Source organism: Acinetobacter sp. ACIN00229 (genome assembly GCF_016106645.1).
GTDB classification, from domain to species: Bacteria; Pseudomonadota; Gammaproteobacteria; order Pseudomonadales; family Moraxellaceae; genus Acinetobacter; species Acinetobacter oleivorans.
Window position 1 is genome coordinate 1 of record NZ_JADWOM010000002.1, and the last position, 230,686, is coordinate 230,686.

203 protein-coding genes, 9 tRNA genes and 1 pseudogene (1 of these 213 cut by a window edge) are annotated in these 230,686 nt (G+C 38.4%); 104 read left to right on the forward strand and 109 right to left on the reverse strand.

Translation table 11 applies throughout. The annotated features are described in order from the left end of the window. The first annotated feature begins 341 nt into the window (after positions 1–341). Positions 342–2,027, forward strand: coding sequence for an aspartate-alanine antiporter (gene aspT, locus I7H67_RS01440; RefSeq protein WP_198306906.1), 1,686 nt, complete (start codon positions 342–344; stop codon positions 2,025–2,027). Between the two features lie 56 nt (positions 2,028–2,083). Next, on the forward strand, positions 2,084–3,682 hold the full coding sequence (locus tag I7H67_RS01445) for a bifunctional aspartate transaminase/aspartate 4-decarboxylase (protein WP_013197283.1): 1,599 nt from the start codon (positions 2,084–2,086) through the stop codon (positions 3,680–3,682). A gap of 83 nt (positions 3,683–3,765) precedes the next feature. Here I7H67_RS01445 and I7H67_RS01450 read toward each other — a convergent pair whose 3' ends face one another. Further along, on the reverse strand, positions 3,766–4,320 hold the full coding sequence (locus I7H67_RS01450; protein ID WP_151828229.1) for a TetR/AcrR family transcriptional regulator: 555 nt from the start codon (positions 4,318–4,320) through the stop codon (positions 3,766–3,768). Positions 4,321–4,948: 628 nt separating this feature from the next. Beyond that, positions 4,949–6,175, reverse strand: a complete 1,227-nt coding sequence (locus I7H67_RS01455) for an oxygenase MpaB family protein (protein ID WP_005306912.1) — start codon at positions 6,173–6,175, stop codon at positions 4,949–4,951. Positions 6,176–6,285: 110 nt separating this feature from the next. Between I7H67_RS01455 and I7H67_RS01460 the strand changes: the two genes are divergently transcribed. Continuing rightward, complete coding sequence (locus I7H67_RS01460) at positions 6,286–7,344, forward strand: AraC family transcriptional regulator (RefSeq protein WP_005306915.1); 1,059 nt, start codon at positions 6,286–6,288, stop codon at positions 7,342–7,344. A gap of 130 nt (positions 7,345–7,474) precedes the next feature. On the opposite strand, the gene I7H67_RS01465 is transcribed toward I7H67_RS01460, so the two are convergent. After that, positions 7,475–8,566 (reverse strand): DUF6670 family protein, encoded by a 1,092-nt coding sequence (locus tag I7H67_RS01465; protein ID WP_198306907.1) that lies wholly within the window; start codon positions 8,564–8,566, stop codon positions 7,475–7,477. Between the two features lie 474 nt (positions 8,567–9,040). Here I7H67_RS01465 and I7H67_RS01470 point away from each other — a divergent pair, with 474 nt between their 5' ends. Together I7H67_RS01470 and I7H67_RS01475 are read left to right on the forward strand one after the other, a co-directional pair. Continuing rightward, positions 9,041–9,418 (forward strand): DoxX-like family protein, encoded by a 378-nt coding sequence (locus I7H67_RS01470; protein WP_198306908.1) that lies wholly within the window; start codon positions 9,041–9,043, stop codon positions 9,416–9,418. 50 nt (positions 9,419–9,468) lie between these two features. After that, on the forward strand, positions 9,469–10,302 hold the full coding sequence (locus tag I7H67_RS01475; RefSeq protein ID WP_198306909.1) for an SDR family NAD(P)-dependent oxidoreductase: 834 nt from the start codon (positions 9,469–9,471) through the stop codon (positions 10,300–10,302). Between the two features lie 125 nt (positions 10,303–10,427). On the opposite strand, the gene I7H67_RS01480 is transcribed toward I7H67_RS01475, so the two are convergent. Then, on the reverse strand, positions 10,428–12,254 hold the full coding sequence (locus I7H67_RS01480) for a monovalent cation:proton antiporter-2 (CPA2) family protein (protein ID WP_198306910.1): 1,827 nt from the start codon (positions 12,252–12,254) through the stop codon (positions 10,428–10,430). 209 nt (positions 12,255–12,463) lie between these two features. Then, the gene (gene gltS / locus I7H67_RS01485) at positions 12,464–13,699 is read right to left on the reverse strand and encodes a sodium/glutamate symporter (protein WP_005306928.1); all 1,236 of its coding nucleotides are present in this window, start codon (positions 13,697–13,699) and stop codon (positions 12,464–12,466) included. 360 nt (positions 13,700–14,059) lie between these two features. Here gltS and I7H67_RS01490 point away from each other — a divergent pair, with 360 nt between their 5' ends. Then, a complete protein-coding gene (locus tag I7H67_RS01490) occupies positions 14,060–15,211 on the forward strand; it encodes an alpha/beta fold hydrolase (protein WP_198306911.1) in 1,152 nt (383 codons plus the stop codon). A 114-nt stretch (positions 15,212–15,325) separates the two neighbouring features. On the opposite strand, the gene I7H67_RS01495 is transcribed toward I7H67_RS01490, so the two are convergent. Next, entirely contained in the window at positions 15,326–17,566 is a 2,241-nt protein-coding gene (locus tag I7H67_RS01495) for a fatty acid desaturase (RefSeq protein ID WP_013197275.1), read from the reverse strand. 107 nt (positions 17,567–17,673) lie between these two features. Between I7H67_RS01495 and I7H67_RS01500 the strand changes: the two genes are divergently transcribed. Continuing rightward, positions 17,674–18,693, forward strand: coding sequence for an AraC family transcriptional regulator (locus I7H67_RS01500; RefSeq protein ID WP_023274169.1), 1,020 nt, complete (start codon positions 17,674–17,676; stop codon positions 18,691–18,693). Between the two features lie 16 nt (positions 18,694–18,709). On the opposite strand, the gene I7H67_RS01505 is transcribed toward I7H67_RS01500, so the two are convergent. Then, positions 18,710–19,333 (reverse strand): TetR/AcrR family transcriptional regulator, encoded by a 624-nt coding sequence (locus tag I7H67_RS01505; RefSeq protein WP_013197273.1) that lies wholly within the window; start codon positions 19,331–19,333, stop codon positions 18,710–18,712. A gap of 242 nt (positions 19,334–19,575) precedes the next feature. On the opposite strand from I7H67_RS01505, the gene I7H67_RS01510 reads away from it, so the two are divergent. Continuing rightward, complete coding sequence (locus tag I7H67_RS01510; RefSeq protein ID WP_056481097.1) at positions 19,576–20,661, forward strand: hypothetical protein; 1,086 nt, start codon at positions 19,576–19,578, stop codon at positions 20,659–20,661. Positions 20,662–20,779: 118 nt separating this feature from the next. Then, entirely contained in the window at positions 20,780–21,253 is a 474-nt protein-coding gene (locus I7H67_RS01515) for a hypothetical protein (protein WP_045125712.1), read from the forward strand. A gap of 124 nt (positions 21,254–21,377) precedes the next feature. Here I7H67_RS01515 and I7H67_RS01520 read toward each other — a convergent pair whose 3' ends face one another. Next, positions 21,378–22,127, reverse strand: coding sequence for an NADPH-dependent F420 reductase (locus I7H67_RS01520; RefSeq protein ID WP_013197270.1), 750 nt, complete (start codon positions 22,125–22,127; stop codon positions 21,378–21,380). A gap of 109 nt (positions 22,128–22,236) precedes the next feature. Between I7H67_RS01520 and I7H67_RS01525 the strand changes: the two genes are divergently transcribed. Next, entirely contained in the window at positions 22,237–22,611 is a 375-nt protein-coding gene (locus I7H67_RS01525; protein ID WP_013197269.1) for a winged helix-turn-helix transcriptional regulator, read from the forward strand. Between the two features lie 58 nt (positions 22,612–22,669). Here I7H67_RS01525 and I7H67_RS01530 read toward each other — a convergent pair whose 3' ends face one another. The 4 genes from I7H67_RS01530 to I7H67_RS01545 all read right to left on the reverse strand — a co-directional run bounded on the left by I7H67_RS01530 (position 22,670) and on the right by I7H67_RS01545 (position 28,405). Further along, positions 22,670–23,476 (reverse strand): oxidoreductase, encoded by an 807-nt coding sequence (locus tag I7H67_RS01530; protein WP_013197268.1) that lies wholly within the window; start codon positions 23,474–23,476, stop codon positions 22,670–22,672. Between the two features lie 39 nt (positions 23,477–23,515). Further along, positions 23,516–26,581, reverse strand: a complete 3,066-nt coding sequence (locus I7H67_RS01535; protein WP_013197267.1) for an efflux RND transporter permease subunit — start codon at positions 26,579–26,581, stop codon at positions 23,516–23,518. Next, positions 26,578–27,702, reverse strand: coding sequence for an efflux RND transporter periplasmic adaptor subunit (locus I7H67_RS01540; RefSeq protein WP_013197266.1), 1,125 nt, complete (start codon positions 27,700–27,702; stop codon positions 26,578–26,580). Before I7H67_RS01540 ends, I7H67_RS01535 begins: the two co-directional genes overlap by 4 nt. Before the next feature lie 82 nt (positions 27,703–27,784). Further along, positions 27,785–28,405: a TetR/AcrR family transcriptional regulator gene (locus I7H67_RS01545; RefSeq protein ID WP_013197265.1), complete on the reverse strand. Its 621-nt coding sequence runs from the start codon at positions 28,403–28,405 to the stop codon at positions 27,785–27,787. 127 nt (positions 28,406–28,532) lie between these two features. Between I7H67_RS01545 and I7H67_RS01550 the strand changes: the two genes are divergently transcribed. The 5 genes from I7H67_RS01550 (at position 28,533) to I7H67_RS01570 (ending at position 33,870) form a co-directional block, all read left to right on the forward strand. Next, the gene (locus I7H67_RS01550) at positions 28,533–29,969 is read left to right on the forward strand and encodes an efflux transporter outer membrane subunit (protein ID WP_198306912.1); all 1,437 of its coding nucleotides are present in this window, start codon (positions 28,533–28,535) and stop codon (positions 29,967–29,969) included. 49 nt (positions 29,970–30,018) lie between these two features. Beyond that, the gene (locus tag I7H67_RS01555; protein WP_198306913.1) at positions 30,019–31,380 is read left to right on the forward strand and encodes an MATE family efflux transporter; all 1,362 of its coding nucleotides are present in this window, start codon (positions 30,019–30,021) and stop codon (positions 31,378–31,380) included. A gap of 124 nt (positions 31,381–31,504) precedes the next feature. Continuing rightward, positions 31,505–32,338: an AraC family transcriptional regulator gene (locus I7H67_RS01560; RefSeq protein WP_198306914.1), complete on the forward strand. Its 834-nt coding sequence runs from the start codon at positions 31,505–31,507 to the stop codon at positions 32,336–32,338. 50 nt (positions 32,339–32,388) lie between these two features. Continuing rightward, positions 32,389–32,994, forward strand: coding sequence for a LysE family translocator (locus I7H67_RS01565; protein WP_013197261.1), 606 nt, complete (start codon positions 32,389–32,391; stop codon positions 32,992–32,994). A gap of 534 nt (positions 32,995–33,528) precedes the next feature. Continuing rightward, on the forward strand, positions 33,529–33,870 hold the full coding sequence (locus tag I7H67_RS01570; RefSeq protein WP_013197260.1) for a hypothetical protein: 342 nt from the start codon (positions 33,529–33,531) through the stop codon (positions 33,868–33,870). Here the strand turns inward: I7H67_RS01570 and I7H67_RS01575 are convergent. The 8 genes from I7H67_RS01575 to I7H67_RS01610 form a co-directional block, all read right to left on the reverse strand. Continuing rightward, entirely contained in the window at positions 33,845–34,315 is a 471-nt protein-coding gene (locus tag I7H67_RS01575) for an AnBLUF65 family BLUF photoreceptors (RefSeq protein WP_013197259.1), read from the reverse strand. The genes I7H67_RS01570 and I7H67_RS01575 overlap by 26 nt on opposite strands. Before the next feature lie 280 nt (positions 34,316–34,595). After that, entirely contained in the window at positions 34,596–34,805 is a 210-nt protein-coding gene (locus tag I7H67_RS01580; RefSeq protein WP_003650775.1) for a cold-shock protein, read from the reverse strand. A 459-nt stretch (positions 34,806–35,264) separates the two neighbouring features. Next, a tRNA-Trp gene (locus tag I7H67_RS01585) sits at positions 35,265–35,338 on the reverse strand. Positions 35,339–35,406: 68 nt separating this feature from the next. Continuing rightward, positions 35,407–35,491: transfer RNA gene (locus tag I7H67_RS01590), tRNA-Leu, on the reverse strand. A gap of 27 nt (positions 35,492–35,518) precedes the next feature. Beyond that, positions 35,519–35,592: transfer RNA gene (locus tag I7H67_RS01595), tRNA-Trp, on the reverse strand. 53 nt (positions 35,593–35,645) lie between these two features. Next, positions 35,646–35,730: transfer RNA gene (locus tag I7H67_RS01600), tRNA-Leu, on the reverse strand. A gap of 102 nt (positions 35,731–35,832) precedes the next feature. Next, the gene (locus tag I7H67_RS01605) at positions 35,833–36,639 is read right to left on the reverse strand and encodes a protein kinase domain-containing protein (protein ID WP_013197258.1); all 807 of its coding nucleotides are present in this window, start codon (positions 36,637–36,639) and stop codon (positions 35,833–35,835) included. Next, complete coding sequence (locus I7H67_RS01610) at positions 36,626–38,134, reverse strand: DUF3336 domain-containing protein (RefSeq protein ID WP_005306944.1); 1,509 nt, start codon at positions 38,132–38,134, stop codon at positions 36,626–36,628. Before I7H67_RS01610 ends, I7H67_RS01605 begins: the two co-directional genes overlap by 14 nt. Before the next feature lie 178 nt (positions 38,135–38,312). Between I7H67_RS01610 and I7H67_RS01615 the strand changes: the two genes are divergently transcribed. Both I7H67_RS01615 and I7H67_RS01620 read left to right on the forward strand, forming a co-directional pair. Further along, positions 38,313–39,194 carry an ATP-binding protein gene (locus tag I7H67_RS01615; RefSeq protein WP_198306915.1) on the forward strand — a complete coding sequence of 294 codons (882 nt, stop codon included), beginning with the start codon at positions 38,313–38,315 and terminating at the stop codon, positions 39,192–39,194. A gap of 108 nt (positions 39,195–39,302) precedes the next feature. Next, complete coding sequence (locus I7H67_RS01620; protein ID WP_198306916.1) at positions 39,303–40,406, forward strand: DUF6670 family protein; 1,104 nt, start codon at positions 39,303–39,305, stop codon at positions 40,404–40,406. A 2-nt stretch (positions 40,407–40,408) separates the two neighbouring features. Here I7H67_RS01620 and tsaD read toward each other — a convergent pair whose 3' ends face one another. Continuing rightward, a complete protein-coding gene (tsaD, locus tag I7H67_RS01625; RefSeq protein WP_198306917.1) occupies positions 40,409–41,419 on the reverse strand; it encodes a tRNA (adenosine(37)-N6)-threonylcarbamoyltransferase complex transferase subunit TsaD in 1,011 nt (336 codons plus the stop codon). A gap of 145 nt (positions 41,420–41,564) precedes the next feature. Between tsaD and rpsU the strand changes: the two genes are divergently transcribed. Beyond that, the gene (rpsU, locus tag I7H67_RS01630; RefSeq protein WP_001136722.1) at positions 41,565–41,780 is read left to right on the forward strand and encodes a 30S ribosomal protein S21; all 216 of its coding nucleotides are present in this window, start codon (positions 41,565–41,567) and stop codon (positions 41,778–41,780) included. Positions 41,781–41,805: 25 nt separating this feature from the next. Beyond that, the gene (locus I7H67_RS01635) at positions 41,806–42,252 is read left to right on the forward strand and encodes a GatB/YqeY domain-containing protein (RefSeq protein WP_004791284.1); all 447 of its coding nucleotides are present in this window, start codon (positions 41,806–41,808) and stop codon (positions 42,250–42,252) included. Positions 42,253–42,343: 91 nt separating this feature from the next. Here I7H67_RS01635 and I7H67_RS01640 read toward each other — a convergent pair whose 3' ends face one another. From I7H67_RS01640 to I7H67_RS01695, 12 genes are all read right to left on the reverse strand, one after another. After that, the gene (locus tag I7H67_RS01640) at positions 42,344–43,771 is read right to left on the reverse strand and encodes a M48 family metalloprotease (RefSeq protein ID WP_198307020.1); all 1,428 of its coding nucleotides are present in this window, start codon (positions 43,769–43,771) and stop codon (positions 42,344–42,346) included. A gap of 142 nt (positions 43,772–43,913) precedes the next feature. Further along, complete coding sequence (locus tag I7H67_RS01645; RefSeq protein WP_005306958.1) at positions 43,914–44,879, reverse strand: 2-hydroxyacid dehydrogenase; 966 nt, start codon at positions 44,877–44,879, stop codon at positions 43,914–43,916. A gap of 11 nt (positions 44,880–44,890) precedes the next feature. Continuing rightward, complete coding sequence (locus I7H67_RS01650) at positions 44,891–45,538, reverse strand: hypothetical protein (protein WP_198306918.1); 648 nt, start codon at positions 45,536–45,538, stop codon at positions 44,891–44,893. 100 nt (positions 45,539–45,638) lie between these two features. Then, positions 45,639–47,528: a M48 family metalloprotease gene (locus I7H67_RS01655; protein WP_198306919.1), complete on the reverse strand. Its 1,890-nt coding sequence runs from the start codon at positions 47,526–47,528 to the stop codon at positions 45,639–45,641. Positions 47,529–47,606: 78 nt separating this feature from the next. After that, positions 47,607–49,148: an amidophosphoribosyltransferase gene (purF, locus tag I7H67_RS01660; protein ID WP_005306965.1), complete on the reverse strand. Its 1,542-nt coding sequence runs from the start codon at positions 49,146–49,148 to the stop codon at positions 47,607–47,609. Positions 49,149–49,173: 25 nt separating this feature from the next. Beyond that, entirely contained in the window at positions 49,174–49,761 is a 588-nt protein-coding gene (locus I7H67_RS01665) for a CvpA family protein (protein ID WP_107882606.1), read from the reverse strand. A 6-nt stretch (positions 49,762–49,767) separates the two neighbouring features. Further along, positions 49,768–50,772, reverse strand: a complete 1,005-nt coding sequence (locus I7H67_RS01670) for a quinone-dependent dihydroorotate dehydrogenase (protein ID WP_151821325.1) — start codon at positions 50,770–50,772, stop codon at positions 49,768–49,770. 89 nt (positions 50,773–50,861) lie between these two features. Then, positions 50,862–51,341, reverse strand: a complete 480-nt coding sequence (gene gspM / locus I7H67_RS01675; RefSeq protein ID WP_192454136.1) for a type II secretion system protein GspM — start codon at positions 51,339–51,341, stop codon at positions 50,862–50,864. Next, positions 51,341–52,480 carry a type II secretion system protein GspL gene (gspL, locus tag I7H67_RS01680; RefSeq protein ID WP_198306920.1) on the reverse strand — a complete coding sequence of 380 codons (1,140 nt, stop codon included), beginning with the start codon at positions 52,478–52,480 and terminating at the stop codon, positions 51,341–51,343. Before gspL ends, gspM begins: the two co-directional genes overlap by 1 nt. Before the next feature lie 23 nt (positions 52,481–52,503). Then, the gene (locus I7H67_RS01685; RefSeq protein ID WP_198306921.1) at positions 52,504–52,959 is read right to left on the reverse strand and encodes a SixA phosphatase family protein; all 456 of its coding nucleotides are present in this window, start codon (positions 52,957–52,959) and stop codon (positions 52,504–52,506) included. Between the two features lie 56 nt (positions 52,960–53,015). Further along, a complete protein-coding gene (locus I7H67_RS01690) occupies positions 53,016–54,089 on the reverse strand; it encodes an NAD(P)H-dependent glycerol-3-phosphate dehydrogenase (RefSeq protein ID WP_005306983.1) in 1,074 nt (357 codons plus the stop codon). A gap of 34 nt (positions 54,090–54,123) precedes the next feature. Continuing rightward, a complete protein-coding gene (locus tag I7H67_RS01695; RefSeq protein ID WP_198306922.1) occupies positions 54,124–54,699 on the reverse strand; it encodes a nitroreductase in 576 nt (191 codons plus the stop codon). A 209-nt stretch (positions 54,700–54,908) separates the two neighbouring features. Here I7H67_RS01695 and I7H67_RS01700 point away from each other — a divergent pair, with 209 nt between their 5' ends. Further along, complete coding sequence (locus I7H67_RS01700) at positions 54,909–55,289, forward strand: hypothetical protein (protein WP_003650739.1); 381 nt, start codon at positions 54,909–54,911, stop codon at positions 55,287–55,289. Between the two features lie 37 nt (positions 55,290–55,326). On the opposite strand, the gene rhlB is transcribed toward I7H67_RS01700, so the two are convergent. Together rhlB and I7H67_RS01710 are read right to left on the reverse strand one after the other, a co-directional pair. Then, positions 55,327–56,478 carry an ATP-dependent RNA helicase RhlB gene (gene rhlB, locus I7H67_RS01705; RefSeq protein WP_004791258.1) on the reverse strand — a complete coding sequence of 384 codons (1,152 nt, stop codon included), beginning with the start codon at positions 56,476–56,478 and terminating at the stop codon, positions 55,327–55,329. A 103-nt stretch (positions 56,479–56,581) separates the two neighbouring features. Then, positions 56,582–56,794: a cold-shock protein gene (locus tag I7H67_RS01710; protein ID WP_000126912.1), complete on the reverse strand. Its 213-nt coding sequence runs from the start codon at positions 56,792–56,794 to the stop codon at positions 56,582–56,584. 375 nt (positions 56,795–57,169) lie between these two features. Here I7H67_RS01710 and I7H67_RS01715 point away from each other — a divergent pair, with 375 nt between their 5' ends. From I7H67_RS01715 to I7H67_RS01735, 5 genes are all read left to right on the forward strand, one after another. Continuing rightward, entirely contained in the window at positions 57,170–57,415 is a 246-nt protein-coding gene (locus tag I7H67_RS01715; protein WP_004791256.1) for a sulfurtransferase TusA family protein, read from the forward strand. A 133-nt stretch (positions 57,416–57,548) separates the two neighbouring features. After that, positions 57,549–58,415 (forward strand): RNA polymerase sigma factor RpoH, encoded by an 867-nt coding sequence (gene rpoH / locus I7H67_RS01720; protein WP_004791254.1) that lies wholly within the window; start codon positions 57,549–57,551, stop codon positions 58,413–58,415. A gap of 112 nt (positions 58,416–58,527) precedes the next feature. Further along, positions 58,528–58,893, forward strand: a complete 366-nt coding sequence (locus I7H67_RS01725; RefSeq protein ID WP_107882612.1) for a DUF423 domain-containing protein — start codon at positions 58,528–58,530, stop codon at positions 58,891–58,893. A gap of 13 nt (positions 58,894–58,906) precedes the next feature. Next, on the forward strand, positions 58,907–59,104 hold the full coding sequence (thiS, locus tag I7H67_RS01730) for a sulfur carrier protein ThiS (protein WP_004791249.1): 198 nt from the start codon (positions 58,907–58,909) through the stop codon (positions 59,102–59,104). Between the two features lie 13 nt (positions 59,105–59,117). After that, complete coding sequence (locus I7H67_RS01735) at positions 59,118–59,903, forward strand: thiazole synthase (protein WP_001154366.1); 786 nt, start codon at positions 59,118–59,120, stop codon at positions 59,901–59,903. A gap of 198 nt (positions 59,904–60,101) precedes the next feature. Here the strand turns inward: I7H67_RS01735 and yaaA are convergent, their stop codons facing one another. Next, the gene (gene yaaA, locus I7H67_RS01740) at positions 60,102–60,881 is read right to left on the reverse strand and encodes a peroxide stress protein YaaA (RefSeq protein ID WP_005306994.1); all 780 of its coding nucleotides are present in this window, start codon (positions 60,879–60,881) and stop codon (positions 60,102–60,104) included. A 125-nt stretch (positions 60,882–61,006) separates the two neighbouring features. Between yaaA and I7H67_RS01745 the strand changes: the two genes are divergently transcribed. Further along, entirely contained in the window at positions 61,007–61,639 is a 633-nt protein-coding gene (locus I7H67_RS01745) for an alpha/beta hydrolase (protein WP_151821317.1), read from the forward strand. A gap of 194 nt (positions 61,640–61,833) precedes the next feature. Further along, complete coding sequence (locus I7H67_RS01750; RefSeq protein WP_198306923.1) at positions 61,834–62,790, forward strand: ribonuclease Z; 957 nt, start codon at positions 61,834–61,836, stop codon at positions 62,788–62,790. A 107-nt stretch (positions 62,791–62,897) separates the two neighbouring features. Here I7H67_RS01750 and I7H67_RS01755 read toward each other — a convergent pair whose 3' ends face one another. From I7H67_RS01755 to pheA, 4 genes are all read right to left on the reverse strand, one after another. Further along, positions 62,898–64,358 (reverse strand): aminoacyl-histidine dipeptidase, encoded by a 1,461-nt coding sequence (locus tag I7H67_RS01755; RefSeq protein ID WP_198306924.1) that lies wholly within the window; start codon positions 64,356–64,358, stop codon positions 62,898–62,900. A gap of 169 nt (positions 64,359–64,527) precedes the next feature. After that, positions 64,528–64,911, reverse strand: coding sequence for a hypothetical protein (locus I7H67_RS01760; protein WP_005068294.1), 384 nt, complete (start codon positions 64,909–64,911; stop codon positions 64,528–64,530). A 127-nt stretch (positions 64,912–65,038) separates the two neighbouring features. Further along, positions 65,039–67,285, reverse strand: coding sequence for a bifunctional prephenate dehydrogenase/3-phosphoshikimate 1-carboxyvinyltransferase (locus I7H67_RS01765; RefSeq protein ID WP_198306925.1), 2,247 nt, complete (start codon positions 67,283–67,285; stop codon positions 65,039–65,041). A gap of 107 nt (positions 67,286–67,392) precedes the next feature. After that, the gene (gene pheA, locus I7H67_RS01770) at positions 67,393–68,502 is read right to left on the reverse strand and encodes a prephenate dehydratase (RefSeq protein ID WP_003650703.1); all 1,110 of its coding nucleotides are present in this window, start codon (positions 68,500–68,502) and stop codon (positions 67,393–67,395) included. A gap of 184 nt (positions 68,503–68,686) precedes the next feature. On the opposite strand from pheA, the gene I7H67_RS01775 reads away from it, so the two are divergent. Both I7H67_RS01775 and I7H67_RS01780 read left to right on the forward strand, forming a co-directional pair. After that, positions 68,687–69,631, forward strand: coding sequence for an alpha/beta hydrolase (locus tag I7H67_RS01775; RefSeq protein ID WP_198306926.1), 945 nt, complete (start codon positions 68,687–68,689; stop codon positions 69,629–69,631). 108 nt (positions 69,632–69,739) lie between these two features. After that, complete coding sequence (locus I7H67_RS01780) at positions 69,740–70,366, forward strand: hypothetical protein (RefSeq protein ID WP_198306927.1); 627 nt, start codon at positions 69,740–69,742, stop codon at positions 70,364–70,366. Positions 70,367–70,416: 50 nt separating this feature from the next. Here I7H67_RS01780 and I7H67_RS01785 read toward each other — a convergent pair whose 3' ends face one another. Together I7H67_RS01785 and I7H67_RS01790 are read right to left on the reverse strand one after the other, a co-directional pair. Continuing rightward, positions 70,417–71,562: an acyl-CoA dehydrogenase family protein gene (locus tag I7H67_RS01785; RefSeq protein WP_198306928.1), complete on the reverse strand. Its 1,146-nt coding sequence runs from the start codon at positions 71,560–71,562 to the stop codon at positions 70,417–70,419. A gap of 163 nt (positions 71,563–71,725) precedes the next feature. Continuing rightward, entirely contained in the window at positions 71,726–73,084 is a 1,359-nt protein-coding gene (locus I7H67_RS01790) for a dicarboxylate/amino acid:cation symporter (protein WP_005307027.1), read from the reverse strand. 505 nt (positions 73,085–73,589) lie between these two features. Here I7H67_RS01790 and I7H67_RS01795 point away from each other — a divergent pair. Further along, positions 73,590–74,606, forward strand: a complete 1,017-nt coding sequence (locus tag I7H67_RS01795; protein ID WP_198306929.1) for a glycosyl transferase family protein — start codon at positions 73,590–73,592, stop codon at positions 74,604–74,606. A 198-nt stretch (positions 74,607–74,804) separates the two neighbouring features. On the opposite strand, the gene I7H67_RS01800 is transcribed toward I7H67_RS01795, so the two are convergent. After that, entirely contained in the window at positions 74,805–75,077 is a 273-nt protein-coding gene (locus tag I7H67_RS01800; RefSeq protein WP_004791223.1) for a YeaC family protein, read from the reverse strand. Then, positions 75,074–75,982, reverse strand: a complete 909-nt coding sequence (locus I7H67_RS01805) for an NAD(+) kinase (protein WP_004791221.1) — start codon at positions 75,980–75,982, stop codon at positions 75,074–75,076. Before I7H67_RS01805 ends, I7H67_RS01800 begins: the two co-directional genes overlap by 4 nt. Before the next feature lie 185 nt (positions 75,983–76,167). Here I7H67_RS01805 and mrcB point away from each other — a divergent pair, with 185 nt between their 5' ends. Next, on the forward strand, positions 76,168–78,564 hold the full coding sequence (gene mrcB / locus I7H67_RS01810; RefSeq protein ID WP_198306930.1) for a penicillin-binding protein 1B: 2,397 nt from the start codon (positions 76,168–76,170) through the stop codon (positions 78,562–78,564). 21 nt (positions 78,565–78,585) lie between these two features. Continuing rightward, the gene (locus I7H67_RS01815) at positions 78,586–79,134 is read left to right on the forward strand and encodes a tetratricopeptide repeat protein (RefSeq protein ID WP_005307034.1); all 549 of its coding nucleotides are present in this window, start codon (positions 78,586–78,588) and stop codon (positions 79,132–79,134) included. A gap of 22 nt (positions 79,135–79,156) precedes the next feature. Here I7H67_RS01815 and I7H67_RS01820 read toward each other — a convergent pair whose 3' ends face one another. Beyond that, a complete protein-coding gene (locus I7H67_RS01820; RefSeq protein ID WP_198306931.1) occupies positions 79,157–80,059 on the reverse strand; it encodes an NUDIX domain-containing protein in 903 nt (300 codons plus the stop codon). 136 nt (positions 80,060–80,195) lie between these two features. Here I7H67_RS01820 and hemP point away from each other — a divergent pair, with 136 nt between their 5' ends. Beyond that, positions 80,196–80,366 carry a hemin uptake protein HemP gene (gene hemP / locus I7H67_RS01825; protein WP_004643472.1) on the forward strand — a complete coding sequence of 57 codons (171 nt, stop codon included), beginning with the start codon at positions 80,196–80,198 and terminating at the stop codon, positions 80,364–80,366. A 72-nt stretch (positions 80,367–80,438) separates the two neighbouring features. Here hemP and I7H67_RS01830 read toward each other — a convergent pair whose 3' ends face one another. The 4 genes from I7H67_RS01830 to I7H67_RS01845 form a co-directional block, all read right to left on the reverse strand. Next, positions 80,439–81,779: a sensor histidine kinase gene (locus I7H67_RS01830; RefSeq protein ID WP_198306932.1), complete on the reverse strand. Its 1,341-nt coding sequence runs from the start codon at positions 81,777–81,779 to the stop codon at positions 80,439–80,441. After that, positions 81,776–82,438, reverse strand: coding sequence for a response regulator transcription factor (locus I7H67_RS01835; protein ID WP_005307039.1), 663 nt, complete (start codon positions 82,436–82,438; stop codon positions 81,776–81,778). The genes I7H67_RS01830 and I7H67_RS01835 overlap by 4 nt, the downstream gene beginning before the upstream one ends. Before the next feature lie 107 nt (positions 82,439–82,545). After that, positions 82,546–82,905 carry a NirD/YgiW/YdeI family stress tolerance protein gene (locus I7H67_RS01840; RefSeq protein ID WP_005307042.1) on the reverse strand — a complete coding sequence of 120 codons (360 nt, stop codon included), beginning with the start codon at positions 82,903–82,905 and terminating at the stop codon, positions 82,546–82,548. A gap of 75 nt (positions 82,906–82,980) precedes the next feature. After that, positions 82,981–84,738, reverse strand: coding sequence for a GspE/PulE family protein (locus I7H67_RS01845; protein ID WP_198306933.1), 1,758 nt, complete (start codon positions 84,736–84,738; stop codon positions 82,981–82,983). A 289-nt stretch (positions 84,739–85,027) separates the two neighbouring features. Here I7H67_RS01845 and I7H67_RS01850 point away from each other — a divergent pair, with 289 nt between their 5' ends. After that, on the forward strand, positions 85,028–86,299 hold the full coding sequence (locus I7H67_RS01850; RefSeq protein WP_198306934.1) for an MgtC/SapB family protein: 1,272 nt from the start codon (positions 85,028–85,030) through the stop codon (positions 86,297–86,299). Positions 86,300–86,317: 18 nt separating this feature from the next. On the opposite strand, the gene tsaA is transcribed toward I7H67_RS01850, so the two are convergent. Then, positions 86,318–87,040 (reverse strand): tRNA (N6-threonylcarbamoyladenosine(37)-N6)-methyltransferase TrmO, encoded by a 723-nt coding sequence (gene tsaA / locus I7H67_RS01855; protein WP_198306935.1) that lies wholly within the window; start codon positions 87,038–87,040, stop codon positions 86,318–86,320. 101 nt (positions 87,041–87,141) lie between these two features. Here tsaA and I7H67_RS01860 point away from each other — a divergent pair, with 101 nt between their 5' ends. After that, positions 87,142–87,921 carry a ferredoxin--NADP reductase gene (locus I7H67_RS01860; RefSeq protein ID WP_005307052.1) on the forward strand — a complete coding sequence of 260 codons (780 nt, stop codon included), beginning with the start codon at positions 87,142–87,144 and terminating at the stop codon, positions 87,919–87,921. 52 nt (positions 87,922–87,973) lie between these two features. Here the strand turns inward: I7H67_RS01860 and I7H67_RS01865 are convergent, their stop codons facing one another. Continuing rightward, a complete protein-coding gene (locus I7H67_RS01865; RefSeq protein WP_198306936.1) occupies positions 87,974–88,843 on the reverse strand; it encodes a PhzF family phenazine biosynthesis protein in 870 nt (289 codons plus the stop codon). A 231-nt stretch (positions 88,844–89,074) separates the two neighbouring features. Here I7H67_RS01865 and I7H67_RS01870 point away from each other — a divergent pair, with 231 nt between their 5' ends. The 4 genes from I7H67_RS01870 (at position 89,075) to abeS (ending at position 92,799) form a co-directional block, all read left to right on the forward strand. Beyond that, positions 89,075–90,541, forward strand: coding sequence for a PLP-dependent aminotransferase family protein (locus tag I7H67_RS01870; protein WP_198307021.1), 1,467 nt, complete (start codon positions 89,075–89,077; stop codon positions 90,539–90,541). A gap of 56 nt (positions 90,542–90,597) precedes the next feature. Continuing rightward, the gene (gene yegQ, locus I7H67_RS01875; RefSeq protein ID WP_198306937.1) at positions 90,598–91,968 is read left to right on the forward strand and encodes a tRNA 5-hydroxyuridine modification protein YegQ; all 1,371 of its coding nucleotides are present in this window, start codon (positions 90,598–90,600) and stop codon (positions 91,966–91,968) included. Positions 91,969–91,970: 2 nt separating this feature from the next. Continuing rightward, a complete protein-coding gene (locus tag I7H67_RS01880) occupies positions 91,971–92,234 on the forward strand; it encodes a YfhL family 4Fe-4S dicluster ferredoxin (protein WP_198306938.1) in 264 nt (87 codons plus the stop codon). A 235-nt stretch (positions 92,235–92,469) separates the two neighbouring features. Continuing rightward, positions 92,470–92,799, forward strand: coding sequence for a multidrug efflux SMR transporter AbeS (abeS, locus tag I7H67_RS01885; RefSeq protein ID WP_004700493.1), 330 nt, complete (start codon positions 92,470–92,472; stop codon positions 92,797–92,799). Between the two features lie 75 nt (positions 92,800–92,874). On the opposite strand, the gene I7H67_RS01890 is transcribed toward abeS, so the two are convergent. From I7H67_RS01890 to I7H67_RS01910, 5 genes are all read right to left on the reverse strand, one after another. Then, positions 92,875–93,651, reverse strand: coding sequence for an ABC transporter ATP-binding protein (locus I7H67_RS01890; protein WP_013197223.1), 777 nt, complete (start codon positions 93,649–93,651; stop codon positions 92,875–92,877). 9 nt (positions 93,652–93,660) lie between these two features. Then, positions 93,661–94,374, reverse strand: a complete 714-nt coding sequence (locus I7H67_RS01895) for an ABC transporter permease (protein WP_005307068.1) — start codon at positions 94,372–94,374, stop codon at positions 93,661–93,663. Beyond that, positions 94,371–95,060, reverse strand: coding sequence for an ABC transporter permease (locus I7H67_RS01900; RefSeq protein WP_087399935.1), 690 nt, complete (start codon positions 95,058–95,060; stop codon positions 94,371–94,373). The genes I7H67_RS01895 and I7H67_RS01900 overlap by 4 nt, the downstream gene beginning before the upstream one ends. A 91-nt stretch (positions 95,061–95,151) precedes the next feature. Continuing rightward, positions 95,152–95,937, reverse strand: a complete 786-nt coding sequence (locus tag I7H67_RS01905; RefSeq protein WP_198306939.1) for an ABC transporter substrate-binding protein — start codon at positions 95,935–95,937, stop codon at positions 95,152–95,154. A 175-nt stretch (positions 95,938–96,112) separates the two neighbouring features. Next, positions 96,113–97,141, reverse strand: a complete 1,029-nt coding sequence (locus I7H67_RS01910; protein ID WP_111854369.1) for a LysR family transcriptional regulator — start codon at positions 97,139–97,141, stop codon at positions 96,113–96,115. A gap of 201 nt (positions 97,142–97,342) precedes the next feature. On the opposite strand from I7H67_RS01910, the gene adeF reads away from it, so the two are divergent. From adeF to I7H67_RS01925, 3 genes are read left to right on the forward strand one after another with little or no spacing between them, the layout of a single operon-like run. Next, positions 97,343–98,563, forward strand: a complete 1,221-nt coding sequence (gene adeF, locus I7H67_RS01915; RefSeq protein WP_198306940.1) for a multidrug efflux RND transporter periplasmic adaptor subunit AdeF — start codon at positions 97,343–97,345, stop codon at positions 98,561–98,563. A 6-nt stretch (positions 98,564–98,569) separates the two neighbouring features. After that, positions 98,570–101,749 carry a multidrug efflux RND transporter permease subunit AdeG gene (gene adeG / locus I7H67_RS01920; protein WP_198306941.1) on the forward strand — a complete coding sequence of 1,060 codons (3,180 nt, stop codon included), beginning with the start codon at positions 98,570–98,572 and terminating at the stop codon, positions 101,747–101,749. A 12-nt stretch (positions 101,750–101,761) separates the two neighbouring features. Continuing rightward, the gene (locus tag I7H67_RS01925) at positions 101,762–103,237 is read left to right on the forward strand and encodes an efflux transporter outer membrane subunit (RefSeq protein WP_198306942.1); all 1,476 of its coding nucleotides are present in this window, start codon (positions 101,762–101,764) and stop codon (positions 103,235–103,237) included. Between the two features lie 62 nt (positions 103,238–103,299). Here I7H67_RS01925 and glyA read toward each other — a convergent pair whose 3' ends face one another. Continuing rightward, positions 103,300–104,553: a serine hydroxymethyltransferase gene (gene glyA, locus I7H67_RS01930; protein WP_032052288.1), complete on the reverse strand. Its 1,254-nt coding sequence runs from the start codon at positions 104,551–104,553 to the stop codon at positions 103,300–103,302. Between the two features lie 61 nt (positions 104,554–104,614). Between glyA and I7H67_RS19615 the strand changes: the two are divergent. Continuing rightward, positions 104,615–104,737 (forward strand): annotated as a pseudogene (locus I7H67_RS19615) (hypothetical protein). A 62-nt stretch (positions 104,738–104,799) separates the two neighbouring features. On the opposite strand, the gene I7H67_RS01935 reads toward I7H67_RS19615, so the two are convergent. After that, positions 104,800–106,029, reverse strand: coding sequence for an alpha/beta fold hydrolase (locus I7H67_RS01935; RefSeq protein WP_198306943.1), 1,230 nt, complete (start codon positions 106,027–106,029; stop codon positions 104,800–104,802). Between the two features lie 249 nt (positions 106,030–106,278). Here I7H67_RS01935 and I7H67_RS01940 point away from each other — a divergent pair, with 249 nt between their 5' ends. The 11 genes from I7H67_RS01940 to I7H67_RS01995 all read left to right on the forward strand — a co-directional run bounded on the left by I7H67_RS01940 (position 106,279) and on the right by I7H67_RS01995 (position 115,443). Continuing rightward, positions 106,279–106,965, forward strand: a complete 687-nt coding sequence (locus I7H67_RS01940; protein ID WP_151821296.1) for a 3'-5' exonuclease — start codon at positions 106,279–106,281, stop codon at positions 106,963–106,965. Between the two features lie 147 nt (positions 106,966–107,112). After that, positions 107,113–107,745, forward strand: a complete 633-nt coding sequence (locus tag I7H67_RS01945; RefSeq protein ID WP_198306944.1) for a hypothetical protein — start codon at positions 107,113–107,115, stop codon at positions 107,743–107,745. Positions 107,746–107,846: 101 nt separating this feature from the next. Further along, positions 107,847–107,923 (forward strand) — tRNA-Arg (locus tag I7H67_RS01950). A gap of 117 nt (positions 107,924–108,040) precedes the next feature. After that, the gene (locus I7H67_RS01955; RefSeq protein WP_005307103.1) at positions 108,041–108,976 is read left to right on the forward strand and encodes an ABC transporter ATP-binding protein; all 936 of its coding nucleotides are present in this window, start codon (positions 108,041–108,043) and stop codon (positions 108,974–108,976) included. Further along, complete coding sequence (locus I7H67_RS01960; RefSeq protein WP_004791025.1) at positions 108,973–109,746, forward strand: ABC transporter permease; 774 nt, start codon at positions 108,973–108,975, stop codon at positions 109,744–109,746. The genes I7H67_RS01955 and I7H67_RS01960 overlap by 4 nt, the downstream gene beginning before the upstream one ends. Next, positions 109,743–110,555 carry an NADPH-dependent 7-cyano-7-deazaguanine reductase QueF gene (gene queF / locus I7H67_RS01965; RefSeq protein WP_198306945.1) on the forward strand — a complete coding sequence of 271 codons (813 nt, stop codon included), beginning with the start codon at positions 109,743–109,745 and terminating at the stop codon, positions 110,553–110,555. The genes I7H67_RS01960 and queF overlap by 4 nt, the downstream gene beginning before the upstream one ends. Positions 110,556–110,578: 23 nt before the next feature. Continuing rightward, complete coding sequence (locus I7H67_RS01970; RefSeq protein WP_005307108.1) at positions 110,579–111,229, forward strand: hypothetical protein; 651 nt, start codon at positions 110,579–110,581, stop codon at positions 111,227–111,229. Between the two features lie 127 nt (positions 111,230–111,356). Beyond that, positions 111,357–112,499 carry a rod shape-determining protein RodA gene (rodA, locus tag I7H67_RS01975; RefSeq protein ID WP_005307110.1) on the forward strand — a complete coding sequence of 381 codons (1,143 nt, stop codon included), beginning with the start codon at positions 111,357–111,359 and terminating at the stop codon, positions 112,497–112,499. A gap of 19 nt (positions 112,500–112,518) precedes the next feature. Continuing rightward, positions 112,519–113,520 carry a lytic murein transglycosylase B gene (gene mltB / locus I7H67_RS01980; RefSeq protein WP_004791015.1) on the forward strand — a complete coding sequence of 334 codons (1,002 nt, stop codon included), beginning with the start codon at positions 112,519–112,521 and terminating at the stop codon, positions 113,518–113,520. 289 nt (positions 113,521–113,809) lie between these two features. Continuing rightward, positions 113,810–114,421 carry a septal ring lytic transglycosylase RlpA family protein gene (locus I7H67_RS01985; RefSeq protein WP_004791014.1) on the forward strand — a complete coding sequence of 204 codons (612 nt, stop codon included), beginning with the start codon at positions 113,810–113,812 and terminating at the stop codon, positions 114,419–114,421. A 572-nt stretch (positions 114,422–114,993) separates the two neighbouring features. Then, entirely contained in the window at positions 114,994–115,443 is a 450-nt protein-coding gene (locus tag I7H67_RS01995; protein ID WP_198306947.1) for a DUF962 domain-containing protein, read from the forward strand. Positions 115,444–115,486: 43 nt separating this feature from the next. On the opposite strand, the gene I7H67_RS02000 is transcribed toward I7H67_RS01995, so the two are convergent. The 6 genes from I7H67_RS02000 to rpsB all read right to left on the reverse strand — a co-directional run bounded on the left by I7H67_RS02000 (position 115,487) and on the right by rpsB (position 119,861). After that, complete coding sequence (locus tag I7H67_RS02000) at positions 115,487–115,804, reverse strand: AzlD domain-containing protein (protein WP_198306948.1); 318 nt, start codon at positions 115,802–115,804, stop codon at positions 115,487–115,489. A 1-nt stretch (position 115,805) separates the two neighbouring features. Next, positions 115,806–116,522: an AzlC family ABC transporter permease gene (locus tag I7H67_RS02005; protein WP_198306949.1), complete on the reverse strand. Its 717-nt coding sequence runs from the start codon at positions 116,520–116,522 to the stop codon at positions 115,806–115,808. A 93-nt stretch (positions 116,523–116,615) separates the two neighbouring features. After that, positions 116,616–117,440, reverse strand: coding sequence for a helix-turn-helix transcriptional regulator (locus tag I7H67_RS02010; RefSeq protein ID WP_005307123.1), 825 nt, complete (start codon positions 117,438–117,440; stop codon positions 116,616–116,618). Between the two features lie 104 nt (positions 117,441–117,544). Beyond that, on the reverse strand, positions 117,545–118,030 hold the full coding sequence (locus I7H67_RS02015; protein ID WP_198306950.1) for a DUF3465 domain-containing protein: 486 nt from the start codon (positions 118,028–118,030) through the stop codon (positions 117,545–117,547). A 65-nt stretch (positions 118,031–118,095) separates the two neighbouring features. Next, the gene (tsf, locus tag I7H67_RS02020; protein WP_004791001.1) at positions 118,096–118,971 is read right to left on the reverse strand and encodes a translation elongation factor Ts; all 876 of its coding nucleotides are present in this window, start codon (positions 118,969–118,971) and stop codon (positions 118,096–118,098) included. A 137-nt stretch (positions 118,972–119,108) separates the two neighbouring features. Continuing rightward, complete coding sequence (gene rpsB, locus I7H67_RS02025) at positions 119,109–119,861, reverse strand: 30S ribosomal protein S2 (protein WP_002118204.1); 753 nt, start codon at positions 119,859–119,861, stop codon at positions 119,109–119,111. Between the two features lie 210 nt (positions 119,862–120,071). Between rpsB and map the strand changes: the two genes are divergently transcribed. The 4 genes from map to I7H67_RS02045 all read left to right on the forward strand — a co-directional run bounded on the left by map (position 120,072) and on the right by I7H67_RS02045 (position 125,361). Continuing rightward, positions 120,072–120,896 (forward strand): type I methionyl aminopeptidase, encoded by an 825-nt coding sequence (gene map, locus I7H67_RS02030; protein WP_004790999.1) that lies wholly within the window; start codon positions 120,072–120,074, stop codon positions 120,894–120,896. Between the two features lie 207 nt (positions 120,897–121,103). Continuing rightward, entirely contained in the window at positions 121,104–122,222 is a 1,119-nt protein-coding gene (locus I7H67_RS02035) for an OmpW/AlkL family protein (RefSeq protein ID WP_198306951.1), read from the forward strand. Positions 122,223–122,627: 405 nt separating this feature from the next. Beyond that, positions 122,628–123,974: an MFS transporter gene (locus I7H67_RS02040; protein ID WP_004790995.1), complete on the forward strand. Its 1,347-nt coding sequence runs from the start codon at positions 122,628–122,630 to the stop codon at positions 123,972–123,974. Positions 123,975–124,146: 172 nt separating this feature from the next. Continuing rightward, a complete protein-coding gene (locus I7H67_RS02045; protein ID WP_198306952.1) occupies positions 124,147–125,361 on the forward strand; it encodes an MFS transporter in 1,215 nt (404 codons plus the stop codon). Positions 125,362–125,604: 243 nt separating this feature from the next. Here I7H67_RS02045 and sthA read toward each other — a convergent pair whose 3' ends face one another. After that, the gene (gene sthA, locus I7H67_RS02050) at positions 125,605–127,017 is read right to left on the reverse strand and encodes a Si-specific NAD(P)(+) transhydrogenase (RefSeq protein WP_004790990.1); all 1,413 of its coding nucleotides are present in this window, start codon (positions 127,015–127,017) and stop codon (positions 125,605–125,607) included. Between the two features lie 196 nt (positions 127,018–127,213). On the opposite strand from sthA, the gene lipA reads away from it, so the two are divergent. The 3 genes from lipA (at position 127,214) to I7H67_RS02065 (ending at position 131,459) form a co-directional block, all read left to right on the forward strand. Then, entirely contained in the window at positions 127,214–128,227 is a 1,014-nt protein-coding gene (gene lipA, locus I7H67_RS02055; RefSeq protein WP_004790988.1) for a lipoyl synthase, read from the forward strand. A gap of 279 nt (positions 128,228–128,506) precedes the next feature. After that, positions 128,507–130,969 carry an acyl-CoA dehydrogenase gene (locus I7H67_RS02060; protein ID WP_198306953.1) on the forward strand — a complete coding sequence of 821 codons (2,463 nt, stop codon included), beginning with the start codon at positions 128,507–128,509 and terminating at the stop codon, positions 130,967–130,969. 106 nt (positions 130,970–131,075) lie between these two features. After that, positions 131,076–131,459 (forward strand): carboxymuconolactone decarboxylase family protein, encoded by a 384-nt coding sequence (locus tag I7H67_RS02065; RefSeq protein WP_000043120.1) that lies wholly within the window; start codon positions 131,076–131,078, stop codon positions 131,457–131,459. A 38-nt stretch (positions 131,460–131,497) separates the two neighbouring features. Here the strand turns inward: I7H67_RS02065 and I7H67_RS02070 are convergent, their stop codons facing one another. After that, the gene (locus tag I7H67_RS02070; protein WP_198306954.1) at positions 131,498–132,034 is read right to left on the reverse strand and encodes a cysteine peptidase family C39 domain-containing protein; all 537 of its coding nucleotides are present in this window, start codon (positions 132,032–132,034) and stop codon (positions 131,498–131,500) included. Positions 132,035–132,256: 222 nt separating this feature from the next. Between I7H67_RS02070 and ahcY the strand changes: the two genes are divergently transcribed. From ahcY to I7H67_RS02100, 6 genes are all read left to right on the forward strand, one after another. Continuing rightward, positions 132,257–133,639, forward strand: a complete 1,383-nt coding sequence (ahcY, locus tag I7H67_RS02075) for an adenosylhomocysteinase (protein ID WP_144731861.1) — start codon at positions 132,257–132,259, stop codon at positions 133,637–133,639. 74 nt (positions 133,640–133,713) lie between these two features. Beyond that, positions 133,714–134,550 carry a methylenetetrahydrofolate reductase [NAD(P)H] gene (gene metF, locus I7H67_RS02080; protein WP_198306955.1) on the forward strand — a complete coding sequence of 279 codons (837 nt, stop codon included), beginning with the start codon at positions 133,714–133,716 and terminating at the stop codon, positions 134,548–134,550. 18 nt (positions 134,551–134,568) lie between these two features. Next, entirely contained in the window at positions 134,569–135,291 is a 723-nt protein-coding gene (locus I7H67_RS02085) for a 16S rRNA (uracil(1498)-N(3))-methyltransferase (RefSeq protein WP_198306956.1), read from the forward strand. A 134-nt stretch (positions 135,292–135,425) separates the two neighbouring features. Beyond that, positions 135,426–138,278: a putative bifunctional diguanylate cyclase/phosphodiesterase gene (locus I7H67_RS02090; protein ID WP_198306957.1), complete on the forward strand. Its 2,853-nt coding sequence runs from the start codon at positions 135,426–135,428 to the stop codon at positions 138,276–138,278. A gap of 238 nt (positions 138,279–138,516) precedes the next feature. Then, on the forward strand, positions 138,517–140,787 hold the full coding sequence (locus I7H67_RS02095; RefSeq protein ID WP_005307164.1) for an NADP-dependent malic enzyme: 2,271 nt from the start codon (positions 138,517–138,519) through the stop codon (positions 140,785–140,787). A 91-nt stretch (positions 140,788–140,878) separates the two neighbouring features. Next, positions 140,879–142,117 (forward strand): multifunctional CCA addition/repair protein, encoded by a 1,239-nt coding sequence (locus I7H67_RS02100; RefSeq protein WP_192835409.1) that lies wholly within the window; start codon positions 140,879–140,881, stop codon positions 142,115–142,117. Positions 142,118–142,158: 41 nt separating this feature from the next. Here I7H67_RS02100 and I7H67_RS02105 read toward each other — a convergent pair whose 3' ends face one another. Then, complete coding sequence (locus I7H67_RS02105) at positions 142,159–143,334, reverse strand: S1C family serine protease (RefSeq protein ID WP_004790970.1); 1,176 nt, start codon at positions 143,332–143,334, stop codon at positions 142,159–142,161. Positions 143,335–143,528: 194 nt separating this feature from the next. Here I7H67_RS02105 and I7H67_RS02110 point away from each other — a divergent pair, with 194 nt between their 5' ends. From I7H67_RS02110 to I7H67_RS02135, 6 genes are all read left to right on the forward strand, one after another. After that, positions 143,529–144,287: a Nif3-like dinuclear metal center hexameric protein gene (locus I7H67_RS02110; protein ID WP_198306958.1), complete on the forward strand. Its 759-nt coding sequence runs from the start codon at positions 143,529–143,531 to the stop codon at positions 144,285–144,287. Positions 144,288–144,434: 147 nt separating this feature from the next. Continuing rightward, complete coding sequence (locus tag I7H67_RS02115; protein WP_003650584.1) at positions 144,435–145,061, forward strand: superoxide dismutase; 627 nt, start codon at positions 144,435–144,437, stop codon at positions 145,059–145,061. Between the two features lie 145 nt (positions 145,062–145,206). Further along, a tRNA-Asn gene (locus I7H67_RS02120) sits at positions 145,207–145,282 on the forward strand. Positions 145,283–145,290: 8 nt separating this feature from the next. Further along, positions 145,291–145,366, forward strand: a tRNA-Asn gene (locus I7H67_RS02125). A gap of 181 nt (positions 145,367–145,547) precedes the next feature. Continuing rightward, positions 145,548–145,623: transfer RNA gene (locus I7H67_RS02130), tRNA-Asn, on the forward strand. Positions 145,624–145,679: 56 nt separating this feature from the next. Further along, on the forward strand, positions 145,680–146,123 hold the full coding sequence (locus tag I7H67_RS02135; protein WP_005307176.1) for a DUF2726 domain-containing protein: 444 nt from the start codon (positions 145,680–145,682) through the stop codon (positions 146,121–146,123). An 11-nt stretch (positions 146,124–146,134) separates the two neighbouring features. Here the strand turns inward: I7H67_RS02135 and I7H67_RS02140 are convergent, their stop codons facing one another. The 5 genes from I7H67_RS02140 to glnA form a co-directional block, all read right to left on the reverse strand. Beyond that, positions 146,135–146,335, reverse strand: coding sequence for a hypothetical protein (locus I7H67_RS02140; protein WP_151743304.1), 201 nt, complete (start codon positions 146,333–146,335; stop codon positions 146,135–146,137). A gap of 113 nt (positions 146,336–146,448) precedes the next feature. Continuing rightward, positions 146,449–147,906, reverse strand: coding sequence for an alpha/beta hydrolase family protein (locus I7H67_RS02145; RefSeq protein ID WP_198306959.1), 1,458 nt, complete (start codon positions 147,904–147,906; stop codon positions 146,449–146,451). A 114-nt stretch (positions 147,907–148,020) separates the two neighbouring features. Further along, positions 148,021–148,899: a 4-hydroxybenzoate octaprenyltransferase gene (gene ubiA / locus I7H67_RS02150; protein ID WP_198306960.1), complete on the reverse strand. Its 879-nt coding sequence runs from the start codon at positions 148,897–148,899 to the stop codon at positions 148,021–148,023. Then, on the reverse strand, positions 148,896–149,405 hold the full coding sequence (locus I7H67_RS02155; RefSeq protein WP_004790961.1) for a chorismate--pyruvate lyase family protein: 510 nt from the start codon (positions 149,403–149,405) through the stop codon (positions 148,896–148,898). The genes ubiA and I7H67_RS02155 overlap by 4 nt, the downstream gene beginning before the upstream one ends. Before the next feature lie 126 nt (positions 149,406–149,531). Further along, positions 149,532–150,947, reverse strand: coding sequence for a type I glutamate--ammonia ligase (gene glnA / locus I7H67_RS02160; protein ID WP_171056845.1), 1,416 nt, complete (start codon positions 150,945–150,947; stop codon positions 149,532–149,534). A 730-nt stretch (positions 150,948–151,677) separates the two neighbouring features. Between glnA and I7H67_RS02165 the strand changes: the two genes are divergently transcribed. The 4 genes from I7H67_RS02165 to I7H67_RS02180 all read left to right on the forward strand — a co-directional run bounded on the left by I7H67_RS02165 (position 151,678) and on the right by I7H67_RS02180 (position 156,665). Then, on the forward strand, positions 151,678–153,237 hold the full coding sequence (locus I7H67_RS02165; RefSeq protein ID WP_198306961.1) for a peptide MFS transporter: 1,560 nt from the start codon (positions 151,678–151,680) through the stop codon (positions 153,235–153,237). Further along, positions 153,234–155,036 (forward strand): aminopeptidase P family protein, encoded by a 1,803-nt coding sequence (locus I7H67_RS02170; protein ID WP_198306962.1) that lies wholly within the window; start codon positions 153,234–153,236, stop codon positions 155,034–155,036. The genes I7H67_RS02165 and I7H67_RS02170 overlap by 4 nt, the downstream gene beginning before the upstream one ends. Before the next feature lie 339 nt (positions 155,037–155,375). After that, a complete protein-coding gene (locus tag I7H67_RS02175) occupies positions 155,376–155,837 on the forward strand; it encodes a GNAT family N-acetyltransferase (protein WP_151766918.1) in 462 nt (153 codons plus the stop codon). Positions 155,838–156,080: 243 nt separating this feature from the next. Then, positions 156,081–156,665 (forward strand): anthranilate synthase component II, encoded by a 585-nt coding sequence (locus tag I7H67_RS02180; RefSeq protein ID WP_005307201.1) that lies wholly within the window; start codon positions 156,081–156,083, stop codon positions 156,663–156,665. 95 nt (positions 156,666–156,760) lie between these two features. Here I7H67_RS02180 and I7H67_RS02185 read toward each other — a convergent pair whose 3' ends face one another. Further along, positions 156,761–159,526 carry a M1 family metallopeptidase gene (locus I7H67_RS02185; protein ID WP_198306963.1) on the reverse strand — a complete coding sequence of 922 codons (2,766 nt, stop codon included), beginning with the start codon at positions 159,524–159,526 and terminating at the stop codon, positions 156,761–156,763. A gap of 13 nt (positions 159,527–159,539) precedes the next feature. Further along, positions 159,540–162,272, reverse strand: coding sequence for a TonB-dependent receptor plug domain-containing protein (locus tag I7H67_RS02190; RefSeq protein ID WP_198306964.1), 2,733 nt, complete (start codon positions 162,270–162,272; stop codon positions 159,540–159,542). Positions 162,273–162,629: 357 nt separating this feature from the next. Here I7H67_RS02190 and trpD point away from each other — a divergent pair, with 357 nt between their 5' ends. Genes trpD through I7H67_RS02205 form a run of 3 tightly spaced genes read left to right on the forward strand, consistent with a single transcriptional unit; the run spans position 162,630 to position 165,200 of the window. Next, positions 162,630–163,679 carry an anthranilate phosphoribosyltransferase gene (gene trpD, locus I7H67_RS02195; protein WP_081402286.1) on the forward strand — a complete coding sequence of 350 codons (1,050 nt, stop codon included), beginning with the start codon at positions 162,630–162,632 and terminating at the stop codon, positions 163,677–163,679. Between the two features lie 9 nt (positions 163,680–163,688). Next, positions 163,689–164,495, forward strand: a complete 807-nt coding sequence (gene trpC / locus I7H67_RS02200; protein WP_198306965.1) for an indole-3-glycerol phosphate synthase TrpC — start codon at positions 163,689–163,691, stop codon at positions 164,493–164,495. Positions 164,496–164,504: 9 nt separating this feature from the next. After that, on the forward strand, positions 164,505–165,200 hold the full coding sequence (locus I7H67_RS02205; protein ID WP_111854399.1) for a Smr/MutS family protein: 696 nt from the start codon (positions 164,505–164,507) through the stop codon (positions 165,198–165,200). Positions 165,201–165,210: 10 nt separating this feature from the next. Here the strand turns inward: I7H67_RS02205 and xdhC are convergent, their stop codons facing one another. The 3 genes from xdhC to xdhA are packed head-to-tail and all read right to left on the reverse strand — an operon-like array spanning position 165,211 to position 170,077. Further along, positions 165,211–166,194: a xanthine dehydrogenase accessory protein XdhC gene (gene xdhC / locus I7H67_RS02210; RefSeq protein ID WP_198306966.1), complete on the reverse strand. Its 984-nt coding sequence runs from the start codon at positions 166,192–166,194 to the stop codon at positions 165,211–165,213. A 6-nt stretch (positions 166,195–166,200) separates the two neighbouring features. After that, positions 166,201–168,576, reverse strand: a complete 2,376-nt coding sequence (gene xdhB, locus I7H67_RS02215; protein WP_198306967.1) for a xanthine dehydrogenase molybdopterin binding subunit — start codon at positions 168,574–168,576, stop codon at positions 166,201–166,203. Between the two features lies 1 nt (position 168,577). Next, the gene (gene xdhA, locus I7H67_RS02220) at positions 168,578–170,077 is read right to left on the reverse strand and encodes a xanthine dehydrogenase small subunit (protein ID WP_198306968.1); all 1,500 of its coding nucleotides are present in this window, start codon (positions 170,075–170,077) and stop codon (positions 168,578–168,580) included. Between the two features lie 260 nt (positions 170,078–170,337). On the opposite strand from xdhA, the gene folE reads away from it, so the two are divergent. Together folE and blaADC are read left to right on the forward strand one after the other, a co-directional pair. Next, a complete protein-coding gene (gene folE / locus I7H67_RS02225; protein WP_001187844.1) occupies positions 170,338–170,886 on the forward strand; it encodes a GTP cyclohydrolase I FolE in 549 nt (182 codons plus the stop codon). A gap of 149 nt (positions 170,887–171,035) precedes the next feature. After that, entirely contained in the window at positions 171,036–172,187 is a 1,152-nt protein-coding gene (blaADC, locus tag I7H67_RS02230; RefSeq protein ID WP_198306969.1) for an ADC family extended-spectrum class C beta-lactamase, read from the forward strand. 68 nt (positions 172,188–172,255) lie between these two features. Here blaADC and I7H67_RS02235 read toward each other — a convergent pair whose 3' ends face one another. From I7H67_RS02235 to hemE, 4 genes are all read right to left on the reverse strand, one after another. Further along, positions 172,256–174,148, reverse strand: coding sequence for a DUF4105 domain-containing protein (locus I7H67_RS02235; RefSeq protein WP_198306970.1), 1,893 nt, complete (start codon positions 174,146–174,148; stop codon positions 172,256–172,258). 61 nt (positions 174,149–174,209) lie between these two features. Further along, entirely contained in the window at positions 174,210–174,680 is a 471-nt protein-coding gene (locus I7H67_RS02240; RefSeq protein ID WP_005307224.1) for a DUF3015 family protein, read from the reverse strand. 149 nt (positions 174,681–174,829) lie between these two features. Beyond that, a complete protein-coding gene (locus tag I7H67_RS02245; RefSeq protein ID WP_198306971.1) occupies positions 174,830–175,624 on the reverse strand; it encodes a DUF817 family protein in 795 nt (264 codons plus the stop codon). Positions 175,625–175,629: 5 nt separating this feature from the next. Then, the gene (gene hemE, locus I7H67_RS02250; RefSeq protein ID WP_198306972.1) at positions 175,630–176,703 is read right to left on the reverse strand and encodes a uroporphyrinogen decarboxylase; all 1,074 of its coding nucleotides are present in this window, start codon (positions 176,701–176,703) and stop codon (positions 175,630–175,632) included. A gap of 301 nt (positions 176,704–177,004) precedes the next feature. On the opposite strand from hemE, the gene I7H67_RS02255 reads away from it, so the two are divergent. Further along, positions 177,005–178,243: a L,D-transpeptidase family protein gene (locus I7H67_RS02255; RefSeq protein WP_004790931.1), complete on the forward strand. Its 1,239-nt coding sequence runs from the start codon at positions 177,005–177,007 to the stop codon at positions 178,241–178,243. A 187-nt stretch (positions 178,244–178,430) separates the two neighbouring features. Continuing rightward, positions 178,431–179,117: a pirin family protein gene (locus I7H67_RS02260; RefSeq protein WP_013197179.1), complete on the forward strand. Its 687-nt coding sequence runs from the start codon at positions 178,431–178,433 to the stop codon at positions 179,115–179,117. A 33-nt stretch (positions 179,118–179,150) separates the two neighbouring features. On the opposite strand, the gene I7H67_RS19800 is transcribed toward I7H67_RS02260, so the two are convergent. The 5 genes from I7H67_RS19800 to I7H67_RS02280 all read right to left on the reverse strand — a co-directional run bounded on the left by I7H67_RS19800 (position 179,151) and on the right by I7H67_RS02280 (position 183,069). Continuing rightward, positions 179,151–179,387: a hypothetical protein gene (locus I7H67_RS19800; RefSeq protein WP_107882765.1), complete on the reverse strand. Its 237-nt coding sequence runs from the start codon at positions 179,385–179,387 to the stop codon at positions 179,151–179,153. Positions 179,388–179,492: 105 nt separating this feature from the next. After that, positions 179,493–180,104, reverse strand: coding sequence for a M17 family peptidase N-terminal domain-containing protein (locus tag I7H67_RS02265; RefSeq protein WP_198306973.1), 612 nt, complete (start codon positions 180,102–180,104; stop codon positions 179,493–179,495). A 17-nt stretch (positions 180,105–180,121) separates the two neighbouring features. Beyond that, positions 180,122–181,582, reverse strand: coding sequence for an alginate export family protein (locus tag I7H67_RS02270; protein ID WP_198306974.1), 1,461 nt, complete (start codon positions 181,580–181,582; stop codon positions 180,122–180,124). A 109-nt stretch (positions 181,583–181,691) separates the two neighbouring features. Next, entirely contained in the window at positions 181,692–182,606 is a 915-nt protein-coding gene (locus I7H67_RS02275; RefSeq protein ID WP_198306975.1) for a glyoxalase, read from the reverse strand. A gap of 31 nt (positions 182,607–182,637) precedes the next feature. Continuing rightward, entirely contained in the window at positions 182,638–183,069 is a 432-nt protein-coding gene (locus tag I7H67_RS02280) for a DoxX family protein (RefSeq protein WP_198306976.1), read from the reverse strand. Between the two features lie 277 nt (positions 183,070–183,346). Between I7H67_RS02280 and I7H67_RS02285 the strand changes: the two genes are divergently transcribed. The 3 genes from I7H67_RS02285 (at position 183,347) to chrA (ending at position 186,611) form a co-directional block, all read left to right on the forward strand. After that, complete coding sequence (locus tag I7H67_RS02285) at positions 183,347–184,234, forward strand: LysR family transcriptional regulator (protein ID WP_198306977.1); 888 nt, start codon at positions 183,347–183,349, stop codon at positions 184,232–184,234. Between the two features lie 101 nt (positions 184,235–184,335). After that, positions 184,336–185,262: a chromate resistance protein ChrB domain-containing protein gene (locus I7H67_RS02290; protein ID WP_151988417.1), complete on the forward strand. Its 927-nt coding sequence runs from the start codon at positions 184,336–184,338 to the stop codon at positions 185,260–185,262. After that, the gene (gene chrA, locus I7H67_RS02295; RefSeq protein WP_198306978.1) at positions 185,259–186,611 is read left to right on the forward strand and encodes a chromate efflux transporter; all 1,353 of its coding nucleotides are present in this window, start codon (positions 185,259–185,261) and stop codon (positions 186,609–186,611) included. Before I7H67_RS02290 ends, chrA begins: the two co-directional genes overlap by 4 nt. Positions 186,612–186,715: 104 nt before the next feature. On the opposite strand, the gene I7H67_RS02300 is transcribed toward chrA, so the two are convergent. From I7H67_RS02300 to I7H67_RS02320, 5 genes are all read right to left on the reverse strand, one after another. Beyond that, positions 186,716–187,261 (reverse strand): TetR/AcrR family transcriptional regulator, encoded by a 546-nt coding sequence (locus I7H67_RS02300; RefSeq protein WP_198306979.1) that lies wholly within the window; start codon positions 187,259–187,261, stop codon positions 186,716–186,718. Between the two features lie 765 nt (positions 187,262–188,026). Then, positions 188,027–188,233, reverse strand: coding sequence for a hypothetical protein (locus tag I7H67_RS02305; RefSeq protein WP_013197165.1), 207 nt, complete (start codon positions 188,231–188,233; stop codon positions 188,027–188,029). A 68-nt stretch (positions 188,234–188,301) separates the two neighbouring features. Further along, positions 188,302–188,529, reverse strand: a complete 228-nt coding sequence (locus tag I7H67_RS02310; RefSeq protein WP_005307255.1) for a hypothetical protein — start codon at positions 188,527–188,529, stop codon at positions 188,302–188,304. A gap of 107 nt (positions 188,530–188,636) precedes the next feature. Beyond that, on the reverse strand, positions 188,637–188,852 hold the full coding sequence (locus tag I7H67_RS02315; RefSeq protein ID WP_003650532.1) for a cold-shock protein: 216 nt from the start codon (positions 188,850–188,852) through the stop codon (positions 188,637–188,639). Positions 188,853–189,700: 848 nt separating this feature from the next. Further along, positions 189,701–190,390, reverse strand: coding sequence for a TetR/AcrR family transcriptional regulator (locus I7H67_RS02320; RefSeq protein WP_192454974.1), 690 nt, complete (start codon positions 190,388–190,390; stop codon positions 189,701–189,703). 86 nt (positions 190,391–190,476) lie between these two features. Between I7H67_RS02320 and I7H67_RS02325 the strand changes: the two genes are divergently transcribed. From I7H67_RS02325 to I7H67_RS02340, 4 genes are all read left to right on the forward strand, one after another. Beyond that, the gene (locus I7H67_RS02325) at positions 190,477–191,697 is read left to right on the forward strand and encodes an oxygenase MpaB family protein (protein ID WP_192454975.1); all 1,221 of its coding nucleotides are present in this window, start codon (positions 190,477–190,479) and stop codon (positions 191,695–191,697) included. An 80-nt stretch (positions 191,698–191,777) separates the two neighbouring features. Beyond that, positions 191,778–193,475 carry an aldehyde dehydrogenase family protein gene (locus I7H67_RS02330; protein WP_192454976.1) on the forward strand — a complete coding sequence of 566 codons (1,698 nt, stop codon included), beginning with the start codon at positions 191,778–191,780 and terminating at the stop codon, positions 193,473–193,475. Positions 193,476–193,505: 30 nt separating this feature from the next. Next, positions 193,506–195,092 (forward strand): AMP-binding protein, encoded by a 1,587-nt coding sequence (locus tag I7H67_RS02335; protein WP_198306980.1) that lies wholly within the window; start codon positions 193,506–193,508, stop codon positions 195,090–195,092. Between the two features lie 73 nt (positions 195,093–195,165). Beyond that, positions 195,166–195,630, forward strand: coding sequence for a GFA family protein (locus I7H67_RS02340; protein ID WP_198306981.1), 465 nt, complete (start codon positions 195,166–195,168; stop codon positions 195,628–195,630). 259 nt (positions 195,631–195,889) lie between these two features. On the opposite strand, the gene I7H67_RS02345 is transcribed toward I7H67_RS02340, so the two are convergent. From I7H67_RS02345 to efp, 4 genes are all read right to left on the reverse strand, one after another. Then, positions 195,890–195,966 (reverse strand) — tRNA-Val (locus I7H67_RS02345). A gap of 167 nt (positions 195,967–196,133) precedes the next feature. Next, positions 196,134–196,439, reverse strand: coding sequence for a YbdD/YjiX family protein (locus I7H67_RS02350; protein WP_004790909.1), 306 nt, complete (start codon positions 196,437–196,439; stop codon positions 196,134–196,136). Further along, positions 196,439–198,535 (reverse strand): carbon starvation CstA family protein, encoded by a 2,097-nt coding sequence (locus I7H67_RS02355; RefSeq protein ID WP_198306982.1) that lies wholly within the window; start codon positions 198,533–198,535, stop codon positions 196,439–196,441. The genes I7H67_RS02350 and I7H67_RS02355 overlap by 1 nt, the downstream gene beginning before the upstream one ends. Before the next feature lie 164 nt (positions 198,536–198,699). Further along, positions 198,700–199,269 (reverse strand): elongation factor P, encoded by a 570-nt coding sequence (efp, locus tag I7H67_RS02360; protein ID WP_004790907.1) that lies wholly within the window; start codon positions 199,267–199,269, stop codon positions 198,700–198,702. Positions 199,270–199,342: 73 nt separating this feature from the next. On the opposite strand from efp, the gene epmB reads away from it, so the two are divergent. From epmB to I7H67_RS02375, 3 genes are read left to right on the forward strand one after another with little or no spacing between them, the layout of a single operon-like run. Next, on the forward strand, positions 199,343–200,359 hold the full coding sequence (gene epmB, locus I7H67_RS02365) for an EF-P beta-lysylation protein EpmB (protein WP_005307267.1): 1,017 nt from the start codon (positions 199,343–199,345) through the stop codon (positions 200,357–200,359). A gap of 15 nt (positions 200,360–200,374) precedes the next feature. Next, positions 200,375–202,120, forward strand: coding sequence for a hypothetical protein (locus I7H67_RS02370; protein ID WP_023274156.1), 1,746 nt, complete (start codon positions 200,375–200,377; stop codon positions 202,118–202,120). Then, positions 202,117–204,228, forward strand: a complete 2,112-nt coding sequence (locus I7H67_RS02375) for an EAL domain-containing protein (RefSeq protein WP_198306983.1) — start codon at positions 202,117–202,119, stop codon at positions 204,226–204,228. The genes I7H67_RS02370 and I7H67_RS02375 overlap by 4 nt, the downstream gene beginning before the upstream one ends. 63 nt (positions 204,229–204,291) lie before the next feature. On the opposite strand, the gene rpmE is transcribed toward I7H67_RS02375, so the two are convergent. The 4 genes from rpmE to I7H67_RS02395 all read right to left on the reverse strand — a co-directional run bounded on the left by rpmE (position 204,292) and on the right by I7H67_RS02395 (position 208,414). Beyond that, complete coding sequence (gene rpmE / locus I7H67_RS02380) at positions 204,292–204,516, reverse strand: 50S ribosomal protein L31 (protein ID WP_004652835.1); 225 nt, start codon at positions 204,514–204,516, stop codon at positions 204,292–204,294. A 195-nt stretch (positions 204,517–204,711) separates the two neighbouring features. Further along, positions 204,712–205,683, reverse strand: coding sequence for a bile acid:sodium symporter family protein (locus I7H67_RS02385; RefSeq protein WP_171056844.1), 972 nt, complete (start codon positions 205,681–205,683; stop codon positions 204,712–204,714). A 132-nt stretch (positions 205,684–205,815) separates the two neighbouring features. After that, complete coding sequence (gene gloA / locus I7H67_RS02390; RefSeq protein ID WP_005307276.1) at positions 205,816–206,217, reverse strand: lactoylglutathione lyase; 402 nt, start codon at positions 206,215–206,217, stop codon at positions 205,816–205,818. A 22-nt stretch (positions 206,218–206,239) separates the two neighbouring features. Further along, on the reverse strand, positions 206,240–208,414 hold the full coding sequence (locus I7H67_RS02395) for an AmpG family muropeptide MFS transporter (RefSeq protein WP_198306984.1): 2,175 nt from the start codon (positions 208,412–208,414) through the stop codon (positions 206,240–206,242). Positions 208,415–208,579: 165 nt separating this feature from the next. Here I7H67_RS02395 and I7H67_RS02400 point away from each other — a divergent pair, with 165 nt between their 5' ends. Beyond that, entirely contained in the window at positions 208,580–211,198 is a 2,619-nt protein-coding gene (locus I7H67_RS02400) for a Lon protease family protein (RefSeq protein ID WP_005307281.1), read from the forward strand. Positions 211,199–211,249: 51 nt separating this feature from the next. Here I7H67_RS02400 and I7H67_RS02405 read toward each other — a convergent pair whose 3' ends face one another. From I7H67_RS02405 to surE, 3 genes are all read right to left on the reverse strand, one after another. Beyond that, complete coding sequence (locus tag I7H67_RS02405) at positions 211,250–212,179, reverse strand: LysR family transcriptional regulator (RefSeq protein ID WP_004790899.1); 930 nt, start codon at positions 212,177–212,179, stop codon at positions 211,250–211,252. A 101-nt stretch (positions 212,180–212,280) separates the two neighbouring features. After that, entirely contained in the window at positions 212,281–213,105 is an 825-nt protein-coding gene (locus I7H67_RS02410; RefSeq protein WP_198306985.1) for a peptidoglycan DD-metalloendopeptidase family protein, read from the reverse strand. A 111-nt stretch (positions 213,106–213,216) separates the two neighbouring features. Continuing rightward, positions 213,217–213,987: a 5'/3'-nucleotidase SurE gene (gene surE / locus I7H67_RS02415; RefSeq protein WP_192833904.1), complete on the reverse strand. Its 771-nt coding sequence runs from the start codon at positions 213,985–213,987 to the stop codon at positions 213,217–213,219. Between the two features lie 101 nt (positions 213,988–214,088). Between surE and I7H67_RS02420 the strand changes: the two genes are divergently transcribed. The 9 genes from I7H67_RS02420 to I7H67_RS02460 all read left to right on the forward strand — a co-directional run bounded on the left by I7H67_RS02420 (position 214,089) and on the right by I7H67_RS02460 (position 221,632). Beyond that, on the forward strand, positions 214,089–214,460 hold the full coding sequence (locus I7H67_RS02420; protein WP_198306986.1) for an MCR_0457 family protein: 372 nt from the start codon (positions 214,089–214,091) through the stop codon (positions 214,458–214,460). A gap of 152 nt (positions 214,461–214,612) precedes the next feature. Continuing rightward, complete coding sequence (locus I7H67_RS02425) at positions 214,613–215,035, forward strand: MCR_0457 family protein (RefSeq protein WP_004790891.1); 423 nt, start codon at positions 214,613–214,615, stop codon at positions 215,033–215,035. Between the two features lie 126 nt (positions 215,036–215,161). After that, a complete protein-coding gene (gene dacC, locus I7H67_RS02430) occupies positions 215,162–216,310 on the forward strand; it encodes a D-alanyl-D-alanine carboxypeptidase PBP5/6 (RefSeq protein WP_005307294.1) in 1,149 nt (382 codons plus the stop codon). Positions 216,311–216,400: 90 nt separating this feature from the next. After that, positions 216,401–216,952 carry a gamma carbonic anhydrase family protein gene (locus tag I7H67_RS02435; RefSeq protein WP_192454986.1) on the forward strand — a complete coding sequence of 184 codons (552 nt, stop codon included), beginning with the start codon at positions 216,401–216,403 and terminating at the stop codon, positions 216,950–216,952. 144 nt (positions 216,953–217,096) lie between these two features. Further along, positions 217,097–217,585: an NUDIX hydrolase gene (locus I7H67_RS02440; protein WP_005307298.1), complete on the forward strand. Its 489-nt coding sequence runs from the start codon at positions 217,097–217,099 to the stop codon at positions 217,583–217,585. Positions 217,586–217,589: 4 nt separating this feature from the next. Beyond that, positions 217,590–218,723, forward strand: a complete 1,134-nt coding sequence (gene mnmA, locus I7H67_RS02445) for a tRNA 2-thiouridine(34) synthase MnmA (RefSeq protein WP_005307300.1) — start codon at positions 217,590–217,592, stop codon at positions 218,721–218,723. A 13-nt stretch (positions 218,724–218,736) separates the two neighbouring features. After that, positions 218,737–219,468 carry a high frequency lysogenization protein HflD gene (hflD, locus tag I7H67_RS02450; protein ID WP_004643577.1) on the forward strand — a complete coding sequence of 244 codons (732 nt, stop codon included), beginning with the start codon at positions 218,737–218,739 and terminating at the stop codon, positions 219,466–219,468. A gap of 54 nt (positions 219,469–219,522) precedes the next feature. Next, complete coding sequence (purB, locus tag I7H67_RS02455; protein ID WP_005307301.1) at positions 219,523–220,911, forward strand: adenylosuccinate lyase; 1,389 nt, start codon at positions 219,523–219,525, stop codon at positions 220,909–220,911. Between the two features lie 82 nt (positions 220,912–220,993). Then, on the forward strand, positions 220,994–221,632 hold the full coding sequence (locus tag I7H67_RS02460; protein ID WP_198306987.1) for a DUF2238 domain-containing protein: 639 nt from the start codon (positions 220,994–220,996) through the stop codon (positions 221,630–221,632). 41 nt (positions 221,633–221,673) lie between these two features. On the opposite strand, the gene blp2 is transcribed toward I7H67_RS02460, so the two are convergent. The 7 genes from blp2 to I7H67_RS02495 all read right to left on the reverse strand — a co-directional run. Further along, positions 221,674–223,872: an Ig-like repeat protein Blp2 gene (gene blp2, locus I7H67_RS02465; RefSeq protein ID WP_151988405.1), complete on the reverse strand. Its 2,199-nt coding sequence runs from the start codon at positions 223,870–223,872 to the stop codon at positions 221,674–221,676. 245 nt (positions 223,873–224,117) lie between these two features. After that, the gene (locus I7H67_RS02470; protein WP_198306988.1) at positions 224,118–224,735 is read right to left on the reverse strand and encodes a cytochrome b/b6 domain-containing protein; all 618 of its coding nucleotides are present in this window, start codon (positions 224,733–224,735) and stop codon (positions 224,118–224,120) included. A 137-nt stretch (positions 224,736–224,872) separates the two neighbouring features. Next, complete coding sequence (gene sohB / locus I7H67_RS02475) at positions 224,873–225,835, reverse strand: protease SohB (protein WP_049837203.1); 963 nt, start codon at positions 225,833–225,835, stop codon at positions 224,873–224,875. 146 nt (positions 225,836–225,981) lie between these two features. Further along, positions 225,982–226,884: a phosphate ABC transporter ATP-binding protein PstB gene (pstB, locus tag I7H67_RS02480; protein ID WP_005307307.1), complete on the reverse strand. Its 903-nt coding sequence runs from the start codon at positions 226,882–226,884 to the stop codon at positions 225,982–225,984. 13 nt (positions 226,885–226,897) lie between these two features. Continuing rightward, complete coding sequence (gene pstA, locus I7H67_RS02485; RefSeq protein ID WP_004790867.1) at positions 226,898–228,295, reverse strand: phosphate ABC transporter permease PstA; 1,398 nt, start codon at positions 228,293–228,295, stop codon at positions 226,898–226,900. Beyond that, on the reverse strand, positions 228,292–229,671 hold the full coding sequence (gene pstC / locus I7H67_RS02490; RefSeq protein WP_005307309.1) for a phosphate ABC transporter permease subunit PstC: 1,380 nt from the start codon (positions 229,669–229,671) through the stop codon (positions 228,292–228,294). The genes pstA and pstC overlap by 4 nt, the downstream gene beginning before the upstream one ends. Positions 229,672–229,770: 99 nt before the next feature. Then, positions 229,771–230,686, reverse strand: the 3' portion of a protein-coding gene (locus I7H67_RS02495; protein WP_013197143.1) for a substrate-binding domain-containing protein. It continues 116 nt past the right edge of the window; the window shows 916 of its 1,032 coding nt (coding positions 117–1,032); its start codon lies beyond the right edge, outside the window — the gene reads right to left on this strand; its stop codon occupies positions 229,771–229,773.

The following is a 230,686-nucleotide window of genomic DNA, read 5'->3' on the forward strand; positions in this document are numbered from 1 at the left end:
CCCCAATAACAATAAAAAAATAATTAATTATAAAAATCAATACTTTAATAAAAATTTTAAATCAAAAATTAGTATGTGTGCTCTTTTACATTATGAAACATTCTTTATATTATTGTAATTAAATTTTACTCCAAGTTAAAGACTAAAGTTGATTTAATCACTCAGAATTACCGATATATCTGGATCACAAGCATTTTAAATATATTATTTATACAATTAAACTTAAGAAATTCACCAGATTTGAAGGTTTGCTTAAGCAATTTTCATACTGTATTTTAAAAAAGGAAAAATAAATAATTTCATATATTAAAGATAGATCTAATAATAAAAGTGAGATCAAAATGATTGAATGGTTACAAAGTGTCTTAAAGCACAGCCCCGAAATATTATTGTTCTTATCACTCGCAATCGGCTTCTGGATTGGACAATTCCAATTTGGAAAATTTCAATTTGGTGGAGTCGCAGGCTCCTTACTCGTCGCAGTTGTTTTAAGCCTTATTGGCGTACCTGTCGATAACGGTGTTAAAGCAATTTTGTTTGCCCTCTTCATTTATGCAGTAGGTTTTGAAAGTGGCCCTCAGTTTTTTAAATCACTGGGTCCACAGTCTATAAAAGAAATTCTTTTAGCAGTGTTCATGGCGGTTTGTGGTTTAGTCACTGTTTTAGTCATGGCTAAAATTTTTCATCTTGATAAAGGCTTGGCTGCGGGTCTCGCTGCGGGTGGCATGACTCAATCAGCCATTATTGGGACTGCCGGAGATGCCATTTCTAGACTCGATCTTCCACTCGCAGAAATTCAAAGGCTTCAAGCCAATGTCGCGATTGGATACGCCGTGACTTACATTTTTGGATCATTGGGAGCGATTATTGTCTGTGTGAACATCTTGCCTAAATTTATGGGTAAAGAAATTCACGATGATGCATTAAAAGCTCAAAGTGAACGACTCAAAGGTGCTTTCGAATTAGCCCCAGGTCAAGAACTGGCAATGCCGGAAATTGTTGGTCGTATTTATAAAGTTAAGCAAGCCAATGGACACACTATTGCGGAGATTGAAGCAAAAGAACAGAGTATTACGATTGAACGGTTAAAACGTAAAGATCAATTTATTGATGTTGCTCCCGAACTGACCTTACAAACTGATGATGTCGTCTTGCTGGTTGGTCGTCGTGCCAATGTAGTTTCAGTTGCCGAGCAAATCGGTAGCGAATTACAGTCATCGCAAGGTATGGAAATGATTATGGATACCAGCGATGTCATCCTAAGAAATTCTAAATACATTAACCGTACCTTAGGAGATATTAAGGCCAATACGCCTGCGTATTTAAAGCACGGTATTTATGTACTTGCGATTAAGCATAACGATGAGCCACAACCTTTAAGTGACGACACTGTTTTACGCCAAGGTGATGTAGTCACCGTCTACGGTACAAAAAGCGACCTCGATCGTTTAGTGAAAGAAGCTGGTAAAGCCTTACCTGAAAGCTTAAAAACAGACTGGATTTTCCATGGTGCAGGCCTTGTGGTCGGTTTAGTGATTGGCCTGTTCGTGATTCGTTTAGGTGATGTGCCCTTAACTCTTGGCGCTGGTGGCGGAGCATTACTATCAGGTCTGCTCTTCGGTTGGATTCGAAGCAGAAACCAGGTGCATGGCAATATGCCTCTAGCAGCTTCGCAGCTTCTTAAAGATTTGGGTCTGGCAGGATTCGTTGCTGCCGTCGGCTTACAATCAGGTTTACAAGCCATTCAAACCATTAAAGAAAGTGGCCTTTCACTCTTTATGATCGGGGTTGTCGTAACACTGGTGCCTCTACTGCTTTCCATGCTCTTTGCTCGTTATGTTCTGCGTTATAACAACGTTGCAGTGATGGCAGGTGCACTATCGGGTTCACGCAGTGCAAACCCTGCATTTGGGGCAATCTTAGATAAAGCAGGAAACTCAATTCCGACCGTTCCATTTGCAATTACCTATGCCCTAGCAAATGTGTTTTTGACCTTACTCGGACCACTAATCGTAGGCTTAGCCTAACTTTGTACATTGAATTAGAAATTTTATTCATCTCACTATAATTAAGGAGACGTCCCATGGGGAAAGTCGATTATTCTAAATATGCAAAACTCAGCCCATTTGAGCTTAAAGATAATTTAATAGAATTAGCTCAAAGCAGAACTGACCGAATGATGTTAAATGCTGGGCGTGGTAATCCGAACTTTCTGGCGACTATCCCACGTCGCGCATTCTTCCAACTGGGTCTATTTTCAGCGACCGAATCCGAATTTTCATTTTCATATATGCCAGAAGGTCTAGGTGGTTTCCCGCGCCCTGTTGGACTCCAGTCACGTTTTGATAACTTCATTTTGGAAAACCGCGACAAACCTGGTGTGGTCTTTTTAGGTAAAGCCGTGTCTTATGTACGTGACCAGTTAGGTCTCGACCCAGATCTTTTTTTACTTGAAATGGTTGAAGGGATTTTAGGCTGTAACTACCCTGTGCCAGACCGAATGCTTAGAGTCAGTGAAACGATTATTAAAGAGTACGTCTTAAAAGAAATGGGCGTACAAGGCATGCAAAAAAGAGACTTAGATTTGTTCGCTGTTGAAGGTGGAACAGCCGCGATGGCCTACATTTTTAACTCATTAAAAGAAAATAAAATTATTAAAAACGGCGACCGTATTGCTATTGGTAGCCCAATTTTCACGCCATATCTGGAAATTCCAAAACTCAACGACTATCAGCTTGAAGAGGTACTCATTGAGGCAGACCCTAATCTCGGTTGGCAATATCCAGAATCGGAGCTTAGAAAGTTAGAAGATCCATCTATTAAAGCGTTCTTTTTAGTCAACCCAAGTAACCCCCCATCTGTAAAAATGAGTGATGAAGGGCTTGCGATTCTGGCAGATATCGTTAAAAAACGCCCTGATCTAATTATTTTGACCGATGACGTTTACGGTACGTTTGCAGATAACTTCAAATCGCTTTTTGCAATCTGTCCTGACAATACAATTTTGGTTTACTCATTCTCTAAATACTTCGGTGCGACTGGTTGGCGACTCGGTGTCATTGCACTTTCAAATAACAATGTGCTTGATAAACAAATTGCGAACTTATCAAAGAAAGAGAAGAAAGAGCTTGAAGAGCGCTACTCATCTTTAACTACCGACCCTGCAAGCATTAAGTTTATTGACCGCTTAGTTGCAGACAGCCGTAATGTTGCTTTAAACCACACTGCGGGTCTATCTACACCACAACAAGTTCAAATGGTTTTATTTGCCTTGTTTAATTTAATGGACTCACGCCAAAGCTACAAAAAAGCGGTTAAGTCTGTTGTGCGTGAACGCGATGCAGCACTTTATAGACAGCTTGGTGTCGAGGTTCCAACAGATCCAAATGCTGTGGACTACTACACCCTAGTCAACCTTGAAAACACATCACGTACTCTTTATGGAGATGAGTTTGCCGACTGGGTCATGAAAAATAAAAATCCGACAGAACTTTTATTTAGAGTAGCTGATGAAACAGGTGTGGTTTTATTACCGGGTTCTGGCTTCGGTGTGCAGCATCCTTCTGCTCGTGCATCTTTAGCTAACCTAAATGAATACCAATATGCTGCAATTGGTGATTCTCTAAGACGCTTTGCAGATGAAGCTTATGCAGAATATTTAAAAACCAAAAAAGGAAAATAAGTACCTATATAAAGTGAGGCTCTAACAGCCTCACTTTTTCCTTTCCGTTCTTTAATTTTCTATTTCAATTTAATAAGTTCAACTTAATAAACCATATTTAAAAAGTAATCCAGTAACCTCTCAGGCTCTTCATTTTTACTTGAACTTAAAAGCCGAAGAATGGCGCCATCAATCATAAATACAAAAATATCAGACTCCTCATACAAAGCCGTTTTCTTAGTTTCTATTAGCAGGCTGAAAATTTCATTTTTAAGCCATTGTCTATATCTCACTGCACTTTGATAAGCATTGGGATAAAGCTTTTCAATTTCAAAAATCGCTTTAAACAACAAATAATAAGCACTTTTTAAGTCAGCATGTAAAAGATAGATTTGTCTAAGCTTAAGAGACAAATCTGAATATTGGCTAGATTCACACACTGCTCTCACTTTTTCTTTTAGCTGGTCTTTTTGAAGGACCAGACACATTTCAATCAGCCTTTCTTTTGAGTGAAAGTAGTTGTAAAAGGTGGCTTTGGGAATTTTGGTCTCAATCATGATTCGGTCCACCCCGACCTTGTTGAAGCCATATTGTTTAAATAAATCTGCTGCTATGTGAAGCGCTCGCGTCGCTCTAGATGAAGCTTCTAAATTTTTCATATGTACCGCTTAAAATATTTTTTTGTTGTAAGTAAATGAGATAGAAATACCTTCACCAAAATATTAGGCGAGAAAACAGGCATGCCAAGGCAGCATAAAACCATGCCCTAGCGAATCTCAGACTTTATTGTTGCTATGAGTTTTTAGTCGTAACGAAGTACAGTTTAATCTACAAATATTTAAACCGTTTTACAGACCAGTTAAGCGGTATGGATAGAGAGAGCTTGGCAAAGGCCAAAAAATAAGAAGAAATAGTACGCATGGCGGACTCCTAGATGAAATAGAAGCTCTACCGAATTACTGTCAAATAATTATGGTGGCAGAACGAAGGTGGGTTGACAGACCAGTCATCTAGGAACCGGCACGCACAAGGCGTCCCACCTCCGTCCTACCGCTACGAAGGGAGGACGAACGAGTTCGTCACCAAAAAATTACTTTCTTGGTGCCCTAGATGAAAAACAGCCTGTCAAAGCCGGCTGGCAATGTAGGCCAGCAGGGAAAGGATAGTGCTCAACACTATTACAGTCAAGCACACAAAATGACATCTGTTTTAAATTAGATCATTAAAAAAGTAAGGATAAATAATTAAAATTTATTATTAAATTTGGTTTATACAACTATTTAATCATTATCCCCTCTCATAACTAAGATCAGCCTGAGTATTTTTAATGATTTGTTGCATGAACTCATTGCGTTGTTTAGCTTTATATTTACCTAAACGATCAATACCATTAGGTAGAACACGTGCAACTGAAGTGACAACAAAATTCTTAGCAAATGAACCACCGACTAGTGCGATGCCTGTCATTGATTTTTTTGGGAAAGTTAATGAGCTTGCGATCTCTTTACCAAGCATTAAATGAGCAAGAGTACTAATATAATCTTGGGTCATTTTTCTTTGAATACGGTCTATAAGTTTATTTTGATCAATGCGTATTATTTCATCTAAGGATTGCCACAGAGCACCTCCTAACATGGCAGATGTCTCATCAGGGATAAAAACTTGATGTAATTCGATCCAAGTTAAACGCCAAATATCTCGTTCATTCGTTGGAACAAGTGAAGGATGCACCCCAACAACATGTGCTATTAAACGCCACAGGTGAAAAATATCTTCACGCTCCTGTTTCGCATAAAGTACTCCTAAAATATTTGCACCCAAAGTTGCAAGTAAGGCGAATGGTAAAATTGTTGCAGTGTAAATAACTTGATGAATAGGTTCATCCCACTGATCAAAATCCCAGTCATTTTTGGATTTCATAGCTTTGCGCATATGTGCATGGATCATTCTTATTCGTATACATGCCTTATATCCCGGACTAAAACGACTAGACATACCATTCGGAGCAGTGACATCATTAAACCAATTTAATGTTTCTACAGCACGCTTTCCTGCTTTTTTATAAAGATCTCCCGATCTTAATAAAACGTGATTGGCAACTGGAGCGACATAACTCACAGCCAAACCAGGAATAAAAATGGCAAAAGCTTCTTTACCTATTAATTGATAAAAACGAGTAGCACGCTCCAGCCTTTTATGATCTACCCAATATGGGAAGTCATCCACTACAGCAAAAAAATCTATGAGTTCTTGAGGTGGGTTATCAACCGTCTCAATTCCATATTCAAGAGCTTGATTAAACATATGCCTAGATGAAGATCCAACTCTATGCATACATTCAACTAAATTATCTGCTATAGGATCACCAATTTGTCTAAAGCAATTAAAGGATGCTATCTGTGCTTCTGTAGCGTTCGGTGCATCTTTATTAAAAAATCTAGAGGCTACATTGAAAGGAAACTGTTTCATTGCACTTGGATTTTCAACAATTGCATAAGAATATTTATCCAGCATCTGGGAACTCAAAATGATCAAATATTATTTTATAAGTTATTAAAAAAACTCTTCACACAATAGGTGTAGATATGCCATATTAATGATCAATTTAGGCCAAGACTAAATATATGCAAGATCCTTTTGGATTATTTCATGAGACCATATCCATTTCTTATGCCCGTCTTTTATTAGAGATTTGCGAAAAATATGATATTAGTGCTGCGATTCTTCTAGAAAATACAGGGCTATCCTTATTAGACATCAAGCAATATGATGCAAAGATGAGTGCACATCAATGGTCTAAATTAGTAGCCAATGCACTTCGGCTGACTGGTAACAACCGTCTAGGAATAGAATACGGATCAGCTTTACGACCAACGGCCCATGGCTCATTAGGTTTTGCTTTTTTGAGTTGCGTAGATGTAGAAACAGCTCTAAATCTTTGCCAACATTTTTTCTGTACACGTATTCAAAGTTTCATACCTAATTGGACTTTCGACGAAAAACTTGTATACATTTATCTAGACGATGTTCATCCAGTAAAATTAGGTGATGAACAGCAGTCTCAACAACTAAGAGCATTTTTAATTGAAAGTCTTTTATTTGGTGGAATTCATTTATTAGAACTACTTATTCAAGAAAATTTAGAGGAATGTGAAATTTTTCTAGATTGGTGTGAATCTTCAGATTATGAAGAGATTTTAAATAAAAATATAAAATATCATTTTAATAGTAAGCGGAATGCTATAGCTTTTCCTTTAAAATATTTAAAACAGTCCAATCCACAAGGTGATTTAGTTGCCTTCCAACAAGCTATTCAATACTGTGAAAAAGATAAAGGTTTAATAGTAAAAGATGCCACACATCATTTGCAAAACTCGATAAAGATGGAACTTTTACATAATTTTAATAAAAACTATCCTTCTCTTCCCGAGATTGCTAAACGTTTAAATATGTCTGAAAGAACGATTAAACGCCATTTACAGACACAAGGAACTAGCTTTCTTCAACTTCTTAATGAGATTCGTTTCAAGGAAGCAAAAAAACTTTTAGCAAAAGAACAATATAATATTCAAGATATTGCAAACTTGATCGGATATGAAGAGTCTACTAACTTTGTTAGGGCTTTTAAAAAATATTCAGGTATAACTCCTCATCAATATAGAAAAAAATTAAAGTCTGAATAGGCTGTACATTCAGAAAACAGAATGCACAGCAAAATTAGCTTCGTCTAGAGTTTCTGGACAATAAATCCCATCCACTGATAAACCTGATCAACTTACCTTGCTTATTTGGCAAGTTAAAAGCAATAAGTTTCTACCTTCGGTCGATATATTCTAAGTAACCCCTTCCCACTAATGGCTGATCATAGAATTCACCTTGCCATGCATATGAAGAAACAAAACCAGCTGCCAATCCGAAACAATACGGGGTATCTACATGTGCTGAAATATCTAAAACTTTTTGATTGTTGTGATAAGCAACCCAGCGAAAAGTATTTGGTACATTCATTGAAAAATTATCGGGAGTAATCTGCGGTTCTTCTTGAAGACTCGTTACTTCAAAAAGTATATCTCCATTATATTGAATTGACGTTCCATCAATATGACGATAGTAAACAGAAGTCAAAATGGGTTGGTCTTCATAGCAAATAAAAGCCAGCAATAACTGCTGTTCGTGGTCAATATTAATAACTTGATAGCTAAAGACTTTTACAGGAAGTTGAATATTCTCAACTAACCATTTGTTTTTGAGCATTGAGGTAGCTACAGCTTTCCAAGACTCCAACGTGCAAAGTCCTTGAACGGTTTCACTATTTCCCTTTTGTTTGATATGACCTTCATATTGCATGAGCACACTAAAGTGCTTATACAGGCCACTATAGGCAAACCATGAAATAGCTTTTGTGGGCTTTAAATAAAGTTCTAGCTCTAAATCTTCTCTTTTAGTAATGAGTAAGAATCCATCGCCTTGCTCATGCATGATAGTTTGATTGTCAAAATTAATCGCAAAAGGATTTTGGCTAAATTTAATATCATTTTTAATTGAATATATTCTGTAAGCTTCAGAAGTTGTCGATAAGGCTGTTCCATGCACTAACGAAGCTGTATCCCCTTTTCCATCCTTAGACATTTGATAGTTGGTATCTGTAATCGTAAATCCTACATAACCTAAAACTGAAGCCCAAGATAAATATCGAAATGGTTCAGGTAAGTCAGGTACCATGATCCCGTAATGTGTGCTCCCAAAGCGTTTATAAAGAGTATGAGGAGTAAGTTCAAACTCTTTTGGCAATACCGATTGCCGCTCTGGTGTAACAGCTCCTAACAATGACCCTGAAAGTTTAGCAACTTTTTGATTGGCTTTGTCTTTAAGACTCTTCGGTAATCTATGGCTTGAGATTAGCATTTTTAAGATCCTTTATTTTTATCTACTTAAAAAATGAAGTTCCATATTAGAACTTGATAATTTGCAATTGAATGTTAATAAAGGACATCTTGATCTAAGCAAATGCACTAAAACAAAAAAGCCAACTCTTTCGAATTAGCTCTAATTACCTCATGACCACGTCTTTAAAAATTGTTTTTGATTTTATTGTTCGAAACAATTTTCATCAATTTTTCTTATGGGTTTAAATTAACCTTTCTTTATGACATTTCAATTAAAAAACATCTGAACTCACCTATTGAATACTACTCCAAAAGAACCAATTGCCCGCCCTACTCGAATAAGAATTGGAATAAGACATTATAAATACTTCAGCCCTACTATTTTTCTAAATATTCTAAATTGTTCTATAGTGAATTACTTCAATACTATATCTGATGAGTTAATATAATAAGCTTGATCTAAAGAAAATTTTAAACTCTTAAAGTAATTTGCATGAAAAATATTAATATCTTCAAATTTATAAACCTTGTGCTGGCCTTTTTATGGATCTATCAAGGCCTCGTTCCCAAATTCCTATTTCTTAATTCTGATGAAATTTTTGTGTGGCAATGGGTAGGACTATCACTTGAACATGCAAAACTTGCAGGCCATGCAAGTGGTATTGCCGAAATGATTTTTGGTTTATGTTTTCTCTTTACTGCACATAAATATATTCATTATTTAAGTATTTTGGGTTTACTTGGCCTGCTTCTTTTAATTGGTTTTTTAATACCCTCTACCCTGATCTTGCCCTACAACCCTATCGTGATGAATCTTTCGATGATAAGTTTATCTGTTGTCTATCTCATCTTATTAAATGAGCTAAATTAACTTAGAGCCATTCATGTAACTATTTTTAAAGATTTTATATAGAGAGTGCAATGAGTTTACCCAAAACTGAAGTTTGCTGTGTGGTCATTACAGGCAGTACAAAAGGTATTGGTTTAGCCCTTGCCCATGCTTTTTTAGATCTTGGATGTTCTGTTGTCATTGCTGGACGTAACCCAGAGCATCTTAAGCAGGCTCTTTCTCATTTAGAAACTCATTTCAATAAAGAAAAATTCATTGGTCTGTGTTGCGATGTGACTCAAGTGTCTGATGTGCAAACCCTATGGGATGGTGCAATTGAGCGCTTTGGACAAGTCGATGTGTGGATTAATAATGCAGGAAGCTGCCACCCAACCAAAGACTTTATCGACCTTCAGCCAGAAGAGTTAAACGCGGCTGTTTCAACTAATATTTTAGGCACGATGTTGGGTTCGCAAGTCGCGTTAAAAGGCATGCTCAAACAAGGTTATGGTCAAATCTTTAATATGGAAGGTTGGGGAAGCAACGGCGAATGGAGTGCAGGCATGACGCCTTATGCAACCACAAAACGGGCCGTAAGTTATTTCAGTAAAGCACTTTATAAAGAGACAAAATCGACAGCTATTTTAACCGGCACACTCAGCCCGGGCATGGTTGCAACCGATTTGTTAGTTTCGTCTTGGACCAATGGCAACATCCAAAATTGGAAAAAGATGAAACGGTTATTTTTCTTTGTGATTGATCCGCCTGAAGTCGTTTGTGCGTATTTAGCAAAACAAATTATTCAAAATAAAAAAGCCAACCGACGCATCGCTTGGATCACGCCGTGGAAGCTTTTTCTTAGATTTTTGCAACCTTATTACTGGCGTAGAAACCCCGTTAAAGGCACAGCTTTAGAGCATTTGTAGTCGGGCTTATAATGTGACTAAAAATCTAATCTCACTCAGTTAAGATGGTTTGATTGATAGGCGCATCAGGTTTATTGTTCAGTAAAAGTTCTTCTAAAGAGCGCTTTTACTGAACTTTATACTCATCAAGAATCGTTATCTGAGCTATCTTCTTTATTTAAAATCCGTCCTTCCCGTTTTGGTCGAATCAATGGTGCTGTTGGTCGTGGATGCGTATGTGTATATTGCATACCCACTCCCGCATTTACATCATCTGCTGCGATTTCAGTTTCAAAGCGCTCATTATCAAGATCTCGAATTTCCTCAGTAATTCTTTCTACTTCGTCTTCATCTACACCCAGTTCTTGCAAAATCACGCCACCAAACTTAATTGCAGATTCAAACGTTTCACGAATCATAAAGTCCACTTTTTGTTTGACTAAATGCAGTGAGTGCTCACGATCATATGAACGGACTAATAGTTTCGCTAAAGGAAATTCATGGGTGACGAGTTCCACAATTCTATTTGTGGTTTCTTTACTGTCCACACACACCACAATCGCTTGTGCTGTTGCAGCACCAGAAGCATGTAGAATATCTAGACGGCAGCCATCGCCATAATAAATTTTAAAACCAAATTTTTCGGCGTTTTGAATCATGTCCGTATTATTATCAATAATGGTGACATCGACACCTCTTGCCAACAATAATTGACTGGTGACCTGTCCAAAACGTCCAAAACCGATCATTAAAACACTACCGCTTAAACCCTCGGCAATATTGACGTTTTCTAATGAAACATCCGCTTTAGTTTGAGTAAAACGTTTGAAAATAATACCGACAATTGGGGTCAACACCATTGAAAGTACCACAATAGCAGTAAGATTAGATTTAACCGTACTATCAATAACTTGTGCACTTAGCGCGGCAGAGAAAAGCACAAAAGCAAATTCTCCACCCTGAGCCATAAGTAAAGCGCGATCCAACGCTTCAGTATGAGAGCTTTTCGTTACTCGGGCGACTATATAAATCATGAGCGCTTTGGCAAGCATCAGGGCAATTACCCCACTCACAATCAGTTGCCAATTCTGAGCGACAACTGATAAATCCAGTGACATGCCCACGCCAAGGAAAAACAGGCCTAACAAGATTCCTCGAAATGGTTCAATATCAGCTTCAATTTGATGTCTAAAGGTCGATTCAGATAAAAGCACACCTGCTAAGAAAGCACCCATTGCCATGGTCAAACCGCTGACTTGCATGAGTAACGCTGCACCCAACACTACCAATAATGCCGCTGCAGTCATGACTTCTCGTGCTTTAGCGGCAGCCAAAAGCCTAAATAATGGGTTCAGCAACCAATACCCTGCTGCAATCAGACCTGCAATTGCGACTAAGCCAATTCCTATATTTTCTAGGCGCACAGATGTGCTTTCGACCACATGATTCGGTGCCATAAAAGCAACAATAGCCAGCAAAGGCACAATCAATAAATCTTCAAAAAGTAAAATGGCTACAATTTTTTGCCCACGAGGTTGGGTTAAATCGCCCCGATCACCCAATAACTGCATCACAATGGCAGTCGAGGTCAGTACGAAACCTGCCGCACCAATAAAAGCGACTTGCCACGTAAACCCAAATAACAGCCCAACGCCAGTCAAAGCCAGTGCACAAATGATGATCTGTAACGTACCAAGGCCAAAAATTTCGCGTCTAAGACTCCATAAATGTGATGGTTGCATTTCCAAACCAATCACAAATAGGTACATCACAATTCCTAACTCGGCAATATGCAAAATTGCGGTGGAATCTTGAAAAAAGGCAAACCCGAATGGGCCAATAATCAGACCCGCAATTAAATAACCTAATACTGAACCTAAACCAATACGTTTAAAAATAGGGACTGCAATGACAGCCGCTGCCAATAAAACTACGGGAGCAACCAAGCTAATTGAATGTGCTTCTGAGCTCATACATTTCTCATTTTATTTATCTGCAATTTATTCTATGTGAAACTAGGTTTAAGGGCGATTATTAGTTTTGAGAAAAAGTATCCTAAAAATAAAATGAGTTAAATCGTCCGAAAATGAAAATTTAGAGCATCTGTATGAACAAAATATATCTCTATTTTAAGGTTCATAATTAAGCACTCATAAAAAAAGCCCTTACGGGCTTTTTTTGATTAAACAACGAATTTCAACATGAGCTGAATAACCGTGGCATTAATTAAATCGACAAAGAACGCACCACAAAGCGGAACAATTAAAAATGCCTTATGCGATGGACCATACATGTTGGTAATCGCTTGCATATTTGCTACTGCTGTTGGCGTTGCGCCCATACCAAAACCACAATGCCCTGCTGACAACACCGCTGCATCATAGTTTTTCCCCATTACACGGAACGTCACAAATGCTGCATATAACGCCATCGTAATCGTTTGAGCGCCTAAAATAACCACAAGAGGCCCAGCCAAATCTGCAAGTTGCCAAAGCTTTAATGAAAGCAGTGCCATTGCTAAATAAAGCGACAAAGACGCATTACCAAAAACATCAATCGCACGGTCAAAAATATCAATTTTCAACACGCTTTCTAAAATATTTCTTAAGATTACACCGCCACCAAGTGCCCAAACAAAGGTTGGTAACTCAAACCAAGTTCCCTTACTAAAGCCAGTCATAAATTCAGCAAATGCTAAACAAGCTGCAAACATACCCAGCGTAGTAATTGCATTGTCGGCTGTAATTAAACGAACTTGATGTGGGTTTTCAAACGGCGCGAGGTCATCCGAATTGTGTTCAACATGACCATCACGCTGTTGTATTTCAGCATTGGTTTTCGGTTGTGCAAGGTTGTAACGATTGATAAGCAATTTCGCTAATGGGCCACCAATTACACCACCAATAATCAATCCAAAAGTCGCACTCGCCATACCCAGTGCTAAAGCACCCTGAATACCATGCTGACTTTCTAAAATTTCACCCCAAGCTCCGGCTGTACCATGACCACCTGTTAAGGTAATTGAACCTGCAATTAAACCAATTAATGGGTCAAGGCCAAGCAAAGTTGCAAGGCTCATGCCGACCGCATTTTGCACAACAATGAACGATGCAACACAGACTAAAAAGATAACCAAAGCCATACCGCCTTCTTTAAGCTTCATAAAATTGGCACTTAAACCAATAGAAGCAAAGAATACAAGCATAAAGCTGGTTTGCAATTCGCTACTAAAAACAATGCTATATCCCCATAGTGTATGGACAAGTAGAGAAATGACCGCGGCCACCAAACCACCTGCTACAGGTTCGGGAATATTGTAGCGTTTTAAAAAATCAATTCGATTAACAAGAAAGCGGCCCAACAATAAAACAATGACCGCCGAAATTAGCGTATAAAAACCATTAAAAACAAATTCCATATAAACTACTTTCTAATTACATTCCTAAAGGATTGTAAAATAATTATATTTTATTTTTTCATATGTAAAAAAAACACAAATAAACTTTACAAAACTATCCTACCAATAGGCTTTTTACTATTCTTAAAAAAAGCTTAAATTTTTAAAGGTTTCATACAAAAATATTAAATAAATTTATTTCATTATTAATTTCAAATATTTATTGTAAATTATTCTTAATGAAAAATAATTATTCCTTGACACCTTAAGCAGAAAATACTGTCTTTTGGGTCACGGAACTTAGAACTCATTCCCTTTAATATCCCTGAAAAGACCAGCTCCTTATTGCTCTGGGCAACATCTTTATAGGTTTTATATTCAATGAGTTTATTGCTTAAAGTTCGTCAGAACATTCCACAGCTACAGTCTATTAAAAAATCTCTTCAGACACGTGCTGGTCAAAAAATACCTCACATGCTGATCAATGCATCGGATCTATTTTTTAGAGGTCCTGAAATTGCCTTGTCAGGAAAAACACCTTTTGACGTGATCTATAAGCATGAAATTATTAGCTTACGCCATTATAGAAACGAAGCCGATATCTCTACACCTAAACACCGTGTTCCTTTAGTGATTGTTCCGCCATTAGCTGTGAACATGCTCATTTATGATTTGTTTCCTACTCGCAGTTTTGTACGCTACTTTTTGGCACACGGGTTTGATGTCTATTTAATTGACTGGGGTGTGCCAACCCGTCACCAAGCAAAATACAATTTCGGCACCTACATTAAAGTCTTTATGCCTCAAATGCTAAAGCAGGTTCGCGAGCATAGTGGTCAGCAACAGCTTTCTTTACATGGGTGGAGTTTAGGCGGTGCACTTTCACTCTGCTATACCGCATTATTTAAAGATAAAGATATTAAGAATCTAATTATTCTCGCTTCCCCTATCGATACTCACAAAGCGGGTTATATGGGGAAACTTTATGGCAGTCTGACTAAACCTGCCGAATGGGTTCGTAAACATACGCCATTTCGTATTCGCCACCACGTGCCAAGTAAGGCATTTCATATTCATGGTTGGCAAAACACGCTGGGCTTTAAATTAACGGACCCGATTGGAAATTTGAAAACATATTGGGAACTTTTTAAAAACCTCGATAACCGAGAATTTATTGTTGACCACGCAACTTCTAGTTCATTTATCGATAATATGCTGGCGTATCCCGGTGGAGTCATGCGCGACATCATCCTTCGTTTCTGGATTGATAATGAACTATCCAACGGTGTAGTGAAATTCGGTGAACTTACAGCCTATTTAAAAGATATTGAATGTTCAGTGTTAGCACTGGGTGGTAGTACGGATATTATTGTGACCGCTGATGCTGTTAAGCCACTCATGGATTTAATTAGCAGCCAAGATAAAACGTTTAAGGTCGTACCGGGTGGACACATGGGTGTCGTTTCCGGAAGCCAAGCACCTACGGCAGTCTGGCCTCAAATAAGTAATTGGTTAGTTGAGCGTTCAGGTTAGTTCGTTTAAACAATATTGGGAACCAGCGTAGCAAGCCATACGCTGGTTTTTATTATTGTGGTGATTAACTCTTAAGCTTTAAAGTAAAAATTAATAATTCCATATTCAAAGATGTTAAATATCTAGTACCAACTTATCCGAACGAGGCAAACTGTTGCAGGTGGTAATTCGTAAATCTGGTTGTGCCTTGTATTGATCTAAAGTAGTAACACCTTGTAGCTTATTACAGACACAAGCACGGCATAACCCTCTTTCACATCCCGATGGAATATTAACGCCAGCCAAACGTGCAGCTTCTAATAGCGTTGTCCCGCCATCAACCACAATCTCAATACCACTCCGTGCAAAGTGAATAACATGATCTTTACCATCAGTTGGATGCTCTACTACCGGAGGTGTAAAACTCTCTGTATGAAATTGTATTTCAGGTAATCCTAAATCCAGTAACATAGATTTTGAGGCAGTAATAAATCCTGGTGGAGCACAAACATACACTTCATGTGCTGTTATATCGGGAACAACTTTAGCTAGTAATTCAGCACTTAGTTTCGCCTGATACATCTGCCCTGTAATTGGATAATTAGGGTCTATCTCATTACATATAAAATGCACATCAAAACCAGATAAGTTGGCAACTTCACGTAATTCATGTTCAAAAATAATAGATCTCTCATTACGGTTAAAATAAAGTAACTTAACTTGGCTATGTGGAGCTTCACGTCGTGCCTTACGTAACATACTCAAAATTGGTGTAATACCAACACCGCCCGCAAGAAAAATGATCTGTTTAGGTACTTCTTTCATTATAAAATCGGGAGAGGCCTGCGGTACTCCTACCAAAATCATATGTGAATTTTTCTTAATATGATCATTGATATAATTCGAAACACGTCCGCCCTCTACACGTTTGACAGCAATTTCCAAACAATTATCAGCCTCGTGACTATCTCTTAACAAACTATATTGTCGAACCAGACTTTCATCTTCGACGTCAACCCGTACGGAAATAAATGCACCAGCTTCCCAAGTTACGCCCTCCCATCCTTGAGGTTTTTCAAAACGTATCATTAATGCCTGATTTCCTGCTTGCGGAAAAACAGCAAGGACCTTAACAGGTACATTATAAAAACGAGGCTTATTTAAATACGTCATGTTATCTGGCAGTTTATATTGGGCTCCATATACAACTCGACGTAATAACTCCTTAGGATTTTTTAGGATTTTAAAAAAATTTCCTCTTTCTTGCTCGCCTACAGGACTCGCCAATTTGAGTACATTGACCATCATATCTGGCACAACATCTTCAAGAGACATAACATTGTAAGGTAAGCCATGCTGCAAACAGATTTCTTTAACAAAGGGCTGGATTTCTCTTTGACGATTACATGGTAAGTCTGGAAATAAATGATGCTCTAAGTGGGTGTCCAATCCGCCATAAAACACATCAAATGTAGGTGGATTATCGAATTTAACTTCCTCTTCCAACAATGTTTTAAAATAATTATCAAGTTGGGCATAAGGCGTAAAATTACTTGTTGCTAAAATTTGACGGCGAAAATACTCTTCTTCTGTTTCACTCAATCCCGGGTCACTAAATAACTCAACATTGGGCGAATGGTGTTCCAGAAATAATACTGCAACAGTCAAATCATATCCTAAAACTGTACTCAGATAATTACCAAAAAATGTCGGCAATATCCGATGAGGAGAGACCGAAAGAGGATCTTTCCAAAAATGCTGAGCAATATATTTTTTTGTCAGTTTTAAGGTTTGTTCAATGGTGGTTCGACTAAGTACTTTACGCCCTTCTGTTTTAGCGGCTGATGCTCCAGTAAAAAGAGAAAATACAAGATTAGGTGTTGTTAATAATAAAACCCACAACAGTGGAAGTTGCAAAGTATGGTGACCATACCATGGCTGACCTGGCTTAATACGTAAAAAGGAATATCCCAAATCATGGTCTACGCCAACGATATTAGTAAAAGGATGGTGATTTTGATGATGCATCACACGCCATTCATAAGGATCCACCATAAAATTCCAAACCCACCGTTCAGAATGGAAAGAACCTGCATTTGGCAAATGATCATAACTACCATGCATGATGTTATGACCAAGTTCAGAAAACTCAAGTAATGTATGCAATGCACCTAATATCGCACCACGCATTATGGCATTAGGTTTTCCACCTTGTTGGATCAACTCATTACTACGCGCTTTAATAGCTTGAGAGTAAGCGGCAACATTTCTGATATGTTCCAGGTCTGCATCACCAACTTTTGCTTTAGTTTGATCATATAAAGCTTTTAAAGCTGCCGTTAAACTTTCGTGCTTGCCGTCTTTATTATTTAGCATTTTATATATCCCTATCGGATTTGATCCTATCCGAAAAGATATAAAGTTTTGAACATTAGCAGAATGACTTTATACTACCAAACTTGACATTTCATGACACATAAAGCATGTCTATACAATTATATTGGGATTTTCCTCGCAGTATCAGTGCTATTCGCATATTGCTTATGATAGGTCAGCAATATGGTTTAACACCTGAAAGTTGTATTGAAAACACGCATATTTCTTTGGATGATTTGTCGCAACCTAACTTTGAGGTAAAAGCAGAACAAGAATTTTTAGTTATTCGAAACTTACTTAAACTACTAGATCCTACACTTCCCTTAAGTATAGAAGCAGGTCTAAGGCACCATACAACCACATTTGGTGCATGGGGTTTTGCAATTCTTAGTAGTCAGACAATGAAAGAAGCCTTACATTTTGCTATGCGATACTTTCAACTTAGTTCTATTTTTTGCAATTTAGAAGTTATTCAGGAAGATATATATACATTACTGATTTTTGATCATAGTCAATTACCAGATGACTTAGCGTGTTTTCTGGTTGAAAGAGATCTTATAACTGTTATATCAATTCAACGAGATGTCTTGCCTATACAGTTTCCTGTAATGAGCATTAATATTGCTTTACCTGCACCTGTGTATGCCGATAAATTTCCCGAATTAACGGGATATCCAATTCAATTTAATCAACCACGTAGCTGTATTATCTTTGAAAGCAGTTTGCTTGATTTACCATTACCTCAAGCAGACCCATTTATTCGTGCACGATATGAAGAAGAATGCCAACAACTTTGGACGCGAAGAAGTTCTCTAGGCAGCTATAGCCAAAAAGTCAGAAATATTTTACTCCAACAACCCTCACAAATGCCCAGAATTGATGAAATGGCAGCCCATCTTCAGGTCAACCTCAGAACATTACAACGTCATCTCGCAATTGAAGAAGTTACCTATGAACAGCTTATAGATGACATTCGTAAAGACTTAGCCGAAGACTTACTCAAAACCACCAATTTAACAGTTGAAGAAGTTGCCATTCAATTGGGCTATTCCGAAGTTTCAGCATTTTCCAGAGCCTTTAAACGTTGGAAAGGCATTTCTCCCCGAAATTTTAGGTGGCAAAAATAAATTTATATTTAATATTTTAATGCTTATCCACACCAGCTCCAGTAAGCAAACTCGTAGCGTAATTCATAATTAATAAGACTAAATTATTCGCTTTTTCTTCTGATTCAGCCAAACGCCCTTCTAATAAAAGATGAGATAGGCCATGTACAAGGCTACAACTCAACATTGCTAATACTTCAACTTGAGCGTCATTTTCATCCACACCTAATATTGAAGCAGTTAGTTGATGTAACTGAGTATATGTATTACCCACTGCCTCTTTTAACTCAAGTGCTTCATTCTTTTGTAAGTCAGGATTAAACATCAAGGCAAAGAGATTTCGATTATTTTTTGCAAAGTTAATATAGGCTAAACCAAATAATTTTAACGCCTCTGGCTGAGAATTAGCATCTTGCAACGTTTGGCTTTGCTCCTCTTGCAAGAGCTGAAATCCTTTTGCTGCCAATGCTGCTAAAAAGCTCTCTTTATTTTCGAAATGCCGATATACCGCATTTCCGCTTACCCCAATTTGTCTCGCCATTTCTCGAAAGCTAAGGCTCTCAGCATCACTATTTTTTAGGTGAGCTAATCCTGCATCTAATAATTCTTCACGCACATTTCCATGATGATAATTTGATTTTTGAGATTGTATAGAAGACATGTTGACACCGCACACATATTATAAGCATAATGTGTGCACCGAACACATTATGCTTTATTGTTGTTTAATTCACACAAAAGAGCAAATCATAATTCCCGTTCAATAGAGCTGCTTATAAATATCCATATTGCCTAGGAAAGGACATTAATAATACTAGGCCTATGAAAACAAAAGAGTATTGAGCTTATAAAGAAATGCAAACTTTCCTTTGAGCTAAATCATCTTTAAGCAAAGGAACTGATATGAACAATTTTAGAAGTATAAAACAGGCTTTGTTATTTACAATACCATTGATGTTGGTCAGTTCACTTGTGAAAGCAGAACTCAACCTCTTAGATGATAAGAGTTTAGCCAGTGTAACTGGTCAAGCATTATTTAATCTAACCAATATTGCAGCTAATCAAAATGGTAATCCAAATACAGATGTAGGGTTTTATCGTCTCGAAATGGAAGCACAAGTAGAGTTAAATGCAAATATTAAAAGTTTACAGTTAGGTTGCGGTGGGACTAAAGGAGTGGGTTGTGACATTGATATTGAAAATATTAGTTTAGCAGGTGTCCTCCCCGTAAATGGTAGCTATGCAGGATCAGATGCCGTTATTACTAATCCTTTTATCGAGTTTGCTATCAAATCGCCGGACAGTGCTTCTACTCGAGAAATTGTTGGTTTTCGCCTTGGGGCATTAGGCATATTAGGCAAACTTGGATTAGGATCAAATACAGATTTAACAACATTAGATGATGACATAGCAGGAATTAACTCTTTATCTGGTGATTTGAATTTAACGCTTACTAATACTGTTCTGAAGAATGTAGTGATTGAAAATGGATTGATCTCTACAGAAGCACATATTAATGATTATAACAAACCGCTTATTCTTAACCGCTCTACATCAGCAACGCTGGATAATGTAGTCGCTAAAACTGGTCCACTAAGAGTATTAGGTCTCTTAGATCTACCTTTAGGTTTAACTCTCAGTAATGCCACATTAAAAGATTATCCTCTGTCTGGTTTCCATGAAATTTTACTAGCCCAAGATGCAGCAGGAACAATTCCTACTAGTGACACATCACTATCCTTACAAAAACAAGCTATCCAGTGGCAAAAAATAAGTTCTGGTAGCTTCGAAAATACTGTAGCTGCTCAACCTGGATGGTGGCTTTCCTTACCGAAAGTTATACTTACTGATATCGAAACACAACAGCGGATTGATGTAGGACTTGGCGAGGCATTAGGAGGATTAGTGGGTAGAGAGTTAATTATTAATCCTATTGACTCTGGACAGATAGGCATCAAAAACTGCTACGGGAACTTAAAGTTTTGCTAAGTAAAAACTTTATACAAGCTTTTATATGACGCTTAAATTAAAACAACTCATGGTTTTCATACCACTATTAGCAGGGCTGAATACATCCCAAGCTACCACAGTCTATAGGTCAATAAATATGTGCTCAGCTTCCGTCAAACATATACCTGATAATATCCAGAGTTCTATTTCTAAACTTAAAGTGGGCTCAATAGACTCAAATACTTCAAACATTTCTTTTATTCTTGCTTCAGCAGTTGCTGCAAAACACAACAAACCAATAGATATAGAACGTATTGCTGTTTATTTGCAAGCTCAACGAAATCAGCAAAATTTCTATTATTCATTACTTGATATCAAGAAAACTTTTGAAAATTTCAATATATCTGTTGAGGCCAAGAAAAACGCCTCACCTTTTGATATGTTAAAATTAACCAATGAAATTCTTATTGGTATTGATCAGCAAGATCAACTTTTTGCATTAGTTGGTTCATCACAAGAATATGTCTATTTAATTTATGGGATTATGAACCAAAAAGCATTAATCTGCCCTCTTAAAAAATCTTTATTTATACAAAACTTTACCACCAATAAATTTTTAATTCTTAGATAGTTACAACCAGACTCCATTAAATAGAGAATTTTTATTAATTCAAACAATTAGGCTTATTTAATCATTATAAAAAATAAGCCCTTTATATTTTTAAAATTAAGTTTTAGAAAATAATCTTTAAAAGTTAATCGAGTATTGGATTTAAATCTCGATTCATTTGAACAATATCCTGATGCGTTGGATTAGCCCCTAAGCTTGAGAAGAGTTCAGGTAAACGATCACGCTTTTTTTGGGCCTCTCCTTTTTGAGCAATAGCGAGTCCTTTCCTCATCATTTGCTGATCATAATCACAGCAATATGCTGGCGTACATGGTTGTTGTCTCCAAGAATCTTCCAAACTTCCTGCATCTACAGGGTCAAAACCTATGTCATTAACAAGGCTCATAACAACATCTTTTGAAGGTACACTATCTCCAGCAACAGCTATCGCTAATCTATTTTTACTTCCTTCAACTTGGCCTAATTCTGCAAGTGAATAAGCTAAAATATTATTAAAAGCTTTAATAACAGGACGATTAATCTGCGTGGATACCCAAACACTTTCTGTCATTCCATCATCAATTTCTTTAATATGCGGATCACGGAAATCAGGATAATAATTACTGGTATCTATAATTACTTTGTCTGTAGCTGCTGAGTAAAATAAATCTGTTGGTAATTCTTTTATAGCTGGGAAAGGAATTGATAAAATAATAACATCTGAAGAATTAACAGCTCCATATATATCGACTGCTTCTACGTTTATTTCATCCGCAATTTTTCTTACCCCGTCCACACCTCTAGAATTCGCAACATATATAGTATGACCTGCTTCCTTTAAAAGACGTGCAAGGGTCTTTCCAATATTACCAACTCCAACAATACCTATTTTCATATATCAGCCTTTTGAGAAATTTAATACAGTTAACACTTTTAAGTTTAAAGACAAGCTGAGATAATAGGAAGTACACACAAAAAAGTAAGTATATTCCTAAAAGGTAAGTATGAAAGCAGCACGTGACTGGAATTGTGAAGATCCTCAACAGCGGATAGTATGGGCAAAAATCACCTCTGAAGCCCTTAAAGCTATTGAAGGAAAATGGAAAATAATTATCCTTTGTCAACTTTTTGCAGCTAAACAACCCCTACGTTTCTCTGCATTAGAAAAACTTATCGAAGGTGTTAATCAGAAAATGTTGATTCAGCAGCTTAAACAATTAGAACAAGATGGGATTATTAAACGTACTGTTTATCCACAAGTTCCCCCTAAAGTTGAATATGAGCTTAGTGAAATAGGATTAGCACTTGGTCCTTCAATGGAAGCACTTATTGAATGGGCAGAATTTAAAAATCAAAAATTAAATAGCGACTCAAAGTAATAAAATCTAAGCATAAAATTTATGCTTAGATTTTATAATATTAAAAATAATGAATAAGTTATTTCAACCCAAAAGTCTTTCTAATGCTCTTATCAACAGGGCCACTTGGCATGAAGCGACGTAACTTACTTAACAAAGACGCCTGTCCAGATGGTGTGCGACGCATTTGCCAATCATTCAATGCCGCTGTAACGATCGTATCTGCAACAGCATCTGGTTGGGATCCATGATTAATCTGATTCGATATAGCCTGTGTAGCTAAATTACGTTCATTGTCATATTCAGGAATTTTAGAACTTACTACAGGTGCGTTTTTATCTAGATTGGTTTTGGTGAAAGAAGGTTGCACCAATGTCACGCGAATCCCAAATTGACGAAGCTCGTGATCTAAAGATTCGGATAATCCTTCAACTGCATGTTTAGTTGCAGAATATACCCCCATATAAGGTGAAGGAAGAAAACCCAATACCGAGCTAATATTTATGATTCTTCCATAATGTTGTATTCGCATATATGGCAATACCGCTTGTATCGTACGAAGAATACTAAATACATTCGTATTAAATAAAAATTCTGCTTCTTTTATAGAGGTCTCTTCTATTGCCCCAGTCAGGCTTGCTCCAGCATTATTAATTAAGATATCAATACGCCCAGCCTTATCAATAATAGAATGAATCCCAAGTTGGACAGAGTCCTCATCAGACACATCCATTTCAATGAGCTCAACCCCTTCAATAGGTTGGGCTTTGACTTTATTTCTGACTGTTCCAAATACTTTATGGCCTTTTTTAGCAAATTTTTCTGCTGTGACTTGACCAATTCCTGATGAAACACCGGTAATTACCACTACTTGTGAGTTTGACATATGAACTCCGAATAATTTTTAAACTTAAGAATCTGATGGTTAAGCTGTTGGTTTGACTCTGATTTTGAACCAGATTGAGTACATAGCCGGCAAGAAAACCAAAGTTAAAATGGTTCCAGCCAGTGTTCCACCAATCAATGTATAAGCTAGCGTTCCCCAAAACACCGAATGAGTCAGAGGAATAAAAGCCAAAATAGCAGCCAAAGCCGTTAATATGACGGGTCTGGCACGTTGTACTGTTGCTTCCACAACAGCATCCAACGGATCGAGTCCAGCTTGCTTGTTTTGCTGAATTTGACCAATCAAGATGAGTGTGTTTCGCATTAAAATTCCAGACAATGCAATCAACCCAACTAAGGCATTGATACCAAAAGGCTGCTGGAATAATAGAAGCGTCGGTACCACACCGATTAATCCCAATGGACTGGTGAGAAACACCATAATCATTGCAGCTATAGATCTCACCTGAAGAATGATAATGAGCAAAGTCATTGCCAACATGATCGGGAAAATAGGAAGCATAGCTTTAGTGGCTTTACCCGACTCTTCAATAGAACCCGCTTCAACGATGCGATAGCCCTTTGGTAGATTTTTTATAACTGACTGAAGCTGTTTGGTAATTGCTGTAGATACATCTGGTGGTTGCAATCCTTCAGCAATATCTCCACGAACGGTTATTGTTGGTACGCGATCTCGACGGCGTATAACAGGCTCTTCCATCCGCACTTCAATCTTGCCAATTTGTGACAGAGGAATACGTTGTCCATTTGCCCCAGTGAGTGTGAAATCACCAATTTTTGCAGGATCCAGTCTTATATCACCCGCAGAACGAGCAACAACTTGTACTGTACGAATATCTTCGCGTACAGATGTTATCGGAATACCTGTTAACAAAAATTGTAGTTGCTGTGCCACTGAAGCTGAGGTGAGACCAACTGCTTGTAGGCGATCTTGCTGTAATGTGAAATGAAGGGCTGGTGTACGAGTTCCCCAATCGGTATTTACAGTTCTCATCATTGGGCTAGCATTCATAACGTGCTGAACCTGAGCTGCAATTACACGCAATTTTTCTGGGTCTGGCCCTGTCACACGGTAAGCCACTGGATAGGGTGAATATGGTCCAAAGACCAGTTGTGTAACACGCACCTGCGCTTCAGAAGCAAGCCCATTTGAAACAGCTTGTCTTAAGCGATGTTTTAAGGCTTCCCGCTCTTCTTGATTGTCAGTTCGTATCACAATCTTGGCAAAGGATGGGTCTGGTAACTCAGGTCCCATGGATAAATAAAACCGAGGAGCGCCTTGACCAATATACGATGTCACAATTTTTGCTTCATTTTGCTTAGATAACCAAGCTTCAACTTTGGCTGTAGTAGCGCTAGTTTGCGTAATCGATGTACCGTAAGGCATTTGTACTTCAACAAGTACTTCAGGTCGGTCAGAGATTGGAAAAAATTGTTTTTTCACCAATGTCATTCCGCCTATTGCCAAAACAAATAATCCGATAACACTACCAGCAACAAGCCATTTACGCGCAATCACACGTTCAAGAATTTGACGGAAACGGTTATATCGGGGGGTGTCATAAATTGCATGGTGTCCACCTTCGACTTTTTTAAAATCAGGTAACATCTTCACACCTAAATAAGGTGTAAAAACGACTGCAACAATCCATGAAGCAATAAGGGCTATGCCGACAATCCAAAACATATTGCTGGTATATTCACCAGCCGTAGATCGGGCAAAGCCATTTGGCATAAATCCAACAGCTGTGACTAATGTTCCAGAAAGCATAGGTGCTGCGGTGTGGCTCCATGCATAAGCAGATGCAGCTATTCGGCTAAAGCCTTCCTCCATTTTGACGACCATCATTTCAATGGCAATAATGGCATCATCAACCAAGAGTCCTAAGGCAAGAATAAGAGAGCCCAGTGTAATTCGGTCAAAGTTTTTGCCCGTTGCCAACATCGCCACAAAAACAATAGCCAATGTGAGAGGTACAGCCATAGCAACAACAAGTCCAACTCGCCATCCCATGCTGATAAAGCTTACAAACATCACCACAAGTAATGCTGCAAAGAACTTAATCATGAACTCATTTACCGACGAGCTAATATTTACCGCTTGATCGGTCACCTTATTTAAGCTGATACCAAGGGGTAAATCTTCATTGATTGAGCCAACTTCGTTCTCTAATGCTTTACCAAGATCTAATCCATTCCACCCTTCACGCATGACTACACCTAGCAATAAAGCAGGTTCTCCATCATTACGAATAATGAATGTTGCAGGATCTTCATAACCACGTTTAACAGTCGCAATATCTGACAATTTCAAGGTACGACCTTGAGCAGTTATAGGTGTGTCTCGAATTTTTTGTAACTTATCAAAAGCACCATCCAATCTGACAAAAACTTGAGGACCTTTGGTCTCAATAGAACCAGCTGGAGTAAGTACATTCTGATTATTAAGTGCAGCAAACACATCTTGTGGATTTACGCCTAGTGTTGCCAAGCGCTCATGTGAAAATTCAATATAGATACGTTCAGGTTGCTCGCCAATAATATTGACCTTTTTTACCCCAGGGACATGAAGTAGCTGCTGTCTAATCGTTTCTGCATCACGCACCAACAATCTTTGTGCTTCATTTTTTGCCTTCAAAGCATATAAAGTAAAAGTTACATCCGCATATTCATCATTAACAAGTGGCCCAATTACCCCTGAAGGTAAATTGCTTATTTCATCATTTGCTTTCTTCCTCGCTTGATAAAACTCCTCCTGAACTTGAGATGGAGGTGTGCTATCAAGTAAGGTTAGTGTCGTAAAAGCTAGCCCAGGCCTTGTATAGGTTTCTGTTCGATCATACCAACGCAGCTCTTGCATCCGTTTTTCGATTTTTTCAGCAACTTGATCTTGCATTTCTTGGGCAGTTGCACCGGGCCAAGCAGTCACAATGGTCATGACCTTAACTGTAAAGGCTGGGTCTTCAGCTCGACCTAATTTAAAAAATGCAACAATGCCTGCAATTGAAATTAGAAAAATCAGGAATAGAGTGATACCCCGTTCACGAACAGCAAGAGCTGACAGGTTAAAACCTTTCTCACTCATGAGTGTCCTCCTTCATTTTCAATTGAAGGATTATTTGCCTGTGATGCAATACGGACTAACTCGCCTTCTCGAAGTAAATGCGCACCTAGAGCAACAATTTGATCTCCACTCTGAATATTGCCAGTTACATACGCATATTCATCATCAACCTGTTTTACAACAACAGAACGCCACGTTACTTTCTGAGTTTTTCCATTAATTACCCATACTCCTGCTCCCTTTCCTTTATCAAGTAGTGAACCAATCGGTACTTGTAAAAAATGTTGTGAACTCTGATTTTGAGCTCCAATACGTACAGTAACGGTTGAACCTAAAGGAGCGTTTGCCAAATCTCCGTCTAATACAAAACGTGCTTCAAAAGTACGAGTGAGTTGATCTGCTGTATTTGATAACTGTCTAAGCTTAGCTGGGACACTGATATTTTCTTTACCAAAGAGAGTGGCTTGACCAATAGCTCCTATTGCAGGGCGTAAAGTCTCGGGAAGCTGAATAACTGCTTCTCTTTGACCAGAATGAGCTAAACGAATTACTGTTTGACCCGCGCTTACGACTTGCCCCGGTTCAACCAGTGTTTCCATAATTGTGCCATCACCATCGGCTGTTAAGTCGGCATAGTGACTGGCGTTTAATGCGACTTTAGCTTGAGCTTGCGTTGAACTTAGTTGTGCTCTCGCCGTATCTGCTGCTGCCTTAATCTGATCATAGGCGGAAGCAGATATAGCTCCACTTCCACGCAAATCACGATATCGAGCTTCATCTTTTTCTGCTTGTTCAGCACGTGCTTTGGCTGCGCCTACAGCTTCTTGCTGAGCTTTGGCAGCAAGTTCCAAATCAACCGGATCAATACGCATCAGTAACTGTCCGCGTTTTACCGTCTGACCGGCTTCAACAAACCGTTTGATTACTTTACCAGAGACACGAAAACCAAGATCACTTTCTACCCGTGCGCCTATCGTGCCTGTAAATGCTCTTGAGTCAGAAGTAATTTCTTCTTGCACAGTTGCGACTCGTACCAATGGTGCCGAAGTACGGGGGTCAGATTGTGTATTTTCAGCACAACCTAGCAAGAAAAAAGGAAATAAATATATTGCAGCAAATGGAATAAGGCGACGATAACGCATATTAGAGTCCCCCCCTTGAAGAAATTAATCAGGAGACTCATTTTTAATCAAGTGACTAATTTAGTCAATAGTCACAAATTTATTATGGCGATAAACTTCTCAGCACAAGACTAGAAAGCAACACTGGAGCATCAGCGTTATATGAAATGCTATGTTGTAAAAGTAATGGATGTAGATAAGGTCTCATAACTAAATAAATAGCCTTAACTGCTTCATCAATTGGTGTTTTTCTTTCAAAATCACCAGTTTGACGACCTTCTTGAATAATATTTTGTAGTACTTTAAGAATTCGATTTTCATAAGCAACCGTAGCATCCCATTTCTCAGAGGCTGCAGAAACTGCAATTTCATAGAGCTTACGATCTTGAGAAAATAAACGAAGGCTCCCTTCCACAATTACTTTAAAAAGCACTCTCAATTTTTCAGCAGGATATTCAGCTTCTTGAATGGTAGCATTAACTTCATCTTCAATTTCACGCAAACAATTGGCACAAATCATCTCGCCAATCGCCTGTTTAGATTCAAAAAATTTATAAATATAAGCTTTAGAAAAGCCTATAGATTTTGCAAGATCAGAAACTGTAGTTTTCTCATAACCATAGCGGCTGAAATGCTCTGTAGCAGCAACCACGATTTGGTCCCTTACCTCATGATCTTCCGGTCCTCGCTTTGAAACTGGATAACTACTTTTTTCTTTACTCATATTTTCAATTTAAACCTTTATGTGAAAGTTGTAGTTTAACTCTTGACCCCTGATATTGACAACAAGTGACTAAATTGTATTATAGTCACAATTAAGCCATTGTTCAAAATCTCGCCTTGGGGAAAATATGTTATCTAGATCTATCGTTCTCCTACCAATACTCACCAGCATTCTTGCTGCTTGTACCGTAGGTCCTAATTATAAACGTCCTAGTATATCTCTACCCGAGCAATATCTTGGCGCTCGCTTAAACTCACCAAGTGACGAAACCAAAGCAGATATTGAAGTATGGTGGAAAAGTTTTAATGACCCTCAACTTACTCGATATGTCACATTAGCATTAAAACAAAATCTGGATCTGACCCAAGCATATACCCGTGTGACTCAAGCTCAAGCAAGCTTATCGGCAGTCAATGCTTCTTTACGCCCAATAGGTAGTGTTGACGCACAAGCAGCTAAAGCTTACCAATCCGTTGAAACTCCACTGGGGCAAGTTTTAAATTCAATACCTAATTTTGACCGACATGGTAGTTCTTATGAGGCAAACCTAAGTGCCACTTGGGAATTAGATATTTTCGGAGGCCTTCGAAGAGACCGTGAAAGTGCTCTAGCAAACTATCAAGCTTCGAATGCAGGAGCATCAGCAGTTCGTTTAATGGTCGCAGCGCAAACAGCAAATCTTTATATTAATATTCGAGGATTACAATCTCGATTAGACATTGCCCAGCAACAATTACAAACGCAACAAAAACTTCTTTCAATTATTCAACTTTTATATAGCAAAGGATTGGCATCTGAATTTCAGGTCAAACAAGCTAAAGCGAATGTTGCTCAAGTTCAAGCTGTAGTTCCCGCACTTGGAATGAATCTAGACATTGCCATGAATGCACTCGACGTCATGCTTGGAACCGTACCAGGAACTCACCGAGTTGAACTAGCGGAAGTAAAACCAATTCCAGTTATTCCTAATATTACAGAAACAGGAACACCCCGCGATCTTTTACGTAGACGACCAGATCTCATCATGGCTGAAAGGCAACTGGCAGCTTCAAATGCACGCATTGGCAGTGCGATTGCAGAATATTACCCAAAGGTTTCTTTAGGCGGTTTGATAGGTAGCGCAGCCACAGTAAGTGGAAACTTATTTTCAAGTGGTGCCAATCAGGCTGCTGGCTTATTAGGCTTACGTTGGCGTTTATTTGATTTTGGTCGAATTAATTCAGAAATTCGCTTAGCTAAGGGACAAGAAGCCGAAAAGCTCGCAGCCTACCAATTAGCCGTCTTACATGCAGCGGAAGATGTAGAGAACTCATTATCAACTTTATCTAAAAGACAAGAACAACTCGTAGCACTTCAAGATGGTGAAAATGCGCTACACCTTGCACAGAAAATCGCTTTAATTGCCTATCAAAAAGGAATTAACAGTCGAATAGAAGTATTACAAGCAGATTCAAGTGCTTTGCAATTCACAGATAGAAAAGTACAGGCACAAACCGATTCAGCCCTTGCTGCTGTAGCAATTTATAAATCACTGGGTGGCGGCTGGCAACCTCAAAAATTTTGAAACACCCCTATTGCCTCTATAGCAAGCAGTTTATAAAGCGAGAATTATTATGCGGGAACAATCAGTACGCCAGCCGCTAAATACACATGATTTAAATCATGCGATCTTAAACGGACCAATTCCCCCAGTAATGCTAAAACTGGCGTTACCCACCATAGCTGTTTTGCTTGTACAAACCATGATTGGATTACTAGAAACATATTTCGTAAGTTCACTTGGAACTGATGTAATAGCTGGCGTAGCCGTAGTGTTCCCAATTCTTATGCTCATGCAAATGCTAGCGAATGGTGGATTTGGCGGAGGACTAGCTTCAGCAATTGCTCGGGCTTCTGGAGCAGGTCGATCAGAAGATGCTCAATCCCTTGTCTGGCATGGTGTAATTCTTGCTGGCATTTTGGGAGGAGTTTTTAGTATTGTTATGCTCACCTCAGCCCAGATGATATATCACTTAATGGGCGTTACTGGCTTAGCTTTAGATGCAGCCCTAAAATATTCCAATATTATTTTTATAGGTTCACCCCTTATATGGGCTGTAGCCCTACTCTCAGCCGCATTACGTGGTGCAGGTGATACAAAAACTCCAGCTCGCATAACACTTCTAGGTGGAGTACTACTTTTACCCCTATCACCTATTTTCATTTTTGGCTGGGGATTCATTCCCTCATTGGGTGTAGCTGGAGCTGGGCTCGCTGTCTTAAGTTATTATATTTTTGCCATCATATGCTTAATTAGGCACATGCGAACAACACATAGCATTATCAAATTATCGATCAAGCCTATCAACTTTCAGTTCTTCAAAGATATTCTTGGTATTGGTTCACTATCCGCTATTGGAATAATTCAACTCAATTTAACTGTTGTCATCGTAACAACCTTAGTTGGTCAATTTGGTTCTGATGCAATCGCGGGGTACGGTATTGCTTCCCGACTAGACTACGTGCAAGTTCCGCTTATGTTCGGTATCGGCTCAGCAATCATGACCATGGTAGGTATTAATTATGGAGCTGGGCAATTTCAAAGAGCACGTCGTATCACATGGATCGGGGTTTTTATTACATTCCTTATTACTGGCTCAATAGGACTTTTCTTTAGTATTTTCCCTTCCATTTGGCTTGGTTTTTTCAGTCATGATCCATCTGTCCTTCAGACTGGAACAAATTACTTGCAGCATGTTGCGCCTTTTTACGGAGCAATAGGTATAGGTATGGCTCTTTATTTTGCAGGCCAAGGTTCAAAACGATTATTAGGCCCTATCTTAGCTGGTACCATCAGAATGATTATTGCAGCCATTATCGGAAGTATCGCTGTTCTATATTTTGATGCAAGTTTATCAACTTTCTTTCAAGTTATTGGCCTGAGTGCTTTGATATTTGGTTTGGTGTCCTGCTTGGCAAATTTTATCCATAGATAAAATTGCATTGAGTTCAAAAAATTGCTCAATTTCCTTAAAGATTTTGCACAAATCTTCTAGAACTACATTCACCTCTTTTGTACCGTTCTAAGGGCTAAACTTAAAAATTTATGGGTGGATTGTTATGGGGAACTGGGTGGATATTTCAAAAGATACCAATACAGGTATTGAAACAATCCGTGCCCATTTTACTGGTCATGCTTATGATCCCCACTGGCACTCGAGCTATTTAATTGGTGTAACTGAATCCGGCATTCAACAATTTCACTGTCGTAAAAAGCAAATCAATAGTCATGCGGGACAAGTCTTTATGCTTGAACCAGAAGAAATCCATGATGGACATGCTCCTGCGTCTGATGGCTTTACCTACCAAATGCTCTACCTACATCCAGACTGGTTGAAACAACGTATCCAAGGTTTATTTCATAATAGCCCTGATCACTACGAGTTAGTGATTGATGCACCATTAAAGTCAGATGAACAGCTCGCTATTATTACTTCTCAAGCATTCCAGCATCTGCATTACAAAGAAATGAATATTGTCAAAGATAATAGTCTAGACCTACTTATTCATCATATCGCACAAGGGAAATGGTTAAAAAAAGCTCACCAATCATCTTCTACTCACACACCTCGAATCGCACACCAAATCCGAGATATTTTGTATGATCATCTATTTGAAGATATAGGGCTTGAAGACATCGCTCGCATGATAGGCTTAGACAGATACCATATTCACCGCATTTTTAAAGCAACTTTTCACTTAGCCCCTCATCAATATCTCATTCAACTCAGACTTACACGAGCGCGTGATTTACTCGCCAGAAGCATATCTCCCGCACAAGTTGCTTCAGATTTATGCTTTGCTGACCAAAGTCATTTAAGTCGCTGGTTTAAGCGCTGCTATGGTTTAACACCTGCTGCCTATAGAAAAATCTGCACAAATCTTCAAGATTAAAAATTTTAATTATTTCATCTTATCTCTCCCTATTAATTCAAGTAGACAAGATGGAAAACCTCACTGCATTTTCATTATTTGCTATTGTTGCCTCAATTACTCCCGGTCCAACTAATTTTATAATTTTAAATTTAAGTAGCCGTTATAAAATTTCTAAAACGTTTCCTGTCATTTTAGGTTCTTGCATCGGGGCTGCCCTACTTGTGCTCATCGTTGGCATTGGGCTGGGTTCAACCCTTCTGGCTTACCCAATTATTCAAAAAATAATGACACTCATTGGTTTAATCTGGCTCACCTCGCTGGCTTGGAAATTATATAACTACAATCCTATTATTCATTTCGAACAAGACAAAGAAAAAGGTCCGATTGGTTTCATTACTGGCTTTTTTATGCAAGCAATTAATCCTAAAACATGGATGATGGCTTTTGCAGTGATTAGTGTCTACACAAAACAAGGGCAAGATATCTGGATAAATGTCTCAATTTTATCCTTCATTTTTTTAGTTATAGCCATACCTTGCCTTTACATGTGGGCCTTAGCGGGTAGGCTAAGCAATCGATTATTTTCACAAACAAAGCATATAAACATTTTTAATAAAATGATGGCGCTAACACTACTCATCTCTGTATGGTTGCCAGTCCTATCTACTTTTTAATGTATAAATTAGGTCATATAAATTTTTATTATTAATTTTCTATATTAAAAACTACTTATTCTTATAATTTCATAAAATAACTTTTTAATGAATACTCATTTAATGACCTAATATTTTTTATTTTGAGAAACATGCTCCCTAAAACACATGTTACTTTTTGTTATTTATGTAAAAATCAACCTAAAAGCAAAACCAAATAAGCCATTGTTAAATATAAATTTATATTAAATATTATTCTGTAAATTTTGTATATTTTTTAAACAAATGTAGGTAATTTCTCACAATCATGTAAGTCAAAACTTACAACACAACTAATTGTTTTTCCTATAATTAATTTCAGTACATATAAGCACTCTTTACTATTAAATAGAAAGCTGAATATTAATGAAGAGATCTGGAGAAACGGTAACGTTATCTTTATTAATATAAAAACTCTTAATAATAGAAAAAGAATCTCAAAAAATTAATATGTACTATCTTTCCTCTGGAAACAGAGGAAAGATCTTTTTTTAATCATCAGATAGGGTATAGAAAATGTTTATTGCAAAAAATATATTTGTATATTTACTATCAATGTTAGCTTTATGCTTACTGATTATTTTCTTTAACTACCTTGGAATGAATGAGACGACTAACCTGCTGCTCTCTTCAGCAATTTTTGGAATATTTATTACTTGGTATTATAAAGGTAGCGGACTATGTCTCGCGTTATTTAGTTTTTTTTACTGGGCAATGTTTGTAATTAGTCAAAGTTTAGAAGTGATATGGATGCTCGCAAGTTCAGTGATTGTCTACCTAGTGATGACTAAAATGATTCCTAAATTCAAGGCCATCCATATCGGTGTTATAGCTAAAAAGGGTTCACCCCACGCTTAACCATACCTACTTTCTTAACTGTATTAATTTTGGTTTGTTCAGCACTTAATAATTCATTTAAGAAAATTTTTAAATTTTGCTCATCAAGACGAATGGGATTAAAACTAGTTTCTCCCATCTTTAAAAAGAAAGATTCAATATTTGTATTACGCTGTACATATTTCATTGACCAACGCTGAAAAGAGTTCTCCTCGATGGAATATGTACACAACCATTTAATATTGTAGTGCCTTTGATCATTTTGAATTTTTTCAAATAATCGTTCAACTACCTCCCGTTCACCTTCCAAGCATTGAAAGAAAGCATTATCTGCATAATAGAGCACACCACAAATTTGATTCAAATCATTGAAATCTCGTGCTTCTGTCAAAATATCACGTAAATCTTGCAATAAATCTTCATTTTTTTCGTTTCGTTGACTGGCATAACACAAGCGAACGTTCATTAGCAATTCCGTGAAATATAAAATTTCTTTATTTAAAGATTTTTTAATCTACCATATCTCTATTACTAATAATTTATATTTCACACATATTCTAAAGTTTAGGTTAAAAATACGTTCGATTATTAACTATAAGAGCTTAATAACTAATAATTTATATTAACAAGAAAATAAAAAGCCCTCTTGTAGAGGGCTTTTATAGCTTCTAAAAGAACAACGAAATTTCTTTTAAAAGACTAAAATAAAAAAAGCACTAAATAGTGCTTTTTTTCTTACTGAAATATTATTGTGGAATAATATTTACAGCATTTGGGCCTTTTTGACCTTGAGTAACAGTAAACGTTACACGTTGACCTTCGTGCAAAGTTTTGAAACCTGAACCAGAGATCTCTTTGAAGTGTGCAAACACATCTGGACCATTGTCTTGTTGAATGAAACCGAAACCTTTAGTTTCGTTAAACCATTTTACTGTACCGCTTACTGTATTAGACATGATATATCCTACTGATTTCTAATATTTTAGTATCATTTAATAATGACACTAACATAACTTTGAAAAAAGAATAACAAATTGAGTTAAGATCTTAAAAAACGAAGGATTATGACTAAAACTACGATACTTTAAAGAAGATTTACTAACAAGACTTTTTTCTAGTTAAGAGCATGATACATGAAATAAATTTCTATTCAAGCTTTTTATGAGAAAAATTTTATAAATTCTAATAAAAAACCAAAAAACAATAACTTAATAGCGCAACTAAAAACTTAGTATATTCCCTACTTAACCAACAACTTACAACCGATTGGATCAGTTGTTGAAGAATAGAAAGATCAGCACTTAAGACGCATGAGATGACTGAATAAAAAATATAAAAAAGACTTTAAATAATTTGAACTTTAGAAATTCAGGCAATAAAAAAACTCCTAAACAGGAGCTTCATTTTTAAATCATTGGCAGAGGATCAAGGACTCGAACCTTGACGAACGGTTTTGGAGACCGTCATGCTACCATTACACCAATCCTCTATATTTATGATTAAACAACTAATGATTTAATCATAAAAAAAGCAAGAACATCGTCTTGCTTCTTTTAATGGTGGGGGCGAAGAGACTCGAACTCTTACACCTTGCGGCGCTGGAACCTAAATCCAGTGCGTCTACCAATTTCGCCACGCCCCCATCTGGGACATTTATTCAAAATAAATGTGGCAGAGGATCAAGGACTCGAACCTTGACGAACGGTTTTGGAGACCGTCATGCTACCATTACACCAATCCTCTTCCAAAACATAGATGACTTAACATCTACATTAACTTTAAGTTTTAACTTAAAGTGGTGGGGGCGAAGAGACTCGAACTCTTACACCTTGCGGCGCTGGAACCTAAATCCAGTGCGTCTACCAATTTCGCCACGCCCCCGATGGCTGTGTATATTAGCGATAAGATCTAACAGTGACAAGTGTTTTTTTTCTAAAAAAAACTGACCGTGTAAATTGTATACAGATACTAGATCAATGATTTTTATAAGTTTGAATGTGCTTTTAAACAATTCATCGCTTCAAACACGTTTGCAAACCTATTTTTTTGTTGTTTTTGCAATAAACCCGAAAGTAATGGATAAAAAATCATAAGTTGTGTCGGTAATTGAATGGTTAAATTTTGGCAATGCAATACTGCCCACTTATAGTAACTCCCTGCTTCTAAGCGAGTTTGGGTTAACCATTCATATAGAACGATACCAAATGCGTATAAATCGCTTTGTATATCCTTAGAAGCGCCTCTAAACAGCTCTGGAGCCATATATCGTGGTGTAGCATCCATTCTTAAATCTGAGCTTGATATAAGTCGGGCTTTCTCAAAATCAATCAAATAAGCATTTTGCTCAAACTTTCGAAAATGTTCTTTCTTAATATCTCCATGAATCCAGCCAAATCTATGGAGTTCTGCGAGCTTATCTAGTGCGGACCAAATCTTATGATATACATCAGTTAAATCTGCTTCATGAGACAATGAACCAAACCACAAATCAGTATTGGGTAAAATTAAAACTTTACCTAAAGAATGGTTTAATTGAGGAATGGCACTAACTTCGATTAAGTTATGAGGTAAAAGCCACGCAGGTTTCTTACGAGTAATTTCTTCGTAAAACAATTGTTCATGGATGAAATCTTGCTCACTTTGAACATTTGTTTCAGGTAAATGATATTTTAACCAATAGTCTTTGTTATCTATACTGCATGTCCATAGATACCGCCCTAAAGCGGCACTCGCAGGTTTTGTCACACTTTTTAAGTTTTGTATATGCGAAGCAAAATCATGCTTCAGCATAGTAAGACTCTGGCTGTTGTTGCTTTTCTTCAAAACGCAAAACTTCTAAACAATGTTGAATCGTCTTGCCAATACGAGCATGGGTTTCAATCGAAGAAATTTTTGGCCAAGTCGCACGTTCCCCTTCTCGCTGTAAGCGTTTAAACAAATGTGGACGTGGGTTTTGCAAAGTATAGGTATAGTGACTCAAGCCATATTTAGCAATGATGTTCACATCACCATAATAACGCTGCCCCATTACTCCATAGCCGTGATCGAGTAATCGTCTAATCGGAGAAATAGAACCGAGTCTTTGACGTGTAAAGTCCATAAGTCCCATGGATAACACTTTACCTTGACGTCTTAAAATCCGTTCAGGCCAACTTAAAACGTCTTTACGAAAGCGGTCTGCATCATTTTGCATAAATGGAACAATATGTGGGTTCACCTGACTGGCGATGGTGTAATTTAAATTATAAAGTCGGGCCATTCTTTCTTGCGGAAAATCATTTCTTACACTGCCATCTACCCACTTTGTGTTTGCCATGTAAGGCGTGTGTTCACCGTCATAACGTTTGCTGGTTAAACGCACGGGTGGAAATAACACAGGTACAGCACATGAAGCCAACACAGCACTCCACACTAAAACATTAGGCGTCATAATCGCATTCATGATTCGCGGGTTTTCTGTTGCATCATATGGCGCAACTGCCACATTAATGTTTAAACCAGATTTTTTGAAAGCCTCTTCAAACGTGAGATCACCCAGATTTTCGACAAGGAACTTTTTCAAATAGTGCACATCGGCAATTCCACCATTTCCTTTAATGAGTTCACGAAGTTTCCTAAAATGAAAAGCATCACTAAAGAATTGTTCTCCATTTAATAAATTTTGAACATCTTCACTGGCAGAAGTTCCGAGCATGCCCGTCATAATTGCTCCTGCACTTGAGCCAGACAACACTTTAGGCATTAAATCTTGTTCAATTAAAGCTTTACAGACTCCAGTGTGAAAAAGACCTAAAGTTGCTCCACCTGAGAACATAAGGGCTGGTTGTCCATATGCTTTTTCACAATTTTCAAAAAACTCAATTTTTTCTTTTCTTTGGAAAGTAATACATTCACTTGAAGCAATATAGGCCAAGCTTTGGCTAACTTCTTCAATATAATCTTCAATTAACTTTTTTGTTCCCACATGCGTTGCAGCAAACAACATAGGGTGACCAATATTTGCAATATCGTAAGTTAGACCTTCTTTGAGTAAATAAATAAGATCGAGCGTTCGATGTTGCTGGCGATATCTTTTCAGTAAAGTGTATCTATAAGAAATGAGTTCTGCATCGAAGTAAGGCGAACTATTATCAAATTTCCACTCTTGCACCCCTGTTTCTTCATCTAGTTTTAATGCAAAAGACTTCCACTCTTCATAAGATTCAGCCATGTCTAACTGACGTTGTAATTTTTTGATACGGTAGGCCTGATGCGGATTCATATCACTGCGTATTTTTTCAAACATATTTCGTCCTCATCTTCACAGATGATTTTACTGAATAGACACAACAACACTATGCGCGGTCTGAAGATTTCAATCAATTGCAAAACCGATAAACTGTATAGACAATAACTTTTTTGTCAGCCTGTTAATTTCGGTGTTAGTATCCTAGTAAATTACTGTTTAACATGATTGACTTACCATGGCTACCATTGATTTACCAGATAATTTAGTTCAAACATTATCACTTGTATTAAATCAGTTACAGCAGGTCTTACCTGAACCTAGACAAGAAACAGATTTTAATGCACCTGCTTTTAGATGGGAAAATCAGCAACTTAAAGCCATCTATACACCCAAAAATATTTATCTGGATGACTTAAAAGGCATTGAACGTCAGAAAGAGAAAATCATTCAAAATACTTTGCAGTTTTTAAATGGTCTACCCGCAAATGATGTGCTTTTAACTGGCTCGCGCGGTACAGGAAAGTCATCTATTGTGCGTGCTTTATTGACTGAGTATGCCCCACAAGGATTACGTTTAATTGAAATTGAGCGTGATGACTTAGCAGACTTACCTAAAGTTCAGAAACTCATTCAAAACCGACCTGAAAAATACATCGTGTATTGTGACGACTTAGCTTTCAATGCTGAAGATGAAAATTACCGTAGTTTAAAAAGTGTATTGGATGGTTCATTACAGTCTGGTTCAAGTAATTTTATTATTTATGCAACCAGTAACCGCCGTCATTTGTTACCAGAGTTCATGCATGAAAACACACCTGTAACCAAGGTCGATGTACCACAATACACTGAGTTACACCCACAAGAAGCGATTGAAGAAAAGATCTCTTTGTCAGATCGTTTTGGTTTGTGGTTATCTTTTTACCCAATGGACCAGAATTTATATTTAGAAATCGTAGAGCATTATCTTGATAAAGCAAATATGGCTTTTAATGATGAAGTTCGCGCTGAAAGTTTGCGTTGGTGTCAAATGCGTGGTCAACGCTCAGGACGTGCTGCATATCAGTTTTCTAAGCACTGGATTGGTTTAAATGGCTTAAAAGAGTTGTCTAACAATTAAACAAAATGTCCCGCAAAGCCTTAGCTTTGGCCTGAAAACCGCTTAGTTTTGATAGTTGTTTTTCATAACCTAAAACAAAGATAGTCCTATCCTCATTTAGGTTTATATATGAAAAAACAATTGCCCAAAATTTCTATAGGCAGCAAAGTTTTAGGTCAAAGCTTATTGCTCGCGCAAAGTGTTATAGATAAAGCAGAAAAATACTCAACTCTTCCTTTTTCACAGTCTCATATTATTCAGCCCCGAGTTGATGAAAAATATTATAGCTGGACTCATTACGGCATCTTTTTCCCACTTTTGCCAGAGCCGCATCGCTATTTAAATATTATGATTTTATTAGGCACACCCGGTGCTCTTGCATTTGATCATGATGACATAATTCATGGAAATCCCAGAAAAACAGCGACTTTCTTTTCAAGTACAGCTGCAGTAGAGAAAGCTTTGCTTAAGGCTTATATCATTCCTGAAGATACAAAAATTAATGAAGATGGAAGCTTAATCGAACTAGGTCAAGAAATTTCAATTCAAGGAAAATTTCCACAAATTCATATTAATGGGCACTACGAGGGTCTTGATTTCGACTTTGATATTGATGTTACCTCACATGTTTCGTGGTTTATAAAAACACCGATTTATGATCATTTTAGTTTGTTGGCAAAGTTTAAAGGTTTCTTAAGCTATCAAGCAGAACGTATTGAAAGTGAGGGACTCTGCACTTATGAATATGCTCGAGCAGTTGGTGCTCATTCCATCACAAATAAACTTATTCCTGAAGCCTATAAACTGCCGCTTGATTTTTTTACTTATCAAATTATTAATTTAAATGAGACCACTCAACTTCTTCTTACCAAAGCAGATATTGCAGGTCAGACAGCAGCTTATACTTTACATATTAGATATCTTGATCGACGGGCAGAAATTTATACAGATGTCAGTTTTGATATTATTTCTCACCAAGTTGATGATTACATCTCACCGACTGGGCAAAAGATGCGACTTCCTAAATTCTTTTCGTGGATTGCTCGAAATGAAGCCAAACAAATTATTTTAAATATTCAGGCAGAAATTGACTGCCCACTCCGCTACGGTCATGGGCGAGGATATGCAAGTAGTTATATATTTACCGGTAATTATTTCGGCAATGAAGTTCAAGGCCGTGGCTATATCGAATACATTGATGTCGAAAACCAACAGACCTTTGAAGATGAATAGTTTTACTCAGGAATAGACAACTCAGTCATTGGCCAACGTGGTGTTGTGGTTACAGCCAAACCATCATGCTGGCCTGCTTTTAAGCGTTGATAGCCTGCAAAAGCAATCATTGCCCCATTATCAGTACAAAGAGCAGGTTCTGCGTAATAAACTTGTGCCTTAATTTTAGCTAATGAAGTTTCCAACTGTTCACGTAATCGTAAATTTGCGCTTACTCCACCTGCAATAACTAGACGCTTAAGTCCAGTCTGCTTCAAGGCTTTTACTGATTTTTTTACCAAGGTATCTACAATTGCTTCTTGGAATGAAGCAGCAATGTCAACATCTCTGTTTTCACCGTTCAATTTTTTCAATTGCACAGAAACAGCTGTTTTTAAACCACTAAAAGAAAAATCTAGACCTTGGTGAAGCATTGGTCGTGGAAATTCAAACGCTAATGGATTACCACTTAAAGCCAATTTCGCAATATTAGGACCGCCTGGGTATGGCAAACTCATCATTTTTGCAACTTTATCAAAGGCTTCGCCAGCTGCATCATCAATAGACTCACCCAAAAGTTCATATTGACCAATACCGTGAGCTGCCATTAATTGTGTATGCCCACCTGAAACCAATAAAGCAACAAATGGAAATTCAGGCGGTTGACTTGAGAGTAAAGGCGCCAACATATGCCCTTCCATATGGTGAACACCAATGGCAGGTTTATTTAAAGAAAAAGCTAAAGTTCTTCCAAATAAAGCCCCTGTCATTAAGGCTCCCATTAACCCAGGACCACGTGTATAAGCAACAGCATCAATCTCTTGTTTCGTTACACCACTTTGATCAAGTAATTGATTCATTAAAGGAATTAATTTTCGAACATGGTCTCGAGAAGCAAGTTCAGGTACTACTCCACCATATTCGGCATGAAGTTTAATCTGGCTATAAAGAACCTGTCCCCGCAAGCCGAGTTCGCTATCATAAAGTGCCAACCCTGTTTCATCACAAGAAGTTTCCAAGCCTAAAACAATCATCAAAACTGCCTTTTATATGAGTCAAAATATTGCAATCGCTATTATAGACTTGTGATATGAGTTGTAAATGAGTAAAATACTGACCTTCACTTGTGATCCGGCACAATAGTGTGCTTGATCTTATCCATAATCTAGAGGATTTTACATGCCACAAGTTAAGTTGAAAGAAGGCGAACCAGTTGACGTAGCTATCCGTCGTTTCAAACGTTCATGCGAAAAAGCTGGTGTTTTAGCTGACGTTCGTAAACGTGAATTCTACGAAAAACCAACTCAAGAACGTAAGCGCAAAAAAGCTGCTGCAGTTAAACGCTACCAAAAGAAATTGGCTCGCGAATCTGTACGTACTACTCGCCTTTACTAATTAATTTGTGATTGACTGCTGAATTATGACTACTTTAAAAAACCAAATTACTGATGCATTAAAAACTTCTATGCGTGCCAAAGATATGGCAACAGTGACGGTTTTGCGTAGTCTACAAGCAGCAATTAAGCAAATCGAAGTCGATGAGCGCATAGAGCTTGGCGACGCTCAGGTTCTTGCGGTCATTGAAAAGCAAATTAAACAACGTAAAGAATCGATCAAAGCCTTTGAAGGTGCTGGTCGTGATGATTTAGCTAGTAAAGAACAAGCCGAAGCTGAGATTTTATCTCAGTTTCTACCAGAAGCTATGACTGAGGAAGAGCTTGATTCTCTCATTGAGCAAACGATTTCTGCTCAAGAAGCAACTAGCATGAAAGATATGGGTAAGGTGATGAATTCTCTACGTCCGATCATAGCCGGGCGTGCCGATCCTTCTGTAGTTTCAGCAAAAATTAAAGCTAAATTAGCTTAATCTCTTCTCTTAAAATTTTATATTCCCTCAAACAAAAGCTCCTTTTAGTTTGGGCGTGTTTATATATTTGAATTTTTTGAAAGCTATATTTTCAAATTTTCATTCTTCGCTCATCTTGCATTTGTTTCAATCTACTGTCTATTCTAGCCGACATTGCTTGATTGTCCTTTGCTAATCGCTGAGCATGCAACATCGATTTAATCGCATTCTCTTCACTCCCCGACCAATATTCAGCTTCTGCTCGATAGCGTAAAACATTGACTGCTCTCAATGGTCCTGCCTTGTCCAAATTAGCAGCCTGCTGCAAAAATTGCCAACCTTGGATATCTCTTGGGTTTTTATTGATAAACCGTTGAACAAGAGTTTGAACCTGTGCAAATTTTCCTTGGCGCAGCAACACTTCAGCCAACTTATAACTGAAAGCTCTATTTTCAGGCATAGTCATTTGTGTAGAAGCAATTGAAGTATAGGCTTGATCCAACTTGTTTTGCCCCAGATAAATATCGGTCTGCAAGAGTGTAACAAGAGGTTTTCCACTAGATTTGACTTGATCTAAAGTAGACTGCGCCTGTGCATAATCACCTTGTTTTACATAAAAAGCTGCCAAAGCAATAAGACCCGCAATATTTTTTTGTGAGGCTAAACTCTGTAGTTGGTTTTCGGTAGCCTGATTTGAAACTACCATTGTGTACCATTTTAAAATTTCAAAATCAGCATCATATATGCGATTTTTGACTTTAGGCATCTGGTTCGCACGAAGTCGGGCCTCACTCATGCGCTCAGTCGTTAATGGATGGGTCAGCCAGAAATCTGGTAAAAAACTTACCCGACTAGTCGCACGATGCATTGTTTCAAAATAGTCTGCCATACTTTGCGGGTTATAACCCGCTGCATACATATATTGCATGCCAATACGGTCAGCTTCACGCTCCTGATTTCGACTGTATGTTAACTGGCTATCCATTAATGCAGCCTGCGTTCCCAACATCACTGCTGCTCCTGCATCTCCGCCACCCTGTGCAGCTATGGCCACACCTGCTAAAAGCCCAGCTAAACTTAATAACGTTTGTCCCTTAAAGGCTTCCTCTGAACGACTAAAATGTCTTTGTGATACGTGTGCAATTTCATGCGCCATCACCCCAGCAATTTCATCAATATTGCGAGCTGAAGCAATAAGTCCTGTATTAAGCGCAAATAGACCGCCCGGAACAGCAAATGCATTGATTTGTGGATCTTTAATAACAACTAGACCAATAGGTTGACCAAGTTGAGTCTCACTTAAAATACTTGAAAATACTTGAAAAAATTGGTCTTCGAGCCAGATATCTTGGATAACGGGCATTTGTTTATGAACTTCACGGAAAACTTTTTCACCAATAAATTTTTCTTTTTGTTGATCAAGCAAGCCTATTCCACTTCCAATATTTGGAATTTCCACCTGATTCGCAGATGGCTGAGGGTCGAAAGACTGTGCATACGAAGCATTTGCTATAAAAGTCGCACTTAAAATAACTGGCAAAAATCTCAAAAGTTTTTCTCTATTAAAATTAAACCATAAAAAAAGCCTATTGATGTAAACCACAAAAATTGGTTTTCAATCAATAGACTTTTACTATATCACTCGAAATCGACTAGTTTTGCAATGAAGTGTTATTAATCACTTATATAAAGTTTTGGTTTACCAAATATCTAGGTGTTTTATCCTCTAAAGCTTCAACCAAATTTCTATAAGCAAGATTTGCCATTTTTTTACGGGTTTCAGCAGTAGCCGATCCCACATGAGGCAAAGTCACTACATTCGGCAATTTAAAAAGACCCGAATCTTGTAAAGGTTCTTTTTCATACACATCTAAGCCAGCAGCAAAGATCTGATTTTGCTGTAAAGCTTCAATTAAAGCTTGCTCATCAACTACTGAACCACGGGCAATATTAATAAAAATAGCGTGTTTTTGCATAAGCTCAAACTGCGCTTTACCCATTAAGGCTTTCGATTCATTATTTAAATCAACTGCAGTGACTACAAAATCAGACTGCTGTAGCAATTGATCCAGACCAAGATATTCTGCATTTAATGGCTCAGCCAATTCAGGCTTTTCACGACGATTATGGTAAACAATATTCATGTTAAATCCATAAAAACCACGACGTGCAATTGCAGCACCAATATTGCCAAGTCCAATAATACCTAATGTCTTTCCAAAAACATCTAAACCGAACTGCTGAGGCCCTACCGTTCTTTTCCATTCACCTTGTTTAGTCCAATGATCCAGAAAAGGTACTTTTCTAGCAGCACTTAGTAATAATGTAAAAGCAAGATCAGCTGTTGTTTCAGTTAAAACATGGGGGGTATTTGCTAACCAGATTTTTCTTTGGTTTAAATAAGCCACATCATAATTGTCATAGCCTACCGTTACAGATGAAATAATTTTTAGTTTTTGAGCAGGCGCAAGATTTTTTTCATTCAGTACTCGCCCCGCACCAATCATCCCATCAGCATCTACAACGTGTTGTCTTATTTGTTCATTAATATCACCCAATTTTGGGTTAAGAACTACAACATGATAATCCTGTTGTAATCGAGACAAAATTTCTTCATCAATTTGGCTAAAAACTACAACTTTTTTCATGTAAATCCTTACTACTCGTTGTTATCTTGCATTAATTTCCACAACCTTTTTTTAAGGAGTGGTTTCTCCAGCATTTCTTTTAAACTTGCTAAATGGATGATATTGGCATGCTGAATATAAGAACATTCACCAAGACATAAGATCTTTTTATCTGCTGCAACAGCATCCAAGAAGCCTTGTATATATGAACCAGCTCCCCGCTGATCTTGATACGCAGCTAAAGGAAAAGGCCATTTTAGTTCAGCATACTGCCCTATTTTCGCTTTTTGTATGTTATTCCAAAGCTGTTTTTCTTCTTCACTTAAATTTGTAACATCTAAAAAAATAACACATTTTTCAAGAGAAAAAGCCTGCAACTCAAATGATGCAATTTTAATGGCAGGTGCTTGCACATGATTGTGAGGTTCTATAACGGGTTGAGCCTGTATTGAAACAGGCGCCACAATTTCAGGTTCAACTTTTGGAATATCGTTAATTTGTGGCTTTTTAGGCTGCTCAAGAACTATGGGTTCTACAGAGGGTAATATGATCGGTTCTGGTTCTTCTACAACATGATCTCGCCAAAGGCTTTGAGCATTATTTTTTTGGCACGCCTGTGTCTTAGGAATCCATACATCAATTCCTAAAGTCGCCAATATATTTCTTTGCTGCCCAATCATGTTTGAATCAATACCTCTGCTTAAGCTACATTCTAACGGGCTTGAGTTTTTTTTTCAGTGTTTTATTTCGTTCAGCTGTTTTTATAATCATAGATGTCTTTTAAATAATCATCACACTATTTCTTTTTTGCATTTGCTCAACAATTTCTTCTGTCTCAAAGCCAAATCGCCAATAAAGTAATTCAAGTACATCTAGTTCGTCTTGTGTGATAATACGATCACTCCACAAGCACATTTCTGCAATCGCAAGAATACTAAGACGGTCACGCAATAATAAACCTGCAATGTCATTTAAAATTTCAGCCAAATCTAAAGGCTCGTCTGAAATCTCATCATAGACATACATTTCATCTGGATTAAGTAGCGAACGCAAAATACGTTCACGTACTTCCAACTGATTTGGACTATTAATTTGCTGGACATGAAGCAAGGCATCAATTAAACGAACAATTTGAGGTTTTACTTCTTCAAATGCTGTTGGCAAATGTAACGGCATTAAATTCAACTCATATTTAACCCGCTCCAGCAAAAGTGCATCTAGCAAACCAATCTCGCCATCTTCTTGAATAATAAGCGCTAGTTTTGTTAGAAATTGCCGCGCAATACTTGCCGGCATATGCCCAATGTTTTTACAAGCATCATGAAATATCTGAATATGGATACGCCCATCAAGATTTAATAAGGCATCAATAATGGCATGGCTAACTGGTGCATCTTTAGGGATGAATTCTCGATATTGGCGAATCATCAAAATAGCAACCATTACCTCACGTGAACCCGTAGCAGTTTGTAGTGCACGCTGAATGAGCTCAGGACGCTTTTTATTACGACGTACATCACTACTAAGAGGCTTAATGGCATCATTTAATGCAAAACTAATGGGTGACAACCTTAATAAAGGCAAAGGCTGTGGAGATGACCATGGAACATAAATTTCTTTTTCAGACTCTTCTAAAAAATGAAATAAACTAAATAACGGACGATTGCGAAGCTTTTTTAAATTTTCTAATTGTAAATCTTGTAGCAAAGTCGGATTTAACTCATAAATACGTTCACGAATACTTGGGTGAATATTCATCCAACTTTGCGGACTCAGTGAGTTAGCAAAACACATATGCGCGATTGATTCAGAATAGGCACTATGAATTTGTGAGCCAGAATGGTGAACATAAATACGCAACAAAGTCTGAGTATTAGCACTATTTTTTAATAATCGTACCGTTTTTTGGTCATTACGAAATGTGCGTCCACTCAAAGTTAAATATTTAATAAATCGGGTAATTAGTACGCCTAGGCTTCCAGCTAGCCAAATGACACCACCCACTGCAACAAATACTGTTTCAAATTTATGTTTATAGCCTGGGCTGTAGCGTTTAAAGCCTTGTTTTGCTAATTTACTGCCCCACTGACTAAATGTCGTTAATCCACTATATAAAATCTTTAATTTAGTATTCTCAACAGCTTCACCCGATAAAATCTGATTAAACTCATGACCTAATAAACCATATAATTCAAGTTTATCCAGATTTTGCAAAGCTCCCCATGTCAAAATGATCACAATATCTTTAGGGTGAAAACCTGCCGTAAGCGCATTTACGCCTACCTCATCAGGTAAAACATATAAGGTTGGAACTTTAAGTGAAAAATTTTGCGCCAAATATTCAGTAATTTTTAATGCTTCAAGCTCTTCAGGTGTACTTTCTTCTTTTACTAAACGACGCGCTTTCAGTTGTTTTGCTAAAGAATGTCCACCTTTACGCAAGATATAAAGTTCAGTAACTACCGACCAAACCATAATAAAAAGCAATAGCGTGATGAAATAAGGACTTAAGGTGTGCCACCAGATGGGCTGACTATAATCAAAAAAATGAACGAGTAAACCTAAAATTAAATTTAAGATAAAAATAGTAAGCAGCACAGCAACCAAACACATAGTGATGGACCATGCCATATTCTTATTTTCGATTAGATAGTGGCTTACTTCTTTCAATGTAAATATTCCCAATTACATTGTTAGTTTTCATCATAAAAGAAAAAAGCGGGAAACACCCGCTTTTTTCAGCTATTTCTATTCTTCTTTAATGCCTGTTAAATCTACAGAAGCAGCGTCAACATTCACATCAATGTAGCCATCTTTTTTCTTTTTAGCAGAATCATTACGCTTCTGCTCCAAATTATTTAGATAAGCACCATCAATATCACCTGTTACATAAACGCCATCAAACACAGAGCAATCAAACTCAGTTAGATCGGGTACTTTGCTAGTACGTACAGCATTTTTCAAGTCCTCCAATTCTTGGAAAACTAAACGATCAGCACCAATAATTTCCTGGATTTCTTCTACACTGCGTTCTGAAGCAATAAGCTCAGCTTTAGCAGGCATATCAATACCATAAACGTTTGGATACATCACTTTTGGTGCTGCTGACGCAAAGTATACTTTTTTTGCACCAGAATCACGTGCCATCTGGATAATTTCGTTACAGGTTGTACCACGTACAATTGAGTCATCAACCAGTAAAACATTCTTACCTTTAAACTCAAGTTCTACAGGGTTTAATTTTTGGCGTACTGATTTTTTTCGTTGTTGCTGACCAGGCATAATGAAGGTACGACCGATATAACGGTTTTTCATAAAACCTTCACGGAACTTCACACCTAAAATATTTGCAAGTTCTAATGCTGAAGTACGGCTCGTATCCGGAATTGGAATAACCACATCAATATCGTGGTCCTCACCCCAGTCACGTAAAATTTTATGGGCAAGTTTTTCACCCATTTTTAAACGAGCTTTATAAACTGAAATTCCGTCAATAATGGCATCAGGACGTGCAAAATAAACATATTCAAAAATACATGGACGGTATTTTGGATTAGCTGCACATTGTCTTGAGAACAATTCACCATCTGAATTGATGAAAATTGCTTCACCCGGTTCAATATCACGCTCAATTTTGAAACCAAGTGCTGTAATAGCAACTGATTCCGAAGCAATGATGTATTCCATCTCGCCTTTTTCAGTCATACGTGAACCATAAATCAGTGGACGGATACCGTTTGGATCGCGAAAACCAACCAAACCATGACCAGTAATCATTGCCACTACGCCATATGCACCTAGACAGCGCTCGTGTACACGAGAAACTGTGTGAAAGATATCATCTGGTGTAGGATTTAAAGTACCGTTCTTTTGCAACTCATGCGCGAATACGTTCAAAAGAACTTCTGAGTCAGAATCTGTATTCATATGACGTAAATCTGTTTTAAACAGGTCATCATGAATATCTTCGGCATTGGTTAAGTTACCATTATGTGCAAGCGTAATACCGTAAGGTGAGTTCACATAAAATGGTTGTGCTTCAGCACTGCTAGCAGAACCAGCAGTTGGGTAACGTACATGGCCAATACCATAATTACCAAGTAATGCTCTCATATGACGAGTATGAAAAACATCACGCACCATACCGTTATCCTTACGAAGGAAAAGACGGCCTTCATGGCAGGTTACTATTCCAGCTGCATCTTGCCCACGATGTTGCAACATCGTTAAAGCATCAAACAACATTTGGTTCACTGGCGATTTACCGGCTATACCAACAACTCCACACATAGCAACCTCGCAGACAAGCTAGGAATTAATAAAAAGGATTCTTTGTCGAATGGTCGGATCGGTTTTCTAAATCTTCCGATTCGTCCATTGGTTTTGAAGGGGTGCTTGATGCACTACCTCCAGATGTTATTTGATGAAATGCCTCACTTGCAGCATCTTTAGACAACTCGGTCGCTAAAGGTGCATAAGGCAGTAAAAATTGTATAAGTACGGACTGTTTCCAATTTGGTGAACTCTCAACCCAAGGCCCAACGCCTTGCATTGTAATCAATACAACCAACAAGCCCTTCAAGGAACCAAACGCACCACCTGCTAAACGATTTAATGGCCCCAATTTCAGACTTTTCAAGAGGCCATTTAAAAATGCTGTGACGATCCATGTTAAAACAATGATCATAAGTGCTATAAATGCAAAAGCTGCAATTTTTTGAACAACCGGATCATGACTCAAACCAGACATGGACGGCGCAAGAAGGACAGCATATTTTGCACCCATAATTAATGCAATGATCCATCCTACCAAGTTCGCAAAGGCTTTGATAAATCCTTGTCGCAAACCGTTTAGCCCCCCAATGAGCAAAAGTATCAGAATAATGATATCAATTGTGTTCATATTCACTTAAGTCATGGCTGCAACACATTGTTTTACTAATATAGGACCGGTGTAAATCAATCCGCTATAGATTTGTACTAATGTTGCTCCAGCTTGCTGTTTGACTGCTGCTTGTTCACCCGACAAAATTCCACCCACGCCAATCAACGGGATTTGTCCTTTTAACGTTTGGGCAAATAAACGTAAGCATTCTGTACTTTTTTCAAAAACAGGCGCACCTGACAATCCGCCCGATTCATTACCATTAGGAAGGTTTTCTACACCGTCTCTAGATAAAGTCGTATTGGTAACAATTAAACCATCAATCTTAAATTGCAATAATTGTGCTGCAATAAACTCAACATCTTCAGCTGTTAAATCAGGTGCAACTTTTAAAACCAAAGGAACATAATGGTTATATTGCTCGGCAAGCTCAAGTTGTCTTTCTTTTAATGTTTGCAATAATTCAGTTAATGCATCGCCACTTTGTAAACTTCTTAAGTTCTTAGTATTTGGAGATGAGATATTAACAGTAACATAAGAGGCGTAGTTATAAACTTTCTCAAGACAAATCAGGTAATCATCAACAGCCTTTTCTACAGGCGTATCTGCATTCTTACCAATGTTAATGCCTAGAATTCCTTTAAATTTTGAAGCTTTGACATTCTCAACAAGCTTATCAACACCATCATTATTAAAACCCATGCGGTTGATAATGGCTTTAGCTTCAGGAATACGGAACAATCGTGGCTGTGGATTACCCGACTGAGGACGCGGTGTAATTGTTCCAATTTCAATAAAACCGAAACCCAGTCCGGCTAAAGAATCAATATGTGCACCATTCTTATCAAGTCCAGCCGCCAAACCTACCGGATTTGGAAATTCAATTCCCATACACGTTGTTGGTTTTGATTCTACGCTCTGACGTAGCAAGCCGAACTTATGTGCTTTATCAAGCATAGATAATGTTAATTCATGGGCACGCTCTGGTGCTAAACTAAACAACATCGGGCGAGCAAGTGAATATAACATACCAATCACAGTCTACTGATTTTAGGTAGGCATATTATAGGCACAGGCAGCACAAAACACCATGCTTAAGAACACCATATTTTAATATGTTATTGAACCGTCGCTGTTAATTTAATCTGTCCGTCACTTGAAACCATTTCCATTTTTTGAATACTTAAGCCCATTTGTGCAAGTTGGGTTAAAAAGTTCGCTAAAATTGCATAATTCTGATGAGTAACAATAATTTGTAACTGCTCACCATTTTGTTGAGAAGTGACCGTTAAGCCTTGTTGCTGAGCTACACGTTGTATTTTTTCCGATTGACCCAACTCAAGTTCATTTGCGGGTTTCATGGTAACCGCATTGCTCTGCATCCATACCATCAAATCTTTTAAATCATTTAACCGTTGTTGTTGTTGCTCTGCCAAAGAATGCACTTTCCAAAGTGAAGCTCCGACAATAGCCACGACTACAAAGATTGTAGTAAAGACCACCATAATACGTTCACGTACAGTTAAGCGATCCAAATATTGAACGATCTGTTCAACCCACTGATCAAAGCGGTTTTGCAATTGAGTTATCATTTTCATTATTGTATTTTCACCACCCCGATTGCCCCACCACCATCGGCTTGAACATTACCGAGCTCTGCTTTGAATCCCTGCTGGTTAAGTTGCTGAGTTAAAGCTTGCAAATCATCTGCCGACTTTGCTTTTAATGCCATTGTTAATATTGACGCATCATAATTTAACTGCTGAGCTAAAATTTGTCTTTGCATTAAAATAGGCCCAACACGACTCAATAAAGAAAGTGCTTGTGTATCACCTTGCTTACTCATGCGTAAATGACTTTCAAATTGGCTTTTTATGTTCTGCTCATTCACACGACTAGAAGAACCAAACCAATATTTATATTGCTCAATCGTCTGCTCAGAGGTTTGATTAGCCACACTTTTTAACTTTACCCAGCGCAACAAGTCATAGCTAAACTGAACCACTATAATTGCTAAAATAACAGCAGCACACGCTTTCCAATACCCTGAAACCGTTTGCTCTTGCCCTTTAGCTTTAGGTAAAACATTAAAAGGATGTTGTTTAGCTTTATCTAAAGCCTGAAATTGATAAATAAATTCTGAACGCTGCTCAGCACTCGATGCTGCCATCAAGCTTTCTAATTGCTCTGATGTCAAACCACTATATTGATAATGTGTTTCAACCGGCTGGAACTCTAAAAACAATCCCAGATCATCTAGAGAATTACCGACCCATTTACTTTCACGTACAAGTAATTTCTGATCAATATTACATAAGACCACTTGCTGATCTTGAGGTTCCGGTAAAATTAAAAAGTCTGGCAATAAAGCAACGAGCTTAATAGGCAGCAAAGCCATTGCATGTTGCCATGTTTCTACTGTTGTTTTTGCCACTCCCAATACGGTCAATTGATCAGCATGAAAATGGTGAACCACTTTCATATGATCAATCGGCAAAGTCACAAATTCTTCAAGCAAATATTTAACACCATCTGCGCCGAGTTGCTTGTAATGAGACTTTGCCATGTGCTGCTGGAGTACCTGAGCATGGCGACTAGGGAAAAAGATGACAGCTTCTTTTCCTTGATGTAGTTGCAGATCTTGTATTAATTGATCAAGACTTGCTGCCTGCAACCAGTTTTCTCCGTTAGACCAATGCCATATTCCATTGGTTTCAGGCATCCATAAATACAGCATAATGGGCTAAATGACCTTTTTAATTATATTGTGGGTACAAAACTATTTTTTTGTGTTGATAAACCAATTGCAATCACAGCCTGATCATAAATTCGAGCTTCGGCAAGTGCAAATGGATTAAAGTTTTCATGAGTCAATAGTTCAGCAATATGCCCTACTACATTCATATGACACACGACTACAATTGACTCATACGGAACCTGAGACAACCACTCAACCGCTTCTTTCGCATTATCGTCTGGTTTAATTTTATCGCATAACAGCACAGGAACATCTTTAAAATAAGTTTGAATATGCGCTAATGTTTCTTGAGCACGCAACAACGGGCTCACCACGAAAATATCTGGCTTAACAATATCTTTTAAAAATGTTGCTGTCTGTTCAGCTTGAGCATGCCCACGAGCAGTAAGTGGACGTTTACTATCATTACCATTTACTGGAGGAGCAGCTTCCCCATGACGAACTAATGTCAGTTGCATAAATATTCCTTGTTAATAATTCTTACATTATAACCGTAATTTATGACATTTCTTCTTCAGACTTCATGATGAGGTAAAACAAACTCAACATCACTACGGTGCCCATTTTTCATGAGAGATAATGCAATATTTAAAGGAGGCGCTCCCTCAAAGATAACTTCGTATAAAGCGTTGGTAATTGGCATATATACGTCTAGTTCTTCTGCTTTACCGCGTACCTGAACAATCGTATTAATTCCTTCAGCGGTTTGTCCCAATTCTTTACTCGCTTGGTCAAGTGTTTTACCTGAACCCAAAGCATAACCAATTTGATAATTACGGCTTAATGGACTATTACAGGTTGCAAATAAATCACCAACGCCAGATAAACCTAAGAACGTTAATGGATTTGCACCCTGTTTAACTGCAAAACGGCTCATTTCAGCCAAAGCACGGGTTAAAATCATACTCTTGGTGTTTTCACCAATTTTGTAAGCTGCACCAATTCCCATTGCAACGGCATAAATATTTTTAAGTGCTCCACCCAGTTCAACACCATGCACATCATCACTACCAAAAACTCGGAATAACGCACTATGCAGAGCATGTTGTACAGCATAACGAACGAGTTCAGAATCACTGGCAATAACAGTACCTGATGGCATTCCCGCCATAATTTCCTTAGCGAGGTTTGGTCCAGACAATACTCCATAAGGAACTTCTGGCAATTCTTCGCGAATAATATCGCTCATGAAGCTAAAAGTTTTAGCCTCGACACCCTTGGTTAAAGAGACAATCGCTTGTGCAGTAATAAAAGGAGCAATTTGTTTTAAGACATCACGAAATGAATGACTAGGAATGGCCACTAAAATAATATCTCGATCACATACTGCTTGTTCAAGGTCTGACACAGCACGTAATGAGGACTCTAAAACAAAGTCTGGCAAATAACGTTTATTAATATGGGTTTTATTGATTTCTTCTGCTGTATCAGCATCACGAATCCAGATCATGGTGTCGCAGCCATTACGCGCAGCTAAATTCGCCATAGCCGTACCAAAACTGCCTCCACCTAAAACAGTTATACGTAATGCTGTTTTTTTATCGACCGCAACAGGTTCCACTAAATCTGTAAACTTAAATTCAGTCATGCTTTATTATCCTATTTCTTACTTCTACAGACTTTTATGCCTGCCAAACTTTTACGAATTCTTTACTATCAATATCTGCACGCGGCGCAATCGCTTTAGCTGCCGTACCCACATAAATAATACCTGAGATTAAATCATGTGGTTGCAATCCTAAATGCTGTTTTAACCAGTTTGACTCGACAACAGCCCCACTACGCCACATGGTAGAAAAACCTTGAACTTGCAAAGACAATAAAAGATTTTGTACAGCAGCCCCAGTACTTAAAATCTGTTCAAAATGTGGAACCTTAGGGTGATCTTGCAGCTGCGTAAGCGCCAAAATGAGTAAAGGCGCGCGGAAAGGATGTTGCTTTACTCGCTCAAGCTGTGCTGAGTCGGTTTCATCTAAATCAGCCAAAGCTTTTGCTAAAACCTCACCAAAAGCACCACGTTGCTCAGCCTCAATAACGACAAAACGTGTTGGTTTAAGTCTATGGTGGTCAGGAGCAGTTAAAGCAGCTTGAAAAGCCAACTCTAGTTGATCTGCATTTGGAGCAGGCTCAATCAATTGACCAATAGATTGACGTTGGTGAATATTCTGATGAATTATCTGTATTGCTGAATCCGTCATTAATATTGATCTAACTCAAAAAATTCAAAATAGATTAGCATAATCTACAGATAATCCACCATTGTATCTAGAACATAAAAATAACGAGTTCGTGCTTTGACATTTTTTTAAGACAAAACATCAAAACTTATACAACGTCTTCAAAATCAATTAGAAAACTTGTGTTCAAATAGTGAGATCTTTTGACGATTAGCGATATTAGGTGAAACATGAAAAAAATAATTTTAGCGAGTGCGTTGAGTAGTGTTGTTTTATTACTAGGTGCTTGTGCCACTACGCCTAAGAACACTTTGGCAGTTCAAAAAGAAAATAATCAATTTGAAGTCACAGGTATTGGTAAAACGAATCTAATTGCAAAAAATAATGCGATTACTGCAGCTCAAAAAACTTGTTCAAAAAGCACGAGTCCTGTTGTAGTAGATGAAAAAACAACATACAACGGTGTATTAAAGGATGTTGTAAGCGAAAAAACTGGCCAAATGGTTGAAGCAGCGGCTGGTGTAATTGGCACCTTAACTGGCAAAAATGCATCACTTGCAAAAGATGATGATTATCAAACAACCCTTACCTTCTATTGTAAAATTAATTAATTAAAAAAATCCCAATCAGTTGATTGGGATTTTTTTATTAGCAATAACCATCTAGACGGGTTAATGGCAATTTCTTACCAATTGCTTTTTCAATTTCCGGCAAGTAGAAAGCATCATCTTCAGATAAGAAACTAATACTTACACCTTGTGACCCAGCACGACCTGTACGCCCAATGCGGTGTACATAATCATCCGATTGCTCAGGCAAAGTATAGTTGATCACATGAGATACGCCATCAACATGAATACCACGGCCTGCAACATCAGTTGCGATCATGACGTTATTCTTACCCTGCTTAAACTGCTCTAACATTTTTAAACGTTTATCTTGAGCAATTTCACCTGAAAGCATTCCGACCCGATATCCATCTCTCTTTAAATGATCATAAAGACGGCGTACTTGATCACGTCGATTCGCAAAAATCATAACTTTATCGATAGGCTCTTCACGCAAAATATCTTGTAGCAAACGATATTTATCTTGTTTAGCGACGACATAAACGCGCTGCTCAACATCGTTGTTAGTTTTTTGCTCAGGCTCAATCTCAACAGTGATTGGTTCAAACAACCATTGTCTTGCCAAATTAAGCACATCATAACTAAAAGTAGCAGAGAACATGAGCGTTTGACGTTGTTCCTTACGTGGGGAATAACGCACAATACGTTTTACAGAAGGAATAAAACCCATGTCCAATAAGCGGTCAGCTTCATCGATGACTAAAAATTCAATTTGATCGAGCCAAACTTCTTTTTGTTCTACAAAATCAATTAGACGCCCAGGAGTGGCAACGATGATGTCGACAAAATTAGCATCTAACTGTTTCTTTTGCTTATCGAAATCTACGCCACCTAACAGTGTCACGATGTGTAAATCTGAAAATTTTGTGAGTAACTTTGCATCGCTTTCGATTTGCAGTGCCAATTCACGAGTAGGCGCCAAAATCAAGGCACGTGGCTCACCACGAAAACGCTGCTCTTGAATCGGGTTATGTAACAAGTCATTAATTACACTAATAAGGAAAGCAGCAGTTTTACCTGTTCCTGTTTGCGCTCTACCAATCGCATCATGCCCGCCCAACGTATATTTTAAAACCTTTTGCTGAATCGGGGTCATTTGCTTAAACCCTAAAGCATCAATCGCCTTTTTAAGTTGCGGATGTAAATTCAAGGTTTCAAAACCAGATGTCATAAATACGTGCTCTAACAAACAATCTCTCTTATGAGAAGATCATTATAAACAAAAACGCCCCAATTCAAAAATTGGAGCGTCCATGATTCATCAAAAAGATGAATTAGTCTAAAGGCTGAACGTTTTCAGCTTGAAAACCTTTTTGACCTTGTACTACACTAAATTCTACGCGTTGGCCGTCACGTAAAGAACGGTGACCGTCACCAACGATTGCGCGGAAATGAACAAATACGTCATCACCACCGTTACGTTGAATAAAGCCAAAACCTTTAGTGTCGTTAAACCACTTTACTACGCCTTGTTCGCGAGCTGTCATAAGTCAATCCTCAGATGTTGAAAAAAGGACCTTCCGGTGTTGCAAACAGCAGAGCAAACAAGTGTTTAAAATATTTATAATCTTAAAGCTTGTAATCATTCTGTAAAACTATCAACAATTTCCGGTTACATCCATTTGTTATAAGATTTTTAAACCAATTTAAGTGTGTGGTAAATCTTAAAACGGTTCGAGCTTACCACGGGTTTATGACAATTAATAGAATTTTTTTCAATTATTCCCCGTATTTTTAGTCGTTTTTTTAAACAGCTTATTACAATATTTTTTATAGGTAATTGCTTGTTTCTTCTTTTATAAAATGTGCAGCATTTATAAAAAAATTTGTTAGAATAATTTTTTTAGTTGTTTTGATGATGAATGACCAACACTTCTTCTACTACAGCACCCATTGAAATTAATGCTTTGGGCCAACCCTGTCCAATGCCTTTATTAATGCTAAAACGCGAACTCAAAAAAGTATCGGGTAAACAGCTATTCTTATTAAAATCTTCTGACCCTCATAGTGAAATAGATGTAACTCGTTACTGTGGTTTACATCATTTTATGTGTCAGACAACACATATATCCGAAAGAGAATTTCACTATTTAATTGAAACTCAATAATTCTTTGATAAACTAAAAGATTAGAAATTGCATAAAATTTTACATTTCTCTACCCAATTTTCCTTAATTATGAAGCTGATTCAAATTAAGATGAATTTATTGGTTATCCCATCCGATCCTACAAGGAGAAATCATGAGTGACAGCAGCAATCAATTGATGCCCCTGTCATTGTCTGCGCCCGGTGTAAACCTTGGTGCATATATCAGTACTGTCAATCAGATTCCTATTTTAACGGCCGAGCAAGAAAAAGAACTTGCTGAACGTTATTATTATGACCAAGATCTTGATGCCGCAAAAATGCTGGTAATGTCGCATTTACGTTTCGTCGTTCACATTGCGCGCAGCTATGCAGGTTATGGCCTACCACAAGGCGACCTTATTCAAGAAGGTAATTTAGGCTTAATGAAAGCCGTGAAGCGTTTCGACCCAAATATGGGCGTGCGTCTTGTATCTTTTGCCGTCCACTGGATTAAAGCAGAAATTCACGAATACGTTATTCGTAACTGGCGTATTGTCAAAATTGCAACGACCAAAGCACAGCGTAAATTATTTTTCAATTTACGTAGTTTAAAAAAATCGAGTAAAAAATTAACGCTCGAAGAAGCTCAATCGATTGCGAATGACTTAAATGTAACTGCAGAACAAGTTCTGGAGATGGAAGGTCGTTTAACCGCTTATGATGCTGCTTTCGAAGCTCAAGGCGACGACGACGATGACACCCCACATACTGCACCGGCATTGTATCTTGAAGATAATCGCTATGATCCAGCTCGTTTAGTTGAAAATGAAGACTGGGAAGAGCAAAGTACATCTGCCTTACATGATGCAATGGATCAGTTAGATGATCGTTCGCGTAATATTTTACAACGTCGTTGGTTAGATGATGACAAGTCTACTCTCCACGAGTTAGCAGCCGAATATAATGTATCAGCAGAGCGTATTCGCCAGCTTGAAAAGAATGCAATGGAAAAAATTAAAATTGCTATGTCTGCAAGCTAAAAAATAAGTTTAAAAATAAAAGGGCGTTTAGCCCTTTTGTTTTATCTGGCTATGTTTAGCCAACCCAATCTATGATAACGTTGCCCTTCATTATTCATTTGCGTTTTTTGTTATGTGGATTGCCATTTCAGCCCTTAATCTTGCCTTTGCAGTCATATTGGGTGCTTTTGGAGCACATGGTCTTAAAGCTCATGCGAGTCCTGAGCAACTTGTTTGGTGGCATACTGCAACCGACTACTTTTTCTACCATGCTTTAGGCTTACTAGCACTTGGTATTTTAAGCAAAGTTATCCTGACGTTCCCCATTAAATTGCCATTCATATTGATTCAGATTGGTATTTTATTTTTCTGTGGTTCACTCTATATCATGGCACTTGGATTACCGAGAATTTTAGGGGCAATTACCCCAATTGGCGGAGCATTTATGATAGCTGGATGGCTCGTTTTGGCTTGGAATGCCCTCAAATACGCAAAATAATTGGAATGTGATCATGCAAATTTATTTAAATGGCGAATTAACGGACACGCCTTGTCAAAACCTGTTGCAACTCATTCAGGAAATGGCACTTGAAGGAAAACGCTTTGCTGTTGAGCACAATCAGCAAATCGTTTCTAAAAGCAAATTAGAGCAAATCACTATTGCTCAACATGACCGTATCGAAATTATTCACGCTGTTGGCGGCGGCTAAGTCGGAGTTATCCATGCAAGACACCCCTCTCATTATTGGTTCACGTTCTTTTCAATCTCGTTTATTGGTAGGAACTGGCAAATATAAAGACTTAAATGAAACGGATTTAGCTATTCAAGCCAGTGGTGCAGAAATCGTAACTGTCGCAATCCGCCGTGTGAATATTGGACAAAATCCAGATCAACCAAATTTACTGTCTGTCATTCCACCAGAAAAATATACAATTTTGCCAAATACCGCAGGTTGTTTTGATGCTGATAGCGCAGTTCGTACTTGTATGCTAGCACGTGAGCTACTCGATGGTCATAACCTAGTAAAACTTGAAGTTCTAGGCGATGAAAAGACGTTATATCCAAATGTAACCGAAACTTTAAAAGCAGCTCGAACTTTGATTGATGACGGTTTTGAGATTATGGTCTATACCTCTGATGACCCAATCATTGCGCAAGAGCTTGAAAGTATGGGCTGTGTCGCGATCATGCCTTTAGGTAGTCTAATTGGTTCAGGTTTAGGTATCTTAAATCCGCACACTATTTCAATTATTAAAGAAAATGCAAAAGTACCAGTTTTGGTAGATGCAGGTGTTGGTACAGCAAGTGATGCAGCTATTGCTATGGAACTTGGTTGTGATGGTGTGCTGATGAATACAGCAATTGCAGCTGCTCAAAACCCTATTTTGATGGCTTCTGCAATGAAGAAAGCTGTTGAAGCTGGACGTGAAGCATTTTTAGCAGGTCGTATGCCACGTAAACGTATGGCAAATGCAAGCTCACCAGAAACAGGTTATTTCTTTAAATAATCTATTTCTTGCAAGAACACAGCCTTTAATTACCGTTGTAACTTTAGTGCAACTTGTATAGGCATTTTACTTTTCAAAGATGAAAAGTAACAAAAATCTTTTGTTTCGCTGATATTACATCCATGTAATACAGCGAAACGGTGGCATCCATGCCACCTCACGATAGTTACCGCTTACGAGAGTTTAACTTTAGTAAGGCTAAGCCACTTGCTCATCGCGCTTAAATACCAACTCTTTTGCTGATGAACTCTCAACATCAAAGTAGTATCCATCGGTGTTGAACGCTTTAATATCCTCAGCTTTATTTAATTGGTTTTCAATCATAAAACGAGCCATTAAACCACGTGCTTTTTTCGCATAGAAACTAATGACTTTATATTTACCATTTTTCTGATCAAGAAAAACAGGCTTAACAATTTCAGCCTTAATTTTCTTTTCATTGACCGATTTGTAATACTCATCTGAAGCTAAGTTTACAAGTAATTCAGAATTTATTGCTGCCAAATCTTCATTAATCTGGTTTGTGATAATTTCACCCCAGAACTCATACAAATTATGACCACGCGTATTTTTTAATTTAGTGCCCATCTCAAGACGATAAGGCATCATTAAATCTAAAGGACGTAACAAACCATATAGACCAGAGAGCATACGCAAATGCTGCTGTGCAAAATCAATATCTTTATCTTTTAAATGGTACGCATCTAAACCCGTATAGACATCACCTTTAAATGCATAAATTGCCTGACGAGCATTTGAAAAATCAAATTCGGGCTTCCAATCTCTAAATCGGTCTACATTTAATGTGGCAATTTTTTCACTAACACTCATTAAACTCGCAATTTCCGAAGCAGAAAGTTTACGGCTAACATCAATTAATTGTGCTGAGTGTTCTAACAAGCGAGGCTGAGTAAACTCATCTGTAGGTAACGCTGTTTCATAATCCAAAGTTTTTGCAGGAGAAATTAAAGCAAGCATACATAACCTGAAAAAATTATTCTTAATACCAACTATAACAGTAGATATTTTTTAATGCTAACTCGTGTTTTCAATGACGACTATCGGTAAAATAGCATCACGTATTGTTATTTAGCGGTTCTTATATGTCTGAGCAAACTTTCATCCAGGGTCCAGTAGGTAAAATTGAACTTTTCGTTGACCACCCTGAAGGTGAAATCAAAGGCTTTGCGGTTGTTTGTCATCCGCACCCATTGCAAGGTGGAACCCCTCAACATAAAGTCCCTGCCCTTTTAACCCAAATCTTTAATGAATATGGTTGCATTGTTTACCGCCCAAGTTTCCGCGGCCTAGGTGGCAGTGAAGGCGTTCATGATGAAGGCCATGGTGAAACTGAAGATATCTTAGCTGTCATTGAACATGTTCGTAAGCTTCATGAAGGCCTACCATTTTATGCAGGTGGTTTCAGCTTCGGCTCACATGTTCTAGCAAAATGCTTTGCCCAGCTTAATCCTGAATTACGACCTATACAGTTAATTTTATGCGGTTTACCAACGGCTACTGTAGTAGGTTTACGCCACTATAAAACTCCTGAAATTCAAGGTGATATCCTACTCATTCATGGTGAGCAAGATGACATTACCTTACTTTCAGATGCAATTGCATGGGCAAAACCACAAAAGCATCCAATTACGATTTTACCGGGCGCTAACCACTTCTTTACAGGTTATTTAAAACAGCTTCGTCAAATCATTACACGCTTCATTATTATGAAATAAAGTGTATTTGATGGGCATAGATTGAGTCTATGTCCATCATTTCATAAGTGCTGTAACTCTAAAAATTATTCCAACTTAATCCAAAACGGGCTAAATATTTTTTCACTCGGTCGCTATCGTTCTCCATTGTTCTTATAAAATTTTCATAAGTGTCTATAATAGCTTTACGCATTTGACTAAAAAATTCCAACAATATGCTTCATTTTACTTTTTTAGGCACTTCTTCAGGTGTACCTACCCTGACACGTAATGTTTCAGGATTAGCAGTTCGTAATAGTAAAAATAAGGACTGGATTTTAGTTGATGCTGGTGAAGGGACACAGCACCGCATTCAACAAGCCAGACTATCTCTACAAAACTTGGTTGCCATTTGTATTACACACGTTCATGGCGACCATTGTTATGGCCTAATTGGTTTATTGGCAAGTGCAGGCATGAATGCACGCAGCAAACCATTAATCGTGATTGCACCGAAAGAAATTCAACAATGGTTTGAAATCACCGCCCAACTTACAGATTTACACTTACCCTATTCACTGCAATTTATTGATGTGAATGAAGCAACACAGTCGCAACAGATCACTGATGAATTCATTGTTCAAGCACATCCACTAAGTCATCGGGTTCCAAGTTTTGCTTTTAGTATTTATATAAAATCTATTCAGAAGAAGTTAGATATCCAAACTTTAACTCAGCTTGGCGTACCTAAAGGCGATATGTGGGGGCATTTAAAACGAGGCTACGATGTTGAGTTTGAGGGGCAAACTTTAAAAGCTCAAGACTTTATTAAAATTCAAAATCAACAAGTTCATGCAATTATAGGCGGTGATAATGACCAACCTGAATTGTTAGCAAATGCTTGCAAAGATGCTCAACTACTCATTCATGAATCGACTTATTTACAAACAGTTTTGGATAAAGTAGGCAAAGGTCCAATGCATAGCTCAGCAAAAATGGTGGCTGAATTTGCAGAACAGCAATCTTTGGGTAATTTAATTCTGACGCACTTTAGCCCTAGACATCAGGATAAAACTGGGCAGCAAGCTATTACTGAAGAAGTTCGCCAGTTTTATAAAGGTCATTTTTATTTAGCGAATGATTTTGATCAGTTTACTTTAAGTGAAACAGGACAACTTTTAAAAATAGAGTAAAAGTTATATTCATTGTGATTTTTAATTTATCGAGTTAAATCCAGATCATTTTCATGTAAAGGTTAAAGTTCAAGAAGCTCATGACTGAGCTTCTTAAACCTAAAAAATTACTCTACAGATGCCAAAGCTGTCACCAATAACTTCCAGCACTTTTCTACAGTATCTACTTTAACTCGCTCACCCGGGGCATGTGCTCCCTGAATATCCGGTCCAAACGATACCATCTGTAAATCTGGATAATGTTCAGCAATAATCCCGCACTCCAAGCCTGCATGAATCACTTTAAGATTTGGTTCAATGTTAAATGCCTTTTGATAGGCTTGCTGTAAGCACTTTAAAGCCGCTGAATCTGGGTTTGGCGTCCATCCCGAAACCAACGGCGTGAGTGTAGAGCTAATATTAAATTGACTAAAATGTGCCTGAATTTTTTCTGCAAAGTCTTGAGCTTCTTGGTTCACCATTGAGCGAACCATTAAGACAGCTTTTCCGCCCTCCCGATTTAGTTTTACAACCCCAATATTATTTGAAGTCTCAACTACATCGGGTAGAGCTTGACTCATACTTTCAACACCATATGGACTTGTTGCCAAAGCTTGTAACCATTCATTTTGCTGTTGATGAGTAATGACTTCGGTTACTTCAGTGCTATTCGGTTGAATACTTAATTGCAGATTGTCATCAATACCTTGTAGCTGTTCTTTCCATGCTGTTTGATATTCAGCAAGTAATTTTTCTAGTTCATGTAATTGGTTAGGCGAAATTACAATAGTTGCGACTGCTTCTCGAGGTAAAGCATTACGAGCTGTACCACCTGTAAACTCAACAAGTCGTCCACTAAGCTTTGCTAAATACTCATTTAAAAAGCGGGCCAGAATAACGTTGGCATTGCCACGTCCTAAATGAATATCTACACCAGAGTGACCACCTTTAAGGCCAGCAATCTGAATATTTACAACCGTCAAATTTTCAGAAATTGGTTCATACGTGAGTGATTGTTCTACTTCAACATCAATACTGCCAGCACATCCGAGATATAACTCGCCCCACTCTTCTGTATCAATATTAAATAACCATTTTCCTTTTAGCACACCTGCCTGTAAAAGCCGTGCACCGCTCATCCCTGCTTCTTCATCAACAGTTAAAAGAACTTCAATTGGTCCATGAGCAATATCATTTGAGTCTAAAACTGCCAAGGCTAAAGCTACCCCAATGCCATTATCAGCACCTAAAGTAGTATCTTTAGCAATTAACCAGCCATCTTCAAGAACTGGGCGAATTGGGTCTTTAAAGAAATCATGTACTGTGCCAGTGTTGGCTTGTGTGACCATATCTAAATGGCCTTGCAGAATGACTCCAGATACATGTTCTTTACCCGCAGTCGCATTCTTACGGATAATCAAATTCCCCACTTCATCTACGTATGTTTCTAAATTCCGACTTTCAGCCCAGTTTTTTAAAAACTCACGAAGCTGCTGTTCATGCTTTGAGGGACGAGGAATAGTGCAAAGTGTTTGAAAATGCTGCCAAACCACTTGAGGAGATAATGCTGCAATATTGACTTGTGTCATGAAAACCACACTCTAATTATGTAAATATCTTAATAATTTCAATATACACAATGCATTAAAGATAGGTAGGAATTTCAGGAAAGATTTTGTATTTTTATCTTTAATCTAAAGAGATAATACGACTTTCTAAAAAGCCGTACTTCATGAATAAGTCTTAACAGTCGCCTGCTTAGTTTTTCCATTCAAATGCTGAAAAGCTATGATCAGCTTTCAAACTATTTTCAACTGCCTGTGCAAGCTGACGAATGATGCTTTGTGTTTCAATTTTCTCAAACCAGTCTTGCTCTTCATCTGGATTAGCAGAGATTTCACACATCAAATGCCCTTCATGGTCTGTTTTCTGACAAGTAATCGACAAGGGTAAAAGATGATTATCGATACTGACTTCTACCTTTTCATGCTCATGCACAATGTGCTGTGCATCAAAACCATAATGCCCCAATTGTTTAAACAGTAAAGCCGCTACATATTCTTGAGTGATATGGCATTCATTTGGTGGATGATCAAGCACCCCATGTTGTGGGCAACTGGCAATAAATTGTAATTTTTTCATCCTTTGTCCTAACACTTTTATCATTATCTGCGCTTAGCATAAGCAATAAACAAACAGCAGCCAAGCCTTTAGCCCGCTGCTGCCGTTGCTATTGTGTTAGCAATTATAAAATGTGTTAGGTCAAAAGTTATTGGCTAACTTCGATTGTTAAACCTGCACGATTCGCCAACTCAGTGAAAGTTGGGAAACTTGTCGCCACAGTTTCAGTACCCTGAATTGTAATCGGACCAGAATTACGAAGACCTGCCATACTAAAACTCATGGCAATACGGTGGTCATGATGTGATTCAATTTCACCACCAGCAAAGATTGGTGACCAATCACCTGACTTACCCTTACCTTCGATAATGATTCCATCATCAGTTGGCGTGCAGTCAATACCCATGATTTTTAAGCCATCTGCCATAACCTGAATACGGTCAGATTCTTTCACACGAAGTTCTGCCGCACCAGTTAGTACCGTTTGGCCTTCGGCACAAGCTGCTGCAATAAATAAAGCTGGGAATTCATCAATTGCTAAAGGTACTTGGTCTTCTGGCATATGAATGCCTTTAAGCGTGCGTGAACCTTTAATATGAATATCCGCAATAGGTTCGCCACCAGCAATACGTTCATTTTCAACAGTTAGATCAGCATCCATCTGTTTTAAAATTTCGATTACGCCAGTACGTGTTGGGTTAATACCTACAGCTTCCAGAACAACATCGGAACCCTCAGTAATTGCAGCACCCACCATAAAGAAAGCAGCAGATGAAATATCAGATGGTACTTGAATATCAGTACCTACTAATTTACCGCCACCAACAAGAGAAATCTTGTTGCCTTCGGTTTTAACATCATAACCAAATGCACGAAGCATGCGCTCTGTGTGGTCACGAGTTGGTTCTGGTTCAGTGACTGAAGTTTCACCTTCAGCCCACAAACCAGCAAGTAAAATACCCGACTTCACTTGAGCAGATGCCATAGGTAAATCGTATTGAATGCCTTTTAATTGCTGGCTACCCGTAATGCTGACAGGTGGTGTACCTTTCTCACCGGTAGTCTGAATTTGTGCACCCATTAAACGTAATGGTTTAGCAATACGCTCCATTGGACGTTTAGAAAGTGACGCATCACCCGTCATCACTGAATCAAACTTTTGCGCTGATAGCATACCTGAAAGCAAACGCATGCTTGTACCAGAGTTACCCATATACAATGCACTTGCAGGTGCTTTTAAACCATGCATGCCTACGCCATGAATGGTCACTTCCCCATTCTTTGGGCCTTCAATGCTTACGCCCATGTCACGAAAAGCTTGCAAAGTTGCTAAAGCATCTTCACCTTCGAGGAAGCCTGTTACATGCGTAGTGCCTTCGGCAATAGCACCAAACATAATGGAGCGATGTGACACAGATTTGTCACCCGGTACGGTAAATTTACCTTTAAAAGCCTTATTTCCCGGTAAGATACTGAATTGCTGTGTCACCTTATTTTTCTCCATTAAAGGTTTTTTGGCTAACATATGATTGAAATGCTGACGTGCTGCCTGAGCATGGCCGAGTAAACCCATTAATGCATGAGAATCTTCGTTTTCAATCAATTTTCTAAGTACGGTAAGTTGCTTTTCGAAGCCATCTACAGCATTTAATATCGCTGTTTTATTGGCAAAGAAAATGTCATGCCACATTTGAGGATCACTAGCCGCAATCCTTGAAAAGTCACGGAAACCACCTGCTGCATAACGGAAAATATCAAGATTATCTTCACGGTTTGCAAGTTGCTCGACCAGATTAAATGCCATTAAATGTGGTAGATGACTCGTATGTGCCAGCACTTCATCATGCTTAGCAACATCCATACAAATGACTTCAGCTTTAGCAGCTGACCAAAGTTGAATCAGTTTATCAACAGCCCATTCTGCACTTGTCGGTAACGGCGTTAAAATTACTTTGTGATTTGCAAATAGATCAACCTTACCTGCATGAACACCCGTGTGTTCACTACCTGCAATAGGGTGTCCCGGTACAAAACCTGCTGGTAAATTTTCACCAAATACAGCTTTTGCTGCATCAACGACATTACCTTTTGTACTTCCCACATCAGTTACAATCGTGGTTTCTGACAAATAAGGTTTAATTTGCTCAAGCACTTTTTGCGTAGCGCGCACTGGTAAGGCTAAAACGACTAAATCTGCCCCTTTCACGGCTTCAACAGGATCAGAAAATCCTTCTTGTATTAAGCCAAGTGATTTTGCATCTTCTAAAGTTTTCTGTGAGCGTGTAGAGGCAACAACAGTTGTGGCCAACTTTTCTGCAACAATAACACGAGCTAAACTCGACCCGATGAGTCCTAAACCAATAAATGCAACTTTTTTAAATAGGGGTTGTGACATAACTTCAACTTTGCTTTTGCTCAAAGATATTTAAACCATTGAACAATTTGTTTTTAAGCATAATGACATGCTTATCTTTATACATGTCATTATTCCAACATAAATGATTACAGAACAGCGGCAGGATAAGAACCTAAAATACGAATCTCTTTTACCATTGGGCGAATATCATTAATCGCAGCAGCAACATTCTCTTGTTCGATATGACCTTCTAAATCGATAAAGAATACATATGCCCACTTTTCAGGTAATGCTGGACGAGTTTCAATACTTGTTAAGCTAATATTATGTTTTGCAAATGGCGCTAAAATTTCTAATAAAGCACCCGCACGGTCATGTGCTGAAATCAATAACGATGTTTTATCGTTGCCGCTTTGTGGAATTTTTTCACGGCCAATCACTAAGAAACGAGTTGTATTTTCCGGATTATCTTCAATATTGCTATGTAAGATTTCAAGGTTATACATGCCTGCTGCAATATCAGATGCAATCGCTGCTGAATGCCATTCGTTGCGAATACGGCGGGCAGCTTCAGCATTTGAGTTTAAAGCAACACGTTCAACACCAGGATAATGCGCGTCTAACCACTGGCGACATTGAGCCAAAGTTTGCTGATGAGCATAAATCTGCTTGATACTGTCTTTACGTGTATTTTCAGAAACAAGAAATTGATGATGAATACGTAATTCAACTTCACCAATCACATTTAAATTCGATGTTTTAAAGCAATCTAAAGTATGGTTTACAACACCTTCAGATGAGTTCTCAACTGGAACTACACCGTAATGTGCACTACCTGCTTCCACTTCACGGAAGACTTCATCAATCGTTGGAAGCGGGCGTACAACCGCATCTTTACCAAAATGCTTAAGCACAGCAGATTGAGTAAAAGTACCTTCTGGCCCTAAAAATGCAATACTTTGCGGCGCTTCTAAAGCAAGGCAAGCAGACATAATTTCACGGAACAAACGTGCCATGGTTACATCAGACAAAGGACCTTGGTTACGCTCCATAACTTTACGTAAGACCTGCGCTTCACGTTCAGGACGATAAAACAAAGGATTCTCTTCGGAAGCAAATTTAGCTTTCGCAACAGCTTCAGCAAGGCTTGCGCGTCGATTTAATAATTCTTGAATCTGTTGATCCACGCTATCAATATCTTCGCGAATTTGTTCTAAACTAAGAGAAGTCGTTTTGTTTTGATCATCGTTGATCATTAGAATGCAGCCTCAGTAAAATCATCTTTTAAACGAGAGTATAACAATAGTCTGCTTTGATTTGTTAGGCAATATGGCTGTAAGAGCTTTTTTCATTAACCTTTTTGCGTACATTCCTTGAATTACTTTATTTGATAATGATTTTCATTTATCATTTGTGTAGTAAATTTTATTATTCCTCATTATGCATAAATCATTTTTCTTTTTACCTTGCTGTTTCCTTTTAAGCCCATTAATAAGTGGCTCTGTATTGGCTCAAACTTCCACACAAAATCAACCAAAAATCGTTTTTCAAAATAATCAGGCCCAATTTCAAATTAAATCTAAAAATACAGGCCATGATTACCTTATTCAAATCTATAAACCACCCGTTGCCCCACCCCAACATGGTTATCCAGTACTTTATATATTAGATGGCAATGCAACATTCCCAAGTGCTGCCAATATTGCCCAATCTATTGGTGCAGGTTCAGCAAAATTAGGCCTAGACCCACTCATGATCGTCGCGGTTGGTTACCCGCAGCAAAAAACTTTTGATGTGCAAAAACGCGCTTATGATTACACACCAAAACCTTCTGCTGAATTTCAAGCACATGGTAAATATAAATATGGGGGTGCTGATCAGTTTATTGCTTTTTTAAATAGCGAACTCAAGCCTCCAATTGCAAAACAGTTTCCAGTTAATAGTCAACAACAGAGTCTATATGGACATTCTTTTGGTGGCTTGTTGGTTCTTTATCATTTTTTTCAAAAGCCAGATGCGTTTCAGCGTTACTTTGCTGCAAGCCCTTCTCTTTGGTTTGATCAAGGCATGTTATTTCAACAGTTAAATCATTGGCAAAGTCAAAAACAAAGTAATTCTCCAATGCTTTTGACCACAGTCGGTACACATGAACAAGGCGGGCCTCGTACTCAATTTGATAATAAATTTAACGAAACAGATTTCTTTAAAGCTCTGGAAAATAAACGTTCAGATCAATTTAGTTATTGGCATTTTTATAACCCAGCTGAACAACACATTACAAATTTGTATGCAAGTCTACCTAAAGCACTTATGTTTGCTTCGTGCAAAGACCTAGAAAGCTGTAAATCTTTATTTGATGGGCCATCACAGCAGCCAGCCAAGTAAAAACATAATTACATTTAAAGATGATTATTTCGTTGTTCTTAAAGATAGACCTCTTAAAGCATAGATTGGTTATACTGACCCCATATGTCATAACAACAGTAAAATAGAATGAATAAAATTATTGTTTTAGGCTTACTGGGTCTTACAAGTTTTAGTTTAACGGCTTGTGGCGGTTGCCCCTTAATCGCAGGATGCAATGGTACTGATAATTCTCCGTACTATATGACAACTGTCAGTAATCAAGTTCGTGGTATTCCAATCCTACCCCAAACCAAGCTCACCTATCAGTCGCAAAATTTCAGGCAGAAATTTGAGCAAACACATGCTTTAAAAGAGAAAAATTTATCAGGCATTGCTTTACCAGAAAATACAGCAATCATTTGGGGCGGTATGCCAGTAGACATGTTTATACAGTTTTCTAATCCCGAAATGAAAGGCTTCTCGGTCTATCCAGCACGAGGATTTAAAGCAGAATTATCAAATGATTTTTTACGTTTATGGAAAAGCTGTGAAAGTGATTTAAACATTAACTTAAAGAATCCAAATGACTGGTCATTTAATCCTGAAAATATGAAAATAACTGGTTGTGGTGTCGTCTTTCAAGAACGTAGTGAATACACCGAAGATTCATTTCATCAAGATGAAGCAGATGAGTTTTTAAGAAAGATGAATCATGCATTACAGCAATTACCGAAACAACAAAACTATCCTGTCATTCAACAGAAGACTAAATAGTTAAAAACAAAACAGCCTGTTCTAAGACAGGCTGTTTTTTCTCTGCTTAATTAGGCTTTGCCAATTAATCCACGCGCTACGATTTCTTTCATAATTTCATTTGTACCACCGTAAATACGTTGGATACGGGCATCTACAAAGAAACGTGAAATTGGATATTCAGTCATATAACCATAACCACCAAAAAGTTGGAGTAAGTTATCTGCGACCTTCATTTGCATATCACTACTGAAACTTTTCAATGCCGCAGCTGTTTCTACATCTAATTTGCCTTCTTGATATAAGGCAACGTTTCTTTCATAAAAAGCTGCTGTAGCAAGCTCATCAATTTTTGCTTGTGCTAAAACAAAACGTGTATTTTGGAATTGTGAAATGGGTTGACCAAATGCTTGGCGCTCTTTTACATAAGCTGTTGCCAAATCAATCGCACCGCGAATTGCCCCAATTGCAGTAGATGCAATTGCAGTACGTTCACGCGGTAACTCTTGCATTAAATAAGCAAAACCTTGCCCAGCTTGACCAAGTAATTGGTTTTTAGGTACTTTCACATTGTCAAAAAACAGCTCAGATGTGTCTTGAGAATGCAGGCCGATTTTGTCGAGATTTGTGCCTTTTTTAAAGCCTTCCAGATGTGTATCTGCCAATAATAATGACACACCTTTCGCACGGGCTTGGGGATCAGTTTTTACTGCAAGCACAACAAGATCAGCATGCTGTCCATTTGAAATAAATGTTTTTGAACCATTTAATAAATAGTGCTCGTCTTGCAAGATGGCGCTGGTACGCATTGATTGTAAATCCGAACCTGCTCCAGGTTCAGTCATACCAATTGCACCAACAACTTCACCTGTTACCATTTTCGGTAACCAATATTGTTTTTGCTCTTCTGTCCCGATATGTAAAATATACGGTGCAGCAATTTCAGAGTGGCAAGAAATAGCTGTTGATAATGCACAAAAACCAGCACGTGCAGATTCTTCAACTAACATTAATGAATAGTAAGTTGGAACCCCATAACCACCATACTCTTCTGGAACATCTACACATAAATAGCCATTTTCACCCAGTTGATTCCAAACTGAACGAGGCATGATTCCTTCGCGTTCCCATTGGTCGTAGTGAGGCGCAATATGCTCACTCATAAAACGTTTAAAATTATCACGGAATAATTCTAAATCTGCATCGTATGCCAACATAATATTTTCCTTCAGCTTTATTGTTTTATCGAATCTCATTGCTGTGCATGCTAATCATTTTTTTAGCAACTGTCATGGCATAGCTGCTCATTAAAACTGTACTTTTCAGTCAGCCAATAAAAAAGGAAGCTTTAGCTTCCTTTTTTATATAGGTTTATTTGAATTAATCTAGACCTTCAGCGACTTGAGGACTTTTTGGTTCCATCATTTTTCTGTCGACTTCATCTGGATTATTTAAAGCATCATTAAGCTTATCTTTATCTAAAGCACCAACCCATTTCGCAACAACAATTGTCGCTAAAGAGTTACCAACAAGGTTAGTTAAAGCACGTGCTTCTGACATGAAACGGTCAATACCTAAAATCAATGCCAAACCTGCAACCGGAATATGTCCAACAGCAGACAAAGTTGCCGCCATAACAATAAAGCCAGATCCAGTTACACCCGCCGCACCCTTAGATGAGATTAAGAGTACTAATAACAAAGTAATCTGATGTTGAATATCAAGCTGAGTATTCGTTGCCTGAGCAATAAAGATTGCTGCCATAGTCAAATAAATTGACGTTCCATCTAGGTTAAATGAATAACCTGTTGGAATAACCAAACCGACTACAGACTTTTCACAACCTGCAATTTCGAGTTTACGCAACATGCGAGGTAAAACAGATTCAGAAGAAGATGTACCAAGTACAATTAATAACTCTTCACGAATCATGCGAATCATTTTGAGGATACTGAATCCACTCATACGGCTGATTGTACCCAAAATCAAGAAGATAAAGAGTAGACACGTAACATAGAAGCAGAGAATTAATTGCCCTAATTGTACAAGTGAACCAACGCCATATTTACCAATGGTGAATGCCATTGCACCGAATGCACCAATCGGAGCCAGTTTCATAATCATGTTCACAATGTTAAAGAACACATGTGCAACTTGATCAATAAATTTTAAAACTGGACGTCCTGCATCACCTAACTTATGTAAAGCAAAACCAAAGAGAATTGCAAAAAGAAGGACTTGTAAGATTTCACCATTTGCAAATGCGCCAACAACCGTATCTGGAATGATGTGCATTAAGAAATCAATGGTAGATTGTGACTCACCAGAACTGACGTATTTTTGAATGCCCGAGGTGTCTAGAGTTGTAGGGTCAATATTCATCCCTACACCCGGTTTAGCAATGTTAATTACAACAAGGCCAATCAGAAGTGCAATTGTTGAAACAACTTCAAAGTATAACAACGCGACGCCGCCAGTTTTTCCGACTGACTTCATGCTTTCCATGCCAGCAATACCGCTGACCACGGTACAGAAAATAACTGGAGCGATGATCATCTTGATCAAACGAATAAAGGCATCACCTAATGGCTTGAGTTTCTCACCTAAACCTGGGATATGCTGTTCAACACCATTGACAATTTGCGTTGAGCTTGGGGAAAAATGCCCTACCAAAACACCCGCAATAATCGCAATAATCACCTGAAAATAAAGTGATTTATAAATCGGTTTTTTAGCCATAACTTTACTTCAATCTATATTTCCAAGTCCGTTGGAAATACCAAAATGAAACGTCTATTCTTTACGAATACACAGCCCTAACCTTTCACATGAACACCGCAAAAGGGAAACGGTTCTTTGTAAACAAAAAACCTTCCTACTACCTCAATGAAAACAAAAAAAGTTGTTTTCTAAAACAGGAGAATACCTGAAGTTTCTAACCACTTTGAGTAGTTAGAAATAACCTCTTACTTTTTCAATAAAAAGCTGAAGATATAGGAGAATCACAGAAAATTATGATATGAGTGCTCAAAAAAGCACGAGAAAGTGTACTCGAATTAAATAATGATTCGGTTAAATTTTTAGCTAATACGCGCAAAAAACACTCATGCAGCCTTAAGACTTTAGTATAAGAAACACTTTTGATATTTTTTCGACAGTTTTTTATGTCATATTGATTAAATACTTGTGGACATTTCATTTTGAGCTGCCTACATCCCATCATTTTTATTGTTTTTGAACTACGATGAATACTAAACGTAATATCTATAAAGATGCTGAACACCCATTCGCTCAATATGTCCGTATTTTAGGTAAGGGAAAAAGTGGTTCACGCTCTTTAAGCTATGAAGAAGCTTATCAAGCATTTAGCATGATTTTAAAAGGTGAAGTGCTTGATGTTCAGTTAGGTGCTTTTTTAATGCTACTTCGTGTTAAAGAAGAATCTATTGATGAACTCGCGGGATTTGTTCAAGCCACTAGAGATCAACTCAATTTTCAACCTTTAGACGTTGATTTAGACTGGTCATCTTATGCGGGTAAACGTAAACATTACCCATGGTTTTTGTTAGCAGCTCTTACGCTTGCCCAACATGGTTATAAGATTGTTATGCATGGTGCATCAGGCCACACGCTTAACCGCGTCTATACCGAGCAAGTTTTAGAATATCTGGGTTATCAAATTTGTCATTCTGAACAAGAAGTACGAACACAACTAGCAGAGCAAAATTTTGCCTACTTACCACTAGATGTGATTTCACCGGTTTTAAGTGAACTAATTTCTTTAAGAAATGTAATGGGATTACGCTCACCTATTCATACTTTAGCCCGTTTAATTAATCCTTTTAATGCTAAAGCCACCTTACAAGCTATCTTCCATCCCGCTTATAGAACCTCTCATCAACATAGTGCACTGCGCTTAGGCTATCAAAATAGTGCTGTCATTAAAGGTGAAGGCGGTGAATTTGAGCGAAATCCAGATGCTAAAACACTCATTTGTGGTATTAAAAATGGTGAGCTTTATGAACACGAGTTACCAAAACTCACGCCTGAACGTAGTCCAACCGAAGAAGAATTAGATTTAGCAACTTTCAAAGCAGTATGGCTTGGTCAGCAGCACCATGAATACGGTGAAATGGCAGTAACAGAAACAATGGGAATTGCGCTATATACCATGGGAGTTGTTGCTAGTTTTGATGAGGCAATGCAAAAAGCAAAAGTATTATGGGAAACAAGAAATTCAGGGCTAAAAGATAAAATTTAGTTCATACAGCCTTATACGCTATGTCTCTTCGATATTGTTGCGTATAGGCAATACTTACTTTTCAAAGATGAAAAGTAACAAAAATCTTTCGTTGAGCAAACAGTACGTTCTTGTACTGTTGCTCAACAGGCGACATCCTTGTCGCCGACGCGATAGCAAATGCTAATACGATTTATTCTTTTATTCTAAAATGCGGTTTTAAACAAAACGAATTGGTTTAAATTCTGGCTCATGTTTGTGGTGATCATCTTCACAAACCTCACCTTCTTCTTTCGTACCGCGGTCAATATAACCACTACGCTGCTCTTCTGGTAAGTTCTTTAACTCCCAAGCAATTACAGCTTGCATACAAGTTTCACGCTGCTCTTTTGTTAAAACAACGCCATTTGGCCATTTACCAATTTCTACTGCTGTTTTTAAACGCTCTACAATCTCAGGGTTTAAAATAGATAGCATTTGTTCAATATTCATGATTCATCTCTTTGGAAAGATTCAAAATCTTGGTTCCAACCAAGTTTGGTACGGCAGGCCATATAAAAATCATAACCTGGTGGATGCAATAAACTTAATTTAAATGGATGTTTACGGATGTGTAAACTATCTCCAACATTGAGCGATATGCTATGTTGGCCATCTGCACTCACCATTGGTAACACCCGATTTTCGCGAATAACAATCTTAATTTCGCTTTGTCCACCGACTACGATGGGACGTGATGACAATGTGTGAGGATGCATTGGAACTAATGCAATCGCATCCATACTTGGATGTAAAATTGGTCCACCACCTGACAACGCATAAGCCGTTGATCCAGTTGGAGTCGAAACAATTAAACCATCACTATGCTGGCGATAAACATATTGGCCATCAATGTTGAGTTCAAAGTCAATCATGTGGACCGACTTACCCGAATGCAAAACGACATCATTTAAAGCAATGGCATCATAAATGACTTCGCCATTTGTTCGCACTTCCATTTCAAGTAAGAAACGGCGATCAAGTTGAAAATGCCCTTGAAGCACTTGGTCAAGTTTAAAAATCGCTTCTGACGGTTTGATATCGGTTAAAAAACCTAATCTCCCACGGTTGATACCAATAACAGGTGTATTGTAACGAACCAAAGCTCTTGCTGCATGGAGTAAAGAACCGTCCCCGCCAACTACAATAACTAAATCAGCAACTTCACCTAATAAATGACGACTTACTACCTGTGCATGATCATAAGGGACTAATTCAGCAGTTTCCTGATCAAAAATGGGGTTTAAACCTAGGTTCAATAAATGATCATGAATTAAACATAGTGTTTCTACAACTGATGATTTATCTGGTCGACCGATTAACCCGACGTTTCTGAAGGACTTATGTGAAATTTGCACGAATGAGTAAGCTCCGCTGCGATACTTGCCTATAATAACATTAACCTGATTAATTTAAAAAAACATAACTACAAGATGCTGTAAAATTCAATCTAAGTTTTCCAATTATTCACAGTTTTATCATTGCAAATTGATGACAAGCTATCGCATCATTACAGGCATTGTTAGGGTTTTATCTCATTTTTATGAAGTTTGAACGTGGTATCGGTTTCTTTGCACTAATCTTTTCCATTTTGGTCATTGGTGCTTTTATTGCTCTTAGTATCTATCTGATTCGTTTAGATAATATTATCCGTGAAAAATTTGAAGGACAACGGTGGGATATTCCTGCCAAAGTGTTTGCACGTCCTCTGGAAATTTATAACAACGCGCCTATTTCCCAAGCAAATTTCACTCAAGAATTGAAGCTACTGGGTTACAAAACTTCAAGTAATTATGACAAGTCTGGAAGTTATGTTGCTCAAGGCAGCAACATGTATATTCACACACGTGGCTTTGACTACGGTGACAGTGTTGAACCTGAACAAGTCTTAGAGTTAAGTTTTGCAAATGATCAAGTTGTTGAAGTTCGAAGTACCAAACCTTCTTCAACTGGCGTTGCACGCTTAGAACCGTTACTCATTGGAGGAATTTATCCTCAACACAATGAAGACCGTGTACTCATTAAACTGAATAATGTCCCTAAACCACTTATTGAAGCTTTAATTTCTACAGAAGACCGCAATTTTTATCATCATCATGGTATTTCAATTCGCGGTACGGCTCGTGCACTAGTGAGTAATATCACGGGTGGAAAGCGTCAAGGTGGCTCAACCCTGACTCAACAATTAGTTAAAAACTTCTATCTCACACCTGAGCGTACATTAAAACGTAAAGTTAATGAGGCTTTAATGGCTTTGCTCATCGAGCTGCATTACAGCAAAGATGAAATTTTAGAAGCCTATTTAAATGAAGTGAATCTTGGCCAAAATGGTAGCTACTCAATTAATGGCTATGGTTTGGCTTCACAATTTTATTTTGGTTTACCATTACGTGAACTTAGCGTTGCCCAACAAGCTTATTTAGTAGGTTTGGTACAAGGCCCTTCTTTATATAATCCTTGGAAAAACCCTGAAGGTGCAAAAAAACGCCGCGATACCGTATTAAACAACATGCGTGTGATGGGTTATTTAACTCAAGCCGAATATGAAGATGAAATTGCACGTCCTTTAAATGTATTAAGTAAACCAAGTTTAGGACCTGCAAAATTCCCAGACTTTTTAGATATTGTGCGTCGTCAGTTGCGTACAGAATATCAAGAAAGTGATTTAACCAATCAGGGCTTACGTATTTTTACGACCTTAGACCCAATTACTCAAACTCAAGTTCAAAATGCGTTTAAAGCTTCAGTAGATCGCTTAGCAAACAGCAACCCAGCACGTTTGAAAAACCTACAAGGTGCTGTACTAATTGCTCATCCTGAAAATGGTGAACTCGTTGCAGCAGTTGGCTCTACACAAGACTTTACTGGTTTTAACCGTGCTTTAGATGCAAAACGCCAAGTCGGTTCTTTATTGAAACCTGTAATTTATTTGAGTGCGATTGAATCTGGACGTTATAACTGGGCAAGCCAAATTGAAGATACTCCAATCAGTGTTCCTGTAGACGGCGGTAAAAGCTGGACACCTAAAAACTATAGTGGTGGTGGACATGGTGTAGTAAGTCTGAGTGAAGCATTAGCAAACTCATATAACCTTTCTGCTGTACGTTTGGGTCAAGAGTTTGGTTTATCAACATTTACCAATAATCTAAGAAAGTTTGGTGTTGAATCAACGATTCCTGCCTACCCTTCTATTTTCCTTGGGGCAGTCAATATGTCACCAATGGAAGTACTCGGAATCTATGAAAACTTCGCTACAGGCGGTTTTAAATATCCAACTCGTGCAATTCGATCTGTGGTAGATGCGAATGGCCGTTTACTTGACCGTTATGGCCTGAATGTTCAACAAACGATTGATCCAGCAGTTGGCTATATCATGAACTATGGTTTACAACAGGTCATGTCTTCGGGTACTGGGCGTTCAGCCTATAGTAGCTTATCTCCAGCTTTAAAGTTGGCGGGTAAATCAGGTACGACTAACGATACACGTGACTCATGGTTTGCAGGTTATTCGGGTAACCATGTCGCTGTAGTATGGTTAGGTTTAGATGACAACAAAGTAACAGGCTTAACTGGTTCATCTGGTGCATTGCCAGTATGGACTAACGTGATGAAACAGTTACGTCAAACTCCTGTGAATATACGTCAACCAGACACTGTACAGTGGCAGTGGATTGATCGTGCAACAGGTGATTTATCTGCTCAGGCTTGTGATGGCGCTATGTATATTCCGATGCTAACACATACGGTTCCGCACCGTGCTACGTCATGTGGAGCACCTTATTATCAAGTTGATCCAACATATACGCCACAAAGTGATAACACAACGCCTGACTCTCAGGATGATAATACCGACAGTTATATTCGTGAAAGTGAAAATCAGATGCAACAAGATCTGTCAAATAACTCACGTGTAATTTCAAGTGGTAGTTATAACAACTAAGCGTAAACAGGAAATTAGGATATGTTGAAGAAAGGTGTTTTTTATATTGGTGCTGTTCTTATGGTCGGCTGTACAACTTTGCCTGATCATTCTGACTCCAAAGAGAAAACACCTACTCCTCCAGTCAAAAAGACGGAAACTCCATCGGGTGTAAAAATTACACCTTATGATCATCCGGAAATTCAACGCAAAAATTTACAGGTGATCGTTCCTCAACAGAAAAAGCCTCAACATTTTAGTGATGATGGCAGCCAGTTACCTGCATTTAAAGTCTTAATGCAAAAAACACAGCAGGCTTATAAAAACCAGCAATGGTCAGAGGCTGAACGCTATGCACTTCAGGCACAGCGTTTAGCACCTCAAGCAGCTGAGACCTATTTATTTCTTGCACTTACTGCAAATCATAAACAGCAATATTCTAATGCTGAGTCTTTAGCACGACGTGGTTTAAGCTTTGCTCAGAGCCAAGCAATGAAAAAACAGCTTTGGCTAACTATTTTAAAAGCTGGGCAACAACGTAATAATCCAAAAACTGTTCAAGAAGCGCAACAAGCATTAAAAGCCCTCTAACTTTTAACGCTTTTGTGTTTTATTAAAAATTACGGATACCCGCCAAGCCATACGCACCATGTTGTTGTGCTGTGGCTAAATCATCAGGACTCATGCCTCCCAAAGCGAATACGGGAATCTGGCATTTCTCAATCAAGTCAGTTAAACGATCCCACCCTAATGCGCTCGCATATGGATGGGTCTCTGTTACTTTGACAGGACTTACAAAAACAGCATCACAGCCAATTTGCTGAGCATGCTGTAAAGAAACTGCATCGTGGCAAGCAGCAATAAAACGCACTCCCACTTCCAAGTCGCCTTTATGCAAACTCATTAATTGGGATTGCTTAAGATGCACTGTTTTTATATGAGTTTTTAAATCAGGTTTTAGCTTGTGCCAAGCATCGACATTCACGATTAATTTTGAAAGCTGATCGGTATCTAAAAGAGCTAACTTTTCTAGATCTGCCTGATCAAAACTATCTTTTTCACTACGTAAATACACTAAAGTGTCATCATTTTCGACTGGTGTCAGCGTAGGGCTAATTTTAATAAAATGCGGCCAATACAATCTTTTTATGATGTCTTTATTGGCTTTTGGAAAGTTCAAGTGAAGTAATTGTTCACGTGTGTACCATGCCCATGGTTGATGAATAAGATTTAATAGTTCATCAGGCACATAACTATGGAATAAATGTAAATTGACAATAATGTCGTCATATTCATGATGAATATAATCAAATTGATGCCAATCTTTTAAACCAATACCCACTTCTTCATAGATTTCACGGCGACAGGCTTCTTCGGGTGTTTCACCTTGCTCAACTTTCCCGCCCGGAAACTCATGCTTTCCACCTTGATGCTGCTGCTCTTCGCGCCATCCAACTAGTATTTTTCCACGATGGATCAAGATTGCTATAGCGACATCGACGATTGGTTTGGGCATTTTTTTACTCTCTAAAACTTTTCTCAAGTGTAAGCAAATTTTATCATTTTATAAAATCTTGAAAATCTCATTGACAGATCTATTCGATAATGATTATCATTTAAATCGTTCAAGAACATACCACGGAGCACAACAAATGAACGCACCTTTTAGCTTATTTACTCGTAACAATGAAACAGCTCATGCCTTACCAATGTTACATTCTAACAACCTCTTTGCATTAGGCCGTGAAATCCGCATTATGCATGCTGGCGAGGAATATCGTTTACGCCTCACTCGCAATAATCGCCTAATTTTAACTAAATAAAAAATACACTCGCGTTTCAATAATATTCGTGGGAAAACAAAAAATGGATAGCATGGGTAACCATGCTATTTTTTATAATGGAAGATTAACCTCTACCCTCAAACCACCCTGTTCAGCATGCATAAAACGCAATTCACCATTGTGCAATTCAATAATTTTTCGTGTAATTGAAATTCCCAATCCTGAACCTTGCTGCTGAGTACCTAATACTCGAAAAAAACGCTGTCCTAAGCGTTGCAATACCTCATCATCTACACCATTTCCTGTATCTTCTATAGCGACCTTAATTTGCTGTTCGTCCTGACTAATCTCAACATGAATAGAACCTAAATTTGGACTATAACGAATGGCATTATCAAATAAATTTCTAAAAGCAATAAACAGTAATTCTTCATTCGCAAAGGTTTTAGTTTCTGTCGATAAGGTATTTGTCTCTATCAACATCTGTTTAGCATGCGCATCTAAAGTTACAGTTTCAATGACTCTAGCCAATAAATAATTTAAATCGATAACTGTTTTAGGAAGTTGTGGCTGCTCTGCTTCATTGGGTTCTAGGCGAGCCAGAAGCAGTAAGTTTTCAAGTACTTTTGTACTTCTTGAAACGTCTTCTTGTATCCGCTCAAAGTCCTGATGAAGTTCTGGAACATGTTGATATTTACGCTGTAAAACTTGAAGGCGCATTTGTATGGCAGATAATGGAGAACGTAGTTCATGGGAAGCATCTGCTGTAAAACGCTGCTCAGCCACTAATGCTCTTTGCAATCTTGCAAGTAATTGGTTTAAAGCATCAATCACAGGCTGAATTTCGGTAATGACATCTGGGTCTTGAATTGGTTCTAAATTTGAAGCTGTTTTTTGGGCAATACGTATAGAAAGTAAATTTAGCGCAGCCAATTGTTGCTCGGTACGCCAACTTACAATGACCCATTGCAGCAACCAGAACAACACCATAAGACCGCTATAGCCTGCAAGTGCTTTGAGTACTTCTTCAATACGTGTACTCATTGGCTGAAAGACTTCAACTTCTAGTTGAGAGTCTTCTTGTTGTGCAGCCAGACTACGCCATAATTGACCATCAAACCAAAAATATGAAAAACCTTCAGATAACTTTCCTTGTTCAAAAAGTTCATGTTGATAACTATGAGAATGAGTAAGTAATTGCCCAGAGCTTAATAACTCATACTGAATATCAAATTCATCACTGAGCTGATCAAACTGTTTCATAGAATGTTTAGAAAGGTCAGAAACCAGCAAAGTATCTGAAATTTCATCCATGATTTCGTCTTGCACTGACATGTTGTGATAAACAGAAAATATGGTAAGTAAGCTTAAAGCCACCAAGCCCACCACCACACTACTCCACATTGTGGTTTTAACCAGTTGTGACTGCAAGGATGAGCGATTCGATTTCATTTTAAATCTCCCATACGATAACCTAGTCCCCGTATGGTTTTAATGCAGCTACTTCCGATTTTTTTTCGAAGCTGATAAATAAATACTTCGATGGCGTTACTTTCAATTTCCTCACCCCATGCATAGAGTGCTTCTTCTAATTGATCACGGGTAATAATATGTTCAGGATGAACCATCAGCTTACGCAATATTTGAAATTCTTTTGCCGTTAAATCAATAGACTTGCCAGCGCTTAATACAACTTTCGCTTGTGTATCAAGTTGCAAATCACCCCACGTTAAAATCGATTGTTGACTTAAAGTTTGTTTACGCAATTGAGCGCGAATTCGAGCAGAGAGCTCTTCTAAACTAAAAGGCTTAACCAAATAATCATTTGCGCCTAAATCTAGTCCTTCTACGCGATCATGAATGCTGTCACGTGCGGTAATAAAAATAACAGGAACATTTTTTTGTTTATAACGGATCGTTGTTAGAACTTTCTCACCCGCTAATTGCGGCAGTCCCCGATCAAGTAAAATACAGTCATAGTCATGTTGCTCAATTGCCGTAAGGGCATAATCACCTCTTTCCACCCAATCGACCTGATAACCATCTAACTCTAACCATGATTGAATACTTTCAGCTTGAGAGCGATCATCTTCTGCAAGCAAAATTCTCATCTATTTTTCCTGTTGTATGCTGTTTTAATCTTGCCAAGCCTTTATAAAAAAAGCAAAGCCGCATCATTTAAATGCGGCTAAAAGTAGTAGATTCAGAGAACAATGAATTAGAACTGAACTTGATCCACCTCAATTTCTACACGTTTTAAAGGTTTATAGTCGATGTCTACTTCACCAATTAGAGTGACATTTGTATTTGCTGAAATAGGACGCCCCTGCCAAAGCTCATCATCTACATCAACTGTAATGCTACCTGTCTTGTCACGAAATTGATATTTTTCATCGCCTAAAGATTTTACAACCTGCCCATGTAATTTGACTGGTGTATTATCTTTTGCCGTTAATGCGTGCTTAACAGTTGTCAGAGTTGCTGGAGCAATTGCGGCCTGATTCACAGGCGTATTTGCCATAGCTACACCAGTAACTGTTAGACCCGTAGTCATTAGTATCGCTTTAAGCATTTTCATAAGATCACCTTTTTAACCACATCTTGGAATAGCGTAAGTACAACAGGCATAGATGAGGTGAATCTTAAGAAAAAGTTAATTTAATGGCACAACCCGCAATACCTCTTCTAATGTTGTAAGACCATCAATCACTTTATGAGCACCTGCAATTCTTAGGGGTTCTATACCTTCTTTTTTAGTTTGCGTTCTCAAATCATTTAAGTTCATATGGCTACTAATAAGATGCTTAAGCTCAAGACTGACTGGCATAAACTCATAAATACCGACTCGCCCTTTATAGCCTGTATGACGACATTGTTCACACCCTACTGCCTGATAAACTTTTTCTGGCATGTCCATAATGTAGTCGAATGTTAAATGTTGCCATTCATCCTCATTAATATGAGTTTGCTGTTTGCAGTGTGGACAAAGTTGTCGCACTAAACGCTGAGCCAATACACCTAAAATAGTTGCTGCTGTTAAAAATGGCTGCACACCTAAATCATGCAAGCGAGTCAAACTGGACGGCGCATCATTGGTGTGTAAAGTTGATAATACCAAATGACCTGTAAGTGCCGCCTGAATGGCCATATTTGCTGTATCTTGATCGCGAATTTCCCCAATCATAATAATATCTGGATCTTGTCGCATAAGTGCACGAACACCATCTGCAAAACCTAATTCAATTGCGTTATTGACCTGCATTTGGTTAAAACTAGGCTCTAGCATTTCAATCGGATCTTCAATGGTACAGACATTGACCTGATCAGTTGCAAGCTGCTTTAACGAAGAATATAGCGTTGTGGTTTTACCTGAACCTGTGGGGCCAGTAACCAAAATAATCCCATGGCTATTTTTTGTTAATTGCTGCCACTGTTGTAATAAACTCTCTTCAAAACCAAGCTGATGAAAAGAACGTACCAACACATCGGGATCAAAAATACGCATGACCAGTTTCTCACCAAACGCTGTTGGTAAGGTTGATAAACGGAGTTCAGTTTCTTGACCTTTAGGTGTCCGTGTTTTTAATCGACCATCTTGCGGTTTACGTTTTTCCGCTACATTTAAACGCCCTAAAATTTTAATTCGGGAAATTACGGCAGTCAGCGTATTTGATGGCATGTTATAAATGGTGTGCAACACACCATCAATACGAAACCTGACTTTACCATTGTCTTTACGCGGTTCCATGTGAATATCACTGGCACTCTGCTCAAATGCAAATTGTAAAATCCAGTCAACCAATTTCACAATATGCTGATCATTCGCATCTGGGTTCTGACTATCGCCAAGCTGCAAAAGCGCTTCAACATTTTTAGTGTCACGTTCATGAGCTGCATCTTTTTGAGCGGAATTTACCGCACGACTGACCTGATAATATTCGCGCAAATAGCGTTGCAACTGTTCAGGGTTAAGTAATACTCGTTCAATTTTTTTAGGCGCCAGACTCCGCTCTAAATTGTTTAGCCAATCTGTCTGAAATGGTTGATCTGTTCCAATCACAATTCGATCGACATGAATTTCAACAGCTAAAATATGATTGCGAATAGCAAACTCTTGTGACATTACCTGCGTTAAAGCACTAACATCTGCCTTTAAAGGATCAATCACAAATAAAGGGAGCTGAACCCGATCTGCAAACCATAAACACAAGCGGTTTAAACTTAAATGAGCGTGTGTGTGCTGCTGATCTTTTAAATTAAAATGTGCAATCCACTGTAATGGGTGCCACTTTAATTGGTCTTTTTGGCGGTGGCTTGACTGTACCAGTAATTTATCTCGTTCTGTAATCCGGCCTTCTTGTAATAGTTGTTCTAGACACCAATACGTATCTATTTGTACATGTGTATTCATGCGTTATCCCCAATATATTTTTATAATATAGCAGAGATATTTTTGATTTAGCTCACCACAAATTTGCTAAAACTAAATTTTAAATATTCTTTAACTTCAAATAATTAAACCAATTCTCAACTTAATATTTTTTTGCGTCATAGTTCATATTTATAAAAATACTGTGTTTGTGGCTTTGTCTGAAAAAGATACTATGCTCACTATAATAAAAAGCATAAACTGAACGTGAATATATGATTTTTAAAACGATTCAAATCTACTTATAACAATAAACCAAAGAGGAAGTAACATGGAGCTTCCAATGACAATGTCATTACAAACAACTTCATTTGAAGAATTCATTACCGTTATTGCTGCGGCGCTCGGTTGTGGCTTATTAATTGGTTTAGAACGTGAACGAAGTAAGCTTAAACATGAATACAAAACTTTTGCCGGATTTCGTTCTTTTGCAATTAGTTCACTATTAGGCGCCATCTGTTTTTTATTCGGCACTGAAATTGGAATTGTAGGTGCCCTTCTCATTGGGGCTATTAGTATTGTATCTCTCAAAAATCAGCCCAATGACCCCGGTGTGACCACCGAACTAGCCTTTATTATGACTTACTTTATCGGGGCACTTTGCATTTGGAATATATCATTGGCCGCTGGACTCGCCGTAATCATGACCATTATTTTATTGGCAAAGCAGTCTATGCATGGCATTGCCAGTCAGTGGATTACTGAATCGGAATTGCGTGATGGTATTTTTCTACTTGCCTTGCTGTTAATAGCACTGCCTTTAGTACCCAATAAACCCTTTTGGGGCCCAGTTTTAAATCCGCATGTGATTTTAAAATTACTCACTTTGATCTTATTTGTACAAGCACTCGCCCATATTGCGAAACGGTTACTCTCATCTAAAAACGCTTTATTACTGTCTTCTTTAGCTTCGGGATTTGTTTCCAGTACAGCGACCATTGCCAGTTTAGGTTTAGAAGTACGCTCTGGCAGAGCCAATGCAACTACAAATGCAGGCGCTGCATTAATGTCATGTGTTTCAACACTCATTCAAACTTTAATTATTGTGATTGGGATTAGCTTTGCTTGGTTTAAGCTGATTATATTTCCTACAGTTATTGCATTAGCAGTTTTAGCAATCTGGGCTTTCATTTTATTGCGTAAAGCAGAGCCCAGTACAACTTCGCCTGAACTCGACTCAAGAATGTTCAGCTTAAAAGAGGCCATTATTATTGCAGGCACACTCACCCTCATTCAGGCAGGTGTTTATGGCTTAAGTATCTCTTTAGGCGATGCTGGGTTAATCGCAGGTACTCTGCTCGCATCTTTATTTGAAATACATGCAGCTATTGCGGCAGTCATTGTGCAAGGTGAACCTGATAGCACCCATATGACGCCTTTATTAATTGCATTTTTAGGAGGCTTTGCAGTTCATGCGCTTGCCAAAAGTGTAAACTCTGCAATTTCGGGCGGGCTACGCTATGCCCTTGCTTTCGTTCCCGCCCAACTCATTCATATGGCTATATTTATTAGTTTACTTTGGCTCAACATCCATTGGTTTTAAAGATTTCTACTGTGCAAGTTAAGAAGTCTTCACCACATCAATGACCGTAACTACAAATTGATCGACTTTAAAATGAATATCAAAGTCTGAAAATTTCATTTTATAGATTCGTTCAGCATCTTCTTGATAGGCAGGCCGAGGATCTAAAGCTAAAACTTGCTCAAGCTCATCAATGTACTGTGAATTCATTTCATTATTTTGCAGAAAATATTTTTGCGCTGTTAACGCAGCTTCTGACCAAACGACTGACTTACGTTCAGGTTCTGCATGTGCATAACCACTTTCTGAATCAATAATTGCATCAGAATATTGAATATAAGGTTTGATATCTAAAATTGGAGTGCCATTTAATAAATCACTTCCTGTGATATAGATTCGAACAGACTTACCGACTTTTTCCACTTTATTCAGTTTTACAACTGAAAGCCCGATTGGAGATGGTCGATACATGCTACGTGTAGCAAACACCCCAATTTTCTCATTACCACCTAAACGTGGTGGACGAACCTGTGGACGGAATTTATCGGCACTCCCCTGATTTTTGTTGTCATGAAACTGCCAAACTAGCCAGAGATGACTGAACTGCTCAATTCCCTCAAATGCCAATAAGTCATTATAAGGTTCTACCATATCAATATAAGACTCAATATTTACCAAATTAGGCTGGCGTGGAATGCCAAATTTTTCACGATATGGGGAACACATGTGGCCAATTATGGGGAAGGTGACAGAATTGTTCATCACTTTTTCTTATAAACACAATTAAATATATTCAGTTTATCGGGAATGAAATTAGATTAGAATAGCTATCTGTTTTCTTTTAATCGTGATCGAGACCTTTAATGGCTGCTTTTAACGTCGAACGCATTACTCATGTTCACCACTGGAATGACACACTTTTCAGTTTTAAAACTACACGCGATACTAGCTTACGTTTTAAAAATGGTCAGTTCGTAATGATCGGACTAGAAGTGAATGGCAAACCGTTAATGCGTGCGTATTCGATTGCAAGTGCAAACTACGAAGAAGAGTTAGAATTTTTCTCAATTAAAGTACAAGATGGTCCTTTAACTTCAATTTTGCAAAAAGTACAAGTTGGCGATGAAATCTTAATTTCTAAAAAACCGACAGGTACTTTGGTTCATGATGACCTTTTACCGGGTAAAAACTTGTACCTATTATCTTCTGGTACTGGCCTTGCACCATTCTTATCAATTATTCGTGACCCAGAAACTTACGAACGTTTTGAAAAAGTAATTGTTGTTCATGGTACACGCTACATTTCTGAATTGGCTTACCAAGATTTAATTTTGGATGAACTTCCAAAAAATGAATTCTTTGAAGAGTTAGGTATTAAAGACAAACTTGTTTACTACCCTACAGTAACTCGTGAACCTTTCCACACTCAAGGCCGTGTAACAACTGCAATTGAAACTGGTGCTTTGTTTGAAAAAATCGGTTTACCACGTTTTAACCGTGAAACTGACCGCGCAATGCTTTGCGGTAGCCCTGCATTCTTAAAAGACGTTGCTGCGTTACTTGACCAACACGGTTTAGTTGAATCACCTCGTATGGGTGAAATGGGCGACTACGTGATTGAACGTGCGTTCGTAGAAAAATAAGATTTTTCTAATTAAAAAACCGAGGCAAAGTCCTCGGTTTTTTATATCTGTTTTATAACTTGATTGTGCCATCAATGCAGGTAACAGCCGTTCCACCCACTAAAATTTTATCCTGATGCAATTCAAGTTGAAGCTGTCCGTCACGTCCTAAAACGCAACCTTGTGAAGAAAGTACCTGATCATTTTGTGCGGGCAAAATACCATGGTAACGAATAAAAGACGCTACGCTACCATTACCACTACCACAAACTGGATCTTCATTTATTCCAATTGAAGGGGCAAATGAGCGAACTTCTATATGTTTTTGCTCATCATTATTTTCATAAAAACCATAAACCGTCGCTCCACCAACTTTCATTTCTAAATCATGTTGTTTTAAAGCAGCGAAGTCTGGTTGAGTCGCTAAAACAGCTTCGGCATTAACCGCTTGTAATACAACCCAACGCGCCCCAACATCAACCAATGCAGCATTCCATTGAGTGTCAATCTGACATTTTAAAATCTCTGCCAACTTTTGAGTCTGTTTAGTATCTAATGGCGTAATTTTAGGTTGTGGTAGTTCAAAGGAAATATGATTCAATTCACTTACCGTAAGAGCAACTAAACCTGCACCACATTGCTGTACCAATTTTCCTTCTTTAGCAGTAATTAGACCAGCTTCAAGTAAAGCATGGGCTGTGCCGATTGTAGGATGGCCTGCAAATGGCAACTCACTTTGCGGAGTAAAAATTCGAACCTGATAATCGGCTTGCGAATCTGTAGCAGGCAGTACAAATGTAGTTTCAGAGAGATTGGTCCAATTGGCAATCGCCTGCATTTGCTCAGATGTTAAGGTACTAGCGTCCATAATCACCGCGACAGGATTTCCCTTAAATGCTTGTGAAGTAAAAACATCAACTTGTTTAAATGCTACAACGGACATAGACCCACTCCTACTCATTTTGATATTAAAAAATTATGGTTTTAAATCCTCACCATGCTTTTGATCTTACTGAGATATCTTTAATGGTTACAGTATCAGTTTTTATTAAAAATAATAGACACAGTTCTTAAGTGTAAACTCGATTAAATGGACCAAGCTAAAGTAATCACAATATTTGAGATAAATAACAGATCACTATAAAGTGTACCCATTGCTTTGGCTTTTTAATGAATTGATATGTACAAATATAAAAAAGTGAGTGATGACTTAACACTTCAAATCCATAATGGAAGGCAACCTATTGGTTCGCGTCTACCTTCAATACGAGACTGTGCAAACCATTATCAAGTCAGCATTAACACCGTAAAAGAAGCGTATCGTCAGCTTGAAGATCAAGGTTTGATTTCTGTTCGTCCTCAATCTGGTTACTATGTTTGTCATGCACCTTCAAACTTGCTAGAACTCGAAGAACGTTATGTCAGTGAAGAAAAAGTGCCACTTTCAGGTATCAGCTGCTTCCTCGCACAAATCGTTAAAAAGCAAATGGACCCAGCCTATATTAATTTGGCCCTAGCTTGCCCCTCAGGAGAAAACTTCTACCCGATTGAACGTTTAAAACGCTTAACTGCTCAAGTTTTACGTACACAACCAGATATTTTTAAAAGCTATACCTTACCACCAGGGTCAACACGACTACGCACACAAATTGCTAGACGAAGCTTGCAACTCGGTATGTTTCTTTCAGCAGATGATATTGTGCTGACTCATGGCACCATGGAGGCTTTAAGTCTCGCAATTATGGCAACAACTCAAGCGGGTGACACCATCGCCCTTGAGATCCCGACTTTTCATAATTTGTACCCACTCCTTCATAATTTAGGCCGAAAAATTGTAGAAGTTCCCACTTCGCCACATACAGGCATGTGTCTAGATACACTTGAAGAACTCTTAAAATCTCAAAGTGTACAAGCCATATTAACGATTCCAACAGGACACAATCCCCTCGGTTTCAGCATGCCTGAAAGCAGCCGCCGTCGCTTGGCAGAGCTAGCCAATCATTTTCAAGTTCCTGTTATTGAAGATGCGATGTATGCCGAATTGCAACTAGCCGAACCTCTCTTACCCAACATTAAAGCATTTGATCAAAATGGATGGGTGTTGGTATGTAGTAGCTACACCAAGACTGTAGCACCCGACTATCGAATCGGTTGGTTAGAAGCTGGGCGCTTCCGTAATATTGTGCAGCAACTAAAATTTACGACAACGGTGGCCGAGCCCGCTTTACTCACCGAAACCTTAGGACTTTTCTTGGAAAATGGTGGTTATGACCTGCATTTACGTCAGCTCAAAAAACGCTATCAACAACAAATTGACACTATCAAATCTTATATTTGTCGTTATTTCCCACTTGGTACTCGAGTCAGTCGCCCACAAGCTGGATTTATTTTATGGTTAGAGTTACCCGAATCTATCGATACATTAGAACTGTTTCATCAGGCAATGGATGAAAAAATCTTATGCATGCCGGGAATTTTATGTTCGGCTGATAAACGTTTTAGTCATTGTTTACGTATAGCAGCGTGTTTCGAATTAAACCCTAAAATGTTAAATGCTTTGATGCGCTTAGGAGAGTTAGCAAAAAATATGCTACCCGCGCAAAAAGATATTGGTCAAATCCCTACTAATTCAGTAGGTTGAATCAAAAATACAGAGTTAATAAAATAAAACCATATATTTTTTATGCCTTTTATTTTATGAAAACTGAGCTTCTCTCTCCCGCAGGTTCACTTAAAAACATGCGCTATGCATTTGCCTATGGTGCAGATGCAGTATATGCAGGCCAACCACGTTATAGCTTACGTGTGCGTAATAATGCTTTTGATCATGACAACTTAAAAATTGGAATTGATGAAGCGCATGCTTTGGGTAAAAAGTTTTATGTTGTGGTGAACATTCAACCCCATAACAGCAAATTAAAAAACTTTATTCGTGATCTTGAGCCGATTGTAGCAATGCAGCCAGATGCGCTCATTATGTCTGACCCGGGCTTAATTATGATGGTGCGTGAGCATTTTCCTGATGTGCAAATTCATTTGTCGGTTCAAGCCAACGCCATTAACTGGGCCACTGTTAAATTTTGGAAAGATTACGGTTTAAGCCGTGTCATTTTATCTCGTGAGTTATCATTAGAAGAAATCGAAGAAATCCAGCAACACGTACCAGATATTGAACTCGAAGTTTTTGTACATGGCGCACTATGCATGGCCTACTCAGGCCGTTGCCTACTTTCTGGATATATGAATAAACGTGATGCCAACCAAGGTGCTTGTACCAATGCTTGCCGTTGGGACTATAAACTGCATGAAGCTCAAGAAGATGCAAACGGCGACGTGATTCCAGTTACTCAGCTCAACACCTCAGAAAAGTCTTGCTGCTCATCAGCACAATCAGAGACAACCTCGGCTCAAACTTTGCTTGTACAACGTAATGATAAAGAAATGTTTGCTGCTGAAGAAGATGAACACGGCACCTATTTTATGAACTCTAAAGATTTACGTGCAGTACAGCATGTAGATCGTTTAACCAAGATGGGCATCGCCTCACTGAAAATTGAAGGCCGTACTAAATCCTATTTTTACTGTGCCCGTACTGCCCAAATTTATCGAAAAGCCATTGATGATGCTTTAACAGGTAAACCATTTGACCCAAGCTTAATGACTCAGCTCGAAGGGTTGGCAAATCGCGGTTATACCGAAGGTTTTTTAAGACGTCATGTGCATAGCGAATATCAAAATTATGCTGATGGTTCATCACATTTTGACTATCAACAATTTTGTGGAGAGGTTTTAGAACGTCACGGTGATTATATTCGCATTGAAGTTAAAAACCGTTTTTTAGTTGGCGACTCACTTGAGCTGATGACGCCTCAAGGCAACATCACTTTTACTTTAACCGAAATGCGTGATTTAAAAGGTAACCCAATTACAGATGCTAAAGGTTCTGGGCATTTCGTTGAAATTCCACTCTCACAAGATGTTGATATCAGTTATGCCCTACTCGTACGCAATTTGCCGCATGCGAAAGAAAGTATTACTGCATCTACATTGGCTTATTCAGCGAGTTAAACATGGCACTTTTGATTACGAGTGACTGCATTAACTGTGATATGTGCTTACCTGAATGCCCTAACATCGCCATTTTTGAAGGGAGCAAAGTTTATGAAATTGATCCATACCGTTGTACCGAATGTATAGGCTTTTACGATGCGCCAACATGTAAGGCAGTTTGCCCTATCGATTGCATAAAACCAGACCCTGCGCATATTGAGAATAAAGAGCAACTTTTAGAGAAATTTAAAGGGTTAAATTTACTCAGCGAATCTATTTCTTAAAAAGACTATCGAGGATCAGGCTAAAGTTACTGATCCTCTTAAATGACTATGCAGATCAATGATTAAATAAATGAATAAATAGCTGAGAACACTTTGCTAGTGATAAAATCAATTTATCAGTTCAGTTTGATTTACTGGTAATTTTGTACCAAAAAAATTAAACAATCGTTAAAACTGCCAAACCATTTCAACATTTCATGTAGATTGATTAAAACTCATTCTGGCGCAGCTCCCCATGTCTTATCTTTATTTAGCAATTGCGATTGCTTGTGAAGTCATTGCAACTTCAGCTTTAAAAGCATCTCAAGGTTTTACTGTTCCTATTCCATCCATCGTTACAGTTGTGGGTTATGCAATTGCTTTTTATTTATTGTCTCTTACGCTAAAAACGATTCCCATCGGAATTGCATACGCCATTTGGTCGGGTGCAGGTATTATTTTAATTTCTGCAATTGGCTGGATATTTTACAAACAGCATTTAGATTTGGCGGCCTGTATTGGTCTTACTTTAATGATTGCAGGTATTATCATTATTAATGTGTTTTCTAAAAATACCCATCTATAAAATATAATTAAAAAAGCAACCGAGTAAGATGCGAATCCTTTTTTAAAAAATTTCACCTTACTCGGTATAAACAGCTTATTTCAAACTGCCCGTCAAAAATTGCTTTAAACGCTCACTTTTCGGATTGTTGAGTACTTCATCAGGGTGGCCCTGTTCCTCAATTTTCCCTTGATGCAAGAAAATCACTTGATTAGACACATGACGTGCAAAGCCCATTTCATGTGTCACCACAATCATGGTACGGCCTTCTTCAGCCAAACTCTGCATAACCTTGAGTACTTCACCCACCAACTCAGGATCAAGTGCACTAGTTGGTTCATCAAATAGCATCACTTCCGGTTCCATTGCCAAAGCACGAGCAATTGCTACCCGTTGCTGCTGACCACCAGATAAAAATGCTGGATATTTATTCTCAACACTTTCAGGCAATCCAACTTTACGTAGATATTTCCGTGCACACTCTTCTGCTTCAGCACGTTTTACCCCAAGCACATGAATTGGCCCTTCAATGACATTTTCAAGCACTGTCATGTGAGACCATAAATTAAAGTGCTGAAATACCATCATCAGTTGAGTACGCATTTTCTGTAGTTGCTTTGGATCAACCACTTTTAAATTGCCTTTTTTATCAAAGACTGTGCGTAGTTTTTCACCATTGAGCTTAATGGTGCCATTGCTCGGTTGCTCTAAAAAGTTGATACAACGCAGCAAGGTACTTTTACCTGAACCGGATGAACCAATAATACTAATCACATCGCCAGCATTTGCATCAAGTGATATCCCTTTCAGTACTTCATGATCGCCAAATGTTTTGTGTAAATCACGAATCACTAGTTTTGCAACGTGTTCCATTTATGTCTCCTAATGATTCGATGGCTTTAAAAATGCCAACCAACGTTTTTCCAACTTACGAAATATCCAAATCAAAATAAATGCCAACATCGCATATAACACCGCGGCAATCCCAAAAGCATTGAAGGTGTCATAGGTTGCCGCATTTACATCACGCGCAATTTTTAAAATATCTGGAACAGTTGCTGTAAATGCAATGGTTGTCGCATGCAACATCAAAATGACTTCGTTACCGTAAAATGGCAAAGCACGGCGTAACATCGATGGAATGATAATACGTGTGTAGAGTTTCCATTTTGACATTCCAAAAGCTTGGGCAGCTTCAATCTCGCCATGTGGAATAGAACGAATCGCTCCTGCGAAGATTTCAGTCGTATATGCACCAGTATTGAGCGCGAATGCCAAAATGGTGCAATTTATGCCCTCTCGAAAAAATGCATCGAGCGTCTGATGTTCATGGACGTAATCAAAGCTGTAAATACCTGAATAAATAATCAGCAATTGGATGTACAGTGGTGTGCCACGAAAAACGTAGGTAAACAACCAAACTGGACCACGCAACCAAAGATTTTCTGATACTCGTGCAAGTGATAAAGGCACGGCAAGCACAAAGCCAATACCAATAGAAAGCACCAATAACCAAGCAGTCATCGCGACACCGGTCATTTGTAAGCCATCGGTCCAAAGGTATGCCTGCCAATATTGTTGAAGGATTTCAATCATAATTGTCCCTTCCTCACACCAGCAGAATAACGACGTTCAAGCCACATTAAAATCAGGTTCGACACGGTGGTAATTGCCAAATAAATCGCAGCAGCCACGATGCTGAAAAAGAACAATTGCATGGTACTTCTACCCGCATCTTGCGTAATTTTTACAATATCAGTCAGGCCAATAATAGAAACAAGTGCGGTAGCCTTAATCAAAACTTGCCAGTTGTTACCAATACCAGGCAATGCAAAACGCATCATTTGAGGGAACAATACACGTCGGAAAACCTGCCAAGGGGTCATACCATAGGCCTTTGCTGCTTCAATTTGACCCGTTGGAACCGATTGAAATGCACCACGAAAGGTCTCGGTAAAATATGCACCATAAATGAACGCTAAAGTAATCACACCAGCCACGAATGGGTTGATATCAATCTGGTCCATTTGCAGTGCTTCAGTAATTTGGTTTAAACCTAACTGCAAGCTATAAAATAACAGCAGCATAATTACCAAATCAGGCACGCTACGAATAAGCGTGGTATAGGCGGTCGCAATATAACGTAAAGCTTTAATATTAGAGAGTTTTGAACTCGCACCAATTAAGCCAATAATGACAGAAAGCAAAAGTGACAACAGCGCAAGCTGTATGGTCATCCATGTTCCGCTGAGAAGGAGTGGCCCATAGCCAGATAAAAACATGACTCATCTTCTCCTTAAAAACAATATCTAATATTGATGAGATGAGAATAGATTTTAAAATGTCGGCATTAAGCCGACATTTTTCACATCATTAGTAAATGTTAAAGGAGAAATATTTTTTCTCGAGTTTCTTGTATGTGCCATCCGCAATGATTGCTGCGAGAGCTTTGTCAATATTCGCTTTCAAATCTGCATCTTCTTTGCGTAAACCGATCGCTGCACCTACACCCAGTGTTTTTGCATCAACCACATTGTTGCCGACAAAAGTAAAGTTTTTGCCTTTTGGTTGTTTTAAGAAAGCACCATCAACCATGATTGCATCTTGTAAAGTTGCATCTAAACGACCTGACATCATGTCTTGATAAATCAAATCTTGGACTGGGTAAGGTACAACGGTTACACCTTTTGTTGCCCAATAGGTTTTAGCATAAGTTTCTTGAATTGTGCCCTGTTGTACCCCTACACGCTTACCTTTCAATGATGCAGCTGTTGGTAATAACGGTGAGCCTTTTTTTGCAACCATACGCGTTGGCGTGTTGTAGATTTTGCTACTAAACAAAATTTGTTTCGCACGTTCATCAGTCACCGTCATTGATGAAAGAATACCGTCAAATTTTTTCGCTTTAAGTGCTGGAATCATCCCATCAAAAGAGTTTTCAACCCAAACACATTTGGCTTTGAGTTTTGCACAAATTGCATTACCCAAATCAACATCAAAACCAGTTAACTTGCCATCCGATGTTTTATATTCAAATGGTGCATAAGAGGACTCAGTACCAAAACGAATCACCTTCCAATCCTTTGCTTGAACATTCGTTGCAACAGCAGCCAAAACTAAGGTTGTTGAAACGAACATTTTTTTCATAAAGCTTGCCATCTTGAAGCTTCTCCTTAAAATCCAAATAAGGTGATAAAAACTTGAGTAATTTCTAAATTACTCTTCTGCCGAAATAATTGCAATTTCTATACCAGTAAATTAAGGATTTATGAAGATGTCAAAACAGCGGATCGTATTACCTCATTAAATGTTGAAAAATCACTCAAATTTTAAGTTAGTTTTTGAGTGTGTAAGCCTCTGCCATATTTTCATTTTGAACCAATGTCCGAATGGTGTATTCATGGTTATGTTCTTTGGCACTGGCAAATTCACATTTTTGATCTAATGACATTGAGCAACCACTCAGCAATGGACAACCTGCAAATAATTCAGCAACCCAGTCAACAAACACACGAACTTTAGGAGATAAATGACGGTTTTGTAGATAAACGACTGATATTGGCATAGGTGCAGGCAACCATTCAGTCAGCACTTCCTTGAGTGTGCCATCTTCTAGATGTTTCCCCACCATGTAATATGGGCATTGAATTAAACCAAAACCCTGTACAGCCAAATCAACATATGAATCGCCATCGTTGACAGAAACGCGCCCTTTCACGCCAACGCTGTGAATTTCCCCATCAACCATAAAATCCCAGTCGATATTGCGTCCGGTACGACTATTAAAGTAATGCACAACTTGGTGTTTTTGTAGATCATCAATAGTTTTTGGTTCGCCATGTTCCGCCAAGTAACGAGGTGCAGCAACAGTCACACACTGAATTGTTCCGATACGACGTGCAACCAAACTTGAATCTTTCAACTGACCAATACGAATGACACAGTCCACCGCATCTTGCACCAGATCTACGGGGCGATCACTCATTCCAATCACCAAATCAATATCAGGATATTTGGAATGAAAATCACACAGCATCGGAATCAGAATCAACCGCCCGATTGAAGCTTTAACATCAATGCGCAGTCGTCCTCGAGGTCCACGTTCTGAATCATGAAAAGTCGATTCAACGTCTTCGACATCGGCTAAAATTCGTGCAGTACGTTCATAATAAACCGCACCATCTGGCGTCAAACTGAGTTTACGGGTGGTTCGGTTTAATAAACGAACCTGTAAATGTTTTTCTAAACCCTGAATGGTTGTAGTCACAGAAGCACGCGGTAGGCCTAAACTGTCAGCCGCTAAACTGAAACTATTTGTTTCGACAACTTTGTTAAATACTTTCATGGCATGAAATAGATCCACACGCACACTCCTATCAATTAATGCATTTTTTCATTCAAACACATCAATTGTTATAAAAATACGAATAGTGTTATCGAATTTAATATATTTATTCGTGATTGACAAACTTTTATGCTCCGTCCATCCCATAAACCCTGTTTCTCCCATACGGACCATAATTAAAAGTCTGAAAACAGGTATCCAAATAAGTAGGAGCACCTCATGTCATTTTCCCGCAAACAGTTTGCGCTGTCTGCCATCTTTGTCGCCATTTTGGCAACGGGTGGCAGTTTTATGTTTTTACATGAAAATGCCGATGCAAAAGCTGCACCGACCACAGCTCAACAAGCTGCTACTGTTGATATTTCTAATGTCATCAGCAAAACCATTACCGATTGGCAAGAATATTCCGGTCGCTTAGAAGCCATTGATCAAGTCGATATTCGGCCACAGGTTTCAGGTAAACTCATTTCCGTACATTTCAAAGATGGCAGTCTGGTTAGAAAAGGCGAATTACTTTTTACCATTGATCCGCGTCCTTTCGAAGCAGAACTCAATCGTGCCCAAGCTCAACTCGCCTCAGCTGAAGCACAAGTGACTTATACAGGTTCTAATCTTTCTCGTATTCAACGTTTAATTCAAAGTAATGCTGTATCTCGTCAAGAGCTAGATCTAGCTGAAAATGATGCACGCTCAGCCAGTGCCAATCTGCAAGCCGCTAGAGCAGCCGTTCAATCTGCACGCTTAAATCTTGAGTACACGCGCATTACTGCACCAGTCAGTGGTCGAATTTCTCGTGCCGAAGTGACTGTGGGCAACGTGGTTTCTGCAGGTAACGGAGCACAGGTTTTAACAAGTTTAGTGTCTGTATCTCGCCTCTACGCATCTTTCGATGTTGATGAACAAACTTACCTGAAATACATCAGTAATCAGCGTAATTCAGCACAAGTTCCTGTCTATATGGGACTTGCCAATGAAACCGGGTTTTCTCGTGAAGGAGTCATCAACTCAATCGACAATAACCTAGATACAACCTCAGGTACGATTCGTGTTCGCGCGACTTTCGACAATCCAAACGGAGTTTTATTACCGGGTTTATATGCTCGAATCCGTCTGGGTGGTGGTCAACCTCGTTCAGCAATTCTGATTAGCCCAACCGCGGTCGGCGTCGATCAAGATAAACGTTTTGTTGTTGTGGTGGATGCTAAAAACCAGACTGCTTACCGTGAAGTAAAACTTGGCACACAACAAGATGGCTTGCAAATCGTAAATAGCGGATTACAAGCGGGTGACCGTATTGTGGTGAATGGTTTACAGCGAATTCGTCCGGGTGACCCTGTTACCCCGCACCTCGTTCCAATGCCGAATGCGCAAATCACTGCTAACGCTACTCCTCCCCAACCTAAGCCAACAGAAAAAACATCAACTCCGGCAAAAGGTTAATCACATATGAATATTTCTAAATTCTTTATTGATCGGCCGATCTTTGCTGGTGTGTTATCAGTATTGATTTTACTTGCCGGTTTACTTTCGGTATTTAAATTACCGATTTCAGAATATCCAGAAGTTGTTCCACCATCTGTGGTGGTACGTGCTCAATATCCGGGTGCGAACCCAAAAGTGATTGCTGAAACTGTTGCCTCTCCGCTTGAAGAATCAATCAACGGCGTAGAAGACATGCTATATATGCAATCTCAGGCAAACAGTGATGGTAACTTAACCATTACGGTAAACTTTAAGCTCGGTATCGACCCTGACAAAGCTCAGCAATTGGTTCAAAACCGTGTGTCGCAAGCATTGCCCCGTTTGCCTGAAGACGTACAACGTTTAGGTGTCACTACGTTAAAAAGCTCACCGACTTTAACCATGGTTGTGCATCTGACTTCACCAGATAATCGCTATGACATGACCTACTTGCGTAACTACGCGGTGCTCAATGTAAAAGACCGTTTGGCACGCTTACAAGGTGTAGGTGAAGTCGGTTTATTTGGTTCGGGTGACTACGCAATGCGTGTGTGGCTCGACCCACAAAAAGTAGCGCAACGTAATCTCACAGCAACGGAAATTGTGAGCGCAATCCGCGAACAAAACATTCAAGTTGCAGCCGGTACCATTGGTGCATCGCCAACAAATTCTCCTGTACAACTCTCAGTAAATGCTCAAGGTCGTTTAACCACTGAGCAAGAATTCGCAGATATCATTTTAAAAACTGCACCAGATGGCGCTGTCACTCGCTTAGGTGATGTTGCTCGTGTTGAACTTGCAGCTTCACAATATGGCTTACGTTCATTACTCGATAATAAACAAGCGGTTGCTATTCCAATTTTCCAAGCACCGGGTGCTAATGCTTTGCAAGTTTCTGATCAAGTGCGTAGCACGATGAAAGAACTTTCAAAAGATTTCCCATCTTCAATTAAATACGACATTGTTTACGATCCGACTCAGTTCGTACGTGCAAGTATTAAAGCGGTTGTTCATACCTTGCTTGAAGCGATTGCACTGGTTGTTGTGGTTGTTATTTTATTCTTACAAACATGGCGTGCTTCAATCATTCCATTACTTGCCGTACCAGTTTCAATTATTGGTACATTCGCGCTCATGCTTGCTTTTGGTTACTCAATCAATGCACTTTCACTGTTCGGGATGGTACTTGCCATCGGGATTGTGGTCGATGACGCTATTGTCGTCGTCGAAAATGTCGAGAGGAATATTGAAGCAGGCTTAAGCCCAAGAGATGCAACTTATCGCGCGATGAGAGAAGTGAGCGGACCGATTATTGCCATTGCTTTAACGCTGGTTGCCGTGTTCGTTCCACTTGCCTTCATGACAGGCTTAACAGGGCAATTTTATAAACAATTTGCTATGACCATTGCCATTTCAACTGTTATTTCGGCATTTAACTCACTGACGCTCTCGCCTGCTTTAGCAGCCATGCTACTGAAAGGACATGATGCTAAACCTGATGCATTAACACGCATTATGAACCGTGTATTTGGACGTTTCTTTGCACTGTTTAACCGCGTATTTACTCGTGCGTCAGACAACTATGGTAAAGGCGTAAGCCGTGTTATCTCCCATAAAGCATCGGCAATGGGTGTATATGCTGCACTTCTAGGCTTAACCGTTGGTATTTCTTATATTGTTCCGGGTGGCTTTGTTCCCGCTCAAGACAAACAATATTTGATTAGCTTTGCTCAATTACCAAATGGCGCGTCTTTAGATCGTACCGAAGCAGTCATTCGTAAAATGAGTGACACCGCACTTAAACAACCTGGTGTAGAAAGTGCAGTTGCCTTCCCTGGTCTATCAATTAACGGTTTTACCAACAGCTCAAGCGCCGGTATTGTCTTCGTGACCTTAAAGCCATTCGATGAACGTAAGGCTAAAGACTTATCTGCAAATGCAATTGCTGGTGCCTTAAACCAGAAATACTCAGCTATTCAAGATGCTTATATTGCGGTTTTCCCACCACCACCCGTGATGGGTTTAGGGACCATGGGCGGCTTTAAACTCCAACTTGAAGACAGAGGTGCCTTAGGTTATTCAGCCTTGAACGATGCTGCACAAAACTTTATGAAAGCGGCACAATCAGCCCCTGAACTGGGTCCAATGTTCTCAAGTTATCAAATTAACGTACCTCAGCTTAACGTAGATCTGGACCGTGTAAAAGCCAAACAACAAGGTGTTGCAGTAACAGATGTTTTCAACACCATGCAGATTTATTTAGGTTCTCAGTACGTTAACGACTTTAACCGCTTTGGACGTGTTTATCAGGTTCGAGCACAGGCAGATGCCCCTTTCCGTGCTAATCCTGAAGATATTTTGCAGCTTAAAACCCGAAACAGTGCGGGACAAATGGTGCCTTTATCTTCATTGGTGAATGTAACTCAAACCTATGGTCCAGAAATGGTAGTTCGTTATAACGGTTACACATCAGCCGATATTAACGGTGGCCCTGCACCGGGTTATTCATCTAGCCAAGCAGAAGCTGCGGTTGAACGTATTGCTGCTCAAACTCTACCACGTGGTATTAAGTTTGAATGGACAGATTTAACTTACCAAAAAATCTTGGCTGGTAATGCAGGACTCTGGGTATTCCCAATTAGTGTATTACTGGTGTTCTTAGTTTTAGCCGCTCAATATGAAAGTCTAACTTTACCTTTAGCTGTAATTTTAATTGTACCAATGGGGATTTTGGCGGCCCTAACAGGTGTGTGGCTGACAGGTGGAGATAACAACATCTTTACCCAAATTGGTCTAATGGTGCTGGTCGGACTGGCCTGTAAAAATGCCATCTTAATTGTCGAATTTGCGCGGGAACTTGAAATGCAAGGTGCGACTGCATTCAAAGCTGCTGTTGAAGCAAGTCGTCTACGTTTACGTCCAATTTTAATGACTTCTATTGCATTCATTATGGGTGTAGTCCCACTTGTTACCTCAACTGGTGCAGGTTCTGAAATGCGTCATGCCATGGGTATTGCGGTGTTCTTCGGCATGATCGGTGTAACACTGTTTGGTTTATTTCTGACCCCTGCCTTTTATGTCCTGATTCGCACACTGAACAGTAAACATAAATTGCATTCGGCAGCAGTCCATGAAGCGCCTTTATCTACCCCACATGATCATTAAGGAGGATATTTGATGGCTACAGCAAAACAAAGCTTATTATTGTCCTCACTCATGGGAAGCCTGCTCCTTGCAGGCTGCTCTTTGGCACCTGAATATCAACCTGCAAAGGTCATAGTTCCCGTCAAATTTAAAGAGTCGGACGCTAAACTTGAGGATAATAACTGGAAAATTGCCCAACCCGCCGATCAGCAGCTTCGAGGTGAATGGTGGCGCGTTTTTAATGATGCTCAATTGAATGAGCTTGAACAACAGGCCATTTCTGGCAACCAAAACCTTAAAGCAGCAGCGGCCAATATTCAGGCTTCACGTGCGTTACGTTCAGCAGCACAAGCTGAACGCTTGCCAAGTATTGGTGCAGGCTTTGGGCCAACTCGGCAAAAACCTTCTCCAGCTTCACTCGGTTTAGATGAAAATACCTATACATCTGCACAAACCTTATGGCGTGCTCAAGCGAATGTTTCATATGAGCTCGATTTATTTGGTCGTATCGCCAGCAGTGTTAATGCAGCAACAGCTGATGTACAGCAACAAGAAGCTTTATATCAGTCAGCACTTTTAGCCTTACAAGCAGATGTTGCCCAAGGTTACTTTCTCATTCGTCAGCTTGATGCTGAACAAGCAATTTATAATCGCACTATTAAACTGCTTGGCGAGACAAGAGACTTAGTTCAAACACGTTTTAGAAATGGTTTAGTCAGTGAATTAGATGTTTCTCGCGCACAGACTGAACTTGCTACAGCTCAAACCAATGCACTGAACATTGCTCGTAACCGAGCCAATGCAGAGCATGCACTTGCAGTATTGCTAGGCAAAACACCTGCTGAGTTTAGCTTGACGATTCAGCCTTTAACTGCAAACAGCCTCCGTCTGCCAGCAGGTTTACCTTCGGCTTTACTTGAAAGACGACCTGACATTGCTGCTGCCGAACGTGCTATGGCAGCAGATAATGCACGTATTGGAATTGCACGTGCTGCTTTCTTCCCAAAACTAGACCTGACAGGTGCGCTCGGTTATGAATCATCAACCTTAGGTGATTTAGGTAAATGGTCGAGCCGTACTTTCTTACTTGGTCCAGTCGCAGGCACTATTTTATCTTTGCCATTATTTGACGGCGGGCAACGTAAAGCGGGAGTCGCTCAAGCGCGAGCAGCCTATGAAGAAAGCGTTGCAAACTATAGGCAAACTGTATTGAATGCATTTCGCGAAGTTGAAAATGGTTTATCTGATCAAAGAATTCTCGATCAGCAAATTCAGGCACAAAACCAAGCACTTTCTTCTTCTCGTCATGCAAATCAATTGTCTCATTTACGTTATCGAGAAGGTGCGATTAGCTATCTTGATGTGATTGATTCAGATCGGACTATTTTGCAACAAGAACAACTTTCTGCACAGCTTAACGGCACTAGAATGATGGCTAGTGTAAATTTAATCCGTGCATTAGGTGGTGGCTGGTATGATGCCGAGTCATCAGCAAAATCTAAAAGTTAATTCTTATCTAATTAACTTGATATAAAAAAAGCGCCATACGGCGCTTTTTTTATATTTACAACTTATTGTGCGTATACAGGGAATTTTGCACAAACAGTTTCAACTTTCGCTTTTACGTCAGCAATAACTTTTTCGTCACCTTTGCTGTCAATCACGTCAGCGATCCAACCAGCAAGCTCACGAACTTCAGCTTCACCGAAACCACGAGTTGTTACCGCTGGAGTACCGATACGGATACCAGAAGTCACAAATGGAGAACGTGGGTCATTTGGAACTGAGTTTTTGTTCACAGTAATGTGAGCAGCACCTAACCAAGCATCTGCATCTTTACCAGTTACATCTTGCTTGATTAAAGATAACAAGAATAAGTGGTTTTCTGTACCACCAGAAACAACGTCATAACCACGAGCGATTAACACTTCAGCCATAGCTTGAGCATTTTTCACAACTTGTTGTTGGTAAGCTTTAAACTCATCAGACATTGCTTCTTTGAAGCAGATTGCTTTAGCAGCAATCGCATGCATCAATGGACCGCCTTGGTTACCAGGGAATACAGCTGATTGAAGTTTTTTCTCGATTTCTTCATTCGCTTTCGCAAGGATTAAACCAGAACGTGGACCACGAAGTGTTTTGTGAGTCGTAGTTGTAGTTACGTCAGCAATTTGAACTGGGTTTGGATATACGCCAGCAGCTACAAGACCTGCAACGTGAGCCATATCAACAAAAAGGTAAGCGCCAACTTTGTCCGCGATGTCACGGAAACGTTGCCAATCTACAACACGGCTGTAAGCAGAGAAACCAGCAACGATCATACGTGGCTTGTGCTCTAATGCTAAACGTTCAACTTCTTCATAATCGATCTCGCCAGTTTCAGCGTTTAGACCGTATTGAACAGCATTATAAGTTTTACCAGAGAAGCTTACTTTAGCACCGTGAGTCAAGTGACCACCGTGAGCCAAGCTCATACCTAAAACAGTATCACCTGGGTTAAGAAGCGCTAGATAAACAGCAGAGTTAGCTTGTGAGCCAGCGTGTGGTTGAACGTTTGCGTAATCTGCACCAAAAAGTTCTTTAGCACGATCAATCGCCATTTGCTCAATGATATCCACATATTCGCAACCGCCATAATAGCGTTTACCTGGATAACCTTCTGCATATTTATTCGTAAGTTTTGATCCTTGCGCTTCCATCACAGCAGGAGAGCAATAGTTTTCAGAAGCAATTAACTCGATATGTGCTTCTTGACGCTCACCTTCAGAAGCAATTGCTTGAGCTAATTCTGGATCAAATTCAGAAATGGAAATATTGGCAAACATTAGCGGGGGTCCTATAAAATTAGGGCTTTTAAGCCGTGCTAAGATTGCGACATATTGTAGCATGAACTTTATAATTAAACAGAATGAAGTTAGCTCAGTTTTAAATAAAAATGGCTCAAGTTTTATAAAAAATGAGCCATTGTTTATAAATCAATAAAAAAGCTGGTTTAAAGCTTATATTTAAAATTTTTCCCTCATTCACTTTAGCTTACAAGAAGGTTAAAAATACTTTAAATATCAATAACTCTATTGTGCTGTTAGCAAAGTCTGCACATTTCCAACAATGTTGTCTACATTACTACTCATTGCCGTATTATGGTCCCAGTTACCAGTCACATAACTATTAATTTTAGTACCTACGCTAGTGGCATTAAATATCAATAGATCAGTTGCCAATTTAGGTACTGTAGGATCAGCTATCCCTTGATAAATGATGATTGGTGTCGTGACTTTTACTTGTAACAGCTGTGAATCTTTTTCCAAAAACGTCTTAACTAGCGGCACTTCCATAAAGTTAGGTTGTGTACGCATATAACCATCTAATGTTTCCCCATGAGTTGCAATATAAACTTGCATAGTAGCGCTAAAATCCCCGAGTAAAGGTTCATAACAAAAACCTTCAGCGTCTTGTGCAATTCTTGCAGTAGATTCAGTAAATACTTGAAGATAATTAAAGTCTGGATGGGTATTACGAATTCCTGCTACAACAAGCGCTGTAAATGCATCAAGCTGCGCATAGATTGCCTTTTTTTCATATACTGATGCACTTGCAGCTTTTAATTCTCCATTTAAAAGAATACTTCCTAAATTAGAAGCTGGTGCTACGGCTACTGTACCTTTATAGTCTAGCTGTGCACGACTCGCATATTGTGCAGCACCTAACGCAGCATGCCCCCCTTGGGAATGACCGACTGTAAGCCATTTTTTTGAAGTTAATAAGTTACGCTGTGATAAATAGTTACGCGTTGCAACCACAGCATCTGTAATTGAGAAAGCCTCACTTTTAACATTTAAAAATGGATGTATGCCTGAAGTACCTAAACCTTCATAGTCTGGCGCAACAACAACATAACCAGCTGCAAGTAACTTACTAATTAAATCTTTTGTACTGTCTGTTAAAGCTGCTTTACTTGGTGCACAGGCATCTGCAACACCTGTAGTACCATGTGCCCAGACTACAATTGGCCAACCGCCTACTGGTGGTGGCGTATTTGGTGTAAATACCAAACTGGTTGCTTGCACTTCTTGGCCTCTTTGACCTAACATTTTATAGGTCAAAATACTACTTTCAGCAGCAACTGATCCTAGGTTGGTGCTCGTGTAAGCATCTACTTTAACCACTGGGTTTTGAATATTATTGGTTGGAGTACCAGATGGATTAGTACTTACTGGGCTGTCATCGCTACTTCCTCCACCACATGCCGTCAACAATAAACTTGTGCTAAGAACACTGGTCATGAACAGTTTCATTTTCATTGGTATATCTTCCCTTAAATTCCATTTTTGTTTTGCTTTAGTTTTTTAATCAACATTTTCTAATGTCTTAAAAACAATTACGCCTAATCTTTATTTTTCGCAAGTTCTATTGGATGAAATTAATCTATGAAAACTTTATTTTTAATATAAATTGACGTTCTCGCTACTTTATAGCCTCACTTCATGTTTTAAAGTAGATAGCCAACTGTTACCATTCATAGCTACTTGTGATTGTTTAAAGGGCCAGTTATGCAAACCATTATTTTAGATACAGAAACACATACACTAAATGGTTTGCCTATTGAAATTGCATATGCCCCGATCGAACTTAATGAAGGAAAGCTCACCTTAGATAAAAGCAAATTGTTTGATCAGCTCTATCAAGTCGGTGCTCCTATTTCCTACGCCGCTATGGCAGTTCACCATATATTAGAGTCAGATTTAGAAAACCAGCCTCACTATAAAACGTTTAAATTACCAGAGAGCACAACTTATATTATTGGTCACAATATTGATTACGATATTGCCGCGATTGCACGTTGCGGTGTAGATGTATCGAATATTAAACCGATTTGTACTTTAGCTTTAGCGCGTAAAGTTTGGCCTGAAGCAGAAGCACATAATATCTCCGCCCTCATCTATATGATTTCGCAAGGCAGCAGTAAAGCTCGTGAATTGCTCAAAGGTGCACACCGTGCCGATGCCGATATTATTTTGACTGCTAATATTTTGATGCATATTATCTATCATTTAAATATTCAAGATATTGAAGAGCTATACCGAGTTTCTGAAGAAGCACGTATCCCCACAACGGTTAACTTTGGTAAGCATAAAGGTACAGCAATTGCTGAACTTCCTAAAGACTATATTCAATGGTTATTACGCCAAGATGAGCTTGATATTTACCTTCGCAAAGCATTAGAAAATGTACTTTAATGACTTAAATAGATGATATTCATCAATTCTTCATCATATTGTCATTTTTGAGTTTTATGGTTAACCCCATTTATATTTTATTAAAAACAGCACTGTTCAACTCAGAAAATTGAACAGTCTGATTTATTTTTATATTGGGGAAACATCATGGCTGGTTTTTATAGAACCAATTTAGGGAGAGTTGCGCTTCAACAACGCAATATTGTTTTAAATGCAAAACAAAGACGTTTATTACTCTTAATAGACCATGAAGATTTTCAAAACTTAAATGGTGAATTTAAAAAACGCATTGCTTCTCCAGAATTGATTCAACAGCTTATCGACTTAGAGCTTATTGCCCCAACTGCCTCTACAAAAACGTTAACTGATGAAGAAATTATTTTAAAAACATCATCAATAAATAAAGTAGAAGAAAATCAAAAAGAATCTGTTGGTAGCTCCATAGCACATTCCCCAAATATTATTGGAGAAATTCAGCTTTCCGAACAAAAAACTTTAGATCAGTCCAGTACTACATATTTTCAACCAGCAATGTCTTCTAAGGCTCTCTCTTTCGAAGAAATACAACTGTTAATGATGAAAACGCTTAGCAGTTATTGCGGACTAATGACTAAACCACTAGTTCAAAAAATAGAGAAAGCCACAACAATACAAGAGCTTAAACTTTGCCAAATGCAATGGATTACCAGTTTGCAAGAATCACGAATTCCTTCTCAGGAACTTGCAAGTGCTTTACATACAATTAACTATTCAATTCAGCTTATTCAGGAAAATATATAAAATATTAAACAACTTGCTGTTTAATTAAGCATTAAATTCACTTGGCACGTATTTCGTGCTTTACCTGCCAGTGTTTTTTTCCTATGATGTGCCCCACGCATGCGCTCGTAGCTCAGTTGGATAGAGTACAGGTTTCCGAAACCTGGGGTCGTGGGTTCGATCCCCGCCGGGCGCACCAGCTTTTATATAATAACTTCATAAATTTATCTCAATTTTATAAAATTCCGACTATTTTACTTGGTTTATTAATCATTATCGCTCAAAATATACCCCTCTTTCATAATGTGAGAATTTCATGACTGATGCTTTGGTTTTAAGAGATTTGTCCAAAACATATCGTAATGGTTTTCAGGCGTTAAAAGGTATTAACCTCACTGTGCCTGAAGGTGAATTTTATGCGTTGTTAGGCCCAAATGGTGCCGGCAAATCAACAACCATTGGTATTATCAGCTCCCTCACGAAAAAAACCTCAGGAACAGTTGAGATTTTTGGGCACAATCTCGATACCCATCCATCTCTGGCAAAACAGCAGCTTGGCGTCGTTCCTCAAGAATTTAACTTTGGACAGTTTGAAAAAACATTCGATATTTTAGTCACTCAAGCTGGCTATTACGGCATCCATAAAAAGATTGCAGAAAAACGTGCCGAACATTATTTAGAAAAGCTCGGCCTGTGGGAAAAACGTAATATACAAGCACGCATGCTGTCTGGTGGTATGAAGCGTCGTCTGATGATTGCCCGTGCCATGATGCATGAGCCTAAGCTTCTTATTCTAGATGAACCTACTGCTGGTGTAGATATTGAATTACGCCGTTCTATGTGGGATTTTCTGACTGAAATGAACGAAAGCGGTACTTCTATTATTTTAACGACCCACTATTTAGAAGAAGCAGAAATGTTGTGTCGTCAAATTGCGATTATTGACCGCGGTGTAATTAAAGAAGATACCAGCATGAAGAACTTCCTTAATCAGCTCAATGAAGAATCATTTATCTTCGATTTAGCCGAACCGATTGGGCCGCTTCAGTTAAATATTATTGGTGTAAAGTTTAACTTAATCGATAGCAATACTTTAGAAGTAACGATGGATAGAGCGCATACATTAAATGACCTATTCCAGCTATTAGAATCTCAAGGTATTCGTGTTCGTAGTATGCGTAATAAATCGAACCGTTTAGAAGAGTTATTTGTCAAAATGGTCGAGAAAAATCTTGAAGGAGAGGCAAAATGAATTTTAGCCAACTGCAAATTGCTCTCTGGACCATAGTTCGTAAAGAAGTACGCCGTTTTCTACGCATTTGGCCACAAACCTTATTACCACCTGCGATTACAATGAGTTTGTACTTTGTGATTTTCGGTAATTTGGTGGGTTCACGCATTGGACAAATGGGTGGCGTGAGCTATATGCAATTTATTGTGCCCGGCTTAATTATGATGGCAGTCATTACCAATAGTTATGCCAACGTTTCTTCAAGTTTCTTTAGTGTGAAATTCCAAAAAAGTATTGAAGAACTCATCATGAGTCCCGTTCCACTCCATATCATTTTATGGGGCTATGTCATTGGTGGTATTTGCCGTGGTGTATTAGTAGGTGCAATTGTGACTGCAATGAGCATGTTCTTTACTGACCTTTTCATACACAACTGGTTCGTAACTATATATACAGTCTTAATTACGTCGGTTCTTTTCTCATTAGGTGGTTTTATTAATGCAGTCTATGCAAAATCATTTGATGATATTTCTATTATTCCCACCTTTGTTCTTACACCCTTAACTTATTTAGGTGGTGTGTTTTATGCCATTAGTGCACTTGGTCCTTTTTGGCAAAAACTTTCTTTAATTAACCCTATTGTTTATATGGTTAATGCTTTCCGTTTCGGCATTTTAGGTCATAGTGATGTGAATGTTTCATTCTCTTTAATCATTGTGACATCATGCTGTGTTGTACTTTACGGAATTGCTTACTATTTACTTGCTCGTGGTTCAGGAATGCGTGAATGAGTGTCGAACAGTCTTTATTGGGTAAAGAAACCCAATATCCAACTAATTATCAACCTGATGTTTTATTTCCAATTGCCCGTGCTCAGTCTCGTGAAAGCTATTCACATATTGAAGGCATTACTCAAGGTAAAGATTGGTGGCATGTTTTTGAAATCTCATGGTTAAACGCTCATGGTATTCCACAAGTTGCGATTGGCAGAATTACACTGCCCGCTTCTTCACCGAATTTAATTGAGTCAAAGTCATTAAAACTTTACTTCAATAGTCTTAATTTCACTCAATTTGATTCAAAAGAATTATTCATTGAAACGGTTGAAAAAGATCTCTCCGCTGCTGCGGGTGCAAAAGTTGACTTAACCTTATTTCAGGTTGATGATTTAAATATTTCTAAACCTCAAGGCATTTGTATTGATGACCTTGCGCCAGAACGTTTAGAACAACACCCTGATGCAACTCTTTTAAAACGAGATGAGTCTGGTGAAGAAGTTGAAATTGAGCTGTATTCTCATCTTTTGAGAAGTAACTGCCCAGTCACGGGACAGCCGGATTGGGGTACAGTTTTTATTCGTTTTAAAGGCAAAAAACCTTGTTATCGTAGTGTTTTAGCTTATATTATCTCGTACCGTCAGCATAACGGCTTTCACGAACAATGTGTCGAACAGATCTTTGCCGATATTTGGCAAAATCTAGAGCCTGAGAAGCTGATGGTTTATGCAACTTATACTCGTCGCGGCGGACTTGATATTAACCCTTGCCGAGTATCGGATCTTTCATGGATGCCAAAACCGATTCGATTGGCACGACAATAAAACGAATAATTTGAGGATACACCATGCCGTTTTTTGGTTTTACCCCTTCTGAAGGCTTATTGAACGATATACAAACTGGAATTGCGAATAAAAATTCTAGCGAACCTTTATATCCACTTCGCGATAAGATTGCTTTACAGCTTAATGAAGAGATTATTGATAATGTCTTAATTCAGTTAGTTCAACATTTTCCTGCAAGTGAAAAGCGCGATACTGCCGAAAAACTAGCAGGCTATGTCAAATCAACTGTTGCTGTTCTTTTAAAGCAATTGTTAAGCAAAGCACCAAATGATGTGGTTAAACAATCAGTAGAGTTTTCTGAAAAAAGCTTATTTAAAGACCCACAAGGCCAATATAAAGTAGGCGTAAATTTAGATGCAGGTTTAGTAACTAACCTTAAGCATAACTTTACTGAACTTGAAGCAGGCAATGACATTAATAAAGCTGCTTTAGCTGAGTTATATAAACAATTCGGCGATGCCATGATTAAACACTTCATGTCTGATTTTAATAAAACATTAGACCTTGGCATGATTAAGCGTAAAGCAGCCGATATTGGTGCAGCAGCTGTAACAAAAGCTGTTCACATTGCGATCGACAAATTGATTCCAAGCCTAAATCGCACTGAACTAAAAGCGATGGCTGAATATCATGATGGTTTATTCTTTAACTAATAAAAAATAGACTATCGGAAACCTAGCGAAAGCTAGGTTTTTTTATTGCAAAATATTGATATACATTGCCATTAACCAAGTTTATGTTAGCATGCGCCAAGCACTGATTGACCTTAGTTAACGCCGCATGTCTCCTAGTCCGCAATATAAATTTTTACGCCAAGCTCCTCGAGATGGTCTTAGCACTGCTATGCAACCTTCAAAGTGGCAACAACTCCATGTTGACCCTTGGCTATGCCTATTTCTGCTCTTAAATGCGCTATTAGGTTTAACCGTACTATATAGTGCTTCTGCACAAGATGTGGGGTTAGTGAGTAAACAAGCCATGAGTTTTGGTATTGGCTTTTTAGTGATGTTTGGTCTAGCCCAAATTCCGCCAAAGGTCTATCAAGCTTTTTCACCCTATTTTTATTTATTTGGCTTATTTTCACTTTTGGCAGTCATGATATTTGGTGAAGTTAGAATGGGTGCTCAGCGCTGGATTGATATTCCCGGTTTCGGAAGTGTCCAACCCAGTGAATTCATGAAAATCGGCATGCCCATGATGATTGCCTGGTTTTTAGCACGTAAACCACTTCCCCCTAGTTTTTCACAAGTTGTTTTATCATTAATGTTAATTGGTATTCCTTTTTTACTGATTGCAGAACAACCTGACTTAGGGACATCACTTTTAGTATTAGCAAGCGGAATATTTGTTTTATTTTTAAGTGGACTATCATGGCGTATGATCGGTGCTGCGGGAGCCTGTGCCGCGGTGGTCATTCCGATTGCTTGGGAATTTCTTTTACACGACTATCAACGTCAAAGGGTTTTAACTTTACTTGATCCAGAGGCAGATGCACTCGGTACAGGTTGGAATATTATTCAATCTAAAACGGCAATTGGTTCTGGTGGTTTTTCAGGTAAAGGATTTCTTGAAGGTACCCAATCACATTTGCACTTTTTACCTGAAGGCCATACCGACTTTATTATTGCTGCGTACTCCGAAGAGTTTGGGCTCATCGGTGTACTTATTTTAGTTATTCTTTATTTTGCTATTATTTTTAGAACATTCCAAATCGGTTTACAAAGCTTCCATAACTATGGACGTTTAGTTGCTGGCGCCTTTGGTTTGTCTTTTTTTGTTTATGTATTTGTAAATGCGGGAATGGTCAGTGGTATTTTACCTGTAGTAGGTGTTCCCTTACCTTTTATGAGTTATGGCGGAACAGCTATTATTACTTTAATGGCCACCTTTGGTTTAGTCATGTCCATTCATACACATCGATAATCTGGAATTTTAAAACGATATGTTGTCTCAACACTTAAATAAAACTTTAAAAATGCTTGCTTTATGTACTGGTTTAATCAGTACAAGTCACTTCGCTCAGGCCAACGATTTTGCAACACATCCTGATTATGTAAATTTTAAACAAAAAACGATGAGCGCTTATGGGTTAAGTGGTGATCAAGTTGATGCAGCTATGAATGGTGCAAAAAATTTACCAAACATTCTAAATATTATGACTCGTCCAGGTGAAAGCAAACCTTGGTATGACTATCGTTCTATGTTTTTGGTTGAAGGAACAATTCAACGTGGTGTGCGTTTTAAAAACCAATATGCAGATGCTTTAAACCGTGCTGAACAACAATATGGTGTATCTCAAGCTGTCATTTTGGGCATCTTGGGTGTTGAGACAGGTTATGGCGCAAATAAAGGTTCATTTATTACACGTGATGCATTAGCCACACTTGCTTTTGGCTACCCTCGCCGTGCTGAATATTTTGGTGATGAACTTGCTGCTCTTATTGCATGGACCTATAAAGAAGGTTATCCAACAAGTAGTATTGTAGGTTCCTATGCAGGTGCAATTGGCTATCCACAATTTATGCCGAGTAATATTAGTAAATATGGGGTCGATTATGATGGTAATGGACACATCGATTTAAGAAATTCTGCAGAAGATGCAATCGGTTCAATCGCAAATTACTTAGCAAAACAAGGATGGCAACGCGATCAACCTATCGGGTTTATGGCACGTTACACAGGCTCAAATCCAGACAGTGTTATTGCTAAAGATTTAACTCAACCTTTTCCATATGGTGCATTAAAGACACTCGGGGTTTCACCTTTAAATCCTTTAGTTAAAATTGATGATCTGGATATGGTGAATGTTATTCAATTACAAGACTATAATGGTCCAATTTACTATTTGACTTACCCGAATTTTCAAGTGATTACGACCTATAATAAGAGCCGTATGTATGCTACTGCTGTATGGTTATTAGGCACTGAAGTGGCTAGCCGATAGGCTAGCTTTTTTATAAGTTATGTAAAAGTCAATAAATATTTTTGTTAAATAGATCACAATACGCACAAATTTAATATCTTGTTACACTTTTGATTATTTTTTAACCCAAAACTGTAAGTTTTTGCCCTTTTTGTAACTATTTCTCGTTAAAGACTAGACACTCTCCGTAAGCGATGAATATTATCCACCCCAATGTAGCAATTGCAAAAGTGAATAATAAGACATGTTCACTTTAAATTTCAGTCAATCGCTGAAAGAAAAAAGTACATGTTCTCAGGAGTTTATACAAATGCAGTTATCGCTGAAATACGTTCTTGCACTGACGGCTAGTTTAAGCATAGCCCCATTGCACGCTGAAATGGTGCAATCTTCATCATTAAATAGTGATGTAGATGGTTCTAATTTAGCAGCTCGTGTATTGAGTAAAGATACTCAAAATTTTAATTCTCGTTTTTCTAACATTAACAGTCTTTCAATCACTGAACGTTCTGGCGATCAAATCCGTCGTCAAGCTATCGCAGCAAAAATTGAAATCCCTGAAGATGAGCCTTCAGTGATTGAAAAACTTAACACAGTAGCTTCAAACACTGTTCGTAAGTTTAGCCAAACTGGCATGGCTTCATGGTATGGTCGTCAATTCCATGGTCGCAAAACAGCAAGTGGTGACACATTCGATATGAATGCTCTTACTGCTGCTCACCGTAGCCTACCGTTAAACTGTTACATTCGAGTAACGAATAAAGACAATGGTAAAAGTGTGGTTGTAAAAGTAAATGACCGTGGTCCTTTCCATGGCAATCGTGTACTTGACCTATCTTACGGCGCAGCTAAACGTCTTGGTATTACCAATGCTGGAACTGCAAAAGTAAATATTGAGCGCGTTGATGGTCCAACTTCATAAGTTATAGACTCTAGAGCTCATGTAAAAAGCCGCAATTTTTTCTGCGGCTTTTTTATGTTTTAAACTATGAAAATAATTCCTAGCTTAAAGTAAAAAAATTATCTTTTTTAACCCCTCTCCAACCCCACTTTTGATTATTTTTCGAACAAAAAATTGCATTTATTTTATCAAAGTCTATTTCGCTTCTAAATTGCGCTTAGAGCGACTTTAATAAATTTGCGCTACCCCAGTACCATTTTTCTAAAATAAGGGCTATTTATGGCGTTTTTAGAGTAGATGAGTAGAGCTTTTTCACACAATTTTCCCACCCATCTCAAAATTACACTTTTTTTGCTGTTTTCATCATTGAGCAACACAGAAAAAATATTATGAAATATTGCACCCTTTTTTGAGTTAAAATGGACTATTTTTTCAATCAGCGCCATATTATTTTTTTCATCTACCCCCTCCTCAGTTTTTACTGCCAAATCGCTATAGTTGAATAGTGCTGGTTTCTTGTCGAATTCCTCCAGAACAGGCTAAAATATATCCAGAAAGAATAAATCAAAGTTAAAACAAGGAGTGTGCCATTAATGAAATCCGTTACAGAATGGTTTGATGAATATAGCGAAAGCCATCAAAACCCAACCAATAAACAAATTCACTGGCTCTGCGTTCCTGCCATTTTATTCTCTATTATTGGAATCATTGCCCATTTCAGCACCTTGCTCACTACTCTACTACTTGTACTCACTTTAGTATTTTATGCTCGTTTAGATCTTGTACTTGCTGTTGCAATGGCAGCTTTACTTGTTGTTATGGCGTGGCTCATTTACACCCTACCTGTAGGAGTAGGATTTTATATTGCTCTTTTTGTGATTGCTTGGATCGGACAGTTCTATGGCCATAAAGTTGAGGGCAAAAAACCATCTTTCTTTAAAGATTTACAATTTTTACTCATTGGCCCCGTCTGGTGCATGGATGCCTATCTAGGAAAAATCTTACCCAAATGGAAAAGTAGACAAAAACACGCTATATCCTAATTATTGAATTAAAGCTGGATCATCTCGATTCAGCTTTTACATTTTAGTAATTTATTAGAAAATTTATAAAATAGAAAAAAACCAAACTAGAAATAACACTTAAAAGCACTTTCTTGAGATAAAGGGCAATCACAATACAAAAGATTGCTGCATAAATATAAGGATTATCAATAATTCCTTTTAAATTATCGCCATCAAAAAAAACAACTGGAATACAAATTGCTGTTAATAAACATGGCGCAGAATAATTAAGCATCTTGTTCATAATAAGCGGCAATTTAATTTTAACAGTGGGTTCTAAAAAATAATAACGATTAAAAAAGACGATTGCTGCCAAACCTAAAATCATAAACCAAGACATATTATTGCTCCTTACTTATTTTTTCAGTTAACACAGCAACCAACATCCCTATTAATCCTGAAAGTAAAATCGCTCCTTCCACTTGATAAAATTTAAAGAAAAATCCGCTTAAACAAGTCATTAGCACACCAGCAACTACAGGCACCCCCTTACATAGCGGCACGATCATGGCAATAAAAATAGCCACAATTGAAAAATCTAAATGATAATTTAGTAAATCTGGAATCACTGTTGCTAAAAGTATTCCAACCAAGCTAAAAATTACCCAGAATAAATAAAAAGACAGGCCTGCACCCAACAGATATTCTGGCTGTCTTTTTTCACCGGATGCACATACCGCAAATAATTCATCCGTTAATAAAAAACCCAAACTTAACCGTTTCGAAAGAGACAAAGCAGAAATGTCATTTCTTAAAGTTAATGCATAAATAAAATGCTGAGCCGTTAAAAAGAAAATCGTCACATAAATTGTAAAAGTAGATGCCCCTTCCATTACCATGCTTAAACTAACTAATTGAGCTGCTCCAGCAAAAACAATTCCCGACATCGCAAGGGCTTTATAAAAAGATAAACCTGCATGAATTGCCATAGAACCTGCCAAAATTGCCCACGGAATAACAGAAATTGACAAGGGCAAAATATCCATTGCACCACGTAAAAAAAGATAGGATGGTTTATTTTTTGGAAACCTCACCAACTGATGAAGCTGAATATTCATATATAAAATCCAAGATAAAAGATCTCTCTATAAAATGCGTAATGAGAGTTGATTTATATTGAATAAAATTGCTGTAAATAAATTTTTAATAATCTAGTTATTTAGGCTAGCTACATATTGAGTAGGCGTCACTCCCATTGCTTTTTTAAAGTGACGATTAAAATGGCTTTGATCAGAAAAACCACATTGCTGTGCCACCATCGCAATTTGGTCACCCTGTTTTAATAATTGTCTTGCTTTTTGTAAGCGTGCTTGAACAAGCCAAGCATGAGGTGGCAAGCCCACATATTTTTTAAATTGTCTTAAGAAATGCCATGCACTTAGACCTACCATGTCAGCCAGATCTTGCAAAGAAAAGTTTGTTTCAGGCATTTCTACCAGTAATTCTTTAACTCTTAATATTTTTGAATATGCTTCAGGCAACTCACAAAAAGTATGATTTGATTTACTATGTCGCTTCATTAAACAGGCTAAAGTCGATAAATACATCGTTTCTTTAAGTAAAAAATTATCTTTTTGTTCTAATAAATCAAAGAGTAAACATAGTTGTTGAGCCAAACCCAAGTCACGAATGACAGCTTGAGGAAACCATGGCGCGCCACGTGAATTTTCAAAAAAATCGTGACTGACTTCTGCCAACATTTCAGGTGTAGGATAAATTGCTCGATATCGCCAACCTGACTCTACCGCAGATGAGCCGGTATGAATTTCGTCAGCGTTTACTAAAATAATGTCGCCTTTAGGAGCTACATGCAGCTGGCCCGTCCTAAAAAAAGACTGTGCTCCCTCTTCAATCACACCAATACAGTACCCTTCATGAGTATGCTTCGAAAATTGTGTTTGGTGATAATGTGCTTTTAGTAACTCTAAACCGCCCAGCTCTCGCACATGCAGATAATCGGCTTGCTCCCGCTGCATAAATACGTCTCATCTATTCAATAAAAAAACCATAGCATGTTTTAAGAAACTGAATAGAATAAAATTGCTCTATAAAAACAATCTCTTTATTTGTTTATTCGGCTTTATTGGTAGATTTGCCCATCATGTTTGAGCCAACCGCTTTCATGACGATTTTGTGGATCACGATGAGTCCAGTGCAATACACCACCTTTTGGGTTATATTCATATTCACCGTAAAACTCTACGACATCACCTTTTTTCAAATTAGGAATTTTAGGTGCTAAATCAATATTATGTGCGACTAAAATTGAAAGGCCATTTTTTAGTACAAGAATAAATTTCTGGTGTCTCGACCCATCATTATCATCTCTTAAAATTGCTTTTACTCGGCCACTTCCCTGCACTTGAACATTACTTTGTCTCTGCTCATAAGCAGCTTTTATTGTATCAACCCCATTATTTGAAAGTGTAGTTTCAGTATGCTGAGCTTCGGGTATAACTGATGATGGCGATTGATTTTGCTTATGCCCAGATAAATCCAGACCAAAATATGCAGCAATCAATAAAATGATGACACCACCAATACTGAGATTTTTTTTATTTGTCATTGTCTACCCTTAATTTAACTGAGATAAAAAAAGCCCCAATGGGGCTTTTTTTATTGTGATACGAATTACTTCGCAGCAGCTTGAGCAGCAGCAACTTCTTCAGCGAAGCTCATTTCTGCTTTTTTCTCAATACCTTCACCAACTTCGAAACGTACGAAGTTAGCAACAGTAGTACCAGTTGCTTTTAATACATCAGCAACTTTTTTGTCGTTGTCGATTACGTACATTTGACGATCAAGAGCAACTTCGTTCAAGTATTTATCAACTGAACCAGTTACCATTTTCTCAACGATGTTAGCTGGCTTACCAGATTCTAACGCTTTCGCTTCAGCAATTTCTTTTTCTTTAGCGATAAGGTCAGCAGGAACAGCTTCAGCATTTACAGCTACTGGGTTGAATGCAGCAACGTGCATTGCAATACCTTTACCAGTATCCGCATCACCAGTATAAGAAACTACAACACCGATTTTTAAACCGTGTTTGTAGATAGCCAAGTTTTCGCCTTCAACGATTTTCGCACGACGAACTTGGATGTTTTCACCGATTTTTTGAACAAGCGCAATACGAGCTTCTTCAACTGTTTGACCGTCTGCTAATTTTAATTCAGCGATTTTAGCAGCATCAGTTTCACCAGCAGCTAAAGCAGCAGTAGCAACAGCTTTAGAGAAGTTAGAGAAGTTTTCGTCTTTAGCAACGAAGTCAGTTTGACAGTTAACTTCAACTAGAATTGCTTTGTTGCCTTCTTGAACGATTGTGATTGCACCGTCAGCAGCAATGTTACCAGCTTTTTTAGCAGCTTTAGCTTGACCAGATTTACGAAGGTTATCAATAGCAAGCTCGATGTCACCGTTCGCTTCTGTTAATGCTTTTTTGCATTCCATCATTGCAAGACCAGTACGGTCACGTAATTCTTTTACCATGCTTGCAGTAATTGCAGTCATGTTGATCTCCTAAAATCGGTAGAAAATAAATCTTTTCAACAAAAACGGCCCAAAGAAACTCTGGGCCGTTTGCACTCTCGACGCTTAATTTGCCACCATTACATGTCGCAAAAATGACAAGCCTGCGTCAAAACGCATTAAGCCTCAGAAGCGTCTTTCGCAGCGTCATCGCCTTTTGCTTGAGCGTTCGCTTGAGATTGAGCGTATTCTTTACCAGCAAGAATTGCGTCAGCCATAGCTGAAGCATATAGAGTTACTGCACGGATCGCATCGTCGTTACCCGGAATAACGTAATCAACGTTGTCTGGGTTAGAGTTTGTATCAACGATACCGATAACAGGAATACCTAAGTTCTTCGCTTCTTTGATTGCAATCGCTTCGTGATCAACGTCGATTACAAATAATGCGTCAGGTAAACCACCCATGTTTTTAACGCCGCCTAAAGAACGCTCAAGTTTTTCCATCTCACGAGCACGTTCTAAAGCTTCACGTTTAGTAAGCTTAGCAAAAGTACCGTCTTGAGATTGAGTTTGAAGATCTTTTAAACGGTTGATAGATTGGCGAAGTGTTTTCCAGTTCGTCAACATACCACCTAACCAACGGTGATCTACATATGGTTGACCAGCGCGTTGAGCTTGTTCACGGATGATGTTAGAAGCAGCACGTTTTGTACCAACGAACAAAACTTTGTTCTTTTTGCTTGCTAATTGGTTAGCGAAGTTCAAAGCATCATTTAACGCAGGAACAGTGTGCTCAAGGTTGATGATGTGAATTTTGTTACGCGCGCCAAAAATGTATTGACGCATTTTTGGGTTCCAGAAACGAGTTTGGTGACCAAAGTGCGCGCCTGCTTGAAGAAGGTCACGCATGCTTACGTTGTAATCTGCCATTTTCTTTACCTTAAAAGTTGGGTTAGGCCTCCATATATCCGCATTCTCCACCCTTTTACAGGCACCCAGAGTAATGTGACGATATATGTGCGGATTTTTTACTCCACCTATCAAATTTGTTCGTAAAAGATATTCACGAAAAGCATTTGATAAAATGGGCGGCTATTTATACCATAGACACTTGTAAATTACCAAAAGTTTTTAGAGATCATGAACAGTACTTATACAGCTCCACGTCGATTAATCAAAACTCCAGATGAAATTGAAAAAATGCGCATTGCAGGACGACTGGCGGCTGAAGTTCTAGAGATGATCAAGCCGTATATCAAGGCGGGTGTAAGTACACTTGAACTTGATACCATTTGCCGTAATCACATTGAAAATGTACAACATGCTATTCCTGCCTGTGTCGGCTATGGTGGCGCTCCTGGACGCCCTGCTTTTCAGCACTCTATTTGTACTTCGGTTAACCATGTTGTCTGCCATGGCATTCCTTCTGAAAATAAAACGTTAAAAAACGGTGATATTTTAAATATTGATGTGACTGTAATTAAAGATGGTTATCACGGCGATACAAACATGATGTATATCGTCGGTGGTGAGACGTCTATTTTAGCCAACCGTCTATGTAAAGTTGCCCAAGAAGCGATGTATCGTGGAATGGCAACTGTTAAAGATGGTTCATATTTAGGTGATATTGGCCATGCAATCCAGAAATATGTCGAATCAGAGCGTTTTAGTGTAGTACGTGAATATTGTGGCCACGGTATTGGTACTGTATTCCATGATGAACCTCAAGTATTACATTATGGTCAAGCTGGAACAGGTATGCGTCTGGAAGCTGGTATGACTTTTACTATTGAACCTATGGTAAATGCTGGCGTATGGCAAACTAAACTATTAGGCGATAAATGGACTGTTGTAACGAAAGACCATAAACTTTCAGCTCAATATGAACATACTATTTTAGTGACTCAAACAGGCATTGAAGTTTTAACTGCACGCCCTGAAGAGGACTTATCTCGCTTCAACTAATAGTTTAACAAACTTAAATAAAAGGCTACTTTATGTAGCCTTTTATTATTTATTATGTATTTTTTATTAATAAATATTTCCAAATATAAACAAATATTTCAAAAAAATTACAATTATTAATTTTTAATAAACAATCATTTTAATAAAACGCGGTATGGTTGGCTCAATAAAAATCAGTAAACAAATGTTCGGACATGGAGTCCTTTTATGATGAAAAAGTCATTATTTTGTATGACAGCTGCCTTTTTTGCCCTGCCAACAATCACTAACGCCGCTTCACCATATTTTAGTTTAAAGGATGGTGATGGTTTCAAACGTTTTTCAGTCTCTGCCGGCTGGTTACATGCAATGCCTCAAGGCTCAGGAAACCCTGTCAATATCAATACTAGCGTTGCAGAAGGTACACAATCTAAAGTTGGAGATGTATCTACAAAAGCCGTTTTAGAGGCGATCGACCAAAGCAAAACTTCAGGAAAATTCTGGTATAGCACTATTGGTCTTCTTGATAAGTTTACAGATACTCTTCCCTCTTCACTTGCAGGTACAGCCGAAGTTAATGGTCTTTCTCAATGGCAACAACAAGGTTCTGGCTTAGAAGCTAGTGATGTTGATACTGTTGGTCTTATGTTTAACTACAACTTTACGGACAATTTATCTTTAGAAATTAAAGGTGGTATTCCCCCTAAAGTGGATATTAATGGAAAAGGTAATATTTACGCTCCCCTTTCTGGAAAAGCGACTCCACTAAAAGATGGATCTTCAATTGGAGAAATCATAGGAGGTGGAATTTCCGGGGCGGGTGGAGATATTCCTTTAAAACAAGACCTTCATATTACTGATCTTTCTCAGGGGGGCAAGGCTGCGTCCGCACGCGCATGGTTACCAGCCGTTGAACTACATTATCAATTTGGTAAAACAGGTGTAAATAAGTTCCGTCCTTATATAGGAGCTGGCGTGATGTATGCATACTTTAATGATTTAAAAATGAATTCTGGTATTGAGGCTGATTTAATTCAAGCAGGACACATGATCCAGAATATCCATGATGGTAAAGCTGGTGCAGCACTAGATCGCAAAACATCATCAGCAAATCCTATCGTGAAACTAGAAGCGACCGATACTTTTGCACCTATTGTAACTTTAGGTGCAACTTACGACTTCAACCCCAATTGGTTTGCTGTTGGTTCAGTTTCGTATTCAAAAATGAATAGTGAAGCAAAAATCTATGTGACTGACCAAAATACAGGTAAAGAGCTAATTAAAGCGAATACCAAAATTGATATTGACCCACTCATTTCATATGTTGGTGTTGGTTACCGCTTCTAACCCCGCATAAAGCTATAAAGACTTATATAAGTTTTTATAGCTTTCTTTAACTCTATTTCGCCTAAAAATTGCTTCTTTTTAAATCAAGATGCTAAAAAAATGAGCATTTTTATAAAAAATACAGCTGTAGAAACCTTTTCAAATTCTTATTAATACCCTCTTATTTTTTCCAATTTTTTTATTATTTTTCTATTCAAAAACTAACTCAATAAAATTAGAAAGTAATTTTTCCTTTTTAGTAAAATTCATTTTTTGGCACAAGCTTTGCTTTATTCATTGCACGATGAATCAATGATGATTCAATGAATAAACAAAGACGGCCAACGATGTCCGCTCTGATCGGTCTGCAGATAGGCAATAAATTGCCATGCAAATTAAATTTCGTTCAGTTCAGAGGGACGGCGTATGTCTTCAAATATCCAATTAGATGCAAAAAAAGCAACTGAAATTAAATTATTCAGTTTTTCAACTCCAGCAATGCGTGCCTTCCACATGACATGGCTCGCTTTCTTTGTATGTTTCTTTGCATGGTTTGCTTGTGCACCATTAATGCCCGTGATTAAAGGTGAATTTGGCTTAACAAAAGATCAAATTGCTAATATTAATATTGCTGCTGTTGCTATTACTATTTTAGTGCGGCTTATTGTCGGACCACTCTGCGACAAATATGGCCCACGTATTACGTACACCACTCTACTATTAGTTGGCAGCATTCCAGTATTTGGAGTAGCTGCTGCTAATAGCTATGAATCTTTTCTATTCTTTCGCTTACTTATTGGTGCGATTGGCGCAAGCTTCGTCATTACTCAATATCATACAAGTGTCATGTTTGCACCTAACGTTGTAGGAACAGCAAATGCGGCAACGGCTGGCTGGGGAAATGCTGGCGGTGGAGCAACACAAGCTTTAATGCCTTTATTGCTCGGTGCAATTGTGATGTTTGGTGTTGAACAAACCATGGGATGGCGCGTGGCATTAATCGTACCTGGCGTAATGATGGTTATTGTTGGCATTCTTTATTGGAAATTAACTCAAGATTGCCCTCAAGGAAACTTTAAAGAAGTTCGCGCGCAAGGTATTGAGGTCGGAAGTGGTAAAAAAGGTGGTACTGCCATTTTAATGCAAGCCGCTCGCAACTATCGTGTCTGGATTTTATTTTTGGCATATGGTGCAAGTTTTGGTATTGAGATTTTTATCCATAACGTTGCAGCAATGTATTATGTCGATCAATTTAAAATGGATTTAAAAACGGCTGGACTAACTGCCGGAATCTTTGGTCTTTTAGCATTATTCGCTCGAGCGCTAGGCGGTATCATTTCCGATAAAGTTGCACTCAAAAAAGGTTTAGATGGCCGCACGAAAGTACTTGTGCTCATGATTTTAGGTGAAGGTTTATTCTTAATCCTCTTCTCGCAAATGAATGCTGTTGCGCTCGCTATTATTTCCATGACTATTTTTGCATTGTTTACGCATATGGCATGTGGAGCAACTTACGCTCTCGTACCATTTATCGATCGCACTGCATTAGGTGGAGTTGCAGGAATTATTGGCGCGGGTGGTAATGTTGGTGCTGTGGCAGCAGGTTTCCTACTCAAAGGTTTACTTGATGTCCAAACTTGCCTGTTTATTTTAGGCGGTCTGGTTATGGTCGCAGGCTGTAGCGTAATTTTGATTCGCTTCACAACTGAACATAAAGAAAAAGAACAAGTTCTTTTTGAGCAGGCATTACTTGAACGTAATTCAACAGCTTAATTTTTATAAGAAGCAGAGATCAAAATGATGTCTGCTTCTTCAAATTTCTTATTATAAAATATTTACACCACTCACTTTTTAATTCTTCTTAAATATTCTTGCCATCTATATCGATATTTCTCGATATGTCTTCTACAATAAATGACCACATTATTATAATTTTCCATTAACGATGACTAAAACTGCTCACAACTTTTCCCAGCCACTTATCTATATGCTGATTGGTAGTGCCCTTATTTTGGCTCTTTCTTTAGGCGTTAGGCATGGTTTTGGACTTTATTTGGTTCCAATGAGCCATGAGTTTGGCTGGGGCCAACATGTTTTTAGTCTTGCAATCGCCATGCAGAACCTGATCTGGGGCGCAGTTCAACCTTTTACTGGCGCAATCGCAGATAAATATGGCAGTAAAATTGTGGTTGCTGTTGGCGGATTACTTTACGCCCTTGGCTTACTGTTAATGGCTTTTAGTTCAAGTGTACTCATTTTGAATTTAAGCCTAGGTCTTATTATTGGTTTAGCTTTATCAGCAACCTCCTTTACGGTTTTACTTAGTGCAGTAGGCCGAGCTGCCCCTCCAGAAAAAAGAAGTATGGCAATGGGGATTGCAAGTGCAGCAGGCTCTTTCGGTCAGTTTATTATGCTGCCATCTACCCTTCTCTTACTCAAGAATGTTGGATGGTCAGCAGCCCTAATGGTCAGTGCGCTGTTAATTGCTCTTATTATTCCCCTTGCATGGATGTTAAAAGGACCAAGCAATCAAACACCAAAAGCAATTGCACAACCTCAGCTTACATTTAAACAAGTACTGCATATTGCTAGAAAACATAAACCCTTTTGGTGGTTAGCTTTAGGTTTCTTAGTATGTGGATTCCAAGTTGTTTTCTTAGGTGTACATTTACCCGGCTATTTAATCGACCACGGCTTTGATGCAGCTACAGGTACTGTGTTTCTAGCCCTAGTTGGACTATTTAATATTGTGGGGACTTATGGTGCTGGCTGGTTAGGAGACCGCTTCTCAAAACCTAAATTATTAATGGCGCTTTACGGCAGCCGTGGCATCGCGATCATTGCCTTCTTGTTATTACCTTTAAGCATTTATACGGTATATGCTTTTGGAATTATTATGGGCCTTTTATGGCTCTCTACTGTTCCGCTCACGAACGGCATTGTGGCAAATATGTTTGGCGTTAAATATCTTTCAATGCTGAGCGGCATTGTGTTTTTCACCCATCAAGTCGGTTCTTTCTTTGGCGGTTGGCTTGGTGGTGTTAACCATGACTTAACAGGTAATTACAATGCGATTTGGCTATGTTCTATAGCATTAAGTATAGTAGGTGTGATCGTACACTTCTTTGTGAATGAGGAGGCTGTTATTCATGACGCATAATGCCTTACTTTTGAAAACAATTATGACTTTTATTATAGTCACGCTTTTGGTGCTTTCTATAATTTTATGGAAACAAACACCAGATTTATTTGAATATTTTAACCAAGCATTTTGCCCACACTAAAGAGATGAGACGCTAAAATCGCTCTGACATTGTCATAAAAATATAAAAAACCTATGATCTAATGAAAATAAAAAAGCCCGCAAATTTGCAGGCTTTTTTTATTGAAAACTTATTTAAAATCAAAACAAACGATTCATACCATTAAGTGCAGCTACACGATATGCTTCAGCCATTGTTGGATAGTTAAATGTCGTTTCAACGAAATATTTCAAAGTATTGTTTGGGCTGTGCATAACTGCTTGCCCAATGTGGATAATTTCGGCAGCGTTATTACCAAAACAGTGAATACCTAAAATTTCCATAGTGTCGCGGTGGAAAAGAATTTTTAACTCACCTACTGTATCACCGGTAATTTGTGCACGAGCCAAATGACGGAAAGAAGCTTGACCCACTTCATACGGAATTTTTTCTTCCGTTAATTCCTGTTCATTTTTACCAATTGATGAGATTTCCGGAATGGTATAGATACCAGTTGGAATGTCACGTACTGGCTTCGCATCTTCACCACTCATGTTTGCGCCAGCACAGCGCCCTTGGTCATAAGCAGCAGAAGCAAGAGATGGCCAACCAATCACGTCACCAGCAGCATAGATGTTCTCAACTTCAGTTTGATATTGATCATTTACCGAAAGCTGACCGCGGTTGTTTGGAACTAGTCCAACGTTCTCAAGACCTAAGCCTTCTGTATTACCTGAACGACCGTTACACCAAAGAATGGCATCAGCTTTAATCTTTTTACCACTTTGTAAGTGTAAAACAACATGATCATCAAACGTTTCAAGATGATCCATCTGTTCATTATGGCGAATCAATACACCCTGTTCACGTAAGTGATAAGACAAAGCATCCGCAATTTCATCATCTAAATAGCTTAAAAGTTTTTGCTGAGTATTGATCAAGTCAACTTTATGATCTAAACCAATAAAGATTGAGGCATATTCACAGCCAATAACACCTGCGCCGTAAATAATGATTTTTTGAATTGAATAATCAAGATCAAGAATCTTATCCGAATCAAACACGCGAGGATGATCAAAGTCGAGACCTTGCGGATGATAAGGACGGCTACCTGTCGCAATCACAATTTGCTTACAGATAATTGTCTCTTTAATACCTTCATGGCTAAAAACTAAGACTGTATTTTTATCTTGAATATATGCACGACCGTGGAAGACACCAATCTTGTTACGGTCATAGAAACGTGTATGTGTATCAACCTGTTGTTGAATCACTTTATGTGCATTACGCAAAACCTGTTTCATGGTGAACTGTTTCCATTCACCTACTTTTTGAAACATTGGATCACGCTGATAGCGAATAATACTAGAAACTGTTTGACGTAATGCTTTACTTGGAATCGTTCCTACGTGTGCACAGTTACCACCAAGTTGATCACGCACATCTACAATTGCAACACGCTTACCAGCTTTTGAAAGCTTCATTGCCGCGCCTTCACCCGCAGGTCCAGAACCGAGAACTACCGCATCGTATTTAACGAAATTCCCACTAACGACCTCTTTTTTACGTGGCATTGAAAGCTCCTTCCTCTCTTGAATGACCATATTTTATAATAGATTATGACTAATATGCGGTGAATTTATGTATTTCTCAACCCTATATTTCTGAATAGCCACATTTATTATATGAATAGTTATTTTCCGCTATTAACTGAAGAACTTCGCTATAATACAATGTCAATGTCTCTATAAACGAGTGGAAAAGTTAGATATGTCAGAACACCGTAAACCTGAACAGGGTGTAAAACTTCGTGGCGCAGAAAAAGTCGCAAGAATTCCTGTAAAAGTTGTACCTACGGTTGAAGTGCCGCGTAAACCTGACTGGATTCGTGTCAAGATGACGGCACCAGAAGAAGTTCAGCGTATTAAAACGACTTTACGTGCTCAAAAACTCCATACCGTTTGTGAAGAAGCTGCTTGTCCTAACCTACCAGAATGTTTTGGCGGCGGTACGGCAACATTCATGATTATGGGCGATATTTGTACACGCCGTTGTCCTTTCTGTGATGTAGCACATGGTCGTCCAAATGCACTCGATGCTGACGAACCACGTCACATGGCAGAAACCATTTCTAACCTGAAACTCAAGTATGCAGTAATTACTTCAGTTGACCGTGATGACTTACTTGACGGCGGTGCACAACACTTTGTGGACTGTATTAAAGAAGCTCGCGCACTTAGCCCGACGACATTGCTTGAGATTTTAGTACCAGATTTCCGTGGACGTATGGATATTGCTTTACGCATTATGACTGAATGTCCGCCAGACGTATTTAACCACAACATTGAGACTGTGCCTCGCTTATATAAAGCAATGCGTCCAGGTTCAGACTATCAACACTCTTTAACCTTATTAAAAATGTTTAAAGAATACTGCCCAGATATCCCAACAAAATGTGGTTTGATGGTCGGTATTGGTGAAACTGAAGAAGAAGTGATTGCATTGCTTGATGACTTACGTGCTCACGATGTTGACTATGTGACTATTGGTCAATATTTACAGCCTTCTAAACAACATGCACCAATCGACCGCTTTGTAACGCCAGAAGAGTTTGAACGTTATGCAGAGCATGGTCGTAAACTTGGCTTTAGAAATATTTGGTCTGCACCAATGGTTCGTTCAAGTTATTTTGCTGATCGTCAATACCACGGTGAGCCAGTACCAGAAGTTCGTCGTAAAGTAGATCCAGCTAAAAAAATTGCTGTTCAAACCGTCGAAGCTTAATAAATTAAATATCTATAAAAGCCCTCTAACACAGAGGGCTTTTATTTGTATAAGAAAATCAATAACATTTCTTGACAAATCGATAAAACAAGCCATTACACTTTCACTGAAAAATATCTTATACCTAAAAGTACGATATATCCCTGCTCTAGCATATACATCAATTGCGATATAAAAAATTAAATTTAAACAGCATTAAAATTAGCTAGTTAAGCCTTAAATCTCTCCTCGCTTTTTTCGTAACTTCTAACTTGAGGGCTTATCTAGCAAGGAGCAAGTATGATTTTCCTACTCTTTGTTTTAAGCATCGTCATTCAGCTTTTTGCAATATGGGCAATTTTCTTTTTTAACCTGAACCGAATCATTGGTAGTGTAATTACGATTGCTGTAGCTATATTTACTGCACTCATATTAACGCCATGGGCTCTCATTTTAGGTATTCCCCTCATTACCCTTAGTATCATTATTTTATTTGCACCATTACGCTTTAACCTGATTACTAAACCTGCATATAAAACATTAGCAAACTCAATGCCGAGCATCAGTACGACTGAACAAGAGGCCTTAGAGGCAGGTACCAGTTGGTGGGAAAAAGAATTATTTATGGGAGCACCTGATTGGTCCCAATTTGAAAAGTATCCCTATCCAACGTTGTCGGAAGAAGAACAAAGCTTTATTGACAATGAAGTTGAGCTACTTTGTAGCATGCTCAATGAGTGGGAAATTCATCATCACTTAAAAGATCTTCCACCAGAGGTTTGGCAATTTATTAAAGACAAAGGTTTTTTAGGTCTCATTATTCCAAAATCCTTTGGCGGCAAAGAATTTAGCTCATTTGCCCAAAGTCGTATTATGAGCAAAATTGCTTCCCGCTCACTCACCACAGCTGTGAGTTGTATGGTTCCAAATTCGTTGGGACCGGGTGAGCTACTCATGCACTACGGTACCGATGCACAAAAACAGCAATATTTACCGGGCCTTGCTAAAGGTGAAGAGATCCCATGCTTTGGTTTAACCAGCCCAGAAGCAGGTTCAGACGCTGGCGCCATTCCAGATTCAGGTGTTGTTTGCTACGGCGAATATGAAGGTGCTCAAGTTATTGGGCTACGCATGAATTTCTCTAAACGCTGGATTACCCTTGCGCCAATTGCTACAGTCGTAGGTCTTGCATTTAAACTGTATGATCCTGAAGGATTACTCGGCGATAAAAATAAAATAGAGTACGGTATTACCTGTGCCCTCATTCCTGCCAGTCATGCAGGCGTGAAAATAGGAGCACGTCATTTTCCAGGCTCTCCATTTATGAACGGAACCGTAGAAGGAGAAGATGTTTTCATTCCTATCGACTGGATTATCGGTGGACAAGAAAATGCCGGTAAAGGCTGGCGTATGCTCATGGAATGTTTAGGCGTTGGTCGTGGTATTTCCCTTCCAGCTTTAGCAACAGCAGCAGGTGAAATGAGCTATTTAACCGTTGGTGCTTTTGCGAAAATTCGTCAACAGTTCAATATTTCAGTAGGTAAATTTGAAGGCGTACAAGAAGCGACCAGTGAAATTGCCAGCGATGCCTACATGCTTGAAGCATTCCGTTATTTAGTGACATGTGGCTTAAACCAAGGTGGAACACCAGCCGTGATGACGGCCATGGCAAAATATTATGCCACTGAAACGATGCGTAAAGTAGTCAATCACGGAATGGACATTGCTGGAGGACGTGCAATTCAACTTGGACCACGTAACTTCCTAGCCCTTACCTATCAAGCAATTCCAATTGCGATTACGGTAGAAGGCGCAAATATTTTGACCCGTTCATTGATGATTTTTGGTCAAGGCTCAATGCGTTGTCACCCTTATCTATTTGAAGAATTACAACTCCTTCAATCTGAGGATAAAGCTAATGCGGTTCAAAAATTCGATGATTTATTATTTAAACATTTAGCCTATACCTTTAACCGTGGGGCAAAATCATTTGCTTATGGTTGGACTGGTGGCTCAAATGATGCTCCTCAATCAGTAGATCAATTTACTGCTAGTTACTATAAGACGATTAACCGTTTTAGTGCCAACTTCGCGCTTGTTTCGGATATGTCACTTGGTTTACTTGCAGGCGACTTAAAACGCAAAGAAATGTTATCAGGACGCTTGGCAGATATTCACGCGCACCTCTTTATTTCTACTGCGATTTTAAAATTTTATGAAGCTGGCCAAAAAACTGAAGCCGAACAACTTCACGCTAAATTAGCTCTACAAAAAGCGTTCTTGAATATTCAGGAAGCATTTTGGGGATTATTTGAAAACTTCCCAGCTAAACTTCCAGCGGCATTTGTAAAATGGATCTGTTTCCCTCTTGGTCGTGTCATTTCAAAACCTGACGATGAGTTAAAACAGCAAGTCGCTGAACTTATGATGCAAGAGCATCCTTTTAGAGAGCAGCTTAAGCATCACGTATTTTATTCAACCAAAGCCGATGATGTGACTGGACGTTTAGAGCATACTTTTCAAATTCTACGAACCCTTGAACCACTTTGGGATAAGTTCAAAAAAGCTGAATCTAAAGGTAAATTTACAGGATTGACTTTCGAAGAGAATATTGCACAAGCAATAAAAGAAGGTTTTATTACTGAAAGCGAAGCTCAACAATTATTGCAATACAATGCAATTCGATTTGACAGCATGCTTACAGATGTATTTGATAAAGATTTAAATAAAGACCTGCCTTTATCGAACCCTCATCAAATTTAGTGACTGATGCCTCCACTAATTCACTATTGCAATCACACTTGATTCGCATTAATTAATAAACAGCCATAAAAGCGTCAATCGACGCTTTTATTTTTAGGAGAAATTAATGTCTAAGCAAGATTACGAAAATGGATTAAAAGTTCGCACAGAAGTGATGGGAGAAGCTTTTGTAAAACGCGCCCAAGAAAACACCGTACCCTTTACTCAGCCTTTACAAGACTGGATTAACGAGCATGCATGGGGATCGACTTGGCAGCGTGAAGGCGTATTACCACGTAAATATCGTTCATTAATTACTTTGGCAATGTTAACTGCACTTAAGTCACCCACAGAACTCAAAGGCCATGTTCGTGGTGCACTTAACAATGGCTGTACAGTTGAAGAGATTCAAGAAACTTTATTGCACAGCCTTCCATATTGTGGCGCGCCTGCTACACAAGAAGCTTTTCGTGCTGCTTTAGAAGTGATTCAAGAATATCAACAAAAATAATTTCAATATGAGCCAGAACTCTACTGGCTCTTTTTAATCTAATTCAATTTAGTCGGATGTATCTGAAAATTACGGTCGTCAATCACAATAGTCTGACGACAAATTCCTTCCGCTTGACGTTGCTTTTCAAAAACTGCTGCTGACATCGGTTCAAAATTATCAAAAAAGCAGATTTCTTTTGGATCAATAGAATAGATGAGAGACTGATTTCCAACACCTTCTAAAGTATCGTAATAGACAATCACCATTTTACCATTTTGAATTTCAGCTTGAATATATTGATAGCTCAACGCAGGTCCTGTCGGTATTTTCAATACCTTTGCTTCTTTATAGCTCATTCGTTCACTTGGGCTAATATTAGGATCTTCATCTGAATGAAATGACACGTTAAACCCTAGTTTCTTTAATGCAACAGCTAAGGCAATAGTATAGGTGCCCCCTTCGTCGTGTCGGCAAACTTTAATCAACTCAGCAACATCAATTTGTACTCCATGATGTTGAAGCACCATCCAAACCGCAAAAACACCACAGTTTGCTTCGAGGTTTGCTAGAGCTTGGGGAATATTTACTGCCATAATTTGAATCTATAAGGATAATTAGGCAGATAATAAACAAAACTGGATTGGCACTAAAAGCTTTTCCAAGTACAATGTTTCGCTAGTCGAGGGATGCTGCGACAAATGATCGGCACTAAAGATCAATTTGCCAGGCTCGACAATCGGTTAAACACTCGTTTTAACCAACAACGGCATCCGCGAACAGAACGATCCATACTATTTTTTCCCTAGGAGATCCTGATGAACGCGGTTAATGCTTCATTTACAGATTATAAAGTTGCTGACATCTCTCTTGCTGACTACGGTCGTAAAGAAATCAAACTTGCTGAAGCAGAAATGCCAGCTTTAATTGGTTTACGTAAGCGTTATGCAGCGTCTAAACCACTTGCTGGTGCAAAAATCCTTGGTTGTATTCACATGACCATTCAAACAGCGGTTCTTATTGAAACGCTTGTTGAATTAGGTGCTGAAGTTCGTTGGACTTCATGTAACATTTTCTCGACTCAAGACCATGCTGCTGCTGCAATTGCTGCTCGCGGTATTCCTGTTTTTGCTTGGAAAGGCGAAACTGAAGAAGAATATGTATGGTGCCTTGAACAACAAGTGAATGTTAATGGTCAACCTTGGGATGCCAACATGATTTTGGACGATGGCGGTGACTTAACTGCTCTTGTTCATGAAAAATACCCTGCTCTTTTAGAACGCATTCACGGTATTACTGAAGAAACGACTACAGGTGTTCAACGTCTTATTGAAATGTGGAAAGACGGTTCTTTGAAAGTACCTGCAATTAACGTAAATGACTCAGTTACTAAATCTAAAAATGACAACAAATATGGTTGCCGTCACTCATTAAATGATGCAATCAAACGTGCAACTGACATGCTTTTATCTGGTCGTCGTGCGCTTGTGATCGGTTACGGTGACGTTGGTAAAGGTTCTGCTCAATCTTTACGTCAAGAAGGCATGATTGTTCGTGTAACTGAAGTTGACCCAATTTGTGCAATGCAAGCATGTATGGACGGCTACGAAGTTGTATCTCCATACAAAAACGGCGTACAAACAGGTAAAAAAGAAGATATTAACCACGACTTACTTGGCAACACTGACCTTGTTGTAACGACTACTGGTAACTACCACGTATGTGATGCTGCAATGTTAGATAGCTTAAAAGCTGGTGCAGTTGTATGTAACATCGGTCACTTCGACACAGAAATCGACACAGCTTATTTACGTGGTTACAAGTGGGTTGAAGTTAAGCCACAAGTTCACCAAGTTTATCGTTCTGAAGATGAAAATAACTACCTCATTCTTCTTTCTGAAGGTCGCCTTGTAAACCTAGGTAATGCAACTGGTCACCCATCACGTGTGATGGATGGTTCTTTTGCTAACCAAGTGTTAGGTCAAATTCACTTATTCCAAGAGAAATTTGCTGACCTTCCTGCAAACGAAAAAACTGCAAAAATTCGTGTAGAAGTTCTTCCTAAGAAACTTGACGAAGAAGTTGCTGCGGCAATGGTTGCAGGTTTTGGTGGTGTACTTACTCAATTAACTCAAGAGCAAGCTGGCTATTTAGGTGTTGCTGTTGAGGGACCATTCAAGTCTGACGCTTACAAATACTAAGAACTTAAGGGCAGACGGTTCACCGTCTGCCCTTTTTTCTAAAAATATTGTTTCGCTGTTTACAAGGATTTGACATGACTAAACGTATACCCATTTCTTTTGAGTTTTTCCCACCGAAAACTGATGCCGGTGCTGAAAAACTTCGTATTGTTCATCAAGAATTACAACTATTAAATCCAGATTTCTTCTCGATTACATATGGTGCTGGTGGTTCTACTCGCGAACGTACTCTTGCTGCTATTGACGATTTCAATGGTAAAGGTACACCAGTTGCACCTCACCTTTCATGCATTGGTGATGATAAAGCGCGTATTGCTGAGTTACTAGATTTATATAAAACCCAAGGCATTAACCGTATTGTCGCTTTACGCGGTGACTTACCTTCTGGTCAAGTCGGGCTTGGCGAACTTCCTTATGCTCAAGATTTAGTACGTTTTATTCGTGAGCACTCAGGTGATCATTTTCATATTGAAGTTGCAGCTTATCCTGAAATGCACCCTCAAGCTGAAAACCTTGATTCAGATATCCAACGTTTTATTGAAAAAGTACAAGCTGGCGCTAATGCAGGAATTACACAATTCTTCTTTAATCCAGACTCATACTTTTATTTTATTGAGCGTCTGGAAAAAGCTGGAGTTAATATTCCGGTGGCTCCTGGCATCATGCCGATTACCAATGCCAGCAATTTAATTCGCTTTGCTGATGGTACTGGTGCAGAGATTCCTCGTTGGATCCGTAAACAATTACAAGCCTATGGTGATGACAGCGAGAGTATTAAAGCTTTTGGTCATGAAGTTGTTGTGAAGCTATGTGAACGCCTGATCGCAGGTGGTGCACCAAGCTTACATTTCTATTCAATGAATCAAGTCGAACCAACTCATCAACTCGTTGTTGATCTTGGTTTAAATTAATTTTGTAAGGCGTACCCAATGAATCGTTTTTTTATCGAAACTGAACTTACAGTTGGTTCAACTATTCAACTAACTGAATCAGTATTTCATCATTGGGTGCGTGTCTTACGTGCACAATTACAAGAACAAGCGACTCTCTTTAATGGCCAAGGTGGCGAATATCTCGCGACACTGAGCGAAATTAATAAAAAAAATGCGTTTGTCACAATTGAGAATTTCAACTCTAATAACCGTAATGCCCCATTTAAAGCAGTTCTGGGTCAGGTCATGAGTAAAGGCGACCGAATGGATTATGCCATTCAGAAAGCCACTGAACTTGGTGTAAGTCAAATTCAGTTACTTACAAGCGACCGCTGTGAAATGCGCTTAAAATACGACCGAGATCAAAAAAAATTAGATCACTGGCAAGCTGTTGCAATTGCAGCATGCGAACAATGTGGCTTGAACTTAGTCCCAGAAGTATTAGCACCTATTTCTCTTAATGAATGGTTAAGTTCTTCAGAACTTCCTCAATCTAAATTCGTTTTAGCGCCAGAAAAAGAACAAAAAGATGTATTAGCAGGCATACAACCTGAACTTGCCTTGTTAATTGGACCAGAAGGCGGTTTAAGCGAGAATGAAATTACTCAAGCCAATCAAGCTGGTTTTATGAACTGGTGTATTGGTGACCGTGTTTTACGTACAGAAACTGCGCCAGTCGTCGCCTTATCTATTTTAAATTATCGGTTTTTATCCACCTAAGTTCATTGAACATTGATTAAATCGCTATTTAAAGTTAATTTACTTTTATTGTATGAATAAAATTTCAAATTCTTTATCACTGATAAATCAGATTCTTTCTGTATATATGTAAAAAAATAGGATAGAAAAATCTTATGTCTGGGCTTCAGGAAGAATATTTACAGCATCAAACAAAAATTGAGCAGCTAAAACTTTCAATTCAATATATACGCTGGTATTTGGTTAGCTTAATACTGCTATGTCTCATTTCATACGCTATTTTTTCTTATTATTTTTTATCTTCAATAACAATATTTAACTGGTCTATGGGCCTTACTGTTGCCTTTCTTACCTGCCTATTATTTGTTCCAAATATTTTAACGCACTATCGTACTATTAACTTTATTAAAAAAGCTGATCTTATCTTACAAAGCATTTGTTTTATTTCAGGAATTCTATTAGGGACAACCGTTACGGTTATTCACTTTTATCTTCCTCAAGAGCTTGTCACCCTACCAGATGCTCATATTTTAATTGCTTTGTTTATCACTTCTGCCCATATCATTGGACTGACTTTTTTAACGCAACAACCTCGATACTTTTATCTCTTATTTATTCCAAGTACATTACCCCTGCTAATCGCTCAATTTACACATACACCCATTACTCAGCTGCCTTTTTATTTCGCCTATAACATCGCTTTCATAGCTACCATACTCTGTGCATACGCAACTCAACGTAACTATCAAAAAATTTCTCAACTATTATTTAGAAATAAACAGCTCATTCAAATTTCAGAACAACATACCCAGTGGGCTGAAGAGTTATGTGTACAACTTCAACAAGAAGTGAATAAATCGAAAGATATTGAAGCCCAACTCCAATTTAATAACCATTTACTAGAACAAAAAGTACGTGAACGCACATACGATCTCACTAAAATGAATGAGCAACTCGAAAGTCACCACTACAATTTAGCTTTTGCAAATGAAACGGCAGGCATTCGACCTTGGGACTGGGATATTGAAAATCAAAAATTAGAAATTACGTTTTTTGATCAACAAAAGCAGACACAAACGACCGTTATTCATCTCAATACTATTTTAGACCGCGTACATCCAAGTGATAAAAAACTGTTTAACGAGCGCTTAAAGCAACATCTGGAAGGAATTACAGATCATTTTAATATCAATTTCAGGATTTTACGTCGAGATGGTTCATGGCGATGGATTCATGATGTAGGTCGTGTCATTACCAGAGATCCCAAAACACAAAAAGCGCTTCGTATGGTTGGAATGACCCGAGATATACACCAAGAGAAAAAAGACCAAGAACACTTAAGACTATCGGCAATTGTGCTTGAACAAGCAGCCGAAGGCATATTCATTTTAGATGAACACCTGAACTATATTGATATTAACCCTTACTACGAGAAATTAACCGGATTTTCTAAATCGGAACTTCTAAATAAAGAATTATTTAGCATTGCGATTAATCAAAAAGAATTACAACAACAATTTCACACTTCAATTACCCAACAGCTCCTCGAAACTGGGGAATATATGGGTCAATTCGATGAAAAGTTTAGTTCTGGCAAAAGCGTCTATTTGTGGCTACACATCAATGTCGTCAAAGATGAGTTCCATCAAATTACAAATTATATTGGATTTGCACGTGACCTCACTGAGCAAAAACGTCAGGAACAACACCTATCCTACTTAAAAAATTACGATAGTCTCACCCACTTGCCTAATCGTCTTTACTATTACAATCAATTACATCAATATCTTGTAAACCCTTCATATAACATTAAAAACTTAGCACTAATACGAGTAAATATTGACCGCTTTCGCGCTTTTAATGAATTTTTAAATAATGATAGTGGTGATGAACTCCTTAAACAGTTCGCACAACGATTACGCTTAATCAATATTAATGCAATTTTGGTTGCCTATTTAAATAGTGACGATTTTGCAATTATTTATGAAATTTCTCCAATTCATCCAAATATTGAGCAATATTGCCAAAACATCCTGCAAGCGCTCAATGCACCTTTTTATATTGATAATCACGAATATTTTATTACAGCATCTATCGGTGTGGCATGCTTTCCTGAGCATGGCCGACAAATTGACCATCTTAATAACCATGCAGAACAAGCACTTTCAGAAGCAAAGCGCTTAGGGGGCAATACCATTTCTTACTATCGCAATAAAGCAGAGCATCCATATAAAACTGCTGATTTAGAACAAGAGTTACGTAAAGCCATTCAAAATGATGAATTTATCATTTATTACCAACCCAAAATTAATCTACTAGACCAATCTATTATAGGTTTTGAAGCATTAATACGTTGGCAACATCCTGAAAAAGGATTAGTCATGCCAAATATGTTTATACCTTTTGCTGAGCGTAGTAGCCTGATTTCAGATATTGGCAAAGTCGTTTTAGATAAAGTTGGAAAACAATTACAAGAATGGAAAAACGCAGGCTACACAAACGTTCAAGTCTCTGTAAATATTGTCGCTCAGCAAATACATCGTGGCTTATTACTTAATGATCTAGATGAAGTTTTGCAAAAATATAATATACAGGGTTCGGATCTTGAACTTGAAATTACTGAATCAGCTCTATTAGACAATACGGATAACGTCAAAACACTATTACATGCGATAAAACAACGAGATATTTCAATTGCTTTAGATGACTTCGGTACAGGTTACTCCTCTTTAGCGTACCTGACAGAATATCCAATTGATGTACTAAAAATTGACCGTGCTTTCATTTCTAAAATTGGTGATCACAAACAAGAAGCTATTGTAAATGCCATGATTGCAATGGGTAAAAGTATGGGCCTTAAATTGGTTGCCGAAGGTGTAGAAACAGAAGAACAAGTTGCCTATCTGCAAAAACAGCAATGTGATTTTTTACAAGGCTATTTCTTTAGCCGCCCTATCCCAGCTGAGCAGATTATTCCTTATCTACAAACAGATTCACATATTTATTAATTGTTCCAACTCTCTATTTTCACATATGCTGCTTTTTCCAAAAATGAGCGTTTTTGACTGTGAGAAATAAAGAAGTAGTGTTATATTCTTTAGCATTTAGCTCACTACAGGGCTATTGGCAATTCGTCTACTATTCTCTTAATTGGTAAAAATTAAAGCATAGTAAAAGAACTGAGTTGCCTTCTCCCTGAATGAGTGATTTGACTAGTTTGCTTTTTTGTATCAAATAGAGACTCAGATGGACGATCAATCTTTAAAACAGGCCGCTTTAAATTACCATGAATATCCAAACCCAGGGAAAATCAGCGTTACCCCAAGTAAGCAACTTGTCAACCAACGAGATTTGGCTTTAGCCTACTCACCCGGAGTTGCTGCGCCATGTTTAGAGATTGAACGTGATCCTTCAACTGCTGCTAAATATACAGCTCGCGGAAACTTGGTTGCTGTAGTAACGAACGGTACCGCTGTTCTTGGTTTAGGTAATATTGGCCCATTGGCTTCTAAACCTGTAATGGAAGGTAAAGGCGTTCTCTTCAAGAAGTTTGCTGGTGTAGATGTATTTGACATCGAAATTGCAGAAAACGATCCAGATAAAATTGTAGATATCGTTGCCTCTCTTGAGCCAACTTTCGGTGGTATCAACCTCGAAGATATTAAAGCGCCTGAATGTTTCTATATTGAAAAGAAACTTCGTGAACGTATGAAGATTCCTGTATTCCATGACGATCAACATGGTACAAGTATTATTGTAGGTTCTGCTTTGCTCAATGCATTGCAACTTGTAAATAAGAAAATTGAAGAAATCAAAATTGTAGCTTCAGGTGCAGGTGCAGCAGCACTTTCATGTTTAGACTTGCTTTGTGCGCTTGGTGCTAAAAAAGAAAATATCATTGTTGCCGACTCTCGTGGTCTATTAACCACTTCACGTGAAGGCTTAGACGAATCTAAAAAACGTTATGTTCAAGATATTTCAGCATCTCAGCTTCATGAAGTAATGGCTGGCGCTGATATGTTCTTGGGTCTTTCTGCTGCTGGTATTCTCACCAAAGAAATGGTGAAACAGATGGCTGAGAACCCTATTATTTTTGCTTTGGCAAACCCAGATCCAGAAATTTTACCTGAACATGCACATGAAGTACGTTCTGACGTCATTATGGCAACTGGTCGTTCTGACTATCCAAACCAAGTAAACAACGCATTATGTTTCCCATACATTTTCCGTGGTGCACTTGACGTTGGCGCAACTACGATTAATGAAGACATGAAAATTGCATGTGTACATGCAATTGCACGTATGGCTCATGTTGAAGCTGATGCTGCAACATATGGTGAAAAATCTGCTTCATTTGGTCGTGACTATTTAATTCCACGCCCACTTGATCAACGTTTAATTTTAGAAATTGCACCAGCAGTTGCTAAAGCTGCAATGGACTCAGGTGTAGCAACTCGTCCTATCGAAGATTTCGCTGTATATCGTCAAAAATTGTCTGAGTTTGTATATAACTCTGCATTCTTGATGAAACCAATTTTTGCTCAAGCAAAAGCTGATCCAAAGCGTATTGCATATGCGGAAGGTGAAGACGAGCGCGTATTACGTGCAGTACAAATTGCAGTTGATGAAGATTTAGCTAAACCAATTTTAGTAGGTCGTACTGCTGTAATTGAAGCAAATATCAAAAAATTAGGCCTACGTTTACAACATGGCGTAAATATTGAGATTGTTGATCAAGAACAAAACCCGATGTATGAAGAGTTTTGGAAAGATTACTATCAAACAATGCAACGCAAAGGCATCACTGTTGAATATGCTCAACGTGAAGCTCGCCGCCGTTCAACGTTAATTGCATCTCTACTGGTTAAATTCGGTAAAGCAGACGGTATGTTATGTGGTACTTACAGCAGCTATAACATTCACCTTGACTTTGTACGTAATGTTATCGGTCTTAAAGAAGGCATGAACAACTTCTTCACGTTAAATGCATTAATGCTTGAAGATCGTAACTTGTTTATTGCAGATACCTATGTAAATACTAACCCGACTGCTGAACAACTTGCTGAAATGACTATTTTGGCAGCTGAAGAAGTACGTCGCTTTGGTATTACTCCACGTGTAGCCCTGCTTTCTCATTCAAGTTTTGGTAGTGACCAAACTGATTCAAGTGCTCAAAAAATGCGTGAAGTTTATCGTATTTTATCTGAGCAAGCTCCTGAGCTTGAAGTTGAAGGTGAAATGCATGGTGATGCAGCATTAGACGAAAGCATTCGTCAATTTGCATTCCCTGGTTCACGTTTTAAAGGTTCTGCAAACTTGCTCATTATGCCAAACCTAGATGCAGCAAATATTTCATTTAACTTGTTGAAAGCGACTTCTGGTAACAACGTTACTATTGGTCCAATTTTGCTTGGCGCAGCAAAACCTGTTCATATTTTGACACCGACAGCAACGACTCGTCGTCTTATCAATATGACTGCTTTAACTGTTGCGGAAATCCAACAACAAGAAAAGTAATTTAGAAAGAGCTTTTTACGAAAAGCCTGTCTAATGACTTGAGAAAACCTCTATTCTGTAGCATGATTGCTTGAAGAATAGAGGTTTTTTCATGCAAGTGTATTTAGTAGGCGGTGCCGTCCGAGATTCTCTACTTGGGCATCCCTATCAAGAAAAAGACTATGTTGTGGTCGGAGCAACACCTGAACATATGCTCGCCCAAGGTTTTCAACCTGTAGGCAAAGATTTTCCTGTGTTTCTTCATCCTGAAACGAAAGAAGAATATGCACTTGCACGTACTGAGCGAAAGTCCGGTAAGGGTTATCACGGTTTTCAGTTTTTTACCGATACCACAGTAAGTTTAGAAGAAGATTTAATTCGCCGTGATTTAACCATCAATGCCATAGCAATGGATCAAGATGGCAAATTATATGACCCGTATGGCGGTCAAACTGATTTAGAAAATAAAACCTTACGACATGTTTCAGAAGCTTTTGCTGAAGATCCTTTACGTGTTTTACGTGTCGCACGCTTTGCAGCCCGATATTCTTCATATGGTTTTCATATTGCACCTGAAACCTTACAACTCATGCAAACGATGGCCGAGTCAGGTGAACTTGATGCATTAACGCCAGAACGTGTGTGGAAAGAAACTTCACGTGCACTCTTAGAAGATCATGCAGATATTTATTTTCAGACATTACGCGATTGCGGTGCGTTAAAACATCTTTTCCCTGAAATTGATGCTCTGTTTGGTGTACCACAACGCCCTGAATATCATCCTGAAGTAGACTGCGGCATACATACTCTCATGTCTTTGCAACAAGCGTGTAAGTCAAACTACTCGCTTGATGTTCGATTTGCTGTTTTAGTACATGATTTGGGTAAAGCATTAACGCCAGTTAACGAACTTCCGCGCCATATCATGCATGAAGAGCGTGGCGTGAAACCAGTTACCGAACTATGCGAACGTTTAAAAGTTCCAACTCAAACTCGACAGTTGGCATTATCGGTGTGTAAAGAACATTTAAAATGTCATCAGATTATGTCTTTAAAACCAGGAACAGTATGGCGTTTATTACAACGCCTTGATGTATTACGCCGACCTGAGAGAGTAGAAGCTTTTGTACAGGCATGTGAGTGCGATGCTAGAGGAAGACTAGGTCTAGAAGATCGCCCCTATCCTCAAGCTCAATATATGTTAGATGCAATGCAAGTGGTTCGCTCTATTAAGGTTCAGGATTTACCAGACAACATTAAGGGTGCTGAAATTGGAGAAATGTTAATTCAATATCGCATTGATGCTTTAACTGAGTTCAAACATCAGCATCAGACACCTACACATTCTTAATTTAAGCCAATAAAAAAGCCTCATGATGAGGCTTTTTTATTTTACTGTTTAGGTAACGGTATAAATTGAGATTGACTATTTTGGTTTTTTCTTTCGCCAACTGTTACCACAAAATTTTCTTGCTTCCCAGCTCGCTCAACCACTACATTAATTTCGCTATTAGGCGCTTGTAATGCAACGTAATTAATCAAATGAGATGCCGAAGTGATTGGTTCATTATTTACTTGAACAATCTTATCGCCAACTTTTATACCTGCTGAAGCCGCTGGACCACTTTTTAATACATCAGCAACAACTACACCAATTTGCTGTTTTGGTGCCAAGACATCGTCTTGTGTAGGTGGTACTAAACTAATGCCTAACCATCCACGAACTACACGACCATCTTTCAAAATCGAGTTTAATACTTGTTGGCAAATTTTAGCTGGAATTGCGAAGCCAATACCTAAAGAACCACCTGACTGAGAGAAAATAGCTGTGTTTACTCCAATTAAATTACCAGCAACATCAATTAATGCACCACCTGAGTTACCTGGATTAATTGCGGCGTCGGTTTGAATAAAGTCTTCATAGGTATTAATGCCTAAATCAGAGCGCTCAGTGGCAGAAATAATACCTTGAGTTACCGTTTGCCCTACACCAAATGGGTTACCAATCGCCAAGACAACATCACCCACTTCATTACCACTTAACTTAAATGGCAACACAGGTAATTTATCTAAATCGATTTTAATGACTGCTAAATCTGTATCTGGATCCGTTCCAACAATCGTTGCTTCCGCACGACGTCCGTCACGTAATGCAACTACAATTTGATCAGCTTGAGCAATCACATGATTATTGGTAAGAATATAACCATCAGCACGTACAATAACCCCAGAGCCTAAACTATTTTCATTTTGCTGTTGTTGTTCAGGAACCTGATTTCCAAAAAATTCGCGGAATACTGGATCGCTTAACAATGGATGATTTTGTTTAACTTTTTGGGTCGTAAAAATATTAACAACTGCCGGCGCTGCAACTTTTACCGCAGCACTATAAGACACCACCCCGCCCGTTCGTGAAGTATCAACCAATGGCTCAACTTTCTCGGCAGGCATTTGTACCCCATCAACTGCAACAGTTGGTTTCGGTTGATGGTATTTTTGCCATGCAATAAAACTGGCAATTACAATAATAAGTAACACCCAAGGTAACCATGTAAAGGTGCGGCGCACGTTTAGATCCTCTACGAAAAGAAGTTTTTAATTAAATTAATATATTGAACAAAAAGAGTTTTCAGTTAAGCATTTTAAATTAAATATGTCGATATACACAAAAAACTCAAAAAAGATTTGTCTAGCTTTAGTTACACAACAAAATATGTTTCTATAGCTTTAGCAATTATTTACTACTCAATTCAGGAAATATCATGGCGAATTTGCATGAAATTATTCAGTGGTGCGACCAAACCTTAAAAGCAGCAGAATTTAAAGATTACGCACCAAATGGCCTGCAAATTGAAGGTTCAACTGAAGTAAAACGTATCGTTTGTGCGGTTACTGCTTCCGAAGGCGCGATTGATGCAGCAATTGCTCAAAATGCGGATCTATTACTTGTACATCATGGTTATTTTTGGAAAGGCGAACCGTACCCAATTACAGGAATGCGCGGTAACCGCATTAAAAAACTTATTCAAAATAATATTTCATTAGTCGCTTACCATCTGCCGTTAGATGCCCACCCAACTTTGGGCAACAATGTAGCCATTGCAGAGAAATTAAATTTACATAATTTAGAACCACTTGATTTAACCGAGAAACATCCGATTGGTAATATTGGGTATTTAGAGCAAGCACTTTCTGTGGACGAATTTAAAGCAAAACTACAAAACAGTTTTGATTTTAAGGTGATTCATTTACCAGCTGAAAAACAAAGCATTCAAAAAGTAGGTTTCTGTACAGGCGGCGCTCAAGATTTTATTGCTAAAGCAGCTTTGCAAAATTGTGATGCTTATATTTCAGGCGAAGTCAGTGAACGAACTTTCTATGAAGCAAAAGAATTAGGTGTTCACTATTTTGCTTGTGGTCATCATGCAACTGAACGCTATGGAGTTCAGCGATTGGCACAAGCAATTTCACAACGGTTCGCTATTGAAAGTGAATATTTTGAATTGAATAATCCGATTTAATTAAGTCTTTTTTTCAATCTGTGTTATGCGTATTAATTAGATCTTTATTGTGTATAGTTCTTTAAAACGATGCCCTATTGTGAACAGAATCATTTACAATAGAGCCACTTAATATTGTATAACCCAGCAAATGCAAGGAATAGGAACATGACAACCATTACTTTACCTGCACTTCCATATGGCTATGATGATTTAGCGCCACATATCAGTAAAGAAACTTTAGAATACCATCACGATAAACACCACAATACCTATGTTGTTAACTTAAACAACTTAATCAAAGGAACTGACCTTGAAGGTAAAACTTTAGAAGAAATCATCAAAGCAACTGCTGGTGATGCATCTAAAGCTGGTATTTTCAACAACGCTGCTCAAGTTTGGAACCATACATTCTACTGGAATTCTATGAAGCCAAATGGTGGTGGTAAGCCTACTGGCGCAATCGCTGCTAAAATTGAAGAAGCTTTTGGTAGCTACGAAAAATTTGCAGAAGAATTTGCTGCTGCGGCAACAACTCAATTCGGTTCAGGTTGGGCTTGGTTAGTTGCTGATGAAGTAAACGGTAAATTATCTATTACTAAAACTTCTAATGCAGACACTCCACTTGCACATGGTCAAATTGCTGTATTAACAATTGACGTATGGGAACATGCTTACTACATCGATTTCCGTAACTTACGTCCTAAATACATCGCAACTTTCTTAGAAAGCCTAGTGAACTGGGACTATGCAAATGCAAAACTTGCAGGCCAACCAGCAGGCGTAGAGAAATAATTTTATTTCTTTATAAAAACCACCCTATTTTGGGTGGTTTTTTTATTTTTAATACAACAAAAGCATATTAATCAAGCAAACGATTCATTTTCTTTAATATTCTTATTGACGCTTTTAGATTTCATCCATAAAATGCGCATCAGATTCTCCAATAGCTCAGTCGGTAGAGCGACGGACTGTTAATCCGCAGGTCCCTGGTTCGAGCCCAGGTTGGAGAGCCATCTACTAATCTCCCATAGCTCAGTCGGTAGAGCGACGGACTGTTAATCCGCAGGTCCCTGGTTCGAGCCCAGGTGGGAGAGCCAAGATTCTAAAAGCCCGCATCTATTGCGGGCTTTTTCTTATCTAATCATTTAATAATTTTCTATTATTTTTAATAAAATCAATGTTTCGAATATTTTTAAACCAAACGATTAGATATTCTGACTAATTCCGTTATTAAGACTTGACCCAGCCCTCTTTCCTCCCTAAAATCCTTTTCCAGATTCTCCAATAGCTCAGTCGGTAGAGCGACGGACTGTTAATCCGCAGGTCCCTGGTTCGAGCCCAGGTTGGAGAGCCAAGATTCTTAAAAACCCACTCATCATGAGTGGGTTTTTATTTGTATGATGCCTTCACATGTTCGAATCGAGTCACTTATTTTTTATTGTTTTAGGTTGCTTAAGCACCTGCATTTTTCTTGTTGTTTGTTTACGCCCCTATTTATTTCCAAAACAAAAATTCTTTGCTCGTCCTGTCATTACGAACTTTGAAACTCAGATGTTTATTCGTTTAAAACAAAGTTTTCCAAGTTATCATGTTTTAGCACAAGTGGCTTTTAGTGCTTTGATTACCAGCAATGACTATAAAATTCGTAGTCAGTTCAACCGTAAAGTTACCGATTTCGTTGTGCTTAACGACAAGATGGAAGTAATTGCCATTATTGAACTAGATGACCCTACCCATCTTGAAAAAGCAGAAGAAGACCGTATTCGTGATCAAATGCTCACAGAAGCAGGTTATCTAGTAAGACGCTATACAAACATCCCAAGTGTACGTCAGCTACAAAAGGATATTCATTAAAAGCACTGTTATTATTTCTTTTCAGAACTTGCTGCTTCTTTTTCAGCTATTCTTTTTTCCATCTCTAAACGTTGCTGTTCATATTGTTTTTTAGTCTTAGCATCACTCTTTGCAGCCAAGAAAAGTATTCCAATAATTAAAAAAGGAATAAGTAAACCTAATCCCATTAATAACCAAGGAACAGATTTTTTTTCAACAGATTGCTGGCTCATAACTACTTCAAACTCAAACGGTATTAATTCTAAGATGTGTAACAATATAACAAAAAAGAGCCGCTATAAAGTGGCTCTTTTTTTAAGCTAATTTCTAATTAAATAAATAAATCTTAGAACTTACCTGTGCAGTGAGGACTTTGGCTAGCATCCTTCTGTGCATCAGTTAAAACAATACCTGTACCAGCTGTCATATTAGTTTGAATAAAATCTACAGCATTTGCATTTTGACATATGATTGCTTGTGTATGAGTTGCATTCGGTACAATAGTTAGCTTATAGCCTTTATCGTAGGCTGCTTGTGGGAAGTACTTCACAGCATTCGCTTTCATATTTGCGAATAAGCCTTGTGTTACTACAGGCAACACAGCTTGATCTTTTTCGCCTTGAATAATAAATACAGGCGTTTTAATGACTTTCTCGACCGTGGCATTAGTCGCAGGTTGGGTTGCTGTCAAGAAGCTTTGAACAACTTGATCCGCCTTGAATTTATTCAGATCAATACCATACTGTGTAATTTGATGTGTAGGATCAGCTAAGAAAGTTAAAATTCCTGCTTTAAATTTCTCTTGCAAGCCATTTGCACTATCAGGTGCAGGATAACTTAAACATGCGCCATCATCACCTGTACGTCCATAAGCCAATTCTGCAATGTCAGCCGCTCCTGATGTAAAAATTGTCTTAAAATCATAGTTTGGTTGCTGTGCTTTAATCCCTGCACTTGCGAATGCTGCATATGCTAACAACTCAGCATAACCCTCTGCTGTTTTATCAATTGTAGGTACAGCAAGTGCTAGTGGATCATTTGGAGACATTTGACCTGCAGCAATCGCTGCATCAATCTGTCTACGTGCTGTAATTGCCTGATCTAATTTACTAAGCTTATAACCACTGTCTTGATTCATTGCAGGGTCAATATAAATTTGAATGATTGTCCCTAAGCTTGATGCAGGTGCTCCTGCTACAGCACCTTTATAACTTACATCTGTATTGGCAAATTCGGCAGTACCCAATGACGCATGCCCACCTTGTGACTGGCCAATCGACATCCAATCACCTTTTAACTGGGCACCATAATGTTCTTTTACTGCTTTTACTGCAGCTAGCGCTGATTTTGCTTCGCTAGATAAGTTTAAGTACGGATGTACCCCTGGTGTACCTAAACCCTCATAATCTGGTGCCACAATCACATAACCAGCCGCCAATAAAGTCTCAGCTAGGATTTTAAATCGTGGATTAATTGTATTCTTACTTGGCGCACAACCATCACCTACCCCAACAGTTCCATGCTCCCACACGACCACGCGATAACCATCTTTTGGTTGTGTTGCTTTGGGGAACAATACCATTGCTGTGGCAGTTGCTGTTTTTCCTTGAACATTTGCCATGTTATAAGTCATTACTTTAATCGTTGAAGCATTATCAACTTGATCTATAGCGTAGTTACTTTCAGACAGATAGGTTTTATCAGGGTTCACACCAATATAGTCATCATTATCGTCATTACATGCTGCAAGAAATAATGTTGAAACCGATAATGTTATAGCTAAAGCAATTTTTGACCGTTTCATAAAATATCCTTTTTATGTTATGTGTTATTTATTCCGCATATTTTTATGCACAAATATTAAGGCATAAAAAAAGTGCTCTGCATAGAACACTTTTCAACCTTACGGTCATTTTTACTATATGAAATTTAAAAATATTCCCAGAAAAATGATTAATCCAACCCAGCGATTGTGACGGAATGCCCAAAAACATGCTTGAGGGTTGCGGTCTTTGGTTTTAATTGTTTGATATACAAAATCGAATGCAACAACAATTAAAGCAATGATTGCCCATGGAAATAAGATATTTTCTAAATACAGTGCAGCCCCAATCAAAACAAGGCTAGTTGCCTGTAAGAGTGCAATAATCTGGATGTCATATCGGCCAAAAAGAATAGCTGTAGATTTCACACCAATTTTTAAATCATATTCACGGTCTGTAATTGCATATTGAGTGTCAAAAGCCACTGTCCAAGCCAAATTACCAAAATAAATTAGCCAACACGTTATATCTAAAGGCTTACCCATTGCAGTAAATGACATTGGAATACCCCAAGAAAATGCCATACCTAACACGACTTGCGGTAAATGGGTATAACGCTTCATAAACGGATATATAAATGCTAAAGCCAAGCCCCCTAATGCACAGTAGAATGTCGCGATAGGTAAAAAGAAAAGCGTACAAGCACTGGCAAATACTAATGCTAAAAATACGTACACCGCTTCTCTTGGACGGATTACCCCTGTTGCCAAAGGGCGTGTTTTTGTACGCTCTACATGTCCATCCACTTTTCGATCAGCGAAGTCATTAATTGCACAGCCAGCGGCACGCATAAAAATTGTACCTAATACCATCGCCAAAAGAATATGTAGAGGTGGCATTCCCTCTGCTGCAATCCAAAGTGCCCACATGGTTGGCCAAAACACCAGTTCTGTTCCAACGGGCTTATCAAATCGACAGAGATAATAATAAGCCTCTAAACGCTGACGCCATGTTGTACCTGTTGCAGTCGTCATAGTAATTCCTTGTCGTGCTGCTGATTTAAAAAAGCTTCAAAAGCCGGTAAGAATGTTTCTTGGACGATAAATTTACATCCATGCCAAGTATAGCAACTTTGTCGTGTCCAGCCCTCAGGCAAACGAATGACACGACGGTCACAAAGTGGTGTTGTTCTTTGGAATAGAAAAAAGCCAATTGGCTTAGAACCAATGTGCTGAAATATACGAGCTTTTTTTTGTAAACTTTGAATTGGAAAAATACTTTTTGCTTTCACCCATGGCTCTGCTTCACAGCCATATAAATAGGTTTCCCTTACCCACGAAGTGTGAGCATGAGACATCTTCATCCACTGACTATCTGCAAAAGTTAAACGCTGAAAATGTTCTTGAAAAGGCTTTACACTAAACTGGCCACCGCCAAGTTCAGTCAATTGTTGGGTCAGTGAACCAGACGCATACAACCATGTTTTCAATTCAGGATTTAAAGTCTTTTCCTGTTTAAGTACTGGTTGTCGTTTACGCATAATCTGCTCACATGAAAACTCGCACCTAGTTTACCCCAATTTTTTGATAAAAAACGTAGAGAATTCAATCAACATTCCAAGCAATAAAAAAGCCTGCATAAGCAGGCTTTTTTACGAAAATATGTATTACAAGCTGTAGTACATATCGAATTCAACTGGGTGAGTAGTCGTGTTAAGACGACGTACATCTTCAGTTTTAAGTTCGATGTATGCATCAAGCATTTCTTTAGTGAACACGCCACCTTTTAACAAGAATTCGTGATCTGCTTGAAGTGCTTCAAGAGCCATATCTAAGCTATGAGCAACTGTTGGGATTTTTGCTTCTTCTTCTGGAGGAAGATCGTACAAGTTCTTATCAGCAGCTTCGCCCGGATGGATCTTGTTTTGGATACCGTCGATACCAGCCATTAACAATGCAGCGAAACCTAAGTACGGGTTCATCATTGGGTCTGGGAAACGAGCTTCGATACGCTTACCTTTAGGGCTAGAAACGTATGGAATACGGATAGACGCAGAACGGTTACGTGCTGAGTAAGCAAGCATGATTGGCGCTTCGAAGTGCGGAACCAAACGCTTGTATGAGTTTGTAGATGGGTTTGTGATTGCGTTCAATGCACGAGCGTGCTTGATAACACCACCGATGAAGTACAATGCCATTTCTGAAAGGCCTGCATATTCATCACCAGCAAACAAGTTCTTGCCATCTTTAGAGATAGACATGTGAACGTGCATACCAGAACCGTTATCACCTACCATTGGTTTAGGCATAAAGGTTGCAGTTTTTGCATATTGGTGAGCAACGTTCCAAACGGCATATTTGAACTGTTGAACTTCGTCAGCTTTACGTACAAGTGTATTGAAACTCACACCAATTTCTAACTGGCAAGAAGCAACTTCGTGGTGATGTACTTCTACACGGCCTGGGCCCATGATGTCTTCGATTTTTGCACACATTTCTGCACGCATATCTTGTGAAGAATCAACTGGAGGAACTGGGAAGTAACCGCCTTTAACACGTGGACGGTGACCAGAGTTACCAGACTCGTAATCTTTACCAGTAGACCAAGCAGCTTCTTCAGCGATTAATGTATGACGAGCGCCAGACATATCGATGTCCCACTTCACTTCGTCAAATACAAAGAATTCTGGTTCTGGACCAAAGAATGCAGTATCACCGATACCTGTAGATTTTAAGTATTCTTCTGCACGGCGAGCAATCGAACGTGGGTCACGCTCATAACCTTGACCAGTTGAAGGTTCAATAACGTCACAAGTCACAACTACAGTTGGTTCAGCAAAGAACGGGTCGATGAAACCAGTTTCTGCATCTGGACGTAAGATCATGTCAGATGCTTCAATGCCTTTCCAACCAGCGATTGAAGAACCATCAAACATTTTACCGTCTTCAAAAGTATCTTCATCAATAGAATCAGCTGGGTAAGTTACGTGCTGTTCTTTACCCTTAGTATCAGTAAAGCGAAAATCGACCCATTTTGCGCCACTTTCTTGTATGAGTTGAAGGACCTTGTTCGCCATGCTCATTTTGCTCCAATGAAATTTTGTTGCACTTGTTAAGTGCGTGTTAATTGCTGGTATTTATATAGCAATTCTCATACCAACTTTATAAGACTTACCTAAAACATTGAATTGCTTATAACTATCCATGATTTAGGTCCCTTGTCTTGAACCCATTATACTGTTTGCATAGTTAAATGCACCATATTCAGACATTTTCAAATTATGGCATACAAGAATAGCTCGCAATCGCCCTAATTTAGTGCAAAATTGTTGCGCCAATATGAATCATCGCATCAATATCTAACAGTCATTCATGATCATAATACTTTCTAATATATAAAGCTGACTTTCTTATTACAATGAATGAAAATAATAAAAGATGACTTATAAAATTTTAACCTTTAGCTGCCCCTTCTATATCTATCCATGCCTTTGCCAAAAGTTCTAATGCAAATATCTCTTCAAAAAATAGTTCTCAAAAATTTAAAAACGTTAGCGATCGAATCATCCCTTACCTCAATAAATAATGAAGTTTTATAAAATTAGTTTTCTTTCGCTTATCAAGTTCTCTACCGTGAAACAGGTTTTGATCAGCTTTGGTGCAGTAAGAAACTAAAGGGATTTTTTACCATTTGTTATATACCTTTTTTATACATGACCAACTTGCTTTTCAATTTAAAAAAATCTAAAAAATAAAACATAACTTTTTTTTATAACTAAACAAACTAAAAGTTTGGCTTATTAAACTACAAATATGTTCAAAGGATTTGAAATGAAGCATGAACTCGAACAATGTGACACCGCTTTTTTCGGCCATCCAAAACCCTTAAAAACTTTATTTTTTACAGAGCTATGGGAACGCTTTTCTTACTATGGAATTCGCCCCTTACTCGTTCTTTATATGGTCGCGATGGTCAATGATGGGGGTTTAGGTCTTGATCGTCCTACTGCCGCCGCAATTGTTGGGTTATTTGCAGGCTCTATGTATTTAATGACCGTTTTAGGTGGTTGGATTGCCGACAACTGGTTAGGTCAAGCACGATCCGTCTGGTATGGCTCCCTCATTATTGCTTTAGGTCATTTATCAATTGCGTTTACCCCCATCTTTGATCAATTCTTTTTTTATTTCGGCTTAGTCCTTATTGTTCTTGGATCAGGTTTATTTAAAACCTGTATTTCAGTGATTGTGGGAACATTATATAAAGCTCAGGATAGTAGACGAGATGCCGGCTTCTCCATTTTTTATATGGGAATCAATATGGGGTCGTTTATTGCCCCGCTTATTACAGGCATATTGGCTCGCGATCATGGCTGGCATCTAGGTTTTGGGATTGGCGGCCTTGGAATGTTGATTGCATTACTCCTCTTCCGTGCATTAGCCATTCCTCAGCTACAATCATTCAACCAATTGCGTCAGCAAACTGACAATTGGAATAAACCTGTCGTAGAAAATAGAAATGCGCCAAAAATTGCTTTCTCATTTTTACTATCTGTTGCATTCGTTATTGCTCTTACTTTCTTTGGCGTTATTCATATCAATCCAGTCGCGGTAGCAACTTATTTAACAGTCGGAATCGGCGTTGGAATTATCGCTTATTTTATCTATTTATTATTTTTCCTTGGTTTAGAAAAACATGAAAAATTTAAAATTATTATCTGCTTTGTCTTATTAGCAACATCAGCTCTTTTTTGGTCTGCCTTTGAGCAAAAACCAACATCTTTTAACCTATTTGCGCAAGATTACACAGACCGTATTGTTTTCGGATTTGAGATTCCAGCAGTATGGTTTCAATCAATTAATGCTCTGTTTATTATTATTTTTGCCCCAATTGCAGCATGGCTTTGGGCTAGACTTGGTAAGTCAAATACAGACCCAAGTTATATCAGTAAATTTATTATTGCACTTTTACTGGCAGCAGGCGGTTTCTTGTTGATGTCATTTGCAAGCCGTTTTGCTATTGCAGGTGGATTAGTTTCACCATTTTGGTTAGTAGGTACTTTATTTCTACTTACTATCGGCGAACTTTGCTTAAGCCCGATTGGCCTATCTACCATGACTAAACTTGCACCTGATGTTATACGTGGTCAAATTATGGGTCTATGGTTCACAGGTTCAGCTTTAGGTAATCTTATCGCTGGTTTAATTGGCGGGCATGTATCGGCAGATGGCATTAATCATTTACCTACCTTATTTATGCGATGTGTTTTAGCGTTAGTGATTGGCGCAATCGTGTTATTTTTATTAAAGAAACCTATGAATAGATTAATGAACAAAAGTACCAGTAAAGTTCAACCTGAGTTGGAAACTATATGAGCGTTTTAACTGTTCCAGAAAAACTTGAGAAACTTCGTGAACTCATGCGCAATCAGCATGTTGATGCTTTGATTGTGATGAGTGCCGATCCGCATATGTCAGAATATTTACCAGACTACTGGAAAGCAAGGCAGTGGTTAAGCGGTTTTAGTGGTTCGGTTGGTACGCTCGTCGTGACCCAAAACTTTGCTGGCCTTTGGGCAGATGGTCGCTATTGGGTACAAGCAGAGCAACAACTTGTTGGAACTGGCTTTGATCTTCAAAAATTAACAAGTGATGAATCTTCAACACATCTCGCTTGGATTGAGAAAAATCTAAAACCAGAATCAGTCATTGTGGTAAATGGGCATACTTTATCAATTCAGCAATTTAAAGCACTCGAACATACTGCACGAGTTAATAATTATAAACTCGAAACCCAGCAAGATTTAGTCGGAGAAATTTGGTTAAACCGCCCAGAACTTCCATCAAAGAAAATTCATCTCATGCCTGAAGGGTTAAATGCCCTATCTCGTAAAGAGAAAATTCAGGCTATCCGTGAAACTTTACAAAGCAAGAATATTACGGGTCATTTCATTTCATCTTTAGATGATATTGCATGGATCTTAAATGCACGTGGGCAAGATGTAGAATATAACCCTGTGTTTCTTTCACATTTATATGTCAGTGCAAAACAAACTGTTCTTTTTATTGATGCTGAAAAAGTTGATGTAAGCATTCAGCAAGCTTTGGCAACCGATGGTATTGAAATTCGTAACTACGAAGATACAGCTAAGTTTTTAGCAAATATTTCAGATGCCTCGGTACTTTTAGATCCAGCCAAAGTCTCAATTTTTCATGAACAAGCCATCGCAAAAGATATTCGGGTTATATATGACATCAACCCGAGTACGCTTTTTAAATCGCGTAAACATGAAAGTGAAATTGCTCATATCCGTCATGCAATGGTTAAAGATGGAGTCGCGCTTTGCCACTTTTTCCATTGGTTAGAGAAAGCACTTCATCACGGTGAAAGTATTTCAGAACTCACTATTGATGAAAAGATTACAGCTTTCCGTACTCAGCAAGATGGATTTATAGGGCCAAGTTTTTCAACGATTGCTGGCTTTAATGCTAATGGTGCTCTACCCCACTACCGTGCAACTGAAGAGCACTATTCATTTATCGAAGGTGATGGTCTATTACTCATTGACTCAGGTGGGCAATATGTTGATGGAACAACCGATATTACTCGTGTTATTCCTGTAGGCACGCCAACAGGGCAACAAAAACGTGACTATACTCTGGTTTTAAAATGTCACATTGCTTTGGCAAAAACCATTTATCCAGAAGGTTTAGCTGCTCCTCTACTCGATTCAATTTGTCGTAATACTTTATGGCAACATGGTTTAGATTATCGACATGGAACAGGCCACGGCGTGGGCTTTGCACTTAACGTTCATGAAGGCCCGCAAGTTCTTTCTTATTACGCGCCTATACATGCCTACAGTAAGTTGCGTGAAGGAATGATTATTTCTAACGAGCCGGGCTTATACCATGAGGGACAATATGGTATTCGCATTGAAAATCTGGTTGCTAACAAACTTCACTCAGGGTTTGAAAAAACTTACGGTGAATTTTTAGAGTTTGAAACGCTGACCCTTTGCCCGATTCATTTAGATTGTATCGTTGTTGATATGCTAACTAATGTAGAGAAAGACTGGTTAAATCGTTACCATCAAACGGTTCAAGAAAGACTAGCTGAACACTTGTCTGGAGAAGTTTTAGACTGGCTGATTTATAACACTAGAGCGATTTAATCTTCATTTTTACTTAGGCAGAATAATTTTTATTTCCAATGAAAATCTTATTTTGCCTGAGTTGTAGTTATCTCTATTTTCTAACAAATTAAGATGTATCAAAGCTGATTGAGTTAAATAAAGTTCTAATAAGAAAGTGCCGTTTTTTTCTAAAAAATAAAGTGAAGCGAAATTTTTCATCAATAGCCCTTCAACTATTAGCCATCAAGCAATTTTTAATTTTTATTAGTGATTACGAAACATAATGGTAACTATAAAGAGGTAGTTTGAAGAAAACTTTGTAAGCACTATGCTATTTTTAACCGTATTCAATGTTTCTTTGAATTAAAGGGTTTCCCTATGCAGGTATCCAATTTCGCAGTCACCCGTGATGATCATTATACTGTTTCTACAGATCCCTCTAAACTCGACATAGAAGTGATTCATTCTTTTTTATACCATTCAAAATGGGCAAAAGGGATTGATTTAGAAACAATGCAAGTCGCCATACAAAACAGTTTATGCTTTGGGTTATATGATCCGAACAACCAACAAATTGGTCTTGCTCGTATCATTACAGACTACGCAACCTTTGCTTATGTAAAAGATGTTTTTGTGATCGATGAATTTCAAAAATTAGGCTTAGGGCTATGGTTAATGGAATGTTGCTTAGAACACTTGGGGTCTCTCAAACTTCGCAGAATTATGTTACTTACCAGTACAGCCTCAGGTTTCTATAAACAAATAGGCTTTACTCCACTGAATCAAGAAAATTTTGTGTGGCAGATTTTGCCTAATAACATAGAGACAATTTCAAATTAAATTATCGATTTCCCCGACTCTTTTTAGTTTATGAAATACATCAACTTATAATTATTAATATGCTTTTGCTAGCAATAAAGCATGAAGTTATTACAAGACAAGGAAATTCTGGTACATTAGCCGCTTAGAAAGCGGCTTTTTATTTGATCAAATAAAGGTACTTTTTAAAAAGTGAGCAATATTGTGAGTAAATCTCTAGTCACTTATTAAATATATATTAACTATCATGAGGTTAAGTTCATCATGCTTCTAATGATCGACAATTACGACTCTTTTACCTACAACATCGTCCAGTATTTTGGCGAGTTGGATCAGGAAGTAAAAGTTGTTCGCAATGATCAAGTCACATTAGAGGATATTGAACGATGGCAACCTAAATACCTCGTAATTGGTCCTGGTCCTTGTTCTCCAAGTGAAGCTGGTATTTCAATTCCTGCAATTAATCACTTTGCTGGGAAAATTCCTTTGCTTGGCGTGTGTTTAGGGCATCAAAGTATCGGGCAAGCTTTTGGCGGAAAAATTGTAAGAGCCAAAACGGTGATGCACGGACGTTTATCTGATATGTACCACAGCAATAAAGGTATTTTCAGTAATCTGCCTAGTCCATTCTCGGCAACTCGTTATCATTCATTGGTGATTGATCAGCAAACACTGCCTGATTGCCTTGAAGTAACGTGCTGGACCAATGAAGCAGATGGCTCAATGGAAGAAATCATGGGTGTTAAACATAAAACACTACCTGTTGAAGGTGTGCAGTTCCATCCCGAGTCGATCTTGAGTCAGCATGGCCATCAAATATTTAAAAACTTTTTAGATATCTATGCATAAGTCAGCCGTAAATAGATTATTTTAAAAGTAATTTGATAAGTAACCTGAATAAAAAGCCAACTACGATCAGTTGGCTTTTTTAATGCTTGAATCAATTACAACTTTAACTGTTGCACAATTGATCCATCTTGTTTTGCCACCAAAGATTCGCAGAGTTGAATACGTTCTTTGGTCTGTTTCAATCCTCTTTCTACCCCGACCAATTCTTTAGTTCGTGGTGCAAAAAAGTCATTTAACTGGACTGCTTGTTGTTGGGTACATGCTGCCCCACTAAACATTGCAGGAAAACGCCCAGCCGAAGATTTACCTAAACGATCAAATACGGCGTCATGATTTACCTTAAACCAAGACCATAAGCCACCTTGTTCATCTCCATAATTATTGATGGAGTTAACCACGGTACGAACCTCACCGACTTTAACACGCGGGTTTAAAATCAACTGTCGTGCTTGTTGGCGTGTTGCTTCTTGATTTGCTGAACCTAGGGCTGTAAGAATCGCAAGACGTTGTGTCGGTTGAGTCACGCGTTGTAACTCTCCAGATAAACGATCAAAAGCAGGTTGGCCTTTTTCTTGTACACGTACAGCTAAAATGGTTGGCAATAATTCAGGGGTTACTTGCGCAAAGTTAAGCTGCTTTTGAGCAAATAGAGCATCTGACTGTTTTAACAGTTGTGTACGGACTTCGGGAACTTGAATATCTAAAGCAAGAAACTTCACTAACTCGCTACGCCATAAACTGTCTTCGGCTGATTCACCTGTTTTGCTGACATAACCCAACTGATTTAATTTAGGTAAATATAAATTGGCCAAGACTTTTCTAAAATGTTCACGTTCAGCGTCAGTTTTCAATACATGACGATGAATGGTACTTAACTGAGAAAACAGCGCTGTACTAATTTGTCGGCTATTTGAATTGGCAAATTTCTTCGCAGCATCTACGACAGCCAATAAATTAATATCCCCATGGTTAAATGCCGCTGAAATCGCATAGGCGTAGGCCAACTGTTCACTGTTAGAAAGCTTCTCTGTAGCGGCAGTTAGACGAGTAAACTCTTTTTGAGGCAAACTAAATTGGTAATACCCTGCCGCATCTGCATTTGGAATATACCAACTGCCAAGGTTAGCACCTTTGAGTTCAATCTTAGCTTCTGCTTGGTCTACCAGCTCACACTGGACCTTACTGGCTGCATTTGGAACTTCATAACGTACACATAACGGTACGCCCCAGAGGCTTCTTGCATCACCTTTTGAGCCCACAGGTAAATAACGAGTTTGCTTCACATTTAAAAAGACTTTATTGCCTTCTTGCTGTAGTGAAGTATTGATTAAAGGTACACCTGGTTGATCAAGGAAACTTTTCATCGCTTTGGCAAAGCGCTCACTTTGCTCAGACTGCTCTGCTAAAGCACTAATTAAATCATTGGCTGTTGCATTACCATATTGGTGCTTATTAATATAATTGCGTACGCCTTGTTTGAATTTTTCTTCGCCTAAATAGCTTTCAAACATATTTAAAACAGCCGCACCTTTTTGGTAAGTGATGCCATCAAAAGCCGTTTGAATATCGGCATTGCTTAAAATAGGCTGACGTATACGACGTACACTTACCAAGCTATCACTTTTCATCGCATCGGCGGTATCCGCAATACGTTCTAGATCAGCATTAAATTCGGGATGTAGTTTTTGAGTGATTTTACTTTGCATCCATGTGGCAAAGGATTCATTGAGCCACAGATCATCCCACCACGGCATCGTGACCACATCACCGAACCATTGATGTGCCAGCTCATGTGCATTGACATTAAATGAATTCTGTACAAAAGAGACTGGTGAGTCCTTATCTAATAACATTAGATAGTCTCTAAAAGTAATTAGCCCCGGGTTCTCCATGGCTCCAGCTGCAAAGTCTGGTGCTGCAAGTAAATCTAACTTGTCAAATGGATAACCAAAGGCAAAATAATCTTCTAAAGTTTTTAAAATGGCTGGCGTTTCAGATAAGGCATGCTGCATTTTTTCAGCTTTAGCATCAGGCGCAATACCACGTAACTGGATTGGCTGCTTACGCCATGAGGTCGCCCCAATATCTGGCCCTTTTTGTAATTGCCACGGTCCAACAGCCAGTGCAAGTAAATACGTTGGTAGTGGTTTGGTTTGTGCAAAACTGAGTGTTTTCCAACCCGACTTTTCTGCTTGCTCTGACGTTTGTTGGGTATTGGCAAAACCTGAATATTTGCTTGGAATCGTCAAACGAATATTAAACGGCGTTTTAAAACGTGGCTCATCAAATGACGGAAATGACTGGCGTGCACTAATTGCTTCCATTTGAGTCATCACATAAGGTTTACCCTCAAACTCGATTTTATAAATACCGTCGAGCTGCTGGTCGTACGCCGCATTAAAATCCAGAACGAGTTGATACTGGCCTGCTGGCAAGGTCTTGGCAAATTTAATTTTACTCACCCCATCAACCTCGGAGGCTTGCTCATATTTTGCTTTGGTTTTAGCACCCTCTGTCGATGTGATATTCACATCTTTCACCGTCAAAGATTTACCATGAATCCAGATGTGATCTGTAGCTTGGGCCAGCTTTAAATGAATAGTAGTTTTACCGGTATAGCCTTTTTGTGCGGGATCAATCTTAAAATCTAAATCATAAGATTCGGGTATGACCCACTCGGGTAATTTACCAATCGGGATTTGTTCACTGTTATTCGATGCAAAAATCTGTGTTGCCGATAAAGATAATAATGTTGTAAGTAGTAATCTTTTTTTAAATGAAGGCTTGACCAACATAAGGGGTTTTATCCTCTGTAGTTTTAAATAAAAAGATGCAGCAATTGCTGTACCACTTCGCTGCATCCATACATCATTCTTAAAATTTATAGTTAAACTCCAACCAACCTTGACGGCCGAATGGCGAATATGATCCTACTGGATAATACGGCCAACCGCCTGTGTCATCTCGTTTCACTTTGTCAAACAAGTTATTAATAATGATTGAAGCAGAAGCTTTTGGAGAGATTTGATAAGTACCGCTCCAGTTCACCAAATACGTTGGGCTTAAGTAAACAGTTTGGTCGCCGTTTGGAATTTTGCCATAACGATTAACTAATACTGTTGATGCCCAATCACCAAAGCTCCAGCTGAGACTAGTATTAAAACGGTCACGCCAATCAGGAATGCTTAAATCTTTTAAGTAATCATCTTTCTCGCCATCTTTTGTTTGTTGATATTCATGTTCTAGTACACGGCTATAATTGATTGTCCAGAGAAAGTTACCAAAGCTGTCTGTTTTCCAGCGCCATCTGCTAGTGAAATCAATCCCGCGGGTATGGTCTGATGCAGCATTAATCGGAACGATATTAATATTTTTAATCACATTCGGGTCGACAACTGCATTTGCAGGGTTACGCTCCACACGTGCTAATGCATCAATACAGGCTGCAGAGTTAATATCTTGGTTGCCTAAACGACAATCTGCTTCTAAGCGTAGAATTTTGTCCTCACTTAAGTTGGTCACAAGATTATCAATTTTGATATCCCAGTAATCGACGCTAATATCAAATTTATTGGTTGGTGACCATACAAAGCCTGCACCATAAGATTTACCTTCTTCAGGTTTCAGCTCTTTGTTTCCGGTTAAAGTGTAATTCGCCCCAGGTGCATAATCTTTAAAGCTACATTTATCTAAAGGTTGTCCCGTTTGGCTACAACGTAAATAATCTGTTGTACTTGGGAAATAACCTTTTTGTTTATTTAAAAACAGATAGTTCATATCTGGTGCACGAAAGCTGGTCGCGTAGTTACCACGCACCAATAAAGTCGGATGTGGTCTAAATTCGAGGCCTGAACCGAAAGTTAGCTTATCAATGCTGTTATCTGACAAAGCGTAACGGTCATAACGTCCAGACAACGTTAAATTTAATGGCTTTGCTAAAGGTAAGAATAATTCAGCGCCGAGTGCTTGGCGGGTCCGTGTTCCTCCATATTCGCCACTAGAGCTTAAATTATAATATTCACCATTTTCGATCGCCTCATCTGGCTTAATCGAAAAGCCTTGACGCCCAATTTCAGCCACAGCCGCAAGTTTGGCAGTTCCCGCAGGTAGCTTAAATACGTCACCATTTGCGCTTAAGGTTAAACTTTGCGCCCATGACCTATCTTTTTCTTTTGTAGTCCCTGAAATACTTTCAAATTCACTTGCTGTCAGTGGTCGACTTAAACGATCTAAGCGAGGCGAATAAATAGGAATACCATCTGCATCTGTACCAAGTTGCTTACCTAAGAAGTACTCATCAACATTCGAGCGTAATAAGCCTTGGCGGCGTAGCTGACTGGTATAGATGGAACCATTATAGGCTGCTTCATAACTCCAGCTCGTCTCTCCAATATCGCCTCGAATTCCAAAATTTAAGTTAGAAGAAAGTTCTTTCCATTTTTTATTTATTCGTTCTACCCCGCCTAATTCTTCAGGTGCAAAACGGCGATTCCAAATTTCATAATTTCCCGAATCTTGATTTAGGAAATAACCACTCGTTGCAGCTAAAGAAGTCCATGTCGGACTACGCGTATTATTTTCAATTTGGTTTGCCCCAATCAAAAAATCTGCAAATAATTGAGTTTTATCATTTAACTCATAATCTAAACCGAGATAACCATTTTGACTGCGATTTTGAGTTTGAACAGTCCAATAAGTCGGTCGAGCCAAACCACTGGCACAATTGTCCGCCCCTGCTTGTCCAATATTATTGACTGATCCGTTAAATAAACCATTAAAGGCCTGACACCCACCAATTGAAAGATATTTACCAGTATCAGCATTTTTACGACCCACAATAGTGTCTGGTTTTTCTCCTAAACGAGTTCGGCTCTTCATAAAATCTCGATCGGCTGCCCATATCGGCTCACGACCACTGAGTTCAACCCCATAAATGAGATTGAGCTTGTCTAAAGTCTTACTGCCACTCAGTTGTAAACGTAAATTTTCACCGCCTTCTTTGGTTCCGCCTGCCTTAATATTAAATTGAGTACCGTCTGTTTTCTTTTTCAGAATGATATTCACCACGCCTGCAATTGCATCTGAACCATAAATTGCAGAGGCACCACCGTTTAATATTTCAATACGATCAATAATGGCAGTTGGAATATTGGCTAAATTCACGAAATTGACAGACCCATCGTACGGTACAGGATAGTCTGCAACCCGATGTCCATTAATCAAAGTTAAAGTATGATTCGGTCCTAAGCCCCGTAAGCTAATAGCATTAGCCGCAGGTGTGAAAGTATTTCCATAATCGGCACCTTGTACAAAACCCGTGTTCTGCGTCAGGTTATTGAGTGCGTCAAATGCATTACTAAAACCTTGTTTTTCAATATCGGCTGCCGTGATTACCGTCACACTGGTCGGGCCATCTTTTTGTGCTTTTGAAATCCTTGAGCCTGTTACTGCAACACGAACTACTTTATCTGGTTTAGTTTGGTTTTGTGGTTGCTCTACAGTTTCTTGTGCATAGCTTTCTAATGGATGAAAAAGTGCAACAAATACAAAAATAAATGAGCGCTTATTTTTTAACGTCCCTAGATATTTCAAGTTATTTAAATACATATTTATTAGTAGACAAAATAAAGATTGCCCTAATATATCCACTTTAATTTGATTGATTTATACACATTTCTCCTAGGTATATTTGCGTTTAAGATATACCAAATGGTTAATTATTTATCATAAAAACTCACAATAAACTAAAACCTTTTTCCATAAATAAATTCTGTTTATTAATCAAACTAAAGTAAGAAACGAGCAAAATTTTTAAAACTATGATCGAACAACAAAAATCTTTGATTATTTTCTGCTAACATAGCTCCCCGTAGCTAGTGAATCATGGGACGCAACAAGCCGAACCTTCCACTCTTGATCAACTTCACCTAAAAATTTTAATCATTAATGCTGTAAATCATGACTATGAATATCCAACAGGCGCTCAACCACATTACCAAAAACATTCATTTGACTCAGCCTCAAATGGAAGACATCATGCGCAGCATCATGCAAGGTGAGGCAACTGAAGCACAAATTGGTGCTTTAATGATGGGCTTACGCATGAAGGGTGAAAGTATTGATGAAATGACTGCAGCTGCACGTGTCATGCGTGAATTTGCGATTAAAATTGATGTCAGTGATATCAAACATTTAGTTGATATTGTGGGTACTGGCGGCGATGGGCAAAACTTATTTAATGTCTCTACTGCTTCAAGCTTTGTGATTGCGGCGGCAGGTGCAACCATTGCAAAACATGGTAACCGTGGTGTTTCAAGTAAATCAGGCTCATCAGACCTACTTGAACAAGCAGGTATTCATCTTGATTTAGATATGCAACAAACTGAACGCTGTATTCGTGAAATGGGTATAGGTTTCTTGTTTGCACCAAACCATCATAAAGCAATGAAATACGCTGCTGGGCCACGTCGCGAACTTGGTGTCCGCAGTATTTTCAATTTACTCGGGCCGCTTACGAATCCAGCGGGCGTGAAACGCTTTGTCATTGGTGTATTTTCAGATGAACTTTGCCGCCCAATTGCTGAAGTTATGAAGCAACTCGGTGCTGAACACGTGATGGTTGTCCATTCAAAAGATGGTCTTGATGAAATCAGTCTTGCTGCTCCTACTGCTGTTGCCGAACTGAAAGACGGTGAAGTTACTGAATGGACGCTTAATCCTGAAGATGTCGGAATTGAGTCACAAACCTTAAGTGGTTTGGTGGTTGCTGATGCATCAGCAAGCCTAAAACTCATTAAAGATGCTTTAAGCAAAAATAAATCCGATATTGGTGAAAAAGCAGCAAACATGATTGCGCTTAATGCAGGCGCAGGTATTTATGTAGCTGGCATTACCAAGACTTATGCTCAGGCTGTTACATTCGCGCAAGATATTATTTATGGCGGCCAAGCTTTAGAAAAAATGAGTGTTTTGGCTGAATTTACCAAAACATTAAAACAATGTCAGGCAGATTAAGGACTTCTCATGATTAATATTCAAAATACCATTTTAGGTAAAATTGTTGACCGTAAACATGAGGAACTTGCTGCGCGTTTAAAACAACGTAATTTGCAAGATATTGAAGAATTAGCAAAAGCTGCGACTCCAGTGCGTGGCTTTGCAAATGCTTTAAAACATAAACGCCCAGGTGTAATTGCTGAAATTAAAAAAGCGTCTCCATCAAAAGGGATTATTCGCGCAGATTTTAATCCTGCTGAAATTGCTCAGCAATATGAACAAGCTGGAGCAGCATGTTTATCGGTATTGACCGATGTGGATTTCTTTCAGGGTGCAGATGAGAATATTGCGATTGCCCGCAGTCATTGTGCCCTGCCTGCTTTACGTAAAGACTTTCTGATCGATCCATATAATGTAGTTGAAGCACGTGCTTTGCATGCTGACTGTATTTTATTAATTGTTGCTTGCTTATCTGACCAGCAACTCGAAGAAATGTCTAAAACTGCGTTTGAACATCAACTCGATGTACTAGTTGAAGTTCATGACGAAGAAGAAATGGAACGCGCTTTAAAGCTTTCTGAGCAATGTTTATTAGGTGTGAATAACCGTAATTTAAAAACGTTTGATGTGGATTTAAATACATCTATCCGTTTGAAAAAATTACTTCCGGCCTCACGTTTATTAATTACTGAAAGCGGTATTGCGACACCAGATGATGTGCGTATGATGCAAGAGCATGATATTCACAGTTTCTTGGTAGGCGAAAGTTTTATGAAACAACCACGTCCAGATCAAGCTTTTACTGCTCTTTTTGGACAACCTCAAACGGTTTAATGAAGATATATGAGTAATAAAGATTCATCGCTTTCTAAAGAGCAACAAAAGTTATTGAAGCAATTTAAAAAGCAAATCTCCAATCCTCATTCAAGCAAAATCGCAAGTCAGCCTGAGACCAAACAACCTCAGGCTGAGTCTGAAGAATTGGAAAATGCAAATCTGTTTCAAAGCGCTGTAGCAGGTGTTAAACCCATCAATAATAGTAATATTGCTGATGTAAGAGTTCCTCGTGCAAAAAAAGTTGATGCTCAAACATTAGCTAAACGTGCAGCTGCCGAAGGTGGTCGTGACACCGAACATGCCGAGTTATCAGATACGCAAGCTGCTTTAAATCCGGTCGCAAGCCAAGCAACGTTAAGCTATCGCATTGCGACTCTGCAACATAAGGTTTTTGAAGACTTAAAAGCAGGCAAGATGCGTTGGTTTGAAGCTGTAGATTTACACGGCTGTACCATTGAACAAGCACGTGACGCAGTTTTACAAATTATCCAGATGGCAAAAGATGAAAATCAAAATGTCATCAAAATTGTGCATGGTAAAGGCCCAGAAGCGGTCTTAAAAACCTATGTCAATGGATGGTTACGTCAACACCGCGATGTTTTGGCCTTTGTAAGTGCCCCTGAAAATCAAGGTGGTACAGGTGCCGTTCTCGTACTGCTTAAACGTGCAGAAAAAAATCCTAAGTTCGAACAAAAAAAATGATCCTTTGGGATCATTTTTTTACATCAAATACCTGTAATAATTGAGCAACTACTGCAATGGCAATCGTTGCAGGTTGTTTCGATGAAATCCCTTCTATCCCAATCGGGCAAACCAAACGTTGTAATGTTTCCTGAGTATAACCACGTATTTGCATACGTTTCTCAAAAATAGCCCTTTTACTTTTTGAGCCAATCATCCCAACATAAGCAAATGGTTTTGCCGCAGGTTTCAAGGCTGTAAAACACAGTTGCAAATCTAATTGATGATCATGAGTTAAAATTAAAATTGCACCTGAACGGTCAAAATGCTCAATCTCAGCATCTAATGTATCAGTCGTTAAACATTGCACCTGTTCCAGTAAGTCTGATGGGAAAATATCATCCCTCGGATCAATCCATTTCACCCGAACACCAATAGGCAATAAACAACGGACAATTGCTTCCCCCACATGCCCTGCTCCACAAATCAGCACTTGCATGGCATAAGGTTGAATCTGCTGCCCAAATTGCCATTCTTCATTACTGACAGACGGAAACTCGAAACTTGGTTGTTGTTCTATATCCATAGTCTGCCAAGTAGACGCATATTGGTGCGAGACCGTACGCCAGACATGCTTTCCAGCTCGCCATGCTTGCAAAATCACAGATAAATCCGATGCGATCTCAGCGGGTGATATTTTTTCAAACAATAACCACATTACTCCGCCACAACACTGTCCCAGCCGAGCACTGAGGTTAAAGCGTTCAATACGCCTCACACAAGTTTCCGTTTCTTTTAACATTGCTTTAGCAATATCAATAGCCTGAAACTCTAAATGCCCACCACCGATCGTATCGGATTGCTGCCATTGCTGTTGCAAATTAAACCGCAATAACATGGTTGCACCAACTTCTCGTGGTGTTGAACCATCAGCGCGAACTACTGTGACCAATACCATAGGCAGAGCATCGACTTGCCACGCCACAAAATCAGTCCACCATTGTAAATGTTGCATAATCTTCTACATTTTAGCTTGTGGGCGGTCAGCCAAAGCTTGTCCTCGTCCAATCGCAATTGCACGTAAAATTTCTTCGGCAGTTGCCGGAGCATTGAGTACGAGCGGTGCATTTTCTGGAATAGCTGCCTGTACCGCCTGACGAATTGCCGAGAAAACAGATAATGCCAACATAAATGGCGGTTCGCCTACTGCTTTGGAGCGGTAGATGGTGTCTGCCTGATTTTGATTATTAAACAATTTGACATTAAAAATATGAGGAATATCCACACTGGTCGGGATTTTATAAGTTGAAGGTGCATGGGTAAACAAACGGCCTGCATGTGGTCCTTGGGGCTGCCAATACAGCTCTTCTGTCGTGAGCCATCCCATCCCTTGAACAAAACCACCCTCAATTTGCCCTATATCAATTGCAGGGTTAATTGACCGTCCCACATCATGCAAAATATCGGCACGTAATACTTTCATTTCCCCAGTTAAGGTATCTAGTGCGACCTCACTGACCGCTGCGCCATAAGCATAATAGAAAAATGGACGTCCTAAATGGTTGACCTGATCGTAGTGAATTTCTGGTGTTTTATAAAAACCGCTGTCCCATAGTTGTACACGCGCCATATATGCCCGTTGAACCAAATCAGGAAAAGTCCATGAATGACCATTCGCTGTTGAAACCATACTATCTTCAAACTGGACTTGGTCAGCTTCACTTTGACTTATTTCTGCTGCAAGTTTTGCCAGACGCTCACGAATTTTAATACAGGCATTTTGAACAGCTTTACCGTTTAGATCTGCTCCACTCGATGCAGCAGTTGCCGAAGTATTTGGCACCCGAGAAGTATCGGTTGCAATTAAACGAACGCTATCGATGGGTAAACCTAACTCATGTGCAGCGACCTGCCGTACTTTGGTATATAAACCCTGTCCCATTTCTGTACCGCCATGGGTAATAGAAACAGTGCCATCCATATACACATAGACCAGTGCACCCGCCTGATTGTAATGTACGGCATTAAACGAAATACCGAACATTAATGGGGTTAACGCAATACCACGTTTAATGATGTCATTGTTCTGATTAAAGGCATGAATGCTCTGTTTGCGTTTCGCATAATCACTACTTTGCAATAATTCGGCTACTAATTTTGGCGCAACATTATCACGGACTTCTGCCCCATAGTGCATACGGTCACGTCCAGCACCGGGCTGCTCGGCAAAGAAATTACGTTGACGAATTTCAACTGGGTCACAACCTAAATAACGAGCAATGTCATCAATAATATTTTCAATGACAAACATACCTTGTGGCCCACCAAAACCACGGTATGCCGTATTAGAAACAGTATTGGTTTTACAACGCAAGTTACGTAGCTCAACTGCATTTAAATAATAGGCATTGCCAATATGGCAAATTGCTCGTTCATTTACTGGCCCAGAAAGATCAGCCGAAAAACCGCAGTTTGAAGCCAGTTGTACCTTTAAGCCTTGCAGAACACCACTGTCATCAAAGGCTACAGACCACTCATAAGCAAAACCGTGACGTTTGCCTGTAGCACTCATGTCATCATCACGATCTAAACGTAATTTACACGGACGGCCTGTTTTTTGTGCTGCCAAAGATGCAATACATGCCCACTGCGCCGACTGCGACTCTTTACCGCCAAATCCACCCCCCATACGGCGGCTTTCCACACTCACCTGATGCATGTTCATGCCCAATGCATGACAAATCAGCAGCTGCATTTCGGTTGGATGTTGTGTTGAGCAATAGACTTTTAAGCTGTGATTTTCTTGAGGAATCGCATAGGAAATCTGACCTTCTAAATAAAAATGCTCTTGGCCACCTAGCTCAATGGTTCCAGAAAGTTGATGGGCTGCGTTTTGAAATGCCTGCTCAACTTCACCATGACTAAATTCAACAGGCGGTAACACCCACGATTCTTTTTCAATCGCATCTTGAATCGTTAAAATCGGAGTTTCGGTCACATACTCAATTTTTGCTAAGCGAACTGCCTGACGGGCTTGCTGATAACTCTCAGCAACAACTACAAACAAGGCTTGGCCATAAAACTCAACCTGCTCTTCGGCAAAAATTGGGTCATCTTTTACAATTGGTCCCCAATTATTTTCAACATCAATATCCTTTGCCGAAAAAACTGCATGGACACCATCAGCCAGACGTACTGCATCCAAATCAAATTTAATAATTTTACCTTTGGCACAATTTGAAAATCCGACCGCCAGATGCAGGGTATTCTCAAGCTCTGGTAAATCATCGATATAGGTCGCCTGCCCAGTTACATGTAAATGGGCGCTCTCGTGTGGAATCGAATCGCCTGCTTTAGCGGATTTTTTAGAAACTCTTAAGTCAATGGTTTGGTTCATGTTAGATCTCCACCATAGCAATCAAGTCATTCACACGAGTAATCGTTTTAGACAGGACTTTTTCTACATAAAAACGCTGTAAACAGTTTTTCGCGACGTGTAACCGATATGCCGAGCTAGCACGTCCATCATCTAAAGGTTGATAGTCTTGCGATAATGCCTCTTGAGCCTGAACGATCAATTCTGCTGTAAGTTGCTGACCTTCCAATATGGCTTCTGCATATTTTGCACGTTTGGGAATAGCAGCCATGCCACCAAAAGCAATTCTGATATTGTGAGCGACATGATAAGTATCTAACTCACATGAAATGGCCGCACATACCGCAGAAATATCTTGCTCAAAACGTTTAGCAATTTTATAGCTAGCAAATTTAAAACGCGTCTGTCCTTCGCGAAGCGGAATAACAATCGCCTCAACAAACTCACCAAGCTGTAATGCTGATTTTTGATAATCTAAATAAAAGTCTTCCAGTCCAATTTCACGAGTCTGTTCACCTACGCGCAAAATTAAGTGTGTACCTAGCGTAATTAATGCTGGCATGGAGTCACCAATAGGCGAACCATTGGCAATATTTCCACCTAGAGTTCCTGCGTTTTTAATCGGCATGGAAGCAAAACGGCGCTGTAACTCTTGAAAGTCGGGATAAAACTCTGAAATTTTGATGAGTGCATCACTCAAATTGACATTTGCCCCAATCGTTAAAGCATGGTCTGTGACTACGATCTTTTTGAGTTCTTCAACCTGGCCAATATAAAGCATATCGCCTAAATCACGCCCCTGCTTTGTTACCCACAAACCGACATCTGTACTACCCGCAACAATACGCGCTTGCGGCAACTGTAAGCGTAATGCGGCAAAATCTAGCAAAGTCTTTGGTGCAAAGAATTGTTGACCATGATCATTTAAATGTAATGCAGGTAATGTTCTGATCTCTTTTAATACATCAATTATTTTTTGACGGTTTAATAAAACACGCGGATAGTCATATGCTTTTTGTGCTGCATCTAAAATAGGGCGATAGCCTGTACAGCGACACAAGTTTCCAGAAATATAATCGCTGATTTGATCTTTGCTTGGAGGTTGTTTTTCATTTTCATACATTGACCATAAGGACATGATAAAACCGGGCGTACAAAAACCACATTGTGAACCATGCATATCTACCATTGCCTGTTGTACTGGGTGAAGTGTTCCATCTTGTGCAGGCAATAAATTATGAAGATCTTCTACTGTAAATAGTGCTTTACCATCTAAAGTCGGTAAAAACTGAATACACGCATTCACACTGCGCAATTGCAGGTTGTCATTGACCAACTCACCAATCACTACTGTACATGCACCACAATCGCCCTCAGCACAGCCCTCTTTTGTACCAGTCTGCCGAGTCTTACCCGATTGAGTATATTCTCGTAAAAATTGTAAGACTGTCATGGTGGGTAATACATTTTCTACTTGTTGCTGACTACCACGAAAAAAAAAGGTGATTGGACGTTCTGACATGTTTTATCCTTATGCTCTATAGTACGGCATATTTGCAAATATGATGCCATCAGGCGATCATTTATAACTTACCCATATTAGTTGCACATTTCATGCTCAAATAATTGACTATTAACGATAAAAAACATGAAATTTATTCACCATTTATCTAATGCGTGCCGAACAGGATAAATATAGTGCGACGAGTTATGAACATCAGGGCATGTTTCTGATACAATGCCGAGCTTGTCTAATAGAGTAAATTTATACGCCTTATGTCAATGCAGCAATCGTACGCAAACATTCTGACTGCCGTCGGTGAAGACCTTAATCGTCCCGGCCTTAAAGATACGCCTGTGCGTGCGGCTAAAGCTTTTTCATATTTAACTTCTGGCTATAGTAAAACTTTAGAAGAAGTCACCAATAATGCGGTTTTCCCATCAGATAACCATGAAATGGTATTGGTGAAGAATATTGAATTCTATTCGCTTTGCGAACATCATCTCCTCCCATTCTATGGCCGTGTTCATGTTGCCTACTTACCAGAAGGCAAAGTTCTTGGCTTATCTAAATTTGCGCGTATTACCGAGATGTTTGCTCGTCGTTTGCAAATTCAAGAAAATTTAACTCAGCAAATCGCCGAAGCGGTAGCTGAAGTGACTGGCGCACGTGGTGTGGCTGTCGTTATCGATTCAGCACATATGTGTATGATGATGCGTGGTGTAGGTAAACAGGAATCTACAACTCGTACAGTTTCATTTGTCGGAGATTTTAAAACTGACAAAGAAGCACGCCGTGAATTTTTAAGTGCAGTACCAGAAAGCTACTAATCTGGTGACTACTGCAAAAAAGCCCGACTTAGTTGGGCTTTTTTTTATATTTAGATAAAGCACTTACTCTATAAAACATAACAATCAAATTATGTGATTTTTGTTATAAAAGTACACATCTTTAATTTTAAATAATTTATGAGTTAATCATGCAATTTAACAAAATTTCTTGCTTACTTTTATCCCCTCTTTTTATTTTTAATACCTCAATTTATGCAGGGAATACACCAAAAGAGCAAGAAATTAAGAAACTGGTTGATCAAAATTTTAAACCGTTATTAGAAAAATATGATGTGCCTGGGATGGCTGTTGGCATCATCCAAAATAATAAAAAGTATGAAACGTATTATGGTCTACAATCCGTTCAAGATAAAAAAGCCGTAAATAGCAGTACCATTTTTGAGCTCGGTTCAGTTAGTAAATTATTTACTGCTACAGCTGGTGGATATGCCAAAACAAAAGGAACAATTTCTTTTAAAGACACACCCGGAAAATATTGGAAAGAATTAAAAAACACACCGATTGACCAAGTTAACTTACTTCAACTTGCTACTTATACAAGTGGCAACCTTGGCTTACAGTTTCCAGATGAAGTCCAAACAGATCAGCAAGTTTTAACTTTTTTCAAAGACTGGAAGCCTAAAAACTCAATCGGTGAATATCGACAATATTCAAATCCAAGCATTGGTTTATTTGGAAAAGTTGTTGCTTTGTCTATGAATAAACCTTTTGACCAAGTCTTAGAAAAAACCATTTTTCCAGATCTTGGCTTAAAACATAGCTATGTAAATGTGCCTAAAACTCAAATGCAAAACTATGCATTTGGCTATAACCAAGAAAATCAGCCGATTCGAGTTAACCCCGGCCCGCTAGATGCACCTGCGTACGGCGTTAAATCGACCTTACCTGATATGCTGAGTTTCGTTAATGCCAACCTCAACCCACAAAAATATCCGGCAGATATTCAACACGCAATTAATGAAACACATAAAGGTTTCTACCAAGTAGGTACGATGTATCAAGCATTAGGTTGGGAAGAGTTCTCTTATCCAGCACCGTTACAGACTTTATTAGACAGTAATTCAGAACAAATCGTGATGAAGCCTAATAAAGTGACAGCTATTTCAAAAGAACCTTCAGTTAAGATATTCCACAAAACTGGTTCGACCAACGGTTTTGGAACCTATGTCGTGTTTATTCCTAAAGAAAATATTGGTTTAGTCATGTTAACCAATAAACGTATTCCCAATGAAGAACGCATTAAAGCAGCGTATGCGGTGTTGAATGCAATAAAGAAATAATCTTTTGCTAAAACAAAAAAGGGAGAAATGATTTCATTCATTTTTCCCTTTTTTATTCGTAATGCTATTTAAAAGAACCAAACATATCCTAGACTTGATTTCATCCAGTCTCGATGATTTTGTTGTTCATAATCCCAGTTTAATCGAACGGTATTATTACTATTAATCACATATTGCCACTGAGTATTTACTCTCAAATTCCATTGGTTTTGGTCTTCCCAATAGGGCAATTCAATTTGCACCACAGAGTTGAAGTGTTCAAACCACTGATTCATACAACCTAAAGTTGGGCCCATTCCCACACGCCACCCTTTATCAAGATTTGAACCGCCTTGTAGATAGGTTTGTAGTTGCCCATAGCAAACATGTTTACGCTCATAGTCAGCAAAGCTATATCCAACCTGAGCATTAAAATTCGCTACGCCATGCTGTTTTTCTTCACTAAAAGCACCATCATCAATCGCTTCCTGACGCCAACCTAAATTAAATCCCCAACTCAGCGGTGTTTTAAAAGGTTGAATCGGGTTATAAGAATTTACTTCTAGCAGATCAAGATGTTCTAGCTTTAAATGATCATTTCGCCACTGTGCATTACCATTTAAAAAGAGTAATTGAGTTCCCGCACGATATCCGCCTTGAGGATCTATCAAGTCATGATAGGCTTGGCGATGACCAAGTTCGATAAACTTATCACCTTGTACTTCACCAGCTTTGACTGAAATATTACGTGCATTGTGACCTTGAGTTGGCTCTTTTGTTGGTCTTTTAGGTTCTTGACGCTGTTTGTCTAAATCAATCTGGCTTCTGAGTGCTAAAAGCTGGCGCAACTGTGACTGAGCAACGCTTTCTTCTATTTTACGGCTCGTAAATTGAAGATATAAATCATCATAAGCCATCTCTAAAATTTTAGCCTGATCTTGCTCACTAAATGATTTTAAAATCTGAGAAGACTGCTGAGTGGGCATCATCGCAATTTGATGGGCCACTTTTGCTAATGAGGCACCATGCTGATGAGCTTGGGCCAATAATTGGGTTTCCAAAGCTGGTCGATATACAGGAGCTTTGGTGAGCCCTTGCTGCTGCATCGATTTAATGGTTTCCATCGGGATGGAAGCATGAGTGAATTTCTCTTGCAGGTGAGACTCAGGTTTTACTAAATCAACCAACCCTAACAATCGATAGGCGCAGTTATCACTCACAAAGTAATAAGGAAAGCTCACATGTTGCATTTCCCAAATATGGCTTACTAAAAACCGTGTTTCTTCAGGTGTTAAATTTAGCTCATATTCCCATAAATCACGGCTTTCAAAATCGCCGTACTCTTTTACTTTACGGTAATAAGGCATCAGTGAATATTCACCCGGATATTGCCCTGTTAAGCCTTTCCATGCATATGACCAGTTGTCGTTTCCAGCCACAGTTGCTGCATAATTTACAGCGTAGGAAACTAAATTTAATTGTTGCTGATCTTTCGGGTCTAAACGCAATAAAGTATGCCCAAACATGGAGCTCGGATTGCCCATAAAATCTGTCGCATAAATTAATGTCGCTTTATGAGGCTTAATCTGCCCAATCCAGTTTTCAAATTCTGAACACTTCACTTTAGGCAATTCACTTTCTTGAATGCCTACTTTTTGTATGAGCCATTGACTGCGTGCTGGAAATTTACAGCGAATCGACTGATTATCTTGAGCAGGCATGAATAATGCCGAGATGTCAGCTTTCAGTTCTTCTTTTAAATTATTTTTCCCATTTTCTGCCATGAAATAGCCAGAATAAGTGACATCACTTTTATGGTCTTTATTGGCATACATGAGCCTTTGCCATGTAATGTCTTGATCTAAGTTTTTCTGTTCTGCAATTGACCAATATTTTTGAATAGATGGATTTATATCTGCTGAATATGCAGTATTCACTGCCAAAGAGGCAAAAACTAAAACAACTGACTTCATTAAGTTCATCAATTTTTATCATTAAATATAAGAAAAACCCTGCCAGACGACAGGGTTTTCAGTTTCAAACTTATACGTAAGCTTTTAAAACGTCGTCTTTAGCCATTACAGTTTGCAGTGATGCTAAAACTTGAAGGGTATTTTGGTTATTTGCAGAATAGATTTCACCAAAGTTTGCTTTTGAAACTTTAAAGAAACGGTCTTTGTCTTGAGGTTTGATTTGCATTAACTCAGCAAGTACGTTTAGGCTTTCACCTTGGCCTACAGCCATATCACGTGCTAAAGCTTCTGCATTTTCATTTGTGAATGTTACAACTTGCGCTGTTACTGTCCCGCCTTGACGGCAACCTAAAGTACCGAAAGTGATCCCTAATAATTGGTTAGTAAAAATACCGTTTGTTGTTGCAGCAAGAATTTTAGGCGCTACTCCTTTTTTACCAGCCCATATTTGTGTACCTGCACCACAACCCACATCGTTGTCAGCCATTGCAACACTTGAACCAGCTGCTAATAACGCAGCTAAAGCTAATTTTTTTAACATAGATGTAAATCTCCAAAAATCATTATTGATTGTTTCTTATGTGTTGTATTGTTATGTGTAATTCTTATTACACGATATTAAAGATAACGAGAAGGCTGTGATTTAGCAATTAAAAAATAAACAATATGATAAAAAGTGCAAAAGAAAAATTATCTTAAATTCCAGTTACCTTGATTATCCCTGTTGCCTAGTATTTTAAGCACCAGTACTAAACTTAAAAGTAATAATAAATACCATGACCCCAGTTTGCCCCAACCGACCATATGCCAAGCATCGACCTGACTTGGATAAAGCCAGATTTTATAAAATGTACTTATATTTTCAGCAATCCAGATCAGAAACGCGAGTGTAAACAAAACAGGTAACATCGGGATTTTAAATTTATGTTCATTTAACTGGAAATAAAGTTTTGTTTTCCAAAAAATAAAAATACTAATCGCGAATAAAATATAGCGAATGTCTGGAACAAAAAATTTACTCATAAAATTTATATATGAGAAAAATGCCAGTAAGAGCATAGCTCCAAAACTTGGAAGTTTTTCAAAAGACACTTGAAACAGTCGTATTGAGCGTGCAAAAAAACTACCTACAGCCGAATACATAAAACCTGCAAATAAAGGCACAGTTAAAATTTTAAATACGGCGGGCTGTGGATATTGCCACGATGCAATCGCAGGATGCGTTAGGAATATTTCCATGAACATTGCCATGACGTGAAATAAAGCAATGACCTTAGCTTCTGCCCATGACTCCAGTTTTAAATAGAGTAAGCAGATCTGAATTAAAAGTGCATAAGTCAGTAAATAATCATAACGATAGAACCCCATGTATTCATGGCTTCCCATCGGTGCTGTTAAAGCAAAAGCAATTAAAAGCAAAATACCAAACAAGGCTGCCGAAACAGCCTTGCCGATAAATTGAAACGGTAAAGTTAGATATTGCACAAAAACTATCCTAGATATTTAGCACTATACTCATGCACTGTATCTACAAAGATTTTTGGTTGTGCAGGATCTACCCACTGAGTAATCCCATGGCCCAAGTTAGCAATGTAACCGGTCTTTTCACCATTTGCGTAGGCATCGTCTATCATCAATTTCACTGCTCTCTCAATTGAAGCAGCCGAACCGTATAAAACAGCCGGATCAAGATTCCCTTGCAGAGCGACACGTCCAGCCACAGTAGTTCGAGCCGTATTTAATGGTGTCGTCCAATCTAAACCTAAAGCATCTGCACCTGTGGTAATCATTGGCTCTAACCATTGACCACCACCTTTCGTGAACACGATGATCGGAATACGGCGGCCATCTTTCTCACGTTGTAAACCTGCAATGATTTTATTCATGTAGTTTAAAGAGAATTCGACATATTCACGGTGTGCTAATGCCCCGCCCCAGCTATCAAAGATCTGGATGGCCTGAGCACCTGCATCAATTTGAGCATTTAAATAGTCAATGACTGAGTCTGCTAAATGATCAAGCAAAGCATGTAAAACTTCTGGTTGAGCGTACATCATCTGCTTGGTAAAACGGAATTCTTTACTTGAACCACCTTCAACCATATAAGTTGCAAGTGTCCAAGGGCTTCCAGAGAAACCAATCAGTGGAACTTGACCACCTAAAGCAGAACGAATTGTACTTACCGCATTCATCACATAATCAAGGTCTGATTTTGCATTTAACTTTGGTAAATTTGCGACATCTTGTTCAGTACGTAAGGTCTTTTGAAACTTAGGGCCTTCGCCAGTTTCAAAATAAAGTCCTAAACCGAGTGCATCTGGAATAGTTAAAATATCTGAAAATAAAATTGCTGCATCTAAATCATAGCGACGCAAAGGTTGTAAAGTCACTTCACAGGCAAAATCTGTATTTTTACATAAAGATAGGAAGTCACCTGCTTTTGAACGTGTTTCGCGATATTCAGGCAAATAACGCCCTGCTTGACGCATCATCCACACTGGTGTGGTATCTACAGGTTCGCGTAACAAAGCACGGAGGAAACGATCATTTTTCAAAGTCGTCATTACCAATCTCTATCTTCTTTATGTGGCAGCATCATATCAAAAACAGAGACATTTTTATAATTTCAATTTCACACAAAAAACTCGTCAATCTACTAAAAAATGCATATTTACACAAAACTCTACTGCAAGCTGTGGGGTTTTCTGCAATACTTGCAACATGTTACATTGGGGTCATTGATATTCTTTTAATCACTAAATTGCCAATCTTGGGCTCATAGAAATGAGTTATTGGTAGTTTTATGCACTTTGAGATTAGATCAATCCCCTATTGCTTATATGAAAATTCTTAAGGTTGAATTACATGTTTGTTCGCTCATTACTCGCTATGAGTTTAAGTTGTATTATTGCTAATGTTGCTTTTGCTGCTTCAACAACTGAGCAACCCCTGAACCCTAAAAAGGTATCAGCTCCTGTAGAAGATCCGATTGATCCTTTAGCAGTGGATGCAGCTTCAACTGTAAAAGCTCAAGCTTCGACACAAATTACCGCTCAAGAACAAAACGACTTAAATCGAGCGTCAACAACATTACAAAATTTACAGAAAACTGAAGATCCAAATGCTGAATCAGGCATCGCGGCGTCTACTCCAGCTGTTGCTAAAAGCAGCACTGCGTCTACGGCTCCTGCGACAACCGCTGCATCATGGACTTTAGATAGCTTAAATTCGGCAGAATGGTCTGAAAATATTGGTAAAGGCCAACTTCCAGTTTATGCGCGTGCACATGTAATGCTCAATAATGCACATGCTTCGCCAGGTGCAATTGACGGCATGAGCGGTAAAAATACATTAAAAGCAATTTCTTCATTCCAACAAATGAATGGTTTATCACCTACTGGTGACCTGACCAAAGAAACTTGGGATGCATTGGTTGCTAAACAGACCAAGCCAGCATTTATTGAATACACAATTTCTGATGCTGATCTAAAAGGCCCATATGCTGAGTCGATTCCTTCTGACTACGCATTACAAGCTAAAATGAAAGGTTTGTACTACACGCGTGTAACCGAAATGTTGGGCGAGAAGTTTCATATTGATGAAGCTTTCTTAAAGAAAATTAACCCAACTGCGACATTCAAAAAAGCGGGTGAAAAAATCATTGTTCCAAACGTACGCAATGATTTGCCAGAAGATATTCATTTGATTATTGCGCATAAAGGTGCAAAACAATTGTATCTCTTCAATAGCCGGAACCAAATGATTGCCTCATTTCCTGCAACAATTGGCAGTACTGATACGCCTTCTCCGGCCGGTACTTACAAGGTAGTTGGTGTGGCTCGTAACCCTTGGTATAGCTATTCACCTTCGAACTTCGTACAAGGTAAAAACTTAAAACCTCTTTCTTTACCACCTGGCCCGAATGCTCCAGTAGGTAATATCTGGATTGGTTTAAGTAAAAAATCTTTCGGTATTCACGGAACACCAAACCCATCTTTAATTTCTAAAACAGCATCACACGGTTGTATCCGTTTAACAAACTGGGATGCAAACGATTTAGGAAATAAAGTACGTTCTGGCGTAACTGTTAAATTCCTTGAGTAATCCATATATTCTTTAAAAGACCTGCCTTCATGGCAGGTTTTTTTTATTCTTAAAAAATTGATCAATAAAAAACTTTACAACCATATCAATTATGCAACGACATGTTGCAGTTAGCCTATTTTTCTAGTCTCCATAGAACATTAATATATTTCTCAAGAGATAAATAAAAAATTTGGGAGATTAAATCATGAATACTTATCTACATCGTGGTGAAGATCGAGGACATGTAAAAGCGGGTTGGTTAGAGTCTTATCACAGCTTTTCATTTGGTAGCTGGTACGATCCTAAATATATGGGTGTTAGTGCATTACGTGTGATTAATGATGACAGAATTGATGCACATAATGGTTTTGGTACACACTCGCATGACAATATGGAGATCTTAACCTGTGTGCTAGATGGTGCAATTTCACACCGTGATACGATGGGAAATGAAGGCCAAATTAAGGCTGGTGAATGGCAACTCATGAGCGCTGGTACAGGTGTGGCTCATAGTGAAATCAACAACACTGATACGCCTGTACATTTATTACAGATCTGGATTATTCCAGACGTAAAAGAAGCTGAGCCAAACTACCAGCAAATTAGCCTTGACCCACGTAATGATCCAAACAAATGGCATTTAATTGCAGGGCCTGATGCAAATGCACCGATGCATATTCGCCAAAATACAGAGATAAAGTCAGCTGTATTGGAAAAAGGACATGAGTTAAACGTTGAGCCAGTTAAAAAAGTGAACTATGTTCACGTGATTTCAGGCGTGATCCGTATTGGCGATCAAGAAGTCAAAGCTGGCGATGCTTTCGTGTTTGAAGGTAAAGCGACGATTCAGGCAACTGAAGATAGTCAATTTATCTGGTTCGATTTACCTTAAATCATTAAAAGCCCTTTGCATAAAAGGGCTTTTTTAATCTCCACCGCCGCCGCTATCACAGCTACCTGAATCTGAAGATGATGAACAATCATTTGAATAGCTTGAGCTATGATGACTAGAACTATTATCGTGAAAATGATGTGTTGAAGAAGATGAATGATCGTGTTCGCCAGATGACGAATTGTTTTTTATATTTTTGAGTAGAGCAATTAAGCAGATCAGTCCAATACTAGAAAAAATTGCAATAAATATAATTATAAATAACTTCAAATAACGACCTCCTACTAAAGCAACATAGATGTGTGTTGTGTTCCTATTTCATTATTTAAATGAGTCATGCTGAAGAAACAAGTTATTTTTTGATAAGTTAAAATATTAGTTATCAAAAACTTTGGCAAAAGACGCGATATATAGCTCAGCCTTAGCCTCATAATTTTGAAAACCCGCATCAAAAACCCATCTTTCAATTTCAGATTTTTTGACTAAATTTTGCAAATAAAGCTCATGATGTTTGTCTAATTCTTCTTTTAAACTTCTTAGCATGAGTTCATTTAAACCAGCGGGAGGATTCAGACCTGTATCTAAAAGACTCGGGGCAAATGCCACACTTTTGAGTTCTAGTTGATGCGCTGTTTTTACAACAGTTTTTATCGCAGTCTCGATTCGATCTACCGTGAAATCTTCTGGCGCTCCCATCCCGATAAGTAAAACTTTAGAGGCTTGTATGGTCGATGGCGTTTGATTTATTAAAAGAACATCATTCAATTTCGCACTGAACCAGTTATTTTTTCGTATCAGATCTAATCTGCCATTTAGAGCCTCATCTAAATGTGCCAAACCGCCCGAAAAAGAACGATTATTCATTTCATGTTCAAAAATACAAGCACAGGAAAGTTCAACCTCGGCCGAAGCACAGTCCCAAGTCACGAGTTCGATGTTTAGATTTTGATAGTGACCAATTTTAGTTTGCTTTAAATCTGTGCTCATATTTTTCTCTTTTAGTTTTACCATGCATATTTAAGCTCAAGGCCTAAATAATTTGCGTCTTTACCACCTGCTTTCTTAATCGTATCACCAACTTCAAAGTGCACTCCTTCGGCAGCAACAGACAAGTTAGCATTTATTTTTTGGTCTGCTCTCAGTTGAATATATGCCCCTGTCCAGCTTGAACCTTGTCCTGCTGTGTTTGCCATGCTGTTATTACCTTGGAAATAAACTGCATCATTGGTGGTTTCACGCCACTGAAAACCTAAAGCACTTAACAGAGTAAGTTTATCGGAAGGCTTAAGTGTCAGAGATGGTTTTATGTGAATAATATTGCTGTAGCCACTGTAACCCGCCAAAGTAAAGTATGAGCCGTTTGCAAAGAGCTGGTTAAAAGTATTGAGCTCATTATCGTTGGCGTTTTTATCACCTGTGGCAATATCAAACTGGACACCTAAACGCGGCGACCAAGCTTGGTCAGCAAACGTATATCCTGTAATGCTACTGAGTCCCCATGCTTGAATAGTTTGTCCACCAATCCTTCCATGTTGCAGCATGCCTTCAACATCCCAATCGATATTATTCTTTTTACCCATATGGCGAACGTCATATAAGTCGCGAATTTCATTGCCCTTAACACTCGTAAAAGATGCATTATCCCGTTCATAACGTGAGTAATAACCAGATAACTCACCTCCCCACACATTTTGTTTATCTACGCGAAAGCCACTAAAACTTAAATTACGTTTCGAGTGATCGTTAAAAGTTGAATCTTTTTCAATTTGAACAGGTCTGGTGAGATAACCTAAAACTCTCCAATCGCCATATTCATAATTCGACCAAATTCCATCAAAAGCTTGTCTAACGTTTGGGCCTTCACGATTTGAAATAAAGCGTTGTAAGTCAAAAGCCATCTCTTGGCGACCTACTCTAAATTTAAAAGTTCCATTATTTAAAGGACTCACCCACGCAATAAAGGCTTGCTCTACATCGAGTCTATTCTGATCGGTACTACTAATATTCTTTTTATCAAACGCTCGTGCATCACTGAGCTGAGTAAATAATTGTAAATGATCGCCAATACGTGCATCGGCATGAACTTGTAATCTTTGAATTAAATAGCGATCGGCTTGATTATTTCCGCTGCCAAATCTCGCATTATTATTGACTTCAAAACGCTCACGAATATTCGCACCCAATGACAAATAATTATTATCGCCAAAGGGTATATATTTGAAATCATCGCCTATTTTCTTTGGGACACACGAGTTTTTTAAAACATCCCAATTTTCTTGCCACCGATTGGTTGAGATTTTTGGGCGAGCTGGACATGCATTTGTATTTGCTACCTCATTTTCCGCATGAGCAAATTCATAAAGAAATAAACTCCCCGTAAGCAAGACGCTCATTTTTATAATTTTAAGGTAGGTTTCTGAGCACTTAATTCGATATTTTCTATCATTAGAAATAGGCTGAGCCATATGGTTATCCACGGTAATAAACAGGTCATTGCAGAGACTTAGTCTTTTGCACTCACACCACCCTTAGGCGATATGAGCGTTGATTTCTAACAATCATTAAGACAATAAATTACTTTGTAGCGGCATGAATTTCGGCAATATAACCACCTGGAAACTGCACCATTGCGGCTTCACGACCATCCGATTTATAGGTATTCACCAATACAGATACACCAGCTTTTGTGGCTTTATCTAAAGTCTCAGATAAATTTTTGACTTCATAACCCGTCATATCGTGTCCATATGGATATGGAAGATGACCATCGGTGACTAACACTGTCATTTTGCCGAAATCAGATTCAACGCGAATACGTCTATACGTTTCATTTGGACGTCCAATCTCTACACCAGCCGCTTTAGGATTGTCTGAAACCACTTTGCCATGTGAGAAATTAACGAACTTTTTAACGAAAGAATCGGCACTTTGTTTTGAAACATAAATACGATTTTCTGGAACGGTTTCTAGTTTGCTATAGCTCGGTTTAGTCGTGTGCCAATAAAGCTGCATATTTACGCCACCCGGCCACTGGATGACTGCATCACGACCGATTGGGTCAGGAAATGCATCAACAATCACATCTGCCCCATTTGCTTTGGCAGACTGAACGGCTGCATCCATATCTTTGACTAAATAGCCCGTTCTTTCTAAACCAAACGGATATGGAATTGGAGTTTTAAAACCAAATACAGACAGTGTTCCTACTGGAGTCAATACAAGCTGGGAAATGGTTTGGCTTGGTGTTGGCGTCACCTGAAAAACGCCCTGTTTAGATTTGGTCCCGCCAAAAGTCGCGACTAAGCTGTCGGTAAATTTATCGAAGTCTTCGGGGTTAACATACACATGCGTTGTATCGTATTGAGGAGCTACACCGGGCGCTTCACTTTTTACACTGGTTGTTGTTTTGGCAAAAACTTGAGGAACAATGGCAACATTTGTGCCCACTAGCATTGTGCTTAAAAGCAAGGCTGATAATGATTTACGCATAAAAGACTCCGTAAGAATTAAGTGCTACAACTTATTGTGACTTTGTTTGTTGATTAGAAAGAATAGTGACCATCACTAGAGCAGCAATGAGACCAAGGTGTTCAAAGAAACTATTAAACGTGCTAAAAAATGCTGGACCTGTGTGATTCCAAAAATCGTTGGCAACCAGCATCGCTATTGCGGTTAAACAACCTAAAGCCCCGGCTCCTAACCAAACAAAACGATTAAAAATAACCAAGAGCGAACCCACAATTTCAATCATGATCGCTGTAGATGCCCAGAGCCAAGCAGGCTGTAAACCAAAACTTGCCTGCTCCTCAATAGCCATATGAAATCCGATTAATTTATTAATTCCACCGACTAAATAGGCTGAAACTAATGCAAGTCGAAGAAGTGGGAGCAATCCATGAATTGATAAGATCTTTTTTATCCACACAGGATTATTATTAATTAAGTCACTCATCTATTTACCTCATTGGTATTTCGATTTTTTAACACCCCTATAAAGTTATAAAAATATTAATATTTGCAAGAACCATGATTTTAATTTAGATATTTAAAATGATTATTTATATGATCCACCAAAAAAATTAATAAGCAGACTATATAAAATCAAAAATAAGCGTAAACTACTAGACATCTATTTAAATACAAACTGTATCCTTAAAAGATACAATGATTGATAAGTAAAAATTCATAATATAGTTTAGCTACACGCCAATTTAGCCTTTCAAAATTTAATGGATAAACTAGACTGTATTCATACTTTTATTAGTGTTGTAGAAAGTGGAAATTTTAGTAATGCCTCCAGAAACTTAGGTATTACTCGAGATCAAGTTTCTAAAAGAATTTTTTATTTAGAAAGTTTATTCAGTACATCATTGTTTATTCGTAACACTAGAAAGATGGACCTCACCCGTTCAGGGGAAAAGTTTTATCAACGGTGTAAAGTTATTGTTAAAGAGCTAGATTTAGCTGCTATTGACTTCATCTATGATCAAAAATATCCTGAAGGTATATTAAAAATCAACGTTCCAGATGCTTTTATTCAGACATGCTTTTCAGAAATTATTTCCAATTTTCTAAACCAATATCCTAACATCGAAATTGATCTACTATTTTCAGAAAATTCAATAGACATTAATGAAAATAAATTCGATATTGTTTTAAAAATTGAAGAAGATATTAAAGAGGAAAATAGTTTTATTCTAAATAGCTATAAAAGAAACTTCTATGCAACAACTACATTTTTAAATAAAAATGAAAAACCTGAAAGTATAGAAGAACTAAGAAAACATAATATATCGTTATATTCAAGATCAGATTTAAAAGATAAGATTATTAACTCAAGCCCTCAACTGATCTGCAATAATATAGAAATTCTTTTAGATTTTTGCCAAAAGAACCAGAGTATTTTGTTTATTCCCGATTTCTTAGCAAAAAAATATGAAGATGATGGCGTTATTATTAATTGCTCAGAAGACATCTTTTCATCAACGGTTCATTTTTATGCAACCACCCCCTATGGCTCAAAAATTCCAAAAAAGGTTGAACTTTTCTTAGAGTCGTTGAGGCAACATTTTTCAAACTTAGAGCATTTTCAGTCTTATAAGGCTATCTCTCAGTAGATCGCTTTTTTCTTATAAGTATATAAAAAAAGCTCTAATCACGATTAATACTATTTAAATATTTTTGTTATATACTAAACAAAATATGTTGAGTATATAACATGAATATATCATTACTCATATCTTCACTTCCAACTCAGAACTCAACCGCTCGTATGAGAGTCTGGCGCTCACTCAAAGCAAGCGGAGCCGCAACTATTCGTGATGGAGTGTATCTATTACCCATTACGCATTCTGAAAAATTTGAAGCTATTGCGCAGGATGTAATCTCAGAGCAAGGTTCAGCTTATATCTTTCAAGCAGAAGCGCCATTAAACCTTGAAATTGTTTCACTTTTTAATCGTAATGAAGAATATGAAGCTATACGTAAACAGCTTGTTGATTTAAATCAGAATCAAAATGAAAGTGAAAAAAAAGAATTACTTAAACAAGTCCGCAAATTAAGAAAGAGCTTTGATGCTCTTGTAGAAATTGATTATTACCCTAGCGAAATCCAAGGGCAGACGCTTAATGAACTGGTTTCACTCGAACATTCTATTGCTCGACTTGGTGAAACCAATGAACCCGTTTTTACTCAAGCAAAGATAAAGAGACTTCTAAAGAAAGATTATCAAAATCGAGTCTGGGCTACCCGCAAGCATCCATGGATAGACAGATTAGCGTCAGCTTGGCTCATCAAAAATTTTATTGATGAATCCCCTCAGCTTATATGGTTAGAGTCTCCTTCTGAGTGCCCCGCACATGCGCTTGGTTATGATTTTGATGGGGCCGCTTTCACGCATATTGATAACTTCGTTACGTTTGAAGTTCTCTTGCATAGTTTTGAACTTGAAACACCTGCATTAAAAAAGATTGCGGAAATTGTGCACTATCTTGATGTAGGCGGTTTTGAACCACCAGAAGCAATAGGCATAGAAAAAGTAATTCAAGGTTTACGTAGTCAGATCAGCAACGACGACCAATTATTCGAATTGGCCAATTATATCTTTGATGGCTTATATGCCGACTTAAAAAGAGAATGCTCATGATACAAGAAAAAGAAAATTCACTGCACTCGCCCGTTGAACCCGTCAGCTTCTGGCGCGCATTTCTGTTTTGGCTCAAATTAGGATTTATCAGCTTTGGCGGGCCAGCAGGACAAATCGCAGTTATGCATCAGGAGCTTGTTGAACAAAAGCGCTGGATTTCAGAAAAACGTTTTTTACATGCGCTTAATTATTGCATGCTGTTGCCCGGCCCAGAAGCACAGCAGTTAGCGACCTATATTGGTTGGCTTATGTACCGTACCGTTGGAGGTATAGTTGCGGGTGTTTTATTTGTACTCCCCTCGCTGTTTATTTTGATCGGACTATCATGGATCTACATTAAATTCGGTGATGTTCCCGTCATTGCTGGCCTGTTTTATGGAATTAAACCCGCTGTAGTCGCTATTGTTTTTCATGCGACTTATCGAATTGGTAGTAAATCACTCAAAAATAAATTTTTGTGGTTAATTGCTGCTCTCGCTTTCCTTGCCATCTTTGTTTTAAATCTACCCTTTCCACTTATTGTTTTGGCAGCAGGACTCACGGGTTATTTTACAAGTAAGAAGTATCCTGAACTATTTTCAAACAATGCTGGACATAAAAATAGCCAAAAAGATTATGGTATTGCTTTAATTGATGACGACACTCCAACACCAGATCATGCAAAGTTCAGATGGTCGCATCTGACTAAAATTCTGATTATTGCAGCGCTTCTTTGGTTTATTCCCGTGCTTGGGCTTGGTCTTTGTTTCGGTTGGGATCATGCATATACCCAAATGGCATGGTTCTTTACTAAAGCAGCTTTACTTACTTTTGGCGGTGCGTATGCGGTACTGCCCTATGTCTATCAAGGTGCTGTAAACTATTATGGATGGTTAAGCCCAACACAAATGATTGATGGTTTAGCACTGGGTGAAAGTACACCAGGCCCATTAATTATGGTGGTTGCTTTTGTCGGTTTTCTTGGTGGCTTTAACCATGCCTTATTAGGTTCAGAACACTTATTTTTAGCAGGCGCAATCGGCGCGACTATTGTTACTTGGTTTACCTTTCTATTTTCATTTGTTTTTATTTTGGCAGGTGCGCCTGTTATCGAATCAACGCACAACGAGCTTAAGTTTACTGCGCCATTAACTGCAATTACTGCTGCCGTAGTTGGCGTGATTTTAAATTTGGCACTGTTCTTTAGTTACCATGTTTTATGGCCTCATGGATTTGGTCAAGCTTTCAATTATGAAGCTGCTTTAATTGCAATTGCTGCATTCATTGCCCTATTCCACTTTGAAGTAAAAGTAATGTATGTCATTTTAGCGGCAGCTATTTGCGGCCTATTTTTATACATTGGAATATAAAAACTTTGTGATATAAAAAGAGTAATCATTAGGCTTACTCTTTTTATGTTGTTGCTTAAACACATGGTGAAAGTATCTGAATGCCTTGTTTAATCTGAGCAGTTTCATATTAAAAACCACTCCAACACCATATCTCTTTCATCCAAACTGTTTGAACTTAAAGTCTGTAGCATCAAACCATCTATCAAGTTTAAAACCATATTTGCATCGGGTTTGAGTGCTCTGCTTTCCAGACTAAAGACCAGATCAAAAAGTTCTATAAGCAGCCATTTTCGATATTCAACTGCCATGCCGTAGGCTCTTGGATAAAGCTGTTTTATTTCAAAAATGGCTTTAAATAAAAGAAGGTAAAAGCTATTCACATCGACATGTAAGCAGACAATTTCTTTGATTTTATCGACAGTCTTTGGGTAACGGTGTGAATAGACAATTGCCAGCACTTCTTCTTTCAGTCGGCTTTTTTGAAGGGTTAAGCATGTTTCAACAAGGCGTTCTTTTGAGTGAAAGTAGTTATAAAAGGTGGCTTTGGGAATTTCGGATTTTTTGACAATTAGGTCTACGCCTGTATTGTGAAATCCATAGATATTAAATAGATCTACTGCTGTATGTAGCACTTTTAATTTTTTTGAAGATGTTTCTAAATTTGGCATATTTTTACCGTTATAAATTCTTGTTGTTTCTAAATGAGATACTTTTTTGGGAGAAAAAAAGGCATAGCAAAGCCCGTAAAGACTGTGCTTGGCACATCTCAAGTTTTATTGTTGATTAAGTTTTTGAGCCGTAATGACTTAAAGCCCGAAGACCCTAAAGGTAATCAAGCTGATAAATATGATTTAAGTTGTGTCGTTATAGCTTTTGGCAAAGGCTGCCAAGAAATTAAGAATGTACAAAGCCAACTCCTTTTTATTGGGAGTTCTGCCAGACATTTATAGAATTATGGTGGCAGAACGAAAGGGGGTTCGCAGACTGGCCGAAAAAACCCAGCACACCCGAAGGTGTCCCCCTCCCGTTCCACCGTAGAGGGGGCACGAGGGTTCGTCACTAAAAGAATTAACTTTTAATGCTTTTTCGGAACGGTCTGCGACAACCGACTGGCAATGTGGCCAGCAGGCAAAGGATAGTGCTCTGCCCTTTAGCAGTCAAGCACACAAAATGACATTTGTTTTAAATTAGATCATTAAAAAGTAAGGATAAATAATGAGATAGTTATTGTTAAATGGGGGTTTATAAAGGTGGGAATTTTGAGATATAGCGGTTTAGGAAACTAGAAATGCGCTAGTGCGGCTTCCGCCACCTGCGCTTTATTATTAAAGTTATTGTTTAATTGAGTATTTGCAATATGCCCTAAAGCTATGAGGTTTTTCTATTTTTAAAAGAACGCTATCCTGCAACGTTAAATGTACTGCGTGGATAGATTAATTTATTTTATCAATTTTAAAAATTTTACCACTTAGAGTACTTTGAAAAAACATTTCAAAACCCGGTCGTATATCTTCACCTTCAACTGTAATGTATTTTAAATTAGAAAAACATTGAGTATTAGCGAAGTAACTATCTACTGTTGCCTGAATGACGTATTTAATTCCAAACTGGTCTTTAACACTGATATTTTGTTTAAGCATGACGATATCCTAATAAAATTATGGCAGAAATAATGGACCCGCCTAAATATCCAATAGCAAACTGAGTTTTAACTAACTCTATAATCTAATTTAAATAGTTGATTTATAGACGCATAAAAGGTACGCCCATCTAAATTTAAATCAACTTCAATTCCAGAGGAAAGAAGAACTCTTTTACCAACTTCAACAGTTTTAAAACCTTGACGTGTATTTTGTATTCTATTTAGAGGAATTAAAGACACTAAAATTTCTGTACCATTTTTAGATTTTGCAATTAAATCATTTATTTTTAACAATTTATATCCTAAATTAAAATTTACTTATAATCTTAAAATAACTTTAAAATTAATTTAAAGTGAAAAGCACTCATTAGTGCTTTTCACTTATGACTGCTTATAATTATTTATAGAGCAACAATATTTACAGCATTTGGGCCTTTTTGGCCTTGTGCAACACTGAATTCAACACGTTGGCCTTCAGCAAGAGTTCTGAAACCTGAGTTAGCGATTTCGCTAAAATGAGCAAAAACGTCTGGTCCTGATTCTGGTTGGATAAAACCGAAACCTTTAGCTTCGTTAAACCACTTAACAGTACCTTTCATGATATTTGAATTAGACATAATACATCCTAGTTTTTTTAAAAATTTAAACCATTTTATTGGTTATGAGTAACATCGAAATAATAAAGAATGGAGCTGAAAATCTGAAAAAAACGAAGGATTATGACTAATACTGCGGTACTTAGAGAAGATTTACCAAACATGACTTTTTCTAGTTATGTTCATTGTATACGAAAAATAAAATTAATCAAGTTTTCTAATATATATATTTATTTTATTTATAAAATAAGGTGATGTTCTGGATTCTAGGTGTTTATAAATCTTGGTGGAACCCAATACAAAAAAATCCATAAGATACTGATAAGCATATATTTAATAAAAACATACTAATGATACAAAAAATATTGCTACTGTCTTTGCTTGGGAAATACACTAATAGCTATAACACTTAGCTCATTCTTCTTGTCCCTTCTCACTTCACCTAATGCAGCTTAAGAAATCACTAATTTTTAGAGGTTACTTACTCCTCATCATTCGTGCACATTGAACATCGCAACCGAATTAGGTAAGTCAATAATTTTTTCTTTTATCTATAATACTATTTCCCACAAGATAACTTTTTTATCCGCCCATCTCCCTTGATCGAAACTCTCCCCAAAAACTCTTTTATTTAATCTTTTAAAGTAATGGAGTTAATGTACCTGAGTAAAATAAGGTCTTTTCGCTTAGTTCTTTTAATGAAATATCATCTTCTTCATACAAGGCAAGAAGAACTATAAATTGAGGATAAGTGAAAGTAAAATTTTTAAGTAGACATTGATATTATCATGTTGGCAAATTGGCAAAATAGAGTGAAAAAAATAGTTGAAAGAAATACTTTTAACTATTTTTTCAATAAAAAGTATTACTTAATTATTAATGGTATCTAAATTTTTTATCTCATTTAAAATATTAGCATGTTTTAAATTTAAAGAGTTGATAGGAATAGTATTAGTTACCAAACCACTATTTGCCCCTAATCCAACGAAGCAGGTAGTAATAATATTTCTATAAGAGTTCATAGGATCTTTATCTTTTGAAAGATAACCTGCAAGTTCCAACATTAAACGACCATGCATAGTTGACCAAATAAATTGAGTTGCATGATGAGCTGTCTGCTGCGTGAAGACCTTTTCTTTAACGGCTTGTGAACAAAGATTATGAAGAAATTTAAGTGTTTCTATACCTTGTTCCAACTCTTCTCCTGAACGCTGGTATCCACCGATACTTTCTGCTGCAAACATTACAGCATAGAGATGTCTATGTGCTAAAGCGAACTCACGAACATTGCATGTTACATTCCATATATTTAATAGAATGTTATTTGTATTTGGGGTCTGTTGGAATATTTGTAATAACTGTAAAAAACCATAATCAACGACAGAAGCAACTAATTTTTCCATAGAACCAAATTCAGTATAAACAGCAATACTAGACATACCAATTTTGGCTGTAATTTTTCTGGCAGTCATTGCATTTGGGCCATCTTGTTCAAGTAGTTCAACACCTGCTCGAGTCATTAATTCGCGACGGTCTTTTTGTTTGATTACAGTTCCCATGCAACTGGCACCCTAAAATTGTGTATTTACTCTTCCAGTATACACGTGATATAACACCGTTATAGAAAAATAACGGTGTTATATTTATGGCTAATCTAAATTTTTCCACACTTGAACAGAATCCAGAACTTGAAGCCCGTGTTGAGAAGCTAAAACTATTAGCTTCTCAACCATGTTCTGAACAATATCTTGATGTAAAGGATATTGATCTTGAAGCTTGGAACCATGTCGGCGATCCACTTTGTGAAGCAGTTATGGCTGAACTCAAAGCAAATAAGATGCTGGCGGGTGACAAATATACCAATGCCCGCAAATTACAGGCCCAAGGAAATCCTGCTGCTATTGCTTTTTTTGCTGATGTTGAAACTATTCCATCATGGCTAGATTTTGAGGCCATGCAGTTAGGTGCAAAGATGGCAGCTCGCAATCCAATTGGCATGCTATTCGGTATGCATGGTGGTTTACCATTTACTTATCTTGATCCAGCAACGGCTCTAGTCATGAGGAATACCGGACGATTAGCGAAAGGTGGAGATTACCGCCGTCGTTATTGGGAAACAGCCACTGGTTTTGTTGGCGCATTGGATGTTGAAGGAATGAAACCAGGTGGCGCTCGATGGGAAGTGTGGATTCGAGTCCGTTTTCTGCATACCATGATTCGTATGGGGATTTTACATGCAGATCAATGGAAACTACCTACAGCAATGCCAATTAGCCAAGTTGCTTCAGCTGGAACGGCTCAAATGTTTGGACCTTATCGTGCCAACATTATTCGTTTCTTTGGCGGTGAAATAAGCAAAGAGGAAGAAGACAGCTTTGCATTGATGTGGCGCTGGATTGCTCGTCTTGAGGGTGCAAATAACCAACTATTGGGTCATACCCATGAACAACAGTTCCAAATTCAAACTAGAATACATCAATTTTTGTACAGCAAAACAAAAGAAGCAGTAGAAGTTACGCAAGGAGTAATTGAAGGAACATCAGCTATGAAAATTTTTCCTTTGTCCAAACGAATGCATACCGCGATCATTCGTCGTTTGTTATCGGAAGAAATGCTGCAAACTTTACCTGGCTATAACTTTCCTGATGATTTAGAACTTCCTAAGGATCGCCCTGCTGCTCTTGCCTTAGAAGTGGTGTCAGGTTCATTAAAGCTATTAAATAAAATTACTCATATTCCACCAGTTAAAAAATTAGCTGAGCGTCATGGACTACGATTCCTAGATCATGTGGTAGAGAAAGGTCTGGATGGAATTAGAGCTGAATATCAGGCAACCGCAATTAAATGTCCAGCTGGCCATGGTTAAAACACAAAAGTTATAAACAGTTCCAAAAGTAAGTTTTCAGGATTGAAACTTACTTTCCTTTATTTAATTAAGGAAAAATAATGACTACCGCCATAAAAGAAATTCGATTTGCAACCGAAGTACAATTAGATATTGCAATTAAAAATCTCACAAATGGAATTGCTAATTGGGCAAAACTCGATTTACCAGAACGTATCGCCTTACTCAAAAAAACACATACCAGTATTGCTAATGTAAGTGAAAATTGGGCAAAGGCCGCGATTTCAGCGAAAGGTACACCTCAAGGTTCACCTGAGGGGGAAGAATGGATGGCTGGACCTTATGCCACGCTTTCAGGCTTCGCAGCTGTTATTGATAGTTTAGAAAAACTTGCTCAAGGTAAATCACCATTAGACGGAATTAAAGCCAGTAAAGCACCCAATAACCGTATTAAGTTCAAAATGTTACCAAGTAACTTCTATGAGTTTAATTTATTTCATGGATTTCGAGCAGATCTTTGGTTAGAACCAAATATATCTGAGGCAGAAGCAAGAGCTAATGCAGGTTTAGGTGCAAAGCGTTTACGTGAGAACGGCGGTGTTGGACTGGTGCTAGGTGCAGGAAATATCAGTTCAATTGGACCTTTAGATATGCTGTATGAATTGGTAGCTCATAATCGTGCAACCATTCTGAAGTTGAATCCAACATTTGGTTCACTGTTAGATGTGTACAAACAAGCTTTTGCACCTCTGATTGAAGCAAATTTATTACGTGTTGTGAATGGTGGTCCTGAAACGGGTGCTTATTTAACAAATCACCTGGACATTAGTCATGTACATATTACTGGGAGTGCTTTAACACACGATAAAATTGTTTGGGGGTCAACAACCACAAAAATTGGTCGCCCCATACTTAAGAAGCCAATCACGAGTGAACTTGGCGGAGTATCTCCCATTATTATCGTACCAGGGAAATGGTCAAAAGCAGATCTTCGCTATCAAGCTGAAAATGTCGTCACCCAGAGGACCCATAATGCAGGTCATAACTGTATTGCAGGACAAGCCATTATTCTGAGTAAAGAATGGGAACAAAAAGACGAGTTTTTGGCAATTGTTTTAGAAGAACTTGAGAAAGCATCACAAAGACCTACGTGGTATCCAGGCTCAGAAGTAAAACTGGCAGCAGCTCAAATAGCTTATCCAAACGCTAAGCGACACAATGATACGATGTTAATCGAGATAAATGAAAAATCCTCCAAAGAACTCTTCACCACTGAATACTTTGCTCCTGTGTTAGGACATATTGCTATTGATGGTACTGGCATTAATTTTTTCCGTAACGCTGTTGATTTTGCCAATAATGAGCTAGATGGAACTTTAGGCGCTAGCATTATTATTGCTCCACATGACCGTAAAATAATGGGGATAGCATTTGAAAATACTTTAGCAGACTTACGCTATGGGACAATCGGCATTAATGTCTGGAGTGGAATCGGTTTTCTCATACCATCACTTTCTTGGGGAGCTTTTTCAGGAAACACATTAGAAAATGTTGGTAGTGGGATTGGTATTGTTCATAACTCCCATTTAGTCGAGAGAACTGAAAGAAGTGTTATCTGGGGACCATTCCGCCCTTTCCCTCGCTCATTCATTAATGGTGAAATTGCATTTTCTCCAAAACCTGCATGGTTTGTGACTGCTCGCTCTGCTAAGGAAACAGCTCAGAAACTTACCCAATTCAGTATAAAACCAAGTGTCACCAAAATGCTTAAAATTTTTGTCGATGCTTTTCGAGCTTAGTTTCGGCTTCTTATTTAGGATTACCGCATTATGATTTATTACAGTACCTATCCAGAAGTCGAAATTCCGACTGGTTCAATATATGACTATATTTTTAACTCCCTTAAAGAAGAGGAACTTGATCGTATTGCCGTAATTGATGGTATGCAGAAAATCTCTTATGGTCAGTTACGCCAAAGAATCGATGCCTTGGCAGGAGGCTTCAGAGCAAGAGGAATCAAGCAGGGTGATGTGATTGCTCTACATGCTCCCAATAGTGCAGATTTTGTAATTACTTTTCATGCTATTTTGCGTGCTGGGGCAACAGTCACGACACTAAATGTTTTATATAGCCCAGCAGAGATTAGCAACCAGATCAAAGATTCAGAGGCAAAGCTCTGTATCACCACTTCAATGTTTTTAGAAAATGCTGTTGCTGGAGTTATTGATGCTGGTCTTAGCCATGAACAAGTCATAGTAATTGGACATACAGAAAACTACTTATCCATTTCAGAGCTTATTTCTCAAAATTATAAACCACCTGAAGATTTTGTGGAGGCAGCTCTTCAACTTGCTGCCTTACCCTATTCCTCCGGAACGACTGGTAAAGCGAAGGGTGTCATGCTCACACACCGTAACTTAGTTGCAAATATTGCCCAATGCTTATCAGTATTACCAATACGTCAAGATGATACAGTACTCGCTGTACTGCCCTTTTTTCATATCTATGGCATGAACGTCATTATGAATCTGACATTACGACAGCGAGGTAAACTAGTTATTTTACCAAAGTTTGACTTAAAGCCTTTTCTTGAACTCATCCAGAATGAAAAATGCTCCAGCATATATATTGCACCACCGATTGCAGTTGCTTTAACTAAACATCCATTAGTGAAAGAATATGATTTATCAAGTATCCGTACGATTATTTGTGGTGCTGCACCAATGGATGAAGCACTTGGTGCAGCGTTAACAGCGCAAATTCCTGCTGTTTTGTTACAAGGTTTTGGAATGACTGAATTAAGTCCTGTATCGCATGTAACGCCACTAAACAATCCTGATATTCCAGTCGGTTCAATTGGGTTCGCCATTCCCAATATTAGCTTCAAGGTCATCGATCCCCAAACTGGTAATTTAATTGAAAAAGTCCAAAATGGGCGAACACAAGCTGGTGAAATGCTAATCAAGGGTCCGAATGTCATGGTGGGCTATTTAAACAATAAAGAAGCCACTGGCTCAACAATCACACTCGATGGTTATCTACACACGGGTGATATTGTTGAAGTTGGCCCGCAAGGTGAAGTCTATGTAGTAGACCGTTTAAAAGAACTGATTAAATATAAGGGTTATCAGGTTCCACCTGCTGAACTCGAAGCATTATTATTAACTCATCCAGCAATTGCTGATGTCGCAGTTGTTGCACATCCTGATGAAAATGCTGGCGAAATTCCACGTGCTTTTATTGTCCTTCAACCCAATTCAAATGTTAATAAAAATGAAATCATGGCATTTGTCGCAACCAAAGTTGCTCCTCATAAACGTATTCGAATTGTAGATTTTATTGAAGCTATTCCCAAATCACAGTCAGGAAAAATTCTACGCAAAGAGTTGAGAGGCCTTCCTTTATCAGCGGATTGAAGATGACGTTAGTGTGTTTATTTTCATATTAATACACCAACACTTTGCTAGTTATAAATTTAAAGGAATATTTATGAGTTTCGAAATTTCATGTTCATGTCAACACAATGAATTGGTACTGAATGGACCAGTAATCATGCGTTTCATTTGCCATTGTTTAATCTGTCAAAATGTCTATCAAGCACCTTATGCAGACGTCGTTGTGGCATGGAAAAATGATGTTATTACCACAAAATTTCAGTCTATTGACTTTAAAAAATTCCGTATGCCTCCAGCAGTTAATCGGGGAATCTGTATTCAATGCAAAAAGCCAGTTTACGGTTATTTAAAATCTTATGTTAAGCACGACCTTGCTTTTATTCCAGCTCAAAATTTCAAAGACTCATCATTATTACCAGAACCCTGCTTACATGAGTTTTATCATCGTGCTGTATCACCTGTAGAGGATGATTTACCCAAATATTATGGTTACATGCATAGTATGTTTGGTTTAAGTAAAGCTCTACTCAAAAATATCTATACAGCAGATAACGCTTAGCTAGTTAAAAACTCACTTATATTAAAAAGTTTTCTAAGAATGTGCGCCCATTCCTGAATTAAAACTTGTTTTCATCTCTAATAGTTTTTGCTTTACGAGATGAAAATTAGAAAAGAGCCGTAACTATTGCACTGCTTAGCATAAAGACTATTCCATAGAAATTAGTTTATACAAACCAATAAAAAAAGCCCTAAACTATTACAGTTTAGGGCTTTTTAAGTCATGTAAAGCTATTCGAGCTTATATGACTTAAATGTCTTGGTAGGTATATCCAGACTCGAACTGGAGACCTCTACGATGTCAACGTAGCGCTCTAACCAACTGAGCTATACACCTAGAATGGAAAGCATCATATTCATTTTTCAGAAGCAAAACAAGTGATTTTCAATTGAAAAAAATACAAATGAGCAGACTTTAAGCAACCTTTTTTCATTTCCAAAAAAAGAAAAACGGTACATGATTTAACCACATACCGTTTTGTTTAGCTGAATTTCAAGCTCAGCTTAACAAGGGCATTTCTTTAAAGTACCACCTGCCGATGGATAACGCGCATCGACACAATGACGGTAGAAAGTCTTTGCATCCATTGGGGTTAAATCAGGATGATGAGCTTTCATGTGCTCCACATAAGTCTGATAATCTGGCACGCCAACCATCAGTCGGAAGCTTTGCTGCAAACGTTGCCACAAGGTTGCAATACGCGACCAGTTCTTTGGAGAAAGCAACAGCTCTTTCTGCGAGAGCACCGTCATTTTGATGATTTTCGCAATAATGACAGTTCCATTTTTTGCAAATTTAAAATTCATCATTACTCTCCTCGTGGGGTGACCACTTCCGGATCAGCGTATACAGCAGGCGCTTCATTTACAGTTGGTTTCGGGCTTGCTAAAGCACGGCGCACAATACCAATTGAAGCAATAATCATGACAATCGAAACAATCATAAAGAAGCCACAAAGCGCAGCATTAATCTGATTCGACATCACAATGTTTTGCATCTCAGCAATACTTTTAGCTGGTTTTAATATTTCACCACGAGCAATCGCATCAGAGAACTTATGCGCTTGCGCTAAGAAACCAATCTTAGGATTTTCATGGAAAATCTTTTGCCAGCCCGCAGTCATACAGGTTATGAATAAGAAAATTGTTGGGATGATCGTTACCCAAACATATTTTTCTTTTTTCATTTTAAACAAAATGACTGTACCCAAGATGAGTGCCATTGAAGCCAACATTTGGTTACCAACACCAAATAAAGGCCATAAGGAGTTAACGCCACCGAGTGGATCAATCACACCTTGATAGACGAAGAAGCCCCATCCACCGACTGCAACCGCCGTACCGACCAAGTTACCAAAGAATGAACCTGATGCTTTAACCGCAGGAATCACAATACCAACCGTGTCTTGCACCATGAAACGGCAAGCACGAGTACCCGCATCTACAGCAGTTAAAATGAATAACGCTTCAAATAAAATCGCAAAGTGGTACCAGAACGCCATCATTGAACGGCTGTTAAAAATTTCCGAAATGATATGTGCCATACCAATCGCAAAGGTAGGTGCACCACCCGTACGCGATAAAATAGAAGACTCTCCGACTTCCTGTGCCAACACCGTTAACATTTCAGGCGTAACGACAAAGCCTAAATTACGCACAGCTTCTGCCGCAGTTTCTACAGTTGTACCCAGTACAGCCGCAGGTGCATTAATTGCAAAGTACACGCCTGGGTCTAAGACAGTTGCACAGATCATCGCCATGATACCGACGAATGATTCCATGAGCATACCGCCATAACCAATCACACGAATATCCGCTTCGTTATCGACGAGTTTTGGTGTTGTACCACTTGATACAAGCGCATGGAAACCAGAAATCGCACCACAGGCAATGGTAATAAATAGGAATGGGAATAAGCTACCCGAGAAAACAGGGCCAGTGCCATCAATAAAATGAGTCACTGCTGGCATTTTCAGTTCAGGTAATGCAATGATAATACCGACTGCTAAACCGAGAATGACACCAATTTTAAGGAATGTTGATAGATAATCACGTGGCGCTAACAATAACCAGACAGGTAAAACTGATGCAATAAATCCATAAATGATTAAGCACCATGTCAGCTGTGTTCCTGTTAAGGTGAAAAACTCACCCCAGTAAGGATCTGCTGCAACATGTCCACCGTAAACAATTGCAAGCATCATTAAGACGAAGCCAATAATCGAAACTTCAGCAATACGTCCCGGGCGAATAAAACGCATGTAAACGCCCATAAATAATGCAATTGGGATAGTCGCTGCAATCGTAAAAACACCCCATGGACTATGGGCAAGTGCTTTAACCACAACTAAAGCCAATACCGCAAGGATAATAATCATTACCCCAAGCGCACCAAGCATTACAATGATACCAGCAAAAGAACCCAGTTCCTGTTTTGCCATTTCACCTAGCGAACGACCGTCTCGACGCGTTGAAATAAATAAAACTAAAAAGTCTTGGACTGCACCTGCGACAACCACACCGACCAATAGCCAGATTGTCCCTGGTAAAAAACCCATTTGTGCAGCCAAAATTGGCCCGACTAATGGCCCCGCTCCTGCAATCGCAGCGAAGTGGTGACCAAAAAGTACATATTTATTGGTGGGAACATAATCCAGACCATCGGCTAAACGGTGGGCTGGGGTTAAACGTCTTGGGTTTAATTCAAATACTTTAGTTGCAATAAATAGACTATAAAATCGATATGCGATGCTATATACACATGCTGCAGCCAGTACAAGCCAAACCGCATTGACATGTTCACCACGACTGAGTGCCAGCATCCCAAAAGAAATTGCACCTATAATTGCCACTAGGCTCCAGACCAGCTTGGAGGGAAGCGTAGATTTCGCTTGCATTGTGTCCATTCTTAACCTCTCAATAAATAACTACAGCATTTTTATATTGTTATGTACTGTTCTATCAAATCCTTGTGACTGTACTCCTCCTTTAATTTTTTTCCTCTTATACTTTCGCATAAAAAAAGGGATGATTTACATCATCCCTTCGATAATAGTGTATTTTTTAACTATTATGCACGCTCTAAATAATCGCCAGTACGAGTATCTACACGAACGCTTTCCTCTTGCTGAACAAATAACGGAACACGAACAACCGCACCTGTTTCAAGCTTAGCTGGTTTACCGCCACCACCAGATGTATCACCGCGTACGCCTGGATCAGTTTCAACAATTTTTAATACAACGAAGTTCGGTGGGTTTACTGTTAAAGGTACGCCGTTGAACAACATAATCGTACATTTTTCATTTGAATCGTCTTTTAACCATTTTGCAGCATCGCCCATTGCAGTTTTGTCTGCAGCGATTTGCTCAAAAGATACAGGATCCATGAAATTCCACATTTCACCATCGTTGTATAGGTATTCCATTTCAACTTCAACAATATCAGCTGCTTCTAAAGAGTCACCTGATTTGAAAGTTTTTTCTAATACTTTACCAGTTTTAAGGTTACGTAATTTTACACGGTTGAACGCTTGACCTTTACCTGGTTTTACATATTCGTTTTCCATGATTGAACATGGGTTACCATCAAGCATAACCTTAAGGCCTGCTTTAAAATCATTTGTAGAATAATAGGCCATGAAAGGCACACTCCAAACTTAACAAGTCAACTATGCGATATAATGCGTTGTTGCATTATCTTAATCGTGTCAAATGATAAACTATTTATACCAAGAGCAAAACTGGCAATCACAACTGAGTGACCTTATTACTGATCCTTCAGAGTTGCTAAGCCTACTCGAGTTATCCTCTGATCAGCTATTATCAGGTGCGATTCTGGCTTCTGAACAGTTTAAATTGCGTGTTCCTCGCGCGTTCGTCGGAAAAATGAACGCTAAAAACCCTTTTGACCCGCTTTTGCTACAGGTTTTACCTCATCATTTAGAACTTGAAGAACATCCTGAATTTGTAACAGACCCTTTGGGTGAAGAAGCAGCAAATCAATTACCCGGTGTATTACATAAATATAAATCACGTTTTTTACTGACTTTGACGGGTGCTTGTGCCGTACATTGCCGTTATTGTTTCCGTCGTCATTTTCCCTATCAAGAAAATTTACCGAAAAATGATGATTGGTTAAATATTAAAAATTACATTGAAGCGAATCCGCACATTAATGAAATCATTTTAAGTGGTGGAGACCCTCTTACGCTTTCTAACCGTAAATTCGCACTTTGGCTAGAACGTTTATCATCTCTCAAACAAATTAAGATTCTGAGAATTCATTCACGAGTTCCAATTGTGATTCCAAACCGGATCGACGAAGAGCTGATTTCTTTATTAAAAAACAGTAGGCTGCGTATAGTTCTGGTGGTACACTCAAACCACGCTTCTGAACTCGATGACTTTACCTGTTCAAAATTGTTGCAGTTATCTGCCGAGCACATTACTGTACTTAATCAGGCAGTATTGCTTAAAGGTGTTAATGATTCTGCACAGACATTAATTGATTTAAGTTATCGTTTATTTGAAGCTCGCGTTATGCCTTATTACTTACATGTTTTAGATAAAGTAAAAGGTGCACAACATTTTGATTTAATACCATCTGAGATAGATGATATATATCGTGATGTGTTAGCGAACCTACCGGGGTATTTGGTTCCTAAACTCGTCAGGGAAATTGCGGGCGAAAAGAATAAAACACCGCTTTTTGGGGCAACAACATTTTGAGTTATATAATAAGTGATGATGAATAATGCACTATCGGACATTTTTCACAATCAAACCGAACTCACTCGTGAACGGTTAAGCTTTTGTGAAGCCAATATTAAAGATCTTAATGAATGGGTCACTACCCTTTCTATTATGCAACTCGGCGATACGTCAAAAGCATTATTCACCGCCATTTTAGAGCTCAATGAATTAAAATGTAGTGAAACCTTACGTTTTGATCTTATACAAACGCTTCATCCCACCATTAATAACGTTCTTGCGAGTCTAGAAAAAAACTTTTTTAACCAAGGTGTGATTAGTACAGACCGTAACGAACATATTATTGAGTTAGCGATGTTGCTGCGTTGCTATTTCGCCAGTATTTATTTAAATATTGCACAAAATAGTCATGGGCAATTACAGCATCAAAAGTTTTCTCTATTTGCCTATAAGCAAAAAAAGAATTTGCAAACGGCACGTACCTTATCAACTTTTCATGCACTACAACAATTAACGAGTCTCTTATATCAGCAGCATATGCTCTATAGTGAGCCTCTTAAAGGACAATGGTTAGTTGCACATCAGCTCTACGAAACCGCTGTTCAACACAAATATCATCTCATCAATATTAATCATATTCAGGGTATCCACCACCCTCTAGCAAATATTACCCAAGCTTATGCTCAGCTAATTTTGCTCGATATTTTAAATACGAACCAGATTCGCCAATCAGAAATTCAGGCCTTATTTCAATGTAGTTTTGACTGGGCAAGAATGATTCAAATTTTGCCGAAAGATACAGCATTAACCAAATATGTGGTTGACCCAAGTAAAGACCATCCGCCAGTCTATAACACAAAACGCAGCTCTAATTTTAGTCCAAGCATTTTTATAGGCACACAAGCTTTACTTGAGCATGTCACTGCAACCATGCATAAAAATGCGCAATATATTTCTAAAAATGAAAAGTTTTATTTAAGCCCAGCTTTAAAATTTCATGTTCAAACAATTTTGGGTACGACGGCTCAACGTCGTCACGAACGTTATGAATACAATGCAGAACTACAAATTTGTTTCGGTTTAAGTACGGCTCATTTCTATCTAGCGAAAGCAAAAAACTTTGAAGAAACGCTACAACTTAACAATAATTACAACTTACAAAGTGAGTCTAAAGTTTTATCCAATTTAGAGAAAAAAGAACAACAAACGACATCTTATCAACGCTTAAGTCGTGAAAGCAAAACCATTTATCAAACCACTGTTCTCGATATTAGTGTCAATGGATATCGTATTAAATGGTCTGGGGAAGCACCGAAAAATCTAAGAACCGGTGAATATATTTTAGTTAAAGAAACTTTGCATGGACAATGGCGCGGTGGCGTAATCCGCTGGATTAAACAGTCGACAGAAAAATCCCTAGAGTTAGGTCTAGAGATTTTGTCACAGGCGATGTTCCCTTGTGCAGTGCATATTCAAGCTGAGCGTCATACACGCAATTATCATCCTGCACTATTACTACAAACACAAAATCTAGAAGAAATACAAAATACGTTGATTTTACCGGGGTCACAAATTTTTAGAGAGCAACAAACAATTCATTTACGATTGGGGACAGAAGAAATCAAAGTGTATCTACTCAAAGCACAACTCATTACTCAAAGTTTTATTCAATTTCATTTCGAACTTCTGAATGAGCAGCAACAAAATCTGCTTGATCAGTTCATGATGAAAAAGAATAGCAACTCTAGCAGTCAAGATTTATGGGAAGCACTAAAGTGAGAAACTCTTTATTATCTAAAAAGTTAAAACGTACTGAAACACGTTTACTCATTATTGATGACAACCAGCTACGTTATAACCAGATTTTAAATTTATTATTGGGGAATAATTATCAAGTTCATGCTTTATTACTTGATGATCTAAAAAGTTTCGAAAAGCAGTTAAATACGCCTTGGGATGCTATTATTTTTGGTCGTGCTTATGACTTAAAAATTGAACAAACACTCTCCCTTATTCAAGCATCTGAGCAGCCACATTTACCTGTTTTGTTATTGCAACCTGAAGATTATCAACCTCAGCAATATCAAGCCTATATTCATAAAGGTATTTATGACGTAGTTCCATTAGAGCCATTAGATTATTTTTATATCACGCTTATTCGGACCTTGTCGTATAGCCACTTATTGCAGACTGAACAACGTTTGACCAATGAATTGGAAACTATTCATTCTCATACACAAACACTGGTTAATAACAGTCATAAAGCAGTTGCACTGTTTCAAGAAGGGATGCACGTTAAGGCAAATACAGAATACCTCAACCTTTTTGGCTTTAAGCAAGAAGAAGAGATTATCGGCCTGCCCATCTTAGATGTTTTGCAACCCAATGATTTAAATATTTTTAAACAAAGATTTAAGAAGATTTCATTAGGTCAATTTGATCAGGCTCGTTTTGAAATCCAGAGTCAACATGCAGCAATTTCAGGTAATAATGCTTTAAAACTTGAATTTATTCCAAGTCAGGAAGAAGACGCCGTACAGTTAACGATTGACTATCAACTGGATTTACAATCACCTGCAAATACAGCATTTTCTGAAAAAAGTTACGGGTCCACTGCGCCTTGGCAACAAATTAATCGACAACTATCGACACACCCTGCTCAAGCAAATGCATTGGTTTTATTCAGACTAAATCAGTGCCCAGAACGAGTGTTTCAACTAGATTGGCAAACACCTGGGCAATATTTTAATCAGCTGCAAAGTTTCCTGAAAGAACAGGCTCAAATGCCGATTTTCAATCTTGAACTTGGAGCCTATCTTGGCGTTTTGCAAGCCGAAAACAGTACAGTCCTTAACTCCCAATTGGCAAGTCTGCAAAGTTTGCAAAAAGAGCATTTATTAACGGTTAATGAACTTAATTACTCAGTACAATTCAAACTGAGTTATGCGCAAATTACAGAGCCATTAAATGAAGCTAGCTTTGCAAAGCTTCTTGATCAAACAAATCAGCAAGCCTTACCTAAAGCCAAGCCAGAAATTGAGCTAACGCCAACAATCGATATGATCCCTTCTGAACCTATCAGCTCGTCTCTGTCACTTGATTTAAGCCTTCAAGATGTTGATGCTCCAATGCCTTCACCGTTATTACAGCAGTTAAAGCAACAGCTAGCACGGGGTGAAATTCATTTAAAATATCAGCAGATTTATGATAAGCATGATCAAGAAACCCATAACTACGAAGTGACGAGTGGTTTTATTGCAGATGAACAGTGGCATGATTTAAATGATTTAGCCGCATTGCGAGATGATAGTGAACTTTCGATTCAATTAGACCGTTGGATTTTGGTCGAGGCTTGCAAGCAGCTACATAATTTCATCACGCAGTACCCGAAAGCCAAGCTAATTATTAACTTGAATATTGATATCTTACTCAAAGATAAATCAGCCCCTGAACTCATTTCGAAATTACTCACCATTATTGGTAGTAAGCAAGAAAGTCCGTTGATTTTACAATTTTCAGAGCAAGCGATTCAGCCACATCTTGCAATTGCACAGCAACTTATAGCCCGCCTACGCCAACATGGCGCAGAAATTTCAATTCGGGATTTCACATCTTCTATGTATAGTGAATCAATATTGCAACAACTTGATGTTCAATATTTAAAATTGCAATCGAAGAAGACAGAGCTATTAAACTCAGATGCTGGTTTAGCGCAATTACAAGAAAAGATTCTAAATTATTTGACTGTAAAACCTGTTGGGATTTTACTTGCCGATCTTAATGATATGAACTTATTTGCTAACGCTTGGAATGTGGAAGCACGTTTCTTACAAGGTCGTTATTTCCAGAAACGACTTGATCGATTAACAGACGTACAAGACCAATAATGCTCTTGTCGTTCATAAACAAAAAACGGGCATAAAGCCCGTTTTTTGTTTCGTTTTTCAGTATTAACGCTTGATAGAGCGAGACATACCAGAGAAACGTTGTTTGAATTTGTCGATACGACCACCAGTGTCTACATTCTTTTGCTTACCAGTGTAGAAAGGGTGGCAAGCTGAACATACGTCAAGGTAGATAGTTTCTTTACCTAAAGCAGAACGAGTTTCGATTACGTTACCGCAAGAACAAGTTGCAACTAATTTTTCATATTTTGGGTGAATATCGGCGCGCATCGTCGATTACTCCTAATTGTAGAAAGGCTTAAGCTGCCATCGCAATTGATCACTCTCAATATAAATCGAGGAAAGCTCAAAATGAGCAGATCAACACCACAACAGACCATTCTTTTGGCCCACCGAAACCTCTAGGGTTAGAGCTAAGCACAACAAGTGGACAAGATTATACGCCAAATATTTTTTATTTGCGAATTAATCTTTAGATTTAGCCCAGTAATTTGCAATTACCCCACAAACCATTAATTGGATTTGGTGAAAGATCATAATAGGCAACACAATCATGCCTAAAGGCTGACCAATAAATAAGATTTGCGCCATCGGCACACCACTTGCCAACGTCTTTTTTGAGCTACAAAAGAAAACCGTGACTTGATCTGCTCGGTTAAATCCAAAAGCACGAGGTAGATACAGTGCTAATAACATAATAACCGTTAAAAGAACTGAACAAGCAACCACTAAAATAAGCAAAGTTTTCCAGTTTACCTGATGCCAAAGACCTGCAACCACTGCCCCACTGAACGCGCCATACACCACCATCAAAATCGAGCCTTGATCGAATGCTTTAACAATACTTGGAACTTTTGCCATATAAGGAAAAATATAAGGACGTAATATTTGCCCTAAAATAAACGGCACTAACAGCAACAATGTAATTTGTATAATTGAAGCAGTCGGATCGAACCCATGTTGACTTTGGCCTAAAATAAAAAAGCTCACCAACACTGGTGTAATAAACATACCAATCAAATTGGAAAAAGATGCGCTACAGACCGCTCCAGCCACATTCCCTTTTGCAACTGATGTAAATGCAATAGAAGATTGAACTGTAGAGGGTAAAAAACACATAAACAGAAAACCCCAGTACAGCTGCTGGCCGAGTAGAGGTAACAGAATCGGTTTAGCTAACAAACCAAGCACGGGGAAAATAAAAAAAGTAAATGCGAAGACAAGTAAATGCATTTTCCAATGCAAAACGCCTTCAATTACAGCCTCACGAGACAGCTTCGCCCCATGCAAAAAGAATAAAATTGCAATCGCGACTGTAGTCAGTGTATTGAAATATTGCGCAGCTTGACCACTGACTGGAAAAAATGTTGCTAGCAGTACCATTCCAACTAACAAAATTGTAAATCGATCAAGTGCCAATAACTTCAACATAGCCACATCCTATGATTATTTTAGATAATAAAAAACCCAGTTGATAAATTGACCATCTGGTCAAGCGTTCATCATACTGGGCTAAAAAAATAAAGCTAGACTTTTAAGACCTAAATCTTAAAGTGTCATAGTCAATTTTTAGTTATTTGTCGCATTAGCATCTTGTTGAATCAACTCGATTTTATAACCATCTGGATCTTCAACAAATGCGATGACGGTAACACCACCTTTCATTGGGCCCGCTTCACGCACAACTTTGCCACCACGTGCTTTAATTTCTTCACACGCTTTATAGGCATCGTCAACACCAATCGCAATATGACCATAGGCATTGCCTAACTCATAACTTGATGTATCCCAGTTATGGGTAAGCTCAAGCACAGTATTGGTTTCTTCATCACCATAACCAACAAATGCCAGTGTAAAGCGCCCTTCTTCATAATCACGCTTACGAAGTAACTTCATTCCTAATACTTCGGTATAGAACTTTAAAGATTGTTCTAAATTGCCTACTCGCAACATTGTATGAAGCATTCGCATATATTTATCTCCTAGGAAACCTTTATTTTGATGATTGATTAGCCAACAACTTACCTACCCATATCACGAGTAATAAAATTGGTAATCCCATCAAAAATGTAGCCGTAAAAAAGCCTGAATAACCGATATGATTCACTATTGTACCTGAGTAACCACCAATCGTTTTTGGTAACAACAGCATTAGCGAGCTAAAAATAGCATATTGCATGGCAGTAAATGACACACTCGTTAAACTAGAAAGAAATGCAATAAAAACTGCCCCAGCTAATCCAGAGGCTAAGTTATCAAATATGATGCCCATTACTAACCAAACTTTGCTATAAGGAACAACCACTTTTCCTTTCAATTCAATATCAATATTTTTATCAATCGGAATCGCAGGAATATCGGATAAACTCATACGATAACGAGGCTGATTCTCTTCTAGTTGCTTTTGATAAGAATGATTTAAAGTTAAAGTATGCGATTGCTTATTAGCTTCATAATTTGCTTCTACTTGTATTGAATTAAGTTTAGCAAGATCATTTCCAGGAACAATAACACTCCAATCATTATCTTTAATCTTGCCTTCTATTTTATCTTTTGAATTCAATAAAATGCTAACTGATTTTAGTTCACTATTTTTAGGCAGATTCAATAAACTACCATGAAGAATTACATCTTTTTTCAGCTCATCTTTATATAAAAGATTATCTCCACCAATTGCTTGAATATAAATATCTGGTTGTGATTCTGAGCTAAATAATTTTAATGGAAGGTTTATCTTTAAGGGTTCAGTATATCCCACAGGCTGAGAATCAATTGAGACTTTATTCTGAGCTGTTGTTAATGTATTACTTGGGAATTTTAATGACCAATTTCCTACTTCATCAGGGCTTGTTGTATAAGTCTTATCCCCAATATGAACCTGAACATTTTGCATAGTGGCGCCAGACTTAACTAATCCAACAAAAATCAAGTTAGTAGTGCTTGCTAGAATTGCTCCTAAGAACATCATTTTCATCACATTATAGCGTTGTGCTAACATTCCTCCGAGGAAACCACCCAATATGACAAAGAAAATTGCAAAAAACTTATTAAACCAAGCAATTTCTTCTTTATCAAAGTTTAAGTCTAAATAGAATAAATTAGCCATTACACCAGCAACGACATCTGAAATACGATAAAACCCTATTAACAATAAAATTGCTAAAGCAACTTTTAATCCATATCGTTTAAAGAAATCTAATAAAGGTGATAACCATGTTTCTACAACAATTTTTTTATTAATTAGACCAAATTTAATTAAACCTAGAATTACAACAACAGCAATTGATATACTAATTAAAAATTTAATAACTAAAAGTAAAAAACTTAAAAAAGCATCTTCAATAGAAAATGAATCAAAAATTAAACCGATTTGATAAAAACTAATTCCAAAAACGATGGTTGAAATAACAAAAACCGCAAATAACTGAAAATAATCTTTAGCTTGATAATGATGCTGAATACGCTTAACTTGAGGCTCATGGATAAATAATGTTGTAATTATTCCTATACCCATTAGGCAGGCCATTAATAAATATGTAGTTCTCCATGCTTCATATATATAGTTACCAACTGCGGTACCTAGAGAAGCCGCAAATAATAATGCACCTAATTGCGTGATGATTGTAGCAGTACGATATCCAGCATTATAAGTTGAGGCTAAAACAGTTTGTACATTAGGATCTTCAGTTAATTCAATACGGTAAGCATCCACAATAATATCTTGTGTAGCTGAAGAGAAGCCGAGAAAAATAGCTGCTCCTGCCATAATAGTTAGATTTGAAAATGAACCAAAGCCAGAAGTGTTAGGTAATGGATTTGTAAATGCCATTAAACAAATTGCGCAGATAACTAAAATCTGTGCAATTAACAACCAACTACGCCTTAATCCCATTTTTTTTGTTAAATAAGGAAGTGGTAATTTATCTATTAATGGAGCCCAAATAAATTTGAATGAGTAAGCTAACGCTGCCCAAGAGAACATCGTAATAGTACTTCTGTTAATTCCAGCTTCAGTCAACCAGAATGATAAGGTTGAAAAAATTAGAAATATGGGAATTCCTGAGGAAAAGCCTAAAAACAACATAATAATTGCTCGGCGATCCAAGAAGGCCATAAAAGAACTTTTCCACCCTTTTGATTCAGCACTCATTCGATTTTTATTTTCCATAAATTATAAATGTGCCTATTCAAACCCTTCTTACAATTGCTTTCAAGATTCTTTATGCAAACATTTTTGTTTTGGCGATAAAAACCGCAAGTTTGCTTGATATTTTATGCTAAACCTGTATACCTTAAGGCTTCAACCTTCGTTTTCTTTTGCTGGATATCAACAGTGACACAAAAACTTGATCAAGTGACTATTTCAACTTTATCACTCGCTAAAACAACCACCACAAACGTCACAGTAAATGCATTTCCTTCAGCTTTTGAGCAACCTGATATAAAAATGACCTTAGATAAAACCGTTTTAAAACCTGAACAACTTACACATATCCCCGATTTTGAAAAAATTCCAGCTTCAACTAAACGCATCAAACCTCTTAATAATTTTTTAGGTCAAGATCGTGCCAAAGCATCTGTAGAGGCGGGAATTTCTTTACCCTACTCAGGCTATAACATTTTTGCAGTAGGAACTGCTGGTTTAGGCAAACGTACCATGATTAAACGTTTGTTACAGCAGCACGCCAAAACAATGCCAACACCTGATGACTGGGTGTATGTCTATAATTTCAAGCAAGCACGTCAACCTATTGCCCTACGCTTTCCAGCAGGTCAAGGAACTAAGTTTCAACAGGCACATGATCAAACTTGGCAAATTATTTTAAAGCAACTTGAACGCCGTTTTAGTGCAGAGACTTATCACAATCGTATTGAACGTATTCGTCAGGAAACAGGTGATGTACAACAACAAGCGCTTGTTGAACTAACCAAAGAAGGTGAAGAACTCGATTTAAAACTCATTTCTCGTAATGAGAAACACGGTTTTGTTCCTGTACAAGTCAAAGATGATCAGGTTCAAGAACTTACCCAAACAGATATTGATGCATTAAATAGTAAGCAACGCGCTGAAATTGCGGCCAATATTCGCTATATGGATAAAAAGCTGGATCGCCTTGGTCTACATTTAGGTGATTTAGAAGATGATGCACGCGACAAAGTGTCTGTGTTAAATCGGGATATTGCAACGCAAGTTGTTATGCCAAGAATGGAGCTTATTTTAAATAAATATGGCCAAGTGAAAGGACTCGAAGATTACTTAAAACAATATGCCCAAGATATTATTGATAATGTTGAACTGATCTTAGAACAAGATGAAGATGATTTTACTCCATCAATGTTCAATCGTGTTCCAGCACGTTATCAAGCCAATGTGATTGTTTCAAATAAACCAAATAGTGGCGCTCCTGTTATTTTTGAAGACTTCCCAACGCACTATAATTTACTCGGCCATGTTGAACAGCTCACCCATAACGGCACAATTACTACAGATTTCACGCTCATTCGTCCAGGTGCTCTACATCAAGCGAATGGTGGTTTTTTAATGCTTGAGGCCGAGCAATTACTTGAACAGCCTTATGCATGGCAAGGTTTAAAGCGTGCCTTAAAATCAGGCCAACTCAAGTTATCTTCTCTTGAACATATGCTGACGTTAACAGGCTCTATCTCGATAGAACCTGCCGCGGTTCCGCTTGATATTAAAGTGGTTCTTATGGCAGAACCTGAAATTTATTATGAAATTTTAGAAGTAGAACCAGAGCTTGGTAGTGTATTTAAAATTCGTGCAGATTTTACTGATACATTACAACGTAATGACGAAAATGAACAAGCCTACATGCAGCTCATTGCTGACTATGTACAAGCGGATAAATTGCTTCCGTTTGATCGTAGTGCTTTAGCAGCGTTACTTACTGACTCAAGTCGCCAGGCTGAAGACCAAAGTTCACTGTCGTTACATGCTTCAACCCTAGGTGACCTAATTCGCGAAGCACATCATCATGCATTTAAAGCGAATGAGAAGCTGGTAACCGACCAGCACATTAACCTCGCTCTACAACATCGCCAATATCGCTTAGGCTATTTAAGAGAGCTTTACTGGCAAGATCTTTCACGTGGTACACAATTAATCGAAACGTCGGGATACCGTTTAGGGCAGATCAATGCCCTCTCCGTCATTCATTATGCAGATGTTGAGTTTGGTTTACCTTCACGTTTAACGGCATCTGTTTATCAAGGTGGCGGTGATATTCTTGATATTGAACGTAGTGTAGAACTTGGTGGCTCACTTCATGCGAAAGGCGTGCTGCTGATGTCTAGCTTCTTAAAAGCTCACTTTGGCCGTGAACAGATTTTACACTTCTCCGCTGCGCTTGCATTCGAACAGAGCTATGGTCAAGTTGATGGCGATAGTGCAACTGTTGCTGAGCTTTCAGCGTTGATTTCTGCGATTAGCCAAATACCAATTGATCAATCATGGGCAATTACCGGCTCTATGAACCAATTAGGACAAGTTCAACCTATTGGCGGCGTAAATGCAAAAATTGAAGGATTTTATGATGCATGTAAACTACAAGGTCTGACAGGTAAGCAAGGTGTCATTATTCCTCGTCAAAACATGCAGCATTTGATGTTACGTCAAGATGTTATTGATGCTGTTCGCAGTGGTCAATTCCATATCCATGCAATTGATACGATTGATCAGGCACTTGAAATTTTGATGGCTCGTCCGGTCGGTACGCTCGATAAGAAGGGTAAATACAGCAAAAATTCAATTTATGCAGCAGTAATGGAACAACTTGAATATTGGCAAGCCATTGAAGATGGTGCTGAAATTGAAGAAGAGCCAAAAAAGAAAAAGAAAAATAAGAAAAAAATTAAGAAGCATGAAGAACTTACAGCTGACGATCTGCCACAAGAAAATGCAGAAGAGGTTGCTACCTTAAAACAGAAGTAATAAAAAAGGGCCTGTAAAATACAGGCCCTTTTTTATTTTAGACTTGCAAAATTAACGAACGATTTGAATCGCTCGCCCTCCTGCTAACTGGCTAAAATATTGTTTAAGTGCTTCAACACAACGTTGAATTTTCATTGGTTGTTGGTCATGCTTGGCAACCTCTGCATACAATGTAAACGTTGGTAATTTCCAATCTGGCATGAGTTCAATCAAAGAACCATTTTTTAATTCTTTCTGAGCATCCAAATATAAAATTCGTGCAATACCATGCCCTTGCTGGCATAACGCTTTTGCAACTTGTAAATTATTGCTCTGCAAACGGCTTTGCATTTCAATATTGAGCGTTTCACCTGTTTTTACATGTTGAAAATTGAAATGGCGTGAGTCATTCATGACATTAATCGACAACAATTCATGATCTCTTAAATCATTAGGATGCACAATTGGACTAGATTGATTGAGATAACTAGGAGAAGCAATCAAAATCTGATCTACAAAAGCCAACGGAATGATCGAGCTGCTCTCTTCTACAGGAGTAGAACTCATGCGGACTGCAATATCAATTCGCTCTTCAATTAAATCGATATAGCGATGCCCAACTTCGAAATGCACAGATAAACCGCGATGAGCCGACATCCAGTGAGATAATGCAGGAATGAGGTGTTGAACTGCTAAATCAGGAGTTGTTGCAATACGCAAATCCCCGATTAAGTCATCCCTCAATTCATTAATTCGGATTTTTCCCCTTTCAGCAGCCGCCAACATCTCTTGACAGCTTGAAAAAAAAGCCTGTCCGGCTTCTGTCAAACTAAGTTTACGAGTGGAGCGATGTAATAGAGTTACATCCATTTCATGCTCAAGCGAGCGTATCTGCTGACTCACTGCACTTGTTGTAATTCCTAATTCACGTGCCGCACCACTAAATGAACTTTTTTCTACCACACAAGCGAAAACACCCATCGCACGAAGCTGATCTAACATAGGTTTCCTCAAATCTAATTTTAAATTTATAAAAAATGCTTATTGTTGTAATGAAAGCAACCAATTACATTATACGAGGAAACCTAAGTTTTTTGCATTAGCTATTTTGGTAAAAGATTTACAGGATTAATCGGTTTACCATCCAAACGAATCTGGAACTCGAGCATGACTTGAGATGCACCAGTAGATCCCATTTCGGCAATTTTTTGTCCAGCAGTTATATTGTCACCGCTTTTTACAAACATCTTGCTATTGTGGGCATACGCACTGATATATCCGTCAATATGCTTAATTAAAACCAGATTTCCGTATTCTTTTAAGCCATCAGCTGCATAGACAACTTGACCATCGGCTGCGGCATAAATAGGGTCACCCTGATTTCCACCATAACGGATTCCCTTGACATTATTTGCCAAATTAAACCCTTGAATCACCGGTCCATTCGTCGGTTTTATCCAACGTAAGCTCGAATTTGGTGCAACTGATGCCACTGTCGTATTTGTTGACGGTACAGTAGACGGCTGAGTTACTGGAGTAACAGGCTGTGTAGTTGGCAAAGCAATCGTTTGACGCTTGATTTGCTCAGGCTGTGCCATGACTTGTGTAGATACCGTTCTTGGTGAAGAACCTTTCTTCAAACGTAATGATTGATTGACATAAATACGATATGGCGCAGGAATATCATTCATTTCGGCAATACTGATATAGTCCAGACCATAACGCATTGCGATACCACTCAAAGTATCACCTGAACGAACTGTGTAATAGTTAGGAGCCATTGCATAGCGAGAACTATTATTAATTTGTGGTTTAGAAGCACAACCTGCCATAGCTACGGTAAAACCTACAGCCACAGACAACAACATAATTTTCATTATTTTGTCTTTTTGGATATGCACTCTGTTTTGTTGCCCAATTAAATGCATTGATCTCCCTCACTAAATGCTACAAATCATTTCGGCTAAGAGTACCAAAAAAGTAAGAGGAAACACGTTCCTCTTTTTCTTTATTCACAAAGTTATAACATTCGAGCTCAATTATTGACTCAAACTGCCCTGAAGGTCTTCTAAAACGGCGTAATTTGTAGCATCCATTTGAATAGGTGTAACACTGACATAACCGTTTGCTACCGCAAAGAAATCCGATTGAATCTGGCTTGAAACACGCTCCGGATCTGTAACCGCCTCGCCTGCTAATCCAATCCAGTAAACTTGGCGTCCTCTTGGGTCGACATGGCTGGTAATAGGTTTAGATTGAGCACGACGTCCCTGATACGTAATTTGTGCTCCTTTTAACTTCGGCACATCAGGAATATTGATATTAAAGATGTGTCGTGGAGGCAAAGCTGGTAATCCGCTTGCAATAAAATCATGTACCCACTGCGCAGCCTGAGCATAATCTTCTTTAACATTATAAGCGCGTACATCAGGACCAGCTAAAGAAACAGCAATTGCAGGTTGCTTCATTAAACGCCCTTCAAATGCAGCACCGACTGTTCCAGAATATAAAACATCATCACCTAAGTTCGCGCCACTATTGATTCCACTTACGACTAAGTCAAATTCGAAATCAAACAAACCATTCATAGACAAATAAACACAATCTGCTGGCGTACCATTCACAGCCCATACATCTTCGGCAATTTGAATTGGGCGCAATGGTCGATCTAGTGTTAATGCACTTGAAAAACCACTTCTTTCACTTTCTGGTGCAACCACAACCACACGTCCAAGCGGTTTTAATGCTTCAGCTAAAGCCTGTATACCTGGCGCAAAAACACCGTCATCATTCGCTATCAAAATATTCACTAAAATCTTTCTCTAAAAATAAACCTAAAGGTTTTCACAATTGAATTATTTGTTGAATTATATATATTTATGCCTCCATAGCATTATAAAATTGTGAAAAAATGAAAACTTTTGCTCCTTTTTTTCAGGTATTGGGGATCAGTATCACATTGTGTACGCAAGCGGTTTTTGCAGATGAGGATATCTCAACACAAGAAGCTGATAGCTTAATTAAAGATGATATTGCGGCAACGCAAGTCTTACAGGAAATTTGTCCAGCTTTCGTAGGGACAAATAAAAAACTTGAGTCAAATACTCAAAAAATTATCACAACGTATCTTCAAGGGCATTCGAATAAATCAATTACCCTCTCTGCTCTACAAAATGATGCAGAGTTTAAAACCTTGTTGAATGAAGCACGTCAAGCTTCAAAACAAATGGATCATCATGAGCAACACGAACTTTGTGAAGAGATCGTAAACTATAAAGGATAGGTTTTTGCTCGTTTAGGGTAGAAGTTTATTTACTGAGGTTTTCTGCTTGGTATTAAGCAGAAAACCAACATAACAATACATTTTTTCCATTTTTTTAACCTGTAAATTGGTTAAGCTATCGACATATTTAAAAATTTTATTTTGGGTTATCGATGTTTATGAAGAAAAGCTTAGTTCAATCGCTCTCTTTGGTTTTACTTATGAGCATGGCAACAGTTGGTTTTGCTGCTGATAAGAAGAAAACAGCTGAAAAGAAAACCGAAAATGAAAATGTTGTTGAAGTAACTCCACAGCAAACTATAACTCCTGAAGAATTAGCTGCAATTCAAGTACTTTCTGAAATTTGCCCAAGCCTTATTGGCAAAAAAGATGCTGATTTTGCTCAAGGTTATGAACGTTTAGTAAAAGACTATTTACCAAATGAAGCCGATCCAGTTGCAGCTTTAGAGAAACGTGCTAAAGACAAAAGTTTCAAGAAAGTCCTAAAAGAAGCGCGTAATGATGCAAAAGCTGCTGGTAACGAGCAAAACACATTAGTTTGTCAAGACGTGAAAGCTTATCAATCGCAAAACTAAATTAGTAAAAAACTCTTGAGTTACAATACTGTTTGAAAAAGCCGACTTCCCCCATAGAAGTCGGCTTTGCTTTATCCTAAAATGCTAGGTTCTTCTGCTTCATACAAGATATTGGAATTACCTAGAATGACTCGAAAAAGCGCTATTGCTGCACTCCTCCTCTTACCAAGTTTTTCTTATGCAGCAACTGTCTTATCAGCTCCGCCAGAATTAAATAATAAGTCTTATGTATTAATGGATTATGAGACAGGACAAATTCTCGCTTCTAAAAATGAAAACGAAAAGCTTGCACCTGCTTCAATGACAAAAATGATGACAAGCTACATCATTGAACAAAAATTATTAAAAGGTGAACTGACTGAAAATGAGCAGGTTCGTATGAACGAGTCTGCATGGTGTAAAGGAAGCAGCTCTGAATCATGTATGTATGTTCCTTTAAATGGTACAGCGACTGTTCTAGAAATGCTTCGCGGTATCATTATCCAGTCAGGTAATGATGCATCAAAAGCAATGGCTGAACATATTGCTGGAAATGAAGGCACGTTTGCTCACATGATGAATCAGGAAGCAAAACGTATCGGTATGACAAATACCCAGTTCATTAACTCAACTGGTTTACCGGCAGAAGGTCATTATTCAACAGCTAAAGATATGGCTGTTTTAGCGCAACATATTATTAAAGACAGCTCAAGATATTACCCAATCTACTCTGAAAAAGAATTTACGTTTAACGGTATTAAACAAGGTAACCGTAATGCCTTGCTTTACACAGACCCAAGCGTAGATGGTTTAAAAACAGGTCATACAGATGAAGCGGGTTACTGCTTAACAACTTCAAGCAAACGTGGTCCGATGCGTCTCATTTCCGTTATTTTCGGAACGGATAGCGTAAATGAACGTGCTAACCAAACACGTACATTATTGTCTTGGGGCTTTGCAAACTTTGAAACTGCAAATATTCAACCAGCCAATCAAGTTCTTGCAAAAGCAAAAGTATGGTTTGGTAAAGAAGATGAAGTTCAAATTGGTCTGGCTGAAAACTTTAGTGTGACTATGCCTAAAGGCAAAGCTAACGGTATTAAAACACAGTTAGTTGTTCAACCTAACTTAAATGCACCGCTTCAAAAAGGCCAAGTTGTGGGCAAACTTGTTGCTAGCCTTGACGGCAAAGTAATTGCTGAAAAGCCATTAGTTGCATTAAAACCAGTTGAAGAAGCAGGATTCTTTGCACGCTTAATCGACCATGTTAAACAATTCTTCAGCAACTTATTCTAATTTTTGAATAGTTGAATTAAGCACTCATGCTATTTAGCCTGAGTGCTTTTTTATTTTATAATTCTTCTAAATTTTATTTTGATACTACTCATGGCAAAGAACATACGTCCTTATCTTGAACACCGTCCTCAAGTTGATACAACATGTTATGTTGATGACATGGCTGTTGTAGTCGGTGAAGTTAGCTTAGCTGAAAATGTTTCTGTCTGGCCTTTTGCCGTCATTCGTGGTGACGTAAATAGTATTCAAATTGGTAAAAACAGTAATGTACAAGACCATTGTATGTTGCACGTTAGCCATAAAAATGATGCAAAACCTAATGGCTCACCTCTTATTATTGGTGAAGATGTGACAGTTGGACATCATGTGACTTTGCATGGCTGTACCATTGGCAACCGAGTTTTAATCGGAATCAATACTGTTATTTTAGATGATGTGATTATTGAAGATGATGTAATGATTGGTGCAGGAAGTTTAGTTCCACCACGTAAAGTCTTAAAAAGTGGTTATCTATATGTAGGAAGCCCTGTACAACAAGTGCGACCACTAACCGAAAAAGAATTAGCGTTTCTTCCTTATTCGGCAAGACATTATGTAAAAGTACAAAATAATCATAAAGCGGCTCAAACAGAGCAAGATTAATTAGCTCTATGAAATATCAGCAATAAAATTCTGATTTTTTAAACAATATGGTTTTGTAGTATTGCTCATATCGTTTAGCAGATCACCATAGCCAAAAACCCCTAAATTTCGTATCATACGTCTTTTAAATCATGGTGCTTTTTTATGGCCGCATGGACTCCTCATGTCACTGTTGCTACAGTCGTAGAAAAAGACGGACGCTATCTTTTTGTTGAAGAACATAGCGAGGGTTTTGTACACACAGTATTTAACCAACCTGCTGGTCATGTGGAATGCGGTGAGTCATTAACTCAAGCAGCCATTCGAGAAACACTTGAAGAAACAGGTCATCATGTTGAAATTGATGCCTTGCTTGGTATTTATACATATACCCCGCCCATGTTTCCGGATCGCACCTATTACCGCTTTTGTTTTCTAGCACATGTGACTCAAGTTGAAAATAATCCTCAACTCGATACTGGTATTGTAGCTGCTGTATGGATGACACCAGATGAGCTCAAAGAATCTGCTCGTGCTCGTAGTCCACTCGTACTCAAAGCAGTTGAAGATGCCATGAAAGGTCACCATTATCCTTTATCGCTTATTTATGAGCACCCTTTCTCTCCCTCATTAACTTCTCATTTGGATGCCTAGTCCTATGCAACAACGTGTCATCGTCGGTATGTCTGGTGGTGTAGACTCTTCTGTTTCTGCAGCACTTTTACTTCAACAAGGATATCAAGTTGAAGGTCTTTTCATGAAGAACTGGGAGGAAGACGACGGCACGGAATACTGTACGGCAATGGAAGATTTAGCCGATGCTCAAGCAGTAGCAGATAAAATCGGTATTAAACTCCACACAGCAAACTTTGCTATGGAATATTGGGACCGCGTATTTGAACTTTTCTTAGCTGAATATGCAGCTGGACGCACCCCAAACCCCGACATTTTATGTAATAAAGAAATTAAGTTCCGTGCATTTTTAGATCATGCCATGACTTTAGGTGCAGACTTTATCGCGACTGGTCATTATGCCCGCCGTGGTGAAACTGCTTACAACTCGAAAGGCGAAGCATACGCACCATTATTACGTGGTGTAGACAATAACAAAGACCAAACTTATTTCTTGCATGCTGTTCATGGTAAAGAAATTAACAAGACCCTATTTCCAGTAGGTGAGATTGAAAAACCTGAAGTTCGCAGAATTGCTGAAGAACTTGATCTTGCTACAGCCAAGAAAAAAGACTCTACAGGAATCTGTTTTATTGGCGAACGTCGATTTAATGACTTCCTTAAACAATATTTGCCCGCTCAACCTGGAAAAATTGTACTTGATACAGGTAAAGAAGTTGGTGAACATCACGGTCTGATGTACTATACGCTCGGTCAACGTGGCGGAATAGGTCTAGGTGGTTTGAAAGGTGCAGCTGAAGGCGCATGGTTCGTACTACATAAAGATATTGCCAATAACCGCCTCGTTATTGGTCAGGGGCATGAACACCCACTCATGCAAAGCACGCAGCTTTGGAGTGAGTCAATTGACTGGGTGGCTGGTGAACAGAATATTCCTGTTGAAGGTTTACGCTGTACAGCTAAAACACGTTATCGCCAACCTGATCAGGCATGTACAGTTTTTATTGATGAAAATAGTGAACACGGTGTACGAGTTGAGTTTGATGAACCTCAGCGCGCTGTTACACCGGGTCAAAGCGTTGTATTTTATTCAGATGAAGTTTGCTTAGGCGGGGGTGTCATTCACCATACAAATGCCCCTACACCAAATTTTATTTAAGGGAATGAATGACATGGTGGAGTTACCATTTCAACAATCACAAGCCTTGAATGTTCGCCAAAACCGTGCCCTTGCCTTGGCTGGGGTATTTCAGGCTACCCAGCTCACGCACATGACAGCTTTAACTGGTCAGCAGAGTATTGGTGAAAGTGGTAACTTCTATTTTGAGCTGTTAATCAAAGCGAGTTTAAATATTCGCCCTACAGTCAACAATGGTGTTCAGACATTAGATTTTTTCAATCAGTTGGCAGATATTTCTTTGGGGCTTAAAACCCTCGAAAATTGTATTACTCAACCTTTTACAAATATGCCCAAATCTCGCCTTCCGAAAATGGGCACTGCCAAGCTTCCAATGTCATATGCGATGTCCCTTTTGCAATTAGAAAAGAAGGTCTATAGCAACCCTGAATACGTCGCAATCATTGAAAAAGCTCAGCAAAAGATTTTAAAACAGCTTTCTTTTTTTGATAATAACTACTTACACCCAAGCATTTTAGCCAATTTGGCCCAAACTTATGTTGATACTGCTGGGCAGATTAACCCTCGCATTCTCGTTCGTGGTAATGCAGAAGCATTTAAAGATACCAACCATACTAACCGCATCCGTGCTTGTCTGTTTACTGGCTTGCAAATGGCCCATTTATGGCGACAACTCGGTGGTAGTTCGTGGAACATGATTTTTAGCAAACGTAAATTGCTACAGGATATTCAGGCACTTGCTCGTTTACAGTACCAAGTCATCTAAGGCTGTAAAGAGATTATTTTTGTTTTATGTTTATTCCAACATTAAGGAATCGTTATGAACGCTTTAACCGCACTATCACCATTAGATGGACGTTATGCCAGCAAATGTGATGCGCTACGCCCTTTTCTTTCTGAGTTTGGTTTAATTCATGCTCGTGTCACTGTAGAAGTGCGTTGGTTACAAGCGCTTTCTAACCGTCCAGAAATTGTTGAAGTTGCTCCTTTTTCAAATGAAACAAATGCAGCTTTAGATGCAATTGTTAGCAACTTTTCTGAAGAAGATGCTAACCGCATTAAAGAAATTGAGCGCACAACTAATCATGATGTAAAAGCTGTTGAATATTTCTTAAAAGAGAAAATCGCAGGTATCGCTGAATTACAAAATGCAGGTGAATTCATTCACTTTGCATGTACTTCAGAAGACATCAATAACTTGTCTCATGCACTTATGCTTAAAAACGGCCGCGAAGTTTTAGTATCAAGCATGAAGCAAATTTTAAATGCGATCTCTACTTTAGCAACCGCTCACGCTGAACAACCAATGTTGTCTCGTACACACGGTCAAACTGCAAGCCCAACAACTTTGGGTAAAGAAATGGCGAACGTTGCATACCGTTTAGCTCGCCAAATTAAACAATTTGAAAATGTTGAGCTACTCGGCAAAATCAATGGTGCTGTAGGTAACTACAATGCTCACCTTTCTGCTTACCCAGATGTTGACTGGGCTGCACATGCTCAAGCATTTGTTGAATCGTTAGGTTTAGCATTCAACCCGTACACGACACAAATCGAACCACATGACTACATGGCAGAGTTGTTTGATGCGTTACGTCGCTTTAATACGATTTTAATCGACTTTAACCGTGACGTATGGGGTTACATTTCTTTAGGTTACTTCAAACAAAGATTGAAAGATGGTGAAGTTGGTTCTTCAACTATGCCACACAAAGTTAACCCAATTGACTTTGAAAACTCTGAAGGTAACTTAGGTATTGCGAATGCTGTATTAGCGCACTTAGGCGAAAAATTACCAATTTCTCGCTGGCAGCGTGACTTAACTGACTCTACTGTACTTCGTAATATGGGTGTTGGTTTTGCGCAAAGTTTAATTGCTTTTGATGCGTGTTTAAAAGGTGTTGGTAAACTTGAGTTAAATGCAAACCGCTTACTTGAAGATCTTGATCAAGCTCAAGAAGTTTTAGCAGAACCAATTCAAACTGTTATGCGTCGTTATAACGTTGAAAAGCCATATGAAAAGTTAAAAGCATTAACTCGTGGTCAAGCAATGACTCGCGACATGATGGTTAACTTCGTAAATGGTGATGAACTTTCTCAAGTACCAAGCGAAGAGCGCGCACGTTTAGCTGAACTCACTCCTGCAACTTACACAGGTAATGCAGCTGAACAAGCTAAACAAATTAACGATTTAATTAGCAAAATCTAATTAAAAAGTTCATAAAAAGCGGAGCTTCGGCTTCGCTTTTTTATTACACTGATATAAAGCACAATAAAGTTATATTTCTAAAATGATCGAAAAACAATTCAAACTTAGACACTATATTGCTCTTGGCCTTATTTTTATTGCCATCATATTGTCTGGCATTCAGCCCCTTGAATTTGAAGCTTATTTACTTCATCAGGTGGGTACAATTTTTATGTTAGTCCTCTTATTTATTATTTTTAAAAAGATTGGTCTCGATTATTTAAGTTTTACTTTCTATTTAGGTTTTTTGCTCATCCATATTATCGGTGCACACTACCTGTACTCATATGTTCCGTACAATGACTGGATTCAACACATATTTCATTTTGATCTAGATCAATACATGGGATGGTCCCGTAACATGTATGATCGTTTAGTTCATCTTGCCTATGGAGTTTTACTCTACCCTCTTATTTATCGAGTTTTTCAAGTTTGGTTACCGACAGCTCGACCTTTTACTCTGTTTTTACTTGTGATCCAATTCGTCATGGCATCTAGTGTCTTTTATGAACTCATTGAATGGGTAATTGCGATTGGCTTATCGCCAGAGCAAGCCGAAAATTATAATGGCCAACAAGGCGACATGTGGGATGCCCATAAAGATATGCTATTAGCAACGATCGGTGCAATTCTCTATGGACTGGCAGCTCTTATAAAAAGACCTAAAATAAATAATTCATAAATAAAAAAAGCGCTCAATGAGCGCTTTTTTTTAATAGTTCTTTAGACGACTGAATAAGTTTGATCTAACAGATTTGATAAAGCTGAAGAAGTCGTATTTGGTAGAAGCTGTTCTAGATTCGTTGTGACATCACTCGCTGTATTATTTACTTCGCTCTGCTCATTCACTACAGGTTTAGAATCTGTTGCAGATAAAATTTTTGCGATTGGGTCAGAAGCATCCGTTGAAGAACTTTTTAATAAATCATCTAATGACACAGATTTTTGCTGCTGACTAGTCGTTTCATTGGTTGTAGTTTGCGCTAACTTTAATGTATTTAACCCGACACTATCGGCCACAGAAGGGACAACTTCATTTACATCACTACTGACCACTTCACTCGTACTCGCCACTTTTGGTGCGACGACATAAAAGGTAAATGGTGAACTCACTTCACTCGTCAGCCCAGCTACATCTGTTTGCACGAAAGTAATCGTATGTTTACCAACGGCTAAATCTTTATCAAGCATAAATGACCAATATTTATTTGCATCTACTTGACCAACTTTAAGAATGGAAATTGCGACTCCATTATCATAAATAGTTAAGGTTGCGTTAGCTTCAACTTGAACAGTAAATTTTGGTTTAGCATCATCGGTTTCAGAACCAGCTGTAATTGCTCCTTTTAGAGGCCCTACATCATCATCTAAACCTCTTAACACAGGCTTAGCAGGCGGAATCGTATCTTTATCACTCCCAACAATTTCCAGCGCAGTAGATTTATTTCCAGAACTATCGGTTGCTATTACTGAACCTTTTAAGCTATCGGTTAAAGCAGGAGAAATCGCGATTGTAAATTTTCCATTCGCATCTGCTGTTCCAGTACCAATAACCTTATCTGCTGAGTTTTTGATTTCTATTTTTGCATTGGGTTCAGCTGTACCAGTAACTGAAGTTCCGTCTGCATTCACTTGAGCAGTAGGTTTATCTGGCGCTATGGTGTCATAGCCAGAGGTGACTTCTAAAGGCTTAGATTTATTCCCTGCTGCATCTTCAACAATGATTGTCGCCTTTTGTGATTCTTTTAAGGCAGAAGAAAGCGTAATTTGAAACTCACCTTGCGCATTTGCCGTACCAGTTCCAATGACTTTACCATCAGCATCTTTTATCTGAACTTTTGCATTAGCTTCTGTTTTTCCTTCAACCACTGTTCCTTCTTTATTTACTTCAATTAAAGGAGCTGCTGGCGGAATAGTATCTTTACCTGCAAAAATGGGTGTTGCTTCAGATTTATTTCCGGCAGCATCCTGAGCAATGACTTTACCACCAGCTTCACTCGTCAAAGGTGGAGTTAGCTTTAAAGAAAAGATTCCTTCTGAGTTTGCTTTTACAGTTCCTAATAATGTTCCGCTAGCATCATAGACATTTACAGTAGCATTCGCTTCAGTTTTACCATCTAAGATCGAACCATCTTCATTTAATTGAGCCTGAGGAGCATCTGGCGCAATTGTGTCTTTAGTACCAGTTACAAGACCTGGTTTAGAAATATTACCCGCAGCATCCTCAGCTAAAATATTTAATTTATTTCCATTTGCTAAAGGCTTATCGAGTTTAATTGTAAAATTACCACTTGCATCTGCAACACCCGTTGCGACCGTATTACCAGCAGCATCTTTAATATAAATTTTTGCATTTGCTTCTGCTTTACCAGTAACCGTAAGGGTATCATCGGCAACAGTAGCAGTCGGTGCAGCAGGTGCCAAGATATCTACAGGTCCTGAAGAATCATCTTTGTCATCTTTATCAAAAGCCCACAAATATAAACCTTCAGCAGCTAAAACTGCTAAGCCAGCTTTTAATACATTGCCCATCGAAAAAGTTGGGGAATCATCAACCGCCATTGTTGAGGCTGGTTGACTAGTGCTTGTATAGGCTAAATCTGTGACATGGTTTAAACCTGTATAGTCGATTACCTTACCTTGTGCGTCGAATTGGGCTTCAACAAATTTTCCGTGTTCAGTCGGAAAAACAAGTGAATGGTCTGTTGTATTTGTTGCTTCATTAAAGAAATTTTCTAAAACAAGGGTTTCACCATTTTTTAAATGGATGATAAGACTTCCACCTTGCTTTTCCATCGATGCTATATCTTTTTGACTTACACCAATTTGAATGATTGCTGGTTGGTTTAAAACCACTTTATTGAGCTGACCATCTTGTAGAACGTCCAAACCCTCTTTGGATGCCACAATTATTCTTGTCATTATTTCCTATCCTGAATTTCAGTTATATTTTTAAATGTCTAACTTTTTAAATGATTCATCTAAAAGCTATTTTATTGCTGTTTAAAATATCAAAACCATGTGTTTATCACAATTCAAAAAGCATGTTTATCAATAATTATTTTTGACTTTTAATTAAAATATCTTTTTCTCATAAAACTCATATCAACCTTAAATATCGCCCTGTTCGGGTATTTACTAAAATTCTCATATATTAATTCCATCATTTACATTCGTAAGTAAAAGAAGCTAAAAGTACCTATCAGAATCAAAAGAAATAAAGCAGCAAATTTAGTTATTTTCGCATCTGACAAGGTTATTTTTAACATACTCCAGCCCTGAAAACGTTTTGCAAAAATGCTGTTTAGAATAAGAGTTGAAACATGCAACAACACCAAAACTAAAAACAAATTTGCAAAAAATTCGTGGAGGTCTCTCAAGGAAAAATTAACATGCTCAGTCGCATACCCTAGCCCCACCACAATTGGAATCACGAGAAATATTAGTACAATTGAAGTTTGAAAAAGTGCAACACTGATTGAATGAATTGAATTTTTAGAAAAAATACTCTTAAAGTTTAAATGACTTAAAGATTTTTTAATCGCATTTATCGCTATGTTACTTCGCTTTTTAATACCGAACGGTGTTGTACTTGAAATATGTGGACTCAAAAAATGCCAGATCACTCGCGCAGTAATACTAATAAGAAGTACGTAACCAAACATCATATGGACTTGGTGCAGATCTTCATTATCTCCTGTGAAATAAGCACCAATAAAGCCAAGCATAATAATGATATGTAAAATACGTATGAGAATATCAATGTGTGGCCATGTTTTTGACATCACAAAAACTCAGAAGTGAAAAGTTAACTATAACTTTTACAATTGAAACTTAAACAAATATTAATCAAATTTCTTTCATCACTCACATAAAAAAAGAGCACCTATGTAGGCACTCTCTATTTCAAAATTTAGCTTAATTAAAATCTAGTATCACGCATTTGCACTAAGGTTGAATTGGCTTTGGCCAACGTGTCTGCAACTTTATTCATTACAGCCGGAATCAAGCTATCTGCCATTTGAGCCGCTTGCAAACCTAACTTTTCACCTAAGGTCGCTTTCTTACGTGTATTAATCACATAAACATCATGTTGTGGTAATAACGCTAATAGATACTCATCAGATGTTTGTAATTTATCAACAAGGTTTAGCTCTAGCGCATCTTCACCATACCAATGCTCACCTGTTGCCACTTTATCAACATTAAGTTGTGGACGGTACTTTTCTACAAAGTGTTTAAATAACACATGAGTTTGTTGAAGCTCTTCTTCGAACTTCGCTTTACCTTCAGGGGTATTTTCACCAAACATCGTGACAGTACGTTTATATTGCCCTGCTGTGTAAAGCTCGAAATCCACATTGTGTTGTTTTAAAAGACGGTTAAAGTTTGGAACTTGAGCAACCACACCAATTGAACCAACAATAGCAAACGGCGCTGCAATAATTTCATTTGCAATACATGCCATCATATAGCCGCCACTTGCTGCTACTTTGTCTACACAAATCGTCAGATGGAAACCTGCATCGCGTAAGCGTACCAATTGAGCTGCTGCTAGACCATAACCATGTACCATGCCTCCTGGGCTTTCAAGACGAACCACAACACGGTCACGGCCTGCTTTAGCAGTTGCTAAAATGAGGGTAATTTCTTCTCGTAAGTTTTCAACTGCTGAGGCTTGGATATCACCCTTAAAATCTAAAACAAAGATTTTCTGATTGTTTTTACGGCGAATTTTAGCTTCTTTAGCAAGTTGTTGAGCCAATTGTAAAAGTTCTAAACGGCTTGCAGTTGTTTGTGCAATTTTTTTTCTCTGTTCATTTACACGTGCATTTAAATGACTCACACGTATTTCTGCAGGGAGTTTAGGCAAATGGAATAACATAAAATTCTAAGCTCATAAGTTATCTTTTATAGCCTTAAGATGTGGTCGTTTTGATTAAAATTCAATAGCGTTTTTGCAAAATAGAGTCATTTTCATTTATAAAATAAAAAAAGAGCACATGGCTCTTTTTTTATATGGATGACTAACTAACCGAATCGTCCAGTAATATAAGCTTCCGTCAACTGGTGGTCAGGTTGAGTAAAGACTTTTTCAGTTGAGTTAACTTCAATCAAATCACCTAAATGGAAATAAGCAGTACGATCAGATACACGTGCCGCTTGTTGCATTGAGTGAGTCACAATAACGATTGTATATTGCGTGGATAATTCAGAAATTAATTCTTCGATTTTTGCTGTTGCGATTGGGTCAAGCGCAGAACATGGCTCATCCATCAAAATCACTTCAGGACTTACTGCAATCGTACGAGCAATACATAAACGTTGTTGCTGACCACCTGATAAACCAGTACCCGGTTGATTCAAACGGTCTTTCACTTCGTCCCATAGACCCGCTTTACGCAAGCTATTTTCAACAATTTCTTCAAGATCATATTTATCGCGTGCTAGACCATGAAGTTTAGGACCGTAAGCCACGTTATCAAAAATAGTTTTAGGGAACGGGTTTGGCTTTTGGAATACCATACCAACCTGAGCACGTAATAATACGACATCAAGGTTTGGATCATAAATATTGTGGTTATCGAGTGTAATTTTACCTGTCACACGGCAACCATCAATGGTGTCATTCATACGATTTATCGTACGAAGAAAGGTAGATTTACCACAACCTGACGGTCCAATAAAAGCAATAACTTCGTTCTTGTAAATATCGAGGTCAATACCTTTAATCGCTTCAAAATCACCATAATAAACATGGGCATCTTGTGCACTAATTTTGATTTCGGTTGAGTTCTGCTTTTTTGAAGTTTGTGGTTCAAAATGCGAAACATACGAAGTGCCATGATTCTGCGATTTATCTGTAAATTGAGATTGTTCAGTGTTCACTAACTTATCCTTTTCTAAGGAATTCGTAATATCAATAGTATTCATTATTTATCCTCTATTACCAACGCACTTCGAACTTTTTACGTAACCAAATTGCAAGACTGTTTAAACCAATCATTAATGCAAGTAGTACGATAATCGCAGCGGCAGTACGGCCTTCGAAGAAGTTACGCAACTCATTACCTTGCCATAAGTAAACTTGGACAGGTAATGCAGTTGATTGATCAAATGGTGTTGCTGGAATACTTGCAACGAATGCACTCATTCCAATTAAAAGTAAAGGTGCCGTTTCACCAAGCGCATGAGCAACACCAATAATTGAGCCGGTCATAATGCCTGGTAAAGCTAATGGTAAAACGTGGTGGAAAATGGTCTGAAACTTAGAAGCTCCCAAACCAAGTGCAGCTTGTCGAATAGAAGGTGGCACTGCTTTTAAGGAAGCACGTGTCGTAATAATGACTGTTGGTAATGTCATCAAACTTAAAACTAAACCACCGACTAACGGAGCTGATAAAGGTAAATGCATCCAGCCAATAAAAATTGCTGCACCGAGTAAACCAAACACAATTGAAGGAACAGCAGCAAGGTTATTGATGTTAACTTCAATAATGTCTGTAACAATATTCTTTGGAGCAAATTCTTCAAGATAGATTGCGCTGGCAACACCAATTGGAATCGCAATAATGATCACAATCAGCATCATGAATAATGAACCCATAAATGCGCCAGCAAGACCACTAATTGCTGGTGAACTACGAGAGTCCGGATTCTTAAACAAGTTCAAATTGAACGTATTTTCAAGAACACCTTTTGCTTTTAGTTCATCCGCAAGTTTACGTACTTCTGGTTCAAGTTGTTGCTGATCATCTGGCAATGAACGGTCAATATTACCTTTTAACCAGACATCAACATTGGCATCGCCCAAGAAATTAATATTTTCTTTTTTACCAATGAGTGATGGGTCTGCAAAAACCATGTCACGTAAACGATAAGCCTCTGAACTTGCATAAAGACTACTTAAGTAATCACGTTCACTAGCAAGTGCAGGATCTTTGGCGATCATTCCATTTACAATAATGCCATCCCAATCCACCATACCCATTTTAGTTTGCCAATCAACATAACGCTCTTGGTAATGAGCAGGTGTTTCACCTTGAGTACGTACAGGTACTGGACCTGCATCAATTACTTTCGGATCGAAGTAAATTGGAACATTCATGCTCGTTTGCCAAAAAGCAGGTAAACCTTTTGCCAAAATACTGCTAAACAATAGCGCTACGAATGCAAGACCAATAACAACTGCCGATAAACCAGCAAAACGGAAAGCTTTTTCTTTACGGTGACGTTTAGCCAATGACTTTTCAATCACTTTTTTACGGCGATCACGTGCTTGAGCAGCAGCTTGTGGATCAAATACGTTCTGATCCATAGGAGACGATGTATTTGATGTACTCATTCGTATTGCTCACGGTATTTACGCACAATGTACAGTGCAACAATGTTTAAACATAAGGTAATCACAAAGAGTGTCAGACCTAACGCGAATGCAACCAAAGCTTGTGGGCTGGCGAAGTCAGTATCACCAGTTAACTGTTTTACGATCGTAACGGTCACTGTCGAAACAGCTTCAAATGGATTTGCATGTAAAAGTGGACTGTTCCCTGCTGCCAAAACCACAATCATGGTTTCCCCTACGGCACGAGAAACAGCTAATAAAAAGGCACCAGTAATACCCGGTAACGCAGCAGGTAAAACGACTTGGCGAATTGTTTCTGACTTAGTTGCTCCAAGTCCTAAAGAACCGTCACGTAGGGCACGAGGTACTTGAGTAATAATGTCGTCTGATAAAGAAGAAACAAACGGAATAATCATAATCCCCATCACGAAACCAGCAGTTAAAGCACTGGTCGCGTTAATTTCAAGACCAACGTAAGCACCAGCTGTCTTGAAAAATGGTCCAATAATCATCATGGCAAACACACCATAAACAATTGTTGGAATACCCGCTAAAACTTCAATTGTTGGTTTTGCCCACGAGCGTAACCAAGGAGAAGCATATTCAGCTAAATAAATGGCAATCATTAATCCAATGGGTACGGCAACTAATAAAGCAATGCCGCTGACCATGAGTGTGCCCCAGAGTAATGGCAATAAACCATAACTACCTTCAGCATTGCCTGAAGTACTAAAGCCTGGGTTCCACTCTGTCCCGAAGAAGAAATCAAGCGGGCTTACAAAACGGAAGAAGTGCATTGCTTCGCCAAACATCGACATCACAATCCCGATGGTTGTTAAAATCGCAACACCAGAACATAAAATCAAAGCAACATTAATCGCACGTTCAACTTGGTTACGTGCACGATATTGTTGATTAATCTTTTTCTTTGCCCACACTAAACCCAATAAAGCTGCACAAACTACAACAGCAAATTTGGCAAAAGAGCCAATGGTTTGAAATTTTGCGAACTGTTGTGCAGCAGCTAATTCATAGGCTGCGGGCTTATCACTTACCCCAAAACCTGAAGCAATCGCTTGAACACGATCAATCAAGACACTTCTGCCAGCTTCATCAAGTGATGCACTTACAGATGCAGGAATATTATTAAAGATAATGTGATTTAAAATACTTGGTTCAACCAAGCTCCAAATGATCAAAATTAAAAAAGCAGGGATACCGCACCAAAGACCAACCAGTGCACCATAATAACCAGGACGAGAATGTAATGTCGCCGAGTTGCTTCCCTTACCTGCTAGGCTACGGCTCTTTCTCAGCCCAAGTTGATATGCGATTGCCACAAGGGCTAACAACACACCGATAAGTAGCAGATTCATGTACTCTCCACTGTTTTCTCAATTGTCATAATTTGGAAAAACAAGTTAGACAAAAAGGCTGATGAACTCTCAAGATCACCAGCCCCTATTCAAACTAACTTATTTAACAGTTTTACCTGCTTTAAAGTCAGCCAATACTTTTGCACGTTCAGCATCAGACATTGCGATTAAGCCATCACGTTCAGCTTTAGAGCCTTTACCTGTTGCTTTTTTGCTTACGAAATATTCTACATATTGCGGTAAGCCTTTAACTGATTTTAAATGTTCGCCTTTCACATAGAAGAATAATGGACGAGACACAGGATATGTACCGTTCAATACAGTTTTCTCAGATGGAACAACATTATTTACAGTTGCTACACGTAACTTGTCACGGTTCATATCATAGAAACTTAAACCAAACACGCCTACTGCACTTGGAGAAGTCTTTAAGCGAGCTAGAGTTTCTGTATAGTCACCAGCAATTTCAATTACACGGCCATCTTTACGGAAAGTAGAACATGCTTTCTTCTGAGCATCTTTATCTAAGTTCTTGAAGTATTCATACGCTTCACAACCAGCATCAACCATTTTCTCTTGGAAAACTTCACGAGTACCGTGGTTAGATGCAGGAATTACAAGAGTAATTGGTTCATTTGGAAGTGATTTATCAATCTGGTTCCAGTTTGTATATGGGTTTGGAACCAATTTACCATTTGAAGGTAATTGTGCAGCTAAAGCAGCAAACACATGGTAAGGTTTTAATTTATAAGCTGCTTTGTGTGAGTTAGACGCAAATACGATACCGTCGTAACCAATTTTGATTTCTTGAATTTGTTTTACGCCAGCTTTGTTACAAGCTTCAATTTCAGTGCTTTTAATTTTACGAGAAGCATTAGCAACGTCGATTGTGTTATCGCCAACGCCTTGACAGAATTGTTTCAAACCAGCAGAAGAACCGCCAGAACCAACTACAGGAGTTTTAAATTGAGGAAATGTATTACCAAACTCTTCAGCTACAACGCTGGCAAATGGT

Bases quoted from the DNA above. Each gene is read 5' to 3' on its own strand.
- aspT (WP_198306906.1), top strand. From the start codon at position 342: ATGATTGAATGGTTACAAAGTGTCTTAAAGCACAGCCCCGAAATATTA.
- I7H67_RS01445 (WP_013197283.1), top strand. From the start codon at position 2,084: ATGGGGAAAGTCGATTATTCTAAATATGCAAAACTCAGCCCATTTGAG.
- I7H67_RS01450 (WP_151828229.1), bottom strand. From the start codon at position 4,320: ATGAAAAATTTAGAAGCTTCATCTAGAGCGACGCGAGCGCTTCACATA.
- I7H67_RS01455 (WP_005306912.1), bottom strand. From the start codon at position 6,175: ATGCTGGATAAATATTCTTATGCAATTGTTGAAAATCCAAGTGCAATG.
- I7H67_RS01460 (WP_005306915.1), top strand. From the start codon at position 6,286: ATGCAAGATCCTTTTGGATTATTTCATGAGACCATATCCATTTCTTAT.
- I7H67_RS01465 (WP_198306907.1), bottom strand. From the start codon at position 8,566: ATGCTAATCTCAAGCCATAGATTACCGAAGAGTCTTAAAGACAAAGCC.
- I7H67_RS01470 (WP_198306908.1), top strand. From the start codon at position 9,041: ATGAAAAATATTAATATCTTCAAATTTATAAACCTTGTGCTGGCCTTT.
- I7H67_RS01475 (WP_198306909.1), top strand. From the start codon at position 9,469: ATGAGTTTACCCAAAACTGAAGTTTGCTGTGTGGTCATTACAGGCAGT.
- I7H67_RS01480 (WP_198306910.1), bottom strand. From the start codon at position 12,254: ATGAGCTCAGAAGCACATTCAATTAGCTTGGTTGCTCCCGTAGTTTTA.
- gltS (WP_005306928.1), bottom strand. From the start codon at position 13,699: ATGGAATTTGTTTTTAATGGTTTTTATACGCTAATTTCGGCGGTCATT.
- I7H67_RS01490 (WP_198306911.1), top strand. From the start codon at position 14,060: ATGAGTTTATTGCTTAAAGTTCGTCAGAACATTCCACAGCTACAGTCT.
- I7H67_RS01495 (WP_013197275.1), bottom strand. From the start codon at position 17,566: ATGCTAAATAATAAAGACGGCAAGCACGAAAGTTTAACGGCAGCTTTA.
- I7H67_RS01500 (WP_023274169.1), top strand. From the start codon at position 17,674: ATGTCTATACAATTATATTGGGATTTTCCTCGCAGTATCAGTGCTATT.
- I7H67_RS01505 (WP_013197273.1), bottom strand. From the start codon at position 19,333: ATGTCTTCTATACAATCTCAAAAATCAAATTATCATCATGGAAATGTG.
- I7H67_RS01510 (WP_056481097.1), top strand. From the start codon at position 19,576: ATGAACAATTTTAGAAGTATAAAACAGGCTTTGTTATTTACAATACCA.
- I7H67_RS01515 (WP_045125712.1), top strand. From the start codon at position 20,780: ATGTGCTCAGCTTCCGTCAAACATATACCTGATAATATCCAGAGTTCT.
- I7H67_RS01520 (WP_013197270.1), bottom strand. From the start codon at position 22,127: ATGAAAATAGGTATTGTTGGAGTTGGTAATATTGGAAAGACCCTTGCA.
- I7H67_RS01525 (WP_013197269.1), top strand. From the start codon at position 22,237: ATGAAAGCAGCACGTGACTGGAATTGTGAAGATCCTCAACAGCGGATA.
- I7H67_RS01530 (WP_013197268.1), bottom strand. From the start codon at position 23,476: ATGTCAAACTCACAAGTAGTGGTAATTACCGGTGTTTCATCAGGAATT.
- I7H67_RS01535 (WP_013197267.1), bottom strand. From the start codon at position 26,581: ATGAGTGAGAAAGGTTTTAACCTGTCAGCTCTTGCTGTTCGTGAACGG.
- I7H67_RS01540 (WP_013197266.1), bottom strand. From the start codon at position 27,702: ATGCGTTATCGTCGCCTTATTCCATTTGCTGCAATATATTTATTTCCT.
- I7H67_RS01545 (WP_013197265.1), bottom strand. From the start codon at position 28,405: ATGAGTAAAGAAAAAAGTAGTTATCCAGTTTCAAAGCGAGGACCGGAA.
- I7H67_RS01550 (WP_198306912.1), top strand. From the start codon at position 28,533: ATGTTATCTAGATCTATCGTTCTCCTACCAATACTCACCAGCATTCTT.
- I7H67_RS01555 (WP_198306913.1), top strand. From the start codon at position 30,019: ATGCGGGAACAATCAGTACGCCAGCCGCTAAATACACATGATTTAAAT.
- I7H67_RS01560 (WP_198306914.1), top strand. From the start codon at position 31,505: ATGGGGAACTGGGTGGATATTTCAAAAGATACCAATACAGGTATTGAA.
- I7H67_RS01565 (WP_013197261.1), top strand. From the start codon at position 32,389: ATGGAAAACCTCACTGCATTTTCATTATTTGCTATTGTTGCCTCAATT.
- I7H67_RS01570 (WP_013197260.1), top strand. From the start codon at position 33,529: ATGTTTATTGCAAAAAATATATTTGTATATTTACTATCAATGTTAGCT.
- I7H67_RS01575 (WP_013197259.1), bottom strand. From the start codon at position 34,315: ATGAACGTTCGCTTGTGTTATGCCAGTCAACGAAACGAAAAAAATGAA.
- I7H67_RS01580 (WP_003650775.1), bottom strand. From the start codon at position 34,805: ATGTCTAATACAGTAAGCGGTACAGTAAAATGGTTTAACGAAACTAAA.
- I7H67_RS01605 (WP_013197258.1), bottom strand. From the start codon at position 36,639: ATGCTGAAGCATGATTTTGCTTCGCATATACAAAACTTAAAAAGTGTG.
- I7H67_RS01610 (WP_005306944.1), bottom strand. From the start codon at position 38,134: ATGTTTGAAAAAATACGCAGTGATATGAATCCGCATCAGGCCTACCGT.
- I7H67_RS01615 (WP_198306915.1), top strand. From the start codon at position 38,313: ATGGCTACCATTGATTTACCAGATAATTTAGTTCAAACATTATCACTT.
- I7H67_RS01620 (WP_198306916.1), top strand. From the start codon at position 39,303: ATGAAAAAACAATTGCCCAAAATTTCTATAGGCAGCAAAGTTTTAGGT.
- tsaD (WP_198306917.1), bottom strand. From the start codon at position 41,419: ATGATTGTTTTAGGCTTGGAAACTTCTTGTGATGAAACAGGGTTGGCA.
- rpsU (WP_001136722.1), top strand. From the start codon at position 41,565: ATGCCACAAGTTAAGTTGAAAGAAGGCGAACCAGTTGACGTAGCTATC.
- I7H67_RS01635 (WP_004791284.1), top strand. From the start codon at position 41,806: ATGACTACTTTAAAAAACCAAATTACTGATGCATTAAAAACTTCTATG.
- I7H67_RS01645 (WP_005306958.1), bottom strand. From the start codon at position 44,879: ATGAAAAAAGTTGTAGTTTTTAGCCAAATTGATGAAGAAATTTTGTCT.
- I7H67_RS01650 (WP_198306918.1), bottom strand. From the start codon at position 45,538: ATGATTGGGCAGCAAAGAAATATATTGGCGACTTTAGGAATTGATGTA.
- purF (WP_005306965.1), bottom strand. From the start codon at position 49,148: ATGTGTGGAGTTGTTGGTATAGCCGGTAAATCGCCAGTGAACCAAATG.
- I7H67_RS01665 (WP_107882606.1), bottom strand. From the start codon at position 49,761: ATGAACACAATTGATATCATTATTCTGATACTTTTGCTCATTGGGGGG.
- I7H67_RS01670 (WP_151821325.1), bottom strand. From the start codon at position 50,772: ATGTTATATTCACTTGCTCGCCCGATGTTGTTTAGTTTAGCACCAGAG.
- gspM (WP_192454136.1), bottom strand. From the start codon at position 51,341: ATGAAAATGATAACTCAATTGCAAAACCGCTTTGATCAGTGGGTTGAA.
- gspL (WP_198306920.1), bottom strand. From the start codon at position 52,480: ATGCTGTATTTATGGATGCCTGAAACCAATGGAATATGGCATTGGTCT.
- I7H67_RS01685 (WP_198306921.1), bottom strand. From the start codon at position 52,959: ATGCAACTGACATTAGTTCGTCATGGGGAAGCTGCTCCTCCAGTAAAT.
- I7H67_RS01690 (WP_005306983.1), bottom strand. From the start codon at position 54,089: ATGACTGAATTTAAGTTTACAGATTTAGTGGAACCTGTTGCGGTCGAT.
- I7H67_RS01695 (WP_198306922.1), bottom strand. From the start codon at position 54,699: ATGACGGATTCAGCAATACAGATAATTCATCAGAATATTCACCAACGT.
- I7H67_RS01700 (WP_003650739.1), top strand. From the start codon at position 54,909: ATGAAAAAAATAATTTTAGCGAGTGCGTTGAGTAGTGTTGTTTTATTA.
- rhlB (WP_004791258.1), bottom strand. From the start codon at position 56,478: ATGACATCTGGTTTTGAAACCTTGAATTTACATCCGCAACTTAAAAAG.
- I7H67_RS01710 (WP_000126912.1), bottom strand. From the start codon at position 56,794: ATGACAGCTCGCGAACAAGGCGTAGTAAAGTGGTTTAACGACACTAAA.
- I7H67_RS01715 (WP_004791256.1), top strand. From the start codon at position 57,170: ATGACCAACACTTCTTCTACTACAGCACCCATTGAAATTAATGCTTTG.
- rpoH (WP_004791254.1), top strand. From the start codon at position 57,549: ATGAGTGACAGCAGCAATCAATTGATGCCCCTGTCATTGTCTGCGCCC.
- I7H67_RS01725 (WP_107882612.1), top strand. From the start codon at position 58,528: ATGTGGATTGCCATTTCAGCCCTTAATCTTGCCTTTGCAGTCATATTG.
- thiS (WP_004791249.1), top strand. From the start codon at position 58,907: ATGCAAATTTATTTAAATGGCGAATTAACGGACACGCCTTGTCAAAAC.
- I7H67_RS01735 (WP_001154366.1), top strand. From the start codon at position 59,118: ATGCAAGACACCCCTCTCATTATTGGTTCACGTTCTTTTCAATCTCGT.
- yaaA (WP_005306994.1), bottom strand. From the start codon at position 60,881: ATGCTTGCTTTAATTTCTCCTGCAAAAACTTTGGATTATGAAACAGCG.
- I7H67_RS01745 (WP_151821317.1), top strand. From the start codon at position 61,007: ATGTCTGAGCAAACTTTCATCCAGGGTCCAGTAGGTAAAATTGAACTT.
- I7H67_RS01750 (WP_198306923.1), top strand. From the start codon at position 61,834: ATGCTTCATTTTACTTTTTTAGGCACTTCTTCAGGTGTACCTACCCTG.
- I7H67_RS01755 (WP_198306924.1), bottom strand. From the start codon at position 64,358: ATGACACAAGTCAATATTGCAGCATTATCTCCTCAAGTGGTTTGGCAG.
- I7H67_RS01760 (WP_005068294.1), bottom strand. From the start codon at position 64,911: ATGAAAAAATTACAATTTATTGCCAGTTGCCCACAACATGGGGTGCTT.
- I7H67_RS01765 (WP_198306925.1), bottom strand. From the start codon at position 67,285: ATGTCACAACCCCTATTTAAAAAAGTTGCATTTATTGGTTTAGGACTC.
- pheA (WP_003650703.1), bottom strand. From the start codon at position 68,502: ATGATCAACGATGATCAAAACAAAACGACTTCTCTTAGTTTAGAACAA.
- I7H67_RS01775 (WP_198306926.1), top strand. From the start codon at position 68,687: ATGCATAAATCATTTTTCTTTTTACCTTGCTGTTTCCTTTTAAGCCCA.
- I7H67_RS01780 (WP_198306927.1), top strand. From the start codon at position 69,740: ATGAATAAAATTATTGTTTTAGGCTTACTGGGTCTTACAAGTTTTAGT.
- I7H67_RS01785 (WP_198306928.1), bottom strand. From the start codon at position 71,562: ATGTTGGCATACGATGCAGATTTAGAATTATTCCGTGATAATTTTAAA.
- I7H67_RS01790 (WP_005307027.1), bottom strand. From the start codon at position 73,084: ATGGCTAAAAAACCGATTTATAAATCACTTTATTTTCAGGTGATTATT.
- I7H67_RS01795 (WP_198306929.1), top strand. From the start codon at position 73,590: ATGAATACTAAACGTAATATCTATAAAGATGCTGAACACCCATTCGCT.
- I7H67_RS01800 (WP_004791223.1), bottom strand. From the start codon at position 75,077: ATGAATATTGAACAAATGCTATCTATTTTAAACCCTGAGATTGTAGAG.
- mrcB (WP_198306930.1), top strand. From the start codon at position 76,168: ATGAAGTTTGAACGTGGTATCGGTTTCTTTGCACTAATCTTTTCCATT.
- I7H67_RS01815 (WP_005307034.1), top strand. From the start codon at position 78,586: ATGTTGAAGAAAGGTGTTTTTTATATTGGTGCTGTTCTTATGGTCGGC.
- I7H67_RS01820 (WP_198306931.1), bottom strand. From the start codon at position 80,059: ATGCCCAAACCAATCGTCGATGTCGCTATAGCAATCTTGATCCATCGT.
- hemP (WP_004643472.1), top strand. From the start codon at position 80,196: ATGAACGCACCTTTTAGCTTATTTACTCGTAACAATGAAACAGCTCAT.
- I7H67_RS01830 (WP_198306932.1), bottom strand. From the start codon at position 81,779: ATGAAATCGAATCGCTCATCCTTGCAGTCACAACTGGTTAAAACCACA.
- I7H67_RS01835 (WP_005307039.1), bottom strand. From the start codon at position 82,438: ATGAGAATTTTGCTTGCAGAAGATGATCGCTCTCAAGCTGAAAGTATT.
- I7H67_RS01840 (WP_005307042.1), bottom strand. From the start codon at position 82,905: ATGAAAATGCTTAAAGCGATACTAATGACTACGGGTCTAACAGTTACT.
- I7H67_RS01845 (WP_198306933.1), bottom strand. From the start codon at position 84,738: ATGAATACACATGTACAAATAGATACGTATTGGTGTCTAGAACAACTA.
- I7H67_RS01850 (WP_198306934.1), top strand. From the start codon at position 85,028: ATGGAGCTTCCAATGACAATGTCATTACAAACAACTTCATTTGAAGAA.
- tsaA (WP_198306935.1), bottom strand. From the start codon at position 87,040: ATGAACAATTCTGTCACCTTCCCCATAATTGGCCACATGTGTTCCCCA.
- I7H67_RS01860 (WP_005307052.1), top strand. From the start codon at position 87,142: ATGGCTGCTTTTAACGTCGAACGCATTACTCATGTTCACCACTGGAAT.
- I7H67_RS01865 (WP_198306936.1), bottom strand. From the start codon at position 88,843: ATGTCCGTTGTAGCATTTAAACAAGTTGATGTTTTTACTTCACAAGCA.
- yegQ (WP_198306937.1), top strand. From the start codon at position 90,598: ATGAAAACTGAGCTTCTCTCTCCCGCAGGTTCACTTAAAAACATGCGC.
- I7H67_RS01880 (WP_198306938.1), top strand. From the start codon at position 91,971: ATGGCACTTTTGATTACGAGTGACTGCATTAACTGTGATATGTGCTTA.
- abeS (WP_004700493.1), top strand. From the start codon at position 92,470: ATGTCTTATCTTTATTTAGCAATTGCGATTGCTTGTGAAGTCATTGCA.
- I7H67_RS01890 (WP_013197223.1), bottom strand. From the start codon at position 93,651: ATGGAACACGTTGCAAAACTAGTGATTCGTGATTTACACAAAACATTT.
- I7H67_RS01895 (WP_005307068.1), bottom strand. From the start codon at position 94,374: ATGATTGAAATCCTTCAACAATATTGGCAGGCATACCTTTGGACCGAT.
- I7H67_RS01900 (WP_087399935.1), bottom strand. From the start codon at position 95,060: ATGTTTTTATCTGGCTATGGGCCACTCCTTCTCAGCGGAACATGGATG.
- I7H67_RS01905 (WP_198306939.1), bottom strand. From the start codon at position 95,937: ATGGCAAGCTTTATGAAAAAAATGTTCGTTTCAACAACCTTAGTTTTG.
- adeF (WP_198306940.1), top strand. From the start codon at position 97,343: ATGTCATTTTCCCGCAAACAGTTTGCGCTGTCTGCCATCTTTGTCGCC.
- adeG (WP_198306941.1), top strand. From the start codon at position 98,570: ATGAATATTTCTAAATTCTTTATTGATCGGCCGATCTTTGCTGGTGTG.
- I7H67_RS01925 (WP_198306942.1), top strand. From the start codon at position 101,762: ATGGCTACAGCAAAACAAAGCTTATTATTGTCCTCACTCATGGGAAGC.
- glyA (WP_032052288.1), bottom strand. From the start codon at position 104,553: ATGTTTGCCAATATTTCCATTTCTGAATTTGATCCAGAATTAGCTCAA.
- I7H67_RS01935 (WP_198306943.1), bottom strand. From the start codon at position 106,029: ATGAAAATGAAACTGTTCATGACCAGTGTTCTTAGCACAAGTTTATTG.
- I7H67_RS01940 (WP_151821296.1), top strand. From the start codon at position 106,279: ATGCAAACCATTATTTTAGATACAGAAACACATACACTAAATGGTTTG.
- I7H67_RS01945 (WP_198306944.1), top strand. From the start codon at position 107,113: ATGGCTGGTTTTTATAGAACCAATTTAGGGAGAGTTGCGCTTCAACAA.
- I7H67_RS01955 (WP_005307103.1), top strand. From the start codon at position 108,041: ATGACTGATGCTTTGGTTTTAAGAGATTTGTCCAAAACATATCGTAAT.
- I7H67_RS01960 (WP_004791025.1), top strand. From the start codon at position 108,973: ATGAATTTTAGCCAACTGCAAATTGCTCTCTGGACCATAGTTCGTAAA.
- queF (WP_198306945.1), top strand. From the start codon at position 109,743: ATGAGTGTCGAACAGTCTTTATTGGGTAAAGAAACCCAATATCCAACT.
- I7H67_RS01970 (WP_005307108.1), top strand. From the start codon at position 110,579: ATGCCGTTTTTTGGTTTTACCCCTTCTGAAGGCTTATTGAACGATATA.
- rodA (WP_005307110.1), top strand. From the start codon at position 111,357: ATGTCTCCTAGTCCGCAATATAAATTTTTACGCCAAGCTCCTCGAGAT.
- mltB (WP_004791015.1), top strand. From the start codon at position 112,519: ATGTTGTCTCAACACTTAAATAAAACTTTAAAAATGCTTGCTTTATGT.
- I7H67_RS01985 (WP_004791014.1), top strand. From the start codon at position 113,810: ATGCAGTTATCGCTGAAATACGTTCTTGCACTGACGGCTAGTTTAAGC.
- I7H67_RS01995 (WP_198306947.1), top strand. From the start codon at position 114,994: ATGAAATCCGTTACAGAATGGTTTGATGAATATAGCGAAAGCCATCAA.
- I7H67_RS02000 (WP_198306948.1), bottom strand. From the start codon at position 115,804: ATGTCTTGGTTTATGATTTTAGGTTTGGCAGCAATCGTCTTTTTTAAT.
- I7H67_RS02005 (WP_198306949.1), bottom strand. From the start codon at position 116,522: ATGAATATTCAGCTTCATCAGTTGGTGAGGTTTCCAAAAAATAAACCA.
- I7H67_RS02010 (WP_005307123.1), bottom strand. From the start codon at position 117,440: ATGCAGCGGGAGCAAGCCGATTATCTGCATGTGCGAGAGCTGGGCGGT.
- I7H67_RS02015 (WP_198306950.1), bottom strand. From the start codon at position 118,030: ATGACAAATAAAAAAAATCTCAGTATTGGTGGTGTCATCATTTTATTG.
- tsf (WP_004791001.1), bottom strand. From the start codon at position 118,971: ATGACTGCAATTACTGCAAGCATGGTAAAAGAATTACGTGACCGTACT.
- rpsB (WP_002118204.1), bottom strand. From the start codon at position 119,861: ATGGCAGATTACAACGTAAGCATGCGTGACCTTCTTCAAGCAGGCGCG.
- map (WP_004790999.1), top strand. From the start codon at position 120,072: ATGAACAGTACTTATACAGCTCCACGTCGATTAATCAAAACTCCAGAT.
- I7H67_RS02035 (WP_198306951.1), top strand. From the start codon at position 121,104: ATGATGAAAAAGTCATTATTTTGTATGACAGCTGCCTTTTTTGCCCTG.
- I7H67_RS02040 (WP_004790995.1), top strand. From the start codon at position 122,628: ATGTCTTCAAATATCCAATTAGATGCAAAAAAAGCAACTGAAATTAAA.
- I7H67_RS02045 (WP_198306952.1), top strand. From the start codon at position 124,147: ATGACTAAAACTGCTCACAACTTTTCCCAGCCACTTATCTATATGCTG.
- sthA (WP_004790990.1), bottom strand. From the start codon at position 127,017: ATGCCACGTAAAAAAGAGGTCGTTAGTGGGAATTTCGTTAAATACGAT.
- lipA (WP_004790988.1), top strand. From the start codon at position 127,214: ATGTCAGAACACCGTAAACCTGAACAGGGTGTAAAACTTCGTGGCGCA.
- I7H67_RS02060 (WP_198306953.1), top strand. From the start codon at position 128,507: ATGATTTTCCTACTCTTTGTTTTAAGCATCGTCATTCAGCTTTTTGCA.
- I7H67_RS02065 (WP_000043120.1), top strand. From the start codon at position 131,076: ATGTCTAAGCAAGATTACGAAAATGGATTAAAAGTTCGCACAGAAGTG.
- I7H67_RS02070 (WP_198306954.1), bottom strand. From the start codon at position 132,034: ATGGCAGTAAATATTCCCCAAGCTCTAGCAAACCTCGAAGCAAACTGT.
- ahcY (WP_144731861.1), top strand. From the start codon at position 132,257: ATGAACGCGGTTAATGCTTCATTTACAGATTATAAAGTTGCTGACATC.
- metF (WP_198306955.1), top strand. From the start codon at position 133,714: ATGACTAAACGTATACCCATTTCTTTTGAGTTTTTCCCACCGAAAACT.
- I7H67_RS02085 (WP_198306956.1), top strand. From the start codon at position 134,569: ATGAATCGTTTTTTTATCGAAACTGAACTTACAGTTGGTTCAACTATT.
- I7H67_RS02090 (WP_198306957.1), top strand. From the start codon at position 135,426: ATGTCTGGGCTTCAGGAAGAATATTTACAGCATCAAACAAAAATTGAG.
- I7H67_RS02095 (WP_005307164.1), top strand. From the start codon at position 138,517: ATGGACGATCAATCTTTAAAACAGGCCGCTTTAAATTACCATGAATAT.
- I7H67_RS02100 (WP_192835409.1), top strand. From the start codon at position 140,879: ATGCAAGTGTATTTAGTAGGCGGTGCCGTCCGAGATTCTCTACTTGGG.
- I7H67_RS02110 (WP_198306958.1), top strand. From the start codon at position 143,529: ATGGCGAATTTGCATGAAATTATTCAGTGGTGCGACCAAACCTTAAAA.
- I7H67_RS02115 (WP_003650584.1), top strand. From the start codon at position 144,435: ATGACAACCATTACTTTACCTGCACTTCCATATGGCTATGATGATTTA.
- I7H67_RS02135 (WP_005307176.1), top strand. From the start codon at position 145,680: ATGTTCGAATCGAGTCACTTATTTTTTATTGTTTTAGGTTGCTTAAGC.
- I7H67_RS02140 (WP_151743304.1), bottom strand. From the start codon at position 146,335: ATGAGCCAGCAATCTGTTGAAAAAAAATCTGTTCCTTGGTTATTAATG.
- I7H67_RS02145 (WP_198306959.1), bottom strand. From the start codon at position 147,906: ATGAAACGGTCAAAAATTGCTTTAGCTATAACATTATCGGTTTCAACA.
- ubiA (WP_198306960.1), bottom strand. From the start codon at position 148,899: ATGACGACTGCAACAGGTACAACATGGCGTCAGCGTTTAGAGGCTTAT.
- I7H67_RS02155 (WP_004790961.1), bottom strand. From the start codon at position 149,405: ATGCGTAAACGACAACCAGTACTTAAACAGGAAAAGACTTTAAATCCT.
- glnA (WP_171056845.1), bottom strand. From the start codon at position 150,947: ATGAGCATGGCGAACAAGGTCCTTCAACTCATACAAGAAAGTGGCGCA.
- I7H67_RS02165 (WP_198306961.1), top strand. From the start codon at position 151,678: ATGTTCAAAGGATTTGAAATGAAGCATGAACTCGAACAATGTGACACC.
- I7H67_RS02170 (WP_198306962.1), top strand. From the start codon at position 153,234: ATGAGCGTTTTAACTGTTCCAGAAAAACTTGAGAAACTTCGTGAACTC.
- I7H67_RS02175 (WP_151766918.1), top strand. From the start codon at position 155,376: ATGCAGGTATCCAATTTCGCAGTCACCCGTGATGATCATTATACTGTT.
- I7H67_RS02180 (WP_005307201.1), top strand. From the start codon at position 156,081: ATGCTTCTAATGATCGACAATTACGACTCTTTTACCTACAACATCGTC.
- I7H67_RS02185 (WP_198306963.1), bottom strand. From the start codon at position 159,526: ATGCAGCGAAGTGGTACAGCAATTGCTGCATCTTTTTATTTAAAACTA.
- I7H67_RS02190 (WP_198306964.1), bottom strand. From the start codon at position 162,272: ATGTATTTAAATAACTTGAAATATCTAGGGACGTTAAAAAATAAGCGC.
- trpD (WP_081402286.1), top strand. From the start codon at position 162,630: ATGAATATCCAACAGGCGCTCAACCACATTACCAAAAACATTCATTTG.
- trpC (WP_198306965.1), top strand. From the start codon at position 163,689: ATGATTAATATTCAAAATACCATTTTAGGTAAAATTGTTGACCGTAAA.
- I7H67_RS02205 (WP_111854399.1), top strand. From the start codon at position 164,505: ATGAGTAATAAAGATTCATCGCTTTCTAAAGAGCAACAAAAGTTATTG.
- xdhC (WP_198306966.1), bottom strand. From the start codon at position 166,194: ATGCAACATTTACAATGGTGGACTGATTTTGTGGCGTGGCAAGTCGAT.
- xdhB (WP_198306967.1), bottom strand. From the start codon at position 168,576: ATGAACCAAACCATTGACTTAAGAGTTTCTAAAAAATCCGCTAAAGCA.
- xdhA (WP_198306968.1), bottom strand. From the start codon at position 170,077: ATGTCAGAACGTCCAATCACCTTTTTTTTTCGTGGTAGTCAGCAACAA.
- folE (WP_001187844.1), top strand. From the start codon at position 170,338: ATGCAGCAATCGTACGCAAACATTCTGACTGCCGTCGGTGAAGACCTT.
- blaADC (WP_198306969.1), top strand. From the start codon at position 171,036: ATGCAATTTAACAAAATTTCTTGCTTACTTTTATCCCCTCTTTTTATT.
- I7H67_RS02235 (WP_198306970.1), bottom strand. From the start codon at position 174,148: ATGAACTTAATGAAGTCAGTTGTTTTAGTTTTTGCCTCTTTGGCAGTG.
- I7H67_RS02240 (WP_005307224.1), bottom strand. From the start codon at position 174,680: ATGTTAAAAAAATTAGCTTTAGCTGCGTTATTAGCAGCTGGTTCAAGT.
- hemE (WP_198306972.1), bottom strand. From the start codon at position 176,703: ATGACGACTTTGAAAAATGATCGTTTCCTCCGTGCTTTGTTACGCGAA.
- I7H67_RS02255 (WP_004790931.1), top strand. From the start codon at position 177,005: ATGTTTGTTCGCTCATTACTCGCTATGAGTTTAAGTTGTATTATTGCT.
- I7H67_RS02260 (WP_013197179.1), top strand. From the start codon at position 178,431: ATGAATACTTATCTACATCGTGGTGAAGATCGAGGACATGTAAAAGCG.
- I7H67_RS02265 (WP_198306973.1), bottom strand. From the start codon at position 180,104: ATGAGCACAGATTTAAAGCAAACTAAAATTGGTCACTATCAAAATCTA.
- I7H67_RS02270 (WP_198306974.1), bottom strand. From the start codon at position 181,582: ATGGCTCAGCCTATTTCTAATGATAGAAAATATCGAATTAAGTGCTCA.
- I7H67_RS02275 (WP_198306975.1), bottom strand. From the start codon at position 182,606: ATGCGTAAATCATTATCAGCCTTGCTTTTAAGCACAATGCTAGTGGGC.
- I7H67_RS02280 (WP_198306976.1), bottom strand. From the start codon at position 183,069: ATGAGTGACTTAATTAATAATAATCCTGTGTGGATAAAAAAGATCTTA.
- I7H67_RS02285 (WP_198306977.1), top strand. From the start codon at position 183,347: ATGGATAAACTAGACTGTATTCATACTTTTATTAGTGTTGTAGAAAGT.
- I7H67_RS02290 (WP_151988417.1), top strand. From the start codon at position 184,336: ATGAATATATCATTACTCATATCTTCACTTCCAACTCAGAACTCAACC.
- chrA (WP_198306978.1), top strand. From the start codon at position 185,259: ATGATACAAGAAAAAGAAAATTCACTGCACTCGCCCGTTGAACCCGTC.
- I7H67_RS02300 (WP_198306979.1), bottom strand. From the start codon at position 187,261: ATGCCAAATTTAGAAACATCTTCAAAAAAATTAAAAGTGCTACATACA.
- I7H67_RS02305 (WP_013197165.1), bottom strand. From the start codon at position 188,233: ATGCTTAAACAAAATATCAGTGTTAAAGACCAGTTTGGAATTAAATAC.
- I7H67_RS02315 (WP_003650532.1), bottom strand. From the start codon at position 188,852: ATGTCTAATTCAAATATCATGAAAGGTACTGTTAAGTGGTTTAACGAA.
- I7H67_RS02320 (WP_192454974.1), bottom strand. From the start codon at position 190,390: ATGGGAACTGTAATCAAACAAAAAGACCGTCGCGAATTAATGACTCGA.
- I7H67_RS02325 (WP_192454975.1), top strand. From the start codon at position 190,477: ATGGCTAATCTAAATTTTTCCACACTTGAACAGAATCCAGAACTTGAA.
- I7H67_RS02330 (WP_192454976.1), top strand. From the start codon at position 191,778: ATGACTACCGCCATAAAAGAAATTCGATTTGCAACCGAAGTACAATTA.
- I7H67_RS02335 (WP_198306980.1), top strand. From the start codon at position 193,506: ATGATTTATTACAGTACCTATCCAGAAGTCGAAATTCCGACTGGTTCA.
- I7H67_RS02340 (WP_198306981.1), top strand. From the start codon at position 195,166: ATGAGTTTCGAAATTTCATGTTCATGTCAACACAATGAATTGGTACTG.
- I7H67_RS02350 (WP_004790909.1), bottom strand. From the start codon at position 196,439: ATGATGAATTTTAAATTTGCAAAAAATGGAACTGTCATTATTGCGAAA.
- I7H67_RS02355 (WP_198306982.1), bottom strand. From the start codon at position 198,535: ATGGACACAATGCAAGCGAAATCTACGCTTCCCTCCAAGCTGGTCTGG.
- efp (WP_004790907.1), bottom strand. From the start codon at position 199,269: ATGGCCTATTATTCTACAAATGATTTTAAAGCAGGCCTTAAGGTTATG.
- epmB (WP_005307267.1), top strand. From the start codon at position 199,343: ATGATAAACTATTTATACCAAGAGCAAAACTGGCAATCACAACTGAGT.
- I7H67_RS02370 (WP_023274156.1), top strand. From the start codon at position 200,375: ATGATGAATAATGCACTATCGGACATTTTTCACAATCAAACCGAACTC.
- rpmE (WP_004652835.1), bottom strand. From the start codon at position 204,516: ATGCGCGCCGATATTCACCCAAAATATGAAAAATTAGTTGCAACTTGT.
- gloA (WP_005307276.1), bottom strand. From the start codon at position 206,217: ATGCGAATGCTTCATACAATGTTGCGAGTAGGCAATTTAGAACAATCT.
- I7H67_RS02395 (WP_198306984.1), bottom strand. From the start codon at position 208,414: ATGGAAAATAAAAATCGAATGAGTGCTGAATCAAAAGGGTGGAAAAGT.
- I7H67_RS02405 (WP_004790899.1), bottom strand. From the start codon at position 212,179: ATGTTAGATCAGCTTCGTGCGATGGGTGTTTTCGCTTGTGTGGTAGAA.
- I7H67_RS02410 (WP_198306985.1), bottom strand. From the start codon at position 213,105: ATGCATTTAATTGGGCAACAAAACAGAGTGCATATCCAAAAAGACAAA.
- I7H67_RS02420 (WP_198306986.1), top strand. From the start codon at position 214,089: ATGAAAACTTTTGCTCCTTTTTTTCAGGTATTGGGGATCAGTATCACA.
- I7H67_RS02425 (WP_004790891.1), top strand. From the start codon at position 214,613: ATGTTTATGAAGAAAAGCTTAGTTCAATCGCTCTCTTTGGTTTTACTT.
- dacC (WP_005307294.1), top strand. From the start codon at position 215,162: ATGACTCGAAAAAGCGCTATTGCTGCACTCCTCCTCTTACCAAGTTTT.
- I7H67_RS02435 (WP_192454986.1), top strand. From the start codon at position 216,401: ATGGCAAAGAACATACGTCCTTATCTTGAACACCGTCCTCAAGTTGAT.
- I7H67_RS02440 (WP_005307298.1), top strand. From the start codon at position 217,097: ATGGCCGCATGGACTCCTCATGTCACTGTTGCTACAGTCGTAGAAAAA.
- mnmA (WP_005307300.1), top strand. From the start codon at position 217,590: ATGCAACAACGTGTCATCGTCGGTATGTCTGGTGGTGTAGACTCTTCT.
- hflD (WP_004643577.1), top strand. From the start codon at position 218,737: ATGGTGGAGTTACCATTTCAACAATCACAAGCCTTGAATGTTCGCCAA.
- purB (WP_005307301.1), top strand. From the start codon at position 219,523: ATGAACGCTTTAACCGCACTATCACCATTAGATGGACGTTATGCCAGC.
- I7H67_RS02460 (WP_198306987.1), top strand. From the start codon at position 220,994: ATGATCGAAAAACAATTCAAACTTAGACACTATATTGCTCTTGGCCTT.
- blp2 (WP_151988405.1), bottom strand. From the start codon at position 223,872: ATGACAAGAATAATTGTGGCATCCAAAGAGGGTTTGGACGTTCTACAA.
- I7H67_RS02470 (WP_198306988.1), bottom strand. From the start codon at position 224,735: ATGTCAAAAACATGGCCACACATTGATATTCTCATACGTATTTTACAT.
- sohB (WP_049837203.1), bottom strand. From the start codon at position 225,835: ATGTTATTCCATTTGCCTAAACTCCCTGCAGAAATACGTGTGAGTCAT.
- pstB (WP_005307307.1), bottom strand. From the start codon at position 226,884: ATGAATACTATTGATATTACGAATTCCTTAGAAAAGGATAAGTTAGTG.
- pstA (WP_004790867.1), bottom strand. From the start codon at position 228,295: ATGAGTACATCAAATACATCGTCTCCTATGGATCAGAACGTATTTGAT.
- pstC (WP_005307309.1), bottom strand. From the start codon at position 229,671: ATGAATCTGCTACTTATCGGTGTGTTGTTAGCCCTTGTGGCAATCGCA.